Origin of the sequence: Streptomyces sp. NPDC016845 (genome assembly GCF_044332585.1) — a bacterium.
Taxonomy (GTDB): Bacteria; Actinomycetota; Actinomycetes; order Streptomycetales; family Streptomycetaceae; genus Streptomyces.
Window position 1 is genome coordinate 204,375 of sequence record NZ_JBIRPI010000001.1, and the last position, 230,686, is coordinate 435,060.

At 71.7% G+C, this 230,686-nt stretch carries 188 protein-coding genes and 5 pseudogenes (2 of these 193 only partly in view); 91 read left to right on the forward strand and 102 right to left on the reverse strand.

Annotated features, from left to right (window positions below):
- The 20 genes from rfbC to ACH4RC_RS00980 all read right to left on the reverse strand — a co-directional run.
- On the reverse strand, positions 1–287 hold the 5' portion of the coding sequence (gene rfbC, locus ACH4RC_RS00885) for a dTDP-4-dehydrorhamnose 3,5-epimerase (protein ID WP_398193388.1). It extends 286 nt beyond the left edge of the window; the window shows 287 of its 573 coding nt (coding positions 1–287); its start codon is at positions 285–287; its stop codon lies off the left edge, out of view.
- Complete coding sequence (locus ACH4RC_RS00890; RefSeq protein ID WP_398193391.1) at positions 284–1,510, reverse strand: polysaccharide pyruvyl transferase family protein; 1,227 nt, start codon at positions 1,508–1,510, stop codon at positions 284–286. The genes rfbC and ACH4RC_RS00890 overlap by 4 nt, the downstream gene beginning before the upstream one ends.
- Positions 1,507–2,457 (reverse strand): glycosyltransferase family 2 protein, encoded by a 951-nt coding sequence (locus tag ACH4RC_RS00895; protein ID WP_398193393.1) that lies wholly within the window; start codon positions 2,455–2,457, stop codon positions 1,507–1,509. Before ACH4RC_RS00895 ends, ACH4RC_RS00890 begins: the two co-directional genes overlap by 4 nt.
- Before the next feature lie 7 nt (positions 2,458–2,464).
- A complete protein-coding gene (locus ACH4RC_RS00900) occupies positions 2,465–3,754 on the reverse strand; it encodes a hypothetical protein (protein ID WP_398195608.1) in 1,290 nt (429 codons plus the stop codon).
- A gap of 5 nt (positions 3,755–3,759) precedes the next feature.
- Positions 3,760–5,049, reverse strand: coding sequence for a DUF4910 domain-containing protein (locus ACH4RC_RS00905; protein ID WP_398193395.1), 1,290 nt, complete (start codon positions 5,047–5,049; stop codon positions 3,760–3,762).
- On the reverse strand, positions 5,037–6,062 hold the full coding sequence (locus ACH4RC_RS00910) for an NAD-dependent epimerase/dehydratase family protein (RefSeq protein ID WP_398193398.1): 1,026 nt from the start codon (positions 6,060–6,062) through the stop codon (positions 5,037–5,039). Before ACH4RC_RS00910 ends, ACH4RC_RS00905 begins: the two co-directional genes overlap by 13 nt.
- Positions 6,063–6,065: 3 nt before the next feature.
- Entirely contained in the window at positions 6,066–6,716 is a 651-nt protein-coding gene (locus ACH4RC_RS00915; protein ID WP_398193400.1) for a PIG-L deacetylase family protein, read from the reverse strand.
- On the reverse strand, positions 6,713–7,507 hold the full coding sequence (locus ACH4RC_RS00920; protein ID WP_398193403.1) for a glucose-1-phosphate cytidylyltransferase: 795 nt from the start codon (positions 7,505–7,507) through the stop codon (positions 6,713–6,715). The genes ACH4RC_RS00915 and ACH4RC_RS00920 overlap by 4 nt, the downstream gene beginning before the upstream one ends.
- Positions 7,504–8,754, reverse strand: coding sequence for a class I SAM-dependent methyltransferase (locus tag ACH4RC_RS00925; RefSeq protein ID WP_398193404.1), 1,251 nt, complete (start codon positions 8,752–8,754; stop codon positions 7,504–7,506). Before ACH4RC_RS00925 ends, ACH4RC_RS00920 begins: the two co-directional genes overlap by 4 nt.
- Positions 8,751–9,965 carry a glycosyltransferase gene (locus tag ACH4RC_RS00930; protein ID WP_398193407.1) on the reverse strand — a complete coding sequence of 405 codons (1,215 nt, stop codon included), beginning with the start codon at positions 9,963–9,965 and terminating at the stop codon, positions 8,751–8,753. Before ACH4RC_RS00930 ends, ACH4RC_RS00925 begins: the two co-directional genes overlap by 4 nt.
- A gap of 2 nt (positions 9,966–9,967) precedes the next feature.
- Positions 9,968–11,212: an O-antigen ligase domain-containing protein gene (locus ACH4RC_RS00935; RefSeq protein WP_398193408.1), complete on the reverse strand. Its 1,245-nt coding sequence runs from the start codon at positions 11,210–11,212 to the stop codon at positions 9,968–9,970.
- Between the two features lies 1 nt (position 11,213).
- The gene (locus ACH4RC_RS00940) at positions 11,214–12,761 is read right to left on the reverse strand and encodes a right-handed parallel beta-helix repeat-containing protein (RefSeq protein ID WP_398193411.1); all 1,548 of its coding nucleotides are present in this window, start codon (positions 12,759–12,761) and stop codon (positions 11,214–11,216) included.
- A gap of 55 nt (positions 12,762–12,816) precedes the next feature.
- A complete protein-coding gene (locus ACH4RC_RS00945) occupies positions 12,817–14,766 on the reverse strand; it encodes an alginate lyase family protein (protein ID WP_398193413.1) in 1,950 nt (649 codons plus the stop codon).
- Positions 14,763–16,955 carry a bi-domain-containing oxidoreductase gene (locus ACH4RC_RS00950; RefSeq protein WP_398193416.1) on the reverse strand — a complete coding sequence of 731 codons (2,193 nt, stop codon included), beginning with the start codon at positions 16,953–16,955 and terminating at the stop codon, positions 14,763–14,765. The genes ACH4RC_RS00945 and ACH4RC_RS00950 overlap by 4 nt, the downstream gene beginning before the upstream one ends.
- 28 nt (positions 16,956–16,983) lie before the next feature.
- On the reverse strand, positions 16,984–18,912 hold the full coding sequence (gene asnB, locus ACH4RC_RS00955; protein WP_398193419.1) for an asparagine synthase (glutamine-hydrolyzing): 1,929 nt from the start codon (positions 18,910–18,912) through the stop codon (positions 16,984–16,986).
- A gap of 3 nt (positions 18,913–18,915) precedes the next feature.
- The gene (locus tag ACH4RC_RS00960) at positions 18,916–20,433 is read right to left on the reverse strand and encodes a Wzz/FepE/Etk N-terminal domain-containing protein (protein WP_398193420.1); all 1,518 of its coding nucleotides are present in this window, start codon (positions 20,431–20,433) and stop codon (positions 18,916–18,918) included.
- A complete protein-coding gene (locus ACH4RC_RS00965; RefSeq protein WP_398193422.1) occupies positions 20,433–21,806 on the reverse strand; it encodes a Wzz/FepE/Etk N-terminal domain-containing protein in 1,374 nt (457 codons plus the stop codon). The genes ACH4RC_RS00960 and ACH4RC_RS00965 overlap by 1 nt, the downstream gene beginning before the upstream one ends.
- Positions 21,803–23,047 carry a glycosyltransferase family 4 protein gene (locus ACH4RC_RS00970; RefSeq protein WP_398193425.1) on the reverse strand — a complete coding sequence of 415 codons (1,245 nt, stop codon included), beginning with the start codon at positions 23,045–23,047 and terminating at the stop codon, positions 21,803–21,805. Before ACH4RC_RS00970 ends, ACH4RC_RS00965 begins: the two co-directional genes overlap by 4 nt.
- The gene (locus tag ACH4RC_RS00975) at positions 23,037–24,353 is read right to left on the reverse strand and encodes a nucleotide sugar dehydrogenase (protein WP_398193427.1); all 1,317 of its coding nucleotides are present in this window, start codon (positions 24,351–24,353) and stop codon (positions 23,037–23,039) included. The genes ACH4RC_RS00970 and ACH4RC_RS00975 overlap by 11 nt, the downstream gene beginning before the upstream one ends.
- A gap of 87 nt (positions 24,354–24,440) precedes the next feature.
- Positions 24,441–25,919 (reverse strand): sugar transferase, encoded by a 1,479-nt coding sequence (locus ACH4RC_RS00980; RefSeq protein ID WP_398195611.1) that lies wholly within the window; start codon positions 25,917–25,919, stop codon positions 24,441–24,443.
- 664 nt (positions 25,920–26,583) lie between these two features.
- Between ACH4RC_RS00980 and ACH4RC_RS00985 the strand changes: the two genes are divergently transcribed.
- The 8 genes and pseudogenes from ACH4RC_RS00985 (at position 26,584) to ACH4RC_RS01020 (ending at position 34,842) form a co-directional block, all read left to right on the forward strand.
- The gene (locus ACH4RC_RS00985) at positions 26,584–26,811 is read left to right on the forward strand and encodes a DUF2945 domain-containing protein (protein ID WP_398195613.1); all 228 of its coding nucleotides are present in this window, start codon (positions 26,584–26,586) and stop codon (positions 26,809–26,811) included.
- Complete coding sequence (locus tag ACH4RC_RS00990; protein WP_398193429.1) at positions 26,811–27,152, forward strand: DUF3140 domain-containing protein; 342 nt, start codon at positions 26,811–26,813, stop codon at positions 27,150–27,152. Before ACH4RC_RS00985 ends, ACH4RC_RS00990 begins: the two co-directional genes overlap by 1 nt.
- Positions 27,139–27,356 (forward strand): annotated as a pseudogene (locus ACH4RC_RS00995) (cryptochrome/photolyase family protein); the annotation flags it as partial. The gene ACH4RC_RS00990 and the pseudogene ACH4RC_RS00995, both read left to right, overlap by 14 nt.
- A 239-nt stretch (positions 27,357–27,595) precedes the next feature.
- Positions 27,596–30,004, forward strand: coding sequence for an ATP-binding cassette domain-containing protein (locus ACH4RC_RS01000; RefSeq protein ID WP_398193431.1), 2,409 nt, complete (start codon positions 27,596–27,598; stop codon positions 30,002–30,004).
- A gap of 337 nt (positions 30,005–30,341) precedes the next feature.
- Entirely contained in the window at positions 30,342–30,431 is a 90-nt protein-coding gene (gene kdpF, locus ACH4RC_RS01005) for a K(+)-transporting ATPase subunit F (protein ID WP_398193434.1), read from the forward strand.
- A gap of 8 nt (positions 30,432–30,439) precedes the next feature.
- Positions 30,440–32,104, forward strand: a complete 1,665-nt coding sequence (kdpA, locus tag ACH4RC_RS01010; protein WP_398193436.1) for a potassium-transporting ATPase subunit KdpA — start codon at positions 30,440–30,442, stop codon at positions 32,102–32,104.
- Complete coding sequence (kdpB, locus tag ACH4RC_RS01015; protein ID WP_398193439.1) at positions 32,101–34,164, forward strand: potassium-transporting ATPase subunit KdpB; 2,064 nt, start codon at positions 32,101–32,103, stop codon at positions 34,162–34,164. The genes kdpA and kdpB overlap by 4 nt, the downstream gene beginning before the upstream one ends.
- 27 nt (positions 34,165–34,191) lie before the next feature.
- Entirely contained in the window at positions 34,192–34,842 is a 651-nt protein-coding gene (locus ACH4RC_RS01020) for a potassium-transporting ATPase subunit C (protein ID WP_398195615.1), read from the forward strand.
- A gap of 3 nt (positions 34,843–34,845) precedes the next feature.
- On the opposite strand, the gene ACH4RC_RS01025 is transcribed toward ACH4RC_RS01020, so the two are convergent.
- From ACH4RC_RS01025 to ACH4RC_RS01035, 3 genes are read right to left on the reverse strand one after another with little or no spacing between them, the layout of a single operon-like run.
- On the reverse strand, positions 34,846–35,508 hold the full coding sequence (locus ACH4RC_RS01025) for a response regulator (protein ID WP_398193440.1): 663 nt from the start codon (positions 35,506–35,508) through the stop codon (positions 34,846–34,848).
- The gene (locus ACH4RC_RS01030) at positions 35,508–36,809 is read right to left on the reverse strand and encodes a sensor histidine kinase (RefSeq protein ID WP_398193443.1); all 1,302 of its coding nucleotides are present in this window, start codon (positions 36,807–36,809) and stop codon (positions 35,508–35,510) included. The genes ACH4RC_RS01025 and ACH4RC_RS01030 overlap by 1 nt, the downstream gene beginning before the upstream one ends.
- 5 nt (positions 36,810–36,814) lie before the next feature.
- The gene (locus ACH4RC_RS01035; RefSeq protein ID WP_398193446.1) at positions 36,815–39,001 is read right to left on the reverse strand and encodes an MMPL family transporter; all 2,187 of its coding nucleotides are present in this window, start codon (positions 38,999–39,001) and stop codon (positions 36,815–36,817) included.
- A 503-nt stretch (positions 39,002–39,504) separates the two neighbouring features.
- Here ACH4RC_RS01035 and ACH4RC_RS01040 point away from each other — a divergent pair.
- From ACH4RC_RS01040 to ACH4RC_RS01100, 13 genes and pseudogenes are all read left to right on the forward strand, one after another.
- A complete protein-coding gene (locus ACH4RC_RS01040; RefSeq protein ID WP_398195618.1) occupies positions 39,505–40,263 on the forward strand; it encodes an ABC transporter ATP-binding protein in 759 nt (252 codons plus the stop codon).
- Between the two features lie 140 nt (positions 40,264–40,403).
- Positions 40,404–41,273, forward strand: a complete 870-nt coding sequence (locus ACH4RC_RS01045) for an ABC transporter ATP-binding protein (protein WP_398193449.1) — start codon at positions 40,404–40,406, stop codon at positions 41,271–41,273.
- A 12-nt stretch (positions 41,274–41,285) separates the two neighbouring features.
- The gene (locus ACH4RC_RS01050) at positions 41,286–42,665 is read left to right on the forward strand and encodes an FtsX-like permease family protein (protein WP_398195621.1); all 1,380 of its coding nucleotides are present in this window, start codon (positions 41,286–41,288) and stop codon (positions 42,663–42,665) included.
- 125 nt (positions 42,666–42,790) lie between these two features.
- Entirely contained in the window at positions 42,791–43,177 is a 387-nt protein-coding gene (locus ACH4RC_RS01055) for a cell division protein SepF (RefSeq protein WP_398193452.1), read from the forward strand.
- Positions 43,178–43,271: 94 nt separating this feature from the next.
- A complete protein-coding gene (locus ACH4RC_RS01060) occupies positions 43,272–44,453 on the forward strand; it encodes an AAA family ATPase (RefSeq protein WP_398193454.1) in 1,182 nt (393 codons plus the stop codon).
- Positions 44,450–44,773, forward strand: a pseudogene (locus ACH4RC_RS01065) (nucleotide pyrophosphohydrolase); the annotation flags it as partial. The gene ACH4RC_RS01060 and the pseudogene ACH4RC_RS01065, both read left to right, overlap by 4 nt.
- A 257-nt stretch (positions 44,774–45,030) precedes the next feature.
- Complete coding sequence (locus tag ACH4RC_RS01070; protein ID WP_398193457.1) at positions 45,031–45,522, forward strand: DUF6099 family protein; 492 nt, start codon at positions 45,031–45,033, stop codon at positions 45,520–45,522.
- Between the two features lie 106 nt (positions 45,523–45,628).
- Complete coding sequence (locus ACH4RC_RS01075; RefSeq protein WP_398193459.1) at positions 45,629–46,549, forward strand: LLM class F420-dependent oxidoreductase; 921 nt, start codon at positions 45,629–45,631, stop codon at positions 46,547–46,549.
- An 84-nt stretch (positions 46,550–46,633) separates the two neighbouring features.
- The gene (locus tag ACH4RC_RS01080) at positions 46,634–48,109 is read left to right on the forward strand and encodes a 3' terminal RNA ribose 2'-O-methyltransferase Hen1 (RefSeq protein WP_398193461.1); all 1,476 of its coding nucleotides are present in this window, start codon (positions 46,634–46,636) and stop codon (positions 48,107–48,109) included.
- Complete coding sequence (locus tag ACH4RC_RS01085; protein ID WP_398193463.1) at positions 48,106–50,718, forward strand: polynucleotide kinase-phosphatase; 2,613 nt, start codon at positions 48,106–48,108, stop codon at positions 50,716–50,718. Before ACH4RC_RS01080 ends, ACH4RC_RS01085 begins: the two co-directional genes overlap by 4 nt.
- Positions 50,719–50,860: 142 nt before the next feature.
- Positions 50,861–52,090, forward strand: a complete 1,230-nt coding sequence (locus ACH4RC_RS01090; RefSeq protein WP_398193466.1) for an arginine deiminase — start codon at positions 50,861–50,863, stop codon at positions 52,088–52,090.
- A gap of 71 nt (positions 52,091–52,161) precedes the next feature.
- Positions 52,162–53,178 carry an ornithine carbamoyltransferase gene (argF, locus tag ACH4RC_RS01095; protein WP_398193468.1) on the forward strand — a complete coding sequence of 339 codons (1,017 nt, stop codon included), beginning with the start codon at positions 52,162–52,164 and terminating at the stop codon, positions 53,176–53,178.
- A gap of 120 nt (positions 53,179–53,298) precedes the next feature.
- Positions 53,299–54,765, forward strand: a complete 1,467-nt coding sequence (locus tag ACH4RC_RS01100) for an amino acid permease (protein ID WP_398193471.1) — start codon at positions 53,299–53,301, stop codon at positions 54,763–54,765.
- Here ACH4RC_RS01100 and ACH4RC_RS01105 read toward each other — a convergent pair.
- Entirely contained in the window at positions 54,719–55,186 is a 468-nt protein-coding gene (locus ACH4RC_RS01105) for an ATP-binding protein (RefSeq protein ID WP_398193473.1), read from the reverse strand. The two genes, ACH4RC_RS01100 and ACH4RC_RS01105, sit on opposite strands and share 47 nt — an antisense overlap.
- 241 nt (positions 55,187–55,427) lie before the next feature.
- Here ACH4RC_RS01105 and ACH4RC_RS01110 point away from each other — a divergent pair, with 241 nt between their 5' ends.
- Positions 55,428–56,258 carry an enoyl-CoA hydratase family protein gene (locus ACH4RC_RS01110; protein ID WP_398193476.1) on the forward strand — a complete coding sequence of 277 codons (831 nt, stop codon included), beginning with the start codon at positions 55,428–55,430 and terminating at the stop codon, positions 56,256–56,258.
- Between the two features lie 7 nt (positions 56,259–56,265).
- Complete coding sequence (locus ACH4RC_RS01115; RefSeq protein WP_398193479.1) at positions 56,266–58,554, forward strand: bifunctional salicylyl-CoA 5-hydroxylase/oxidoreductase; 2,289 nt, start codon at positions 56,266–56,268, stop codon at positions 58,552–58,554.
- A 159-nt stretch (positions 58,555–58,713) separates the two neighbouring features.
- On the opposite strand, the gene ACH4RC_RS01120 is transcribed toward ACH4RC_RS01115, so the two are convergent.
- The 8 genes from ACH4RC_RS01120 to ACH4RC_RS01155 form a co-directional block, all read right to left on the reverse strand.
- Complete coding sequence (locus tag ACH4RC_RS01120) at positions 58,714–59,985, reverse strand: sulfate adenylyltransferase subunit 1 (RefSeq protein ID WP_398193482.1); 1,272 nt, start codon at positions 59,983–59,985, stop codon at positions 58,714–58,716.
- 2 nt (positions 59,986–59,987) lie between these two features.
- On the reverse strand, positions 59,988–60,890 hold the full coding sequence (cysD, locus tag ACH4RC_RS01125) for a sulfate adenylyltransferase subunit CysD (protein ID WP_398193485.1): 903 nt from the start codon (positions 60,888–60,890) through the stop codon (positions 59,988–59,990).
- Positions 60,887–61,438, reverse strand: a complete 552-nt coding sequence (gene cysC / locus ACH4RC_RS01130; RefSeq protein WP_398193488.1) for an adenylyl-sulfate kinase — start codon at positions 61,436–61,438, stop codon at positions 60,887–60,889. Before cysC (ACH4RC_RS01130) ends, cysD (ACH4RC_RS01125) begins: the two co-directional genes overlap by 4 nt.
- Entirely contained in the window at positions 61,435–62,649 is a 1,215-nt protein-coding gene (locus tag ACH4RC_RS01135) for a glycosyltransferase family 4 protein (RefSeq protein ID WP_398193489.1), read from the reverse strand. The genes cysC (ACH4RC_RS01130) and ACH4RC_RS01135 overlap by 4 nt, the downstream gene beginning before the upstream one ends.
- The gene (locus ACH4RC_RS01140) at positions 62,646–63,077 is read right to left on the reverse strand and encodes a hypothetical protein (RefSeq protein WP_398193491.1); all 432 of its coding nucleotides are present in this window, start codon (positions 63,075–63,077) and stop codon (positions 62,646–62,648) included. The genes ACH4RC_RS01135 and ACH4RC_RS01140 overlap by 4 nt, the downstream gene beginning before the upstream one ends.
- Entirely contained in the window at positions 63,074–63,976 is a 903-nt protein-coding gene (locus tag ACH4RC_RS01145; protein ID WP_398193494.1) for a sulfotransferase family protein, read from the reverse strand. Before ACH4RC_RS01145 ends, ACH4RC_RS01140 begins: the two co-directional genes overlap by 4 nt.
- Positions 63,977–64,082: 106 nt before the next feature.
- The gene (locus ACH4RC_RS01150) at positions 64,083–64,943 is read right to left on the reverse strand and encodes a PaaX family transcriptional regulator C-terminal domain-containing protein (RefSeq protein ID WP_398193497.1); all 861 of its coding nucleotides are present in this window, start codon (positions 64,941–64,943) and stop codon (positions 64,083–64,085) included.
- A gap of 4 nt (positions 64,944–64,947) precedes the next feature.
- Entirely contained in the window at positions 64,948–66,609 is a 1,662-nt protein-coding gene (locus ACH4RC_RS01155; protein WP_398193499.1) for an AMP-binding protein, read from the reverse strand.
- Positions 66,610–66,790: 181 nt separating this feature from the next.
- Between ACH4RC_RS01155 and ACH4RC_RS01160 the strand changes: the two genes are divergently transcribed.
- Both ACH4RC_RS01160 and ACH4RC_RS01165 read left to right on the forward strand, forming a co-directional pair.
- Entirely contained in the window at positions 66,791–67,951 is a 1,161-nt protein-coding gene (locus ACH4RC_RS01160; protein ID WP_398193501.1) for an acyl-CoA dehydrogenase family protein, read from the forward strand.
- Complete coding sequence (locus ACH4RC_RS01165) at positions 67,948–68,346, forward strand: RidA family protein (protein WP_398193504.1); 399 nt, start codon at positions 67,948–67,950, stop codon at positions 68,344–68,346. The genes ACH4RC_RS01160 and ACH4RC_RS01165 overlap by 4 nt, the downstream gene beginning before the upstream one ends.
- Positions 68,347–68,352: 6 nt before the next feature.
- Here the strand turns inward: ACH4RC_RS01165 and ACH4RC_RS01170 are convergent, their stop codons facing one another.
- Entirely contained in the window at positions 68,353–69,351 is a 999-nt protein-coding gene (locus tag ACH4RC_RS01170; protein WP_398193507.1) for a GlxA family transcriptional regulator, read from the reverse strand.
- A 143-nt stretch (positions 69,352–69,494) separates the two neighbouring features.
- Between ACH4RC_RS01170 and ACH4RC_RS01175 the strand changes: the two genes are divergently transcribed.
- From ACH4RC_RS01175 to ACH4RC_RS01200, 6 genes are all read left to right on the forward strand, one after another.
- The gene (locus tag ACH4RC_RS01175; protein ID WP_398193509.1) at positions 69,495–70,079 is read left to right on the forward strand and encodes a cysteine hydrolase family protein; all 585 of its coding nucleotides are present in this window, start codon (positions 69,495–69,497) and stop codon (positions 70,077–70,079) included.
- Positions 70,079–70,798, forward strand: a complete 720-nt coding sequence (locus ACH4RC_RS01180; protein ID WP_398193511.1) for an isochorismatase family protein — start codon at positions 70,079–70,081, stop codon at positions 70,796–70,798. Before ACH4RC_RS01175 ends, ACH4RC_RS01180 begins: the two co-directional genes overlap by 1 nt.
- Before the next feature lie 117 nt (positions 70,799–70,915).
- Positions 70,916–72,055, forward strand: coding sequence for a hypothetical protein (locus tag ACH4RC_RS01185; protein ID WP_398193514.1), 1,140 nt, complete (start codon positions 70,916–70,918; stop codon positions 72,053–72,055).
- A 172-nt stretch (positions 72,056–72,227) separates the two neighbouring features.
- Positions 72,228–73,394: a DUF262 domain-containing protein gene (locus ACH4RC_RS01190; RefSeq protein WP_398193516.1), complete on the forward strand. Its 1,167-nt coding sequence runs from the start codon at positions 72,228–72,230 to the stop codon at positions 73,392–73,394.
- Complete coding sequence (locus ACH4RC_RS01195) at positions 73,391–74,503, forward strand: DUF3696 domain-containing protein (RefSeq protein WP_398193519.1); 1,113 nt, start codon at positions 73,391–73,393, stop codon at positions 74,501–74,503. Before ACH4RC_RS01190 ends, ACH4RC_RS01195 begins: the two co-directional genes overlap by 4 nt.
- Positions 74,504–74,564: 61 nt before the next feature.
- Positions 74,565–75,458, forward strand: a complete 894-nt coding sequence (locus ACH4RC_RS01200) for a hypothetical protein (RefSeq protein WP_398193521.1) — start codon at positions 74,565–74,567, stop codon at positions 75,456–75,458.
- A 66-nt stretch (positions 75,459–75,524) separates the two neighbouring features.
- Here ACH4RC_RS01200 and ACH4RC_RS01205 read toward each other — a convergent pair whose 3' ends face one another.
- Positions 75,525–77,054: a helix-turn-helix domain-containing protein gene (locus ACH4RC_RS01205; RefSeq protein ID WP_398193524.1), complete on the reverse strand. Its 1,530-nt coding sequence runs from the start codon at positions 77,052–77,054 to the stop codon at positions 75,525–75,527.
- A 64-nt stretch (positions 77,055–77,118) separates the two neighbouring features.
- Complete coding sequence (locus tag ACH4RC_RS01210; RefSeq protein WP_398193527.1) at positions 77,119–77,319, reverse strand: DUF4236 domain-containing protein; 201 nt, start codon at positions 77,317–77,319, stop codon at positions 77,119–77,121.
- A 302-nt stretch (positions 77,320–77,621) separates the two neighbouring features.
- On the opposite strand from ACH4RC_RS01210, the gene acnA reads away from it, so the two are divergent.
- Positions 77,622–80,339 carry an aconitate hydratase AcnA gene (gene acnA, locus ACH4RC_RS01215; RefSeq protein WP_398193528.1) on the forward strand — a complete coding sequence of 906 codons (2,718 nt, stop codon included), beginning with the start codon at positions 77,622–77,624 and terminating at the stop codon, positions 80,337–80,339.
- A 60-nt stretch (positions 80,340–80,399) separates the two neighbouring features.
- Here acnA and ACH4RC_RS01220 read toward each other — a convergent pair whose 3' ends face one another.
- The 3 genes from ACH4RC_RS01220 to ACH4RC_RS01230 are packed head-to-tail and all read right to left on the reverse strand — an operon-like array spanning position 80,400 to position 82,280.
- Entirely contained in the window at positions 80,400–81,230 is an 831-nt protein-coding gene (locus tag ACH4RC_RS01220; protein WP_398193530.1) for an arylamine N-acetyltransferase, read from the reverse strand.
- A 1-nt stretch (position 81,231) separates the two neighbouring features.
- A complete protein-coding gene (locus ACH4RC_RS01225; protein ID WP_398193533.1) occupies positions 81,232–81,468 on the reverse strand; it encodes a DUF397 domain-containing protein in 237 nt (78 codons plus the stop codon).
- A complete protein-coding gene (locus ACH4RC_RS01230; protein ID WP_398195624.1) occupies positions 81,465–82,280 on the reverse strand; it encodes a Scr1 family TA system antitoxin-like transcriptional regulator in 816 nt (271 codons plus the stop codon). Before ACH4RC_RS01230 ends, ACH4RC_RS01225 begins: the two co-directional genes overlap by 4 nt.
- A 113-nt stretch (positions 82,281–82,393) precedes the next feature.
- Here ACH4RC_RS01230 and ACH4RC_RS01235 point away from each other — a divergent pair, with 113 nt between their 5' ends.
- Positions 82,394–82,813, forward strand: a complete 420-nt coding sequence (locus tag ACH4RC_RS01235; RefSeq protein ID WP_398193535.1) for an ATP-binding protein — start codon at positions 82,394–82,396, stop codon at positions 82,811–82,813.
- Here ACH4RC_RS01235 and infA read toward each other — a convergent pair.
- Both infA and ACH4RC_RS01245 read right to left on the reverse strand, forming a co-directional pair.
- The gene (gene infA, locus ACH4RC_RS01240) at positions 82,776–83,000 is read right to left on the reverse strand and encodes a translation initiation factor IF-1 (protein ID WP_398193538.1); all 225 of its coding nucleotides are present in this window, start codon (positions 82,998–83,000) and stop codon (positions 82,776–82,778) included. The two genes, ACH4RC_RS01235 and infA, sit on opposite strands and share 38 nt — an antisense overlap.
- The gene (locus ACH4RC_RS01245; protein ID WP_398193540.1) at positions 83,000–83,755 is read right to left on the reverse strand and encodes a GNAT family N-acetyltransferase; all 756 of its coding nucleotides are present in this window, start codon (positions 83,753–83,755) and stop codon (positions 83,000–83,002) included. Before ACH4RC_RS01245 ends, infA begins: the two co-directional genes overlap by 1 nt.
- Positions 83,756–84,108: 353 nt before the next feature.
- Here ACH4RC_RS01245 and ACH4RC_RS01250 point away from each other — a divergent pair, with 353 nt between their 5' ends.
- On the forward strand, positions 84,109–84,669 hold the full coding sequence (locus ACH4RC_RS01250) for a L,D-transpeptidase family protein (RefSeq protein WP_398193543.1): 561 nt from the start codon (positions 84,109–84,111) through the stop codon (positions 84,667–84,669).
- Between the two features lie 89 nt (positions 84,670–84,758).
- Here ACH4RC_RS01250 and ACH4RC_RS01255 read toward each other — a convergent pair whose 3' ends face one another.
- Positions 84,759–88,589 carry a GH92 family glycosyl hydrolase gene (locus ACH4RC_RS01255; RefSeq protein WP_398193545.1) on the reverse strand — a complete coding sequence of 1,277 codons (3,831 nt, stop codon included), beginning with the start codon at positions 88,587–88,589 and terminating at the stop codon, positions 84,759–84,761.
- A gap of 134 nt (positions 88,590–88,723) precedes the next feature.
- Complete coding sequence (locus tag ACH4RC_RS01260; RefSeq protein WP_398193547.1) at positions 88,724–89,056, reverse strand: hypothetical protein; 333 nt, start codon at positions 89,054–89,056, stop codon at positions 88,724–88,726.
- A gap of 1,080 nt (positions 89,057–90,136) precedes the next feature.
- Here ACH4RC_RS01260 and ngcE point away from each other — a divergent pair.
- From ngcE to ACH4RC_RS01310, 10 genes are all read left to right on the forward strand, one after another.
- Positions 90,137–91,546: an N-acetylglucosamine/diacetylchitobiose ABC transporter substrate-binding protein gene (gene ngcE, locus ACH4RC_RS01265; RefSeq protein WP_398193550.1), complete on the forward strand. Its 1,410-nt coding sequence runs from the start codon at positions 90,137–90,139 to the stop codon at positions 91,544–91,546.
- A gap of 7 nt (positions 91,547–91,553) precedes the next feature.
- The gene (locus ACH4RC_RS01270; protein WP_398193552.1) at positions 91,554–92,612 is read left to right on the forward strand and encodes a carbohydrate ABC transporter permease; all 1,059 of its coding nucleotides are present in this window, start codon (positions 91,554–91,556) and stop codon (positions 92,610–92,612) included.
- Positions 92,609–93,499 (forward strand): carbohydrate ABC transporter permease, encoded by an 891-nt coding sequence (locus ACH4RC_RS01275; RefSeq protein ID WP_398193554.1) that lies wholly within the window; start codon positions 92,609–92,611, stop codon positions 93,497–93,499. Before ACH4RC_RS01270 ends, ACH4RC_RS01275 begins: the two co-directional genes overlap by 4 nt.
- Before the next feature lie 221 nt (positions 93,500–93,720).
- Complete coding sequence (locus tag ACH4RC_RS01280) at positions 93,721–94,920, forward strand: ROK family transcriptional regulator (RefSeq protein ID WP_398193556.1); 1,200 nt, start codon at positions 93,721–93,723, stop codon at positions 94,918–94,920.
- Between the two features lie 121 nt (positions 94,921–95,041).
- Positions 95,042–96,169, forward strand: coding sequence for a sugar ABC transporter substrate-binding protein (locus tag ACH4RC_RS01285; protein WP_398193557.1), 1,128 nt, complete (start codon positions 95,042–95,044; stop codon positions 96,167–96,169).
- Positions 96,170–96,363: 194 nt separating this feature from the next.
- Positions 96,364–97,155 (forward strand): ATP-binding cassette domain-containing protein, encoded by a 792-nt coding sequence (locus ACH4RC_RS01290; protein ID WP_398193559.1) that lies wholly within the window; start codon positions 96,364–96,366, stop codon positions 97,153–97,155.
- Positions 97,152–98,432 (forward strand): sugar ABC transporter permease, encoded by a 1,281-nt coding sequence (locus ACH4RC_RS01295; protein ID WP_398193562.1) that lies wholly within the window; start codon positions 97,152–97,154, stop codon positions 98,430–98,432. Before ACH4RC_RS01290 ends, ACH4RC_RS01295 begins: the two co-directional genes overlap by 4 nt.
- Before the next feature lie 225 nt (positions 98,433–98,657).
- Positions 98,658–100,586, forward strand: coding sequence for a 1-deoxy-D-xylulose-5-phosphate synthase (dxs, locus tag ACH4RC_RS01300; protein WP_398193564.1), 1,929 nt, complete (start codon positions 98,658–98,660; stop codon positions 100,584–100,586).
- Positions 100,587–100,740: 154 nt separating this feature from the next.
- Positions 100,741–102,279, forward strand: a complete 1,539-nt coding sequence (locus tag ACH4RC_RS01305) for an amino acid permease (protein WP_398193567.1) — start codon at positions 100,741–100,743, stop codon at positions 102,277–102,279.
- 20 nt (positions 102,280–102,299) lie between these two features.
- Positions 102,300–103,736, forward strand: coding sequence for an ArnT family glycosyltransferase (locus ACH4RC_RS01310; RefSeq protein WP_398195627.1), 1,437 nt, complete (start codon positions 102,300–102,302; stop codon positions 103,734–103,736).
- A gap of 2 nt (positions 103,737–103,738) precedes the next feature.
- Here ACH4RC_RS01310 and ACH4RC_RS01315 read toward each other — a convergent pair whose 3' ends face one another.
- Positions 103,739–104,089 (reverse strand): NTP pyrophosphohydrolase, encoded by a 351-nt coding sequence (locus tag ACH4RC_RS01315; RefSeq protein WP_398193570.1) that lies wholly within the window; start codon positions 104,087–104,089, stop codon positions 103,739–103,741.
- A gap of 64 nt (positions 104,090–104,153) precedes the next feature.
- Between ACH4RC_RS01315 and ACH4RC_RS01320 the strand changes: the two genes are divergently transcribed.
- Positions 104,154–105,185 carry a hypothetical protein gene (locus tag ACH4RC_RS01320; protein ID WP_398193572.1) on the forward strand — a complete coding sequence of 344 codons (1,032 nt, stop codon included), beginning with the start codon at positions 104,154–104,156 and terminating at the stop codon, positions 105,183–105,185.
- A gap of 94 nt (positions 105,186–105,279) precedes the next feature.
- Here ACH4RC_RS01320 and ACH4RC_RS01325 read toward each other — a convergent pair whose 3' ends face one another.
- The 5 genes from ACH4RC_RS01325 to ACH4RC_RS01345 all read right to left on the reverse strand — a co-directional run bounded on the left by ACH4RC_RS01325 (position 105,280) and on the right by ACH4RC_RS01345 (position 112,279).
- Positions 105,280–107,421 carry a 3-hydroxyacyl-CoA dehydrogenase NAD-binding domain-containing protein gene (locus ACH4RC_RS01325; protein ID WP_398193575.1) on the reverse strand — a complete coding sequence of 714 codons (2,142 nt, stop codon included), beginning with the start codon at positions 107,419–107,421 and terminating at the stop codon, positions 105,280–105,282.
- Positions 107,418–108,644: a thiolase family protein gene (locus tag ACH4RC_RS01330; protein ID WP_398193577.1), complete on the reverse strand. Its 1,227-nt coding sequence runs from the start codon at positions 108,642–108,644 to the stop codon at positions 107,418–107,420. Before ACH4RC_RS01330 ends, ACH4RC_RS01325 begins: the two co-directional genes overlap by 4 nt.
- A 626-nt stretch (positions 108,645–109,270) precedes the next feature.
- Positions 109,271–110,545: an HRDC domain-containing protein gene (locus ACH4RC_RS01335; RefSeq protein WP_398193580.1), complete on the reverse strand. Its 1,275-nt coding sequence runs from the start codon at positions 110,543–110,545 to the stop codon at positions 109,271–109,273.
- A gap of 120 nt (positions 110,546–110,665) precedes the next feature.
- Positions 110,666–111,328: a response regulator transcription factor gene (locus ACH4RC_RS01340; protein WP_361071171.1), complete on the reverse strand. Its 663-nt coding sequence runs from the start codon at positions 111,326–111,328 to the stop codon at positions 110,666–110,668.
- Positions 111,329–111,607: 279 nt separating this feature from the next.
- Positions 111,608–112,279 (reverse strand): DUF3000 domain-containing protein, encoded by a 672-nt coding sequence (locus tag ACH4RC_RS01345; RefSeq protein ID WP_398193581.1) that lies wholly within the window; start codon positions 112,277–112,279, stop codon positions 111,608–111,610.
- Positions 112,280–112,487: 208 nt separating this feature from the next.
- On the opposite strand from ACH4RC_RS01345, the gene hemE reads away from it, so the two are divergent.
- Positions 112,488–113,567 (forward strand): uroporphyrinogen decarboxylase, encoded by a 1,080-nt coding sequence (gene hemE, locus ACH4RC_RS01350; protein WP_398193583.1) that lies wholly within the window; start codon positions 112,488–112,490, stop codon positions 113,565–113,567.
- A 16-nt stretch (positions 113,568–113,583) separates the two neighbouring features.
- Here the strand turns inward: hemE and ACH4RC_RS01355 are convergent, their stop codons facing one another.
- Positions 113,584–114,975 (reverse strand): FAD-dependent oxidoreductase, encoded by a 1,392-nt coding sequence (locus ACH4RC_RS01355; RefSeq protein ID WP_398193584.1) that lies wholly within the window; start codon positions 114,973–114,975, stop codon positions 113,584–113,586.
- A gap of 9 nt (positions 114,976–114,984) precedes the next feature.
- Entirely contained in the window at positions 114,985–115,935 is a 951-nt protein-coding gene (locus ACH4RC_RS01360; RefSeq protein ID WP_398193587.1) for a DUF4349 domain-containing protein, read from the reverse strand.
- A gap of 143 nt (positions 115,936–116,078) precedes the next feature.
- On the opposite strand from ACH4RC_RS01360, the gene hemG reads away from it, so the two are divergent.
- Both hemG and hemQ read left to right on the forward strand, forming a co-directional pair.
- On the forward strand, positions 116,079–117,608 hold the full coding sequence (hemG, locus tag ACH4RC_RS01365) for a protoporphyrinogen oxidase (protein ID WP_398193590.1): 1,530 nt from the start codon (positions 116,079–116,081) through the stop codon (positions 117,606–117,608).
- 4 nt (positions 117,609–117,612) lie between these two features.
- Positions 117,613–118,344 carry a hydrogen peroxide-dependent heme synthase gene (hemQ, locus tag ACH4RC_RS01370; RefSeq protein ID WP_398193593.1) on the forward strand — a complete coding sequence of 244 codons (732 nt, stop codon included), beginning with the start codon at positions 117,613–117,615 and terminating at the stop codon, positions 118,342–118,344.
- A gap of 29 nt (positions 118,345–118,373) precedes the next feature.
- On the opposite strand, the gene ACH4RC_RS01375 is transcribed toward hemQ, so the two are convergent.
- The 12 genes from ACH4RC_RS01375 to zapE form a co-directional block, all read right to left on the reverse strand.
- The gene (locus ACH4RC_RS01375; protein WP_398193596.1) at positions 118,374–119,960 is read right to left on the reverse strand and encodes an alpha/beta hydrolase; all 1,587 of its coding nucleotides are present in this window, start codon (positions 119,958–119,960) and stop codon (positions 118,374–118,376) included.
- Positions 119,961–120,085: 125 nt separating this feature from the next.
- Positions 120,086–120,826 carry a DUF4142 domain-containing protein gene (locus ACH4RC_RS01380; RefSeq protein WP_398193598.1) on the reverse strand — a complete coding sequence of 247 codons (741 nt, stop codon included), beginning with the start codon at positions 120,824–120,826 and terminating at the stop codon, positions 120,086–120,088.
- Positions 120,827–120,938: 112 nt separating this feature from the next.
- Entirely contained in the window at positions 120,939–122,267 is a 1,329-nt protein-coding gene (locus tag ACH4RC_RS01385; RefSeq protein WP_398193600.1) for a DUF692 domain-containing protein, read from the reverse strand.
- An 89-nt stretch (positions 122,268–122,356) separates the two neighbouring features.
- A complete protein-coding gene (locus ACH4RC_RS01390; protein ID WP_398193602.1) occupies positions 122,357–122,995 on the reverse strand; it encodes a TIGR03086 family metal-binding protein in 639 nt (212 codons plus the stop codon).
- Positions 122,992–123,423 carry a hypothetical protein gene (locus tag ACH4RC_RS01395; protein ID WP_398193605.1) on the reverse strand — a complete coding sequence of 144 codons (432 nt, stop codon included), beginning with the start codon at positions 123,421–123,423 and terminating at the stop codon, positions 122,992–122,994. The genes ACH4RC_RS01390 and ACH4RC_RS01395 overlap by 4 nt, the downstream gene beginning before the upstream one ends.
- An 86-nt stretch (positions 123,424–123,509) precedes the next feature.
- Positions 123,510–124,166, reverse strand: coding sequence for a TetR/AcrR family transcriptional regulator (locus ACH4RC_RS01400; RefSeq protein WP_398193607.1), 657 nt, complete (start codon positions 124,164–124,166; stop codon positions 123,510–123,512).
- A gap of 475 nt (positions 124,167–124,641) precedes the next feature.
- Entirely contained in the window at positions 124,642–125,436 is a 795-nt protein-coding gene (locus ACH4RC_RS01405) for a peptidyl-tRNA hydrolase (RefSeq protein WP_398193610.1), read from the reverse strand.
- A gap of 217 nt (positions 125,437–125,653) precedes the next feature.
- Entirely contained in the window at positions 125,654–125,788 is a 135-nt protein-coding gene (locus ACH4RC_RS01410) for a hypothetical protein (protein WP_398193613.1), read from the reverse strand.
- Between the two features lie 15 nt (positions 125,789–125,803).
- Positions 125,804–126,643 carry a polysaccharide deacetylase family protein gene (locus tag ACH4RC_RS01415; RefSeq protein ID WP_398195630.1) on the reverse strand — a complete coding sequence of 280 codons (840 nt, stop codon included), beginning with the start codon at positions 126,641–126,643 and terminating at the stop codon, positions 125,804–125,806.
- 158 nt (positions 126,644–126,801) lie between these two features.
- Positions 126,802–127,677, reverse strand: a complete 876-nt coding sequence (locus ACH4RC_RS01420; protein WP_398193615.1) for an ABC transporter substrate-binding protein — start codon at positions 127,675–127,677, stop codon at positions 126,802–126,804.
- Positions 127,678–127,789: 112 nt separating this feature from the next.
- Entirely contained in the window at positions 127,790–129,151 is a 1,362-nt protein-coding gene (locus tag ACH4RC_RS01425; protein ID WP_398195633.1) for an alkaline phosphatase PhoX, read from the reverse strand.
- 151 nt (positions 129,152–129,302) lie between these two features.
- A complete protein-coding gene (gene zapE, locus ACH4RC_RS01430) occupies positions 129,303–130,418 on the reverse strand; it encodes a cell division protein ZapE (protein WP_398193618.1) in 1,116 nt (371 codons plus the stop codon).
- A gap of 37 nt (positions 130,419–130,455) precedes the next feature.
- On the opposite strand from zapE, the gene ACH4RC_RS01435 reads away from it, so the two are divergent.
- The 4 genes from ACH4RC_RS01435 (at position 130,456) to msrB (ending at position 133,884) form a co-directional block, all read left to right on the forward strand.
- The gene (locus ACH4RC_RS01435) at positions 130,456–131,286 is read left to right on the forward strand and encodes a pyrimidine reductase family protein (protein ID WP_398193620.1); all 831 of its coding nucleotides are present in this window, start codon (positions 130,456–130,458) and stop codon (positions 131,284–131,286) included.
- A gap of 133 nt (positions 131,287–131,419) precedes the next feature.
- A complete protein-coding gene (locus ACH4RC_RS01440) occupies positions 131,420–131,899 on the forward strand; it encodes an indole-3-glycerol phosphate synthase (RefSeq protein WP_398193622.1) in 480 nt (159 codons plus the stop codon).
- Positions 131,900–132,055: 156 nt separating this feature from the next.
- Positions 132,056–133,462 (forward strand): UDP-N-acetylmuramate--L-alanine ligase, encoded by a 1,407-nt coding sequence (murC, locus tag ACH4RC_RS01445; protein ID WP_398193625.1) that lies wholly within the window; start codon positions 132,056–132,058, stop codon positions 133,460–133,462.
- 14 nt (positions 133,463–133,476) lie between these two features.
- A complete protein-coding gene (gene msrB / locus ACH4RC_RS01450; protein ID WP_398193628.1) occupies positions 133,477–133,884 on the forward strand; it encodes a peptide-methionine (R)-S-oxide reductase MsrB in 408 nt (135 codons plus the stop codon).
- 158 nt (positions 133,885–134,042) lie between these two features.
- Here msrB and ACH4RC_RS01455 read toward each other — a convergent pair whose 3' ends face one another.
- The gene (locus tag ACH4RC_RS01455) at positions 134,043–134,837 is read right to left on the reverse strand and encodes an alpha/beta fold hydrolase (protein WP_398193631.1); all 795 of its coding nucleotides are present in this window, start codon (positions 134,835–134,837) and stop codon (positions 134,043–134,045) included.
- Between the two features lie 173 nt (positions 134,838–135,010).
- Here ACH4RC_RS01455 and ACH4RC_RS01460 point away from each other — a divergent pair, with 173 nt between their 5' ends.
- The 4 genes from ACH4RC_RS01460 (at position 135,011) to ACH4RC_RS01475 (ending at position 140,785) form a co-directional block, all read left to right on the forward strand.
- Complete coding sequence (locus tag ACH4RC_RS01460) at positions 135,011–135,802, forward strand: pentapeptide repeat-containing protein (RefSeq protein ID WP_398195636.1); 792 nt, start codon at positions 135,011–135,013, stop codon at positions 135,800–135,802.
- 138 nt (positions 135,803–135,940) lie between these two features.
- On the forward strand, positions 135,941–138,148 hold the full coding sequence (gene cyc2, locus ACH4RC_RS01465; protein WP_398193633.1) for a germacradienol/geosmin synthase Cyc2: 2,208 nt from the start codon (positions 135,941–135,943) through the stop codon (positions 138,146–138,148).
- 120 nt (positions 138,149–138,268) lie between these two features.
- Positions 138,269–140,155: an O-aminophenol oxidase PhsA gene (gene phsA / locus ACH4RC_RS01470; protein WP_398195639.1), complete on the forward strand. Its 1,887-nt coding sequence runs from the start codon at positions 138,269–138,271 to the stop codon at positions 140,153–140,155.
- A gap of 102 nt (positions 140,156–140,257) precedes the next feature.
- Positions 140,258–140,785 (forward strand): PDZ domain-containing protein, encoded by a 528-nt coding sequence (locus ACH4RC_RS01475; RefSeq protein ID WP_398193636.1) that lies wholly within the window; start codon positions 140,258–140,260, stop codon positions 140,783–140,785.
- A gap of 125 nt (positions 140,786–140,910) precedes the next feature.
- Here ACH4RC_RS01475 and ACH4RC_RS01480 read toward each other — a convergent pair whose 3' ends face one another.
- Positions 140,911–141,669: a metallophosphoesterase gene (locus ACH4RC_RS01480; protein WP_398193638.1), complete on the reverse strand. Its 759-nt coding sequence runs from the start codon at positions 141,667–141,669 to the stop codon at positions 140,911–140,913.
- 185 nt (positions 141,670–141,854) lie between these two features.
- On the opposite strand from ACH4RC_RS01480, the gene ACH4RC_RS01485 reads away from it, so the two are divergent.
- Together ACH4RC_RS01485 and ACH4RC_RS01490 are read left to right on the forward strand one after the other, a co-directional pair.
- Positions 141,855–142,991 carry an aminopeptidase P family protein gene (locus ACH4RC_RS01485; protein ID WP_398193640.1) on the forward strand — a complete coding sequence of 379 codons (1,137 nt, stop codon included), beginning with the start codon at positions 141,855–141,857 and terminating at the stop codon, positions 142,989–142,991.
- Between the two features lie 5 nt (positions 142,992–142,996).
- Positions 142,997–143,881: an aminoglycoside phosphotransferase family protein gene (locus ACH4RC_RS01490; RefSeq protein ID WP_398193643.1), complete on the forward strand. Its 885-nt coding sequence runs from the start codon at positions 142,997–142,999 to the stop codon at positions 143,879–143,881.
- 69 nt (positions 143,882–143,950) lie between these two features.
- Here ACH4RC_RS01490 and treZ read toward each other — a convergent pair whose 3' ends face one another.
- Positions 143,951–145,696 carry a malto-oligosyltrehalose trehalohydrolase gene (gene treZ / locus ACH4RC_RS01495; RefSeq protein WP_398193646.1) on the reverse strand — a complete coding sequence of 582 codons (1,746 nt, stop codon included), beginning with the start codon at positions 145,694–145,696 and terminating at the stop codon, positions 143,951–143,953.
- Positions 145,697–145,866: 170 nt separating this feature from the next.
- Here treZ and ACH4RC_RS01500 point away from each other — a divergent pair, with 170 nt between their 5' ends.
- Positions 145,867–146,418, forward strand: coding sequence for an FHA domain-containing protein (locus ACH4RC_RS01500; protein ID WP_398193649.1), 552 nt, complete (start codon positions 145,867–145,869; stop codon positions 146,416–146,418).
- A gap of 14 nt (positions 146,419–146,432) precedes the next feature.
- Here ACH4RC_RS01500 and ACH4RC_RS01505 read toward each other — a convergent pair whose 3' ends face one another.
- From ACH4RC_RS01505 to glgX, 3 genes are all read right to left on the reverse strand, one after another.
- Complete coding sequence (locus ACH4RC_RS01505) at positions 146,433–147,674, reverse strand: M14 family zinc carboxypeptidase (protein WP_398193651.1); 1,242 nt, start codon at positions 147,672–147,674, stop codon at positions 146,433–146,435.
- 108 nt (positions 147,675–147,782) lie between these two features.
- Positions 147,783–150,143 carry a malto-oligosyltrehalose synthase gene (gene treY / locus ACH4RC_RS01510; RefSeq protein WP_398193654.1) on the reverse strand — a complete coding sequence of 787 codons (2,361 nt, stop codon included), beginning with the start codon at positions 150,141–150,143 and terminating at the stop codon, positions 147,783–147,785.
- A gap of 83 nt (positions 150,144–150,226) precedes the next feature.
- Complete coding sequence (gene glgX / locus ACH4RC_RS01515; protein WP_398193657.1) at positions 150,227–152,344, reverse strand: glycogen debranching protein GlgX; 2,118 nt, start codon at positions 152,342–152,344, stop codon at positions 150,227–150,229.
- Positions 152,345–152,504: 160 nt separating this feature from the next.
- Here glgX and ACH4RC_RS01520 point away from each other — a divergent pair, with 160 nt between their 5' ends.
- The 4 genes from ACH4RC_RS01520 (at position 152,505) to ACH4RC_RS01535 (ending at position 156,913) form a co-directional block, all read left to right on the forward strand.
- A complete protein-coding gene (locus ACH4RC_RS01520; RefSeq protein WP_398193659.1) occupies positions 152,505–153,299 on the forward strand; it encodes a Tat pathway signal sequence domain protein in 795 nt (264 codons plus the stop codon).
- A 58-nt stretch (positions 153,300–153,357) separates the two neighbouring features.
- Entirely contained in the window at positions 153,358–154,674 is a 1,317-nt protein-coding gene (locus tag ACH4RC_RS01525) for a copper amine oxidase (protein WP_398193662.1), read from the forward strand.
- A gap of 115 nt (positions 154,675–154,789) precedes the next feature.
- Positions 154,790–156,055 (forward strand): SAV2148 family HEPN domain-containing protein, encoded by a 1,266-nt coding sequence (locus tag ACH4RC_RS01530; protein WP_398193664.1) that lies wholly within the window; start codon positions 154,790–154,792, stop codon positions 156,053–156,055.
- Positions 156,056–156,196: 141 nt separating this feature from the next.
- Positions 156,197–156,913, forward strand: coding sequence for a 3'-5' exonuclease (locus tag ACH4RC_RS01535; protein WP_398193667.1), 717 nt, complete (start codon positions 156,197–156,199; stop codon positions 156,911–156,913).
- 51 nt (positions 156,914–156,964) lie between these two features.
- On the opposite strand, the gene ACH4RC_RS01540 is transcribed toward ACH4RC_RS01535, so the two are convergent.
- Complete coding sequence (locus ACH4RC_RS01540) at positions 156,965–157,843, reverse strand: phosphotransferase enzyme family protein (RefSeq protein WP_398193670.1); 879 nt, start codon at positions 157,841–157,843, stop codon at positions 156,965–156,967.
- Positions 157,844–157,997: 154 nt separating this feature from the next.
- Here ACH4RC_RS01540 and ACH4RC_RS01545 point away from each other — a divergent pair, with 154 nt between their 5' ends.
- The 4 genes and pseudogenes from ACH4RC_RS01545 (at position 157,998) to mgt (ending at position 162,350) form a co-directional block, all read left to right on the forward strand.
- The gene (locus ACH4RC_RS01545) at positions 157,998–158,921 is read left to right on the forward strand and encodes a carbohydrate ABC transporter permease (protein WP_398193672.1); all 924 of its coding nucleotides are present in this window, start codon (positions 157,998–158,000) and stop codon (positions 158,919–158,921) included.
- On the forward strand, positions 158,921–159,751 hold the full coding sequence (locus tag ACH4RC_RS01550) for a carbohydrate ABC transporter permease (RefSeq protein WP_398193675.1): 831 nt from the start codon (positions 158,921–158,923) through the stop codon (positions 159,749–159,751). Before ACH4RC_RS01545 ends, ACH4RC_RS01550 begins: the two co-directional genes overlap by 1 nt.
- Positions 159,748–161,049 (forward strand): ABC transporter substrate-binding protein, encoded by a 1,302-nt coding sequence (locus ACH4RC_RS01555; RefSeq protein ID WP_398193678.1) that lies wholly within the window; start codon positions 159,748–159,750, stop codon positions 161,047–161,049. The genes ACH4RC_RS01550 and ACH4RC_RS01555 overlap by 4 nt, the downstream gene beginning before the upstream one ends.
- Positions 161,050–161,085: 36 nt before the next feature.
- Positions 161,086–162,350, forward strand: a pseudogene (gene mgt / locus ACH4RC_RS01560) (macrolide-inactivating glycosyltransferase).
- Between the two features lie 125 nt (positions 162,351–162,475).
- On the opposite strand, the gene ACH4RC_RS01565 reads toward mgt, so the two are convergent.
- Positions 162,476–164,761 carry an MMPL family transporter gene (locus ACH4RC_RS01565; protein WP_398193681.1) on the reverse strand — a complete coding sequence of 762 codons (2,286 nt, stop codon included), beginning with the start codon at positions 164,759–164,761 and terminating at the stop codon, positions 162,476–162,478.
- A gap of 346 nt (positions 164,762–165,107) precedes the next feature.
- On the opposite strand from ACH4RC_RS01565, the gene ACH4RC_RS01570 reads away from it, so the two are divergent.
- From ACH4RC_RS01570 to ACH4RC_RS01580, 3 genes are all read left to right on the forward strand, one after another.
- Positions 165,108–166,295 (forward strand): S8 family serine peptidase, encoded by a 1,188-nt coding sequence (locus ACH4RC_RS01570; protein ID WP_398193683.1) that lies wholly within the window; start codon positions 165,108–165,110, stop codon positions 166,293–166,295.
- Positions 166,296–166,377: 82 nt separating this feature from the next.
- Complete coding sequence (locus ACH4RC_RS01575; protein WP_398193686.1) at positions 166,378–166,944, forward strand: DUF1697 domain-containing protein; 567 nt, start codon at positions 166,378–166,380, stop codon at positions 166,942–166,944.
- A 53-nt stretch (positions 166,945–166,997) separates the two neighbouring features.
- Positions 166,998–167,594: a TIGR03086 family metal-binding protein gene (locus tag ACH4RC_RS01580; protein ID WP_398193687.1), complete on the forward strand. Its 597-nt coding sequence runs from the start codon at positions 166,998–167,000 to the stop codon at positions 167,592–167,594.
- Here ACH4RC_RS01580 and ACH4RC_RS01585 read toward each other — a convergent pair.
- The gene (locus tag ACH4RC_RS01585) at positions 167,584–168,867 is read right to left on the reverse strand and encodes an MFS transporter (protein WP_398193690.1); all 1,284 of its coding nucleotides are present in this window, start codon (positions 168,865–168,867) and stop codon (positions 167,584–167,586) included. The genes ACH4RC_RS01580 and ACH4RC_RS01585 overlap by 11 nt on opposite strands.
- Positions 168,868–168,966: 99 nt before the next feature.
- On the opposite strand from ACH4RC_RS01585, the gene ACH4RC_RS01590 reads away from it, so the two are divergent.
- Positions 168,967–169,953, forward strand: coding sequence for a helix-turn-helix domain-containing protein (locus ACH4RC_RS01590; protein WP_398193692.1), 987 nt, complete (start codon positions 168,967–168,969; stop codon positions 169,951–169,953).
- A 12-nt stretch (positions 169,954–169,965) separates the two neighbouring features.
- Here the strand turns inward: ACH4RC_RS01590 and ACH4RC_RS01595 are convergent, their stop codons facing one another.
- The 13 genes from ACH4RC_RS01595 to ACH4RC_RS01655 form a co-directional block, all read right to left on the reverse strand.
- The gene (locus tag ACH4RC_RS01595) at positions 169,966–170,709 is read right to left on the reverse strand and encodes a sirohydrochlorin chelatase (protein ID WP_398193695.1); all 744 of its coding nucleotides are present in this window, start codon (positions 170,707–170,709) and stop codon (positions 169,966–169,968) included.
- Between the two features lie 7 nt (positions 170,710–170,716).
- Positions 170,717–171,622, reverse strand: coding sequence for an ABC transporter permease (locus tag ACH4RC_RS01600; RefSeq protein WP_398193697.1), 906 nt, complete (start codon positions 171,620–171,622; stop codon positions 170,717–170,719).
- Entirely contained in the window at positions 171,609–172,400 is a 792-nt protein-coding gene (locus ACH4RC_RS01605) for an ABC transporter ATP-binding protein (protein ID WP_398193699.1), read from the reverse strand. The genes ACH4RC_RS01600 and ACH4RC_RS01605 overlap by 14 nt, the downstream gene beginning before the upstream one ends.
- Before the next feature lie 57 nt (positions 172,401–172,457).
- Positions 172,458–173,570, reverse strand: coding sequence for an aliphatic sulfonate ABC transporter substrate-binding protein (locus tag ACH4RC_RS01610; RefSeq protein WP_398193701.1), 1,113 nt, complete (start codon positions 173,568–173,570; stop codon positions 172,458–172,460).
- Positions 173,571–173,820: 250 nt separating this feature from the next.
- Positions 173,821–175,185 carry a sulfate adenylyltransferase subunit 1 gene (locus tag ACH4RC_RS01615; RefSeq protein WP_398193703.1) on the reverse strand — a complete coding sequence of 455 codons (1,365 nt, stop codon included), beginning with the start codon at positions 175,183–175,185 and terminating at the stop codon, positions 173,821–173,823.
- Positions 175,186–175,187: 2 nt separating this feature from the next.
- Positions 175,188–176,123 (reverse strand): sulfate adenylyltransferase subunit CysD, encoded by a 936-nt coding sequence (gene cysD / locus ACH4RC_RS01620; RefSeq protein ID WP_398193705.1) that lies wholly within the window; start codon positions 176,121–176,123, stop codon positions 175,188–175,190.
- Positions 176,120–176,737 (reverse strand): adenylyl-sulfate kinase, encoded by a 618-nt coding sequence (gene cysC / locus ACH4RC_RS01625; RefSeq protein ID WP_398193708.1) that lies wholly within the window; start codon positions 176,735–176,737, stop codon positions 176,120–176,122. The genes cysD (ACH4RC_RS01620) and cysC (ACH4RC_RS01625) overlap by 4 nt, the downstream gene beginning before the upstream one ends.
- Positions 176,730–177,476, reverse strand: a complete 747-nt coding sequence (locus tag ACH4RC_RS01630; RefSeq protein ID WP_398193710.1) for a phosphoadenylyl-sulfate reductase — start codon at positions 177,474–177,476, stop codon at positions 176,730–176,732. Before ACH4RC_RS01630 ends, cysC (ACH4RC_RS01625) begins: the two co-directional genes overlap by 8 nt.
- The gene (locus ACH4RC_RS01635; protein WP_398193713.1) at positions 177,473–177,661 is read right to left on the reverse strand and encodes a hypothetical protein; all 189 of its coding nucleotides are present in this window, start codon (positions 177,659–177,661) and stop codon (positions 177,473–177,475) included. Before ACH4RC_RS01635 ends, ACH4RC_RS01630 begins: the two co-directional genes overlap by 4 nt.
- Positions 177,658–179,358, reverse strand: coding sequence for a nitrite/sulfite reductase (locus tag ACH4RC_RS01640; protein ID WP_398193715.1), 1,701 nt, complete (start codon positions 179,356–179,358; stop codon positions 177,658–177,660). The genes ACH4RC_RS01635 and ACH4RC_RS01640 overlap by 4 nt, the downstream gene beginning before the upstream one ends.
- A 319-nt stretch (positions 179,359–179,677) precedes the next feature.
- Positions 179,678–180,265, reverse strand: coding sequence for a GNAT family N-acetyltransferase (locus ACH4RC_RS01645; RefSeq protein WP_398193718.1), 588 nt, complete (start codon positions 180,263–180,265; stop codon positions 179,678–179,680).
- Positions 180,266–180,297: 32 nt separating this feature from the next.
- Positions 180,298–181,587, reverse strand: coding sequence for a GAF domain-containing protein (locus tag ACH4RC_RS01650; protein WP_398193721.1), 1,290 nt, complete (start codon positions 181,585–181,587; stop codon positions 180,298–180,300).
- Positions 181,588–181,822: 235 nt separating this feature from the next.
- Entirely contained in the window at positions 181,823–183,469 is a 1,647-nt protein-coding gene (locus ACH4RC_RS01655; protein ID WP_398193723.1) for an acyl-CoA dehydrogenase family protein, read from the reverse strand.
- 396 nt (positions 183,470–183,865) lie between these two features.
- Between ACH4RC_RS01655 and ACH4RC_RS01660 the strand changes: the two genes are divergently transcribed.
- A complete protein-coding gene (locus ACH4RC_RS01660) occupies positions 183,866–185,056 on the forward strand; it encodes a YihY/virulence factor BrkB family protein (RefSeq protein WP_398193726.1) in 1,191 nt (396 codons plus the stop codon).
- Between the two features lie 79 nt (positions 185,057–185,135).
- Here the strand turns inward: ACH4RC_RS01660 and ACH4RC_RS01665 are convergent, their stop codons facing one another.
- Positions 185,136–186,008 (reverse strand): NAD(P)H-binding protein, encoded by an 873-nt coding sequence (locus ACH4RC_RS01665; protein WP_398193728.1) that lies wholly within the window; start codon positions 186,006–186,008, stop codon positions 185,136–185,138.
- 80 nt (positions 186,009–186,088) lie between these two features.
- On the opposite strand from ACH4RC_RS01665, the gene ACH4RC_RS01670 reads away from it, so the two are divergent.
- Complete coding sequence (locus tag ACH4RC_RS01670; RefSeq protein WP_398193730.1) at positions 186,089–187,018, forward strand: AraC family transcriptional regulator; 930 nt, start codon at positions 186,089–186,091, stop codon at positions 187,016–187,018.
- Positions 187,015–187,710, forward strand: a complete 696-nt coding sequence (locus tag ACH4RC_RS01675) for a helix-turn-helix domain-containing protein (RefSeq protein WP_398193732.1) — start codon at positions 187,015–187,017, stop codon at positions 187,708–187,710. Before ACH4RC_RS01670 ends, ACH4RC_RS01675 begins: the two co-directional genes overlap by 4 nt.
- Before the next feature lie 9 nt (positions 187,711–187,719).
- Here the strand turns inward: ACH4RC_RS01675 and ACH4RC_RS01680 are convergent, their stop codons facing one another.
- Positions 187,720–188,091 carry a VOC family protein gene (locus ACH4RC_RS01680; RefSeq protein ID WP_398193734.1) on the reverse strand — a complete coding sequence of 124 codons (372 nt, stop codon included), beginning with the start codon at positions 188,089–188,091 and terminating at the stop codon, positions 187,720–187,722.
- Between the two features lie 178 nt (positions 188,092–188,269).
- Between ACH4RC_RS01680 and ACH4RC_RS01685 the strand changes: the two genes are divergently transcribed.
- Together ACH4RC_RS01685 and mmuM are read left to right on the forward strand one after the other, a co-directional pair.
- Positions 188,270–188,392, forward strand: a complete 123-nt coding sequence (locus ACH4RC_RS01685) for a hypothetical protein (RefSeq protein WP_398193737.1) — start codon at positions 188,270–188,272, stop codon at positions 188,390–188,392.
- Between the two features lie 10 nt (positions 188,393–188,402).
- A complete protein-coding gene (gene mmuM / locus ACH4RC_RS01690) occupies positions 188,403–189,326 on the forward strand; it encodes a homocysteine S-methyltransferase (protein ID WP_398193739.1) in 924 nt (307 codons plus the stop codon).
- Between the two features lie 37 nt (positions 189,327–189,363).
- Here mmuM and ACH4RC_RS01695 read toward each other — a convergent pair whose 3' ends face one another.
- Complete coding sequence (locus ACH4RC_RS01695; RefSeq protein ID WP_398193742.1) at positions 189,364–190,329, reverse strand: NADP-dependent oxidoreductase; 966 nt, start codon at positions 190,327–190,329, stop codon at positions 189,364–189,366.
- Positions 190,330–190,398: 69 nt separating this feature from the next.
- Between ACH4RC_RS01695 and ACH4RC_RS01700 the strand changes: the two genes are divergently transcribed.
- Positions 190,399–191,379, forward strand: coding sequence for a GlxA family transcriptional regulator (locus ACH4RC_RS01700; RefSeq protein WP_398193745.1), 981 nt, complete (start codon positions 190,399–190,401; stop codon positions 191,377–191,379).
- A 10-nt stretch (positions 191,380–191,389) separates the two neighbouring features.
- On the opposite strand, the gene ACH4RC_RS01705 is transcribed toward ACH4RC_RS01700, so the two are convergent.
- The 6 genes and pseudogenes from ACH4RC_RS01705 to ACH4RC_RS01730 all read right to left on the reverse strand — a co-directional run bounded on the left by ACH4RC_RS01705 (position 191,390) and on the right by ACH4RC_RS01730 (position 199,105).
- Positions 191,390–193,432: an NAD(+) synthase gene (locus ACH4RC_RS01705; RefSeq protein ID WP_398193748.1), complete on the reverse strand. Its 2,043-nt coding sequence runs from the start codon at positions 193,430–193,432 to the stop codon at positions 191,390–191,392.
- A 112-nt stretch (positions 193,433–193,544) separates the two neighbouring features.
- Entirely contained in the window at positions 193,545–194,492 is a 948-nt protein-coding gene (locus tag ACH4RC_RS01710) for a phosphotransferase family protein (protein ID WP_398193750.1), read from the reverse strand.
- A complete protein-coding gene (locus ACH4RC_RS01715) occupies positions 194,489–194,659 on the reverse strand; it encodes a DUF397 domain-containing protein (RefSeq protein ID WP_398193752.1) in 171 nt (56 codons plus the stop codon). The genes ACH4RC_RS01710 and ACH4RC_RS01715 overlap by 4 nt, the downstream gene beginning before the upstream one ends.
- Positions 194,656–194,751: pseudogene (locus ACH4RC_RS01720) on the reverse strand (transcriptional regulator); the annotation flags it as partial. The pseudogene ACH4RC_RS01720 and the gene ACH4RC_RS01715, both read right to left, overlap by 4 nt.
- Positions 194,752–194,828: 77 nt before the next feature.
- Positions 194,829–197,672, reverse strand: a complete 2,844-nt coding sequence (locus ACH4RC_RS01725; protein ID WP_398193753.1) for a glycoside hydrolase family 2 TIM barrel-domain containing protein — start codon at positions 197,670–197,672, stop codon at positions 194,829–194,831.
- Positions 197,673–197,839: 167 nt separating this feature from the next.
- The gene (locus tag ACH4RC_RS01730) at positions 197,840–199,105 is read right to left on the reverse strand and encodes an FAD-binding protein (RefSeq protein WP_398193756.1); all 1,266 of its coding nucleotides are present in this window, start codon (positions 199,103–199,105) and stop codon (positions 197,840–197,842) included.
- A 221-nt stretch (positions 199,106–199,326) separates the two neighbouring features.
- Between ACH4RC_RS01730 and ACH4RC_RS01735 the strand changes: the two genes are divergently transcribed.
- A complete protein-coding gene (locus ACH4RC_RS01735; RefSeq protein ID WP_398193758.1) occupies positions 199,327–200,649 on the forward strand; it encodes a radical SAM protein in 1,323 nt (440 codons plus the stop codon).
- Between the two features lie 12 nt (positions 200,650–200,661).
- Here ACH4RC_RS01735 and ACH4RC_RS01740 read toward each other — a convergent pair whose 3' ends face one another.
- A complete protein-coding gene (locus ACH4RC_RS01740; protein ID WP_398193761.1) occupies positions 200,662–201,696 on the reverse strand; it encodes an asparaginase in 1,035 nt (344 codons plus the stop codon).
- A gap of 147 nt (positions 201,697–201,843) precedes the next feature.
- Between ACH4RC_RS01740 and ACH4RC_RS01745 the strand changes: the two genes are divergently transcribed.
- From ACH4RC_RS01745 to ACH4RC_RS01760, 4 genes and pseudogenes are all read left to right on the forward strand, one after another.
- Positions 201,844–202,293 (forward strand): Lrp/AsnC family transcriptional regulator, encoded by a 450-nt coding sequence (locus tag ACH4RC_RS01745; RefSeq protein WP_398193764.1) that lies wholly within the window; start codon positions 201,844–201,846, stop codon positions 202,291–202,293.
- A 270-nt stretch (positions 202,294–202,563) separates the two neighbouring features.
- Positions 202,564–203,670, forward strand: a complete 1,107-nt coding sequence (rsgA, locus tag ACH4RC_RS01750; RefSeq protein WP_398193767.1) for a ribosome small subunit-dependent GTPase A — start codon at positions 202,564–202,566, stop codon at positions 203,668–203,670.
- Between the two features lie 779 nt (positions 203,671–204,449).
- A complete protein-coding gene (locus tag ACH4RC_RS01755) occupies positions 204,450–205,838 on the forward strand; it encodes a DNA-3-methyladenine glycosylase 2 family protein (protein WP_398193770.1) in 1,389 nt (462 codons plus the stop codon).
- Positions 205,839–205,841: 3 nt separating this feature from the next.
- A pseudogene (locus ACH4RC_RS01760) lies at positions 205,842–206,336 on the forward strand (methylated-DNA--[protein]-cysteine S-methyltransferase); the annotation flags it as partial.
- Here ACH4RC_RS01760 and ACH4RC_RS01765 read toward each other — a convergent pair.
- From ACH4RC_RS01765 to ACH4RC_RS01775, 3 genes are all read right to left on the reverse strand, one after another.
- Positions 206,309–207,076 carry a 4'-phosphopantetheinyl transferase family protein gene (locus ACH4RC_RS01765; protein WP_398193773.1) on the reverse strand — a complete coding sequence of 256 codons (768 nt, stop codon included), beginning with the start codon at positions 207,074–207,076 and terminating at the stop codon, positions 206,309–206,311. The pseudogene ACH4RC_RS01760 and the gene ACH4RC_RS01765 sit on opposite strands and share 28 nt — an antisense overlap.
- A gap of 51 nt (positions 207,077–207,127) precedes the next feature.
- Positions 207,128–207,610: a DUF456 domain-containing protein gene (locus ACH4RC_RS01770; RefSeq protein WP_398193776.1), complete on the reverse strand. Its 483-nt coding sequence runs from the start codon at positions 207,608–207,610 to the stop codon at positions 207,128–207,130.
- A gap of 201 nt (positions 207,611–207,811) precedes the next feature.
- The gene (locus ACH4RC_RS01775; protein WP_398193779.1) at positions 207,812–208,792 is read right to left on the reverse strand and encodes a helix-turn-helix transcriptional regulator; all 981 of its coding nucleotides are present in this window, start codon (positions 208,790–208,792) and stop codon (positions 207,812–207,814) included.
- Positions 208,793–209,030: 238 nt separating this feature from the next.
- On the opposite strand from ACH4RC_RS01775, the gene ACH4RC_RS01780 reads away from it, so the two are divergent.
- The 3 genes from ACH4RC_RS01780 (at position 209,031) to ACH4RC_RS01790 (ending at position 216,552) form a co-directional block, all read left to right on the forward strand.
- Positions 209,031–212,804 (forward strand): S8 family peptidase, encoded by a 3,774-nt coding sequence (locus ACH4RC_RS01780; protein ID WP_398193782.1) that lies wholly within the window; start codon positions 209,031–209,033, stop codon positions 212,802–212,804.
- A gap of 879 nt (positions 212,805–213,683) precedes the next feature.
- Positions 213,684–214,640 carry a protein phosphatase 2C domain-containing protein gene (locus tag ACH4RC_RS01785; RefSeq protein WP_398193784.1) on the forward strand — a complete coding sequence of 319 codons (957 nt, stop codon included), beginning with the start codon at positions 213,684–213,686 and terminating at the stop codon, positions 214,638–214,640.
- 166 nt (positions 214,641–214,806) lie between these two features.
- Positions 214,807–216,552 (forward strand): pyruvate dehydrogenase, encoded by a 1,746-nt coding sequence (locus ACH4RC_RS01790; RefSeq protein ID WP_398193787.1) that lies wholly within the window; start codon positions 214,807–214,809, stop codon positions 216,550–216,552.
- Between the two features lie 24 nt (positions 216,553–216,576).
- Here the strand turns inward: ACH4RC_RS01790 and ACH4RC_RS01795 are convergent, their stop codons facing one another.
- The gene (locus tag ACH4RC_RS01795; protein ID WP_398193789.1) at positions 216,577–219,645 is read right to left on the reverse strand and encodes an alpha-mannosidase; all 3,069 of its coding nucleotides are present in this window, start codon (positions 219,643–219,645) and stop codon (positions 216,577–216,579) included.
- 264 nt (positions 219,646–219,909) lie between these two features.
- Between ACH4RC_RS01795 and ACH4RC_RS01800 the strand changes: the two genes are divergently transcribed.
- Entirely contained in the window at positions 219,910–220,347 is a 438-nt protein-coding gene (locus tag ACH4RC_RS01800) for an ATP-binding protein (protein ID WP_398193792.1), read from the forward strand.
- Positions 220,348–220,377: 30 nt separating this feature from the next.
- On the opposite strand, the gene ACH4RC_RS01805 is transcribed toward ACH4RC_RS01800, so the two are convergent.
- Together ACH4RC_RS01805 and ACH4RC_RS01810 are read right to left on the reverse strand one after the other, a co-directional pair.
- The gene (locus tag ACH4RC_RS01805) at positions 220,378–221,499 is read right to left on the reverse strand and encodes a DUF2637 domain-containing protein (protein ID WP_398193794.1); all 1,122 of its coding nucleotides are present in this window, start codon (positions 221,497–221,499) and stop codon (positions 220,378–220,380) included.
- Between the two features lie 187 nt (positions 221,500–221,686).
- Positions 221,687–222,541 (reverse strand): (2Fe-2S)-binding protein, encoded by an 855-nt coding sequence (locus ACH4RC_RS01810; RefSeq protein ID WP_398193797.1) that lies wholly within the window; start codon positions 222,539–222,541, stop codon positions 221,687–221,689.
- 155 nt (positions 222,542–222,696) lie between these two features.
- Between ACH4RC_RS01810 and ACH4RC_RS01815 the strand changes: the two genes are divergently transcribed.
- On the forward strand, positions 222,697–223,392 hold the full coding sequence (locus ACH4RC_RS01815; RefSeq protein ID WP_398193800.1) for a GntR family transcriptional regulator: 696 nt from the start codon (positions 222,697–222,699) through the stop codon (positions 223,390–223,392).
- 136 nt (positions 223,393–223,528) lie between these two features.
- Here ACH4RC_RS01815 and ACH4RC_RS01820 read toward each other — a convergent pair whose 3' ends face one another.
- Together ACH4RC_RS01820 and ACH4RC_RS01825 are read right to left on the reverse strand one after the other, a co-directional pair.
- Entirely contained in the window at positions 223,529–224,302 is a 774-nt protein-coding gene (locus ACH4RC_RS01820; RefSeq protein ID WP_398193803.1) for a hypothetical protein, read from the reverse strand.
- A 160-nt stretch (positions 224,303–224,462) separates the two neighbouring features.
- The gene (locus ACH4RC_RS01825) at positions 224,463–226,139 is read right to left on the reverse strand and encodes a PucR family transcriptional regulator (RefSeq protein WP_398193806.1); all 1,677 of its coding nucleotides are present in this window, start codon (positions 226,137–226,139) and stop codon (positions 224,463–224,465) included.
- Positions 226,140–226,411: 272 nt separating this feature from the next.
- Here ACH4RC_RS01825 and ACH4RC_RS01830 point away from each other — a divergent pair, with 272 nt between their 5' ends.
- The 4 genes from ACH4RC_RS01830 to ACH4RC_RS01845 all read left to right on the forward strand — a co-directional run.
- A complete protein-coding gene (locus tag ACH4RC_RS01830; RefSeq protein WP_398193809.1) occupies positions 226,412–227,305 on the forward strand; it encodes an FAD binding domain-containing protein in 894 nt (297 codons plus the stop codon).
- Positions 227,305–227,934 carry a (2Fe-2S)-binding protein gene (locus tag ACH4RC_RS01835; RefSeq protein WP_398193811.1) on the forward strand — a complete coding sequence of 210 codons (630 nt, stop codon included), beginning with the start codon at positions 227,305–227,307 and terminating at the stop codon, positions 227,932–227,934. The genes ACH4RC_RS01830 and ACH4RC_RS01835 overlap by 1 nt, the downstream gene beginning before the upstream one ends.
- 5 nt (positions 227,935–227,939) lie before the next feature.
- Positions 227,940–230,342, forward strand: coding sequence for a xanthine dehydrogenase family protein molybdopterin-binding subunit (locus tag ACH4RC_RS01840; RefSeq protein WP_398193814.1), 2,403 nt, complete (start codon positions 227,940–227,942; stop codon positions 230,340–230,342).
- Positions 230,343–230,506: 164 nt separating this feature from the next.
- Positions 230,507–230,686: the 5' portion of an NCS2 family permease gene (locus tag ACH4RC_RS01845; RefSeq protein WP_398193816.1), read on the forward strand. 1,278 nt of this gene lie beyond the right edge of the window; only the first 180 of its 1,458 coding nucleotides appear in the window; it begins with the start codon at positions 230,507–230,509; its stop codon lies beyond the right edge, outside the window.

Here is a 230,686-nt window from a genome sequence, read left to right on the forward strand (position 1 = left end):
AGGTAGGTGGGCGAGCCGGGGCGCAGGTCCACCACGACGTCGAAGATCCGCCCGTACGAGCAGCGCACCAGCTTGGCCTCCCCGGCGCCGGAGCGCAGGTGCATGCCGCGCAGGACGCCGCGTACGGAGCGGGAGACGCTGTCCTGGAGGAAGGCGTGCGGGTCGATCCCCACGGAGCGGACCACGTCGGCGTCGAAGGTGCGGCAGAAGAAGCCGCGCTCGTCGGCGTGCGGCGTCGGCTCGAACAGGTACGCCCCGTCGATCTCCGGGACTCGGGTGGCCTTCATCGTGTCTCCTGCGGGGCATGTGCGGGTTCTTCATGCGGGAACAGAGCGTGGGTCAAGGCTCTGAACTGGTGTTTCAGGCGGTCCGTCGCCGCCGCGTTGCGCTCTTCGAGCGTCCGCCGCAGCTCCGGCGACGCCTTCTCCAGGGACCGGAACTGTTCGAGCAGGCGGTCCGCGTCGACCTCGCGCGCCGGGTGGCAGTAGGCGCCGAGTCCCATGTCGGCCATGAGCGCGTCGCTCTTGGCCGCGTAGCTGAGCGCGAGGGTGGGCGTCCCGGCCTTCAGGGCGCAGACGAGGTTGTGGTAGCGCGTGGCCACCACCGCGTCGGCGGCCGCCGCCTCCGCCATCAGGCCGGCGAGGGAAGCGGCTCCGGACGCGGTGACCAGCGGGGAGCCGACCTCGGCGAGGACCGACTCCACCACCGCTACGTCGACGCCGTCGCCGGTGAGCAGCCGGACCTCCCTGCCCTCGTCGGCCAGCGTCCGGACGAACCGGGTGACGCCGTCGAGGTAGCGCCGGTGGATCTCGTCGGCGCGGTCGCGGTCGTCGTTGCTGCCGTGGAAGGCCATGACACCGACACACACACGGCCCCGGGTCTGCGACCGCACCTCAGGTGCCGGCAGCGCGAACGCCAGGTCCGGGTAGACCGCGTCGTGCGACGTGTCCACGCCCATCTCCCGCAGCGCGTCACGGGACAGGGCGTCCCGGTACGAGCGGTACGTGGCGCACCGCGCCGACCAGCGCACCAGGGTCCGCGTCGCCCGGACCCCGATCGGCCCCGCGCCCACGCTGACCAGCGCCACCCGGGTCCGTGTCAGCCGCCCGCCCGCGCACAGCAGGAACAGTGAGTACGGGAAACCCCACGGCCGCAGCGGCAGCGTGGCCTCCAGGACGCCCATGCCGGGGACGATCACGACGTCGTGCCTGCGCACCCAGCCGGCGGTGCGGAAGACGTCCACGACCTTGCCCAGGCCCTTGCCCGCGATGGCGCCCACCCGCGAGGCGGTCCGGTACTCCCCGCGGTACCAGTGCAGCCGCGTCGCCGGTATCCCGTACCGGGAGGAGACCGCCTCGGGGCCGCCGCACAGCGCGTCCACGACCGCGTCGGGGTGCTCCTCGCGGAGGTAGCCGAGCACCGCCTCCAGGGAGCCGTCGTTGCCGAGGTTCCCGGAGCCGAGCAGCCCGAACACCCCTACGCGCACCGGGGACTTGTCGCCCTTCCTCATGCCTGCCTGCCCTCGCGGCCCGCCACGATCTCGTCGAGGTCGACCGTGAGCAGCGCCGGGTCGACCGGCGCCCGGTCCTCGACGCGCTCGCCCGCGCCGCCCGGCCGGGCCCTGGTCGTCATCCACGTGCTGAGGTGGCGGTAGCAGGCGCGCCGGTCGGCGGCGGAGAGCGGGGCGCGCCGCACCGCCGAGACGAACCCGAGGACGTACTCGGCGAGCAGCCGGGGTGTCGGGTGGAGCACGCCCGCGCGGCGCGGGTCGAGGTTGACGCAGCGGGAGCGCTTGGACGGGTTCGCGCGCTCGGCGCGGGTGGGGTGGTCGCGGCGGAAGTAGAGCAGCTCGGGCACCTGGTGGAAGGGGCCGTGCAGGGCGATCTCGGCGACGAACGTGCGGTCCGCGTGGTGGTAGCTGTCGTGCGGCTTCACCCGGCGCAGCACCTCGGCGCGCATCACCCCGTAGAAGTCGTCGCCGCCGGACTCCATCAGCATGCTGCGGAACCGCTCGGGCGCGCTGGGTGAAGCGGTGTCGAGCGTGTACGCGTAGGGGACCGTGATGCGGCCCTCGCCGTCGATGACGGCCTGGTCGGCGTGGGCGAGGACGACGTCGGGGCGTTCGTCGAGCGCCTCGACGCACCGCCGCAGCAGGTCACGGGCGTACAGGTCGTCGTGCGAGGCCCACTTGAACAGTTCGCCCTTGCACTGCGTGAAGACGTAGTTGTGGTTGGGCGCCGCGCCGATGTTGCGGTGCAGCCGGATGTAGCGGATGCGGGGATCCTGCGCCTCGTACTTGCGGCAGATGTCCTGCGTTCCGTCGGTCGAGGCGTTGTCGGAGATGACCAGCTCGAAGTCCTCGTAGGTCTGGCCGAGCAGCGCGTCGAGCGCCTCGGCCAGGTACTCCTCGCCGTTGTAGACGGGAAGGCCGATGCTCAGCCGGGGGTGGGTGGTCAAGGCGTCCTCACTTCGGGGGGGTGGGGTGGTGGTGGTGCTCGCGCAGGGCGGACCGCAGTTGCAGCCACCACACGGCCGAGCCGCACAGGAGCGCGGCGGCGACGCCCCAGGCCGAGCCGGACGTGCCGCCGGCGACGGCTCCGCCGAGCCCTCCCGCGACGTAGAAGGCGGAGGCGCAGAGCTGGCTGCGCAGGCTGCGCTTCGCCGCGCCGAGTGCGCGCAGTCCGGCGGCGGCGCCGGTGCCGAGCCCCGCGCCCGCGACGCCGAGCGTGACCGGCACGATGAGCTGCGAGGCGCCGCTCCAGACGTCGCCGAGGACGAACTCGCCGAGCCTGTCCGGCATCAGGAGCAGCAGGCCGCCCCAGCACAGCGCGGCGACGGCCTGGCCGCCGCCGAGGACGAGGCAGAACGCGCCGAGGCGGTGCGGGGCCTGCCGCAGCACGCGGGCCGCCTCCGCGACGGTGACCAGGGAGAGCCCCATGAGCACGGCCATGAACGGGCCGAGCAGGAGCTCCGCGCCCCGGACCACGCCGACGGCGCTGACGCCGACGATCGCGCCGAGCCCGTACGCCCGCAGCTGGCTGGCGCCGCTGTTGGTGACGTTCTCGACGAGGTAGCGGTAGCCGAGGTCGTGGTGGGCGCGCAGCCAGGCGCGGGCCTGGGTCGCCCGGGGCCGGATACGGGACTGGAACCAGCCGTACAGGGCGGCCACCGCGGCGGAGCCGCCCCAGGCGAGCACGAACGCGGCCACGCTGCCCTGGTGTGCCGCGAGGAACAGGGCGGGGACGAGCGCGACGCCCCACACGATGTCGTTGACGAACGCCTTCCGGCCGGCCCCGGCGGCGAAGAACGCGAACCGCCACGCGTCCTGGAGCAGCAGCCCCGGCAGGACGACACCGAGGCAGGCGAACGCGGGCCCCACATGGCCGCCGACGACGAGCCCGACGACCAGGGACACCGCGCCGAGCGCCGTGCCGACGCCGAGCGCGGTGCCCGACGCACGGGCCGTCGCCGCCCGCCAGGACTCCTCCGGGACGCCGCTGAAGCGGACCATCAGCGGATCGGTGGCCACCCCGCGCGAGACGTTGAGCACCACGCCGTACGTCACCCAGGCCAGGCTGAAGACGCCGAACGCGGTCAGTCCGAGCGAGCGGGCCACATAGATGCCCACCGCGAAGTTGGAGATGCTGGAGGCCGCCTGGTCCGCCAGGCCCCAGGACAGGCGGCCCGCGACGGCGCGCCGGGCCGAGCGGCCCGGTCGCGCCGTCGCCCGCGCCTTCTCCTCGTCGGTGGTCATCGGCGTCATGCCTTGATCAGTCCGGCGCCGTGCAGGGCGTCGGCCGCGGCGGCGACGGTCTCGAACGGCAGCCCGGCCCGCTCGGCGACGTCGAGGAGACTGTGCTCGCCGTCGGAGAGGCTGAGCACCCACAACATCGCCATCTGCGCCTCCTTGGCGTCGCTGCGCCCGCCGAGCGAGTCGTAGAGACCGCGCCGCCCGAGCTGCGGTTCGCCGTACGGGCTGAGGTTGACGTAGGCCCGGTTCCGGTCGAGCACCGCGAACGCCTCCCGGCACACCGCGAGGGTGTCCGTCATCGCCTCCGGGGAGACGAAGTCCGGGTTGTCCGCCGAGGTGTGGTACTCCGGGTAGCCCGCGTACGGGGTCCGGCTGAGCGAGCCCACGCCGAGGTCGAACCCGGGCGAGCAGTACTGCCGCTCGTCGTACCCGTACGGCGTGAACTCCCGGATGGTGTGCGGGCGTTCGGAGGCGGTGAGGACGTGCTCCAGCACCCGGTCGATCTCCGCGTTCCCGCGCCGGCTCTGCTTGTACGTGAGCTGCCCGCGGTCGCCCGCGCAGGCCAGCACGAGCCCGTGCTTCACCTGCTCGATGCGGTCCGCGTTGCGCGCCAGCCACGTGATCGCGCCGATGGTGCCGGGCGCGAAGATGAACCGGTAGGTGTAGTACGGCTGTCGCTCCTGCTCCGCGAGGGCGCGCGCGAGGTACGTCGCCACCGCGACGCCCGCCAGGTTGTCGTTGGCGAGCGACGGATGGCAGACGTGGCAGGAGACGATGACCTCCTCGGGGACCTGCCCGGGGATCACGTGCTCGGCATAGGTGAGGTGCCCGTCGGCGAGCGTGGAGTCCACGCGTACCTCGTACTCGCCCTCCGGCAGCGCGTCCAGGGTCTCCTGCGCAAGGCAGAAGCCCCATTCCGGCTTGTAGTAGCTGGTGCGGTACGGCACCCAGGACGGATGGTCCGGCAGCGTGTACAGGTGCGGGCGCAGCTCCGACAGCGGCATCGTCGCCGCCACCGGCACGCTGTAGCCGAGCACGTGCAGGCTGGACGCCCGGAAGTCGACGACCCGCTCGCCCGAGGCGTCGGCGACGTAGGCGTCCCGGATGTTCCACTCCTGCGGCACCGTCCAGTCGAGCACCTGCGTGCCCGTCGCCACCTCGTGCGTCTCGAGCGGGAGGTACTCGCCGACGATCTCCAGGGTGGCGCGGACGCCGTCCCCGGTGATGCTCCGGCAGAGCGGGTACAACCGCTCCACCAGGGCGTGCATCTCCTCGCCCGTCGTCGTCACCGGCGCCACCGCAGGGTGTCGTCGACGGAACCGGCCTCGGACGCCGCGCGGAGCACGGCGAGACGGGTGAAGCGCTGGTCGAAGGCGTCCTTGGTCAGGCCGTGCGCGCGGTAGGCGTCGGCGAGTTCGAGGGCGCCCCGCTTGACCGACCACTCGCAGTCGAAGCCGGGGACCGCGGCGCGGAAGCGGGCGAAGTCGACGCGGTAGGAGCGCGGGTCGGCGCCGTTCTCGCCGGTGATGTTCACCTTCGAGCCGGGCACCGCGTCGGCGACCTGCTCGGCGATCTCGGCGACCGTGACGTTGTTGGCCTCGGTGCCGATATTGAACGCCTTGTCGTGGACGGCCTCGCGCGGCGCGTCGAGCGCGGCGGTGAAGGCGCGCGCGATGTCGGCGGCGTGCACGAGCGGCCGCCAGGGCGTGCCGTCGGAGAGGACCAGGACCTCCCCGGACAGGAGCGCGTGCCCCACCAGGTTGTTCAGCACGATGTCGGCGCGCAGCCTGGGGGAGAAGCCGAACGCCGTGGCGTTGCGCATGTAGACCGGGGTGAAGTCGTCGTCGGCGAGGGCGTGCAGGTCGTCCTCGACCCGCACCTTCGACTCGGCGTACGGGGTGACCGGGCGCAACGGGGCGTCCTCGCCGACCAGTTCACCGCCGCCCGCCGCGCCGTAGACGGAGCAGGTCGACGCGTACAGGAAGCGGCGCACCCCCGCCTCACGGGCGAGGCGGGCGAGGTGGACCGACGCGTGGTGGTTGATGTCGTAGGTGAGCTGCGGTGCGAGCGCGCCCAGGGGGTCGTTGGAGAGGGCGGCCAGGTGGATCACGGCGTCCACCCCGGCGACGTGTTCGGCCGTGACGTCGCGCAGGTCGACCCGCGCACCCGGCGGGTCGTCGGGGGTGGGGCCGAGGACACAGTCCGCGAACAGGCCGGCGTCCAGGCCGACGACGTCGTGTCCGGCGGCCTTCAGGACCGGGGCCATGACGGTGCCCAGGTAGCCCTGGTGTCCGGTGAGCAAAACGCGCAAGGTTCAATCCCCCAGGTCGAGAACGAGTTTGGTGACGGCGAAGGCTTCTGCGTAGCGGGCGTGGCATTCGATGCCACGGATCCGGGCGAGGCCGAGGAAGGCCTCGCGGTCGTACCAGGGACGGTGGCGCTGGGACGCGTAGTGCTCCTGGAGGAGGCGCACCTTCCGCTCGGCGATCTCCTCCGGCAGCGGCTGGTACGCCGCCATCCGGCCGAGATCGCCGTCCCACTTGACGATCTCGTAGCCGAGGACGAGGTGGTCGCGGAAGGCGGTCGTCATCAGCTGTGCCAGGCCCCGGTGGTCCTGGTGCGCGTCGTCGGTGCGCGGGGCGAGGACCAGGTCGGGCCCGGTCCGCGCGCGTAGCTCCTCGACGGCCGCCTTCGCCTCCTCCCACTGCGCGGGCAGCCGTCCGTCGGCCAGCTTGAGCACGGTCAGGCGCAGGTCCGCGCCGGGGCAGAACGCGGCGAGCGCGGCCTGCTCCTCCTGCTCCCGCTCGGTGCCGCCGCCGGAAAGGACGAGGGCGTCCACTTGTATGCCGGGCCGCGCCTCGCACAGGGCGAGCAGGGTGCCGCCCGCGCCGATCGCGATGTCGTCGCAGTGGGCGCCCACCGCGACGACCCCGGCGAGCGGACGCCCGGCGCCGAGCCGGATCACGCGCGCACCCCCGCGCCGTCCTGCTCCCACACGGCCCACGGGCGGTCGCCGCGCGCGTAGGCGGCGTCGAGGGCGGCCCGCTCCTTCACGGTGTCGGTCGGCTTCCAGAAACCGCGGTGCTTGTACGCCACCGCCCGTCCCCGCTTGGCCAGTTGGGCGCAGCCGTCGGCGACCAGGTCCCCGCCCTCCGGGATGTGGTCGAAGACCTCCTGGCGGAGCACGAAGTAGCCGCCGTTCTCCCACAGCGGCATGTCGCTGACCGCGGTGATCCCGCCGACCAGGCTGTCCTCGCCGAGGTCCACGCAGTGGAACGAGGACTGCGGCGGCACCACCATCATCGAGGCGCCCGCGTCGCGCTCGGCGAACGAGTCGATCATCTGGGGCAGCGGCGCGTCGGTGAGCACGTCGGCGTAGTTGGCGAGGAACATCTCGTCCCCCTCCAGGTGGTGGCGGACCCGGCGAAGCCGCTCACCGATCGGCGACTCGATGCCGGTCTGCGCGAACGTGATCGTCCAGTCGGCTATGTCGGTGGAGAGCAGCTCGGTCTGCCCGCCGCGGAGCACGAAGTCGTTGGAGGTCGTCTCCTCGTAGTTGAGGAAGAAGTTCTTGATGTGGTGGGCGCCGTAGCCCAGGCACAGGATGAACTCCTTGTGCCCGTAGTGCGCGTAGTAGCGCATGACGTGCCAGATCAGCGGGCGCGGGCCGACCATCGCCATCGGCTTGGGCATGTCGTCGGAGGCGCCGGCGCGCATCCGCAGTCCGTAACCGCCGCAGAACAGGACGACCTTCATGCTGTGACCTCTTTCGGCGCGGCCTCGACGACGCTCAGTTCCGGGATGGGGAAGACCAGGCGGCCGCCCCACTCGTGCACGAAGGCGAGCTGTTCGGTCAGCTCCGCCCGCAAATTCCAGGGCAGGATCAGGACGTAGTCGGGCCGGTCGGCCTCGATCTGCTCGGGCGGCAGGATCGGGATGCGGGTGCCCGGGGTGTACCTGCCGTGCTTGTAGGGGTTGCGGTCGACCGTGTACGCGAGCAGGTCGGGCCGGATGCCGCAGTGGTTGAGCAGCGTGTTGCCCTTGCCGGGGGCGCCGTAGCCGACGACGGTCTTGCCCTCCTCGGCCGCTGTGATGAGGAACTTGAGGAGGTCGCGGCGGACCTTCGCCACCCGCGCGGAGAACTCCTCGTACCCGGACAGCTCCTGGAGCCCGGCGGCCTTCTCCTTGCCGAGGACGTCGGCGACGCGGCTGCTCGGCTCGCCTGCCACCTCGGCGGGGCGCGCCCACAGCCGGATGGAGCCGCCGTGCGTCGGCAGCAGCTCCACGTCCACCAGGGCGAGTCCGCCGCTGGCGAGCGCCCGGATCGCGGAGGCGACCGTGTAGTACTGGAAGTGCTCGTGGTAGATCGTGTCGTACTGGTTCTCCTCGATCAGCGTCAGCAGGTGCTGCACCTCGATGGAGACCCAGCCGTCGTCGGCGACCAGGGCGCGCAGGCCCTGCGTGAAGCCGACCACGTCGGGGATGTGCGCGTACACGTTGTTCGCCACGACCAGGTTCGCCGGGCCGTTCTCGGCGCGGGCGGCCGCCCCGGTCTCCGGGGACAGGAACGCGGTGAGGGTGGGCACCCCCGCGTCCCGTGCCGCGCCGCCGACGTTCACCGACGGCTCGATGCCCAGGCAGCGGATCCCCCGGTCCACCACGTGCTTGAGCAGGTAGCCGTCATTGCTCGCGACCTCGACCACGAAGGAGTCGGCGCCGAGGCCCACCCGCTCCGCGGCGTCCGCGACGAACGTGCGCGCGTGCTCGACCCAGCTGGTCGAGAAGGAGGAGAAGTACGCGTACTCGCTGAACGTCTCCTCGGGTGTGATCAGCGGTGGTATCTGCGCGAGCCAGCAGTCGGTGCAGACCCGCAGATGCAGCGGGTACGCGGGCTCGGCCTCGTCCAGTTGGTCCGCGGCGAGAAAGCTCTCGCACGGTGGCGTCGCCCCCAGGTCGACGACGCTGGTCAGCGCCGTCGAGCCGCAAAGTCGGCATCTCGTCATCTCGTTCCCCCCATTGCTCTCGACCGGTCCGCGATCACGGCCCGGTACCCCTCCTCCAGGCGTTCGAGGCCGACGGCGGGGCTGAAGCCCCGCTCGTAGCGGCTCCGGGCCGCCCGGCCCATCTCCTGGTTGCGTCCCCGCTCTGCCGCGATCCGGCGGATGCCGTCCGCGAGCGAGGCGCTGTCGCCGGGCGTGTGGAGCAACCCCGTCACGCCGTCGTCGACCAGCTCGACGAAGGAGCCGTGCGCGGCGGCGACGGCCGGGACCCCGGCCGCCATCGCCTCCACGACCACCAGGCCGAACGTCTCCTGGTACACCGAGGGCGCGAGGACCGCGACCGACCGCGCGACGGCCTCCTGGCACTGCGCCGGGTCGTACAGACCCGCGTAGCGCACGTCGTCGCGGCCCGCCGCCCAGGCGGCCACCTCGTCCTTCAGCGGGCCCGCCCCGGCGATGACGAGCGGCACGCCCGCCCCGCCGTCCGCCCGCAGCCCGTCCCACGCGGCCATGAGCAGCCGCACCCCCTTGGCCTCGGTGAGGCGGCCGAAGTAGAGCACGTGCTCGCCCGCGGCGCCCTCCCGCCGGACACCGGGCTCGGTGACGAAGTTGTGCTTCACCGCGAGCCGGTCGGCGGGCATCCCGGCGCCCACGAGGATGTCGCGCTGCGCGGCGGAGATGCAGAAGAACCGGTCCACGTCCGACCACCACCGCCGCCGGTTCACGGCCACGCTCACCGCGAGCGGCACCGTCGCGAGCCGTGAGCCGCGGTAGCAGCCGTGCCGGACACCGGCCAGCGGCACCCGCGTACCGACGCACTCGGTGCACGGCCTGCCGCCCCGCTCCAGCGTCCCCGGCGGGCAGATCTGGTAGTAGTTGTGCAGCGTCGTGACGACCGGCACCCCGGCGTCGGCGCAGGCGGCGATCACCGCGGGCGACAGCAGCGGGAACACGTTGTGGACATGGACCACGTCCGGCCGCTCGGCCCGTAACTTCGCCGCCAGCTCCTTGCGGACGGCCCCGTTCCACGGCACCTGGAGCGGCACCGCGACCTTGCCGAGAAGAGACCGGCCCGCGATGTCGTCGCTGCGCCGCGCGAACACCTCGACCCGGTGCCCCGCCTCGCGCAGCAGCCGCACCTCCTGCTCCACGACCTTATTCTCACCGCTCGGCTGCGCCGAGACGTAGAAGTTGTGCACGATCAGGATGTGCATGCTCAGGTCACCTCCGAGGTCCGGGCCCAGCGCGGGACACGCCGTCGCGGATCCGCGGGCGTCGAGAGGGGCGTGGTCTGTGCGGGCGACGCGAGCAGCGACGCGGCCAGCGACAGGTGCAGCAGGTACGGGGAGGCGTCGCCGAGCCCCGCCTCGGTGTACGACGACATCACCACGTACGTGATCAGGAAGAGCGCGCAGGCCCGCGAGAGCGACGGCGGCCGGAGCAGCGCCACGGCGAGCAGGACGAGCAGCATCGACGCGACGAGCCCGACACCGGTCAGACCCTGCTCGTTGTAGACGGCCAGCCAGCTGTTGTCGATGGGCAGCCCGTTGAACGACTTGTCGCCCAGGCCCGTGCCGAACAGCTGCTCCGTGGTCGACCGGTCCGCCGCGAGCAGCGCGTCCCACACCTTGGCGCGCCCGGTCAGGCTGGTGAAGTACTCCTTGGACTGCCCGCGCAGGAACCACGCCTGCACCGCGCCCGCGAACCCCACCGCGGCGACCGTGACGACCACCACCGACCAGGCGAAGAACCGCCGGGCGGCGGCGCTGTTCAGCACCAGGGAGAGAATCGCGACGACCAGCCCGACGAGCATGCCGACCGTCGCCGTACGGGTATGGGTCAGCGCGAGCAGGACGAAGGACGGCACGATGATGATCGCCGCCGTGCGCCCGTCGGTCTGCCGGCCGAGCAGGAGCAGCGTCGTCAACCCGATGATCACCGCCGCGTACTGGCCGATCTGCGGCGGCGTCAGCGGCCACAGCGCGCCGACCAGACGGCCGCCGTACAGCTCGGGCATGGCCGCGCCCGGTGAGATCGCGAGCCCCGCGGCGGCCGTCCCGATCGCCACGAAGTAGAACCGGATGTGGTAGCGGACGAACGTCGTGTCCCCGTTCCACCAGCGGCTGAGCAGCCACAGCGTGCCCACGAACAGCGACAGGCGGAAGCAGCGGAACAGCGCCCCGAGCCCGGCCTCGAGATGGATGCTGGAGAGGATGCTCGGCACCAGCAGGAACGTGAGGAGCAGCAGGAACGCGCTGGCTCTGCCCCGCAGCCGTAGGTTGACCGCGAGCGCGAGGGCGAACGCGGTGACCAGCGCGCCCATCGTGACCAGCTGGATCAGCGAGCGCGGCAGCGGAATGATCGTCTTCGCGCCCGCGGAGCCGAGCGTGTTGAGGCCGAGCAGCGCCCAGACGACCCCCACGGTCCGCGGGGTGCGCGCCGGCATCAGGTCCTGGACCATCTCAACCACCGGCCGGGAGGTCGAAGGTGCTGCCCGCGTCCTGCTCGTACGGCAGCGCCTGCCACTGCCCGTCGTCGAGCACCTTGCCCATGTCCTGGGCGACGAACCGCCACGGCCCGACGTACGCGTTGTCGTGCCAGCGGTTGTGCTGCTTGTCGGTGATGGACTTCTGGACCTTGTCGCCCTTGTACGGCGACCAGTTGGGGTAGGTGCCGTAATTGGACAGCAGCGCCATCCGGTCGCACCGCGACGAGCAGTCGATCTCCGGCTTGGCCAGGACGAACCGGTTGTCGTGGATGTCCACCCGCTGGGTCTTCCACCGGCAGTCGGCGTACAGCGGCTCCGTCTTGATCCCGGGCCGCTTGCAGCGCTCCTTGTCCTTCACGAGCAGCGTGCAGTCACCGGAGGAGGTGTTGGCCGGGCTGTTGCAGAACCGGTCGGCGCTCTCCCACAGGGTGATGCCGTTCCAGTTGTTCTCCAGCCGGTTCCGGTAGACCTCGATCTTGTCCGTACGGGCGTCGACGCGGGGCTCGCCGCCCGACTCGGAGATGTAGACGCTCCCGTACGGGAAGGCGTCGCCGCGCTCGGCGGACCTGCGCCCCTCGACCAGGTTGTTGCGCCGGATCGTGTTGTCCCTGACGACCGCGTTGTAGCTGATCTCGTAGATCAGCGCGGCGCCGTCGTTGGCCTCGATCAGGTTGTTCTCGATGCGGAAGTCGTTGTTGTTGGTGTCCGCCCACAGGCCGGTGCCCCGGTTGTCGTGGACCCAGTTGGCGCGGATGTCGGCCCGGTCGACGGCCCAGAACTTGATGCCGCCCGTGCAGCCGCAGCCCTTCCTGCGCTTCTCCCAGTCGCCGGTGTTGTTGCCGGTGATCTCGTTGCCCTCGACCACCAGGCCGCGGATCGAGTCGCCGTCCTTGTAGGCGTTCATGCCGTACTGCCCGTTGCCGCGCAGGCAGTTGTCGCGGACCTGCTGGCGGGCGCCCGCCATGAGACCGGCGCCGGAGTTGTACTGGATCGCGGAGTGCTCGATCACCCAGCCGTCGGCCGAGCCCTTGTTGACGACGCCCTCGTCCTGCGGCGGGACGAACCCCTGCACGGTCAGGTGGCTGATGGTGACGTCGGGGGCGTCGCCGCCGAACGCGTACTGGTTCTTCTTCCGCCCGTCGAGGACCGCGCCCGGCGCGCCGATGTAGCGGTCCCCCTCCTTCGGGATGACCTGGGCGTAGCGCTCCGCCGGGAGCCGGTGCTTGCCGGGGCGCAGCCAGAACGTGGTGCCCGGCGGAGCGTCGCCGGTCTTCGTTGCCAGGTCGCCCACCTTGCCGGGGTCGATCTCCACCGCGCCCGCGGGCGGCTTCTCCAGTCCGGCCGGGGGCTTGGCGCACACCCGCGCCACCTGTTGCCGGGCCCCGGACGTGGACGGTGAGGCGCCCGGCTTCGCCGAGGAGCCCGGCGAGCCCGTGCCCGTGCAGCCGGCCGTCGCCAGCAGCACGAGGGCGAGCGCCGGCAGTGCCGCGGGCCATGCCCGGTTGTGCCACTTCGTCCTCACGCGTCCTCCTCTCTGGTCTGCGTCGTTGTGCTGTCTCGTGGTCCTGGCCGTCCGGCTACGAGAACGTGAGCACGGTCGTGAACCGCCTGGCGCTGTCGGCCGCGGAGCCGGAGCCGGTGCCGATCAGCGTGGTGGCCGGTTCCTTGCGGCCGAAGCCGGGGGAGTACCAGCCCAGCGGCGGGTCGCTCTCGCCGCGGTGCGCCTGCCACGTCAGCCGGTCGGGCAGGTCGAGCACCGCCGAGCGCCGCTCACCGTCCCGGTCCCAGGTCAGCGTCGCCCGGTTCCCGGTCAGCTCCGCGGTGACCGCCGGACCGAGATGGAAGGCGAGACGCACCTCACCGTGCGGCCCGCGCACCTCGTCGACGATACGCAACTCCCGTCCCACTGACGCGAGTTCGACCCTACGACGATGAACGGCGGGCCGGTACCCGTCGTGCTCGGCGGACCAGCGGGACACCTTGGGGTTCGAGGTGTCGGCGACCAGGACGCGGGTGCGGGCGTGCCGGGTCCACAGAAACGGTCCGCCGGAGACCGACTGGTCCGCGCCGCCGAGCTCCAGGGTGTTGTGGCCGAGCGTGGAGCGGAAGTACTGCCGCCACTCGGGCTGCCCGTGGTAGCAGAACGTGCCCGGGTCGGCGAGCACGTCGACCCCGTCCTGCCGCACCTCCACGGAGAGCGCGTCCGCGTGGGCGTGCGCGGCGATCGACAGGAAGCCGTGCGGGCCGCCGTCGAGGCGGCACCAGATCTTGTCCGGGCCGCGCAGGACCGTCATGCCCGCGTCGGGGAAGTGCACCGGCCTGCGCGCCGGGCGCCGGAGCCCTTGCCCGTACGGCTCGACGAGCGCGGCGAGGAGCGGTGTGCGCACATCGGTGCCGGTCACCTCGGGCCACCAGCCGAGGCGGCCGAACACGGCCTCCCCGGTGGCGAGGAGCGAGCCCCAGCGGTCGGTGCCCACGCCGTCCACGACGAGGCCGTGCCCGTCGTCGGAGTCGCCCTGGCGCGGCGGCCGCAGGCGGTCGTCGACGACGGCGGCGAGCGCGTCGGTCATCCGCAGCAGCACGAGCCGGGTGGTCGCCGGTACCTCCACGCCCGCCGCGTCGGCCTCGGCGAGCGCCGCCAGACCGAGTTCCAGGACGAGCCCGTGGTACTCGGAGGCCAGCTCGCGGTTGAGCCCGGAGAGGTGGGTGTTGGCGCGCAGGCTGCGGTCGAGGGAGCGCAGCGCGTCGCCGCGCCAGCGCTCCGACGACGGGAACCAGTCGAAGGCGCAGGCCGCCGCGAACTGCCCGGCCGCCTCCGCGATGACGTGGTTGTTGGCCGACGAGCCCCGGCTCGGGAAGGCGGCGAGCCAGCGCTGGTGGTGCCAGATCTGCTCGACCGCCGCCGGGTTCTCCTCGAACAGCGCGGGCGCGCCCTGCCAGCCGTCGAGCAGCCGGCGCACCCACACCCACGACAGGAGCCGGATGCCCAGCTCGATGCCGCTGACCCAGTGCACACCGCGCAGCGGCGGGTTCACCGCCCACCACGACTCCAGGTGCGCGGCGACCCGCTCGGCGTACCGCTCGTCCCCGCTCACCGCGTAGGCGGCGGCGAGCACGGTGAGGTACTGGTGGCGCGACGGCTCCCAGATCTGCTTGATGTCGCCGGCCGTGTCCTCGCTGCGGTAGGGCACGTCGAAGGCGTGACCGTCGGGGGCCCGGCGGCCGGTCTTCGGGTCGTGGAACCAGTCCGGGTCCACGAGGTCGTCGCGGACCACGCCGAAGAACTCGGCCTGCCCGACCATCAGCCGGTCCGCCTCGGCGAGCAGGCGCTTGGCGGCGTCCGGCGCCACGGCGTCCAGCGCCCCCGCGGGCAGCGCGGCGGTGAACCGGACGCCGGTCACGGCCGGGCTGTGCGGCGGCGCGGTCCGCCACTGCCGCCTGCGAACGGCGTCGGCGGCCCGCCCGCCGACCTCCCGCGGGGCCATCCGGGACAGGCGGCGCAGGTACCAGGTGGGGCTCATGGTCATCGCGGTGACCTCGTGAGCGTGACGGGCGCGCCGCCCGCGAGCCCGGCCCGCACGGCGAGCGTCGCCGCCGTGGTCGCGGCGAGCGACTCCAGCGGTACGGGCATCGGTCCGCCGGTGCGCACGGCTCGCACGAACGCGGCGAGTTCGGCGTTCTGCCCCTTGTCGCGGGCCTTCGGCAGCCGCGAGCTGACCCACTTCTTGCGGCCGTGGACCGAGGCCCGTACGAAGTCGTCGAGGCGCAGGACCTTGCCGTCCGCGATCAGGTCCAGGGTCTCTTTGGGGAAATTGGAGGAGCCGGTGGTGACATAGCTGATGGTGGCGGTGGACCCGTCGGGGTAGCGGAGCTGGACCTGGAGGTCCTCGCCGCCGGGCGTGGCGGTCGCGTACACCGATTCCGGCTCCGCGCCCAGCAGCCAGCTCGCCGTGTCGATGAAGTGCCCGCCCTCGCCCGCGAAGCGGGAGCCCTCGGTGGACTGGCGCAGGTACCAGCTGCCGTGGTCGAGACGGCCCGCGTTGACCAGGTAGCGCAGGCTGGCCGGGCCCGTCCGGGTGCCGAACTGCTGCTTGGCCTCCTGGAGCAAGGGCGCGAAGCGGCGGTTGAAGCCGACCTGCAGCCGGTCGTTGCCGGTCTCCTCGACGGTCGCGAGGACGCTCGCCAGCTCCTCCTCGCTGAGCGCGAGGGGCTTCTCCACGAAGACGGTCTTGCCCGCGCGCAGCGCCTGCTCGGTCAGCTCCGCGTGCGAGCTGTGCCGGGTGACCACGAAGACGGCGTCGACCGACTTGTCGCCGAGCACGGCGTCGAGGTCGGTGGTCGCCTCGGCGAAGCCGAACTTGCGCTGCGCGTTGGCGGCGGACAGTGCCGTCGTGGTGACGACGGTCGAGAGCACCACGCCGTCGCGCCCGGACAGGTGTGGCAGGAGCATCGAGGACGCGTAGTTCCCGGCGCCGATGAACGCGCAGCGCACGGGGGACCCGGTGGCCGGCGTCCGAGCGGGCACGGAGGCGCTCCGCCGCACGGCGGGCACGGCGACCTCGGCCGGCCGCGGCTCGGCCGCCTCGGCCGGCTGCCCGGGGTAGCGGAAGAGGACCGCCACCGCCTTCAGTTCGCCGTCCTTCAGGCTCTGGTACGTCTCCACGGCGTCGTCGAACTCGGCGATGTGGGAGATGAGGGGCTCCACGTCGACGCGGCCGCGGGCGACCAGGTCGAGGAAGCACGCCAGATTGCGCCGCTCGGTCCAGCGCACGTAGCCGATCGGGTAGTCGCGCCCCTCCAGCTCGTACGACGGGTCGTAGCGCCCGGGGCCGTAGGAGCGCGAGAAGCGGACGTCCAGCTCCTTCTCGTAGTACGCGTTCCACGGGAGGTCGAGGCGGCACTTGCCGATGTCGACGACGCGGCCACGGTCCCGGCACAGTTCGGCGGCCAGCTCGACCGGCTGGTTGCTGCCGCCACCGGCCGCCAGGTACACCTGGTCCACTCCGTGGCCGTCGGTGAGCTCGGCGACGGCGGACTTCACGGCGTCGGAGGCGGGGTCGCCGCAGGCGTCGGCGCCCGAGCGCTCGGCGAGCGCGCACCGCTCCGGGTCGGGGTCGGCGCCGACGACGCGGACGCCCGCCGCTGTGAGGAGCTGCACCACCAGCTGCCCGATCAGGCCGAGGCCGATGACGAGCGCCACCTCGCCGAGCTGCGGCTCGCCCTGGCGGACGCCCTGCATCGCGATCGAGCCGACCGTGCCGAAGGCCGCGTGCCGGGGCGCGAGACCCTCGGGGACCGGGGTGTACAGGTTCTTCGGGACCCAGTTCACCTCGGCGTGCAGCGCGTGCTCATTGCCCGCGCACGCCACCAGGTCGCCGACCTTGACGTCGTCGATCCCCGCACCGACCTGCTCGACGACCCCGCACAGCGAGTAGCCGAGCGGCGTGTACGAGTCGAGCTTGCCCATCACCTTGCGGTACGTCGCGGGCACTCCGTTGGCGGCGACGCTCTGCATCACCTTGGCGACCTGGTCCGGGCGCGAGCGGGCCTTGCCCACCATCGACATGCCGGCCTCGGACACCTTCATGAGCTCGGTGCCGGTGGATATCAGCGAGAAGGCGCTGCGCACCAGCACGCCGCCCGCCTTGCACCCCGGCGCGGGGACGTCGAGCAGCGCCAGTTCGCCGCTCTTGTAGTTCTGCACAACCTGTTTCACCCGAGCTCCTCTTGTGTTCACGCTTTTCTCAGGCCGCCCGGCTCCGGCCGGAGCCGGAGGTCGCGCCGCGATACCAGTACTCGAGGGTCAGCACATGCCATAGGTGCTTGGAGAAGTCCCGCTGCCCCGAGGCGTCCTCGGCGACCATCCGGGCCAGCGCGTCCCGGCGCAGGAACCCGGAGTTGACGAGCACTCCGTCGTTGATCACCTCACGCACCAGGGGCGCCAGGTCCCGGCTCATCCAGGCCCGCAGCGGCGCGCTGAACAGGCCCTTGGGCCGGTACACGATCTCGTCCGGCAGGACCGAGGTGGCCGCCTCCTTGAGGACGGCCTTGCCCTGCCGCCCGGCGATCTTGCGCTCGCCGGGGAACGTGAAGGCGGCCTTGACCACCTCGACGTCCACGTACGGCACCCGGACCTCCGTCGACGCGGCCATGCTGGAGCGGTCCGTATAGGCGAGGTTGAGGCCCGGCAGGAACATCCGGGAATCGCCCAGGCACATGCGGTTGACGAAGTCGTCGAGGTTGTTGTCCTCGTAGACGTCCGCGTGCTCGGTCAGCACGTCGTCGACCGTCCCCGCCAGATCGGGATCGATCAGACTGAGCAGTTCGTCCTGGTCGTACATGGTGTAGCTGCGCCGGAACGCGGTCTCCTCCGGCAGATCGGCGAAGGACAGGAACCGCTTCGCGAACCGCACCGACCGGTACCCGCGCCTGGCCGAGGCGACCGGCAGCCGGTCCACCGCCGCCGACACCCCGCGCCGCAGCGGCCGCGGAACGCGCTGGTAGCGCAGGGCCAGCGTGTTGGCCAGGTGCTTGCGGTACCCGGCGAACAGCTCGTCGGCGCCCATCCCCGACAGCATCACCTTGACCCCGGCCTCCCGGGCGGCCGAACAGATCAGGAACGTGTTGATCGCCGCCGGGTCCCCGATCGGCTCGTCCAGGTGGTACGTCATCTCCGGCAGCAGATCGAGCACGTTCGGCGCGATCTCGATCTCGTGCAGATCCACCCCGAACTGCTCGGCGACCTGCCGGGCGTAGCGCAGATCGTCCGGCATCGCCTCGAACTTGGCGTCCTCCGCGCGGAACCCGATCGTGTAGGCCGAGATCCCGGGCCGGTCGCGCGCCGCGAGCGCCGTCAGATAGCTGGAGTCGAGCCCGCCCGACAGGAACGTCGCCACCGGCACGTCGGACAGCAGGTGCTGGCGCGTCGACTCCTCGACGATGGCCGCCAGATCCGGGATCTCCCCAGCGCGCGCCCGCTCCTGGCCCTCGGCGGCCACGTCCCGCAGGTTCCAGAACCGGCCGCGCTCGACCCGGCCGTCGGCCCGGCACGTCAGCCAGCTCCCCGGCGGCAGCTTCTCCGCCTCGCGGTACGCGCACCGCGAGTCCGGCACCCAGTAGTAGAGCAGCGAGGCGACCAGCGCCGCCGGGTCCACGTCCAGGGTCCCGCCGGTCGCGGTGGCCAGCGCCTTCAGCTCCGAGGCGAAGACCAGGCCCTCACCGCGGCGCAGGAAGAACAGCGGCTTGATGCCCAACTGGTCCCGTACGAGCGTCAGATCACCGGTGCGCTCGTCGAAGACGCCGAACGCGAACATGCCGCGCAGCCGGGGCAGGCACTCCGTGCCCCAGCGCCGCCACGCCTCCAGGAGCACCTCGGTGTCGGAGGTGCCGCGGAAGCGCACACCGGACGCGGCCAGCTCGGCCCGCAGCTCCGGCGCGTTGTACAGCTCGCCGTTGTACGTCAGGGCGAGCCCGTCCGAGATCATCGGCTGGGCGCCGGTCTCCGACAGGTCGATGATGGAAAGACGGCGGTGCCCGAGGTGCACCTCACCGTCGCCGACGGAGTGGCGGTAGCGCCCCGCCCCGTCCGGACCCCGGTGGGCGAGGATGTCGGTGAGCCGGTCGGTGACGGCCTTCCCGTCCGGCCACCGGTACGTGCCTGCGATGCCACACATGTCTTACCGCGCCTCCTGGTCGCTGTCCGGGACCCGCGCGGCCCACATGGGTACGCGCTCGGCGCGCCGCTGCCCCGTCTTGTTCTGCCGGGCCAGACGCTCGCTCTGCCCGCGCAGCGCGGTGTGCAGGCCGTCCCAGAGCGTGCCGTCGGTCCGGTCCCGCGGATCGGGGTCGATCAGGACGACGCCGAGTACGGGGATGTGCTGGTCGGCGAGTTGCCGCGCGACCGTGTGCAGCCAGGCGGCACTGGCGTGCCCGGCCCGCACGACGAGCACGGTCTGGCTGCCGAGGTACTGCAGATCGGTCCAGGCGGTGCCCGGCGCGACCGAGCCGACGCCGATCCGGCGGTCCTGCGGCGAGAGCGCCGCCGCCTGGTCACCGGTGATCACGTTCGGGCCGCCCTGCTGAGCGCGCGCCTTCGCGAGCTGGTTGCCGGGCAGCCCGTCGATGATCACCAGCGGTCCGTCCACCGCGAGAGCGCCCGCGAGGTTCAGGGCGATGACGCTCGTGGCGCGCGCGCCGCCCAGTTCGAGCAGCGACAGCGGTTCCGCGGAGCCGCGCACGGTCCGCGCGAGCGTCGTCGTGAGCCGTTCGCGGGCCGCCCGGGTCCGCCCACGGTGCCACAGCCGGCCGGAGCCGTGCGGCAGTTCGGCGATGACCGAGGCGCCCAGATTCGCGGCGACCTCCCGGCGCAGCACCGGCCGGTCGGCCACCACCACGCCGACCGCGGACAGGGCGAGCCCGATGACGAGCCCCAGGACGAGCCCGATCGCGGCATTGGTCACGGCCGTCTTCGGCAAGGAGTGCACCACCGCGCGCGGATCGTCCACGATCTGCGTCCCCGCGAGGAGCCGCGGCGTGCCGACGCGTGCCTCCTCCGCGCGCTGGTTGAAGTCGGCGATACGGGAGTTGAGCTCGGCGCGGCGGGCGAAGAGCGACTCGATGCTCGCCGAGTTCGCCGGGTCGGTGTCCGGAGACCGGCCGCCGATCTCGTCGTTGACCTCGGCCAGCTGCTTCTGCATCCGGTCGCGCTGGTCGAGCAGCGCCTTGGACTCGGCCTTCGCGGTGTCCCGCATCCGCTGCACGTGGTCGGCGACGAACGCGTCGGCCAGCGCCTTCGCACGGGCCACCGCCTGCGCGTCGGTGTCACCGGTCACGTCGATCTGCAGGACGTTGTTGGTCAGCCCCGTGCCCCGGTACTCCTTCATGAAGTCCTCGGGCCTCTCCCCGGACTTGAGGGTCTTCAGGGCCCGGTCGGCGATCCGCGTGGTGCCGAGGACCTCGACATCGGTACGGATCAGCGTGCCGGTGTCGTTCGGCTGGTCCTCCGCGTGCGCGACGAGCAGCTTGGTCGTCGCGCTCGGCGCCGGCGGCATGAGCACCGCGAACACCGCGCCGGCCAGGAAACCGAGGACCGCGAGGGAGCACCACAGGCGACGGCGTCTGCGCACCGCCACCACCAGGGCGTGCAGGTCGAGGAGCGGAGGCGTCGTCGACACCTCCGCGGTCGTGCTGCTCATCACACGGGACCTCCCGTCGCGTGGCCGCGCACCGCGAGCGCGAGCGTGGCGCTCTCCGGGGGCTGGTCGGCGGAGCGCGACGGCCGGGCGCGGACCGCGCCCGCCACGACGACACCGACGACTTCGTGGCCGCCGTCCGCGCAGGCCGAGGCGATGCCGCCCAGCTCCTCCGCGGTCCAGGCGCCCGCACCGAGCACGACCAGGACACCGGACTCGGCCTCCCGGTCGGGCACCATCGGATGGGCCACCGAGACCTCCACGACCCGCAGCAGCGGATCGTTCTTCGCCTCGGTGACGAGCTGCCCCGCGGCCCGCCGGGCCACGTCGTCACCCTCCGGGACGACGATGAGCAGCCGTCTCGGCACCGGCAGCTGATGCCTCAGGCGCATGCACACGCGCCGGTAGCGGACCCGTCTGCTGGTCTCGTCGCCCGACGTGTGCGGGGCAGGGGTGTCCCACGGCGCGTCGACCCCGAGGAAGCGGCGGGCCCTGGCCCGCGCTCCGGACGCCTTGGCCGGTTCGGCGCTCCGGTCACCCGGTACGTCGACGGTCCCGATCGCCACCGAGCCCAGCGCGGCGGCGATCTCCGCCTCCGAACGCAGCCGGCGGTTCATCCGGGCCGCCGTGAGGTGCGCGATGACCGCCACGAGGAGGAAGATCAGCGCCCCGCCCGCGACGAGCTGCATCCGCGTCGGCGGCGCCTCGCTCGTCGGCTTCGCCGCGGGACCCATCACGACCATGCTGTTCTTGGCCCCGATCGCCGGGTCGGCCTCCTCCAGCTTCTCCATGGCGTCCTGCAGCGCCGTACGCAGCTTCTCCAGCTCGGTACGGGCCTGCACGCTCTCCACGGTCTGCCCCGGATCCGCCGCCTCGGCGAGTTCGCTGATACGGCGGTTGGTCTGCGCGACCTGCTTGCGCAGCGCCTCGGGCCCCGCCTCCGCGTCGTCGGGGGCGGTGTCGTCGCTCCCGATCCGCGAGGCGAAGCCGACGAACTGCTGCGCCACCTGGTCGGACAGCCGCTGCGCCTTCTCCGGCGTGTCGGCCGTACCCGTGATCTTGATGATGTTCCCGTCCGCCGCCTTGGCGGCCACCTTGGTCTGCAGCTCGGTGCCGTCGACACCGGGCCACTTCAGCGCGGCGGCCGAGCGGTCGATCACGGCCGAACTCGTCGCGACCTCCACCTGGGTCAGCAGCTCGCGCTCCTCCCACTGCCCCGCCATGAGGACCGACGCCGACGTGGTCCAGCTCGGCGGGAACAGCAGGGACGCGCCGAGGCCGACGGCCGCCCCCGCCAGCGTGCACAGGGTCAGGAGCCGCCAGCGCCGACGGAGAATCCGCCCGATCGTCGCCAGACGTATCGTGTCCTCGCTCAACGGCGCGGCCTCCTCCCTTTTCGGCCGCGGCAGGCAGCGTCATAGGCGGCCAGCAGCGACTGCTGAGAGTGCCGCCAGGACAGCCGCCCGCTGATCCGCTCCTGACCGATCTTGCCCATCTCGGCCCGCCGCGCGGGGTCGTCCATGAGCTGCGCGACCAGCCGGGCGAACTCCGCCTCGTCGTTCGCGGGCGCGTAGAGCGCGGCGTCCCCGGCGGAGACCCGCGCCTCCCGCAGCTCGAAGGAGACGATCGGCCGGCCCATCGCCATGTACTCCAGGACCTTGTTCATGGTCGACACGTCGTTGAGCGGGTTGCGCGGGTCGGGGGAGAGACACACGTCCGCCGTGGACAGATAGCGCACCAGATCGGCGTCGGGTATTCGCCCCGTGAACTGCACCTGGCCGGAGAGCCCGAGCTGCTCCGACAGCTCCACCATCGCGTCGAAGGCGTCACCGCCGCCGACGAACACCGCGTGCCAGTCCGTCCGCCCGACCTCGTCCCGCAGGGCCGCCAGGGCGCGCAGGGCATAGTCCACGCCGTCCTGCGGGCCCATCACGCCGAGGTAGCACAGCAGATGGGGCTTGCCGCGCTTCAGCTCCGGCTCGGGCGGCACCGGCCGGAACCGCTCGACCTGCGGCGCGCTGCGCACCACGAACACGTCCTCGGGCCGCTTGCCGCCCCGGCGCACAGCGACGTCCTTGTAGCTCTCGTTCGTCGCGAGCACGATGTCCGCCGCCCGGTACGTGAGCCGCTCCAGGCCGCGCACGGCCCGGTAGAGCAGGTCCTCGCCCCGGTCGAACCGGGACAGGTACAGCTCGGGCACCAGGTCGTGCTGGTCGAAGATGAACCGCGCGCCGAGCCGCTTGAGCCGCAGGGCGGGCAGGAACAGCAGGTCGGGAGGGTTGCAGGCGTGCACCACGTGGACCGGTCCGACCTTGCGGGCGAGGCGCGCCGTGTGCCACAGCGCCGCCCCGTACTCGCGCAGATAACCGGCCGGACCGCCGGTGGCGGCGTTCAGCGGGTAGCGGTGGATCCGCACCCCGTCGATCTCCGCCTCCGCCTCGGTGTCCCGCTTGCTGCCCCGCGGGCAGATGACGTGCACCTCCCACCCCGCGTCGCGCAGGGTCAGGCACTCCTGCCACACCCGTCGGTCGAACGGCACCGACAGGTTCTCGACCAGGATCAGCGCACGCCGCCCCCGGCCCTCATTGCCACTTGCACGTGCTGTGTCACCAAGCAAGGCCCACGTACCCCGGTTCGGTCCGGCGCGTCTCGGCGTCGGGAAGGCGGATGAGATCGACGATCACCGGACCGCTGTCACCATGGGGCAGCGCCGAGAGAACGTCCGGGTCCTTGGTGCCGACCAGGCACACCTCCGCGTGGTCGAGCACCTCCTCGACGGAGTCCGCGAGCAGCTGCGCGAGGTGCGGAAGGCGGGTCTCGATGTACTCGCGGTTCGCGCCGAGCAGCCGGGACAGGCTCACGTTGGCGTCGTAGATCTTCAGGTCGTAGCCCTTGCCGTAGAGCCGCTCGGCCAGTTCGACGAGCGGGCTCTCGCGCAGGTCGTCGGTGCCGGGCTTGAAGGAGAGTCCGAACAGGCCCGCCTTCCGCTTGCCGGTGCGCTCCACCAGCTCCACGGCGCGCTGCAGATGGTCCTCGTTGGACGGCAGTACGTGCGACAGGATCGGCACCGACACATCCGCGCGCCGCGCCGCGTGGACCAGGCTGCGCAGGTCCTTGGGCAGGCAGGAGCCGCCGAAGGCGAAACCGGGGCGCAGATAGGCGGGGCTGATGTTCAGCTTGCGGTCGGCCAGGAAGACGTCGATCACCTGGTGCGAGTCGACGCCGAGCGCCTGGCACACCGCGCCCAGCTCGTTGGCGAAGCCGATCTTGAGGCCGTGGAAGGCGTTGTCGGCGTACTTGATCGCCTCGGCCGTCGGGACGGGCACCCGGAACACCTCGCCCGGCAGCCCGTCGTAGAGCGCGGCGACCACGTCGCCGCTGGCCTCGTCGATCTGGCCGATGACGGTCTTGGGCGGGTCGAAGTAGTCCCGCACGCTCGTGCCCTCGCGCAGGAACTCCGGGTTGACCGCGACCCCGAAGTCCACCCCGGCGGTGCCGGCGTGCTTCTCCAGGAGCGGCACGAGCAGGTTCAGGCAGGTGCCCGGCAGCATGGTGGAGCGGAACACGACGGTGTGCCGCCCCTCGCGCTCGGCGAGCGCCGCACCGATCTGCTCGGCGACCCGCTCCAAGTACGTCGTGCACAGACTGCCGTTGGCCTCGGAGGGCGTACCCACACACACCAGCGACACGTCACTGTTCAAAATGGCGTCGCGCACGTCGTCGGTGGCGCGCAGCCTGCCGCTGTTCACCGCCTCGGCGACGATGTCGCCGATCCGCTCCTCGACGACCGGCGCCTTGCCGTCGTTGACGAGGTCGACCTTGACCTTGCTGACGTCGACGCCGATGACCTCGTGGCCCGAGGCGGCCAGGCACGCTGCCGACACGCACCCCACGTAGCCCAGTCCTAAGACGCTGACTCTCATGTCCTGTTCCTCCCCCCAAGGCGGACCTTCACGGTCCGCTGTTTCCGTGCCCCACAGGGCAGTTGTGCCGCAGCCCCCCTGCGTTCCTCAGTACGCTCCCTGCCCTCGGAGCACCGCGCGCAGCGTCTTCCACAAGATCACCGAGTCAAGGGCGAGCGACCAGTCCTCCACGTACCGCAGGTCGAGGCGGACCGCCTCCTCCCACGGCAGGTCACTGCGCCCGCTGATCTGCCACAGGCCGGTCAGCCCTGGCTTCACGAGCAGCCGCCGCCGGATGTCAGGCCCGTACGCCGCCGACTCCTCCGGCAGCGGCGGCCGCGGCCCGACGAGCGACATCGATCCGGTCAACACGTTGAAGAGCTGCGGGAGTTCATCGAGCGAGTACCGGCGCAGGACGCTGCCGATCCGGGTCACCCGCGGGTCCCGGCGCATCTTGAACATCACGCCCGCGCCCTCGTTCTGGTCGGCGAGCGCGGCGCGCGCCCGGTCCGCGTCGGGGACCATGGTGCGGAACTTGAAGATCGTGAACTCCTGGCCGTCCTTGCCGACCCGGCGCTGGCGGTACACCGCACCGCCCCTGCTGTCCGTGACGATGAGCAGCGCGACCAGCAGCATCACCGGCGCGAAGAACAGGATCAGCGTCGCCGCGCCGAGCCGGTCCACGACGCCCTTGATGACCCGGCGGCCACCGGTGAAGGCGGGCATGCTGACCCGCAGGAGCGGTATGCCGAGCACCGCGTCGACGTGCAGCCGGGGACCCGCGACCTCCATCAGGACGGGGGCGACGACCATCTCGGCGTCGCTGCCCTCCAGATTCCAGGCGAGGCGCTGCAGGCTGTCGGGCGACCAGTGCGCGTCAGGGGTGACGGCGACGACGCGGTAGCCGTCGCGGTGGACATGGCCCGCGACGTCCGAGAGGCGGCCCACGACGGGGACGCCGTCCAACTGGTCGCTGTCGGGGCCGAGTCCGTCGGCGGTGCACACCGCCTCCACGCGCCAGCCGAGGTGCGGGAACTTACGGGTGCGGGAGATCAGGTCGTGCACGGTGGCCGGGCTGCCGGCCGCGAGAACCGGTCTGAGGCAGCGCCCCTCCTTGCGCTGCTTGTGCAGCCACAGGCGGAGCAGGTACCGGGTGGTCATCGTGGTGATCGCGATCGCGGGGATCGCGACGAATATCCAGAGCTTGATGTTGCGCGAGGTCAGGGCTATCCCGCCGAGCGCGAGGACGACGGTCGCCGTGAACAGGGAGCGCCCGAAGCGGCGGAACTCCTCGGCGCCCTGGCCGAGCACGGCCGGCGCCCAGGCCCGGCTCAGCCCGAGCGACGCGAGCACGAGCAGCTCGGTGCCGAAGGCGAGAATGCCCCACTTCTCATGCCAGTTGGCCGCGTCACGCGCACCGAAGAACTGGCCTATCGACGCCACCACCACGGCTGTCGCCACGGTGTCGGCGGTGATCACGGTACGTCGGTACCGCTGCTCCCAGTCGGTGGCGGGCTGCCTGAGTGGCCCGTTCCCCAGACGCCCGCGCGCCGGCGGTAACGGGCTTACTAATTCCCCCTGTTGCACGGACCCCCCCAGGTCACCAGCGGGCTCGACGTGTTCGCTCCACACGGTTCCTCCCCCCAGGGGGCGCCCCCGCCCCCCGCACTGTGTTCTCCCCCCGGGAGGCTCCGCCCCCCGTGCCGCACTGTTCTCGTCAGCGGAAGGCCCCCGCCTTCCGCGCCGCGCTGTTCTTCCCCCCGGAAGGCGGCTTTCGGCCTCCCGCGCATGACATTTCGGCTGAGCAGCGTCGTTTGGACACCTCGCCCAGGCGGCAGTGGTCTCTTACGCCCGCCAGGGCGTCACGGTGTGCGGAACCCGCCGTAACCCCGGATGCTCCCCACACCCAGGGCCCTGGTCCGGGCCCGAAAAATCGATCACCCCCACGCCCGGCGCCGGGGGTGCAGCCGCTGGCTGTCCCTGGCGCCCGACTTATAGATCGTCATTTGTCGCCTCGTGTCCACATGTGGAGCACGGTCAATCTAGACCATCAGCGCCGCCGTGTAGAGGGTATGTGTGGAACTCGTGCGTAACCGTTGGGACTTGATCCAGATGTCGAACGTGCGTGCAGTGAGGACAGCGCTTTCCGGCTGCCAGGTCTCAGCCACGTACACACTTTCGAACACTGTTCGAAATGGCGGATGAATCCGCCGGAATGCGGCACCTGCCGATGGGCGGGAGAGTGTGGGACATGGCAAAAAAGAAGAAGGACCTCAGCAAGGGCGACAAGGTCTCCTGGAGCAGTCACGGACAGGACGTCCCGGGAAAGGTGGAGAAGAAGATCACCAAGAACACGGAGGCGGCGGGCCGCACCGTCAAGGCTTCCAAGGAAGAACCGCAGTACGAAGTCACCAGCGACAAATCCGGCAAGAACGCCGTGCACAAGCCGGAATCCCTGCGCAAGAAAAACAGCGGCTGATGAGCGGGAAAAGCGACGACGACCGGCAGGACACCATCAAGGAGTTCGGCGACGTCGTCAACATGACCCCCGCCGCCCTCAAGAAGTGGCTGGACACCGACGAGTCCAAGAGCGTCGGCCAGTCCGACGGCGGCGGCGAGAGCGTCGGCCACGCCTCCGGGCGCCGCATCATCGACCTCCAGGAAAAGAAGAAGGGCGACCTCAGCGACGACGACGTCGCCCATATGCGGAAAGTCGTCGGCTATGTGCACCGCCATATCAAGCAACGCCCCTCCGGAGACGTCACGGACACCCGTTGGCGGTACTCCCTGATGAACTGGGGCCACGATCCGAAAAAGTGACGCGGGCGAAGACACCGGCACCCCGCACTGGCTCTTCGGCGACCGGCTCGGCCCCCACTTCGTCCCGCACCGCGGCACACCGCTGATCATGATCGAGGCGCGCGGGGTCTTCCGGCGCCGCCGCTCAGCACCCCGGTGACCGTCCACCACCCGGCCTCCCACGCGGCCCGCGCCTTCGTGGACGCCCTGCCCCGCGTGCGCGTCGGCGACGACGCCTGCCCCTTCACCGCCGGGTGCTGGACCCTCCTCCACCGTCACCGCGACCGCGTCGAGCACAACGCGCGCATGTCCCGGGCGGTCCCCGGCCTGGACCGCCTCCGCGACCTCGACGATCTCCCGGAACAGTCAGAAACGGAGAAGCCGGGAAGCCCGGACCCGCATTAACGTCGGCCTTCCGGCGGTGATACTGCTCCCAGCCGGTCGCCCGACGTATGGAGACAGCCATGACCACCAAGGCCAGGAAGACCGATACGCCGCAGGCCGGACAGCCGGCGCAGCACGTCGCCGACAGTCACGATCTGATCCGGGTGTACGGGGCCCGCGAGAACAACCTCAAGGATGTCAGCGTCGAACTGCCCAAGCGGCGGTTGACCGTGTTCACCGGGGTCTCCGGGTCGGGCAAGAGCTCCCTGGTCTTCAACACGATCGCCGCCGAGTCGCAGCGACTGATCAACGAGACGTACAGCGCGTTCGTCCAGGGCTTCATGCCGACGCTCGCACGCCCCGAGGTCGACGTCCTCGACGGGTTGACCACAGTGATCACCGTTGATCAACAGCGGCTCGGCGCCGACCCGCGCTCCACCGTCGGCACCGCGACCGACGCCAACGCCATGCTGCGCATCCTCTTCAGCCGTCTCGGCGAGCCGCACATCGGTTCGCCCAAGGCGTTCTCCTTCAACGTCGCCTCGATCAGCGGCGCGGGCGCGGTGACCGTCAAGCGCGGCGGCCAGGACGTGAAGGAGCGGCGCGCCTTCAGCATCACCGGCGGCATGTGCCCGCGCTGCGAGGGCCGCGGCGCGGTCTCCGACATCGACCTGACCGCCCTGTACGACGACAGCAAGTCCCTCGACGAGGGCGCGCTCACCATCCCCGGCTACAGCATGGACGGCTGGTACGGCCGTATCTTCACCGGCTGCGGCTTCTTCCCGCCGGACAAGCCGATCGCCCGCTTCACCAAGCGACAGCTGCACGACCTCCTCTATAAGGAGCCGACGAAGATCAAGGTTGACGGGATCAACCTGACGTACGAGGGGTTGATCCCGCGTATACAGAAGTCAATGCTCGCCAAGGACGTCGACTCGCTCCAGCCGCACATCCGGGCCTTCGTCGAGCGGGCCGTCACCTTCGCCGTCTGCCCCGAGTGCGAGGGCACACGGCTCAACGAAGGCGCACGCTCCTCGAAGATCAAGAGCATCAGCATCGCCGACGCCTGCGCCATGGAGATCCGCGACCTCGCCGTCTGGGTGCGCGAACTGACGGAGCCCTCGGTCGCCCCGCTGCTCGAGACGGTCCAGCAGACCCTGGAGTCGTTCGTGGAGATCGGCCTCGGCTACCTCTCCCTCGACCGGCCCTCCGGCACCCTGTCCGGCGGTGAGGCCCAGCGCGTCAAGATGATCCGCCACCTCGGCTCGTCCCTCACCGACACCACGTACGTCTTCGACGAGCCGACGACCGGGCTGCACCCGCACGACATCCAGCGGATGAACGAGCTGCTCCTGCGCCTGCGCGACAAGGGCAACACCGTCCTCGTCGTGGAGCACAAGCCCGAGATGATCGCCATCGCCGACCACGTCGTGGACCTCGGGCCCGGGGCCGGCGCGGGCGGCGGCAGCGTCTGTTTCGAGGGGACCGTGGACGGGCTGCGGGCGGCCGACACCATCACCGGACGCCACTTCGACGACCGCGCCGCCGTCAAGGACACCGTCCGCAAGCCGACCGGCGCCCTGGAGATCCGCGGCGCCTCCACCAACAACCTCCAGGGCGTCGACGTCGACATCCCGCTCGGCGTGCTGACCGTCGTCACCGGTGTGGCCGGATCCGGCAAGAGCTCCCTCGTGCACGGGTCGATCCCGGCGGGGGAGGGCGTCGTCTCCGTCGACCAGGGTGCGATCCGCGGCTCGCGGCGCTCCAACCCGGCCACGTACAGCGGTGTCCTCGAGCCGATCCGCAAGGCGTTCGCCAAGGCCAACGGCGTCAAGCCCGCCCTCTTCAGCGCCAACTCCGAAGGCGCCTGCCCCACCTGCAAGGGCGTCGGCGTGGTCTACACCGACCTCGCGATGATGGCCGGGGTGTCGACGACCTGCGAGGAGTGCGACGGCAAGCGGTTCGACGCCTCCGTCCTGGAGTACCGCCTCGGCGGCCGCGACATCAGCGAGGTCCTCGCGATGCCGGTGGCCGAGGCCGAGGAGTTCTTCCGCGCCGGTGACGCCCGCACCCCTGCCGCGCACAAGATCCTGGAGCGCCTCGACGACGTCGGGCTCGGCTACCTCACCCTCGGCCAGCCGCTGACCACGCTCTCCGGCGGCGAGCGGCAGCGGCTCAAGCTGGCCGCGCACATGGGGGAGAAGGGCGGCGGCGGTGTCTACGTACTCGACGAGCCGACCGCCGGACTCCACCTCGCCGACGTGGAGCAGCTGCTCGGGCTGCTCGACCGGCTCGTCGACGCCGGGAAGTCGGTGATCGTGGTCGAGCACCACCAGGCCGTCATGGCGCACGCCGACTGGATCATCGACCTCGGCCCCGGCGCCGGACACGACGGCGGCAAGGTCGTCTTCGAGGGGACTCCGGCGGACCTCGTCGCCCACCGCGAGACGCTCACGGGGCAGCATCTGGCGGAGTACGTGCAGGCGTGACCGGCGGCCCCGCGCGGCCACCCGTATGAGAAGCGTCAAGGGCACATACGTTCCCGTATAGGAGGCGTCAACAGGGACCGGAACCGGCCATGAGCGGATGTTTGCTCTAACCGTCCCAACGGATCCAACCGTTTCCGTCCGGTTCGGTTTGGTCCGATCCGGTTCGATCCGATCCGGTCCGATCCGATCCGATCCGGTCCGATCCGGTTCGGATCGGTTCCGTCCCTGTCCCTTTCGCACCCATCCGGGAGCTCACGATGGCCGATCTGGCCTTCGTCGTCACCACGGTCGCGGTCTTCGCGCTGGTGGCCCTCGTCGCCAAGGGGGTCACCAAGCTGTGACCCTCGAACATGTTGTCGGCCTCGTCGTGGCCGTCGCCCTCCTGGGCTACCTCGTCCTCGCCCTCCTGTACCCGGAGAGGTTCTGAGCGCCGACATGAGCCCCGTACTCGCCGCAGCGCTGCAGTTCCTCGCCCTTGTCGCGGCGCTCGCCCTGGCCCACCGTCCGCTCGGCGACCACATGGCCCGGGTCTACTCCTCCGAGAAGCACCTCCGGGTGGAGAAGTGGATCTACAAGGGCATCGGCGCCGACCCGGACACCCGGATGCGCTGGACCGCGTACCTGCGCGGCGTCCTCGCGTTCTCCGCCGTGAGCGTCCTCTTCCTCTACCTCCTCCAGCGGCTCCAGGGCGCGCTGCCCGGCTCGCTCGGCTTCCGGTCGATCGACCCGGACCAGGCGTTCAACACGGCCGCGTCCTTCGTCGCCAACACCAACTGGCAGTCGTACTACGGCGAGCAGGCCATGGGCCACGTCGTGCAGACCGGCGGCCTCGCGGTGCAGAACTTCGTCTCGGCCGCCGTGGGCATCGCCGTGGCCGTCGCCCTCGTACGCGGCTTCGCCCGGACCCGCACCGGTGAACTGGGCAACTTCTGGGCCGACCTGGTACGCGGCGTCGTCCGCGTCCTCCTCCCCATCGCGGTGCTCGGCGCCCTGGTCCTGGTCGCCTGCGGCGCCATCCAGAACTTCTCGGGGATCCATGAGGTCGGCCAGTTCATGGGCGGCTCGCAGCAGTGGAACGGCGGCGCCGTCGCCTCGCAGGAAGCCATCAAGGAGCTCGGTACCAACGGCGGTGGCTACTTCAACGCCAACTCCGCCCATCCCTTCGAGAACCCGAACGGTTTCACCAACCTCTTCGAGGTCTTCCTCATCCTGGTCATCCCGTTCGCGCTGCCCCGCACGTTCGGCGTCATGGTCGGCTCGGTCCGGCAGGGCTACGCGATCCTCGCCACGATGGCGACGATCTGGGTCGCCTTCACCGGCCTCATGATGTGGACCGAGTTCGCCCACCACGGCCCCGCGTTCGACCTCGCGGGCGGCGCCATGGAAGGCAAGGAGAACCGCTTCGGCATCGGCGGCTCCTCGATCTTCGCCGTCGCCACGACGCTGACCTCGACCGGCGCCGTGAACTCCTTCCACTCCTCCTACACCGGCCTCGGCGGCGGCATCACCATGCTGGGCATGCAGCTCGGCGAGATCGCGCCCGGCGGCACGGGATCCGGCCTCTACGGCATGCTGATCATGGCGATCATCGCGGTGTTCCTCGCAGGGCTGATGGTCGGCCGCACACCCGAGTACCTCGGCAAGAAGATCGGCACCCGCGAGATCAAGCTCGCCGCCTGCTACATCCTGATCACCCCGGCGCTCGTCCTGCTCTTCACGGCCTTCTCCATGGCCCTGCCGACGCCGAAGAACTCCATGCTCAACGGGGGCGCGCACGGGTTCTCCGAGATCCTCTACGCCTTCACCTCCGGCGCCAACAACAACGGCTCCGCCTTCGCGGGCCTGAGCGCCGACACCCACTGGTTCAACACCACGATCGGGCTCGCCATGCTGCTCGGCCGCTTCCTGCCGATGGTGTTCGTGCTCGCGCTCGCCGGTTCACTGGCGGAACAGCGGCCGGTCCCGGCCACGTCGGGCACCCTGCGCACCGAGAAGCCCCTGTTCACCGGGTTGCTCGTCGGTACGGTCATGATCGTCGCCGGGCTGACCTTCTTCCCCGCCCTCGCGCTCGGCCCGCTCGCCGAAGGGCTCGCCTCATGAAGAACGTACGTACCGAGACATCCGAGGGCACCGTGGCCAGTGGTCTGTTCGACCCCGCGCAACTCCTGAAGTCGCTCCCCGACGCCTGCCGCAAGCTGCACCCCCGGGTGATGGTCAAGTCCCCGGTGATGTTCGTCGTGCTCGTCGGCTCGGTGCTGACGACCGTGTTCTCGTTCGCGCACCCCTCCGACTGGTTCGGCTGGACGATCAGCGCCTGGCTCTGGCTGACGGTGATCTTCGCCAACCTCGCGGAGGCCGTCGCGGAGGGGCGCGGCAAGGCGCAGGCCGACACTCTGCGCAAGGCCAAGACCGACACGGTGGCGCGCAGGCTGAACGGACCGGCCGAGGAGCGTGTCCCTGGCACGGACCTGCGCATCGGTGACCTCGTGGTCTGTGAGGCGGGCGATGTCGTCCCCGGCGACGGCGATGTCGTCGAGGGCGTCGCCTCCGTCGACGAGTCCGCGATCACCGGCGAGTCCGCGCCCGTCATCCGTGAGTCCGGCGGCGACCGCTCGGCCGTCACGGGCGGCACGAAGGTCCTCTCCGACCGCGTCGTCATCAAGATCACGACGAAGCCCGGGGAGACGTTCATCGACCGCATGATCAACCTGGTCGAGGGCGCGGCCCGGCAGAAGACGCCGAACGAGATCGCGCTCAACATCCTGCTCGCCTCCCTCACCGTCGTCTTCCTCCTCGCCGTGGCCACGCTGCCGCCGTTCGCGCACTACGCGGGCAAGAACCTCGACATGGTCGTCCTGGTGGCCCTGCTCGTCTGCCTCATCCCGACCACGATCGGCGCCCTGCTCTCCGCCATCGGCATCGCGGGCATGGACCGCCTCGTCCAGCGCAATGTCCTCGCGCTGTCCGGACGCGCCGTCGAGGCCGCCGGTGACGTGTCGACCCTGCTGCTCGACAAGACCGGCACCATCACCTTCGGCAACCGCCGGGCCGCGGAGTTCGTCCCCGTCGAGGGTGTCACCGAGGCTGAACTCGCCGACGCCGCCCAGCTGTCGTCGCTGGCCGACGAGACCCCCGAGGGCCGCTCCGTCGTCGTCCTCGCCGAGGAGAGGTACGGGCTGCGCGAGCGCGTGCGGGCCGAGCTGACCGGCGCGGACTGGATCGAGTTCACCGCGCAGACCCGGATGTCGGGCGTGGACGTCGACGGACGCGCGATCCGCAAGGGGGCGGCCGGGTCGGTCGCCGCCTGGGTCGGGGAACGGGGTGGCGGCCGGACCGCCGGGGACGCCGACCGGCTCGTCAAGACGATCTCCGAAGCGGGCGGCACACCGCTCCTCGTCGCGGTGGAGGACAGCGAGGGCGCCCGCGTGCTCGGCGTCATCCACCTCAAGGACGTCGTCAAGGACGGCATGCGGGAACGGTTCGACGAGCTGCGCCGCATGGGCATCAGAACCGTCATGATCACGGGCGACAACCCGCTCACGGCGAAGGCCATCGCGGACGAGGCGGGCGTCGACGACTTCCTCGCCGAGGCGACGCCCGAGGACAAGATGGCGCTGATCAAGCGGGAGCAGGCGGGCGGCAAGCTCGTCGCGATGACCGGTGACGGCACCAACGACGCGCCGGCCCTCGCCCAGGCGGACGTAGGCGTCGCCATGAACACCGGCACGTCGGCCGCGAAGGAGGCCGGCAACATGGTCGACCTCGACTCGAACCCGACCAAGCTCATCGAGATCGTCGAGATCGGCAAGCAACTGTTGATCACACGAGGCGCATTGACAACCTTCTCCATAGCCAACGATGTCGCGAAGTACTTCGCGATCATCCCGGCCCTGTTCGCCGCGGTCTACCCGGGCCTCGACAAGCTCAACATCATGCGCCTGTCCAGCCCCGACTCCGCGATCCTCGCCGCGGTGATCTTCAACGCGCTGATCATTGTCGCGCTCGTCCCGCTCGCCCTGAAGGGGGTCCGGTACCGGCCCGTCAGCGCCGACCGGCTGCTCCGCCGCAACCTCGGCGTCTACGGGCTCGGCGGCCTGATCGCCCCCTTCATCGGCATCAAACTCATCGACCTGCTCCTCTCCCTCGTTCCCGGTCTGTGACGACCCCCGGAAAGCGTGCTGACCACCATGAACACCTCCGTACGAAACACCGGCCGGGTCCTCGGCGCGGGCCTGCGCGCCCTGCTGCTCCTCACCGTCGTGTGCGGCGTCCTCTACCCGCTCGCCGTGACCGGTGTCGCCCAGGCCGCCTTCCCGCACCAGGCCGGCGGCTCCGAGATCAAGTCCGGCGGGAGGGTCGTCGGCTCGTCCCTCATCGGCCAGACCTACCTCACCGAGGACGGCGAGCCCGACCTGCGCTGGTTCCAGCCCCGCCCGTCCAACGGCCTCGGCACCAACAGCGTCAACACCCAGTACACATTGATCCTGTCCGGCGCCACCAACCTCTCCGGCGACAACCCCGCCCTGGTCAAGCAGGTGAAGGACGCCCGGGCCGCCGTCGTCGCGGACAACTCCACGGCCACGTACAAGGTGCGCGCCTCGGACGTCCCGCCCGACGCCGTCACCTCGTCCGGCTCGGGCCTCGACCCGCACATCTCGCCGGACTACGCGAACCTCCAGGTCCATCGGGTCGCGGAGCGGAACCACCTGCCCGTGGCGCGGGTCCGCGAACTGGTCGACGCGCACACCGACGGCCGGGCGCTCGGCTTCATGGGGGAGCCGGGCGTGAACGTCCTCGAACTCAACGTCGCACTGCGCGAGTCGACCACCGGCGAGTGAGCGTCACTCCCTCCCGGCCGGTGCCAGGAGCCCGCGCTCCATCGCCACCACGACCGCCCGCGTCCGGTCGCTGACGTCGAGCTTCGCGAAGACGCGCAGCAGATGCGTCTTCACGGTCGCCTCGCCGATCACCAGGCGCCTGCCGATGTCCGCGTTGGAGAGGCCGTCGGCCACCGCCCGCAGGACGTCCACCTCGCGGGCGGTGAGCGCCGCCTGGACCGGCCGGCGCATCTTCGCCACGAGCTTCTGCGCGACGCGCGGCGCGAGCACGGTCTCGCCGCGCGCCGCCGCGTGGATCGCGTCGACGAGCTGCTCGCGCGAGGTGTCCTTGAGCAGATAGCCGATCGCCCCCGCCTCCACCGCGCGCTCGATCTCCGTGTCCGTGTCGTACGTCGTCAGGATCAGCACGCGGGTACCGCTCGGGCCCGCGACGATCCGCTGCGTGGCCGCGACTCCGTCCAGGACCGGCATCCGTAGGTCCAACAGAGCGACATCGGGGCGGAGTTCGTCGACGAGCGCCACGCCCGCCCGGCCGTCGTCCGCCTCCCCGACCACCTCGATCCCGGGCTCGGGCGCGAGCAGCGCGACGACACCGGCGCGCATCACGGTGTGGTCGTCCACCACGACGACCCGCAACGGCCGGACGTTCTCGTCCTGCACGGTCATTAGAGCTCCTCGTGGCCGGGGCCGAAGGGGGTGGAGGGGGTGGAGGGGCCGAAGGGGGCGGAGGGGGCGGGCAGGGAGGCGAGTATCCGGGTGCCGTCCCCGACGGAACTGGTGACGGTCAGCTCGCCGCCGAGTTCGGCGAGCCGCTTGCGCATGCCGTCGAGGCCGAAGCCGCGCGCCGCGCCCACGTCGAAGCCCCGCCCGTCGTCGGTGATCTCGAGCTCGATGCCGTACGGGCTCGGCGCGAGGACCACGATCACCGTCGAGGCCCCCGCGTGCTTGCGGACGTTGGCGAGCGACTCCTGGGTGCAGCGCAGCAGCGCGATCCGGGTCTGCTGGTCGCAGCCGGCCTCCGCGAGGTCCGCGTCGACCGCGATGCCGGTGTCCTCGGCGAACCGGTCGAGGGTGCGCCGCAGGGTCGCGGCGACGGAGCCCTGGACGGCGCCGCCGGGCGGCGGTGTCGCCCCGACGAGGGCGCGGGCCTCCGCCAGGTTCTCCCGCGCGGTCTGCTCAATGGATGACAACTGTTGAGCGGAGCGCTCAAGTTGTGGACCCGGTGGGGTATCCGGTGATGTACCTGGTTGAGCACTCATCTGTGTATCCAGACCCGCCCGTGCGGCCTCCGCGAGCACGATGATCGAGGCGAAGCCCTGCGCGAGCGTGTCGTGGATCTCGCGTGCGAGCCGCTCCCGTTCGTCCGCCGCGCCTTGCCGCCGATGCGCCTCCGCCAAGGCGGCCTGTGTATCGACGAGTTGATCCGCCAACTGCTGAGCCCGCGCCTCGCCCTGCGCGCTGATCCGGTGGACGAGGAGGCCGACCCCGGCGCCCACGACGTACCCGAGCGCGACGAAGGCCGTGTCCCCGGTGAGCAGCGCCGGGTCGGGATCGCGTCCTGCGGCGCCCGCCGACGCGGTCAGGGCGGCTGCCGCCCCGCTGAAGGAGAGAGCGGCGGCGGGCCCGGACGCGTAGATCCAGAAGTGCGGCAGCGCCACGATGAACAGGGCGGCCCCGCCGCCCATCACGTAGGCGACGGTGCCGAGCCCGGCGACCAGGACCGAGAGGTAGACCGGCGGTCGCAGGACCGGATTCGAGGGGAACATCGCCACGGCCGCGTAGGCGAAGGTGAGGACGGCCAGCAGCCCGTACACCGTGAACTTCACCCCGGCCGCCCGGTCCGAGACGGCGATGGCGGGCGGCACGAGCCCGCACAGCACCCACAGGACGGCGTTCCAGCGGTGCGCGGCGGGGACGGCGAGGGAGCCCTGGGCGCTGGTGACGGCGGGCTGCCGGCTGGGGTCCATGGCGATCAGCCTACGTTCGCCAGTGGCGGTACGACCGGCGCTTCGTCCTGCCGCCGCGCCCCGCGACCGCCGCGCGAGGGCCACCAACTCCGCTCCCCGAGCAGCAGCATGAGCGCGGGAAGGATCAGCACCCGGATGACGAAGGCGTCGAGCAGGACCGCCACCGCCAGGCTGAACCCGATCTGCTTCATCTCGATGAAGTGCAGCGACACGAAACTCGCGAACACCGTCACCATCACGAACGCCGCGCTCGTCACGACCCCCGCCGAACCGCCGACCCCGTCGAGCACGGCCTGCCGGGTCTCCTCGCCGCGCTGCACACCCTCCCTGATGCGGCTGATCACGAACACCTGGTAGTCCATCGACAGGCCGAACAGGATGACGAAGAGGAACAGCGGCACACGCGAGCCGATCGTCCCGGTCGAGTCGAAGTCGAGCAGCCCTTCGGCGAACGTGTTCTGGAACGTCCAGGTCAGGACGCCGAGCGAGGCGGCGGCCGACAGCAGGTTGAGCACGACACCGACCAGGCCGAGCACCACCGAGCGGAACGCCCACACCGTCATCGCGAACGTCACGAGCAGCAGCGCCCCGATGACCAGCGGAAGCTTCTGCTTCTGGTGCGCGGGATAGTCGGCGTAGCGGGCCACGTCACCGGTCACGGCGGAGTCGACGTCTCCGCTCAGCTTCCCGACCGTGTCGGGTACATAGCGGTCGCGCAGCCGTTCGAGCGACCCTTGCGCGGGTTCGGTGCTCACGTAGTGCGGGACGGGCAGTTCGAGCGAGCTGACGCGCCGGTCCGCGGAGGTGCGCAGCGTGTACGTGCCCGCGAGCGCGGGGTCGTCCTTCGTGGCGGTCGCGGCGAGGTCGCGCAGCGCGCCCCGTACCTCGTCGGCCCGGCCGGCTTCGGTCCGTACGACGACCTGATGCGCGGCCTTGACCTCGGGGAACGCCGCGTTCAGCCGGTCGAAGGTGGGCATCGACCGGGTCTGCCGCGAGTGCGTCTCGCGCCCCATGTCGGTCAGCTTCATGCCGAGCACCGGAGCGGCGAGCGCGAGCATCGCCACGACCCCGACGGCCAGGACGGCGACGGGCCTGCGGGCCGTGAGCCGCAGCAGCGCGTTGTGCCGTACGGGCTTCGGGGCGGCGGGGCGCTTGCCGCGACGGGCCGCCCGGCGCTCGGCCCGCGCCCCGATCCTGACGAGCAGCGCGGGCAGCACGGTCAGCGAGCTGACCACGGCGACGAGCGTCACCACGATCGCGGCGGTGGCGATGGACGAGAAGATCACGTCGTCGGCGAGGTAGAGCGTCGCGCTGGAGACGGCGACCGCGAACCCGGAGAGCACGACGGCCCGCCCGGAGGTGGCGGCGGCCAGCTCCACCAGCGCCTGCGGGCTCAGCCTCCCCGCCGAGCGGGCCCGTTCCTCGCGTTCGCGCTTCAGGTAGAAGAGCGTGTAGTCGACGCCCACGGCGAGTCCGATGAGCAGGATGATGTTGGTGCCGACGCCCGCGTCCGGGAAGGCGTGCGAGGCCAGCATCGACAGGCCGACGGACGCCATGATCGAGGTGATCGTGAGCAGCAGCGGCACGGTGGCCATCGCCACGGAGCGGAACACGAACAGCAAGGTCAGAAGCGTGATCGGCAGCGCGATCAGCTCCGTACGGGACAGGTCGCTGCCGCGTAGTTCGTCGACGCCCTGGCTGATGGACGGGCCGCCGGTCTCCTCGACGCGCAGGTCCGGGTGGGCCTTCTGTACGGCGGCGGTCTGGGCACGCAACGGGTCGACGTGCTTCTTCCCGTCGAGTTCCGCGCCCTCCATGGTGACGTCGACGCGGACCGCCCGGCCATCCTTCGACCAGACCGGCGCGGCCACCGACCGCACCTCGGGCAGCGCGCGCATCCGCTCCGCGATGTCGCGGGCGACGGCGCCGCCCGTGGCGCGCTCCAGCGGGGCGGCGCCGTCGCGCCGCTCGACCAGGACACGTTCGAGGGGCCGCTGCGCGAGCCCGCCGTCCCGGGCGATCGCCTCACCGCGCCCGGCCTCACCGACACCGAAGTCGGCGGAGCCGGCGGGGTTCGCGCCGACGGCGACACCGGCGCCGAGGCAGAGGACGACGAAGAGGAACCATCCGGCGACCGCCCGCCAGGGGTGTCCCGCGCTCCAACGAGCCATGCGTACGGGGTAATTGGTCATGACGTTCATGCTGTCCGCGCGGCCGGGGGCGCCGACAGCGGCGGCCGGTTGAACCTGGGGTCCACCGGTCGGTGGACCCCAGCACTGTCGAGCGGCGCCCGCGGTGGCCCGTCCACGACTCGGACGCGAGCGCGGATAAATGTGGCGTACAGCTAGTCTCGCCTCCGGTACGCGACGGAGCGGGAGGCGCCATGAACGGGACGGACAGGACGAGCGGGCCGGACGTGGTGGCCGGGCCGGACGTGGCCGGCGCGCCGGATGCCGCCAGGGGGCAGGACGGCCGCGTGCGCGACGGACAGGACGGCCGCGTGTGCGACGGGCGGGCCGACCGCGTGCGCGACGAGCGAGACGGCTACGTGGGCGACGAGCGGGACGGCCACGCGCGTGGTGGGCAAGGCGGCCACGCGCGTGGTGGGCAAGGCGGCCACCCGCGCGCTGGGCAAGACGGCCACGCGCGCGACAAGCAGGACCGCCGTGTCGTCGCCGCCCTCGACGGAGTCGACCTGCGCCGCCTCACCACCGGCCAGGTCATCCTCGACGGCATCGACTGGACCGTCCGCCCCGGCGAGCACTGGGCGCTGCTCGGCCCGAACGGCGCGGGCAAGACCAGCATCCTGCGCCTCGTAGGCGCCACCGCGTTCCCGACCAGCGGCACGGTCGAGGTCCTCGGCCACCGGCTCGGCCGCGTCGACGTGCGCGAGCTGCGCGCCCTCATCGGTCACGTCTCCACCTCCCAGCGCGTCCCGCAGGACCTCCCCGGCCACACCGTCGTCCTGACCGGCCACACCGGCACGGTCCAGCCGCTGTGGAAGTCGTACGGCGACGAGGTGCGCGCACGCGCCCACGCACTCCTCGCCGAGCTGCAGATCAAGGACCTCGCCGACCGCCCGTACGGCGTCTGCTCGGGCGGCCAGCGCGCCCGTGTCCTCATCGCCCGCGCCCTCATGGCGGACCCGGCGCTGCTCCTGCTCGACGAACCGTTCAACGCGCTCGACCTGCCTTCGCGCGAGGACCTCATCGACACGATGCGGCAACTGGCGGCCAACAGGCCCGGGTTGGCGACCGTGACCGTCACCCACCACCTGGAGGAGCTGTCCCCGGCGATCAGCCACGCGCTGCTCCTGCGCGAGGGCCGCGTCCTCGCGCGCGGCCCGGTCGAGGAGGTCCTGACGGCCGACCGCATGACGGCCTGCTTCGGCCGCCCCATCGAGGTCACGCGCCACGCGGGCCGCTGGCTGGCCCGCTCGGGCGGCCATCTGTAGGGCCGACGGGGGCCGCCCGCACGTGCCGGGTGTACGTAGCACCACCCCCGGTCCGGGCCGTACGCCCAATGTGCCGCGCGGCCGTCATCCCTAGCGTCGTAGGAGAGGCGCACAGGGCGCCGGACGAGGGGAGCGGCGACATGCGCAACCGTCAGCAGCACGGGCAGACCTCCGCGTACGGCCGCGGCGAGGCGCTCCGCCTGGTCAGGGTCAGCAGAACGTACGGCGCGACGGCGCAGGACGGGGACGGCGCCGACGCGTCCGGCGGCGGCACCCAGGTCAAGGCGCTCGACGACATCACCCTGTCCCTGCCGACCGGCAGCTTCACGGCCGTGATGGGCCCGTCCGGCTCGGGCAAGTCGACGCTGCTGCACTGCGCGGCCGGGCTCGACCGCCCCGACAGCGGCCTGGTCGTGGTCGACGGCGAGGAGATGACCGGCGGACCGGGACCGGCCCGCGGCGAGGCCGCGCTCACCAAGTTCCGCCGCACCCGCATCGGCTTCGTCTTCCAGCAGTACAACCTGCTGCCGACGCTCACCGTCGCGCAGAACACGGTCCTGCCGCTCCGCCTCGCCGGGCGGCGCGTGAACCGCGCGCGGGCCGAGCAGATCCTCTCCGACGTCGGCCTCGGCGACCGGCTCGGACACACCCCTGACCAGCTCTCCGGCGGCCAGCGCCAGCGCGTCGCGATCGCCCGCGCCCTGGTCACCGAACCCTCCGTGATCTTCGCGGACGAGCCGACCGGGGCCCTGGACACGCGCAGCGCCCGCGACGTGCTGCGGCTGCTCCAGGAAGCGGTGCGGACGCACGGCAGGACCGTGGTGATGGTGACGCACGACCCGGTCGCGGCGTCGTACGCGGACTCCGTGCAGTTCCTCGCCGACGGCCGGCTCGCCGGACAGATGCAGGCCCCGACCGTCGACCAGATCGCCGAACGCCTAGCCCACCTCGGCGACGACGTCCGCCACGACGACCCCCGCTGCACCGCTGGCACCCCTCTGGAGGCGTGAACCGTGTTCACCATGCTCGGCCTCGCCATGCGCTCCGTACGACAGCGCCCCGGCCGCTTCCTGGCGACTCTCCTGTCCGCCTTTCTCGGCGCGGCCGTCATCATGACGTTCAACTCCCTGCACGACACGGCGAACGCGTCCGATGTCGACAAGGTCAGCGCGGAGACCCTGCGGACCTCGGCGAGTGTCGTCGGCGGCTACGGCACGCTCCTGGTCTTCTTCGCGATCGCCTCGGCGTTGACGGTCAACGTCCGTCAACGTACGGACGAGATCAACCTGCTGCGCGCCACCGGAGCCACCCCCGCCCAGATCAAACGCATGGTCGTCGGCGAGTCCACGGTCGTCGCGCTCGTGGCCGCCCTGCTCGCCGTCGGCCCCGCCATGGCCGGCGGCACCGTCCTGCTCTCCGTGTTCAAGGACAGCGGCCAGGTCGCCGACTCGGTCGACCCCGCCTTCGGCCCGATCGCCCTGATGTCGGGCGTCTGCGTCTCGCTCCTCGCGTCGGCGGGCGCGGCCTTCCTCGCGGTGCGCCGCGCCACGAAGGCGTCCACGGACACCCGCCGGAAGCGGAAGCCGGGCGGGGTGCGGAAGCCGGGTGGGGTGCGGAAGCCTGGCAGGGGGCGGAGCATCGCGTCCTGGGCGACGCTCGGCGCCGGAGCGCTCACGGCCAGCGCCACCTTCGCCATGGACGCCACCAACGCCGCTCTGATGGCGGCGCCCGCCTACGGCGCGATCCTGCTCTCCGTGGGCTTCGCGCTCGTCTCGACGAGCCTGCTGCGCACGGTGCTCGGCCGCGTCGAGCCGCTCCTGACGGCGCTCGCGGGCGTTAGCGGCTACCTGAGCGTGCGCAACATGCGCCGCCGCGCGTCCGAACTGTCCGGCATCCTGATGCCGTTGATCCTCTTCATCGGCATGGCCACGGCGACGCTGTACATGCAGGCCGTCGAGAACGACGCGATCAAGGCATCGGGGTTGACCAAATCAATCGACGACAAGAACCTCGAGACGCTCAACCTGGTCGTGGTCGGCATCATCGTCGTCTTCGCCTGCATCATGTTGATCAATTCTCTGTACGCGGCCACGGCCTACCGCGTACGCGAGTTCGGTCAGCAGCGCCTGGCCGGCGCGACCCCCTCCCAGGTCCTGGCGACCGTTGCGGCCGAGGGCGTCGTCCTGACCGTCACCGGAGTGTTCTTCGGCACACTCGCCGCGCTCGCCGGCATCGTCCCCTTCACCGTCGTACGCACCGACGGCGTGCTGCCCGGCCGCGGCCTCGGCATCTGGCTCGCCGTGGTGGCCCTGGCCGCCGCCGCAACACTGGTGACCAGCATGATCACCGCCCGGCGCGGCGTACGGGTGCCGGCGGTGGAAGCCGTCTCCCTCGCCGCGTAGGGCGACACGGGCCGGACCCCGCACACGCGGGACTCCGGTCCGTGTCGGTGTTGGGCTGAACGGGTGACATGGCGTAAGAATTGTCCGGTGCAGACAACAGTGCGAGCCCGGACGGGGTGGGGGCAGTGAACGGCCACGACGTCACCGACGAACAGTGGGAAGGGCTCGCCCAGGTCGTACCGCTGCGCAGCCGCAATGAGTGGCCGTCGGCGGTCGGCCACCGGGCGATCCCCGAACCAGAGACCGAACCGCGCCGCCGCTTCGTAGTCCTGCGGGTCAACGTCTTCGGCGACGCGCGCGAGGTCGCCGAGACCGTCATGTCCGGCATCCCGGTCCTGCTCGACCTCTCCGGCGCCGAGACCGAAGTGGCCAAGCGGGTCCTGGACTTCAGCAGCGGCGTCGTCATGGGCCTGGGCTGCGGCATGCACCGCGTCGACCGCAACGTCTTCCTCCTCGCGCCTCCCGGCACCGAGGTGCAGGGCCTGGTGGCAGGAGCGGGCGCCCTCTCCTGACCCGGCGGCAAGCCCGAAAGGCATAGTCCCCCGATCGTAGGAAGGTCCGGAGGATGAACGATTCTCCGGACCCGGGGTTCCCTACTTTCACCGCATGACAGTGCTCCACCGGGGCACGCCCCCAGCGCCTCAGGCCCCGTCCCCGGACTCGTCCACGAACCGCCCCCGCGTCACCGAACTGCGGCTCTCCGCCTTCGGCCGCCACCGAGCCGCCACCCTGCCCCTCGGCCCGTTCACCGTGCTGACCGGCCCCAGCGGCAGCGGAAAGTCCAGCGCGCTGCGGGCCCTCGAAGCGCTCGCCAGACTCGGCGGCGGAGCCTGCCTGGCCGACGTCTTCCCCGAGCCGAGGCGCTACGTCCCCGAACGAGCCAAGCCCGACGCCCAGCAACGCCGGGGCTTCCGCATCGGCTGCACCGTCGAGGGACCGGCGGGCCCCGTCCACCTCGACCTCGCCGTCCAGGCCGAACCCGAACTCCGCATCGTGGGCGAGCGCCTGACCGGCCCCGACGTCCGCTACCTGGAGACGGCGCTGCGCGACCCGGGCCGCCGCGAGGTACAAGCCGCCTGGCACACCGCCGGATCGGTGCCCGTCACCCGGGGCCCGCTCCCCGACGACTTCCTCGGCACCGCCCTGCTTCCGTTGCGCGTCGCCGGCCGCACCGAGGGCCAGCGCCAGGTCCTGGCGGCGGCCGAACAGGCAGTGGTCGGACTGCGCTCGGTCTTCGCCTGCGACCCGGTGCCCGCCCGGATGCGCGCCCCGGCCAGGAGCCGCGCCGACCGGCTGCTCGGCGGCTGCGACAACCTCGCGACCGTGCTGCGCCGCACGCGCACCGAGTGCGGCACCCGGCACTCCCTGCTCGTCGCCGCCGCCCGCGAGGGGATCGCGGGACCGGTCGTGGACGTCCTCGCCGAACCCACCCCCGAAGGCGCCGTACGCGCCGTCATCGACCGCGGCGACGGACCGCTCAGCCCGGTCGAACGCCTCGGGGACGGCGAGCTGCGCTACCTGGGGCTCGCCCTCGTCCTGCTCACCGGGCCCCGCGTCCTCGCGGTCGACACGGCGGCCGAGGTGCCCGAGGCCTACCAGAGCCTCACCGTCCTCGCGGACAATCTCGATCGCGCCCTCGACCCCGTCCAGTGCACGCAACTCATCGCGCTGGCCGCCCGGATGTGTGCCCGCGGCCACATCCGCCTCGTCGCGGCGACGGGGGAGAACAGCCCCGCGGCACAGGAGGCCAGGGCGCAGGGCGCGACGGTGGTAGACCTGAAGGCGTGACAGACAAGATCGATGTGAGGGCGCTGCAGACCAGGCTCGCCCGCTTCGCCGCCGCGCGCGACTGGGAACGCTTCCACACCCCGAAGAACCTGGTCGCGGCGTTGAGCGTGGAGGCGTCCGAACTGGTCGAGATCTTCCAGTGGCTGACCCCCGAGCAGTCGGCCCGGATCATGGACGACCCGGGGTCGGCGCACCGCGTCGAGGACGAGGTCGCCGACGTCCTCGCCTACCTCCTCCAATTCTGCGAAGTCCTCGGCGTCGACCCGCTCGCGGCGCTCTCCGCGAAGATCGACCGTAACGAGAGCCGGTTCCCGGTCCCGGGTGCGGCAACGGCCGACGTTCCGAGTGCGGCAACGGCCGACGTTCCTGGCGCGGCAACGCCCGACGTTCCGGGCGCGGCTGAGGCCGACATCCCTGGTGCGACTGCGGTCGATCGTCACTCTCCGGAGTCATAGAAATATCCACAACGGACTCTGTGTCCACAGATTTCGGGCGACCTCTGGCTTTTCGACTCGGAGGCCCTCACTCTGGGTAGTGGAACAGGGAGAGCGGGAAGCGGGACGGGACGGGGAAGCGGATGGATGCGGTGCGGCTCATCGGGGTCGGCCGACGGGCCCTGGCGACGAGCCAGGACGCGCCGGACATCATGAGGGAGGCATGGCAGGCACAAGCGTTGGCACAGGCGATAGGCAGTCGCCTCGCGCTGCTCGGACCACCGGAATTACGGGGCGACGCGCGGGCGCTGACCGAGGCGGGCACCCGAGGCAGCGGTGGCTCGGTGATCCCGGTGGTGGGCGCGGGCGGCATCCGCGCGGCGCAGCTGACCGAACTGGGCGATGTGTACGAGGCGTTGCGCGACCTCGGCACACTGCTCGGCGATGTCGGTATCGCGCTCGTCGCGGTGGCGAGCGCGTCGTTCGAGGAAGGGGCCTACTGGCAGTGCATGGAGGCGATCGACGCGGCGGACGAGTCCCGGGACCGGGCGCTGGAGATACTGCGTCGGCTCCCTGACTGGGACAGCCGCCCGAGCAGGACGGACCCGGCGCCGGGTTCGGACTCGGCGGCCTGAAGCGGCGGCCTGAAGCGGTGGCCTGGCACGGTGGTCGGCGCCGGGTCACCCGGAGGGTCCGCGCGCGATCCGCGCGACGGCACGCTCCACCGTGCAGGATGGAGGTATGGATCTTCGAATCTTCACCGAGCCCCAGCAAGGGGCCACCTACGACACTCTTCTGGCCGTGGCCAAGGCGACGGAGGATCTCGGCTTCGACGCCTTCTTCCGCTCGGACCACTACCTGCGGATGGGCACGTCCGACGGGCTGCCGGGACCGACGGACGCCTGGATCACGCTGGCCGGTCTCGCCCGGGAGACCAAGCGGATCAGGCTCGGCACGCTCATGACCGCCGGTACGTTCCGGCTGCCGGGCGTGCTCGCGATCCAGGTGGCGCAGGTCGACCAGATGTCGGGCGGCCGCGTCGAACTCGGCCTCGGCAGCGGCTGGTTCGAGGAGGAGCACAAGGCGTACGGCATCCCGTTTCCGAAGGAGAAGTTCGCCCGCCTCGAGGAACAGCTGGCGATCATCACCGGGCTGTGGGCCACCGAGGTCGGCTCCACCTTCACCTACGACGGCACCTACTACCAGCTGACCGACTCCCCGGCCCTGCCCAAGCCCGCGCAGACCAGGGTGCCCGTGTTGATCGGCGGGCACGGGGCGAGGCGCACGCCCCGCCTGGCCGGACAGTACGCGGACGAGTTCAACATCCCCTTCGCGTCGATCGAGGACAGTGAGCGGCAGTTCGGCCGGGTCCGGGCCGCCGCCGAGCAGGCCGGGCGTGCCGGCGGCGACCTGGTGTACTCCAACGCGCTGGTGGTGTGTGTCGGAAAGGACGACGAGGAGGTGAAGCGCAGGGCCGGGAAGATCGGCCGCGACGTCGAGGAGCTGAAGGCCAACGGGCTCGCGGGTTCGCCCGCCGAGGTGGTCGACAAGCTGGGCCGCTACGCGGCGATCGGCTCGGAGCGTGTCTACCTCCAGGTCCTGGACCTGGACGACCTGGACCACTTGGAGCTGATCTCCGCACAGGTGCAGTCACAGCTGTAGCGGACCCCGCCTCACCCGGAAGCACCCCGTCCCACCAGGGAAAATCGCTGGCCCGCGGAGTGCTTCGCGCGGCAGACTCGAGCTGTGTTCTTGACGATCAGTACCACCGGCACCCCGGAACGCCCCGCGACCGACCTCGGGTTCTTGCTGCACAAGCATCCCGAGAGCGCGCAGGCGTTCTCGACCTCCTACGGCACCGCGCACGTCTTCTATCCCGAGGCGGGCGCGGAGCGGTGCACGGCCGCGCTGCTGCTCGAGGTCGATCCGGTGGCGCTGGTCAGGCGCGGTAAGGGAAAGGGCCGCGGCGGCGCTCCGGACGCGGCGCTCGCGCAGTATGTGAACGACCGGCCGTACGCCGCGTCGTCGCTGTTCGCGGTGGCGCTGAGCAGCGTGTTCTCCAGCGCGTTGCGCGGGGTGTGCAAGGCGCGGCCCGAGCGTGCGCAGGAGGCTCTGCCGCTGCGGGTGGAGGTGCCCGCGCTGCCCGCGCGGGGCGGGCCCGATCTCGTACGGAAGCTGTTCGAGCCGCTCGGCTGGGTGGTGGAGGCCGAGTCGGTGGCGTTGGACGCGGGCTTCCCGGAGTGGGGGGCGTCGCGGTACGTGCGGCTCGTGCTGGTGGGGGAGGTGCGGCTCGCGGAGGCGTTGCGGCATCTGTATGTGCTGTTGCCGGTGCTCGACGACGCGAAGCACTACTGGGTGTCGGCGGACGAGGTCGACAAGTTGCTGCGGGCGGGCGAGGGGTGGCTGGCGGAGCACCCCGAGCAGAAGCTGATCACCAGCAGGTATCTGTCGCGGCGCTGGTCGCTGACGCGGCAGGCCATGGAGCGGCTCGAACTGGTGCGGCTGGCGGACGCCGACGACACGGTCGTCGAGGCCATCGACAATGCCGTCGACGACGAGCAGGGCGACAGCGAGGAGCGGCCCTTGCCGCTCGCGGTGCGGCGGCGTGAGGCGATCCTCGCCGAGCTGCAGGCGGCCGGGGCGGGGCGCGTCCTCGACCTCGGATGCGGGCAGGGTCAGTTGGTGCAGGCGCTGCTCAAGGACGTGCGGTTCAGCGAGATCGTGGGCGTCGACGTGTCCGTACGGGCGCTCACCATCGCCGCCCGGCGCCTCAAGCTGGACCGGCTCGGGGAGCGGCAGGCCGCGCGCGTTCAGCTCTTCCAGGGGTCGCTCGCGTACACGGACAAGCGGCTCAAGGGGTACGACGCGGCGGTCCTGAGCGAGGTCGTCGAGCACCTCGACCTGCCCCGGCTGCCCGCGCTCGAGTACGCGGTGTTCGGCTCGGCACGGCCCCGTACCGTGCTCGTGACCACGCCGAACGTCGAGTACAACGTGCGCTGGGAGACGCTGCCCGCCGGGCACGTCCGCCACGGCGACCACCGGTTCGAGTGGACGCGCGAGGAGTTCCGGGACTGGGCCGAGCGAGTGGCCGGGCGGCACGGATACCGGGTGCGGTACGTGCCGGTGGGGCCCGACGACCCCGAGGTGGGGCCGCCCACGCAGATGGCCGTGTTCAGCCTGACCGATGACCGCAGTGCGACGACGAAGGAGGCAGCAGCGTGAGCGCCGGCAGTAGCAGCAGTACCAGTGTCAGCAACAGCGACAGCAACCACACCAGTACCGGAGCGAGCGGTACGCGGGCGCTCGCTGTCACCGATCTCTCCCTCGTCGTGCTGGTCGGCGCGTCCGGCTCGGGCAAGTCCACGTTCGCGCACACGCACTTCGCGCCGACCGAGGTCATCTCCAGCGACTTCTGCCGCGGCCTGGTCGCCGACGACGAGAACGACCAAGGCGCGAGCCGGGACGCGTTCGACGTGCTGCACTACATCGCGGGCAAGCGGCTCGCCGCCGGACGGCTCACCGTCGTCGACGCGACCAACGTCCAGCAGGACGGCCGCCGCCAGCTCGTCGAGCTGGCGCGCACGTACGACGTGCTGCCCATCGCCATCGTCCTCGACATACCGGAGGACGTGTGCGCCGCGCGGAACGCGGCACGCACCGACCGCGCCGACATGCCCCGCCACGTCATCTCCCGGCACACCCGCGAACTCCGGCGCTCCTTGCGCCACTTGGAGCGCGAGGGGTTCCGCAAGGTGCATGTGCTGCGCGGGGTCGCCGAGGTGGAGAGTGCGCGTGTCGTGCGCGAGAAGCGCTTCAACGACCTGCGGCATCTCACCGGGCCGTTCGACATCGTCGGTGACATCCACGGCTGCGCGAGCGAACTGGAGTCGCTGCTCGGCACGTTGGGTTACGTGGACGGGGCGCACCCCGAGGGGCGTACCGCCGTGTTCGTCGGCGACCTCGTCGACCGCGGGCCCGACACGCCGGGGGTGCTGCGCCGCGTCATGGGCATGGTGAAGGCGGGGACCGCGCTGTGCGTGCCCGGCAACCACGAGAACAAGCTCGGGCGCTGGCTCGCGGGCCGGACCGTGCAGCACACGCACGGGCTCGCCGAGACCGTCGAGCAGCTGGAGGCGGAGAGCGAGGAGTTCCGCGCCGAGGTGCGCGAGTTCGTCCGCGGACTCGTCTCCCACTACGTCCTCGACGGCGGAAAGCTCGTCGTGTGCCACGCCGGGCTGCCCGAGAAGTACCACGGGCGGACCTCCGGCCGGGTGCGGTCGCACGCGCTCTACGGGGACACGACCGGGGAGACCGACGAGTTCGGGCTGCCCGTGCGCTACCCGTGGGCCGAGGACTACCGGGGCAAGGCGGCCGTGGTCTACGGGCACACGCCCGTGCCGACCGCCACCTGGCTCAACAACACCATCTGTCTCGACACGGGTGCCGTCTTCGGCGGCAAGCTGACCGCGCTGCGCTGGCCCGAGCGGGAGCTCGTCGAGGTGCCGGCCGAGCGCGTCTGGTACGAGCCGGCCCGGCCGCTCGCCACCGAGGCGCCCGGCGGGCACGAGGGCCGGCCGCTCGACCTGGCCGACGTGCACGGGCGCCGCACCGTCGAGACCCGGCACACCGGCCGGGTCACCGTACGGGAGGAGAACGCGGCGGCGGCGCTCGAGGTCATGAGCCGGTTCGCGGTCGACCCGCGTCTCGTGCCGTACCTGCCGCCGACCATGGCGCCGACCGCGACGTCCGAGGTGCCCGGATATCTGGAGCACCCGGCCGAGGCGTTCGCGCAGTACGCCGCCGACGGGGTGGGGCGGGTCGTGTGCGAGGAGAAGCACATGGGGTCGCGGGCGGTCGTGCTCGTCTGCAAGGACGCGGAGGCCGCGCGGGCCCGGTTCGGGGTGGAGGACGCGGAGGGCGCGGCCGTCACCGGGTCGCTGTACACCCGTACCGGGCGGCCGTTCTTCGACAGCCGCGAGACGACGGAGGAGGTGCTCGGGCGGGTCCGGGACGCGGTCGGCGCGGCCGGGCTCTGGGACGAGCTCGGCACGGACTGGCTGCTGCTCGACGCCGAGCTGATGCCCTGGTCGCTCAAGGCGTCCGGGCTGCTGCGCTCGCAGTACGCGGCGGTCGGCGCCGCCTCCGGTGCCGTGTTCCCGCCGGCGCTCGGCGCGCTGGAGACGGCCGCCGCGCGCGGGGTCGACGTCGCCGGACTGCTCACGCGTCAGCGGGGGCGGGCCGCGGACGCCGCCGCGTTCACCGACGCGTACCGGCGTTACTGCTGGAGCACCGACGGGCTCGACGGGGTGCGGCTCGCGCCGTTCCAGGTCCTCGCGGCGCAGGGGCGGTCGATGGCCGCGGTCCCGCACGACCAGCAGCTCGCCCTCATCGACCGGATGGTCGAGCACGACGGGAGCGGGCTGCTGCGGACCACGCGGCGGCTGTACGTCGACACGGGGGACCCGGAATCCGTGCGGGCCGGGGTCGACTGGTGGCTGGAGATGACTGGGCGCGGCGGCGAGGGCATGGTCGTCAAGCCGGTCGGGGCGCTGGTCAGGGACGGGAAGGGGCGGCTCGTGCAGCCCGGCGTGAAGTGCCGGGGGCGGGAGTATCTGCGGATCATTTACGGGCCCGAGTACACGCGGCCGGAGAATCTGGCGGTGTTGCGGCAGCGGTTCCTCGGGCACAAGCGGTCACTTGCCGTGCGGGAGTACGGGCTGGGGCTCGAGGCGCTTGAGCGGCTGGGGGAGGGGGAGCCGTTGTGGCGGGTGCATGAGGCTGTGTTCGGGGTGTTGGCGCTCGAGTCCGAGCCGGTCGACCCCCGGCTGTGACAGGGGCTCGGCGCCCGGCTCGTCGTCGCGGGGTGAGGTTGTTCGGCGGGTGCGGCTGCGTCGTGGCTGGGCGGGCCGTTTTCCGTGGCCCTGGCGGGGGGAATGCCGTTCCCCGCGGCCCTGATGGGGCAAAGATGTGCGCATGGGATTTCACGTCGACTCCGAGGCCGGGCGGTTGCGCCGCGTCATATTGCACCGGCCCGATCTGGAGCTGAAGCGGCTCACGCCGAGCAACAAGGACCAGCTCCTCTTCGACGACGTGCTCTGGGTGCGGCGGGCGCGGCAGGAGCACGACGGGTTCGCCGATGTGCTGCGGGACCGGGGCGTCACCGTGCACCTCTTCGGCGATCTGCTGACCGAGACGCTGGAGTCCGACGCCGCCCGCCGCCTCGTCCTGGACCGGGTCTTCGACGAGAAGGAGTACGGGCCGCTCGCCACCGGCCCGCTCCGGGACGCCTTCGAGACGCTGAGCGCGCCCGAGCTGGCCGAGGCGCTCATCGGAGGGATGACCAAGCGGGAGTTCCTGGAGCGGCACGCCGAGCCGACCTCTGTCCGGTTCCATGTCATGGAGCCCGACGACTTCCTGCTCGGGCCGCTGCCCAACCACCTCTTCACCCGCGACACCTCCGCCTGGATCTACGACGGCGTGTCCATCAACGCCATGCGGTGGCCGGCCCGGCAGCGCGAGACCGTGCACTTCGAGGCGATCTACCGGCACCATCCGCTCTTCCGCGACGAGAGCTTCCACGTGTGGTCGGAGGGGCAGGCCGACTATCCGTCGACCATCGAGGGCGGTGACGTCCTCGTCATCGGGCAGGGCGCCGTGCTCATCGGGATGAGCGAGCGGACGACACCGCAGGCCGTCGAGATGCTCGCCCACAAGCTGTTCGCGGCGGGCTCCGCGCGCACCATCGTCGCCCTCGACCTGCCGAAGCGGCGCGCGCTGATGCACCTGGACACGGTGATGACCATGGTCGACGGCGATACGTTCACGCAGTACGCGGGGCTCGGCATGCTGCGCTCGTACACCATCGAGCCCGGCAGCTCCGCCCGCGAGCTGAAGGTCACCGACCATCCGCCGGAGCACATGCACCGCGCCGTCGCCGCCGCGCTCGGCCTCAGCTCGATCCGTGTCCTGAGCGCCAGCCAGGACGTGCACGCCGCCGAGCGCGAGCAGTGGGACGACGGCTGCAACGTGCTGGCCGTCGAGCCGGGCGTCGTCGTCGCCTACGAGCGGAACGCGACCACCAACACGTACCTGCGCAAGCAGGGCATCGAGGTCATCGAGATCCCCGGCAGCGAACTGGGCCGGGGCCGCGGCGGCCCGCGCTGCATGAGCTGCCCCGTCCAGCGCGACGCCGTCACCGTATAGAATTGCGGGGGCTCGTATATACTTCCAATCGTCCCCTGTCGAACCACCCGTCGTACCCCAGGAGCGCCCCCATGGCGACTGACCAGCGTCCCGACCTCACCGGCCGCCACTTCCTCAAGGAGGTGGACTTCACCGCCGAGGAGTTCCGCGGTCTGGTCGGGCTCGCCGCCGAGCTGAAGGCGGCGAAGAAGGCCGGCGCCGAGCAGCAGCATCTACGCGGGAAGAACATCGCGCTGATCTTCGAGAAGTCCTCGACGCGCACCCGCTGCGCCTTCGAGGTGGCCGCCGCCGACCAGGGCGCCGCCACGACGTACCTCGACCCCTCCGGCTCGCACATAGGCAAGAAGGAGTCGAGCAAGGACACGGCGCGGGTGCTCGGCCGGATGTTCGACGCCATCGAGTTCCGCGGTGACGCGCAGGGCACCGTGGAGGCGCTCGCCGCGCACTCCGGCGTCCCCGTCTACAACGGGCTGACCGACGACTGGCACCCGACCCAGATGCTCGCCGACGTGCTCACCATGACCGAGCACAGCGACAAGCCGCTCACCGGCATCGTCTTCGCCTACCTCGGCGACGCCCGCTTCAACATGGGCAACTCCTACCTCGTCACCGGTGCCCTGCTCGGCATGGACGTGCGGATCGTCGCGCCCGAGTCGTACTGGCCCGCCGAACCGGTCGTGGCCCGGGCGCGGGAGCTGGCCGCCCGCAGCGGCGCCCGTATCACCCTGACCGAGTCGGTCGAGGAGGGCGTCGCGGGCGCCGACTTCGTCGTCACCGACGTCTGGGTGTCGATGGGGGAGCCGGAGGAGGTGTGGGACGAGCGCATCACGTCGCTCACGCCGTACGCGGTGACCATGGACGTCCTGCGCGCGACGGGCAACGCGGACGTGAAGTTCATGCACTGCCTGCCCGCCTTCCACGACCTCGGCACCAAGGTCGGCCGCGAGATCCACGCCAAGTACGGTCTGGAGTCCCTGGAGGTCACCGACGAGGTCTTCGAGTCGGCGCACTCCGTCGTCTTCGACGAGGCCGAGAACCGGATGCACACGATCAAGGCCGTCATGGTCGCCACGCTCGGCAAGAAGTAACCCGAACCACCGCAGACCGCACACGAACCACCACACTGGTGGGGCGGAACACCCTCCCGACCCCACCGGCCCCGCGGCCCACCCCGCCGCACCCGCACGACAAGAAAAGAGCACCACCCCATGTCGCCGTCGCCGCCCCCCACCGGCCTGCGCATCAAGTCCCCCGAGTCCCTCCTCGCCGAGTCCGGCGCCGATCTGGAGGGACACGGCCTCAAGCGCACCATGGGGCTCTTCCAGCTCGTGTGCTTCGGGGTCGGCGCGATCGTCGGCACCGGGATCTTCGTCGGCCTGTCCGACACGGTCGCCGAGGCCGGGCCCGCCGTCCTCGTCTCGTTCGTGCTCGCCGCGATCACCTGCATCTTCACGGCGTTCTCCTTCGCGGAGCTGGGCAGCGCGATCCCGGTCTCCGGGTCCTCGTACTCGTTCGCCTACGCGAGTCTCGGCGAACGCGTCGCGTTCCTCACCGGCTGGTGTCTGCTCCTGGAGTACGGGGTCTCGGTCTCGGCCGTCGCCGTCGGCTGGAGCCAGTACCTGAACGAGCTGCTGCACAGCCTCATCGGCTGGCGCCTGCCGGACGCCCTGTCCGCCGGGCCCGGCGACGGCGGCGTGATCAATCTGCCCGCCGTGCTCGTCATCCTGATGGCCGCGACCCTCCTGGTGCGCGGCGTGCGCGAGAGCGCGCGGGCCACCGCCGCGATGGCGGTTCTCAAGATCGGCATCCTGGTCGCGTTCTGCGTGATCGGCTTCAGCGCGTTCAAGGCGGGCCATCTGACGCCGTTCATGTCGGCCGGGATCGGCGGCGTCACCTCGGGCGCCTCCCTCGCCTTCTTCTCGTACATCGGCTTCGACGCGATCACCACGGCCGGTGAGGAGGTCAAGAACCCGCGGCGGAACATTCCGATCGCCATTCTGATCTGCATCGGTGTCGTCACGCTGCTGTACTGCGCCGTCGCCGTGGCGGCCATCGGGGCGCTCGGCGCGGACGCCGTCGGCGACAAGCCCGCCGCGCTGTCGCTCGTCGTCAACCAGGTCACGGACTCCACCGTCGGCGGCGGCATCATCGCGTTCGGCGCGGTCGTCGCCATCGCGTCGGTCGTCCTCGCGGTGATGTACGGGCAGACGCGCATCCTGCTCTCGATGTCGCGGGACGGGCTGATTCCGCGGATCTTCGAGCGGGTCTCGCCGAAGACGGCGACGCCGGTCGCCAACACGTGGATCGTCGCGCTCGTCTTCGCCGTCCCGGCGGCCTTCTCGTCGCTGGACGCCGTGGTCGACCTGACCACCATCGGCACCCTCGCCACCATGGCCGTCGTCAACGTCGCCGTGGTCGCCCTGCGCCGCTCGCACCCTGCCCTGACGCGCTCGTTCCGGGTGCCGCTGTACCCGCTGAGCCCGGTCCTCGGCGTGGCGATGTGCCTGTATCTGATCTGGGGCACCGGCTGGACGACATGGGTCCAGTTCGCGGTGTTCCTCGTGGTCGGAGCGCTGGTCTACGCGTTCTACGGCCGCCGGCACTCGCGGCTCGGCGCCACCGGACCGGCTACCTCTCCGACGCCCGGCGCTGGCGCGGGATCGCGGGGAGCGTGAACCAGACCGCCTTGCCGGACGCGGTGGGGCGGTGCCCGCACGACGCGCTGAGCGTGCGGATCAGCAGCAGACCGCGGCCGTGCTCCTGCCACGGGTCGGGCATCTCGGCGTCGTCCGGGTTGGTGAGGTCCGCGGGCGGCGACGGGTCCGGGTCGTGCACCTCGACCTGGCAGCAGGTCTCGAGCAGCTCCACCACCAGCTCGATCGGGGTCTCCCCGGTCGTGTGCTCCACCGCGTTCGCCACCAGCTCCGCCGTGAGCAGCTCGGCGGTGTCCGTGTCGGCCGCCGGTGCGTCGATCTCGGCGAGCGCGGTACGGACCAGGGCGCGCGCGACCGGCACGGCGGCGGCCGTGTGCGGCAGCGCGAGGCGCCATGAGGTGGGGGTGGGAGGGCCGGTGGGGGAGCCGGATGAAGAGGGCAAGGCGAGTCCTGAGTGGGTGGCTCGGGGACGGGCGACGACCAGGACGTCCCACGTCTTTGGAGTGCCGTCCTGACTTCAACTTTATGAATGGTACGGCGTGCGTCGATAGAGGCTCCCGGTGGTGTTCCTCGGGACATCGGGCCTTATGCACTGACGTGCGGCTTATCTGGGCATTCGGCTCGCCAGCATGTTATCGCGCAGTAATGACGACAGTCACGAAGCGGTGATAGCTTCGAGAGGTATGAGTCCCTTCACCGGCTCCACCGCGCGCACCGAGACCTGGCACCACCTCTCCTACGCCGTGGACGCGGCCGGGGTCGCGACGGTCACGCTCGCCCGGCCCGAGAAGCTCAACGCCCTCACCTTCGGCGCCTACGCCGACCTGCGCGATCTCCTCGCCGAGCTGTCCCGCGAGAAGGCGGTGCGCGTCCTCGTCCTCGCCGGGCGGGGGCGCGGCTTCTGCTCCGGCGGCGACGTCGACGAGATCATCGGCGCCACCCTCGCCATGGACACCGCCCGGCTGCTCGACTTCAACCGGATGACGGGCCAGGTGGTGCGGGCGATCAGAGAGGCGCCGTTCCCCGTGGTCGCGGCCGTGCACGGGGTCGCGGCGGGCGCGGGCGCCGTCCTAGCCCTCGCTGCCGACTTCCGCGTCGCGGACCCCGGCGCGCGCTTCGCGTTCCTCTTCACCAAGGTCGGGCTCTCCGGCGGGGACATGGGCGCCGCCTATCTGCTGCCGCGCGTCGTCGGCCTCGGCCACGCCACCCGGCTCCTCATGCTCGGCGACACGGTCCGCGCCCCGGAGGCCGAACGCATCGGCCTCATCAGCCAGTTGACGGAGGACGGCGAGGCCGACGAGGCGGCGCTCGCCCTCGCCCGGCGCCTCGCCGAAGGCCCCGCGCTCGCGTACGCCCAGACCAAGGCGCTGCTCACCGCCGAACTCGACATGCCCCTCGCCTCGGCCGTCGAGATGGACGCGGCGACCCAGGCGCTGCTCATGCACGGCGAGGACTACGCCGAGTTCCACGCCGCCTTCTCCGAGAAGCGGCCCCCCAAGTGGCAGGGGAGGTGACCCGGGCATGACCCCGCGAGCGCAGCGCATCGCCGTCATCGGCGGCGGTCCCGGCGGCCTGTACGCGGCCGCGCTCCTCAAACGCCTCGACCCGGACCGCGAGATCACGGTCTGGGAGCGCAACGCCCCGCACGACACGTTCGGCTTCGGTGTGGTCCTCTCCGACGAGACCCTCGGCGGCATCGAACACGCCGACCCGGTGGTCTACGCGTCCCTGCGGGACGAATTCGTGCGCTGGGACGACATCGACGTCGTGCACCGGGGCGTGCGCCACACCTCCGGCGGCCACGGATTCGCGGCGCTCGGCCGCCGCCGCCTCCTCCAGATCCTGGAGGAGCGCTGCCGCGGCCTCGGCGTCACGCTGCGCTTCCGCGCCGGGGCGCCGCCCGTCGCCGAGCTGTGCGACGCGTACGACCTGGTCGTCGCTGCCGACGGAGTGCGCAGCCGGACCCGTGAGACGTACGCCGACGTGTTCGGCCCGCGCGTCGAGGAGCACCGCAACCGGTACATCTGGCTCGCCGCCGACTTCGCCTTCGACGCGTTCCGCTTCGAGATCGCGGAGACCGAGCACGGGGTGATGCAACTGCACGGCTACCCGTACAGCGGCGACGCGTCCACCGTCATCGTCGAGATGCGGGAGGAGGTGTGGCGGGCGGCCGGATACGCGGATCTCGACGTGCGCGAGTCGATCGAGCGAGCGGCGAAGGTGTTCACGGACGCGCTGGACGGCCGCACCCCGCGCTCCAACAACTCGTCGTGGCTGAAGTTCCGTACGGTCACCAATGAGCGCTGGTCGTGCGGCAACTGCGTCCTCGTCGGCGACGCGGCGCACACCGCGCACTTCTCCATCGGCTCCGGCACGAAGCTCGCCGTCGAGGACGCGCTGGCGCTCGCCGCGTCACTCCACGAACAGCCCACGATCGAGTCGGCGCTGACGGCGTACGAGGCCGAGCGCAGGCCCGTCGTCGCCTCCACGCAGCGGGCCGCGCGGGCCAGCCTCGAGTGGTTCGAGGACCTCGCGCGCCATCTCGGCCGGCCGCCGAAGCAGTTCGCGTTCAACCTGCTCACACGCAGCCGCCGGGTCACGCACGACAATCTGCGGCTGCGGGACGCGGCGTTCACAGCGTCGGTGGAGGAGGAGTTCGGCTGCCCGCCGGGCACGCCGCCGATGTTCACGCCGTTCGCACTGCGCGGGCTGCGGCTGCGCAACCGGGTCGTCGTCTCCCCGATGGACATGTACTCGGCGGTCGACGGCGTCCCCGGCGACTTCCACCTCGTCCACCTCGGGGCGCGGGCGCTCGGCGGGGCGGGCCTCGTCATGACGGAGATGGTCTGCGTCAGCCCCGAGGGCCGCATCACGCCGGGCTGCGCCGGTCTCTACACGCCCGGACAGGGCGCGGCGTGGCGCCGCATCACGGACTTCGTGCACCAGCGGGCGCCTGGCACGGCGATCGGCGTCCAGCTCGGGCACTCGGGGCGCAAAGGCTCCACCCGGCTGATGTGGGAGGGGATGGACGAGCCGTTGCCGGCGGCGGAGGAGAACTGGCCGGTGGGGGCGGCGTCGGCGATCCCGTACCGGGAGGGCAGCCAGGTGCCGCGAGCGCTGTCGCGCGATGAACTGGTGCTGGTACGAGGGCAGTTCGTGGCGTCTGCGCGCCGGGCGGCAGAGGCGGGCTTCGACCTGTTGGAACTGCACTGCGCGCACGGATATCTGCTGTCCGGGTTCCTGTCACCGCTGACGAATCGACGCACCGATGAGTACGGGGGCTCGCTGGAGGGGCGGCTGCGCTATCCGCTGGAGGTGTTCGACGCCGTCCGGGAAGTGTGGCCGGAGGACCGTCCGATGACGGTGCGGATCTCGGCGACGGACTGGGCGGACGGGGGTACGGGGCCGAAGGACGCGGTGGCCATGGCCCGGGCGTTCGCCGCGCACGGGGCCGATGCGATCGACGTGTCCACGGGGCAGGTCGTCGCCGAGGAGCGCCCCGAGTTCGGCCGGTCCTACCAGGTGCCCTACGCGGACCGCATCCGCGGCGAGACCGGGATACCGGTGATCTCCGTGGGGGCGATCTCGTCCTGGGACGACGTGAACTCGCTGGTTCTGGCGGGGCGGACGGATCTGTGCGCGTTGGCGCGGCCGCATCTGTACGACCCGCACTGGGCGTTGCACGCGGCGGCTGAGCAGGGGTATTCGGGGGTGGGGGCGGTGTGGCCCGAGCCCTACCGTGCGGGGAGTCGGCGGCCGCAGACGGGGCGGCTGGACGCGCCCAAGCCGCGGCTTTCCCTGCCGGGGTGAGCGTCTGCCATGCCCGGCCGCGGCGCCCGCTGCCCCACCGTCGTGGCTGGTCGCGCACTTCCCCGCGCCTCCACCGGGAGACGGCGCACGTAGCGCGCGTCTCAGGGGCGCGGGGACTGCGCGAGCAACCACGACGTGACCGTCGGCGGTCCATGGGGCTCAGCGGGGCAGCTGCGCCATCCCGGCCGTCAACGTCGTACCGTCCGACGGGTCGATCAGGAGGAACGAACCCGTCCAGCGGTTCTCCGCGTAAGGGTCCACGGCGACGGGATCGGCCGTGCGCAGGACCACCCGGCCCAGATCGTTGGCCCGGAGGGCGTCCGCGTCGGCCAGGGACCTCACGACCGCCCGCACCGTGCGCGTCGTATGCCGGAGCAGGACCCGCTGGCCGACGCGCAGAGGCTGGTCCGCCAGGTGACAGGTGGCGGCGTGGATGTCCCGGGTGACCGTGGGGGCGGGCCCGTTCGTGGGGGACAGCAGGTCGCCCCGGGCCACGTCCAGGTCGTCCGTCAGGCGGAGCGACAGGGACGTACCGGCTCGCGCCTCCTCCACCGGCGTGCCCAGCACGTCCAGCGCCGCGATCGTCGACGTGCGGCCCGACGGATGCACCGCCACCGCGTCGCCGACACGCAGCGTGCCCGAGACCAGTCGGCCCGCGTAGTGGCGGGAGCCGGCGTGGCGGATCACGTACTGGACGGGGAAGCGGGCGGGGGCGGTGGGGGCGTTCGCGGTCACCGGCACCGTCTCCAGGTGGGCCAGGATCGTGGGGCCCGCGTACCAGGGCATGTGCGCCGACGGCTCCACGACGTTGTCGCCCGCCAGCGCCGAGATCGGGACCGTCGTCACCCGGGGGATGTCCAGTTCCCGCGCCAGCGCGGCGAATTCCGCCTCGATCGCCGCGAACGGGGCCTCCTCGTAGGCGACCAGATCCATCTTGTTGACGGCCAGGACCACGTGCGGGACCCGCAGGAGCGCGGCGATCGCGGCGTGGCGGCGGGTCTGGGCGACCACGCCCGCGCGGGCGTCGACCAGGATGATCGTCAATTCGGCGGTGGAGGCGCCGGTCACCATGTTCCGCGTGTACTGCACGTGTCCCGGGGTGTCGGCCAGGACGAAGCGGCGGCGCGGGGTGGCGAAGTAGCGGTAGGCCACGTCGATGGTGATGCCCTGTTCGCGTTCGGCGCGCAGGCCGTCGGTGAGCAGGGCCAGGTCGGGCGTGCCCGTGCGGGAGATCGACTCCAGCTGGTCGGCGAGGACCGACTTGGAGTCGTGCAGAAGACGGCCGACGAGGGTGGACTTGCCGTCGTCGACGGAGCCGGCGGTGGCCAGCCGCAGGGTGCCGACCTCCGTCAGCGGCCCGACGACGGAAGCAGAAGCAAGAGCAGGAGCAGGAGCAGGAGCAGAAGCAGGAGCAGAAGCAGCAGTGGACATTCTTAGAAGTACCCTTCGCGCTTGCGGTCTTCCATCGCCGCCTCCGACATCCTGTCGTCGGCGCGCGTGGCACCCCGCTCGGTGATCCGGGACGCGGCGATCTCCGCGATGACCTGATCGAGCGTCTCCGCGTCGGAGTCGACGGCGCCGGTGCAGGACATGTCGCCGACGGTGCGGTAGCGGACCTGGCGTTTCTCGGGTGTCTCGTCGGCTCTCGGGCCGCCCCACTCGCCCGCCGTCAGCCACATGCCGCCCCGGCTGAACACCTCGCGGTGGTGGGCGAAGTAGATCGAGGGGAGGCCGATGTGTTCGCGGGCGATGTACTGCCACACGTCCAGCTCGGTCCAGTTGGAGAGAGGGAAGACACGTACGTGTTCGCCGGGCGCGTGGCGGCCGTTGTAGAGCTGCCACAGTTCGGGGCGCTGACGGCGCGGGTCCCACTGCGAGAACTCGTCGCGCAGGGAGAAGACGCGCTCTTTGGCGCGGGCCTTCTCCTCGTCGCGCCGTCCGCCGCCGAAGACGGCGTCGAAGCGCTCCGTCCGGATCGCCTCCGTCAAGGGGAGGGTCTGGAGCGGGTTGCGGGTGCCGTCGGGGCGTTCCTTCAGTGCACCCCGGTCGATGTGGTCCTGTACCGACGCCACGTGCAGGGTCAGCCCGTACGTGTCCACGATCCGGTCGCGGTGGGCCAGTACCTCGGGGAAGTTGTGGCCGGTGTCCACGTGCAGGAGCGGGAAGGGGACCGGCGCCGGGGCGAACGCCTTCAGCGCCAGGTGCAGCATGACGATCGAGTCCTTGCCGCCGGAGAAGAGAATCACCGGCCGCTCGAACTCGCCCGCGACCTCCCGGAAGATGTGCACCGCCTCGGACTCCAGCGCGTCGAGATGGCTCATCGGTGGGGTGCTCATATCAGGCCCCTCGCCGTCAGCACCGCGTGCACCGCTTGCGCCGACTCCCCCGGTGTCTGGTGCTGCGTCTCCAGGTGCAGATCCGGCGAGACCGGCGCCTCGTACGGGTCGTCGACCCCGGTCAGGCCCTTGAGCGCGCCCGCGGCCTGACGGGCGTACAGACCCTTCACGTCACGCTCGCTGCACACCTCGAGGGGGGTGGCGACATGTATCTCGAGGTACGGGGTGTCACTCGCGTCGTGCCGTTTGCGCACCGCCTCGCGGCTGTCGGCGTAGGGGGCGATGACGGGGACGACGGCGAGGACGCCGTTGCGGGCGAGGACCTCGGCGACGAGGCCGATGCGCTGCACGTTCGTGTTGCGGTCCTCGCGGCTGAAGCCGAGGCCCGCCGACAGGAAGCGGCGGATCTCGTCGCCGTCGAGCACCTCGACGCGGTGGCCTTCCGTGCGCAGCCGTCCGGCGAGGGCCCGCGCCACGGTCGTCTTGCCCGAACTGGGCAGCCCCGTCAGCCAGACGGTGGCTCCTCGGGCCGTGGTGGCCGTTGTCATACGTGTTTTCCTTCCGCGGCGTTCTTGTGGGCGCCGGTGTCGGTCAGTTCGGTGAAGAGGGCCTCCCAGCGCGGATGCACCGCGTCGGGGCCGTAGGCGGCCGCCGTCAGGAGCGCCGCCGTGCCCATCTCGGCCCGCAGGCCGCGGTCGCCCATGAGGCGGCCGAGCGCGTCGGCGAGGGCGTCGGGGTCCTGCTCCGGTACGAGGAGTCCGTCCACGCCGTGCGTCAGGACGTCCGCCGGGCCGGTCGGGCAGTCGAAGGAGACCACGGGCAGGGCGTGGCTCATCGCCTCGATCATCACCATCGGCAGCCCCTCGAACCGCGAACTCAGCACATACAGCGAGGCTTTGGCGAGCTCGTCGTCGAGGCGGTCCGTGTGGCCCATCAGGAACACGTGGTTGTAGAGGTGGTGCTCCTCGATGAGGGCGCGCAGTTGCGCCTTCTTCTCGCCGCTGCCGTAGATCCGCAGCTGCCAGTCGGGGTGGTCCCCGACCAGCTTGGCCCACGCCGGGATCAGCAGGTCGAAGCCCTTCTGCGGGAAGAGGCGCCCGGCCGCGACCGCGATCTTCGTGCCGTGGTGCGAGAGCGTCTGGTCCAGCGAGTGCACGGCGTTCGGGATGCGTACGACGCGGGTGCCGGGCAGGAGACGCGCGTACTCGGCGCGGTCCCGTTCCGTGAGCACGGCGACCGCAGCGAAGTGTCCGTACGTGTCGACGATGCGTTGCTGTACGTCGGGGCGGTGTGTGCCGTGGTTCATATGTTCCTGGGCGACGCGCACGACGCCGTTCGTGGCGTGTGCGGCGGACAGGAAGTTCAGGGCGGGGCGGGTGGTGACGAGGACTCCGTCGGTGAGCGAGCGGAGGTAGGCGCCGAGGGCCAGTTCCAGGCGGCGGTCGAAGTAGCGGTGGCCGAACTCGCCCTTGGGTATCTCGCGCGGCGGCCGTCCGGCGTGCTTGTCCCGCAGCCGCGCCCGCCACCATCCGGCGACCCCGCGCCCCGGGGCCTGCTCCTCGCGCAGATCGACGAGCGTCGTCACCGGCACCCGCTCGTCCAGCGGGAACTGTACGGCGTCGCGCCGCCGCACCGCGCTGACGATCTCGACGTCCCAGCCCGCCGCGACCAGCGAGTTCGCCTGGTTGAAGACGGTGCGGATGGTGCCGCCACGGCCGTAGGCGTGCAGGAGCAGATAGCGGACCTTCGTCGTCCTCATGCGCGGCCCCCCGGTGTCAGGGACAGCGAGAGAGACAGGTTGTCCTCGACCGTGAAGTACGGGCGTACGCCGAAGCCCGCGCCCGGCACCGGCTGCCGCGGGTACACGAAGACGGCCTTCTTGCCGCGGATGTCGTCGAGCCTGCGGCCGACGCGCAGGCGCAGGCCGCCGTCGGTGAGGTGCAGGTCCCACTGGTCGCTGCGGTCGAACCCGTCGTACGCGGCCAGGTCGGACACCGGCCAGGCGCACGCGAAGCGGTCGCCGTCCAGTTCGGCGTCGTAGCGCAGGACGTGGTCGGTGCGCGAGCGGCGCGTGAGCTGCAGCCGCCAGCCGTCACCGACGCCGCCGGGCAGGCCGTGGAGGCGGCCGACGACCTTGATGCGGCCGTCGCGCGGCCACACCTGCTCGACCTCGGCATGGGGTTTCACCTGAGGTACCCCCAGGTCCTGCAGATGGGGCGCAGGATGTCCGGGATCTCGTCGTCGGACGGGAGCGCGCGGCCCTGCTGCACGGTGCCGGTGCGGATCTTGTCGCGCCAGTCGCCGAGCCCCTTCTGCATCACCGTCCCGCCGCGCTCCCCGCCGCGCTTGCCGTACTCCAGCATCGACGGCTCGAAGTCCACGCCGAGGAAGTCGCACAGCCCGCGCAGCTTCTCCTCGGGGTCCGCGGTCAGTTCCTCGTAGCGCAGGGTGTGTCCGCCGGTCAGGCCCTTGCGGGCGTGGTCGACGGCCTTCATGTAGCGCAGGGCGTCGGCGCACGCCTCGTCGTACGTGCGCTTCTCCGGGTCGCCCTCGTGCCAGGAGCGGGCGATGGAGACGGGGTGGCGCAGCAGGAAGACGAAACGGGCGTCGGGCCAGCAGTCGCGGATGCGCTGGTAGACGAAGGCGTTGCTGGGGGTCTTCTCGACGAGGACGTCTTTGCCGGACCTGTCGAGTTCGCGGTGCAGGACGCGGTCCCACAGGAGGTGTTCGAGGTCGCCGCGGCGCAGGTCGAGGGCGTCCATGGCGCGCTCGGACAGCTTGCTGCCGTAGCCGACCTCCAGGCGGCGGATGTGCAGTTCGTGCGGGGCGTGCAGGCGCGGGTGCGCGTCGAGCAGCATCCGCAGCAGCGTCGAGCCCGAACGCACCGGCGACATGATGAAGACCGGCCGTCGCAGCAGCCGGTCGGTCGCGGGGTCGTCGGTACATCGGTACTCGGGCGCGGGCCGCTTCGGAGGTCTCGTGGCACCGGGGGCCGGGGATGACGTGCGCGGTGCGCCGCCCGCCCGGCGGACCTCGAGACCCGTGGTCGCGGACAGCGCCCGGTTCAGATTGCGCTTCAGGCTCATGCGTCCCGACGCTAAACGCGCATTCTGAGAGGAGGGACGGAGGAACCTGAGGGTTCCCTTAGCGCCCGATCATGTGACCGGAACCACTCGTGGGCGTCGTCCGGGGTCATCCGGCGACGAACCGGGCCCCCGCCTCCCGCAACCGCTCGTGCAGCGCCCGGAACACCTCCGCCGACCGTACGCCGGGCCACCCCTCGGGCAGCAGCCGCGCCGGAAGACCCGGGTCGGCGTAGGGCAGGTGCCGCCAGGAGTCGAGGGCGAACAGGTAGTCGCGGTACGCCTCCCGGGGCGGGGTGTCGGTGCGCGCCTCCCAGGCCCGCAGCACCGGCGCGTGCTCGTCGAGGAACGCCTCGTGCAGCTTGGCCAGGGCCGCGAGGTCCCACCAGCGGGCCACCGCGTCGGCGGTCGCCGCGAACCCCAGGTGCTCCCCGCGGAACAGGTCGACGTACGCGGCGCAGCCGGCCCGCTCCAGCGTGTGCCGCGTCTCCTCGTACAGCTGCGCGGGGGCGAGCCACACGCCGGGCGCGGCCGTGCCGAAGCCGAGCCCGGTGAGCGTGGAGCGCAGCACGTGCCGCTTGGCGCGCTGCGACTCGGGCACGGAGAACACGGCGAGCACCCAGCCGCTCGCCGCATCGCTCGCCGCATCGCCGGCCGCGCCGCCGGGGGCCCCGTACACCCGCCGGTCACCGTCGGCGAGGAGCTGGCGCGCGTCGTCCGACAACGCGTACCCGGCCGCCCCCGACGCGCTGCGCGCCGCGAGCAGCAGCCCGCGCCGCTTCAGCCGGGACACGGCGGAGCGCACCGAGGGCGCGTCCACGCCGGCGGCGCCGAGCAGCCGGATCAGCTCGGCGACCGGTACCGGGCCGGGGAGCCCGCGCCCGTAGGCGCCGTACAGCGTGACGATGAGGGAGCGAGGGGTGTGCGCCTGCGCCTGGCCGGGGGTGCTGTGGGTCTGCTGCTCGGACACGCGATCACTGTACGGTTCCGGGGTCGCCCGGCCCACGTGCGGTTCCGGCCGCGCGCAGCCTGAAGCGTTGCAGCTTGCCCGTCGCCGTCCGCGGCAGCCCGTCCAGGAACACGAACTCCCGCGGGCACTTGTACGGCACCAGCTCGGCCCGTACGAACTCGCGCAGGGCGTCCGCGTCCTGCCGTGCCCCGGCCCGCGTCACCACGTACGCGACCGCGATCTGCCCGCGCGTCTCGTCGGCCCGGCCCACGACCGCCGCCTCCGCCACGTCCGGGTGGCGCAGCAGCGCGTCCTCCACCTCCGGTCCCGCGATGTTGTACCCGGCGCTGATGATCATGTCGTCGGCGCGGGCGACGTACCGGAAGTAGCCGTCGGGCTCGCGGACGTACGTGTCCCCGGTGATGTTCCAGCCGTGCCGTACGTAGGTGGTCTGCCGCTCGTCGGCGAGGTAGCGGCACCCGACGGGCCCGCGCACGGCGAGCAACCCGGGCTCCCCGTCGGGGAGTTCGACCCCATCGGGGTCGATCACGCGCGCCTGCCACCCCGGCACCGGACGCCCCGTCGTCCCCGGCCGGATCTCCTCGTCGGCGGCGGAGATGAAGATGTGGAGCAGCTCGGTGGCGCCGATGCCGTTGATGATGCGGACGCCGGTCGCCTCGCGCCAGGCGTGCCAGGTGGCGGCGGGCAGGTTCTCCCCGGCGGAGACGCAGCGCCGCAGACCGCTCACGTCGTACGTGGACCAGGACGGGTCCGCGAGCATCGCCCGGTACGCCGTCGGCGCCGTGAACAGCACCGATACCCGGTGCGCGGCGACAGCGGGCAGCAACTGCCGCGGGCCCGCCTGTTCGAGCAGCAAGGCGGAGGCGCCGGCGCGCAGCGGGAAGACGACGAGTCCGCCGAGCCCGAACGTGAAGCCGAGCGGCGGGCTGCCCGCGAACACGTCGTCCGGCGTCGGCCGCACCACGTGTCGCGCGAAGGTGTCGGCTATGGCGAGCACGTCCCGGTGGAAGTGCATGCATCCTTTGGGCCGCCCGGTCGTCCCCGAGGTGAACGCGATCAGGGCGACGTCGTCGGCGGCGGTCGCCACGGCCTCGTACGAGGAGGGCTTCGCGGGTGTCCGGTGCGAGAGGTCGTCGGGCCCGTCGCCGCCGAACGTCGTGATCCGCAGGCCCGGTACCTCCGCCTTGACCAGGTCGTCGACCGTCCGGACGTCGCACAGCGCGTGCCGCACCCGCGCGATCCCGCACATCGTCGCCAGCTCGGCGGAGCGGGCTTGCGCCAGCACGGTCACGGCGACGCCGCCCGCCTTCATCACGGCGAGCCAGCACGCGGCGAGGCCGGGGGTGGTGGGCCCGCGCAGCAGCACCCGGTTGCCCGGCACGACCCCGAGGTCGTCGGTCAGCACGTGCGCCACCCGGTCGACGCGCGCCTTCAACTCCCCGTACGAGCACGAAGGCCGGTCGGGGGAGTGGAAGGCGGGCCGGTCCGGGCCGAACCGGCGCACGGTCGCATCGAGCAGTTCGGCGCCGCAGTTCAGCCGCTCCGGGTAGCGCAGCTCGGGCAGGTCGAAGGTGAGGCCGGGCCAGAGCGCGGCGGGCGGCAGATGGTCGCGCGCGAACGTGTCGGTGTGGGCGGACGGATGCGGGGAGAGGGGTGGCTGGGTCATGCGGGGCGCCCCCTTGCCATGGCGTGGTCGCGCGGCGGGCCGTGTCGGCGCTTCGAGCGTATCGTGATGGTGACGACAGTCAACGGCACGCGATACGGTGCGGGGAGCCAAGGACCTGGCGTCTTTCCGTCCTGTCCTGGCGGCTGTCTGTCCCGTCCTGTCCTGGGAGGAGCTCCGGCGTATGGGCACGTTCTCGCTCGCACCCGACCAACTCGCCTGGTGCGCCGAACTGCGCGAACTGGCGGGGCGACGGCTCGCCCCGATCGCCGAGAAGGGCGAACCGGGCCGCGTCAACCGCCCCCTCGTCGCCGAACTCGGTCAACTCGGCCTGCTCGACCGCCTGTTCACGTCCGGCGCGCTCGACCTGTGCCTGATGCGCGAGTCGCTCGCCCAGGTCTGCACCGAGGCGGAGACGGCCCTCGCTCTGCAGGGTCTCGGGGCGCACCCCGTGCACGCGTACGGCACGAAGGAGCAGCGCGAGCGCTGGCTGCCCGAGGTGAGCGCGGGGCGCGCGGTCGCCGCGTTCGCGCTGAGCGAGCCGGGCGCGGGCTCCGACGCGGCGGCCCTCGCGCTCCGCGCCGAGCCGAACGGCGAAAAAGACGGCGGCTGGCGGCTGACCGGCGAGAAGTGCTGGATCTCCAACGCCCCCGAGGCCGACCTCTACACCGTCTTCGCCCGCACCGGCGCCCCGTCGGCGGGCGCCCGCGGCGTGACGGCCTTCCTCGTCCCCGCCGACCGTCCGGGCCTGACCGGCGACCACCTCGACATGCTCTCCCAGCACCCCATCGGCCTGCTCACCTTCGCCGGAGTGCCGGTCGGCCCGGACGACGTGCTCGGCGAGATCGGCGGCGGCTTCCGGACCGCGATGGACACCCTGAACCTGTTCCGGCCCAGCGTCGGCGCGTTCGCCGTCGGCATGGCGCAGGCGGCGCTCGACGCGACCCTCGCCCACACGGCACAACGCCGCGCTTTCGGCGGCCCGTTGAAGGACCTCCAGACCGTCGCGCACCAGGTCGCCGACATGGCGCTGCGCGTCGAGTCGGCCCGGCTCATGGTCTACGCGGCGGCGTCGGCGTACGACGAGGGGGCGGACGGGGTGCCCCGGCGGGCGGCGATGGCCAAGCTCCTCGCGACGGAGACGGCGCAGCAGGTCGTCGACGCGGCGGTGCAGCTGCACGGGGCGCGGGCGCTGCACCGCGGCCACCTCCTGGAGCACCTGTACCGCGAGGTGCGGGCGCCGCGCATCTACGAGGGCGCGACGGAGATCCAACGGGCGGTCATCGCACGGGACTTGTACCGCGGGGACTCGTACCGCGGCAGCACGGAGGAGAGGAAGCCGTGACCCTCGAACGTCTCAACCCGCCCGAACTCTCCCCGCCCACCGGTTTCTCGCACGCCGTCGTCGCCACCGGGACCCGCCTGGTCATGCTGGCCGGGCAGACCGCGCTGGACGCGGACGGCAAGGTCACCGGTACGACGCTCCCGGAACAGTTCGAGCGGGCCCTGTCCAACCTGCTCACCGCCCTGCGCCGGGCGGGCGGCACCCCTGCCGACCTCGCCCGCGTCACGGTCTACACGACGGACGTCCCGGGCTACCGCGCCCACGCCCGCGAACTGGGCGGTGTGTGGCGCGAGGTGGCGGGCCGCGACTACCCGGCGATGGCGGTCATCGGCGTCTCCCGCCTCTGGGACGAACAGGCGCTGGTCGAGATCGACGGCACGGCCGTCCTGCCCTGATCGCCGTCAGGTGGCCGGCGGCACCCGGAACCGCCGCCGGTACTCCGTCGGCGTCGTGTTCAGCCGCCGCCGGAACGCCCGTACGAGGGTGGCCACCGTCCCGAACCCGCACAGCGCCGCCACCCGCTCCAGGGTGGCGTCGGAGGACTCCAGTTCGTGGCGTGCCTTCTCCACCCGTACGGACTCGATGTACGCGTGCGGCGTCGTCCCGAGTTCGGTCTTGAAGAGCCGGGTCAGGTGCCGGTCGCTGACATGGGCGTACGCGGCGAGTTCGACGACGGTGAGCGGTTCGCCGATGCGGCGCAGGATGTGGTGGCGCAGGTCCTCGACGCGCCGCGTCGTGGACACCTGCTCGAGGGGGACGCTGAACTGGCTCTGCCCGCTGGGCCGCTTCAGGTACATCACGAGCTGCCGCGCGACCCGCAGGGCGACCGCCTCGCCGAGGTCGTCGGCGATGAGCGCGAGGGAGAGGTCGAGGCAGGCGCTGATCCCCGCGCCGGTCCACACGTTGCCCTCGCGGATGAAGATGGGGTCGGCGTCGACCTCGACGGCCGGGTGGTCGGCGGCGAGCCGCTGCGCGGTGGACCAGTGGGTGGTGGCGCGCTTGCCGTCGAGCAGCCCGGCGGCGGCGAGCAGATGCGCGCCGACGCACACGGACGTGATCCGGTGCGTCCGCGCGGCCAGCACCCGTACCCACTCGACGAGTCCGGGGTCGACGACCGGATGGACGCGCCGCTCCTCGTCGAACTCCACCGCGCCCGGCACGACGAGCGTGTCGATGGTGCCCGCGGCGGCCTGCGCGAAGGTGAGGTCCGGCAGGACGCGCACGCCCGCGCCGGTGGTGACCGGGTCCAGGGACTCGGCGGCGAGCAGCACTTGATACCCCGCGGCCTCCTCGGTCTCGCGCAGGGCGAGCGAGAACACCTCCGGCGGCCCGGTGACGTCGAGCAGGTCGACGCCCTCGAAGAGCACGATCACGATGAGCCGTCTGACGCGGTCCGGCACGGATACCCCCCCATAGCTATGTCGGTATCTGCATGTTAGACGTCATTGCCGACGTCACAGCCGGGTCATAGCGTTACGGACGTGGCCGGGCGGAACCCACCCGGACCGCGCCTCCCACCCGTGACCCCGAAGGCGGTACACCCATGTCCCGAACGACGCTGCGCGAGCTCAACGGCTTCGACGAGACCCCGGCGACGCTGGCCGGCTCGACGCTGATCCTCATCGACTTCCAGAACACCTACACGCAGGGCGTGATGGAGCTGGACGGCTGGGAGGAGTCCCTGGGCGCGGCGGCTCGACTCCTCACCCGGGCCCGGGAGGCGGGCACCAAGGTCGTGCATGTCATCAACGACGGCGGTGAGGGCACCCCGTACGACATCCGCGCGGAGATCGGCCGGATCCACTCGAAGCTCACGCCCGTCGACGGCGAGGAGGTCGTCGTCAAGCAGGTCCCGAACGCCTTCGTCGGCACGGACCTCGCCACGCACCTCACCGAGGGCCAGGACGTGATCATCGCGGGCTGGATGACGCACATGTGCGTGGCGTTCACCGCGCAGGGCGCCTTCCTGAACGGCAACCGCCCGACCGTCGTCGCCGAGGCCACCGCCACCCGCTCGCTGCCGGTCGCGGGCGCCGACGTCCCCGCCGAGCAGGTGCACCGCGCGGCCCTCGCCACCATCGCCGACCTGTACGGCGTCGTCGTCCCGACCCAGAAGGAGATCGTCTGATGAAGCTGCTCCGCACCGCCACCGCCCTGGGCGCCGCCGCCGTCCTCGCCACGACCATGACCGCGTGCGGGGGCGACTCGCAGGCGGCCACCCGTACGGACAAGCAGGGCAAGCAGGACCGCGATCAGAACTACGCGAAGAACACCACCACTCTCCGCCAGTTGATGAAGCTGGACGAGACCCCGGCGAAGCTGTCGAACGCGACGCTGGTCCTCGTCGACTACCAGAACGTTTACACCGACGGCGCGATGGAGCTGACCGGCTGGCGCCAGGCCGTCGACAACACCAAGACGCTCCTCGACCGTGCCCGCAAGGCGCACACGCCGGTCGTCCACATCGTCGAGAAGGGCTACGACCTCACGTCGAAGGCCGGCCAGATCATCCCGGCGCTCAAGCCCGCCAAGGGCGAGACCGTCGTGGAGAAGGCCGTACCCAACGGCTTCCACGACACGAACCTCGACGCCGTGCTGGAGAAGACGGGCCGCAAGAACGTCATCATCTCCGGCTTCATGACGCACATGTGCACCCTGTTCACCACCGAGGGCGCCGTCTACAACGGATACGCCCCGACGGTCGTCGGTGACGCCTCCGCCACCCGCCCGCTGCCGGTGAACGGCAACCCGAGGGGCATCCCAGCGAAGCAGGTGCACGAGTCGGCGCTCGCCACGATCCAGGACCGGTTCGGCGTCGTCGTCCCGAAGCAGCGCGATATCAAGTGACGTAAGAAGCCTTCCAGTTAATCCCCCCAGTTACTTCCCCCCATCCCCCCAACCAGAGGTTCCCCCCATGCACAAGCACCAGAAACCGAACCCCAAATCCGCAGGGAGAAAACGAAGATGGCTACGCGCAGAGGCTTCATAGGCGGCGCCACCGGCATCAGCACCGCCGCCCTCATCGGCTACGCGGCGACGCCGAGCGCCGCGGACGCCGGTGACGGCGCGGCGGCCGCCGCGGTCACCCAGACCCAGGCCCGCGAGTCGCTGTTCGCGGTCAACGCGGGCATGCGCGCCAACTACGCCACGCTCAAGGCCGAGCTGATCAAACACCTGTCACCGGTCGTCGTGGTCCAGAACGACGCCAAGGGCGGCCGGTTCACCCTCGTGACCAAGGACGGGCAGGAGTCCGCCAACCCCGTCCCGCAGACGTTCGAGCTGGCGAAGTCCATCGCGCACGTCCCGCTCGGCATCTTCTCGGTGATCGCCTCCTACCTGGCGGACAAGATCCCGAACCTGCCCAACGCGAACCGGATCGACCCGCACGACCTGGTCATGGTCGCGTTCAACGACGAGGCATCCACCGCGTGGACCGAGCCGCTCAAGGCGTACGCCGCCAAGCTCACCACCGCCCGCGCCAATCTGCCCGCGGCGAACCTGCCCGCCGCGCTGACCGCGTCCTGCGCGACGATCCTCGACGGCGGCCTGCAGTTCATCAACGCGTCGATCGCCGCGAAGCACTTCGACATGAAGTCGTTCGAGGACTTCTCCGGCAGTGTCTACCCGGCGATCCGCACCAACATGGAGCACGCCTCGCAGGCCCAGATCAAGGGCGTCCAGGACATCATGAAGACCTGGCGCGCCAAGGTCGGCGAGGCGGCGTGGGCCGATCTCTACTGCGTGGTGCTCTCGCAGTGGACGACGAGCGTCCTCAACCAGAACACCATCATCCTCAAGGACTGCATGAACGCGGCGAAGGTGTCCACGCACCTCATCGACCTGCCCGGCCTGGAGCCGCCGGCCGACCCGGTCTTCACCGCGCTCGACAACCTCGCCCGCATCGTGCAGGACAACATCGCCGCCGAGATGGTGTTCCCGAAGGACACGACCGTCGCCGACGCCCTCAAGGGCCAGCAGGACCTGCTCTCCGACGAGATCCTCAAGCAACTCGGCAGCAACACGGTGACGACCCTGTCGGCCCCGTCCTACAACACGGTCGCCACCGCCACCGCCGCCGGGGTGTGCCCGGTCCCGCACTCGTGACCTGTCGCGGCGCGGGATGGCCCGAGTCCAAGACCGGAGGCGGTCCCGCGCCGCGCGGTCACGCGGGTGCGCGGGGACGGCTTGGCAGGGAGAGCACGTGAGCCTTGCACATAGGCCGGTGCCGTGCATGGTTCCCGACGTGTCAGAGAGATCGCCCGGCTACGATCGCCCCATGACGACCTCGGACACCACTCAGCCACCGAAGATCACGGAGGAGCATTTCCTCGACGCGGGTACCGGAGTCGAAGCGGAGACCGAGGTGGAGGACGCACCACCAGAGATCGCCCGACCGTGGAATCCGGAGCAGATCCGGGTCAACACCAAGCAATTCTCGCTGCGTAACGCCCTGGACATGATCGAGGACGGGTCGCTGGAGCTTGCCCCCGATTTTCAGCGTGGACGTGTGTGGAAGCCGGTGCAGAAGTCCCGACTCATCGAGTCGGTGCTTTTGCAGATCCCGCTTCCTGCCTTCTATTTCGCCGAGGATACTGACGGGCTCATGCGTGTGGTCGACGGCCTGCAACGGCTGTCCACCATTCATGACTTCGTGCGCGGGGGAGATACATACGGGTTCCCGTTGAAGGGTCTGGAGTACCTCCAAGGTGCGGTGGAAGGGAAGAGGTTCGAAGATCTTCCCGCTCCGTGGAAGCGGCGCATCTACAACACCCAGATCGTCACCAACGTCATCGACCCGACGACTCCGACGGATGTCATGTATGACATCTTCAAGCGCATCAACACGGGGGGAACGCCCCTGAACGCGCAGGAGATCCGCCACTGCATGAGCAAAGAGAGCAGTCGGAACATTCTCCGGGACATGACCTCCACGGAGGAGTTCAATGCGGCCACCAACAACATGGGAGGCCACATTCGGATGAATGACCGAGAGATGGCTCTGCGTTTCGCCGCTTTCTGGCTGATGGGCACGGAAGGTTACGCGAAATACGCCGCGATGGACCCCTTCCTTCAGCGCACCACCACGCTGCTGGACAGTGTTGATGAGCCGGACAGCAGAATCCAGGAACTCATGTCCGCCTTCCGTACGGCCATGACCAACGCGCGCCTGGTCTTCGGTGACCAGGCGTTCCGTAAATGGCCGCTGGAGTCGACCGGCCGCAATCCGATCAACCGGGCTCTCTTCGAAGCCTGGTCGATCACTCTCGCCAAGTACGAGACCGCGGACCTGAAACGGCGCCGCGAGGCGATCGTGGATGCCGCGCGTTTCCTGATGACGAATGACTACCAGTACTTGGAAGCCATCACCTCCTCCACGGGTGACGTCCGCCGGGTGATGCTCCGGTTCGATGTCACGGGCCGGGCCGCGGAGGCCGGTAAGTGATCACGTCTCTGCGCGTCAGGCACTTCAAACGCTTCGCCGACGCGTCTTTCGCCCTGCGCCCCCTCACCGTGCTCACCGGACTCAACGGCACGGGCAAGAGCACCACCATTCAGAGCCTGCTACTGGCCCGCCAGCTCGCTGATGCGCCGACCGGCGGAGTGGTACAGCTCAACGGACCGTACGGACTTGCCCTGGGCGAGGCACACGAGGTGCTGCACCCGGACGCTCCCGACTCCACCATCGAGATTCAGATCGCCGGTGACGGCACTCAGGTGCCGACCGTGCACCGCTTCACGGTCCCCGACGAGCAGGCGCTCTATTTGCGGGTGGCGGACAGCAGCGGGCTGCCACCGGCGGAACTGTGCGGCCGGGGAAGTGCGTTCACCTATTTGTGCGCTGAGCGTCTCGGTCCCCGCGACCAACTGGGTGTCTCCGCCGAGCATCCCGATTCCATCGGCGTCGGTGTGCAGGGAGAGTACACAGCACAGCTACTCGCCCTGCACGAGACCCGGGCGGTGCGTGAACCCCTGCTCCATCCGACGACGCGGCGCACCCACAACGTCACGACCCTGCGCACACAGGTCGAGACCTGGGCCTCCGACATCATTCGGCCCATTAAGATTTCCGCGCAGTGGCCCCCCGGCATCACGGCGAGCACCATCCGTTTCCAAGAACCGGGCCTGCTGAGCGAGTCGATCCGTCCGGCCAACATGGGCTTCGGATTCTCCTACGCTCTGCCGGTGATCGTCGCCGGCCTTCTCACCAGGCCCGGTGACCTGCTTATCGTCGAGAATCCGGAGGCGCACCTTCATCCCGGCGGTCAGTCGAAGCTGGGCCGTTTCCTGGCCCGGGTCGCCGGAGCCGGAGCGCAGGTGATCGTGGAGACACACAGTGATCATGTGCTCAACGGGGCCCGGCTGGCAGTGGCGGACGAGCGGAGTCTGCGACCCGAGGAGGCGGTCGTGCATTACTTCGGCGAGGAGGAAGCCGGTTCCGCGCCCATCGAGTTCACAACGAAGGGCGAACTGACCGAGTGGCCGCAAGGCTTCTTCGACCAGATCGAGCAGGACCTGGGGAGGCTGGCACGTGCCAGGCGCAGGGGGCGGTGAGCCGTACCGCATTGTCGTGGACGAGTCGTCTTTCGACTTCCGGGAACTGACGGAGGAGCGGTTGACGGACCTGCTGGACGACTTCAGCGACGCGTTGGAGAAGTTATCCGAACAGCAGGCCGTCGCCGTCTCACCGCTGTGGATGGAGGTGGAGTGCGCGGACGACCGCGAACTCTATGACGTCCTGTACGAGGGGCAGGCGCCGCGTGCCGGACGGGACGCGCGGTTGCGGATGATTCGTCTCATGGACCGCTGCCCCACCTGGGACACGGACGTTCCCGGCTTGCCCGACCGTGTGGAAGTGGCGGCCGTCGGTCGTGACCTCGCCTGGTCCCTCTGCTACGCCTGGTGGCGGGCGCGGCAGCGGCACCACGTCGCATGCCTGATCTTTCCAGCCGGGGACCGCCGTGGCTGGCTCCCGGTCTCCGCGATCGACGAGGCGACTTCCAGGCCGGCGACCGAAGAAGTCTTCCATCTCGCTGAGGCCCCCGAACTGGTCGAATTCTGGCGTTGCCTCTTCGAGCGTGAGGACGTTACGGAGCAGGACTTCTTCGACCGCGCCCGCCAGAGCTTTCCGCACCTGGTGCTCGCCGATTCCCTCTCCTTCCGTAAGTTCGACGGCAGCTACCCCGAGATGCGCGACTGGGTGGTACGGGTTCTGGGCGTGGTGCACGACCACTTCGCCGATGCCTTGGCCCTGCACTCGGGACAACCGCACCAAGTACAGGCGGAGCTGGGGCGCTTCGGCCTGGATCTGTCCCCGGAGAGCCCCAACACCCGGTCCAAACCTTCGATCATGAAGCAGCGGGACATCGAACACGAGGGCGAGACCTACCGCTGCGAATGGCACGGCAAGAGGGAACGGCACCGCAATCGTGTCCACTTCAGCCTGCCCGACCCTCGCCTCGGTGGTCGCATACTCATCGGCATCTTCGTGAACCACCTGGACACCTGAGCACGGGCGCTGGAACACGCGGTCCACCCGATGCCCTCGGTGCTCGATCGGTTCCCCTGGGGGATCTCAGATGTCCCGGAACGTCTCGATCTGCGCGCCGACCGAGTTGAGCCGCTCCGCCAGGTCCTCGTAGCCGCGGTTGATGACGTACACGTTGCGCAGGACCGACGTGCCCTCGGCCGCCATCATCGCGAGGAGGACGACCACGGCGGGGCGCAGCGCGGGCGGGCACATCATCTCGGCGGCGCGCCAGCGGGTCGGGCCCTCGACGAGCACGCGGTGCGGGTCGAGGAGCTGGAGGCGCCCGCCGAGGCGGTTGAGGTCGGTGAGGTAGATCGCGCGGTTGTCGTAGACCCAGTCGTGGATGAGGGTCTTGCCCTGGGCGGCCGCCGCGATCGCCGCGAAGAACGGCACGTTGTCGATGTTGAGGCCGGGGAACGGCATCGGGTGGATCTTGTCGATCGGCGCCTCCAGTTTGGAGGGCCGGACGGTGAGGTCCACCAGGCGCGTGCGCCCGTTGTCGGCGGTGTACTCGGCCGTACGGTCGTGGTCGAGGCCCATCTCCTCCAGGACCGCCAGCTCGATCTCCAGGAACTCGATCGGGACGCGGCGCACCGTCAGTTCGGACTCGGTGACGACGGCGGCGGCGAGCAGGCTCATCGCCTCGACCGGGTCCTCGGACGGCGAGTAGTCCACGTCCACGTCGATCTTGGCGAGGCCGTGCACGGTGAGGGTCGTCGTGCCGATGCCGTCGACGCGGACGCCGAGCGCCTCCAGGAAGAAGCAGAGGTCCTGGACCATGTAGTTGGAGGAGGCGTTGCGGATGACGGTCGTGCCCTCGTGGCGGGCGGCGGCGAGCAGCGCGTTCTCCGTCACCGTGTCGCCGCGCTCGGTCAGCACGATCGGGCGGTCGGGGGCGACCTCCGGCTGTACCTCGGCGTGGTAGAGCCCCTCGGTCGCGGTGATGTCCAGGCCGAAGCGGCGCAGGGCGATCATGTGCGGCTCGATGGTGCGGGTGCCGAGGTCGCAGCCGCCCGCGTAGGGCAGCGTGAAGCGGTCCATGCGGTGGAGGAGCGGGCCCAGGAACATGATGATCGACCGGGTGCGGCGCGCCGCCTGCGCGTCGATCGCCTCCATGTCGAGGCGCGCGGGCGGCGCGATCTCCAGGTCCTTGCCGTCGTTGATCCAGCGGGTGCGCACCCCGATGGAGCTCAGCACCTCCAGGAGGCGGTAGACCTCCTCGATGCGGGCGACGCGGCGCAGCACGGTCCGGCCGTCGTTGAGCAGGGACGCGCAGAGCAGCGCCACGCACGCGTTCTTGCTCGTCTTCACGTCGATCGCGCCCGAGAGCCGGCGGCCGCCGACCACGCGCAGATGCATCGGCCCGGCGTAGCCCAAGGAGACGATCTCGCTGTCGAGAGCTTCGCCGATTCGGGCGATCATCTCAAGGCTGATGTTTTGATTGCCGCGCTCGATGCGGTTCACAGCGCTCTGGCTGGTGCCGAGCGCCTCGGCGAGCTGACTCTGTGTCCAGCCACGATGCTGACGAGCGTCACGGATGAGCTTGCCGATACGTACGAGGTAATCGTCTGCCATGGCGGCAGGCTATCTCACATATGAGATGCCGCAATCCGGGAGGGCCGACTGAGTCGTCTACGCGTCAGTGGCGCTTCGTGGTACGCGTCTTGCGCCAGCCGAACGGGCCCGGCAGATCCATGGACGTCGTACGGCGGCCGGTGCTGCTGTGCGTGTGGCGCGGGCCGTGCGAACCGCCGCCCGTCGTGACCGACCACGACTTGCGGTTGATGTTGAGGCGTACCCCCGGCAGGATCCGGAAGCTCTTGCGGAACGTGAGCGGCATGAGAACCCATTCCCCTCGAATGGCGGGCCCCCCGATGGCGGGCCGTTGCGGTCCGTTCGTGGGTCCCGCATACCCTCGCGCGCGGGTATCAGTCGAGCCCTCCGGAGGGCTGGTGTTAGAGTTATCTCGACATCGAGATATCTGCCGAGGCGCCCCGCGGCCGCCCGGCGCCGCCGACTCTGGCGTAAGGGTAGTGAGGTTACCGGTAAGGGTTACCTAACTTAGCCTTACCTCACCGAATCGGCAACGTGGCGTGGCGGCAGGATTGCGGTGGAACGCGCACACCAATGAAGGAGACTGTCGTGTCGGCGAACAGCTTCGACGCCCGCGCCACGCTGAGCGTGGGCGACGAGTCGTACGAGATCTTCAGGCTGGACAAGGTCGAGGGCTCTGCTCGCCTTCCCTACAGCCTCAAGGTTCTGCTGGAGAACCTGCTCCGCACCGAGGACGGCGCGAACATCACCGCCGACCACATCCGTGCCCTCGGCGGCTGGGACTCCCAGGCCCAGCCGTCGCAGGAGATCCAGTTCACGCCGGCCCGCGTGATCATGCAGGACTTCACCGGCGTGCCCTGCGTCGTCGACCTCGCCACCATGCGTGAGGCCGTCAAGGAGCTCGGCGGCGACGCCGACAAGGTCAACCCGCTCTCCCCGGCCGAGCTGGTCATCGACCACTCCGTCATCGCCGACAAGTTCGGTACGAAGGACGCCTTCGGCCAGAACGTCGAGCTGGAGTACGGCCGCAACAAGGAGCGCTACCAGTTCCTGCGCTGGGGCCAGACCGCCTTCGACGACTTCAAGGTCGTCCCCCCGGGCACCGGCATCGTCCACCAGGTCAACATCGAGCACCTGGCTCGTACGGTCATGGTCCGCAACGGCCAGGCCTACCCCGACACGCTGGTCGGCACCGACTCGCACACCACGATGGTCAACGGCCTGGGCGTGCTCGGCTGGGGCGTCGGCGGCATCGAGGCCGAGGCCGCGATGCTCGGCCAGCCGGTCTCCATGCTGATCCCGCGCGTCGTCGGCTTCAAGCTGACCGGCGAGCTGAAGCCGGGCACGACCGCCACCGACCTGGTCCTCACGATCACCGAGATGCTGCGCAAGCACGGCGTCGTCGGCAAGTTCGTCGAGTTCTACGGCGAGGGTGTCGCCGCCACCTCGCTGGCCAACCGCGCCACCATCGGCAACATGTCGCCGGAGTTCGGCTCCACCGCCGCGATCTTCCCGATCGACGGCGAGACCCTGAACTACCTCAAGCTCACCGGCCGCTCCGAGCAGCAGGTCGCGCTCGTCGAGGCGTACGCCAAGGAGCAGGGCCTCTGGCTCGACCCGGCCGCCGAGCCCGACTTCTCCGAGAAGCTGGAGCTGGACCTCGCGACGGTCGTCCCGTCGATCGCCGGTCCGAAGCGCCCGCAGGACCGTATCGTCCTCGCGAACGCCGCCGAGCAGTTCAAGACGGACGTCCTCAACTACGTCGACAGCGTGGACGAGGCGGGCAAGGAGTCCTTCCCGGCCTCCGACGCCCCGGCCGCCTCCGGTGGCGTCCCGTCCAACCCGGTCACCGTGACCGCCCCCGACGGTTCGACGTACGAGCTGGACCACGGCGCGGTGACGGTCGCGGCCATCACCTCCTGCACCAACACCTCGAACCCGTACGTGATGGTCGCCGCCGCGCTGGTGGCCAAGAAGGCGGTCGAGAAGGGCCTGACCCGCAAGCCGTGGGTCAAGACCACCCTGGCGCCCGGCTCGAAGGTCGTCACCGACTACTTCGACAAGGCGGGGCTCACCCCCTACCTCGACAAGGTCGGCTTCAACCTCGTCGGCTACGGCTGCACCACCTGCATCGGCAACTCGGGCCCGCTGCCCGAGGAAGTCTCCAAGGCCGTCAACGACCACGACCTCGCCGTCACCTCGGTCCTCTCCGGCAACCGGAACTTCGAGGGCCGCATCAACCCCGACGTCAAGATGAACTACCTGGCGTCCCCGCCGCTGGTCGTCGCGTACGCCATCGCCGGTTCGATGAAGGTCGACATCACCAAGGACGCGCTCGGCGTCGACCAGGACGGCAACGCCGTGCACCTGGCCGACATCTGGCCGACCGAGGCCGAGGTCAACGACGTCGTCGCCAACTCCATCGGCGAGGACATGTTCAACAAGTCCTACGCCGACGTCTTCGCGGGCGACGCGCAGTGGCAGGCGCTGTCGATCCCGACCGGCAACACCTTCGAGTGGGACACCGAGTCCACCTACGTCCGCAAGCCCCCGTACTTCGAGGGCATGACGATGGAGACCACCCCGGTCTCCGACATCACGGGCGCCCGCGTCCTCGCCAAGCTCGGCGACTCGGTCACCACCGACCACATCTCGCCCGCCGGTGCGATCAAGGCCGACACCCCGGCCGGCAAGTACCTCACCGAGCACGGCGTCGAGCGCCGCGACTTCAACTCCTACGGCTCGCGCCGTGGCAACCACGAGGTCATGATCCGCGGCACGTTCGCCAACATCCGCCTGCGCAACCAGCTCGCGCCGGGCACCGAGGGCGGCTACACCCGCGACTTCACGAAGGAGGACGCCCCCGTCTCCTTCATCTACGACGCCTCGCGCAACTACATCGAGCAGGGCACCCCGCTCGTCATCCTGGGCGGCAAGGAGTACGGCTCCGGCTCGTCCCGCGACTGGGCGGCCAAGGGCACCGCGCTCCTCGGCGTCAAGGCCGTCATCACCGAGTCGTACGAGCGCATCCACCGCTCGAACCTCATCGGCATGGGCGTCCTCCCGCTCCAGTTCCCCGAGGGCCAGTCGGCGTCCTCCCTCGGCCTGACCGGCGAGGAGACCTTCTCCATCGAGGGTGTCACCGAGCTGAACAACGGCACGACCCCGCGCACGGTCAAGGTCACGACCGACACGGGCGTGGAGTTCGACGCGGTCGTCCGCATCGACACCCCCGGCGAGGCGGACTACTACCGCAACGGCGGCATCATGCAGTACGTGCTGCGCAACCTGATCCGCAGCAACTAGGCGAGTCGGCAACGCAGTTCAGGGCCGCATCCCCGGTGAACGGGGGTGCGGCCCTGTTTCTTATGCGCCGTATCTTCTGCGGTGCTCGGTCCGGACGTGGTCCCAGAGCCGCGCTCGCTCGGACGCGTCCACGTCGTCCAGGTTCAGGTGGAACACGTCGGCGAGTACGTCGTACCAGTCCTCGGCCGCGTCGATCACCCGCTCCTCCGTGCCCCCGGCCTCGATCCTGCGCAGCACACAGCCGCGCAACATCACCACGCCCTTCGCCTCGCGAAGCTGCGCCTGAAAGACCCGGACGAACCCGGACTCGGGCGATGTCGACAGCTCGACGTGCTTCGGCTCGAACGATGCCATCTCCACCGGCTCCGGTGCGAAGACCATCGTGTCGAACGCGCCGCGCGGGTCGTGCGTGAACCGCCAGCCGCCGGGCACGACGGTCGACGGCGCCATCCCGTACGTGAACGGGCCCTGCGCGTACGTGCCTTCGCGCAGCGGCAGCGGCTCGTACATCCCGCCCGCGAGCCCGACATCGACCAGCCAGCGCTCGCCGTCGAGCCCGACCGTGAGCGCGAGGTGGTCGCCGCCGGGCCCGTCCGGGTCCTCGACCTCGTCCTGCACACCGGCCACATGCAACGTCACGTCGTAGCCGAGCGCCGCGAGCAGCGCGGCGAAGCCGCCCTTGAGGGTGAAGCAGTAGCCGCCGCGTCCTCGCAGGAAACGGGCGACGGATTCAGCGGGGTCGATGCTCGTGCGCCGCCCCAGCTGGTTGTCGAGCGTCTCGTAGGGGATGCGCTCTACGTGGGCGCGGTGCAGTTCCCAGAGGGCTTCGGCGGTCGGGGCGCCCGGCCGTGCCACTCCGAGCACGGCCAGGTAGCGGTCTACGTCGATCAATTCAGCGGCGCCCGTTCAGAAAACCGGCCCAGGCGGCCGGGGCCACCGTGAAGTGGGGGCCGTCCGGGTTCTTGGAGTCGCGGACGTGGATGGCGGTGGGGTGGGCGGCGACTTCGACACACTGGCCGCCTTCGTCGCCGCTGTAACTCGACTTCCGCCAGTTGTAAGCGACTTCGAGGCACTGGCCGCCTTCGCTGCCGCTGTAGCTCGACTTGAACCAGTTCCGTACGGTGCTCATGTCTCTCCTAGCAGCCGGTCCAGCAGGCCCTTGGACTGCTCGGGCGTGAGGGCCTGAGATCGCAGCATCGCATATTTGCGCGCCAGGATGGACACGCTGTCGAGGTCGGAAACCCACTGGCTGCCGCGTTGCGATTCGGTGTATGCGAGGTGCTGGTGGTCGGCGGTCTCCAGGAGAGTGAAGGCGCCGTCCAGGCCAGCATGCTTCGGCGAGTCCAGCGGCAGAAACTGCAAGGACAGCCCTGGGAGTTCAGCACAGGCACGCAAATGCCGCAGCTGCCCCGCACGTGCCGAAGGTTCCAAATAGGCCAGCTTAAGCGCGGCCTCCCAGACGACGAAGCTCAGCGTGGGCGGGCACTTACGGTGCAAGATCTCCTGGCGCTCGACGCGGGCAGCCACCTTTATGGTGACCTCGTCCTCGTCGTACGCCGGGACACGGTTGCGCAGCACCGCGCGGGCGCATTCCTCGGTCTGGAGGATGCCGGGCACGGCCAGGACGTCGTACCAGGACAGGGCGATGGCCTCGCGCTCATGGGCCATGTACTGCTTGGCGTACATGGGGAACTGGTCGATCTCCGGCAACGCGGCTACCGCGACGGCCAACGCACCTCGTGTGCCGCAGAGTTCATCCATGGCGGACGCCAGCTCCGGTACCAACGGCCGCCGCGCCTGCTCGATCGCGGCGACGGTCGACTCGGCCACCCCCAGCCGTTCCCCGAGCTCCGCCTGGGTGAGCTGAGCGGATCTGCGGAACAGGGCGACGAGGTCGGCGACCATCCTCATCGCGGACGGACTCTTCGGCGGACGCTTCATGGTGCGCACTGTTCCCACCTTCACGCTCGATCGACCCCGCGCGCACCCCGACGAATAATCCGTCGGGGTGCGCGCACTGTCACAGTCAATCACTCTGCGCAACCATCGCTCGCGTGAACCATGAATCCCGCGAGCGCTTCTTCCGCCGCGAACGTCAATCGGTGTCAGAGGCCCGCGACTTCACCCGGGCCGCGCTACATGACTGGCGCATCAAGGACCGCGCGGACGACATCCTGCTCTGCGTCAGCGAACTCACCACGAACGCGCTGCTGCACGGCGTCCCGCCCGGCCGCGGCTTCCTCCTGCACGTGCTGCCGTACGAGAACGGGGTCCGCGTAGAGGTCCACGACAGCGGCGACGGCGTACCGGCCGTACCGAGTTCCTCCGGCGACCCGGACGACGCCGAGGGAGGCCGGGGCCTGCTCCTGGTGACGGCGCTGGCCGACAAGTGGGGCGTGGCGGAGCGGGACCCCGGCAAGGTGGTGTGGTGCGAGGTCAGTTGCGGTACCGGTAGAGGATCCGGCCGCGCGTGAGGTCGTAGGGGCTGAGTTCCACGAGCACGCGGTCGAACGGCAGGACCTTGATGTAGTTCTTCCGGATCTTGCCGCTGATGTGCGCGAGCACCTTGTGCCCGTTCTCCAGTTCCACCTGGAACGTGGCGTTGCGCAGGCACTCCACGACGGTGCCCTCGACTTCGATTCCCGGGTTTGTCTTCGGCATCAGGTGAGTACGACCTCCAGGTTGCTGCCGACGCGCTCGGCGCCGACGCTGTCGAAGAGTGCGGCGGCGGCCGCGTTGGAGTGGCTGACCTCGGCCGTGGCCGCGCGGACCCCCGACCGATGAAGAGGGTTGAGCACGTCGGCGAGGAGCGCGCGGGCGATGCCGCGACGCTGCTGGTCGGCCAGGACGGCGATGAGACCGATCCGGGGCTGCCGGGGGACCGGAGCCACCCGGACGAGCCCCACGTACCGCCCGCCCGCCTCCTCGGCGACCGCGTACTTGGTCGGGTCGATGACGGTGGCGTCGTCGAGGCGGGGCAGCACCTCGGCCGGCATCTCGTGCCGGCCGAGGGTGGCCTCCACCTCGGTACGGACGGCGCGGTCCAGCACGCGTAGGGGGCCCTTCTCGGCCGCGCCGAGGGGAAGGACGGACACGCCCGCCGGAGGCCGTACCGCCCCGAGCCCCGTGACCTGCGGGTCGGTGGGCACGCGGTACACCCACTCGCCGTGCCCGGCCGTGAAGCCGAGCTGCTCCCATCGCGCCTTCAGGGCGAGATCGTCCGCGTCGACCATGGTGTGCAGCGGCCTCGGCAGGTCCGCGAGCATGGTGGCGGCGAGCTGGTCGAAGGTCGCGTCGCGCCAGGAATCGACGCTGACGAAAAGGCGGCCGTCGTGCCGCTTCCACGCCTCGGCGCGGCCGACCACCCGGCCGTCCTCGAACGCCTGCCACTCGGTCTTGTCTTCTGTCGGATCCATAGGTCTCTGCCTCTCAGGAGTGCCGTGTTCCAGGCGCTCCCGGCGGCCTATGTCATCCGCCCCACCGTGAAGAAGAGGGGAGCACCCACGTGCGTACTGCGTTCATGGGTCCCACCTCCTGGGTCTGTTCACGGTTCAGGCCAGACAGTAAACGCCAGGACGGCGTCCGTCCACCGAATAGAGCGAGCGGGGGACTCCTGTCCCGGACACAGCGCTGACCTGCTCGGACAGCCAATGACTGTCCGGGACTGCGGCGGACCATTGCCCGCGCTCACAGCGGCTCGCAAAGCTCTGGTCCAGCCCCGGCAGACCCGCTGGGCACACGGCCACACCACCATGAGATCGGAGCACCCATGGGAACCCGAGCACGCCTCGCCCCCGTACTCCTCGCCGTCACCATCGTCGGCGGACTGGCGACCACGACCACAGCACCCGCCCAGGCACAACCGGCCGCGGCCTCTTCGTACTACCTGAAGTTCAACAAGAGCACCAACACCAACTCCACGCTGTCGCTGATGAAGAGCGTCTCCGGACCGGACAAGGTGATCAAGAAGTACCGCGCCGGCTCCGGCGTCTCGACGAACGAGTGCACCCCGTCGCGGGGCTGGCTGCCCACCAAGACCTACAAGATCAACAACTGGTTCAAGACGTACAACGGCAGCCTGATCAAGGGGTACGCGTTCCGGCTCAACGACACCACGTGCAAGAACGGCCATACCCGCAGGACCGAGCTGTTCATCCACAGCGAGATGAAGCAGAACGGCCGCGCGGGTACGAGCGAGGCCACGCGCTGGGACGGGAACAGCGACTACAAGTCCGCGGGGTGCATCAAGCTGAAGCCCGCGGACATAAAGGACCTGTACAAGCGGGGCAAGGCCCTCGGGTTCCCGAAGAAGCTCGTGGTGACGAACTGACGCCGTGACACCGCAGCCGTGACACCGCCGCGGGCGGGCGTGAACACTCCACGCCCGCCCGCGACTTCGAACTCACTCACGCCAACGCGTTACGACAGCAGCTCGACCTCCGCCACCGTCGCGGCCCCCGTGAACACGAGCCGGTACTGCTTGTACGCGCCCGGCTTCGGCACGGTGAAGGCCCGCGTCTGCTTGTCCCAGCTGAAGGACTCGCCGGACCGCTGGTCGACCGTCTTCCAGGACGTACCGTCGGCCGAGGCCTCAAGCTTCCACCCGGTCGGGGCAGACGCCTTGTCGGCCGAGGTCAGCGTGTACTGAACCGCCTTCGTGCCCTCGGTGCCGACCGGCAGCTCGACCGACGTCGCGCTCGCGCTCGTAGCCGACGAGTTGTCGAACAGCGCACCGGAACCGGTGATCGCGTCCTTGCGCGGCGACGGCACCTTGTCGTCCTGCGTGATGGAGACCGGGGCGGCGTCCTTGCCGGTGCCCCAGCTCGACGGCTTCGAGCCCATCGCGAACTCGATCGTGCCGCCCTTCGCGACGACCGAGTGCGGCAGCGACGTCTTGTTCCACGCCTTGCCGTTGACCTTGACGCCCTGCACGTAGATGTTCTTCGCGCTGTTCTTGGGCGCCTTGACGACGAGCTTCTTGCCGTTCTCCAGGTGGAGCGTCATCTTCGTGAACTGCGGGGAGCCGATGGCGTATTCGCCGCTGCCCATGACGAGCGGGTAGAAGCCCATCGAGGAGAAGAGGTACCAGGCCGACTGCTCGCCGTTGTCCTCGTCGCCGTGGTAGCCCTGGCCGATCTCGCTGCCGGTGTAGAGGCGGGAGAGGACCTCACGGACCTTCTCCTGCGTCTTCCACGGCTGCCCCGCCGCGTCGTACATGTACGTGACGTGGTGCGCGACCTGGTTGGAGTGGCCGTACATGCCCATCCGCACGTCACGCGCCTCGGTCATCTCGTGGATGACACCGCCGTACGAACCGGCGACGTCCGCCGAGCCCGTCTCGGTCGTGTTGAAGTACGTGTCGAGCTTGTCGGCGAGGCCGTTCTTTCCGCCGTACAGATTCGCCAGGCCCTTGCTGTCCTGGACGGCCGTGAAGGCGTAACCCCAGGCGTTGGTCTCCGTGTAGTCGTAGCCCCAGATCGCGGGGTCGAACTCGGACGACTCCACGCGCCAGTCGCCCTTGGCGGTCTTGCCCTGGAAGAAGCCGGTGCCCGCCGCCTTGTCGTCGAACATGTTGACGTAGTCACGGGCGCGGTTGAGGAAGTACTCGGACTCCTCCTTGTACTGCTTCTTGCCCGTCTTCTTGTAGAGGGCCTGGCCCATCTGCGCGATGCCGTAGTCGTTGAGGTAGCCCTCAAGGGCCCACGACAGACCCTCGTGCGTGTCGGTGCTGGTGTAGCCAAGGAAGGGCGAGGTCTCCATGCCCTTGCGGCCCACACCCGACTGCGGCGGCACCACGGTCGCGTTCTTCACGGCCGCCTTGTACGCGTCCTCGGCGTCGAAGTCGACACCCTTGACGTACGCGTCGGCGAACGCCACGTCCGACGACGTGCCGGTCATCAGATCCGCGTAACCGGGCGAGGACCAGCGGGAGATCCAGCCGCCGTCCTTGTACTGCTGCACGAACCCGTCGACCAGCTCACCGGCCTTCGTGGGCGTGAGCAGCGAGTACGCGGGCCACGTCGTCCGGTACGTGTCCCAGAAGCCGTTGTTGACGTACGGCTTGCCCTCGACGATCTTCGCGCCCGTGTGGGTCGGGGTGTCGGGACCGGTCATCGCGGTGAACGGCGAGGCGTACAGGTACTTCTTGCCGACCTTCTCGAAGCCCGAGTTCGGGTACAGGTACAGGCGGTACAGCGACGAGTAGAGCGAGGTGCGCTGGTCCTCCGTCGCGCCCTCCACCTCCACCTTGTTCATCAGCGTGTCCCACTGCGCACGCGCCGCATCGCGCACGGACGTGAACGACTTCTTCTGCGGCAGCTCCTGCGCCAGGTTGTCCTTGGCCTGGTCGATGCTGATGAGCGAGGTCGCGAGGCGCAGCGTCACCGTGCGGTCCTTGCCGGCGTCGAAGGTGAAGTGCCCCTTCACGCCGGAGGCGTCCGCGTCCTTGACGGGCTTGTCGAAGACGCCGTACACGAACAGCCGCGTGGCGCCCGTGGACAGGCCGGACTTCACGTCCGAGTAGCCCGTGACGACCCCGTTGTCCTTGTCCAGGCTCAGGCCGCCCTGCTCGGAGGCGTTGTCGAAGATCACGCTCGCGTCGTCGCCCGGGTAGCTGAAGCGCAGCGCGGCGGCGTGGTCCGTCGGCGCCATCTCCGCCTTGACGCCGTTCTCGAACGTGACGCCGTAGTAGTACGGCTTCGCCGTCTCGTTCTCGTGCTTGAAGGGGAGCGCGCGGCCGGTGCGCGACGTGTCCACCGTCGCGGCGGCCGAGGGCATCATCTGGAACGTCTGGCGGTCACCCATCCACGGGCTCGGCTCGTGGCTCGCGGCCAGCGCCTCCATCGTGGGCAGGTTGTCCGCGTTGTTGTCCCGCGCGTAGTCGTACAGCCAGCTCAGCGAACCCGCGTTCGTCACCGGCGTCCAGAAGTTGAAGCCATGCGGGACGGCCGTCGCCGGGAAGGTGTTGCCCCGGGAAAATCCACCGCTGGAGTTCGTGCCGCGTGTCGTGGACGCGTACTCGCTCAGGTGGGCCTTCGGACGGACCGGTTCGGCGCGCGCGATGTCGATGTCGTCGACCCAGCCGCGGAACTTCGCCGGGCCCTTCGGGGAGTCGTACGCGACCAGGATCCGGTCGATCGTCCTGCCCGCGGCGACGGAGCCGATGGACGACTTCACCGCGTTCCACTGGTTCACGTACAGCCGCTTGGCGGCGCCCTGGCCCTGCGGCGTCATGAGGCCGCCGTTGGAGTCGACCGCCTTGAGGTCGCTCAGGTAGGTGCCGTCGGTGAAGGCGAGGTCGACGGAGACGTTCGTGGCGTCGTAGTCGAGGTCCTTCTCCGCCATCTGCGGGAAGACCTTGTACGACAGCTCCGTGTCCTTCTGCACCGCCACGTCGACGTCGAAGACCTTGTTGTACGAGTACGCGCGGCCGTCCGCCTTGTGCGTACCGGCGTAGCGCAGCGCGCGCGTGCCGGTGAAGCCCGCGCCCGCCTTGGCGGTCGGCGAGCCGCTGGGGCCGCGGTCCACGAGCGAGAGCATGTCCTCGGGCGTGGGGGTCTGCGCGTCGCCGGTCGAGAGCTGGAGGTCGGCGAGCTGGGTGGCGTCGCCCGCACCGTTGTTCTTCGTGAACTCGATGCGGAAGTGGGAGTACTCGGCCGGGTCCGCTATCTCGTACGTCTTCGTCTGGAACCGCTGCTCGAACGTTTCACCCGAGCGGCTGTCGAGCGTCGTCCACTCCTTGCCGTCGGCGGAGCCCTTCAGGGTCCAGTCCTTCGGGTCGCGCTCGGCGTGGTCGTTGGCCGAGGTCAGCGCGTACTTGGTGACCTCGGCCGGCTCGTCGAGGTCGTATTCGACCCAGGTGGTCGGCGTGAACGCCAGCCACTTGCTGGTCGACTCGCCGTCGACCAGGTTCTCCTTGGTCTCGCCGCCGCCGGAGTTCTCGCCGCTGGCGCGGACCTCGGTGACATGGGCGTTGACGTTGCCCGGGATGCCGCCGCTGTAACCGCCGTCGACGCCGCTGGAGCGCTTGGAGCCGTCCTTGGCGGTGTCGACCGTGTTGAGCCAGTCCGGGGCCGGCTGGCCCTCCTCGAAGGAGGAGCTGAACTCCTTGGCCGGACGCGGTTTGTGGGCCTGCGCGGCCGCCGCGGCCCCCTGGCCGACCGCCGTCAGCACCAGCGCGGCCGCGCCCACGGCCGCCGTCGTGGCGTATCTGTATCTGGAACGGCTGGCTCGGATCGATCTGCCCTGCATCGCTGTGCACCCTCCCGGCGCTGTAGACAACGTTGTCAGTTAGCTGCGCAACGTCCAGTAGGGAGGTAAGTGGTGAGCGGTGTCAAGGGTGTTGCGTGTGTCGCGGGGAAGGGGGAGCCGGGTGGGGCGGGTGGTCAGACCCGGACCACCCACAGCGTGTCGATCTGGTCCCAGCCCTCCGCCGCGAGCCGCTCCTGCACGCGCAGCCCGGGCGCGGTCAGGACGCGCAGCCGCTGGGGCGGGGTGAGGCTGCGGGCGAGGGCGACGAGCGTCTCCAGGGCGCCGTTGGCCAGGTACTCCACCTGCGTCAGGTCCACCGTGACCTCGTCGTGCGAGCGGCTGTGCTCGGCCACGGCCACGGCGAGAGACGCCTTGTGGGCGCCGACCACCTGGCCGAACAGGCGGACGCCGGGTTCCTTGTGGAGGGGGGTGATGAGGAGGAGCTCATCGACGAAGTAGTTGCGCATGGCGATTCCAGAGGCAATGCGCCGTCCGGCGGGAGGCAGAGGACCCGGCGGCTGATCAGGGCGGCGCTTGTGGCGCGGGACCGAATTCCTCGCGAAGACAGCCGCTGGCGTGGGGGCCGCCTCCAAGGGACCCGAGAGATCGCCGGACACATATCGCCGCGCTTACGGCCACACAACGTCCACGGACTGATACGGAGCGTACTCTCGCCGTACCTGCCGCGGATAGCCCCGAAGGGGGCGCATCGGTTGCGCGGGGCATAGGCCGGGTGCACTGGCCCCAGCGAGCGCCCGGGCCGATCGTTCACTCCTCGAACGCACCCGGCCCGAAAAGGCGGACCATACCGCTACATGCCTTGTACGCAAGGAAGTTGAAGTGATCGACATCTACCGGCCTGCGGCTTATTTCCGGGAGGTCTCAACTCGGAAAAGACCGACGTCCAAACCTGCATTCGATCTTGCCCACTTAACAGAGAGTGGACTATACCTGTCGGCGTCCGCCCCGGCCGTCCTCGGGCCGCGGTCGGACTCGGGGGGACCAGGGGGAATCGGCGTGACGTGCGGGAGCACCGACAGCCGTAACTCCCTGAAGATCCCGGCACTTCCAGTACCACCCAGCTCCAACTGCGTTCCCTCGGGACGGGGCATTTCCGGACACGCTCCGGAGAGGCTTTTCCGGCCCGGGACCCGGGATTCCGGTCCCGGCACGACACAGCACATCACCGCGGTGCCGGGGAGGATCCGGTTCACCGCCTGAGTCCTGGAGAAGGCGAGGACTTGAGCATGGGATCCACCCCCGGCGTAGGCCATCGCGCACTGATCAACAGGAGCGCGACCGTCGCTCCTGCCATGGCCCGGACGACCGCTTTTCCGGCATCGCTCAGCTGATCACCATCGGCGCCGCCGAGCGGCACCGAGACGACGGCGAAAACGCCACGGTGCGCATCTCCGCCGACATCCGAGGCGGCGACCCGTACCTGGGCGCGCTCAGAAGAAGTGCGGCGAGCGCAATGGCCGGCCAGGCCCGGCCGGAGCGCACGCAGCAGACCCGTACAGATCCATTCGATCAGTGAGGATGCAGAGATGACCCTTCGTGCCGGCTCTCTTGACAGGCGGACGCTCCTGCGCGGGGCGATCGCGACCGCGGCCATGGGTTCGTTCGCGGTGGCGTGTGGCTCTCCTTCCAGTGACGGCGACGGTGACGGCGGCGGCCCGAAGGGCGAGAAGAGCGCCAAGAACCCGTTCGGTGTGGCCGAGAACTCCAAGGTCGACGCGGCCATCTTCGACGGCGGCTACGGCACGGACTACGTCGAGTACACCAACACGGTCGTCGGTGGCCAGGTCAAGGGGCTCAAGGTCCAGGTCAAGCCGGTGGTGGACATCGCCCCGGAGCTCCAGCCCCGGTTCGTCGGCGGCAACCCGCCGGACCTCATCGACAACTCCGGTGAGGACCAGATCGGTTTCCTCGGCATCCTCGACCAGCTCGAGGAGCTCGACGACGTCCTTGAAGCCAACAACTACGAAGGCAAGAAGATCGCCGACACGCTCTACGCCGGCGTCAAGGATCCCGGGACGTTCAACGACAAGTTCGTCGCGCTCAACTACGTGATGACGGTGTACGGCGTCTGGTACTCGAAGACGCTGTTCGAGGAGAACGGCTGGACCGCGCCGAAGACCTGGGACGAGGCGCTCGACCTCGGCCAGGAGGCGAAGAAGAAGGGCAAGTACCTCTTCGTCCACGGCAAGGAAGCCGCGACCTACTACATGACGCTGCTCATCGACTCGGCGATCAAGGAGGGCGGCGACGAGGTCCGGATCGCCCTCGAGAAGCTGGAGAAGGACTCCTGGTCGCAGCCGTCCATCCAGGGTGTCCTCAAGGTCATGGAGACCATGGTCAGGCAGAAGATGTTCGTCCCCGGTGGCTCCGGCACCCAGTTCCAGAAGGCGCAGGCGATCTGGAGCAACGACCAGAAGGCGCTTCTCTACCCGTCCGGTGGCTGGATCGAGAACGAGATGAAGGACGCCACCAAGAAGGACTTCCAGATGACCGGCATCCCGGAGATGACGCTCACCGACAAGCCGAAGATGCCCTACGAGGCGCTTCGCGCGGCCGCGGGCGAGCCGTTCATCGTGCCCAAGCAGGGCAAGAACCCGGCCGGCGGCAAGGAGGTGCTGCGGGCGATGCTGTCCAAGGACGCGGCCGCCAACTTCTCCAAGACGAAGCTGGCCCCCACGATCGTCAAGGGCACCGTGCCCGCCGACGGCTACGGATCGTCCGCGCTGGTCGCGCAGTCGAAGATGCTCGAGGCCGCGGGCGACAACATCTTCAACTACCTGTTCGTCTCCGCCTACGGGATGAACACCGACATGCTCGTGCCGTGGAACTCGTTCCTCGCCGGTGACCTCGACGCCAAGGGCCTCACCTCGGCTCTGCAGAAGATCTCGGACAAGGTCAGGGAAGACGACTCCATCAAGAAGCTCGAGGTCAACTAGTACCGCCATGAAAGACACCACCAGCCCCGAACCCGCGAGCCGCCGGCCGGCGCCGGCCGCTCGCGGCGGGCGGCCCCGACGCCACAAGCTCACCTTCGACCGGGTGACGTTCTTCCTCGCGTTCCTCGGTGTCCCGCTGGCCATCTTCGTGATCTTCGTCCTGATCCCGTTCGTCCAGGCGATCTACTGGGGTATGACGGACTGGCGCGGCTTCAGCCCCGACTACAACTTCGTCGGTTTCGACAACTTCACCAAGATGTTCCAGGACGACATCTTCCTCAAGGCGTTGCGCAACGTCGCGCTGCTCGCGGTCTGCGTGCCGTTGGTGACGTTGACGCTGGCCCTGGGCGTCGCGGTGGCCATCACCCTGGGCGGGCCCAGCAAGGGGCCCGTCCGGGGGATCCGTGGAGCGTCGTTCTACCGGATCGTCTCGTTCTTCCCCTACGTCGTGCCGGCGATCATCGTCGGCCTCATCTGGGCGCAGATGTTCGACCCGAACGCCGGCCTGGTCAACGGCGTCCTCACCGCGATCGGCCTCGACCGGTTCGACACGTTCGCCTGGCTGGGCGAGACGGTCAGCGCGATGCCGGCCCTGATGTTCGTCATCGTCTGGGGGCTCGTCGGGTTCTACGCGGTGCTCTTCATCGCCGCGATCAAGGGAGTCCCCGGCGAGCTGTACGAGGCGGCCAAGATCGACGGTGCCGGCCGGTTCCGGACGACGATATCGATCACCCTGCCGGCGATCCGGGACAGTGTGCAGACGGCCTACATCTACCTGGGCATCGCGGCTCTGGACGCGTTCGTCTACGTACAGGCCATGCTGCCGAACGGTGGTCCGGCCAACTCGACCCTGACGATCAGTCAGCGGCTGTTCAATGTCGCCTTCGCCAAGCAGCAGTTCGGGTACGCCACCGCGATGGGTGTCGTCCTCGCCGTCGTCACCCTGGTCTTCGCGGCGCTGGTGTTCCTCGTCAACCGTCTGACGGGCGGCGGCGAGAGCGAGGGCAGGAAGAAAGCGTCCGGGTTCAGGGCTCGGCGTGCCGGAGCCAAGGGAGGTGCCCGGTGAGCGCCATGGCCGCCGACCGGAAGCAGGCGCGTGACCGCAAACTGTCGAGAGCTGCCGCAAGCAGCGACCGCAGGTTCGCGGCGATCTCGCACTTCCTGCTCATCCTGTGGTCCGTGATCGTTATCGTGCCCATGCTGTGGGTGCTGATGTCGTCGTTCAAATCGACCGGCGAGATCCTTTCGTCGCCGTTCTCGCTGCCGGATCACTGGCGGGTCGGAAACTACGCCAACGCGTGGACCGACGCGAACATCGGAAAGTACTTCCTCAATTCGGTGATCGTCGTCGTCTCCGCGCTCGTCCTGGTGATGTTGCTGGGTGCGATGTGCGCCTACATCCTGGCCCGGTTCGAGTTCCCCGGGCGCCGGCTGATCTACTACGTGATGCTCGCCGGGCTGACCTTCCCCGTCTTCCTGGCGATCGTTCCGCTCTTCTTCCAGCTGCAGAACTTCGGGCTGCTGAACACGCGGCCGGGGCTGATTCTGACCTATGTCGCGTTCGCGCTGCCGTTCACGATGTTCTTCCTCTATTCGTTCTTCCGGTCACTGCCGCACGACGTCTACGAGGCCGCGTTGATCGACGGCGCCGGTGACTGGCGGGCGTTCTTCCAGGTGATGCTGCCAATGGCCCGTCCGGGCATGGCGGCGGTGGCGATCTTCAATTTCCTGGGGCTCTGGAACCAGTTCCTGCTGCCCGTGGCGCTCAACACCGACCAGGACAAATGGGTCCTGACCCAGGGGATGGCGGCCTACGCGTCCTCGCAGGTCTACGACATCGACTACGGTGCGCTGTTCGCGGCGATCGTGATCACCGTGGTGCCTGTACTGATCGTGTACATCATCTTCCAGCGCCGCATCGCCGGTTCGGTGTCGCAGGGCACCTTCCGCTGACCCCGACCGCTTCGCCTCCCGCTCACAGGGGTCCGGCCCCGGAGAGAGACCTCTCCGGGGCCGGACCCGTGCGCCCGCTCGTTGGAACCGATTTCTGTCAAGGGCTTGACGGCAGATGGCACTTCAGCGGAGCTTGGAGTTCATAACTTGTACAAGGGTCGGTCACCCGTTGTGACGTCATGCGGTGTGATCCCGGCCAGGGGCAGAGGTGGAGAGAGTCAATGGAGACTCCGGGGTCGCAGTCGTCGCTGCACCGGGCCAATCTTGAGCGGGTCGTACGCGCCGTACGGCTCGCCGGTTCGCTCACGCAGGCGGAGATCGCGAGGACGACGGGTCTGTCCGCGGCCACGGTCTCCAACATCGTCCGCGAGCTCAAGGACGGCGGGACCGTCGAGGTCACGCCCACCTCCGCCGGGGGGCGCAGGGCCCGCAGCGTCTCGCTCAGCGGCGACGCGGGCATCGTGATCGGTGTCGACTTCGGCCACACGCACCTGCGCGTGGCCATCGGCAACCTGGCCCACCAGGTGCTCGCCGAGGAGTCCGAGCCGCTCGACGTGGACGCGAGCGCCGCGCAGGGCTTCGACCGCGCCGAGGAGCTGGTCGAGCGGCTCGTGGCCGCGACCGGCGTGGACCGCGCCAAGGTGGCCGGGGTCGGGCTCGGCGTCCCGGGCCCCATCGACGTGGAGAGCGGCACGCTCGGCTCCACCTCGATCCTGCCGGGCTGGACCGGCACGCGGCCCGCCGAGGAGCTGGGCCGCCGCCTGGGCGTGCCCGTGCACGTCGACAACGACGCCAACCTCGGCGCCCTCGGCGAGCTGGTCTGGGGCAGCGGGCGGGGCGTCAAGGACCTGGCCTACATCAAGGTCGCCAGCGGCGTCGGCGCGGGCCTGGTCATCGACGGCAAGATCTACCGCGGGCCCGGCGGCACCGCGGGCGAGATCGGGCACATCACCCTGGACGAGTCGGGCCCGGTCTGCCGCTGCGGCAACCGCGGCTGCCTGGAGACGTTCACCGCCGCCCGGTACGTCCTGCCGCTGCTCCAGTCGAGCCACGGCACCGATCTGACCCTGGAGGGCGTGGTCCGCCTCGCCCGCGACGGGGACCCGGGGTGCCGCCGCGTGATCGCGGACGTGGGCCGGCACATCGGCTCGGGGGTGGCGAACCTCTGCAACTTGCTCAACCCGAGCCGGGTCGTCCTCGGCGGCGATCTGGCCGAGGCCGGAGAGCTGGTCCTGGGGCCCATAAGGGAGTCCGTGGGGCGCTACGCGATCCCCAGCGCCGCCCGCCAACTCTCGGTCCTTCCCGGGGCGTTGGGCGGCCGTGCGGAGGTGCTCGGAGCGCTCGCCCTGGCCCTCAGCGAGATGGGCGATTCGACCCTTTTGGACGGCACTGTGCCCGCAGTGACACCTGCCTTCACTTAGAGAACGCATGACACCGTTGCCATCTCGTTAAGGATTTACTCCTTGACGCTGGGGTTGCGGCCGAGTTGACTTCCAGCCACCTCGGCCGCAACGTCGCGGCCTCGTCAGGGAGGTTTCTGAAGTGAACACGCGTATGCGTCGTGCCGCCGTTGCGTTCTGTGCCACCGCCATGGCCGTCTCGCTCGCCGCCTGTGGCTCCGCCAAGGAGTCCAAGGGCGACGACAGCGGCGACAAGGCCTCGACCGGCAAGAAGGGCGACGACATCACCGTCGGCCTGCTGCTGCCGGAGAACCAGACCGCGCGCTACGAGAAGTTCGACAAGCCGATCATTGAGAAGCAGATATCCACGCTGACCAATGGCAAGGGCAAGCTCGAGTACCTCAACGCCAAGCAGGACGCGACCCTCCAGTCGCAGCAGATCGACACGATGATCACCAAGAAGGTCGACGTGCTGATCCTGGACGCGGTCGACTACAAGGCCGTCGCCAACGGCGTCAAGAAGGCCAAGGACGCGGGCATCCCCGTCGTCGCGTACGACCGCCTGGCCGAGGGCCCGATCTCCGCCTACACCTCGTTCGACAACGTCGAGGTCGGCAAGACGCAGGGCGAGGCGCTCCTGAAGGCCATGGGCTCCAAGGCCACCAAGAGCAGCAAGATCGTCATGATGAACGGCGCGGTCACCGACCCGAACGCCGCCCAGTTCAAGGAAGGCGCCCACTCCGTCCTCGACGGCAAGGTGACGATCGCCAAGGAGTACGACACCAAGGAGTGGAAGCCGGAGAACGCCAACGCCAACATGGAGGGCGCCATCTCCGCGGTCGGCAAGGACAAGATCGCCGGCGTCTACTCCGCCAACGACGGCATGGCGGGCGGCTCCATCACCGCCCTGAAGGCCGCGGGCCTGTCCAAGCTCCCGCCGGTCACCGGCCAGGACGCCGAGCTCGCCGGTGTGCAGCGCATCATCACCGGTGACCAGTACATGAGCGTCTTCAAGTCGTACCCGCAGGAGGCCGAGACCGTCGCCAAGATGGCCGTCTCGATCGCCAAGGACGGCAAGCTGGACAGCTCCATCGCCACCGGCACCGTCGACAGCGGCACCGAGAAGGGTGTCCCCGCGGTCATCGTCCCGGTCGTCTCCCTGACGCAGGACAACATCAAGGACACGGTCGTCAAGGAGGGTTACTACACCCTCGACGAGATCTGCACCGCCAAGTACAAGGCCGCTTGCGACAAGATCGGTCTGAAGTAACCACCCCCGAAGTAACCCCTTTGTCCCGCACGGGACCCGCGCGCCCCTTCCGGTAGCGCTCCCGCGCGTGCACGTCCGGCGCCCCGCCGCAAACAGCCCCGCAAGCTAGACGGCGGGGCGCCGGACGGAACACCCCCCTCAGTCTTCACTTCTGTTCAACCTCCCGCCGGGTCAGGCCTTTGGCGGCGAAGGAGATGGTTCACGTGTCCGCTACGCCCGTGCTGGCGTTGCGCGGGGTCTCCAAGCGATTCGGTGCCGTCCAGGCGCTCACCGATGTAGAGCTTGAGGTCCACGCCGGTGAGGTGGTCGCCCTGGTCGGCGACAACGGTGCCGGAAAGTCCACCCTGGTCAAGACGATCGCCGGGGTGCACCCCATCGACGAGGGTGTCATCGAGTGGGACGGCAAGGCCGTCGCGGTCAACCGCCCCCACGACGCCCAGAACCTGGGCATCGCGACCGTCTACCAGGACCTCGCGCTGTGCGACAACATCGATGTCGTCGGCAACCTGTTCCTGGGCCGCGAGATCAAGCGCCGAGGCGTCCTCGACGAGATCGAGATGGAGCGCCGCTCGCGCGAGCTCCTGAACACCCTCTCGATCCGCATCCCGAGCGTGCGCATCCCGATCGCCTCCCTCTCCGGCGGTCAGCGCCAGGTGGTGGCCATCGCCCGCTCCATGCTCGGCGAGCCCAAGCTGGTCATCCTCGACGAGCCGACGGCCGCCCTGGGCGTCGAGCAGACCGCCCAGGTCCTCGACCTCGTCGAGCGCCTGCGCGAGCGCGGCCACGCGGTCATCCTCATCAGCCACAACATGGCCGATGTGAAGGCCGTCGCCGACAAGGTCGCCGTCCTGCGGCTCGGCCGCAACAACGGTGTGTTCGAGGTCAAGTCGACCTCGCAGGAAGAGATCATCTCCGCCATCACCGGCGCCACGGACAACGCCGTGACCCGTCGTGCGGCGCGCAGCAACGCGGAGGCTCAGAAGTGAGCATCGACAAGACCAAAGCCCCCGTGGACGCCGCCCCCGCGGCGGCGGGCGCCACCGTGACCGCCGTCGACCCGCGCCTCCTCGTGCGCGAGCAGGGCTTCGCGGGCTACCTGGGCGAGTTCAAGCGCAAGTTGCGCGGCGGCGACCTCGGCGCGATCCCGGTCGTCATCGGCCTGATCGCCATCTGCGTCATCTTCCAGAGCCTGAACTCGGCCTTCCTGGGCGCGCAGAACCTCAACAACATCTTCGTCGCCATGGTCGCCACGGGCATGATGTCCGTCGGCATCATCTTCGTGCTGCTGCTCGGCGAGATCGACCTCTCGGTCGGCTCCGTCTCCGGTGTCTCCTCGGCGATCATGGCCGTGATGAGCATCACCCACGGGGTCAACGAGTGGCTGGCCGTGCTCACCGCCCTCGCGGCCGGTGCCGTCATCGGCGCCATCCACGGCTTCTTCTTCGCCCGAATAGGCGCCCCCGCCTTCGCCGTGACCCTGGCGGGCCTGCTGTTCTGGAACGGCTTCATGCTCCAGATCCTGGGCTCCAACGGCACGATCAACATCGACAGCGAAGGCGTCGTCGGCAACCTCACGAACTACTACTTCTCCGACGTCGCCGCCGCCTACGGCCTGGCCGTCGTCGCGGTCGTCGCCTACTTCGTGCCGACCTTCCTGGGCAACCGGCGCCGTGAGGCCGCGGGCATCCCCTCCCGGCCGCTCAGCGACATCATCCTGCGCACGGTGCTGCTCGCGATCGCCGCGTTCGGTGTCGCGATCATCTTCAACCAGTACAAGGGCCTGCCGCTCGCGGTGCTGCTCTTCGCGATCGTCCTGGTCGGCTCCGACTTCGTGCTGCGCCGCACCTCCTACGGGCGCAAGGTCTTCGCGCTCGGCGGCAGCGTCGAGGCGTCGCGCCGCGCCGGTATCAACGTCACCGCGGTGCGGGTCTCCGTCTTCGCCATCGCGGGCCTGTTCGCCTCGGTCGGCGGTCTCTTCTGGGCCTCCAAGATCGCGGCGGCCAACCAGAGCGCCGGCGCCGGCGACCTCCTGATGAACGTCATCGCCGCGGCCGTCATCGGCGGCACCAGCCTCTTCGGCGGCCGGGGCCGCACGTGGAACGCGCTGCTCGGTGTGCTGGTGATCACCTCGATCCAGTACGGCCTGGCGCTCCAGGGCATCGCCACCCCGATCCAGTACATGATCACCGGTGGTGTGCTCCTCGCCACGGTCGTCATCGACTCGATCAGCCGCAAGACCCAGAAGTCGTCCGGCCGCGCCTGACCGCTTCCGACCCGGTTCACCCGGGTTCACCTGGACTGACTGCGCCCGGCGTCAAGGACGACGCCGGGCGCAGTCATGTGCGCGGAGAGCGCCGGTCGGCCGAACGTGTGGCGGCGAACGCCCGTCCCGCCCGCCGAGACCGGGAGCGGAACATTAGACTCGACAAGCCCGGCAAACTCGAACGGCTCAACCAGCTACTCACAGCTCTATCGCAAGGAGGCACGGGTGCCGCTGCTGACCCGCATCACGGGACCGCGCGATCTGGACCGGCTCAGCCTGGAGCAGCTGGACCAGCTGGCAGGAGAGATCCGGACCTTCCTCGTCGACGCGGTTTCCAAGACCGGCGGCCACCTCGGCCCCAACCTCGGCGTCGTCGAGCTGACCATCGCCCTGCACCGGGTATTCGAGTCCCCGAGGGACAAGGTCCTGTGGGACACGGGCCACCAGTCCTACGTGCACAAGCTGCTCACCGGACGCCAGGACTTCTCCAAGCTGAAGATGAAGGGCGGCCTCTCCGGCTACCCCTCGCAGGCCGAGTCCGAGCACGACGTCATCGAGAACAGCCACGCCTCCACCGTCCTCGGCTGGGCCGACGGCTTCGCCAAGGCCAACGAGGTCCGGGGCACGGACGACCACGTCGTCGCGGTCATCGGTGACGGCGCGCTCACCGGCGGCATGGCCTGGGAGGCGCTGAACAACATCGCCGCCGCCAAGGACCGCCCGCTCGTCATCGTGGTCAACGACAACGAGCGCAGTTACGCGCCCACCATCGGCGGCCTCGCCAACCACCTGGCCACCCTGCGCACCACCGACGGCTACGAGCGCTTCCTCGCCCGCGGCAAGGACCTCCTGGAGCGCACCCCGGTCGTCGGCCGCCCGCTCTACGAGACCCTGCACGGCGCCAAGAAGGGCCTCAAGGACTTCATCGCCCCGCAGGGCATGTTCGAGGACCTCGGCCTGAAGTACGTGGGACCGATCGACGGCCACGACATCGAGGCCCTGGAGTCGGCGCTGACCCGCGCCAAGCGCTTCGGCGGGCCCGTCATCGTGCACTGCCTCACCGAGAAGGGCCGCGGCTACACGCCCGCCCTCCAGGACGAGGCGGACCGCTTCCACGGCATCGGCCCCATCCACCCCGACACCGGCCTGCCGGTCAAGGCGTCCGGCGCCGACTGGACCTCCGTCTTCGGCGACGAGATGGTCAGGCTCGGCGAGGAGCGCGAGGACATCGTCGCGATCACCGCGGCCATGCTCCAGCCGGTCGGCCTGAAGAAGTTCGCGGACAAGTTCCCCGACCGCGTCTACGACGTCGGCATCGCCGAGCAGCACGGCGCGACCAGCGCGGCGGGCCTCGCCGCCGGTGGCCTGCACCCCGTCTTCGCCGTCTACGCGACCTTCCTCAACCGCGCCTTCGACCAGCTCCTGATGGACGTGGCCCTGCACAAGTGCGGCGTCACCTTCGTCCTGGACCGGGCCGGTGTCACCGGCACCGACGGCGCCTCGCACAACGGCATGTGGGACATGTCGATCCTCCAGGTCGTCCCGGACCTCAGGATCGCCGCCCCGCGCGACGCCGACCAGGTCCGCGCCCAGCTCCGCGAGGCCGTCCAGGTCGACGACGCGCCGACCGTCGTGCGCTACTCCAAGGGCGCGGTCGGCCCCGCCGTCGAGGCCGTCGGCACGGTCGGCTCCATGGACGTCCTGCGCGAGCCCGGCAGCGACCGGCCCGACGTGCTGCTCGTCTCCGTCGGCGCGCTGGCCCCCATGTGCCTGGAGATCGCCGCCCTCCTCGACAAGCAGGGCATCACCACGACCGTCGTCGACCCGCGCTGGGTCAAGCCCGTCGACGAGGCGATGGCCCCGCTCGCCGAGCGCCACCGCGTCGTCGTCACCGTCGAGGACAACTCCCGCGTCGGCGGTGTCGGCTCCACGATCGCGCAGGCGCTGCGGGACGCGGGGGTCGATGTGCCGCTGCGTGACTTCGGCATCCCGCCGCGCTTCCTCGACCACGCCTCCCGCAAGGAGGTCATGGCGGAGATCGGGCTCACCGCGCCGGACATCGCCCGGCAGGTCACGGGTCTTGTGGCGAAGCTGGACGGCCGCAACGAGCGTAATCGCTCCGCGCAGGAGGAGATGGAGCCGGCCAGGGACTGAGCCCCGTCAGGGGCGCGGGGAACTGCGCGACCAGTCACGACGGCGGGTCAGCCGCGAACATTGGGCCGGATCACCCAAAGGGTGGTCCGGCCCCGCGCTCTTTCGCGTGAACGCGCAGGACTGATCAGCCGGTCGGCGGTTACTTGTCCGGATCATGTCGGGGACGACAGACGACGGAGGTAGGCCGGTGTCAACCCAGCCAGAGGCGCCACGCGCACGCAGCGGGCTGTTCAGAACGAAGTCCATCGAACAGTCCATCCAGGACACCGAGGAGCCCGAGCACAAGCTCAACAAATCGCTGTCCGCCCTCGACCTCACGGTCTTCGGTGTCGGCGTCGTCATCGGCGCGGGCATCTTCGTCACCACCGGCACCGTCGCCAAGGACTACGCGGGCCCCGCCGTCGCCCTCGCCTTCGTCGTCGCGGGCATCGTCTGCGCGCTCGCCGCGCTCTGCTACGCCGAGTTCGCCTCCACCGTCCCGGTGGCCGGATCCGCGTACACCTTCGCCTACGCCTCGCTCGGCGAGTTCGTCGCCTGGATCATCGGCTGGGACCTCGTCCTGGAGCTGGCGCTCGGCGCCGCCACCGTCGCCGTCGGCTGGGCGGGCTACGTCCAGTCGCTCCTGGACAGCTGGGGCATCCCACTGCCCGCCGTGCTCGTCGGCCCGCAGGACGGGAAGTTCGGCTTCAACATCGCCGCCGCGCTGCTCATCCTGGTGATGACCGGCGTCCTGGTCGTGGGCGTCAAGCTCTCCGCGCACGTCACGTCGGTGGTCGTCGCCATCAAGGTGCTCGTCGTCCTGATCATCATCGCGGTCGGCAGCTTCCACATCGTCGGCTCCAACTACCAGCCGTTCATCCCGCCGAAGCAGGAGGTCTCCGGCGGCTCCGGGCTCAGCGCGACGCTCCTCGAATCGATCTTCGGCTACACCCCGTCGGCCTTCGGCGTCATGGGCATCTTCACCGCCGCCGCCATCGTCTTCTTCGCGTACATCGGCTTCGACGTCGTCGCCACCGCCGCCGAGGAGACCATCGACCCCGCCAAGGACGTGCCGCGCGGCATCATCGGCTCGCTCGCCATCTGCACCGCCCTGTACGTGGCCGTCTCCATCGTCGTCACCGGCATGCAGAAGTACAGCACCCTCAGCGCGGACGCCCCGCTCGCCGACGCGTTCAAGGCCATCGACCAGCCCTTCTGGGCCGGGCTCATCAACTTCGGCGCCATCATCGGCCTCGTCACCGTCGTCATGATCCTGCTGCTCGGCCAGGGCCGCGTCTTCTTCGCCATGAGCCGCGACGGGCTCCTGCCGAAGGTCTTCAGCGACGTCCACCCGAAGTTCCGTACGCCCTACCGCTCGACGGTCATCCTCGGCGTCGCCTCCGCGCTGCTCGCCGGGTTCGTCTCCCTCGAAGAGCTGTCGAAGCTGGTCAACATCGGCACCCTGTTCGCCTTCGTCGTGGTCGCCCTCGGCGTGATCATCCTGCGCCGCACCCGCCCCGACCTGCACCGCAACTTCCGCGCGCCCTGGGTGCCCGCCCTGCCCGTCGCCTCGGTCGCCGCGTCCGTGTGGCTGATGCTGAACCTCTCCGTGGAGACCTGGCTGCGCTTCCTCGCCTGGATGGTGCTCGGCCTGGTCATCTACTTCGTGTACGGCCGCACGCACAGCAGGCTGGGCGCCGGCACCTCGAAGTGACCTTCGGCCGCCCGTCCACCGTGCTCACCGAGGCGCGGGTCCCGCCACCGTACGTGGCCGGGGCCCGCGCCTGCGGCTACTGGCGGCGGCTCGCCCCGCTGCTCGCCCTCCTCGCCGTCGCCACCCGCCTCCCGTCCTTCGCGCACCCGCTGTGGAACCCCGACGAGGGCTACCTCGCCGTCCAGGCGCGCCTCCTCGCCCACGGCGGCACGCTCTACGAGACCGTCGTCGACCGCAAACCCCCGCTCGTGCCGTGGCTGTACGAGGCCGTGTTCGCGGTCACCGGCTCCGGCTCGCTCACCTGGGTGCGGATCTGCGCGATCGCGGCCCACCTCGCCACCGCCCTGCTGCTCGCGTCGTTCGCACGCCGCCGCTGGGGCGGTGGAGCCGGGCGCACGGCGGGCGTGCTGTACCTGCTGGTCTCCATCGGGCTCAACCCGGAGGACGCGCAGGCGGCGACGTTCGAGGTGTTCATGCTGCCGTGCACAGCGGCGGCGGTGTGGTGCGCGGACCGGCGCCGATGGGCCCTGGCCGGTACCGCCGTGGCCTGCGCCTTCCTGACGAAGCAGACCGGTGGAGCGGTGCTCGTGCCGGTCGCCTGGGCGCTGTGGAGGTGCGGGGCGCCGCGCGCGGGCGTGGTGCGCTGCGCGGCGGGCGCGGCGCTGCCGGTCCTCACGGCCGCGCTGGTGACGGACCCGGCGGGGTTCCTGTTCTGGACGGTGACGGGCTCGGGCTCGTACGCGACGTTCACGGGCTCCGGACTGCACGCCCTCGGCCGGGGCCTGGCGAACGCCGCGATCCTGGGGGTGGCGTGCGCGGGGTTCCTGCCCGCGCTCGTCCGGCGTTCCCGGGCCGGCCCCCCGGAGCTGTGGCTCTGGCTGGCCTCGTCCGCCGGGGCGGTCCTCTGCGGCTTCCACTTCTTCGGCCATTACTACCTGCAGCTCACACCGCCCCTGGCCCTGCTGGGAACGGCGGCCCTGCGCACCCTGCCCCGCGAACGCCGCGCCACGGCGCTGCTCGTGTCCGCCTGCTGCTGCGTCCTGTTCCTGACGTGGGGCGCCCTGGCCCCCCGCCCCGAACTCGCGCACGCGCGGCAAGTGGCGCAGGCGGTACGCACGCACACGGCGCCCGAGGACCCGGTGCTCATCTGGGGCATACACCCCGAGACGTACTGGCTGGCCGACCGCACCCCCGCGACCCGCTACCCGACGGCGGGCCTCCTGACGAACTACAGCGGGGGCAGGGACGGGGCGAGCGTGGGCGAGAAGTACGCCGTGGAGGGCGCCTGGGCGGCCTTCGGCCGGGAGTTCACCGCCCGGCCGCCCCGCCTGGTCGTCGACGACTCCCGAGGCGCCCCGTACGCCCCTGAGCGCGTCCGCCCGCTGCGCCGCCTCCTGGCCCCGTACGAGAGGGCGGGAGAGGTGGACGGGGCGGTGGTGTACCTGCGGCGGGGCTGAGGCTACGGGTACACCGTCCGGGGCCCCGCGCAGCGCGCCCCGGCTGCCTCGGCCCTGCGGCGCAGCTCCCTGTCGGCCGTGACGACCACGCAGGGGCCCGTCGCGGCGGAGGCCACCGCCACGATGTGGTCGTCGCCCTCTCCCGGGGCCTCCTCGATCCGGACGCCGGGGACCGGGCCGACGCCGCGGGCCCGGCCCTCGACGACCAGGACGATCTCCTCGTCCGGGTGTTCACTCGCGTAGAGCGCGAGGCGGTCGCGGAGGCGCACGGCGGCGGCGTGGCGGTCGCGCCACCAGCCGTCGGGGACGGAGCCGACGACGTTCGCGCCGTCCACCACCACAAGAGTCGTCATGCGGGAACCGTACGTGCCAGGGGCGGCGGCGAGGGCACTCGCCTGCGCCACTTAAAGTGGAACGGTGAACGGTGACTGGCTGATACGCGGACGCGACGGCAGGCTCTGCGCCTACGCGTTCACCCCCGACGGCGACGCGGTCCTCCGCCGCACCGAACGCGCCCCTGGCGGCGCCTGGAGCGAGCCGCGCACGGTCGGCGGCGACCAGCGGCTGCACCCGGTCCTCGCCCTGGCCCAGGCGCGGGCGGGCTACGTCCACCTGGTGTCGTGGCGCCCCACAGTCCCGGGCGAGTCGGGCCTCGTCCACTCCACGCACTTCCAGCCGCACCTCGCCGCGCTCGACTGGCAGTCCATCGGCCACCCGAACCGGGCCGGGGACCGCACGGGCCCGCCCGCCGTGGCCGTCGACGCGCAGGGCCGCGCCCACGTCTTCGTCCGCAACCGGGGCGGCGGCGTGAGCATGCGCGCCCAGCAGGAGAAGGGCGGCTGGGGCCCCTGGCGCGACCTCAAGGGCAAGGACGTACGCGGTGAACTCGCCGCCGTGACGGGGGAGTCGGGCCTGATCACCCTGTACGCGGCCACCGGCGAATCCCTGCTGCGCTGGCGCCAGGAGAAGCCCGGCGCCGTCCCCGTCCCGGACGAGAAGCCGTGCCCGGCGACCGCCCGCCCCGACACCCTGTGCGCCGTGGCCACCTCGCCCGAGCAGACCACCCTGTTCTTCACGGACGAGGACGGCGGCCTGTGCGCGTGGCGCGGCGACGACGCCCCCGTACGCCTCGTGGACGCGGCGGGCCCCGGCACCGTCACGGCGATCCGCTGCTCCCTGGACGGCGTCGACTGCACCCTGCTCGCCCAGCGCGCGGACAGCGGCCGCGTCGCCTTCGCCGCGTACCCCACGGAGACGGAGCCGGCGGGCGCCTGGTGGTCGGAGTCGGGCCCCGCCCTGCCCCCGGACGCCCGGATCGCCCTGGCGAAGGACGCGACGGACCGCGTGGTCGCCGCGACCTACGTCCCCGGCAACCCGCCCCGGATGCACCTGACCCGCCGCAAGGACGAGCCGGGCCTGGCGCTCGAGGCATGGCGCGGGGTGGACTGAACGCCGCAAGGGGCGCGGGGGGCCGCGCGACCAGCCGTCAGCCGGTCCGCAGCCGCCCCACGCCCCTCAGCCGTCCGGGACGGGACGCGGTCCGTTACGCGGGCACGCTCGCGACCCCGGCCGCCAGGAACCGCTTGCCGTTGACCCGCTCCGAGACACCCTCCCGGTCCAGGTACGGAGTGATTCCGCCCAGGTGGAAGGGCCAGCCCGCGCCGGTGATCAGGCACAGGTCGATGTCCTGCGCCTCGGCGACGACGCCCTCGTCGAGCATGAGCCCGATCTCCTGGGCGACGGCGTCCAGGACGCGGTCACGGACCTGCTCCTCGGTCAGGACGACATCGCCCTGCTCGAGGAGCGCGGCGACCTCGGGGTCGAGCTCCGGCTTGAAGTCATTCTCGGCGGAGTACACGTAGAAGCCGCGCTTGCCCGCCTTCACGACGGCCGCGAGGTTCGGCGAGACGGTGAAGCGCTCCGGGAAGGCGCGGTTCAGGGTCTCGGAGACGTGCAGACCGATTGCCGGGCCGACCAGCTCCAGGAGGACCAGCGGCGACATCGGCAGGCCGAGCGGCTCGACGGCCTTCTCGGCGACCTCGACGGGGGTGCCCTCGTCGATGACGTTCTGGATCTCGCCCATGAAGCGGGTGAGGATGCGGTTCACGACGAACGCCGGGGCGTCCTTGACGAGGACCGCGGTCTTCTTCAGCTTCTTGGCGACGCCGAACGCCGTGGCGAGCGCCGCGTCGTCCGTCTGCTCGCCGCGCACGATCTCCAGGAGCGGGAGGATCGCGACCGGGTTGAAGAAGTGGAAGCCGACGACCCGCTCGGGGTGCTTGAGCTTCGACGCCATCTCGGAGACCGAGAGGGACGAGGTGTTGGTCGCGAGGATCGCGTGCGCCGGGGCGACCGCCTCGACCTCCGCGAACACCTGCTGCTTGACGCCGATCTCCTCGAAGACGGCCTCGATGATGAAGTCGGCGTCGGCGAAGCCCTCGGCCTTGTCGAGGACGCCGGAGACGAGGCCCTTCAGGCGGTTGGCCTTGTCCTGGTTGACGCGGCCCTTGCCGAGCAGCTTGTCGATCTCGGCGTGGACGTAGCCCACACCCTTGTCGACGCGCTCCTGGTCGATGTCGGTCAGGACGACCGGCACCTCCAGGCGGCGCAGGAAGAGGAGCGCGAGCTGCGAGGCCATGAGGCCCGCGCCCACGACGCCGACCTTGGTCACCGGGCGCGCGAGGCTCTTGTCCGGGGCACCGGCAGGGCGCTTGGCGCGCTTCTGCACGAGGTTGAACGAGTAGATGCCGGCGCGGAGTTCGCCGCCCATGATGAGGTCGGCGAGGGCCTTGTCCTCGGCGTCGAACCCGGCCTGGAGGTCCCCGCTCTTCGCGGCGGCGATGATCTCAAGGGCGCGGTACGCGGCCGGGGCCGCCCCGTGCACCTTGGAGTCGGCGATGGACCGGCCGCGCGCGACGGCCTGGTCCCACGCCTCGCCACGGTCGATGCCGGGCCGCTCGACCTTGACGTCGCCCTTCAGCACCTGGGCGGTCCAGAGCAGCGACTGCTCCAGGAAGTCCGCGCCCTCGAACAGCGCGTCGGCGATGCCGAGTTCGTAGACCTGCGCGCCCTTGAGCTGCTTGTTCTGGTTGAGCGAGTTCTCGATGATCACCGAGACCGCGCGGTCCGCGCCGATCAGGTTCGGCAGCAGGGCGCAGCCGCCCCAGCCGGGGACCAGGCCGAGGAAGACCTCGGGGAGGGAGAAGGCGGGGAGCGCCTTCGACACCGTGCGGTACTTGCAGTGCAGGCCGACCTCGACGCCGCCGCCCATCGCGGCGCCGTTGTAGTACGCGAACGTCGGCACGGCGAGGCCCGAGAGGCGCTTGAAGACCTCGTGGCCGCCCTTGCCGATGGCGAGCGCGTCGTCGTGGTTCTTCAGCAGCTCGACGCCCTTGAGGTCGGCGCCGACGGCGAAGATGAACGGCTTGCCGGTGATGCCGACGCCGACGATGTCGCCCGCCGCGGCCTCCGCCTCGACCTGGTCGATCGCGGTGTTCAGGTTCGCGAGCGAGCCCGGACCGAAGGTGGTCGGCTTGGTGTGGTCGAAACCGTTGTCGAGCGTGATCAGGGCGAAGCGTCCGGCCCCGTACGGCAGGTCGAGGTGGCGTACGTGCGCCGAGGTGACGACCTCGCCGGGGAACAGCTCGGCCGCGCCCTTCAGGAGCTCAGCGGTGGTGGTGCTCACTTGTCGCCTCCGGCGTCCTTGTGGTGCGGGTTCTCCCAGATCACCGTGGCGCCCATGCCGAAGCCGACGCACATGGTGGTGAGGCCGTAGCGGACCTCCGGCTGCTCCTCGAACTGGCGGGCGAGCTGCGTCATCAGACGCACGCCGGAGGAGGCCAGCGGGTGGCCGTAGGCGATGGCGCCGCCGTACTGGTTGACGCGCGCGTCGTCGTCGGCGATGCCGTAGTGGTCCAGGAACGCGAGGACCTGGACGGCGAACGCCTCGTTGATCTCGAAGAGGTTGATGTCCTCGATGGACAGGCCCGCCTTGGCGAGGGCCTTCTCCGTGGCCGGGATCGGGCCGTAGCCCATGACCTCGGGCTCCACGCCCGCGAAGGCGTAGGAGACGAGGCGCATCTTGACCGGGAGGTTGTTCTCCCGGGCGAACTCCTCGGAGGCGATGATCGAGGCGGTGGCGCCGTCGTTCAGGCCCGCGGCGTTGCCGGCGGTGACGCGGCCGTGCGTACGGAACGGCGTCTTGAGGCCCGCGAGGTTCTCCAGGGTCGTGCCCGGACGCATCGGCTCGTCGGCCGTCACGAGGCCCCAGCCGACCTCGCCGACCTCGGCGTTGGTGTTGCGCACGGAGACCGGGACGAGGTCCTGCTGGATCTTGCCGTTCGCGTACGCCTTCGCCGCCTTCTCCTGGGAGGCGACGGCGTACTTGTCGGCGCGCTCCTTGGTGATCTGCGGGTAGCGGTCGTGCAGGTTCTCCGCGGTCATGCCCATGAACAGGGCGGACTCGTCGACCAGCTTCTCGGAGACGAACCGCGGGTTCGGGTCGACGCCCTCGCCCATCGGGTGGCGGCCCATGTGCTCGACGCCACCGGCGATGACGGCGTCGTACGCGCCGAACGCGACGGAACCGGCGGCGGTCGTCACGGCCGTCAGCGCGCCGGCGCACATCCGGTCGATGGAGTAGCCGGGGACCGACTGCGGCAGACCGGCGAGGATGCCCGCCGTGCGGCCGAGGGTCAGGCCCTGGTCGCCGATCTGGGTGGTCGCGGCGATGGCGACCTCGTCGATCTTGGCGGGGTCGAGGTTCGGGTTGCGCCGCAGCAGCTCCCGGATGGCCTTGACGACGAGGTCGTCGGCGCGGGTCTCGTGGTAGATGCCCTTCGGGCCCGCCTTGCCGAACGGGGTGCGGACGCCGTCGACGAAGACGACGTCCCTGACGGTACGAGGCACGATGGCTCTCCTCCAGGATGCGGGACGGCACTGCCACGGCGCGCGCCTGAGCGCGCGCTCACATCCTCATGCTACTTGCGGGTAACCATGCTGCCCAGCCCCCTCGCCCCAAGCGGCGAACGTCACACTGTCGCTGCCGCTCGGGGCGAGGGATACGTCGGCCGGGGGCGCGCTTCGGGTTGCCCCGGGAGGTCGGAGGGCGGCCGCGGGCCGTCGTGGCTGGTCGCGCAGTTCCCCGCGCCCCTGCGATGCGCACTTCGTGCGCCATCGCGGGCCAGCGGCGCGCGGCGCGCCGACGGCCTGCGCGCATGCGCCGCGCAAAACCCGGCGCGGGTCCTGTGCGGCTCCGCCGCGTCGCACCCGCCTCGCTTCGGCGCCGGATGCGTTGGCACCGCCCGCTGGAGGCGCGGCGAAGCCGCGTGCCTCCAGGGGCGCGGGGAACGGCGCGACCAGCCACGACGGCGCCGCGGACGGCCGGTGGTCAGCCACGATGGCGCCGCGGACGGCCGGTGGTCAGCCGCGATGGTGCTTGGGACCGCCGGTGGCCGGGCACGATGCGTGCGACGGCGCCGCGGACGGCCCGAGGCCCATTCCGGCTGCGCGGCGGGCGGGCGGGCGGTCCGTGCTTACGGGCGGGACGTCAACGCGGTGACCAGGGCCGGAGTCACCTGTTCGACCTGCCAGCGGCGCGCCCCGTGCGCGGTGAGCGCCTGCGCCACCGAGTCCGTGGTGACCGACTGCGGCGGCTCCCAGCAGACCCGGCGCACCGTGTCCGGCGTGATCAGGTTCTCCTGCGGCATGTTCAACGTCTCGGCCAGCGCGGACACCGCCGCCCGCGCCGCGGAGAGACGGGCCGCTGCGGCCGGGTCCTTGTCCGCCCATGCGCGGGGCGGCGGCGGCCCGGCCATCTGCTGCCCCGGCTGCGGCAGTTCGGAGTCGGGCAGCGCCTTGGCCCGGTCCACGGCCGCCTGCCACTGCTCCAGCTGACGGCGGCCCATGCGGTGCCCGAAGCCGGGCAGGGTCGCGAGGGCGTGCACATTGGCGGGCACCGCGAGGGCCGCCTCGACGATCGCGGTGTCCCCGAGCACCTTGCCCGGCGACACGTCACGGCGCTGCGCGACGCGGTCCCGCGCGGTCCACAGCTCGCGCACGACGGCCATCTGCCGGCGCCGCCGCACCTTGTGCATACCGGACGTGCGCCGCCAGGGGTCCACGCGGGGCGGCGCGGGCGGCGCCGCCGCGATCGCCTCGAACTCCTGGTGGGCCCAGTCGAGCTTGCCCTGCCGGTCGAGCTCCTTCTCCAGGGCGTCGCGCAGGTCGACGAGGAGCTCCACGTCGAGCGCGGCGTAGCGCAGCCAGGGCTCGGGGAGCGGACGCGTCGACCAGTCGACCGCCGAGTGCCCCTTCTCCAGTACGTAGCCCAGGACGTTCTCCACCATCGCGCCGAGGCCGACCCGGGGGAAGCCCGCGAGGCGCCCCGCCAGCTCGGTGTCGAACAGCTCGGTGGGCACCAGGCCTATTTCGCGCAGGCACGGCAGGTCCTGCGTCGCGGCGTGCAGCACCCACTCGGCGTCCGCGATCGCCGCGCCGAAACCGGAGAGGTCGGGGCAGGCGACCGGGTCGATCAGCGCGCTGCCCGCGCCCTCGCGGCGCAGCTGCACGAGGTAGGCGCGCTGCCCGTAGCGGTAACCGGAAGCGCGCTCGGCGTCGACGGCGACGGGTCCGGTGCCCGCGGCGAAGGCCGCGACCACCTCGGCGAGCGCGGCCTCGTCGGCGATCACCGGCGGAATGCCCTCGCGTGGTTCGAGCAGGGGGATCGGCGCCGTCTCGACGTCGTCCGGAGGGGCGCCTCCGGTGGTGCGCAGTGAACTGTCTGCTGCGGTCTCTTGGGCGTCGGTCACCTGTCAAGGGTATCTGTGAACGGACGGCGCCCGTCGACGGAACGTTCCGTCGACGGGCGCCGAAGAGATGCGAACCGGAAAGATCCGGCCAGAGGTGATCGAAGGGGGCCGTGCCCGGGTTCAGTGGATGATGCCGGTGCGCAGGGCGACCGCCACCATTCCGGCCCGGTCGCCCGTGCCGAGCTTGCGGGCGATACGGGCGAGGTGGCTCTTGACAGTCAGCGCGGACAGGCCCATCGAGACGCCGATGGCCTTGTTGGACTGTCCCTCGGCGACGAGGCGGAGCACCTCCACCTCGCGTCCGGACAGTTCGCGGTAGCCGCCCGGGTGGCTCGGGGCGCCCGGGGGGCGGCGGTGCATACGGGCGGCCGCCGCGCCGATCGGGGCGGCGCCGGGGCGGGAGGGGAGTCCTACGTTGGTACGGGTGCCGGTGACGACGTAGCCCTTCACGCCGCCCGCGAGGGCGTTGCGCACGGCACCGATGTCGTCGGCGGCGGAGAGGGCGAGGCCGTTGGGCCAGCCCGCGGCTCGGGTTTCGGAGAGGAGCGTCAGGCCGGATCCGTCGGGGAGGTGGACGTCGGCGACGCAGATGTCACGGGGGTTGCCGATGCGGGGACGAGCCTCCGCGACGGACGAGGCCTCGATCACGTCGCGCACACCGAGCGCCCACAGATGGCGGGTGACGGTGGAACGCACGCGGGGGTCGGCCACGACCACCATGGCGGTCGGCTTGTTCGGGCGGTAGGCGACCAGGCTTGAGGGCTGCTCGAGGAGAACGGACACCAGGCCTCCTGGGGGGTGCGGAACGGTGCCGGCTCGGGGATGAAGCCGGGACGAACCGTGCTTTCAAGGTCACAGAGGTCTTCGGCACCAAACCCGTCCGCCTTTAGAGAAAGATCACGATTTGGTGAGTAACAATTCACGCAATTCAGACACAGTATCGATCATCCGAAGATCGAACCGAATCGAAGCGGAGCCCTGCGGTACCGGCTCGTCCCTCGAACGAGGGACGGCCGCGCCGGGCTCTCGCCGACGCGGCCGAAAATCATCCCTGAAAAGGGGTCAGGTGGGGCGGGGCCCCCGGCGCTGGGGCAGTGTGACCACGGCGCCGTCCGCACCGCCCGGCCCGGCCGGACCGGGCTCGTCCGCGGCCACCGGGGGCAGCCCCGCGACCTGGCAGAGCAGCTCGCACCACGCGGCGAGATGCGCGGCCGTGTCCGGCACCCCGCCCGGCCCCTCGCGCGGCGTCCAGGACGCCCGGATCTCGATCTGCGAGGCGGCGGGGCGGTCGCCGATCCCGCCGAAGTAGTGCGAACTCGCGCGCGTGACCGTGCCCGACGGCTCCCCGTACGCGAGGCCGCGCGCCGCCAGGGCGCCCGTCAGCCACGACCAGCAGACGTCGGGCAGCAGCGGATCGGCGGCCATCTCGGCCTCCAGCTCCGCCCGTACCAGGGTCACCAGACGGAACGTGCCGTGCCACGCCTCGTGCCCGGACGGGTCGTGCAGCAGGACGAGGCGCCCGTCCGCCAGCACGTCGTCGTCCGGGTCGACGTCCTCGGCCGGGTCGACGACCGTCGCCTCCAGGGCGTAGGAGAAGGGGGCCAGGCGCTGCGGTGGGCGCGTGGGGTCGATCTCGATCTCCGGGCGCAGCCGCGCGGAGCGCAAGGCGTCGACCGCCGTCCGGAAGGGCAGGGGGGTCGACGGAGCCGTACCGTCCTCATGTGCAGCGTTCATGTCCCGAGCGTTCTGCCCCTCCCGCACCGATTCACTCATCCCGTCCGTGTCGCCCTGGGTCGCCGTATGTCTTCCCGGCCGCCGGCCGTCGTCCCCGGTCCGCAGCCATGCGGGGAAGGTTAAGGGGAACAGGGCCCGCACGCGGGCAGGGACACCCGCCCGCGACGCCGGAACCGTGGCACTTCCCGGTCATGCGAGACTTTCCGGTGTGAGTGCCAACACCGAGGCCACGGGCCAGCAGCCGTCAGCGACGCACGACGCCGTCAAGGATTCCGCCTTCCTCAAGGCGTGCAGGCGCGAGCCCGTGCCGCACACGCCGGTGTGGTTCATGCGGCAGGCGGGGCGCTCACTGCCCGAGTACCTGAAGGTCCGCGAGGGCATCCCGATGCTGGAGTCGTGCATGCGGCCCGAGCTGGTCGCCGAGATCACGATGCAGCCGGTGCGCCGCCACAAGGTCGACGCGGCGATCTACTTCAGCGACATCGTCGTCCCGCTCAAGGCCATCGGCATCGACCTCGACATCAAGCCGGGCGTCGGCCCGGTCGTCGCGAACCCGATCCGCGACCGCGCCGACCTGGCGCAGCTCCGCGAGCTCACCCCGGACGACGTCTGGTACGTCACCGAGGCCATGGGCCTGCTCACCGCCGAGCTCGGCGCGACGCCGCTCATCGGCTTCGCGGGCGCGCCCTTCACCCTCGCCAGCTACCTCATCGAGGGCGGCCCGTCCCGCAACCACGAGCGGACCAAGGCCCTCATGTACGGGGACCCGCAGCTCTGGGCCGACCTCCTCGACCGGCTCGCCGGCATCACCGCCGCCTTCCTGAAGGTCCAGATCGAGGCGGGGGCGAGCGCCGTCCAGCTCTTCGACTCCTGGGTCGGCGCCCTGTCGCCCGCCGACTACCGGCGCTCCGTCATGCCCGCCTCGCAGAAGGTCTTCCGGGCCGTCGAGGCGTACGGCGTGCCCCGTGTCCACTTCGGTGTCGGCACCGGCGAACTCCTCGGCCTCATGGGCGAGGCGGGCGCGGACGTCGTCGGCGTCGACTGGCGCGTCCCCCTCGACGAGGCGGCCCGCCGCGTCGGCCCCGGCAAGGCGCTCCAGGGCAACATCGACCCGGCGGTCCTCTTCTCCACCCCGGAGGCCGTCGAGACGAAGGCCCGCGAGGTCCTGGACGCGGCGTCGTCCCTGGAGGGCCACGTCTTCAACCTCGGCCACGGTGTGCTCCCGACGACGAACCCGGACGCGCTGACCCGCCTCGTGGAGTACGTGCACACGCAGACGGCCCGCTAGCCACCGCTACGGGCGGTCAGTCCGCCGCCCGCACCGCCGCCACCGCCTTGCGGGCCGCCACCAGGACCGGGTCCCACACCGGGGAGAACGGCGGTGCGTAGCCCAGGTCCAGAGCGGTCATCCGGTCCACCGTCATGCCTGCCGTCAACGCGACCGCCGCCACGTCGACGCGTTTCGCGGCGCCCTCACGGCCGACGATCTGGACGCCGAGGAGCCGGCCGGTGCGGCGCTCGGCCAGCATCTTCACGGTCATCAGGGCCGCGTCGGGGTAGTAGCCGGCGCGGCTCGTCGACTCGATCGTCACCGTCACGAAGCGGAGCCCGGCGCGGTGGGCGTCCTTCTCGCGCAGGCCCGTGCGGGCGATCTCCAGGTCGCAGACCTTGCTGACCGCCGTGCCGACGACGCCCGGGAACGTGGCGTAGCCGCCGCCGACGTTGGACCCGATGACCTGGCCGTGCTTGTTCGCGTGCGTGCCGAGGGCGATGTGCCGGTCGCGGCCCGCGACCAGGTCGAGGACCTCCACGCAGTCGCCGCCCGCCCAGATGTCCTCGTAGCCCCGCACACGCATGGAGAGGTCCGTGAGCAGGCCGCCGGACGCGCCGAGGGGCAGCCCCGCGGCGCGGGCCAGGGCGGTCTCCGGGCGTACTCCTATGCCGAGCACCACCACGTCCGCGGGGTACTCGGCGTCCTTCGTGACCACCGCCCGCGCCCGCCCGCCGTCGTCGGTGCGGATCTCCGTCACCTCGGCGCCGTCGACGAGCGTGATGCCCATGCCCGTCATCGCCTCGTGGACCAGGCGGCCCATGTCCGGGTCCAGGGTCGACATGGGTTCGGCGCCCCGGTTGACGACGGTCACCTCGTAGCCGCGGTGCAGCAGCGCCTCGGCCATCTCCACGCCGATGTAACCGGCGCCGACCACGACGGCCTTGCGGCCCCCGGCCGTCCGCAGGGTGTCGAGCAGCGCCTGCCCGTCGCCGAGCGTCTGCACGCCGTGCACCCCGGGCGCGTCCATGCCGGGCAGGTCGGGGCGGAGCGGACGCGCCCCGGTCGCGATGACGAGCTTGTCGTAGGACACCCAGGTTTCCGTCCCGCGATCGCGCGCGCGAGCGCGTACCCGCCGCCCCGCGACATCGATCTCCACGACCTCGGTCCGCGTCCGCAGGTCGATGTCGCGCGCCCGGTGCTCCTCGGGCGAGCGCGCGATCAGCTCGTCCCGGCTCTCCACCAGGCCGCCCACCCAGTACGGGATGCCGCACGCCGAGAACGAGGTGAAGTCCCCGCGCTCGAAGGCCACGATCTCCAGCTCGTCGGGGCCGCGCAGCCGCCGCGCCTGCGACGCGGCGGACATGCCCGCCGCGTCGCCACCGATGACCACAAGCCGTTCCCGCGCGGGGGTGTCGATACTCATGCGCCCACGCTACGTCGGCTGCCCGGGACCGTCCTGCGTCCCGTGGACCGGAGCGAGCACCTCGCGCCGCGGCCTGCGCGGGCGCAGCACCCGCAGCCACACCCACAGGAGCACCGCCGCGACCGCCGCGAACGGCAGCACGGCCGCGACCGCGATCACCACCCACCGCAGGGCGGTCACGAAGGCGCTCCAGCCGCCCGCCAGCGCGTCGAGGAACCCGGGGCCGTCGTCGTCGCCGACGGCCTTCGCGGGCGTCTCGGACAGCGTCATGGTGATCGTCGCGAGCGTCGTCCGGTCCTTGAGGGACGCCTGTTGCGCGAGCAGCGCCTCCAGCTCCGACTGGCGGTTGCTCAGCTCGCCCTCCAGCGTCACCACGTCGCTCAACCTGGCCGCCCGGTCCATGAGTTCGCGCACGCGCGCGACGCTCGCCCGCTGGGTCGCGATGCGGCTGTTCACGTCGACGACCTGATCGGTGACGTCCTTCGCGCTCTCGGCGCGCCGCAACAGGCGCCCCGAACCCGACAGTTCGTCGAGGACGTCCTCGTACGCGTCCTGCGGCACCCGCAGGGTGAGACGTGAGCGCTCGTGGCCGTGGCTGTCGCGGTCGGTCGTCTCGTTGCCGACCATGCCGCCCGCGTCCTCGGCGGCGGTGCGCGCCTTGCCGACCGCGTCCGGCACGTCCTTGACGCGTACGGAGAGGCTCGCCGTGCGGACGACGTGGACGCCGGTGAGCTTCGGTGGCTGCTTCTTGGCGCTCGACGAGGTGCCTGATCCGGCGCCCGACTTGCCGCTGCCGCGTCCGTTGTCGGCGGCCCCGCCCGCGTCCTGCTGCGACCCGGCGCCGTAATCGCTCTTCGAGTCGCCGTCGTCCCCGCTCGAGGTGCAGCCCGCGAGCGCGAGCACCGCGGTGAGCAGCAGCGCGGCGAGCGCCCGCGTACGGGACGGATGAGAGAGGTGCATGGTCGTAACCCCCGGGGGACGTCCTGGTCTTCTGACGCCCCTACGACGCCGGAGTGCTCCTTGTCGGTGGTTGCCGGGTGGTTCCGAACGGGTCACGGTCGGGACTCGGCGGGACACGCGTCCGGCTCTGAGAGAGTGGGGGCATGCGCGAAACGGACACAGGTACGGGAACAGCAGGGGGCCGGAAAGTCCTCGTCATCGGCGGCGGCATCGCGGGTCTGGCGGCCGCGCACCGGTTGCTCGACACCGGCGGCGACAGCGGCGGCGACAGCGGCTCCGGCTCCGGCGAACGGGTCGAGGTGACCGTCCTAGAGGCGTCCGGGCGGCTCGGCGGCAAGCTCCTCGCCGGCGAGATCGCGGGCGCGCGCGTCGACCTCGGCGCCGAGTCGATGCTGGCGCGCCGCCCGGAGGCGGTCGGTCTGGCCCGCGCGGTCGGCCTCGCGGACCGCATCCAGCCGCCGTCCACCGCGACCGCCTCGATCTGGACCCGCGACGCACTGCGCCCCATGCCCAAGGGCCACGTCATGGGCGTCCCCGGCACGGCCGACGCCCTCGCCGGCGTCCTCTCCGACGAGGGCCTGGCCCGCATCGGCAAGGACGCGGAGCTGCCGCCCACGGAGATCGGCGACGACGTCGCGGTGGGCGAGTACGTCGCGGCCCGCCTCGGCCGCGAGGTCGTCGACCGGCTCGTCGAACCGCTCCTCGGCGGCGTCTACGCGGGCGACGCCTACCGCATCTCGATGCGCAGCGCCGTGCCCCAGCTGTTCGAGGAGGCCCGCCGCCACCCGACCCTGACGGCGGCCGTCCGGGCGATCCAGGAGCGCGCCGCCCGGAACCAGCAGACGGGGCCCGTCTTCGCGGGCATCGAGGGCGGCATCGGCACCCTGCCCGGCGCGGTCGCCGACGCGGTGCGCGCCAAGGGCGGCACGATCCTGACGGGGGAGCGGGCCAGCACCCTGCGGGCGAACGGGACGCCGTCCCCCGCCGAGCCGCTGTGGCGCGTGGTCACCGAGAACGGCCGCACCTTCACCGCCGACCAGGTCGTCGTCGCGCTCCCCGCCCCGGCCGCCGCCAGCCTCCTGCGCACCGCGTCGCCGCTCGCCTCCCAGGAGCTGCGCGGCATCGACTACGCCTCCATGGCGCTGATCACCATGGCGTTCCGCAGGAGCGAGACCAGCCTCCCCGAGGGCAGCGGCTTCCTCGTCCCGCCCGTCGACGGACACACCATCAAGGCGGCCACGTTCGCCTCGCACAAGTGGGGCTGGATCGGCGAACAGAACCCGGACCTCTTCGTCGTCCGCACCTCGGTCGGCCGCTACGGCGACGAGAAGGACCTGACCCGCGACGACGCCGACCTCGTCGAGGTGGCCCGCCGCGACCTGGGCGCGGCCACCGGCCTCGCGGCCGCCCCGGTCGCCGCCCACGTCACCCGCTGGCAGGACGGCCTGCCGCAGTACCCGGTGGGCCACACCGCGCGCGTGGCCCGCATCCGCGAGCACGTCGCACAGCTGCCGGGGCTGACCGTGTGCGGAGCCGCGTACGACGGCGTCGGCATCCCCGCGTGCGTCGCGAGCGCGAACGCCGCCGCCGACGAGCTGCGCGGCGACTCACGCGCGCGCGTGGCGCCGAAGGCCAACCCGGTGCAGAGCCTGCACGGCGGAGCGGGAGAATGAGGACATGAGCGACGACACCCCCAACACCGACCCGGCGCGGATCCCCAACAAGGGCAAGCTGGCCAAGGACCTCAACGACGTCATCCGCTACACCCTGTGGTCGGTCTTCAAGCTGAAGGACGTCCTGCCGGACGACCGGACGGGCTACGCGGACGAGGTCCAGGAGCTGTTCGACCAGCTTGCCGCGAAGGACGTGACGATCCGGGGCACCTACGACGTGTCCGGGCTGCGCGCCGACGCCGACCTCATGATCTGGTGGCACGCCGAGACCGCCGACGAGCTCCAGGAGGCGTACAACCTGTTCCGCCGCACCAGGCTGGGCCGCGCGCTCGAGCCGGTGTGGTCGAACATGGCGCTGCACCGCCCCGCCGAGTTCAACCGCTCGCACATCCCGGCGTTCCTCGCCGACGAGACGCCGCGCAACTACGTCTCGGTCTACCCGTTCGTGCGCTCCTACGACTGGTACCTGCTGCCCGACGACGAGCGCCGCAAGATGCTCGCCGACCACGGCAAGATGGCCCGCGGCTACCCGGACGTGCGCGCCAACACGGTCGCCTCGTTCTCGCTCGGCGACTACGAGTGGATCCTCGCCTTCGAGGCCGACGAGCTGTACCGCATCGTCGACCTCATGCGTCATCTGCGCGCCTCCGAGGCGCGCCGCCACGTGCGCGAGGAGGTCCCGTTCTACACGGGCCGCCGCAAGAGCGTGGCCGAGCTGGTGGCGGGCCTGGCTTAGAGCGGGCCCCGGGCCTCAGCGACAGGACCTCACGGCTTGACCGGTTTCGGTTCGGCATGCGGCGCGCACGTCGCCCCGCGCCGGGCCGGCACCGTGCCGTGCAGCAGGTAGGCGTCCAGGTGCCCGTTGACGCAGGCGTTGGGGCCGCCCGCGACGCCGTGCGTCCCCGCGTCCCGCTCGGTCACCAGGACCGAGCCGCCGACGCGGTCACGCAGCTCGCGCGCGCCCGCGATCGGCGTCGCCGCGTCCCGCTCGGCGGCCAGGATCAGCGTCGGCGGCAGCACACCGGGCACGGTCCGCACGTCGGCCGGGGTCTGGCGCGGCGCCGTCCAGTACGCGCACGGCAGGTTCATCCACGTGTTGTCCCACGTCTCGAACGGGGCGGTGCGCGCCACGCGCGTGGTGTCGCGGTCCCAGGTGCGGAAGTCGGTCGGCCAGGGCGCGTCGTTGCACTCGACCGCCGTGTAGACGGCGGCGCTGTTCTCGCTCTCCGCGGCGGCCTTCGGGCCCGGCGGCGCGGCCTGCGCGATCAGCGCTTTCGGGTCGCCCTTCAGATACGCGGACAGCGCGGAAGCCCGCCTCGGCCAGTAGTCGTCGTAGTACCCGGCCTGGAGGAACGCGGACTGCAGCTCGCCGGGGCCGACCTTGCCGCCGGCCGGCTCGCGCGTGAGTGCCGCGCGTACGCGCGCGTAGGAGCGCGCCACCTTCCCGGCCGTCCTGCCGAGGTGGTACGTGGCGTCGTGCTTGGCGACCCAGGTCCGGAAGTCGGCCCAGCGGCGCTCGAACGCGGCCGACTGCGCCAGGTTGCTGCGGTACCAGATCTGGTGCGGGTCCGGGTCGACCGCCGAGTCGAACACCATGCGCCGCACGTGCGCGGGGAACAGGTGCGCGTAGACGGCCCCGATGTACGTCCCGTACGAGCCGCCCATGTACGTCAGCCTCTTCTCGCCGAGCGCTGCCCGCAGCACGTCCAGGTCGCGGGCGTTGTTCAGCGTCGTGTAGTGCCGCAGCCCCGGGTTCCGCTTCGCGCACCCGCGCGCGTACGCCTTGGCCTGCGCGATCCGCTTCTTCTTGTACGCCTCGGAGGGGTGCGTCGGCGACTGTGTGGGGCCCTTGCCGAACTTCTTCGGGTCCTTGCAGGACAGCGGCGCCGAGCGGCCGACACCGCGCGGCGCGTAGCCCACGAGGTCGTAGGCGGCGCCGATCCGCTTCCACTCGGGCACCATGCGGACCAGCGGGAAGTACATGCCGTTGCCGCCGGGCCCGCCGGGGTTGAAGACGAGCGCGCCCTGGCGCGCGACCCGCGCCCTGCCGAGCTTCCTGGTGGCCTTGGCGCGGCTGACGGTCAGCTTGATCTGCTTGCCGTCCGGGAGCGCGTAGTCCAGCGGTACGGAGACGGTGCCGCAGGTCACCGGGGACGGCAGCTCCTCGGCGGCGGGGCAGGCGCCGAACTTGATACCGGTCGCGGCGGCGTGCCGCGCGGCGACCGCGGTGCCCTGCGCCTCGGGCGAGCCGGACCACGCCGTGTCCGCGCTCGCGCCGCCCGCGGGGACCGCGACGAGGAGGGACAGGACGAGCGATCCCACGGCGGCGTGGACGGCGGACGCTGCGCTCATGGCTGGACGCTTCATTGCTGGACGCATGGGCGCATCCCTTTCGTGGTGCTCCGGACCGCCCCGTCGCGGATCGCGGTCAAAGGGATACTTTGTCGGCTCGGCGACCGTGGATCAACGACCCCGGATCAACGACTCCTGCGTGTGGCGGGCGGCAGCGTCGGGGTCGGTGCCGGTGTGAGCGGTGTCGCCGCGGGCGGGGACGGGAGCGGCCCCGGCGGGGCGGGGGAGCGGGTCGCGGGCGGCGGGCTCGCCGTGGCCGCGTCGCGTGCCAGCCCGTCGAAGTCGACGAGCCCGGTCGCCTCCAGGACCTTGATGTGGTCCAGGACGGTGGTGTTGGCGTCGTCCGCGAGGTCCCGCACGAGCGCGTTGCGGGTGGCCGCGCGCACCTGCGCCACCAGGGCGAAGACCTGGCCGTGCGCGCGGCGCAGGATGTTGGCGAACTTGCGCTGGTAGTCGTCGCCCTCCGCGGCGGTCAGCGTCCGCAGCCAGCCCCGCTGTCGCGCGTTCGGCTGGTTGGGCAGCTCCAGGCCGAGCCGCGCGGCGACCTCGCGCACGCGCGCGTCCAGGAACGTGTGCCCCTCGACGAGATGCCGGCCCGCCGTCAGGGCGGCCCGGCTCGGCGCCCGCTCCTCGGCCTGCTGACCCGCCGGGAGCTCCCACAGGCCGGCGAGGCGGACCTTCGTGACGAAGAGCCGGTCGGTGGCGGAGAGCGGCCCGTACTTGGTCGGCACGGTCTCGGAGTTCAGCGTGTCGAGGCCGGTGCCGGAGCGGTCGGCGTAGGACCAGACGGGGAAGACGAGCGCGGCTAGGGTCGCCACGAGCGCGGTGACGATGAGCGCGGTGCCGTTGACGCGTGACGATCGCATGGTGCCTCCTGGTGCGGCACCGCACGCTAGTGCGCCGCGGGCGCGGGCCGCCGCCACTCGGCGGCGACTACGCCAGCTGAGGTACGGGGCCCTCTTCCTTCGCCGCCGTGCGTCACACGCGCCGCAGCGCGAACCGGGCGGCGCGCAGCGCCCGCGCCATCGGCCGCCCCTTGAGCGACGCGGGGCCCGACCGCTCCAGCCACCAGTCGGTCAACTGCTTGCGCCGGAAGGGTTCCTCGACGCGCTGTTCGAGCAGCATGTCCTCGGCGAAGTCGAGCGCGTCGCGCCGGTACCCGCCCGTCATGGGCCGCTCCTGCGCGTACGCCAGGAACGCGGTGCGGTAGGCGTGGCGGCCCAGGATGCCGGGCAGCTCCGGCGCCACCCCGGCCACGACGTCGGCCCGCTTGGACGCCAGCGCCCGGCTCTGCACGGCGAGCCGCGCCCGGTCGAACCCCTCCGGCGCGGGGGTGCCCGCGACGAGGGAGGAGAGCAGCGCGGCCTGGGCCAGCGCGACCCGCTCGCGCACACGGTCCTCGACGGGTCCTTGGCGGGCCGGGGCCGAAGGCTTCGTGACGCGCCCGACGGGCGCCGCGGGCGCCGCGGGCGTCGCGGCGGCCACCGTCTCCCTGATCTTCGCCACCTCCCGCTCCAGCTCCGTCTCGTCGTAGGGGAAGTTCTCGTCCCGCTCGAGAAGGACGCCCGGCGGCGCCACCCGGGAGGCGAGGTCGGCGAGGATGTCGAGCACGGCCCGCGGCACCGGATGGGCGTGGCTGTCGTGCCAGACGCCGTCCCGCTTGAAGCCGCCCGCGACATGGACGTACGCGATGGCCTCGACCGGCATCTCGTCGAGCGCCCGGCCCGGGTCCTCACCGCGGTTGACGTAGTTGGTGTACAGGTTCGCCACGTCGATCAGGAGCCGTACGCCGGTCCGCTCGACCAGCTCGTACAGGAACTGCCCCTCGGTCATCCGCTCGCCCGGCCAGCCGAACAGCGCCGCGATGTTCTCCACGGCCAGCGGTACGGGCAGCGCGTCCTGCGCGATGCGGATGTTCTCGCAGAGCACGTCGAGCGCGTCCTCGGTACGCGGCACGGGCAGCAGGTGCCCGGCTTCGAGGAGCGGCGACGCCGTGCGCTCGCCGCCCGCCCGTACGAACGCGATGTGCTCGGTGACCAGCGGTGAGCCGAGCGCCTCCGCGCGCGCTGCGAGGTCCGCGAGCCGGTGCTCGTCCGGGCGTTCGGCGCCGCCGAGGCCGAGCGAGACGCCGTGCGGCACGACGGTGACCCCGCGCGCGCGAAGCCGCAGGAGGGAGTCGGGCAGATGGCCGGGGCAGACGTTCTCGGCGACGGCCTCCACCCAGTCGATACCGGGCATGGCCTCGACGATGTCGGCGATCTCCGGCCGCCAGCCGATCCCCGTGCCCAGCCGTGTCAGTCGCTGCATGGCAGTCCCCCTCCTGTGCCGTGCCGTGCGCTGCTGCGTGCTCTTCTCCTCACCCGCGGGGGTCCGGCCGAACCCTGGAGACGGGACGTTCAGAGCTGCATTTGAGGTTCGGCGGCGCCGCCGTGGCCCGGGTCGCGCCCGAGCAGCGCCAGCATCAGATCGAGGTCCGAGGCGTACGCGGCCTTCTCGACCGGCGGTGCGAACGCGCTGCCCGGGCCGCGTGATTCCGGGTCCGTGGGCACCCGCCGGGCGACGGCGAGCGCGGCGGTCACCACCGGCTCGGGCACCTCGACGCGTGCGCCGAGCGTCACCGCGACGTCCCAGGCGTGGACCACGTAGTCCACGAGGTGGAACCCGACGGCGAACCGCCCCGGCCAGCCGCCACCGGGCCCCGGGCCGGGCCGCAGCTCCGGGAGGCCGAATCCCCGGTCCAGTACGCCGGGTTCGGCGAACGCCGCGATCAGTCCGGAGGCGGCGGCACGGTGCTCGGCGGCGGGATCGGTGGCCGTCACCGGCTCCCTCCACCGCGCCAGGTCGCCGCCCTCGCCCCGCGCGGCGGCGGCGAACCCGTGGTGCTGAGCGGACATGTGCGCGGCGAGCCCGCGCAGCGTCCACCCGGCGCAAGGCGTGTCCCGCTCCCAGTCGTCGTCGCGGGCCAGGTCGAGGAGGCGTACGGCCTCCTGGACGGCGAGGCGGTCGAGGGTGACGAGATCGTCCGGGCCGGTCATCGTCGATCACCTTCCCGCGTCGGCCACGGCGCGGCCGAGGTGAGCAGGGTGCGGGCGGCGTCCCAGACGGCCGCCGCGTCGAAGACCGGCACCGTCCAGGCGGTGGCCCGCATGGTGCCGTGGCCACGGAAGGCGCGGACGGTCCGGGCGTGATCGGCGCGCCGTAAGAAGGCGACGAGCGCGTGGTCGCCGGTCCACACGGAGACGGAGCCCGAGCGGCGGCGCGGCGGGTCGACCCACAGCCACATGCCGACGGCCCCGCCGGTCCGGGGCCATGTGCGGCGCAGGCGCATCCCGTTCAGGGCGACGCCTGCCGTCCGCAGGTGCCCGGCGGCGGTGAACTCCGTGACGCTGACGAGGCAGGGGGTGGTGGCATCGGGTGCGGCGGGGCCCGGCTGCCACGGGGCGCGATGGATTCTCGATGGCATGCGGCGACTGTAAAACTAAACGAACGATCGTGCTAGAAGTTTGCGAGGCCAATTGCACGAGATGCGGAGCGCTGAAGGCTCAGGCTCTACGACACCTGGGGGGCGAGCCCCGGATCTGTGACGAGCAGGCTCAGCCGCGCGGCGATCCCCACCCGGGCCCGCCGGTACACGTCCCGCTCCCCGTGCAGCACGGAGTGCGCGTTCGCCATCTCCATCAGGGCGATCAACTCGAAGGCGAGTTGCGGCACATCGGTGTCCCGGCGCAGTTCGCCGAGGTCACGGGCGTCCTCGGCGCACCGCTCGACGAGACCGACCCAGGTCCGCTGCGCGCGGACCAGCGCGTCGTGCACGGCGCCGTCGCGGGCGTCGTACTCGGCGAGCACTCCGTAGAAGAAGCAGCCGCCGGGGAAGACGCGCTCGCGCGAGTACTCCAGCCAGCTCTCGCACAGCCGCCAGAGCCGGTCCGCTCCCGCCGGGGCGGAGTCGAGCGCGGGGCGCACGACCTTCTCCTCGTAGACGGCGGCGGCGGCGCGGACAGTCGCGAGCTGGAGCTCCTCCTTGGAGCCGAAGAGGGCGAACACGCCGCTCTTGCTGAGCTTCAGCTCGGTGGCGATGCGCCCGAGGGACAGGGCGTCGAGACCCTCCACGGAGGCGATGTCGACGGTGCGGCGCAGGACGAGCCGCCGGGTCTCGTTCCCCCGCGCCACCCTGCCGTCCACCGCGCCGTCCGTACGTCCTGCCATGGCCCCATGATGAGGCATGGGCCGGCGGGCGCAGGGGCAGGGGGAGCGGCCGCCGCCGGCGGCTGTGCCGGCATCGGCGGCGGCCAATGAGCACCCGAAGACGCGTCTCCCCCGGCGCGGTTCGTGTGCTCGTCGCCCTCGTCGGCCCAGGGGCGTGCGGGAGTTCGCCCCGGATGTCGGGAGGGCGGAGGCCGGGGCGTACGTCGGCGAGAACGTCCCGGCCGCTCGTGGCGCTGTGCGCGGTGCGGTCCCGGGGTCTCGGGGGAGATCGACGGCCCCGCTGCGGTGCCGGAGCCGATCCGTCCGTCTGTGAGAGCCCGGACGCTCCGATGCTAGGCCGCCCCGCGACCGCTGGCCAGAGCCTGTACCTGCCTCTTTCGGCGCCTCCCGCGACCGGCGCCCGACCCGGACCGAACAGCAGATGGCGCGGTGACGACGGGGGTCGCTGGGGTCGTTGCACGAGGCACCGGACGGATCAGCGGCGGCCGAGCCCCGACAGCAGGCCGCCGGTGCGCGCGCCCTCCGTCACCACCGTGCACGACCCCGGCGCGATCTCCGTGAACCCGGCGTCCCGCACCACCGGGAGCCCGGCGCGGGTCAGCGGTTCCCAGCGGGCCGGGTCCGCCGCCCGTACCGACAGGGGGAAGCCCGCCTCGCGCCACTCCTTGCGCTGCGCGTCCGACAGCTCCCACCAGGCCAGCTGGGCCCCGTGCCCGGCCTGTGCCATGGCCTTGCCCGCCGTCATGTCCAGCTCGGGGTTGAGCCACAGCACCGGGGCGGCGGGGTCCGGGGCGGGCGGCGGCTCCGGGTCGTCCAGGTCCGTGCCGGAGACCTGGAGCCGCGCCAGGTCCTTGGGCCAGCCGTCGAGCGGGACCGGCGGGAAGACCCGGACCTCGGTGCCGCCGCCACCGGTGACCGTGATGCCGTCGAGCGCCTCCGCGCGGCGCCACTCGGCGCCCCGCGCCCGCCGCACCACCTTGCGGATCCGCGCGTCCTGCCAGTCCCGCATCACCGCCGCCCACTCGCCCTCGCCCAGCGCCCGCTCGTCGGACAGGATCGTCAGCACGGCGCGCGCCGCCGTCTCCAGGGCGTCCGTACGGGCCGGGGGCGCCGCCCGCTCGATACGGACGACGAGCGGCAGCACGAACTGCGGCGCCTCGTCGCGCGCGGTGCGCTCGTCCCGGAACGGGCTGTCGGAAGGGTGCGGGGTGGCCGCCGGAGTGCCGGAAGCGCTGGGAGTTCCGGGCGTGCTGGTGTCTTCGCTGCTCACCCCACCAGTCTGCCAGCAGCCCCGCACACCCCCCGCCCCGCGCGCCCCTGGTCCGGGTGCGGGGCGCCGACGGCACCGGCCAGCCGACGCTCCTCGGGCTCGTCGCCGGGACCGACGCGCCCGGCGAGGGCAGTGTCACCGGCCGCCCGCGCACGGCCCACGTCCCCGAACGCTCCCCGGCCGCCCGCCCGTTCACCGCGCCCGGCCGCCCGCGGGCTCAACCGGAGCAGGCCGTGCGCTGCGCCTCCTGCCACTCGCAGACGGGGCAGAGCGTCACGCCCTTGGCCGACTCCGGGTACTCGGTGGGTTCCCGGCACAGCACACACTCGGCCACCTGAGACTCGTTCTCCATGCCTCCAGCCTACGATCACGCCTTGCGGTCCGCCCCGAGCAGCTCGGAGACCCGTACGAAGCGGTAGCCCTTCGCCCGCAGCGCCGGTACCACGGCCCGTACCACCCGCTCCGTCGTCGGCGCCGCGCTGCGCGTGCAGTGCATGACGACGACCGAACCGGGGCGCACCCCGTCGAGGACCTGCCGCTCGACCGCGCGGGCGTCCGTCGCGAACGCGTCGCCGCTGACCACGTCCCACTGCACGGCGGTGACACCGGCTGGGGCCAGGGCCCGCAGCGCCGCGCGGTCGTAACAGCCGCCGGGGAAGCGGAAGTACGGCACGACGTGCCGTACGCCCGCCGCGCGGAACGCGGCGAACGCCCGTTCCACGTCCGCGCGCATCCGCCCGGCGGGCACGCTCGGCAGGCCGTAGCAGTCACCGGTGAAGGCGTGGTGGCTGTACGAGTGGTTGGCGACCTCGAAGAGCGGGTCGCCGCCGATGTCCTTGGCCTGCGCCGGGTACTGCTCGGCCCAGCGCCCCGTCATGAAGACGGTCGCGGGGACGCGCAGCGCCCGCAGCGCGGCGATGAGGCGCGGGTTGTCGAAGTGCTCGCCGGAGGCGGCGCGCGCGCCCTGGTCCGCGGTCATGTCGGCGTCGAACGTGAGCGCGACCGTACGCCGCTCCTGCCGCTCCGCGCTCGCGAAGACGCGGGTCAGCCCCGCCGGACCCGGGGCGAGCGTGGGCGGTGCGGTGTGCGGCGGCGGATGCGACGGGCTCGTGGCGGGCCGGGCCGAGCGCGCCGGGTGCGGGGCCTCGGCGCCGCCGACGGAGCAGGCGGCGACAGTGAGCGCGGCGGCGCCGAGGGCGCAGGCCACTGCGGTGCGGCCGAGTGCGGTACGGCCCGGTGAGGTGCGGCTCGGCGCGGTACGTCGGAGGGTGCTGATCACCCGGCGACCGTAACCCCGATAATTGTACTAATCGGGCATATCTACGACGGTCCGTCCCTCCTGCCACGCGACCGCCCCCGAACGGCTCAACTCCGCAGGGCGCGGGTCACCGTCTCGAAGAACGCCGCGTGCGCGGCCGCGCTGGCCGCGATCTCGGGGTTCCACGGCAGCACTTTGGCCCGCTCGGCCACCGCAGCCCACCGCGCGTCGCCCGCGTAGCTCTCGCGCGGCGCCGCGTTGGCGCGGGCGTCCACGAGGACCACGTCCGGCGCCAGCCCCGCGGCGTCGGCCCAGGAGCCGGTGTGCCAGTTGGCCCCGGGCCCCTCGGGCGGCTCCACGGTGTGCACCCCGAGGCCCGTCAGCGCGCTCAGGTCCGGCCACTTCGCGGGCCGCGCGAGGTGCGCGCCGTCCGGCCCCGCGGGCGAGAGGGCGAGGACCCGGACGGGTCCGGCGTCCCGGGCCGCGGCCGTCAACCCCCGCTCGGCCGCCGCCAGTTCCTCGTACGCCACCGCGCCCTCCGCCACCTGGAGCGAGCGCCCGAGCTCCGCGAACCGCTGCCGAACGGCGCCGAGGCCCCGGCCCTGGCCCACGTCGAGCACAACCAGCGGGACGTGTTCCTCCAGGTGTTTCGCGACGTCCGGTTCGACCCCGTACACCTGCCCGCCGCCGTACGTCAGCGCGACGACGAGATCCGGCCGCACCGCGAGCACGTCGTCGAGTCCGAGCCCGGCCCCCGCGCCCAGGTAGGCGACGTCGCCGAGCGGCAGGCTGCCGGACTTGGCGCGGTCCGGCCCGTCCCCGTCGTGGTGCGAACCGAAGACGCCCACCGGGCGTATCCCCAGGTCCCACAGGCTCGCGCCGGCCTGTATGTACGCGACGACGCGCTCCGGTGGTTCGGGCGCGGCGGTGACGTGCCCGCGATCGTCGGTGAACTCCCATGCTGTGATCGGCCGTTCGTTCATGCATGGACCTTGCCCAGGCCCCTGGGAGGCCACGCCGCCCGAAACCGGTCAGGATGGCAGGAAGCCGCTCCCGGCCGGCACGGGCGGCGCCCCTACGCGGGGCTCTCGCGCGTCACTTGTGCCACGGGCCCGTCACGGCGAACGTCGTCCCCGGCGTGTAGCAGTTCACATACATCGTGGCGCCGTCGGGGGAGAAGGTGACCCCGGCGAACTCGCCCCACGCGGGGTCGTCCGCCGTCCCGATGTTCTGGCGCCCGCGCGCCATCGCGTACACCTCGCCCTTGCGCGTCACGCCGTAGACGTGCTGCGCGCCCTCGCCGTCCTCGCAGACCATGAGGCCGCCGCTGGGCGCGAGGCAGATGTTGTCGGGCTCCTCGCCGGGCAGCTGCACGTCCGTGTCCGGGCCGAAGACGATGACCAGGGTGAGGCGGCGCGCGGCGGGGTCGTAACGCCAGATCTGCCCGAAGTGGTCGGCGGCGGACCCCTCCCGGCTCCTGGCGTACGACGACACGAAGTACACGCAGGTGCCGCCCCAGTAGCAGCCCTCCAGCTTCTGCGCGTGGGTGATGCCCTTGGGGCCGAAGTCCTGGTTGCGGATGGGGGTGGTGGTGGCGAGCGGGTCCGGTACGTCGACCCACTCGACGCCCTTGAAGCTCGCCCCGGTCTCCTGGACCGCCGACAGGTCGGGCACCCCGGGCACCCGCATGGCCTGCAGTCTGCCGCCCGCGCGCAGCGAGCCGAGTCCGCCGTGCGGCCGCTCGGGCAGGAAGCGGTAGAAGAGGCCGAAGGGTCTGTCGAACGCGTCCTCGGTCTCGTACACGACGCCGTGCCTCGGATCGACGGCGACCGCCTCGTGCTGGAAGCGGCCCATCGCGGTGAGTGGTACGGCGCCCGAGCGGTGCGGGTCCGTGGGGTCGACCTCGAAGATGAAGCCGTGGTCCTTGGTGTAGCCGTTGGTCCCGGCCCGGTCCTCGGTCTCCTCGCAGGTCAGCCAGGTGCCCCAGGGGGTGTGGCCGCCCGCGCAGTTCACGGCCGTACCGGCGATGGCGACCCGTTCGGACAGCACGTTGTTGTGCCGGTCGAGCGTGAGCGCCGTACAGCCGCCCTTGCCCATCGGGTCGTACGTGAGCCCGTCGACGGCCGGCACGGCGATCTTGCCGGTGACCCGGTTCTCGTGGTTGCGCACGAGGTGGACGCGGCCGTGCCGGCCCCCGAAGGCGGCCATGCCGTCGTGGTTGCTGGGGACCTGGCCCTCGCCGGAGCGGAGCGGGTCGCCCTCGCGGGAGAGGACCCGGTAGCGGAAACCTTTCGGCAGGTCGAGGAGGCCGTCCGGGTCGGGTATGAGCGGGCCGTAGCCCGCGCGTCCGTGGGCGGCGGCCGAGCCCGCGAACAGCTCGGACAGGGATCCGGCGAAGGCGATGCCCACCCCCAACGCGCCGGTACGGGCGAGCACTTGTCGTCGTGTTGCGGACAGTCGTGTTGCGGACAGTCGTGTCTCGGACAGACGTGTCTCGGACATGGGGCAACCTCCTGCTGGCGGACAGGAACTGTGACCCGGCGTGTCTATCACGCAGGCGGTGGTGCGGGAACTACGCGTGTACCACCGGAGTGCTACCCGTGCACGCCTACTGCGGAACGAGCCCCTTGGCGTCGCGCGCCAGGGCGGTGAGCCGCGATATCGCCCGGAAGTACTTCTTCCGGTAGCCGCCGTTCAGCATCTCCTCGCTGAACAGGTGGTCGAACGGCTGGCCGGAGGCGAGGACGGGTATCTCCCGGTCGTAGAGCCGGTCGGCGAGCACCACGAGCCGCAGGGCGGTCGACTGGTCGGGGACGGCGGAGACATCGGTGAGGCAGACCGCCTTCAGGTCGTCCGTCAGCGCGCCGTACCGGCTGGGGTGCACGCGCGCGAGGTGCTCCAGTAGCCGCGGGAACGTGTCGAGCGTCGCGCCCTCGGTGGCGTACGCGGCCTGGGTGACCTGCTCGGCGGAGAACGGCGCCGGGGCCTCGGGCAGCCCGCGGTGGCGGTAGTCCTCGCCGTCGATGCGCAGCGGCCGGAAGTGCGCGGACAGGCCCTGGATCTCGCGCAGGAAGTCGGCGGCGGCGAACCGGCCCTCGCCGAGCTTGCCGGGCAGCGTGTTCGAGGTGGCGGCGAGCGCGACGCCCGCGTCGACCAGCTTGCCGAGCAGCGTGGAGACGAGGACGGTGTCGCCCGGGTCGTCGAGCTCGAACTCGTCGATGCAGAGCAGCCGGTGCTCGCTCAGGGTGCGCACGGTCTGCTGGAAGCCGAGGGCGCCGACCAGGTTCGTCAGCTCGACGAAGGTGCCGAACGCCTTCTGCTCGGGCGCGGCCGGGGTGGCGTGCCACAAGGAGGCCAGGAGGTGGGTCTTGCCGACGCCGTACCCGCCGTCGAGGTAGACGCCGCGGGGACCGGCCGGGGCGGCCGCCTTCCTGCCGAAGCCGAACAGGCCGCGCTTCTTGCCGCCGCCCGCGCCGTGCGCCCCGCCGAGTCCGGCGGCGAACGCGCTGAGCACCTGGACGGCCTCGGTCTGGCTCGGCTGGTCCGGGTCGGGGATGTACGTCTCGAAGCGGGCGGTGCTGAACCTGGGCGGCGGCACCATCTCGGCGACCAGGCGCTCCGCGGGAACATGCGGCTCGCGGGCGCACAGGGACTGGGGTGCCGCGTCGGCTATGGGAGGAATGCCCCGCTGAGGGGCGCCGGCGGCTTCGGAGGAGGACGACACAACACCCCAGCCTAATCGCCGTGCCACACTGCACGTCATGCGACGCCTGTTCCCTGTGACGTACGAAACAGCAGATCACGCGGGTGGGGAGGGGCACGCGGGCTCCGCCGGGCCCGGCCGCGCGGGGGCCCCGGAGTGGGACCTCGACGCACTCGCCGACGCCTACGCGTACCCGGACCTGGCGGCGGGGGAGGTGTGGCTGCGCGCCAACATGGTCTCCACGCTCGACGGCGCCGCCCAGCACGACGGCCGCTCCCAGCCCATCTCCTGCCCCGCCGACATGCGGATCTTCGGCACCCTGCGCGGTCTCGCGGACGCCGTCGTCGTCGGCGCCCAGACGGTCCGCCAGGAGGGGTACAGGCCCGCACGCGCGCGTGCCGCGTTCTCCGCGCGCCGCGCAGCGGCCGGACAGGGCCCCGCCCCGTCCATCGCGGTGATCAGCGCCGGCCTCGACCTGGACTTCGGTCTCCCGCTCTTCACCGCGCCGCTGGTGCCGACGTACGTGGTCACGGGCGCGGCCGCGCCCGCGGACCGGGTGGCGGCGGCCCGCGCGGCCGGGGCCGAGGTCCTGATCGCGGGCGACGGCGCCCGGGTCGAACCGGAGCGCGCGGTGCGGGCGCTCGCCGGGCGGGGCCTGACCCGGCTGCTCACGGAGGGCGGGCCGAGGCTGCTCGGGCAGTTCGTGGCCGCCCAGGTGCTCGACGAACTGTGTCTGACGATGTCGCCGCTGCTCACGGCGGGCGGCGCGCAGCGGATCGCCGGGGGCCCCGGGCCGGCCGTGCCGGAACGTTTCGAGCTGGCATCTCTCCTGGAGGAAGAGGGTTTTCTCTTCTCCCGGTACCGACGGAGTCGACACTCGGCGGAATGACTCGTTCCGTTTTGCCTCGACTGGGCACACTAAATTTCGCAGCCCCCGTGCGGCCACGGGGCAGGATGGTTTCCGCATGTCCCGGAGGGCCGGTCGCAGGACGGCCCGCGGCAGGAGAAGAAGGGCGCCCGTCGTGTTCACGAGCGTATTGATGATCGAGAAGGCCCTGACGTCCGCCGACGTGGAGTTCGTCACCACTTTGCACGGAGACGAGGAAGTCTCTTTCCATGTGCTGCTCCAGCCCCGCGGCGACCAGGCGGACCGCCTGCTGCGGGCCATCGACGACGTAGCGATGGGAGAGCTGGACGAGGCGGCCCGGGAGGACGAGGTGCCCGAGGGCGAGGAGGCCAAGGCCCCCGGCGAGCAGGCGCTCAGCGTCTCCCTCACCGCGCTGCACCAGGCCGGCTGCGCCGCCGAGGGCCGGCTGATCGAGGACCACCCCCTCGACGCGCTCAAGGCGCTCGTCGACGAGGTCAAGGCCGACGAGGTGATCGTCCTGACCGACCCGCACTACGTCGAGGAGTTCTTCCACCGCGACTGGGCCTCGCGCGCGCGGCACAAGGTGGGGGTGCCGGTGCTGAAGCTGTTCTCGTACAGCAAGCGCGAGGCGTGATGAGGCTGTGACGCCTGACGCCTGAGGCGTGACGCCGGGCTCGGGTGAGGGGCGGGCCGGGCGGAGGCAATAGGCTTGACCCGATTCGTAGCCACTGCGTCCACGAATCGGGTCACGCAGCACGCAGCACTCAGGAACCCCAGGGGAGACACACGTATGGCACCCGGCCTGCCCACGTCCACCGCCGCCATGGACCGACCGCACTTCATCGGCATCGGCGGGGCCGGCATGTCGGGCATCGCCAAGATCCTCGCCCAGCGCGGCGCGAAGGTCGCGGGCAGCGACGCGCGGGAGTCCGCCACGGCCGAGGCGCTGCGCGCGCTCGGCGCCACGGTCCACGTCGGGCACGACGCCGCCCACCTCGCCACCGACGCCACCTGCGTCGTCGTCTCCTCCGCCATCCGCGAGGACAACCCCGAGCTGCTGCGCGCCGCCGAGCTGGACATCCCCGTCGTGCACCGCTCCGACGCGCTCGCCGCCCTCATGGACGGCCTGCGCCCGATCGCGGTGGCGGGCACCCACGGCAAGACGACGACCACGTCGATGCTGGCCGTCGCCCTGTCCTCGCTCGGCCTGGACCCGTCCTACGCGATCGGCGGCGACCTGGACGCCCCCGGTTCGAACGCGCTGCACGGCGAGGGCGACATCTTCGTGGCCGAGGCGGACGAATCGGACCGCAGCTTCCACAAGTACAGGCCGGAAGTCGCGATCATCCTCAACGTCGAGCTCGACCACCACGCGAACTACGCGTCGATGGACGAGATCTACGACTCCTTCGAGATCTTCACCTCGAAGATCGTCCCCGGCGGCACCCTCGTCATCGCCGCCGACCACCCCGGCGCGGTCGAGCTGACCCGCCGCATCCGCGACACGACGTCCCTCAAGGTCGTCACGTACGGCGAGTCGGAGTCGGCGGACATCCGTATCCACAAGGTCACGCCGCGCGGCCTGGCCAGCGAGGTCACGGTCCTCCTCGACGGCAAGCTGCTCACCTTCACCGTCTCCGTCCCCGGCCGCCACTACGCGCACAACGCGGTCGCGGCCCTCGCGGCGGGCGTAGCGCTCGGCATCCCGTCCCGGAACCTGGCCGGGGCCATCAAGTCCTACACCGGCGTCAAGCGCCGCCTCCAGCTCACGGGCGAGGAGGCGGGCGTGCAGGTCATCGACTCCTACGCGCACCACCCCACCGAGATGACGGCCGACCTGGAGGCGATGCGCGGCGCGGCGGCCGACGCCCGCCTCCTCGTCCTCTTCCAGCCGCACCTCTTCTCCCGCACCCAGGAGCTGGGCCAGGAGATGGGCGAGGCGCTCGCCCTCGCGGACGCCTCGGTCGTCCTCGACATCTACCCGGCCCGCGAGGACCCGATCCCGGGCGTCACCAGCGCCCTGATCGTCGACGCGGCGCGCACGGCGGGCGCCGACGTCCAGCCGGCTGCGGACAAGGACGCGGCCGTCGCGCTCGTCGCGGGAATGGCCAAGCCCGGCGATCTCGTTCTCACCATGGGAGCGGGCGACGTCACGGACCTCGGCCCGCGCATCCTGGACCACCTCGCACAGCGCTGAAGGGAAGTGTCTCCATGTCGTACGACGTCGAGAAGCCGGACGAGCAGTGGCGCGCGGAGCTGAGCCCGGCGGAGTACGCGGTACTGCGCCAGGCCGGCACCGAGCCCGCCTTCACCGGTGAGTACACGGACACCAGGACCAAGGGCGTCTACGCCTGCCGGGCCTGCGGCGCCGAGCTGTTCACCTCGACCGAGAAGTTCGAGTCCCACTGCGGCTGGCCCTCCTTCTACGACCCGAAGGACTCCGCCGCCGTCGAACTGATCGAGGACCGCTCCCACGGCATGGTCCGCACCGAGGTCCGCTGCGCCCGCTGCGGCTCCCACCTGGGCCACGTCTTCGAGGGCGAGGGCTACCAGACCCCGACGGACCAGCGGTACTGCATCAACTCGGTGTCGCTGCGGCTGGAGCCGGTCGAGGGCTGACGGTCAGCCGCCTGACGTATCCGGACCCGCCGCGCTTCGGGCGGCGGGCCCGGATCCGCCCGCGCCGCGTGCTCGGGCGGAGGAAGAGGCGGGCGCGATGGTGGAGGAGCTGGAGCCCGTTGCTTGAGTTCAGCGGTGTCCCTGGGAGGCGCGCCTTGTCACGCCCGCCTTGCCCGCCCCGCCCGGTCCGCCCGTAAGAAGTCCTCCACCACCCTGATCAGCGCCAGCGGAGCCTCGTCCATCGCGTAGTGGCCGCAGACCGGCAGGTCGACCAGCTCGCCGCGGGTGAAGTAGTGCAGCCAGGTCGCCCGGATCAGTTCCGCCGGGAGGGACGGGTCGAGTTGGCCGGTGACGGCGAGGGCCGGGGTCGTGCAGCCCTCCAGGTCGGCGTGGAAGTCGTCGTGGGTCCAGGAGTCGAGCCAGGCGCGGAACGCCTTGGCGTCGCTGCGCGCCACGGACCGCGCCGTCATCCGGTCGAGCCAGGCCGCGGGGCGGACGCCGCCCGTGGTGAGGTCGATGATGGTGCGGCGGTGCGCCGGCTCGTTGTCCGCCGTCGAGAACAGCTCCCACCGCTGCGGCGGCAGCGCGAGACCCGACGCCGGGACGGGGGAGACGCCCGCGATGCGCCGCACGCGCGCGCGTGCCGACGCAACGACCCGCTGCGCCACGCTCGCCCCCATCGAGTGCCCGATCAGGGAGAAGCGTTCCCAGCCGAGCCGGTCCGCGAGCGCGAGCAGGTCGCCCGCGCCCTCGGTGGTCGTGTACGCCCCCGGGGTGTCCTTCGCCTCCCCGTAGCCGCGCAGGTCCACCAGCGCGTACTCGAAGGAGACCCGGTCCAGGTCGGCCACGACCGGCGCCCACGCGGAACGGTCGGCGAACCAGCCGTGCACCGCGAGCACCTTGTGCGGACCGTCTCCGTGCCGTTCATGGGGAAGGAGGAAGGTGGAGGCCACGTCGACTCCCGGGGATGTGGCGGTGCGGATCGCTCCACGGTGGCGCGGCCCCGCCCTGCCCACAAGGGGGCGTCTCCGCGGGATCGGCGACAATAGCGCCTGTGACCTCCGCCGACGCCTCCGATGACACCTTTTCCGTCGCCTCCCAGCCCGGTCGACCCGGCCGCCCCGATCTGCGTGCCGACTGCGGCGACTGTTTCGGACTGTGCTGTGTCGCGCTCCCGTTCGCCAAGTCCCAGGACTTCGCGCAGGACAAGAGCGCGGGCAGCCCCTGCCACAATCTCCAGGACGACTTCCGCTGCGGCATCCACACGCGGCTGCGCGACGAGGGCTACCGGGGGTGCACGGTCTTCGACTGCTTCGGAGCGGGGCAGAAGGTCTCGCAGGTCACGTTCGAGGGAGTCAGCTGGCGGGAGCGACCGGAGAGCGCGCGGGCCATGTACGAGACGCTCCCCGTCATGCGGCAGCTGCACGAGCTGCTGTGGTACCTGAGCGAAGTGCTCGAACTGCGCCGCGCCAAGTCCGTGCACCACGACGCCCGGCGCGCCCTGGACGACATCGAGCGCCTCACGCGCGCGGGCGCCGACGAACTGCTCGCCGCCGACGTGCCCGCGATCCGCGGCGACGTGAACACGCTGCTGCTCAAGGCGAGCGACCTGGTGCGCGCCCAGGTGCCGGGGCGCAAGAAGAACCACCGCGGCGCGGACCTCGTCGGGGCCCGCCTGCACTCCGCCGACCTGCGGGGCGCCAGCCTGCGCGGCGCTCTCCTCATAGCCGCCGACCTCACCGGCGCCGACCTGCGCTTCGCCGACCTGATCGGCGCGGACCTGCGGGACACCCGGCTCGCCGGCGCGGACCTCACCGGCGCCGTCTTCCTCACCCAGGCCCAGGTGAACGCGGCTCACGGCGACGCCGCCACCAAGCTGCCGCCCGGCCTGACGCGCCCCGCGCGCTGGACCGCGTAGACCGGGTGAGGCCGCCGCCTCGACCGCACGGCCCGGCCGCTTCCCCGCCGCGCCCCCGTCCACTCCTCGTTCACGCGATGGAGCGATCATCGGGCCTTCCGCGGATGGGGCCGGGGCCACGCGGGTAGAGCCGCGCCCATGACAGAGCAGTCCACACAACCGTTCCGCCTGCCGCGCTTCTACATGCCGTACGAGGCGCGCCTCAACCCCCACCTCGACGAAGCCCGCGCGCACTCCGCCGAGTGGGCGCGGACGATGGGGATGCTGGAGGGGAGCGGCGTGTGGGAGCGGAGCGACCTCGACGCGCACGACTACGGCCTGCTGTGCGCGTACACGCACCCCGACTGCGACGGCCCCGCGCTCTCCCTGATCACCGACTGGTACGTGTGGGTCTTCTTCTTCGACGACCACTTCCTGGACCTGTACAAGCGCACCGGCGACCGGGAGGGCGGCAAGGCCCACCTGGAGCGGCTGCCGCTGTTCATGCCCATGGACGTCTTCGCCGCGGTGCCGGAGCCGACGAACCCCGTCGAGGCGGGCCTCGCGGACCTGTGGCGGCGCACCGTGCCCGCCATGTCCACCGCCTGGCGCCGCCGCTTCGCCGAGGCGACCGAGCACCTGCTCAACGAGTCGATGTGGGAGCTCTCCAACATCAACGAGGGCCGCGTCTCCAACCCCGTCGAGTACATCGAGATGCGCCGCAAGGTCGGCGGCGCCCCCTGGTCGGCCGGGCTCGTGGAGTACGCGACCGCCGAGATCCCGTCGACCGTCGCCGCGGCACGCCCCCTGCGCGTCCTGAAGGAAACGTTCTCCGACGCCGTGCACCTGCGCAACGACCTGTTCTCGTACGAGCGTGAGGTCCGCGACGAGGGCGAGCTCAGCAATGGCGTTCTCGTCCTGGAGACGTTCTTCGGCTGTACGACGCAGGAGGCGGCGGAAGCCGTCAACGACGTGCTGACCTCGCGCATGCACCAGTTCGAACACACCGCGCTCACCGAGGTGCCCGCGCTCTGCCTGGCCAAGGGGCTCGCCCCCGACCAGGTCGCGGCCGTCGCCGCGTACGCGCGCGGGCTGCAGGACTGGCAGTCCGGCGGGCACGAGTGGCACCTGCGTTCGAGCCGCTATATGAACGAGGGCGCCGTCGAGGAACCCTCACCACTGCGCGGCCCCACCGGCCCCGGCTCCGCCTCCGCCGACGTACGCGCGCTGCTCACGTCCGTCGGGGCCGAGCGGCTGCGGGCGTACACGCACGTGCCGTTCCAGAAGGTGGGTCCCTCGCGCCTGCCGGAGTTCCACATGCCGTACGAAGTACGGCTGAACCCGGCCCTCGACCACGCGCGCGTGCACCTCACCCAGTGGGTGCGCGGCATGGGGATCCTCGGCGAGGGCGTCTGGGACGAGGACAAGCTCGCCGCCGCCGACCTCGCCCTCTGCTCGGCGGGGATCGACCCGGACGGCCCGCCGGAGACGCTGGACCTCAGCGCGCAGTGGCTCGCCTGGGGCACCTACGGCGACGACTACTACCCGCTCGTCTTCGGGTGGCGCCACGATCTCGCCGCCGCCAGGCTGTGCACCGAACGCCTCTCGGCCTGCATGCCCCTGGCGGACGAACCCGCGCTCGAACCGGCCAACGCCATGGAGCGCGGCCTCACCGACCTGTGGGCGCGCACCACCGCCTCGATGACACCGGAGCAGCGCACCGGGCTCAGGGCCGCGGTCGACGCCATGACCGAGAGCTGGGTCTGGGAGGTGCTCAACCAGGCACAGCACCGTATCCCCGACCCCGTCGACTACCTGGAGATGCGCCGCGCCACCTTCGGCTCCGACCTCACCCTGTCCATGTGCCGCGCGGGCCACGGCCCCGCCGTGCCGCCGAAGGTGTACCGCTCGGGCCCCGTACGGGCCCTGGAGAACGCGGCCATCGACTACGCGATGCTGGTCAACGACGTGTTCTCGTACCAGAAGGAGATCGAGTACGAGGGCGAGGTGCACAACGCGATCCTCGTCGTCCAGAACTTCTTCGGCACCGACTACCCGACGGGGCTCGGCATCGTGCACGACCTCATGACGCAGCGCATGCGCCAGTTCCAGCACATCGTGGCCCAGGAACTGCCCGTCCTCTACGAGGACTTCGAGCTCTCCGGCGAGGCGCGCACGCTTCTCGACGGCTATGTCGGACAGCTGCGGAACTGGATGGCGGGCATCCTCAACTGGCACCGCCACGTCGATCGCTACCGGGCCGGGCATCTCGCGCGGCGCGCCCACGGCTTCGTACCGGACCGGATTCCGGCGCTCCCGGCCGTCGCACAACCTCCGCGTCCGGAATGCGGCCTTCAGGCAACCTGACCGTTGTGTCCGGCATCTCTTGAGTCGGACGGCCACCTACCGGCCGTCCGCACGGGGAGATGACGAGAACACACGGGGGTGTTCTGTACCTTGACCGAGATCATCGAGCACGTCACGCACATATCCCACGCACCGGCTGAGGAAGACCGGGACCAGGTCGTCGACGGGCCGGGCGAGCTGACGCCCTACATCGCGCCGTTGACCGTCCCGCCGGTGCTGCGGCCCCGCACCGACGACGTCCGCACCGAGACGGAGATCGCGCTGCGCCCCACCTGGCAGCGGCTCCACCCGCAGCTCCCGCCGACCCTCATGTGGGGCTACGAGGGCTCGGTGCCGGGCCCGACCATCGAGGTGCGGCGCGGGCAGCGGGTCCGCATCGCCTGGACCAACCGCATACCCAAGGGCAGCGAGTACCCGGTGACGGCGGTGGAGGTGCCGATCGGCGCACCGAGCCCGAGCACCCGGCCCGGCCGCGAGAACGTACCGCCGAACGCGGACGTCGCGGCCCTGCCCGCCTGGTCCGTCACCCACCTGCACGGCGCGCAGACCGGCGGCGGCAACGACGGCTGGGCGGACAACGCGGTGGGCTACGGCGACGCCCAGCTCGCCGAGTACCCCAACGACCACCAGGCCGTTCAGTGGTGGTACCACGACCACGCCATGAACATCACCCGGTGGAACGTGCAGACGGGCCTGTACGGCACCTACCTGGTCCGCGACGACGAGGAGGACGCCCTCGGGCTGCCCGGCGGCGAGCGGGAGATACCGCTGCTCCTCGCCGACCGGAACCTGGACACGGACGCCGACGGCACGCTGAACGGGCGGCTGCTGCACAAGACGGTGATCGTCGACCCGAAGAACGCCGAGACCGGCAAGCCCGTCTCCCTGCCGTTCACCGGGCCCTACACCACCGTCAACGGACGCATCTGGCCGTACGCCGACGTCGACGCGGCCTGGTACCGCTTCCGCCTGGTCAACGCGTCGAACGCGCGCATCTTCGACCTGGTCCTCGTCGACGAGGACGACCAGCCGGTGCCGGGCGTGCTGCACCAGATCGGCAGCGACGGCGGGCTCCTGCCGCGCCCCGTGCCGATCGACTTCGACGAGTCGCTGCCGGCGCTCACCGTCGCCCCGGCCGAGCGCATGGACCTGCTCGTCGACTTCGGGGCGCTCGCCGGGCGCCGGGTGCGGCTGGTCAACAAGGGGCCGAACCAGGCGCCGGGCGTGCCGGACGTGGCGGGGAACGTGCCGTTCCCGCACGTCCTGGAGTTCCGGGTGGGCGAGGAGTGCGAGCCGGACCCGTTCACGCTGCCCGAGGCGGTCTCCGGCTCCTTCCGCAAGCTGACGCACGACATCAAGCACGGGCACCGGCTCGTCGTGCTGACCCCGCCCGCGACCAAGGGCGGGGGCGGACACCCCGAGATGTGGGAGATGGCGGAGATCAGTAACGCCGAGGACGCCGAGGCCGCCGAGGAGACCGACGGCCTTCGGCTCCCGGCCGAGGGCGTCATCCAGATCGTCGACGACAAGGGGACGCTGAAGACCTACCGGCGGATCGCCCGGACCTTCAACGACGGGCTCGGCTTCACCGTCGCCGAGGGCAGCCACGAGCAGTGGAGCTTCCTGAACCTCGCGGTGAACCCGCCGGTCGTCCACCCCATGCACATCCACCTGGCCGACTTCCAGATCCTCGGCCGCGACACATACGACGCCTCCGGATTCAGCACGGAGATCGGCGGCACGACGGAGCCGGTCGCGTACGACGCGTCCGAGCCGGTCCCGCTGCCGCCCAACGAGCAGGGGTACAAGGACGTCTTCCGCGCCCTGCCCGGCCAGATGCTGCGCGTCATGGGCAGGTTCGACGGGGCGTACGGCCGGTTCATGTACCACTGCCATCTCCTTGAGCATGAGGACATGGGGATGATGCGGCCGTTCGTGGTGATGCCGGAGGAGGCGCTGAAGTTCGACCACGGGGCCGGGCACGGCGGAGGCCACGGAGGGCATTGATTCTCACTCGTTCGTGGTCCGTGGCGGCGGGCCGCGACGGGTAGGGCTGTGGCCATGGAACGGACAGCGTTGCGGCCGAGACCGATGCCCGGGACGGCGGGGGTGACCTCCCAGGTGACCTCCCGCCGCCCCGATGTCGTACGGGGTGGCGGCCGGCGCACGGCCGGTCTGCTCGCCGGGCTGCTCTGCGGCCTGGTCCTGGTGCTTGCCGGGGTGGGCCTCGGCGCGGTCGGCACCACGGTGAGCGGCATGAGCAGGATGGCCGAGGCCCAGGAGCGGCAGGAGACGGCGGCCGGAACCCGGCCTCAGGAGCTGGAGAAACCGTCCGCCGCGCCCCCGCCGAGCGCTCCTCCGGCCGCCGCCCGCACCCGCCTCGGTGTGGAGGTGGCGGACGCCCCGCAGGGTCCCGGCGCGCTCGTCGTCGCCGTGCACGTGCCGGGGCCCGGATACGCGGCCGGGCTGGTGCGCGGCGACGTCGTCACGCGCTTGGGCACGACGCAGATCGGCTCGGCGCGCGACCTGGTGGCCCGGGTGGCGGACGCCCGGCCGGGGCGCCGGCTGATCCTCACGGTGCGCCACCGCGACGGCTCGCGACAGGCGCTGGCGGCGACGCCCGGCCTCGTCACGTAGCGGCGTTCAGGACGTAGCGGCTTGCAGAACGTAACGGCCTCCAGAACGTGACGGCCTTCAGAACGTAACGGCGTCCAGAACGGAACGGCCTTCAGAACGTGACGGCCTTCAGCGCGTCGCGGCGTTCAGACCGTCCGGAAGTGCGTGGTCAACCGCCGCTCGTCGTCCAGCACATGGAACGCGAGCCCCACCGGCGCCTCCCGGTCCGCGACCTGCTCGCCCTCCCACGGCAGCCGCAGTGTCCACGTCACCCCCGGCCCCACGATCAGCGGCCGTCCGGCGAACGTCGTGGCGGCCGGTGTGTGCGCGTGCCCGGTGATCACCGCGACGATCTCCGGCCTGCGCTCGAGGAGCCGCGCGAGCGAGCGCGGCTGCGTGAGGAGGTAGCGGTCGGGCAGCGGATGGTGCAGCACCACCGGCGGATGGTGGAAGGCGATCAGGACGGGCGTGTCACCGTCGAGGGCGTCGAGCCGCTCCTCGATCCAGGTGTACGTCCCCTCGTCGAGCGCCCCCTCGTCCGCGCCCGGAACGCTGGAGTCGCACATGAGTACCGCCGCGCCGCCCACCCGGTGGGCGCGGTTGACCGGCCCTTCGGCCTCCGGCTCGCGCAACAGGGCCGCGCGGTACGGGGCGCGGCTGTCGTGGTTGCCGGGGCAGGTCAGGACCGGGAACGGGAACGGGGCCGCCGGGTCGTGCAGCCCGAGCAGTTCGCCCGCCTCCTCGTACTCGGACTCCGCGCCGTGGTCGGCTATGTCCCCGGTGACCAGGAGCGCGTCCACCGGGCCCGGCAGGGTTCGCAGGTGGTCGAGGACGCGGCGGGCGCGTTCGGTGGCGCGCGGGGTTCCGTCCAGGTGCAGATCGCTGATCTGGGCCAGTACGAGCATGGGCGTACGTCCTTCACGGAAGCGCTAACGGGATATGGCGATCCAACCATTAGACCTAACGCATCGGCAATGCTTGCCCGTCAGGTGGTCGACGGGGCGGGAACGGACTCGCGCCCGCCTCCCGGTCCGGGCAGGATGCTCCCGTGGACGCCCCGCACCCTGAACCGCACCCAGGAGGCCCTCGCATGACGACCGGCACACCCGCCCCCTTCACCGCCGCCGACTACCGGGCCCGGATGGAGCGCGCCGCGCGCTCCGCCGCCGACGCCGGGCTCGCGGGGGTGCTCGTCGCGCCGGGGCCCGACCTGGTGTGGCTCACCGGGTACCAGGTGCCGGCCGACACCGAGCGGCTCACCCTCCTGGTGCTCGCCGAGGGGCAGGAACCGACGCTCGTCGTGCCCACGCTGGAGGCGCCGGACGCCGCCAAGGCCGCCGGGGCGGACGCGATGACCCTGCGCGACTGGACCGACGGCAAGGACCCCTACGCGATCGCCGCCCCGCTCCTCGGCGCACACGGCGGCCCGGGCCGCTTCGGCGTCAGCGACAACGCCTGGGCCATGCACCTGCTCGGCCTCCAGAGCGCGCTGCCCGAGACGTCGTACGTCTCCCTCACCCAGGCGCTGCCGATGCTGCGCGGGGTCAAGGACGCCGCCGAGCTGGAGCGGCTCGCGGCGGCCGGTGCCGCCGCCGACGCCACGTACGAGGAGATCAAGAAGACGACGTTCGGCGGCCGCAAGGAGAGCGACATCGCCCGCGAACTGGCCGAACTGCTGCGGCAGTTCGGGCACTCGCAGGTCGACTTCACCGTCGTCGGCTCGGGGCCGAACGGCGCCAACCCGCACCACGAGGCGAGCGAACGCACCATCCAGGACGGCGACATGGTCGTCCTCGACTTCGGCGGTCTCAAGCACGGCTACGGCTCCGACACCACCCGCACCGTGCACGTCGGCGAACCCACCGAGGAAGAGCGCCGCGTGCACGACATCGTGCGCGAGGCGCAGACCGCCGCCTGCGACGCCGTGCGGCCCGGCATCGCCTGCCAGGAGGTCGACCGGGTCGCCCGCAAGGTGATCACCGACGCCGGGTACGGCGAGTACTTCATCCACCGCACCGGACACGGCATCGGCGTCACCACGCACGAGCCGCCGTACATGATCGAGGGCGAGGAGCAGCCGCTCGTCCCCGGCATGTGCTTCTCCGTCGAGCCCGGCATCTACCTGCCCGGCCGCTTCGGCGTCCGGATCGAGGACATCGTCACCGTCACCGAGGACGGCGGCCGGCGCCTCAACGCCACCTCCCGGGACCTGGCGATCGTGGGCTGACGACCATGGAGCCGACCGCCGACACCGTGCGCCGCCTCCTCGCGACCCTGCTCCCGGACGGCGGCGGCGCCGAGGCGCGCCCGGTCGCCGAGGGCGGCGAGCACGCCACCTGGTGGGCCGGGGACCGGCACGTCCTGCGCATGGCCCCGGACGTGCAGGTCTCCCAGCGCCTGCGCCGCGAGATCCGGCTACGGGACCTGGTCCGCCCGTACGTCGCTGTCGGCGTGCCCGCGTCCGTCGCGTCGGGGGAGTGGGCGCCCGGCCTCGCCTGCACCCTGGACACGCGGCTGCCCGGCGAGTCGGGGGAGGTCAGGGACGTCACCGCCGCCGGTGAGGAGGATCTAGCCGGGCTGCTCACCGGGTTGCGCGAGGTGCCGGTGGCCCGCGCGGCGGCGCTCGGCGTGCCGAAGGAGGCGCCGCGCTCCCTGCAGGACCTGCGCCGGGCGGCCGGCGCGGCGGCCCGCGAGCTCGACGCGGACGACGAGTTCGAGGCGGAGCGGCTCGACCAGCTGACCTCCCGGGCCGTCGTTCAGCTCGGCCCTCTGGGCGACCCGGTCCTCGTCCACCACGACCTCAAGGGCGAGCACCTGACCGTCGACCGCGGCGGGCGCGTGCGCGGCGTCCTCGACTGGACCGACGCGGTCGTCGGCGACCCGGCCGAGGACATCGCGGGCCTCGCGATCGCGGTCGGGGCGCGGGCGGCCGTGCGCTCGGCGACCCTCGCCGGGTACGGCCCCCGCGTCTGCCTGCGGGGCCTGTGGCTGGCCCGCTGCGACACCCTGCTCCGCCTCGCCGACCGCCTCCACGGCGCCGACGCGGACAGCCCCGTACCGCTGCTGCGGGTCCAGCTGGAGCGGGCCTGGGAGCCGATCCTGCTCGAGCTGGTCTAGGACCCTTCCTCTTCAGATGTTCTTCTTCGGATCTTCTTCAGAAGAGCCGCTGGACCCGCGGCACGCTCCTCAAGGAGCGACCGCCACCACGCACGACTCGCCCGGCACCGTCAACAGCCCGTCAGGGCCCGGCAGTTCCACGGGCTCCCATGCCGCGAGGATCTGCGCCACCGGGCGCCCCAGCGGGATCGACACCGGGTCCGGCGACAGGTTCACCGCCACCCGCAGGTCGCCCCGGCGGTACGCGATCCAGCGGGCCCCCTCGTCGTAGGCGACCTTGACCGCCGCCAGATCCGGGTCCTGGAGGTCCGTACGGGCGCGGCGCAGGGCGATCAGGTCGCGGTACCAGGACAGCACGCGCGCGTGGTGGCCCGTGGCGTGCTCCGACCAGTCGAGGCAGGAACGTTCGCGCGTGGCCGGGTCCTGCGGGTCCGGGATGTCCTTCTCGGCCCAGCCGTGCGCGGCGAACTCCCGGCGCCTGCCCTTGCGCACGGCCTCGGCGAGTTCGGGGTCGGTGTGGTCGGTGAAGTACTGCCACGGCGTGCTCGCGGCCCACTCCTCGCCCATGAACAGCATCGGCGTGAAGGGGCTCGTCAGGACCAGGGCCGCCGCGCACGCGAGGAGCCCGGGGGAGACGTTCGCGGCGAGCCGGTCGCCCTGCGCGCGGTTGCCGATCTGGTCGTGGGTCTGAGTGTAGGCGAGCAGCCGGTGCGCGGGGGTGCGGGCGCGGTCCAGGGGGCGGCCGTGGTGGCGGCCGCGGAACGAGGAGTACGTGCCGTCGTGGAAGAAGCCGTCGGTCAGCGTCTTGGCGACGGCGGCGAGCGGCTCGCGCGCGAAGTCGGCGTAGTAGCCGTCGCTCTCCCCGGTGACGGCCGCGTGCACGGCGTGGTGCACGTCGTCGTTCCACTGCGCGTGCACGCCGAGGCCGCCCTCCGCGCGCGGGGTGATCACGCGCGGGTCGTCGAGGTCGGACTCGGCGATCAGGAACAGCGGCCGCCCGAGCCGCTCGGCGAGGTCGTCCACGGCCGTCGACAGTTCCTCGAGGAAAGGCAGGGCGCGCCGGTCGTGCAGTTCGTGGACGGCGTCCAGGCGGAGCCCGTCGACGCGGTAGTCGCGCAGCCAGGCGAGGGCGCTGCCGGCCAGGTAGGCGCGGACCTCGTCGGAGCCGGGCGCGTCGAGGTTCACGGCGCTGCCCCACGGCGTGTGGTACGTGTCGGTGAAGTACGGGCCGAACGCGGGCAGATAGTTCCCGGCCGGGCCCAGATGGTTGTGCACGACGTCGAGGACGACGCCGAGGCCCAGCTCGTGCGCGGCGTCGACGAACCGCTTCAGCGCCTCGGGACCGCCGTACGGCTCGTGCACCGCCCACAGGCTCACCCCGTCGTACCCCCAGCCGTGCCGGCCGGGGACGGGACACAGCGGCATCAGCTCGACGTGCGTGACGCCGAGATCGACCAGGTGGGCGAGGCGTTCGGCGGCGGCGTCGAGCGTGCCCTCGCGCGTGTACGTGCCCACGTGCAGCTCGTAGAGGACCGCGCCGGTCAGGTCCCGGCCCGCCCAGCCTGCGCGCCACACGTGCCGGTCGTGGTCGACGACCGCGCTGAGGCCGTCGGGCCCGTCGGGCTGGCGGCGCGAGCGCGGGTCCGGCAGCACGGGGCCGTCGTCGAGCGCGAACCCGTACCGCGACCCGTCCCGCGCCTCGGCCTCGCCCGACCACCAGCCCGCGCGGCCGGGGTCCCGCTCCAACGCCCGCTCACTGCCGTCGCAATGGAGCGTGACCTGCTCTGCCTTGGGTGCCCACACCTCGAAACGCACGGACGTTTCCCCCTCGTAGCCGGATGTCTGCCGACGGTGACGACGCGTCCATCCTGCGACAGGAGTGATCGTTCCGCCGGTAATTCGTCACTACTGGCCGGTTCTTTCGCGGCTGAGGGGCGTCTCCCGCTTTCTGGACACTTCAGCCGTGCTGCCCGACAATCACAGGCGTGACGTCCTCTTTTGAACACCAGACGCACCCCGCACGGCTCACCGACGCCGAGCGGGACCGTGCGCTGGCGGTGCTCAGGGACGGCGTCGCGCTCGGACGCCTCTCGCACGACACGTTCGTGCGCCGCATGGAGCTGGCGCTCGCCGCCCGCAGGTCCGACGAACTGCACGCGCTCACCGCCGATCTGCGCGGTGAGAACCGCTGGTCCCGCGCCGTCCTCGGGGCGGTGGGCGCGGTCTCCGGGTTCACCGTGCGGATGCGCAGGGCCTGGACCGTCGAGCGGCTGCCCAAGCTGCTGCTCCCGCCGCAGAGCAGCCCCTACCCGCTGCGCATCGGCCGCGACCCGGCCAACGGGCTGCGCCTCAGCCACGACACCGTCTCGCGGGTGCACGCCGAGCTGAGCCGCCAGGGCGGCATGTGGGTCCTGCGCGACCTCGGCTCCACCAACGGCACGTCCGTGAACGGCCGCAGGGTGACCGGCGCGGCCGTCGTCCAGGCCGGCGACCAGGTCGGCTTCGGCCGCATCTCGTTCCGGCTCTCGGCGGACTGACCCCGGCGCTCCTCTCAGCCGCGCGCGTACCGGACCGCCGCGATCGTCGTACGCGCCTGGTGCTCTATCTGGTGGGCCACCGGCACCCAACGCGCGTTGAAGCGGGCCCCGTACACCCCGCACCAGCGGGTGACGAGGGCGTCGAGGCGGGCGGCCGCCGGGTCGCCGGCCTCCTCCAGGACGCGCAGGAGCATGGCCGCGGCCCGCAGGGGGAGGCGGCGGGCGAAGGCGTCGATGCTGCCGATGTACGCCATCGTCGCGTCCGGCGGGGGCGGCTGCACCCAGTCGTCCGCGAGCCCCGGGACCAGGCTCAGCGCCCAGCGGGCGGCGCGCAGCAGGGGGCCCGTGGTGTCCGGCAGGCGTGGGAGCGCCTCTACGAGGACCGCCTCGACGAGGCGGGTGTCGCGGCTGAGCCGCGCCGAGATGCGGCGCAGCGCCCGTTCGGGGCCGGGGTGCGGGGCCGGGTCGTCGACCAGGTCGCTGGCCCACATCGGCACCTCGATGATCGCCGTGGAGCCGCCGTAGCGGTGCGCGTGGTGCCAGGTGGAGTGCCGGGCGTCGTCGGGCAGGCTCGGGAACGCGGCCTGCGCGTCGAGCCCCGGCATGACATGGACGCCGGGCCCGGACGTCGGCCAGCCCGCCGCGTCGCAGGCGCCGGTCTCCACCGGTATGTGCAGCTCGGCCGCCGACTTGGCGAACGCCTCCGCGAGCCCGGGGATGTCCCGGGTCAACTGCACCCAGCTGCCGCCGAGTTCGGTGCCGTGCAAGGACACCTGGAGGTAGGGGCGCAGCTCGTCGATGGCGCCGGTCAGTGTCGTCGTCTCCGGCGGCAGCCGGTTCGGGGGCAGCACCGAGGGCGACCATTCGGGCTGCTCGGGGCCCGCGGGGCGGAAGAAGTGCCGGTGGTAGTCGAGCAGGGTGCGCGGGGCGGGCGTGTGGTGCAGGGCCGCGCCGTCCGGGTCGGCGCAGAGCAGGAAGTGCCAGGAGCGGTCGGTGCGCAGCGCCGGTTCGAGCAGCGCCCGTTCGGCCAGATGCAGCGCGGTCGGGCCGCCCGTCGGCTCATTGGAGTGCGCCCCCGCGACGACGAGGACGGTACGCGGGTCGTGCCCGACGGACAGCAGATGCAGGGGGCGGCCCCCACGTGACGTGCCGATCCGGCGTAGTCGGCACAGTTCGGGCCGGTGAGTCGCCAGCTCCCGCGCTGACTGGGCCAGTTCGGCCGTGGTGGGGTAGCGCTGCTCCGTCAGATGACTCACCCCCGCTGGTGCTCCTGGCGTCAGCATCCGCAGTACCCCACGCTCGGCCGGGCCTGTCAAGAAGGCTTGTACTCCGCTTCGTCGCCGGTGCAGGCTACGCCGCTCGGCTCAGGCGCGTACGAGCAACGCCACCGGCGACTGCCGGAAAAGCTCGGCCACGCGCGTGTGGCCGCTGAACTGCCGGCCCGGGTCGAGCAGCTCGGTCCAGTCGCCGGGCGGCAGCGCGAGCCGCGTCTCCTGCCAGCCGCCCGCCTCCGCGAGCCGCAGGGAGAGGCGGGTCACGGCCACCACGACATGGCCCGAGCGCGCGTAGGCCACGCAGTGCTGCCCGGCCGGGCCCTCGGCGGGCAGCGGCTCGTAGGTGGAGGCGCCGCCGAACCACTCGGGGTGCTCCCTGCGCAGGTGGAGCGCCGTCTTGGTGAGCGCCTCCTTCTCCGCGGAGAGCGTGCCCGGCTCCCGGGCGGCCTCGAAGCGGGCGGGCGTCCGGTTGTCCGGGTCCACCAGGGCGCGGTACGAGTGTTCGGTGCCCTGGTAGACGTCCGGGACGCCCGGCATGGTGAGGTGCGCCAGGGCCGCGCCCAGGACGTTGGCCCGTACGTGGGGCGCGAGGTCCGCCATGAAGCGCAGCACCTCCTCCCCGGGCGGGCCGCAGGGGCCGGACGCCACGAAGTCCCGTACGGCGCTCTCGTAGGCCTCGTCCTGCTCCGTCCACGTGGTGAACAGGCCCGCCTCGCGCGCGTGCTTGAGCAGGGCGCCTTGCAGCCGCTCCGGATCGGCGGGGCCGAGCCCGGCCACCGTCTGCCAGGCCGCCCAGGCGAGCTGCGGGTCGGGCGCGCTGGCGGCGCCGCCGCGCGCGGTCTGCTCGGTCACCAGGGCGAGCAGCGCCTCCCACTGTGCGGGGCACTGGCTGAGGGCCGCGATGCCCGCCCGGACGTCCGCGCTGCGCTTGGTGTCATGGGTCGACAGGACGGTCGAGGTGTAGGGCCAGTCCCGCTGCACGCGCGCGCAGTACGCGTGGAACGCTTCCGCCGTGACCGCCGGGCGCTGCGGGCTGCCGCCGACCTCCAGGGCCGACAGGAGCGGCGTGTACCGGTAGAACGCCGTGTCCTCGACCGACTTGGCCCGCAGCGCCGACGCCGCCTGCGCGAACCGCGCCCGGAACGCCGTGTGCCGGGGAGAGTCCCCGAGCCGGCCGAGCGCGAGGTTCCGTACGGTGTCGACGGCGCGGGCCTCCTCGGCGACGGTGAACGCGGCTTTCGCGTCGGCCGCGTCGGACGCCGTCAGCACCGTCTCCGGGTCGACGCCCCCGGCGACGTACGGCCGGTACACCGGGACGCGCACCAGGAGCTCGCGCAGGGCCGTGCGCAGCGCCCAGGGCGCGTGGTCGCGCAGCTCGGGCCTCTCGGCAGACAGCGCGGCGGCCTCGCGCGTGAGGCGGTCCACCTCGGCGGCCAGCTCGTGCGTGACGACGCGGTGGGCGGCGCGGCGGGCCGTCGCCGCCCACTCGCCGCCGCGGTCCGCCGTGACGCCCGTGAAACGGCGGAACAGGCCGAGCAGCTCGTCGGCGCCCGCCGGGTCGGTGAACAGGCCGTCGAGGTGGCGCAGCGCGTCGTAGCCCGTGGTCCCGGCGACCGGCCAGGCGGCGGGCAGGTGCTCGTCGTCCTCCAGGATCTTCTCGACGACGGTCCACCGGCCGCCCGTCGCGTCGCTGAGGCGCTGGAGGTAGCCGCCGGGGTCGGCGAGGCCGTCGGGGTGGTCGATGCGCAGCCCGTCGACGACGCCCTCGCGCAGCAGGCGCAGGATCGTCGCGTGGGTCTCCTCGAACACCTCGGGGTCCTCCATGCGGACGCCGATGAGGTCGGAGATGGTGAAGAAGCGCCGGTAGTTCAGCTCGGTGCGGGCGAGGCGCCACCAGGCGAGGCGGTACCACTGGGCGTCGAGAAGCCGGGGCAGCGGCAGCGTGCGGGTGCCCTCGCGCAGGGGGAACACGTGGTCGTAGTAGCGCAGCACGTCCCCCTCCACCTCCAAGGCGGCCAGCTCGTCCCCGACGGGCCCGCCGAGGACGGGCAGCAGGACCCGGCCTCCCTGCGCCTCCCAGTCGATGTCGAACCAGCGCGCGTACGGCGACGAGGGGCCGTCGCGCAGGACCTCGTACAGCGGCCTGTTGTGCCGCACGGAGGCGGCCATGTGGTTGGGGACGATGTCGACGACGAGGCCGAGACCGTGCTCGCGCGCCTTGGCGGCGAGCGCCCGCAGCCCGTCCTCGCCGCCGAGTTCGTCGCGCACGCGCGTGCAGTCCACCACGTCGTAGCCGTGCGTCGACCCTGGGACGGCCTCCAGGACCGGCGACAGGTGCAGATGGGAGACCCCCAGGGAGGCCAGGTACGGGACGGCGGCAGCGGCCGCCGCGAAGCCGAGACCAGGTTGCAGCTGGAGCCGGTAGGTGGCCGTGGGGGCGTGAGGCGTCATGCGAGATTACTTACCCCCAAGGGCGTCTTTCGTGCGTTCACCGCGGCGCCGCGGCGCGCCGCGGTGAACACCTCCGGGGGCGCCTACGCGGGCCGTCGCAGCACCGTGAGGCTCCGCCCGAGCAGCTCCAGGCGGTCGCCCGCCTGGACCTTCGGGCCGTCGTCGGTGGGCAGGCCGGTCGGCAGCGCCGTGTCGACGACCGGCTGCCACTGCCGGCCGTGGTCCATGGGCACCACGAACTCCTGCACCTCGGGCGAGGCGTTGAACAGCAGCAGGAACGAGTCGTCGGCGATGCGCTCGCCGCGCGGACCCGGCTCGGAGATCGCGTTGCCGTTGAGGAACACCGACATCGAGCGGGCCTGCGCCGCTGTCCAGTCCTCCTGTGTCATCTCCTCGCCCTCGGGGGTGAACCAGGCGATGTCCGACAGGTCGTCGTGCGTGCCCTCCACCGGGCGGCCGTGGAAGAAGCGGCGTCTGCGCAGGACGGGGTGGTCGCGGCGCAGGCGCACCATCGCGCGCGTGAACTCCAGAAGCGGCTCCGGCGGCTCCTCCGGGTCGGCCCAGCGCACCCACGCCACCTCGTTGTCCTGGCAGTACGCATTGTTGTTGCCGCCCTGGGTGCGCGCGAACTCGTCCCCGTGGCTGAGCATCGGCACGCCCTGGGACAGCATCAGTGTGGCCATGAAGTTGCGCATCTGGCGGGCCCGCAGATCGAGGACCGCCGGGTCGTCGCTCTCGCCCTCGGCGCCGCAGTTCCACGACCGGTTGTGGCTCTCGCCGTCCCGGTTGTCCTCGCCGTTGGCGTCGTTGTGCTTGTCGTTGTACGCCACCAGGTCGTGCAAGGTGAACCCGTCGTGGCAGGTCACGAAGTTTATCGAGGCGAGCGGGCGGCGGCCGTCGTCCTGGTAGAGGTCCGAGGAGCCGGTGAGCCGGCCCGCGAACTCCGCCAGGGTGCGCGGCTCGCCCCGCCACAGGTCCCGCACGGTGTCGCGGTACTTGCCGTTCCACTCGGTCCACAGGGGCGGGAAGTTGCCCACCTGGTAGCCGCCCTCGCCGACGTCCCAGGGCTCCGCGATCAGCTTCACGCGCGAGACGACCGGGTCCTGCTGCACCAGGTCGAAGAAGGACGAGAGCCGGTCCACCTCGTGGAACTGGCGCGCCAGGGTGGCCGCCAGGTCGAAGCGGAACCCGTCGACATGCATCTCCTCGACCCAGTAGCGCAGCGAGTCCATGATCATCTGGAGGACGTGCGGGGACCGCATCAGGAGCGAGTTGCCGGTGCCCGTCGTGTCCATGTAGTACCGGGGGTCGTCGGTGAGGCGGTAGTACGACGGATTGTCGAGGCCCTTGTAGGAGAGTGTCGGGCCCAGGTGGTTCCCCTCGGCCGTGTGGTTGTAGACGACGTCCAGGATGACCTCGATGCCCGCCTGGTGCAGCGCCCGCACCGCCGACTTGAACTCCAGGACCTGCTCGCCCCGGTCGCCCCAGGAGGCGTAGGTGTTGTGCGGGGCGAAGAAGCCGATCGTGTTGTAGCCCCAGTAGTTGTTCAGGCCCATCTCGACCAGGCGGTGGTCGTTGACGAACTGATGGACCGGCATCAGCTCGAGCGCGGTGACGCCCAGTTCGGTGAGGTGGTCGATGATCGCCGGGTGCGCGAGCGCCGCGTAGGTGCCGCGCAGGTCGTCGGGGAGCGCCGGGTGGCGCATGGTGAGGCCCTTCACGTGGGCCTCGTAGAGCACCGTCTCGTGGTACTCGGTGCGCGGCGGGCGGTCGTCGCCCCAGTCGAAGTAGGGGTTCACCACGACCGACGCCATCATGTGCGGCGCCGAGTCGAGGTCGTTGCGCTCCTCCGGCGAGCCGAACGGATATCCGTACACCGCCTCCGTCCAGTCGATGCGCCCGCTGATGGCACGCGCGTACGGGTCGAGGAGCAGCTTCGCGGAGTTGCAGCGCATCCCGCGCGCGGGTTCGTAGGGGCCGTGCGCCCGGTAGCCGTACCGCTGCCCCGGCATGACGCCGGGGAGGTAGGCGTGCCGGACGAACGCGTCGGACTCTCTCAGCTCGACCGCCGTCTCCGAACCGTCGTCGTGCAGCAGGCACAACTCGATTCGGTCGGCGGCTTCGGAGAAGACCGCGAAATTGGTTCCGGCGCCGTCGTACGTGGCACCGAGCGGATACGCCTGTCCAGGCCAGACCTGCATGCTGACGACTCTTCCACTTCCGGCCCGGCGGTCCGGGCGACACCAGTGAGTCTGTCCCCGAAATGGACGGAACCACCTCCGAGTTGGACCCCTCTTACAGGAAGACCACGTACATCCGGTATGCCCACACGTGGGACTGCCGGGGGAGCAGGGGGAAGATGTGCGCGAGCTAGCAAGACGCCATCTCGGCAAACTGGTGGCCACGGTGGCCCTGGCCACCGCCGGTGCGGCCGTCGCGGTGGGCGTGGGCCTGCCGGACGGCCCGGGGGACGAAGCCGGCGCGGCGGCCAGGGCGGGCACGGCCCAGCAGGACGCCGTCGCCCCGGAGGGGACGGTCGAGGCCGCACCCGACGAGGGCGCCGAGGGGATCGGCCGGGACCCGCTGACCGACGCCGAGATCGACCGGGCCGGGAAACTCGCCGTCCAGAACAACAATCTGCGGATGAACGCCCGGGACGTGGAAGGAGACCGGGGCCCTCAGCATCTGTCGACCAACCTGACGGAGATCGACCCGGGCCTGAGCGGCGCGGCCGCGGCCCAGCGCCGCGCGGACGTCGTCTCCTACGACTACAAGAGCGACACCGTCGTCACCAAGACCGTGAACCTCGACACCGGCAAGGTGGAGGACGCGCGCAGCGACAAGGGCGTGCAGCCGCCGCCGAGCCAGGGGGAACTGGCCGAGGCGGCGGACCTGCTGATAGCGAACAAGCTGGGCGCCGACCTCAGGGCGGACTACCAGGACGCGACCGGGAAGCAGCTCACCAAGGCCGGTCAGCTCCAGCTCAGCGGCATGGTCTTCCGCAAGGAGACCGTCGCGCGCGTGCCCGCGGCGCTCACCGACTGCGGGACCCACCGGTGCCTGAGCGTCGTCACCAAGGTCAGGAACGGACCGTGGATCGACACCCGCGCCCTCGTCGTCGACCTGAGTGAGCGCACCGTCGGACGCCTGTCCTGACCGCCCCGGCGGAACCGAACCCTCCACATACCTCTCCTGCACAAGGGAGTCCTTCCGTATGCACGTGAACAGAGTCCGGCGCGCCCGCACGAGGCCCGCTGCCGCCCTCACCGGCCTCGCGGTCACCGCGCTGCTCGGCACCGCCTTCGCCACCGCACCGTCCGCCTCGGCGGCGCCCCAGGCGCCCGCGCCCGCCGCGCCCGCCTGCTCGGCCGCGTACACGATCGAGCAGACCCTCGACGGCGGTACCACCTGGCGGATGTGCTGGCACTACAACACCCTCTCCGGTCTCGTCCTGGACGATGTGAGCTACCAGCCCAAGAGCGAGCCGAAGCCGATCCGTGTCCTCACCAGTGCCCGCCTGGCGCAGGTCCATGTCCCCTACGACGACGGGGAGGCCGAGTACGACGACGTCACCGGCACCGACTTCGGCCAGGCCCTGCAGAAGCTCCGCCCCGCCGAGTGTCCCGGCGGCACCATCAAGACCGTGAAGGTCCCCGACCGCGGCAATGTGGCCGGGCTGTGCGCGACCACGCGTGCGCGCGGGCACGCGTACCGCCTCAACGACGACCCCTCGACCGGCGGCACCGGCAAGGTCTACACCTCCCAGGGCAAGGACCTGCTCGTCTACACCGTCAACAAGGCGTCCTGGTACGAGTACATCACCGAGTGGCGCTTCTCCTCCGACGGCACCATCACCTCCAACGTCGGCGCGACCGGCAGCCTCTCCCCGTACGACTACGAGGGCACCGACGGCAAGGGCTGGCCCATCGGCAAGGGGGCCGACGCCTACGCGGAGAGCCACAGCCACAACGTGTTCTGGCGACTCAACTTCGGCCTCGACGGCTCCTCCAAGAGCAAGATCGAGCAGTACGACTCCAAGGTGACCCCGCCGCGCGGCAACGGCTCGCCCACCACCAGGACCACCAGAACCCCGGTCACCAAGGAGCTCGCCGGTGACGCGGCGAACATGCGCTGGTGGCGCGTGGTCTCCACGGCCGGCAAGAACAAGGACGGCCACCCCCGTTCCTACGAGTTCGTGCCCGGCCGCTCGGCCAAGTTCCCCGGCCGCTCCTTCACCAAGCACGACCTGTACTTCACCGAGTACAAGAAGTGCGAGCAGTACGCGAGCAACAACCCCGCTTCCAACTGCGGCGGGGCGAGCGTGGACAAATGGGTCGGCGGACAGGCCCTGAAGAACCCGATCGCCTGGGTCAACATAGGGTTCCACCACATCGCCCGGGACGAGGACCAGCAGCCCATGCCGGTCCACTGGCAGGGCTTCTCGCTGGCCCCGAGGGACGTCACGGCCATGAGCCCGCTCACTCCGGCGGACCTCGCGAATCAGAACGGGGTTCCCCCGGTGGGCCGTTGACAAACTCTCCTTCCCATCCGGCTGCACCGCCCGCCGCTCCCGGAGTACCCTTCCTTGATCGTTGCTGGGGGAGTGCTCGAACAAGCTCGGGGGAGCGGAAGGCGGTGCGGAGCGGGTGAGCTCGGGAGGGCTTGAGCTGCCCCCTGGTGACGACGGTCACGAGGGCCAGGAGGGTCCGGGGGCAGCCGCCACGGACATCCCGCCCCAAGCGGTGTCACTGGCCCGGCCCATGGACGTGGGGTCCCAGATCGGTCCCGAACTGGACTGGGGCCCCGACGCGTGGCGGGAGGTCCGTACGCGCGCGCAGCGGGCCGGGCGCGCCTACATATGGCTGAACCTGGTCGAGCAGCGGCTGCGCGCCGTCGTCGCCGCCGTGCTGCGGCCCGTCTACGAGCCCGTGCACGGCGACGACTGGGTCGTCGCCGCCGCCGGGCCCGCCGGGCAGGAGTGGGTGCAGCGCGCCGTCGCCGTGCGCGAGGTGAGCCGCCGCAAGGGCTACCTCCTGGACCCGGCCGACGACAATGTGCTGTCGTTCCTGACCCTTCCGCAGCTGCGGGAGCTGATGGTGCAGCACTGGCCGTGCTTCGAGCCGTACTTCGACGAACGGCGCGACGTCGAGCTCGCCCTGGACGAGCTGGAGGTCACCCGCAATGTGGTCTCCCGCAACCGCGCCCTCAACGAGACGGTCCTCGCCCAGGCCGAGCGCGCCTCCGCCCGCCTCCTGGAGATGCTCGGCGCGGGCTCCGACGTCCCCTCCGCCCGGCGCCTGCCCATCGACGCCGTCGAGGAGCTGGTCGGCGACCGGTTCGCGGATGTCGTCGGCGTCCACTCCGACCGGGTGCGGCTGCTGCGCCAGTTCCCCGCCGAGGACCTCTTCGGTGGCGCCCGCCGCCTGGACGCCATCGGGATCGGCCTGAACCTCCTCGTCCAGAACTTCTCGGGGCGCCGCCTCGTCCGCCTCGCCGAGTCGGGCTCCCGCATACGGCTGCTCTTCCTCAACCCGGCCTCCAGCGCGGTCAAACGGCGCGAGCGGGAACTGGGCATCAAGCGGGGTGAACTGAGCCGCGCCGTCGAGATGAACATCCTCCACATGCGGCGCGTGCGGGCCCGGCTCCACGACCCCGGCGCGTTCGAGATCCAGGTCTTCGACGAGACTCCGCGCTTCACCGCCTACCTCGTCGACGGTGACGGCGCGGACGGCATCGCCGTCGTCCAGTCCTACCTGCGCCGCTCGCGCGGCATGGAGGCGCCGGTGCTCGTGCTGCGCGGCGGCGGCCGAACGGTCAGGGCGAACGCCTCGCCGGACGCGGAGAACGGCCTGTTCGTGACATACCGGGACGAGTTCGAGCAGGCGTGGGCGGACGCCCGGCCGGTGTCCTGACCCGTGTGACCTGACCCGTGCCCCGGCCCGTGCCCCGGCCCGTGTCCTGAATGGGCCTTCGGGCCGGCGCCGAAGGGATTGTCAGTGGCGCGTGCGAAGGTGGTGGTCACTGGGGGAACGCACCACGAGAAGGGGGCTGCCATGGGCTGGCACCGGGAGCTGATGGTCGGCTTCGACCTGGAGACGACGGGCACGGATCCGCGCGAGGCGCGCATCGTCACCGGCGCCGTCATAGAGGTCAGGGACGGCACCGTCCTCGGCCACAAGCAGTGGCTCGCCGACCCGGGCGTACCGATCCCGGACGAGGCGGTCGCCGTGCACGGGATCAGCAACGAGCGGGCGAGGGCGGAGGGCGCACCGGCCGACCGCGTGGCGAACGCCATCGCCGACGTCCTGGTCGGGTACTGGCGCACGGGCGTCCCGGTCGTCGCGTACAACGCGGCGTTCGACCTGACCCTGCTCTCCGCCGAACTGGCCCGCCACGGCCTGCCCTCGCTGCACGAGCGGCTCGGCACGGACCCGGCGCCGGTGATCGACCCGTACACGATCGACCGCACCGCCGACCGCTACCGCCGCGGCAAGCGCAACCTGGAGGCGGTCTGCACCGAGTACGGCGTCACGCTCGCCGCCGCCCACGACGCCTCGGCGGACGCCCTCGCCGCGGCGCTCCTCGCCCGCGCGATAGCCGACCGCCACCCGAAGATCGCCTCCCTCGGCCCGGCGGAACTGCACCGCCGCCAGGTGGAGTGGTACGCGCAGTGGGCGACGGACTTCCAGAACTTCTTGCGGGGCAAGGGGGACGAGGGCGCGGTGGTGGACCCGGCTTGGCCGATCAAGTTCAGCCCGTCCGGCGTTTGAGGGCGGTGGGCACGGGGTGAAGCCCCCGTGCCCACGGCGAGCCGGCCAAGGTCAGAACGGATACCACCGCACGCCGGTGTCCCCGTCCCGCAACGACCCCACCCGCCGCCGAAACTCCGCGAGGGCCGCCGGGTTGGCGGACGCGTGCTGGGCGACCCACGCGCAGGACGCCGTCTCCCGCGCCCCGCGCAACACCGCACACCCGTCCCACTCCCGCACATCCCACCCATAAGCGCGGACAAACCCGTCATAAGCCGCCGCGGGCAACCCGTACCGGTCGCGCGACAGCGCCATCACCACCAGATCGTGTTCGCGCAGATCGGACGAGAACGTCTCCAGGTCCACCAGAACGGGCCCGTCGGGACCGACATGCACATTGCGGGGCAGCGCGTCACCGTGAATGGGCCCGGGGGCGATCCGGGGCGTCAGCGCGGCGGCCGCCGCCGCGAAACCGTCCCGCCGCTGACGCAGGTACTCCGCGTCCGCCGGATCGATCGCGTCGCCCGCGAGCCGCAGCCAGCGCTCGACACCGCCCAGCAACTCCCGCCGGGGGAGCGTGAACGCGGTCGGCGCGGGCAGCGTGTGCACCAGCTTCAGCAGCTCCGCGAGGTCGCGCGGCTCGGCGGGCCGCACCGAGTCGGGGACGCGGTGCCACACGGTCACCGGATGCCCGTCGACGACGAGCGGCTCGGCCTCGGCGGCGCGTACGGCGGGGACGCCGTGCTCGGCGAGGTAGGCGGCGATGTCCAGCTCGCGCCGGGCCCGGTCGAGCAGCTCGGGCGCGAGGCCGCTGTCCCGGCCCACCTTGATCACGATGTCCCCGGCGGCGAACACCGCGTTCTCGCCGAGCGCGAGCAGCTCCGCGCCGTCCGCGGGGCCGTCCACGACACCCGCCCTGGCCAACACGGACCGTGCCCGTACCTCGTCCATCACTCGCCTCCCGCGTTCCTGCCGATACCGGGTCAGTCTCGCACCCGTCCGAATGTCTTGACGTCGTAGCACCGGCTCAGCACGATGACGGGGGCCGTCGGGACGGCCGCGAACACCTGAGTGAGCGCCAACGGACCCGTCCAAGGAGCCGCACGTGACCTCGGCGACCGCACGACCACGGACGGGGCGACACTCCGCGTCCGGACCGCACCGGGAGCACGGCGCCTGGTTCCTGGTGCTCCCCGCCCTCCTGCCGATCCTGGTCCTGAGCGTCGGCCCGCTCCTCTACGGCATCGGGCTCGCCTTCACCGACTCCCAGTCGGGCCGCACCACGGCGACGCAGTGGGTCGGCACCCTGAACTTCCGCGATCTGCTCCACGACACGCTCTTCTGGGAGTCGTTCCGCATCGGCCTGGTGTGGGCGATCGGCGTGACGGTGCCGCAGTTCCTGCTCGCCCTCGGCCTCGCGCTCCTGCTCAATCAGGAGCTGCGCTTCCGCTGGCTGGCGCGGGCCCTCGCGATCGTGCCGTGGGCGATGCCGGAGGTCGTCGTCGGCATCATGTGGCGCCTCGTCTACCACCCGGACGCGGGCATCCTCAACGAGACACTGCGCACCCTCGGCCTCGGCGACGGCCGCGACTGGCTGACAGGTCTGGCCACCGCGCTGCCCGCCGTCATCGTCGTGGGGATCTGGGCGGGCATGCCGCAGACGACGGTCGCGCTGCTCGCCGGGTTGCAGCACACCCCGCGCGAGCTGCACGAGGCCGCCGCGATGGACGGGGCGGGGGCATGGCGCCGGTTCCGTACGGTCACCTGGCCCGCCATCCGCCCCGTCGCCCTGGCGATCACCGCGCTGAACTTCATCTGGAACTTCAACAGCTTCGCCCTGGTCTACGTCCTGACCAACGGGGGTCCCGGCGGACGCACCCGCCTGCCGATGCTGTTCGCGTACGAAGAGGCCTTCCGCTACGGGCAGTTCGGCTACGCGGCGGCGATGGGCTGCGTCATGGTCGCCGTCATCTCGATCCTCCTCGCCCTCTACCTCGTGGGCCGTCTGAAGGGAGGCGACGAGCAGTGATGAAGCCCTCCAGGCCCGCCCGCGCGGGCCAGTACCTCGCGCTCCTGGCCTACCTGATCTTCCTCGTCTTCCCGTTCCTGTGGCTGATCTCCACCGCGTTCAAACCGCCGCGCGAACTCGCGAGCCTGCACCCCACCTGGCTCCCGAAGAACCCCACCCTCGACAACTTCCGGCAGGCCTTCGACGAACAGCCTCTGCTGCGCGCGGCGGCGAACTCTCTTCTCGTGGCGGTCTGCGCCGCCGTCATCGCGCTGGTCATCGCGGTCCCGATGGCGTACGTCATGGCCCGCCACCGCTCGCTCGTGTCGCGGGGGGCGACCGGCTGGGTGGTGATCAGCCAGGCGTTCCCGTTCGTCCTCGTCATCATTCCGCTGTTCCTGATCCTGAAGAGCCTCCACCTGATCAACGCGCTGCCGGGCCTGATCTTGGTGTACGTGGTCTGGGCGCTGCCCTTCGCGCTGTGGATGCTCGTCGGCTACGTACGGGCGGTTCCACGGGAGCTGGAGGAGGCGGCGGCGGTCGACGGGGCGGGCCGGCTGCGCGTCCTGGTCTCCGTGACGGCGCCGCTGCTCGTACCCGGCATCGTCGCGACGGGCCTGTTCGCGTTCATCAGCGCCTGGAACGAGTTCTTCTTCGCCCTGGTCCTGATGAAATCGCCGGAGCGGCAGACGCTGCCGGTGATCCTGACCCACTTCCTCGGCGCCGAGGGCGTCGCCGACCTCGGCCCGCTCGCCGCGGCGGCGTTTCTGGCGACGCTGCCGTCCCTGGTGATCTTCGCGGTCATCCAGAAGCGGATCACGGGCGGCATGCTGGCGGGAGCGGTCAAATGACGGGATACGGGCGGAAGTTGCTGGTCATTGTTGCGGCGGTCCTCCTCCTTGTCGGCCTTGTCGGCTGTACGTCCGGCACGAAGGACACCGGCGGCCCCATCACCCTGGAGTTCCAGTCGCTCGCCTGGCAGAAGGAGTCCGTCGACGCCAACAAGCAGCTGGTCGAGGAGTGGAACGCGACCCACCCCGACGTCCGGGTCAAGTACGTGCAGGGCAGCTGGGACAGCGTCCACGACCAGCTGCTCACCGCGTTCGAGGGCGGCGAGGCGCCCGACATCATCCACGACGCCTCCGACGACCTGGCCGACTTCGCCTACGGCGGCTACCTCGCGGACCTGCGCGACTACCTCCCCGCCCGCCTCAAGGCCGACATCCCGCAGCGCAGTTGGGAGACCGCGACCTTCGGTGACGGAATCTACGGCGTCCCGTTCCTCCAGGAGCCGCGCGTACTGATCGCCGACGCGAAGCGGCTGAAGGGGTCGGGGGTGCGCGTCCCGACGCCGGAGCGCCCGTGGAGCTGGGCCGAGTTCCGCAGGGCGGCGGCGCGGCTCAGCGACGCGGACAGGGACAGGTACGGCGTCGCCTGGCCGCTCAAGGAGCCGGTGTCGGCGACCCTCAACCTGTCCCTGTCCACCGGCGGGCAGATGTTCCACCGTGGCGCGGACGGCAAGGTGACGGTCCGGTTCGGGGCGGCGGACGCGGTCATGCCGCGCACCGTCCACGACCAGGTGAACGTCGACCGCAGCGCGTCCGGCACGACGCTCGGCATGGGCGGCTCCGACACACTGCCCGGCTTCTTCGCGGGCAAGTACGCGATGGTGCCGCTCGGCTTCTCCTACCGGCAGCAGATCGTGCAGCAGGCGCCCAAGGGCTTCGACTGGAAGGTGCTGCCCGCACCGGCCGGGGCCGACGGGCTCACCCAGGGCGTCAGCCCGCAGACCCTGTCCGTCGCCGAGGACAGCGCGCACAAGAAGGAGGCGGCCGAGTTCATCGACTTCCTGCTCCGGCCGCGCAACATGGTCCGGCTCGCCCTGGGCGACTGGATGCTGCCCACCGGTACGCGGGCGCTGAAGGACCCCGCGCTGCACACGGCCAGATACGACTGGGCGACCGGCACGGCCCTCGCCGCCCACCTCCGCTCGGCCCCGGCCCAGTCCGTGCGCGGCTACCCGGAGTGGAAGGACAAGGTGGCGACCCCGGCGCTGCAGGAGTACTACAGCGGCGCGATCGGCATCGAGGAGCTGCGGCACCGCTTGGTCGAGGACGGCAATCTCGTGCTCGCGCGGTACCAGCGGTAGCGCACGCGGCGGCGAGGAAAGCAGCGGACGAGACGTATCGTCTTGCACGAGACGTCTCGTCTCGCTAAAGTGGCGGCGTGATGAACCAGGAACCCCGAACCCCCGCCCATATCGCGATGTTCTCCATCGCCGCGCACGGCCACGTGAACCCGAGCCTGGAAGTGATCCGCGAGCTGGTCGCCCGGGGCCACCGCGTCACGTACGCGATCCCGCACCTCTTCGAGGAGAAGATCGCCGAGACCGGGGCCGAGCCGGTGCTCTACCGCACCACCCTGCCCGGCCCCGACGACGACCCGGCGGCCTGGGGGACGACGCTCCTGGACAACGTGGAGCCGTTCCTGAACGACGCGATGCAGGCGCTGCCGCAGCTCATCGACGCGTACGAAGGACCGGAGGGGGCCGGTGTCCCGGACCTCGTCCTGCACGACATCACCTCCTACCCGGCCGCCGTCCTCGCCCACCGCTGGGGCGTCCCCGCGATCTCCCTCTCCCCGAACCTCGTCGCCTGGCAGGGGTACGAGGAGGAGGTCGCCGAGCCGATGTGGGCGGAGCCCCGGCGGACGCCGCGCGGCAAGGCGTACTTCGACACGTTCACCGCCTGGCTGCGGGGAAACGGGGTGACGAAGACGGCCGACGAGTTCTGGGGCCGCCCCGACCGCTCCCTCGTCCTCATCCCGAAGGCGCTCCAGCCGAACGCCGACCGGGTCGACGAGAAGACGTACACGTTCGTCGGCGCCTGCCAGGGGGACCGGTCCGCGCAGGGCACCTGGGAGCGGCCCGCCGACGCCGAGCGGGTGCTGCTCGTCTCGCTGGGCTCGTCCTTCACCAAGCAGCCGGACTTCTACCGCGAGTGCGTCAAGGCGTTCGGGGAGCTGCCGGGCTGGCACATGGTGCTCCAGGTCGGCAACCATGTCAGCGCCGACGATCTCGGATCCGTACCGGCCAACGTCGAGGTACGGAACTGGGTGCCGCAGCTGTCGATCCTCGAGCAGGCGGACGCGTTCATCACGCACGCGGGCGCCGGCGGCAGCCAGGAGGGCCTGGCCACCGCCACGCCGATGGTCGCCGTCCCGCAGGCCGTCGACCAGTTCGGCAACGCCGACATGCTCCAGGGGCTCGGCGTCGCCCGGCATCTGCCGAGGGAGGAGGCGACGGCCGAGAACCTGCGGGCCGCCGTCCTCGCGCTCGTCGACGACGCGGAGGTGGCGCGCCGCCTCGCCGCGATCCGTCAGGAGATGGCGGGCGAGGGCGGCACACCGCGCGCGGCCGACCTCATCGAGGCCGAACTGCCCGAGAAGTAGGGCCGATCACTGATAGAGCGGAGCGTGGTGTCGGTCCTGGCCTTGCGGCACTGGATGTGCGCCGGGCTCGTCGGTTCCCGGCGGGAACCGACGAGCCCGGCGCACCGTCCGTTACCGGCCACGATCTATGGAGAGACGCGCACGGGCTCCTCCTCGGCCGGGCGGCGCGGCTCGGGCGGAGCCGCCTCGTCGTGGCTGAGGTCGGGCATCCGGTGCAGCCACTTCGGCAGGTACCAGTTGCGCTCGCCGAGCAGCGCCATGACCGCCGGGAGCAGCACGCCCCGGATGACGGTCGCGTCGATCAGGACCGCGGCCGCGAGGCCGACACCCATCTGCTTGAAGGACTGCATGGAGAGGGTGCCGAAGATGGCGAAGACGGCGACCATGATGACGGCGGCGCTGGTGACGACACCGGCCGTGGTGACGACACCGTGCCGGATGGCGTCCAGGTTCGAACGGCCCTGCAGCCGCGCCTCCTTGATCCGCGAGACCACGAACACGTGGTAGTCCATCGACAGGCCGAACAGGATCACGAAGAGGAACAGCGGCAGCCAGGAGATGATCGCGCCGACCCCCTCCGCCCCGACGAGCCCGGCGCCCCAGCCGTTCTGGAAGACGGCGACGAGAATCCCGTACGCCGCTCCGACGGAGAGCAGATTGAGCGCGATCGACGTGACCGCGACGGTCAGCGAGCGGAACGAGACCAGCATGAGCAGGAAGGCGAAGACGACCACGAAGACGAAGACCGGGACGACCGAGCCGACGATCTGGTCGTTGAAGTCCTTCGACCCGGCGACCTGCCCGGTGACGGGCGCCTCGACGCCGTCGACCTCGCCGAGCGTGTCCGGCCGCACCTGGTCCCGCAGCAGCGCCAGGCTCTTCTCGGCCTTGTCCTGGTCGGAGCCGCCGACGAGGGGTACGTCGATGAGCGCGACGTTCTCCTTCGCGTGCACGGTGACCTCGACCGGCCCGCGCGAGGCGCCCGAACTCACGGCCTGCGCGCGGAAGTCGGCGAGGGCGGCCCGTACCGCCGGGGCCTCGATGTCGTCGGCCTTCACCACGACCTCGGCCGGGTCGGACCCGCCCGGGAACGCCTCGTTGACCCGGTCGTACGTCGCCACGATCGGCAGTGACGAGCCGAACTCCTGGTCCAGGGTGAGGTTCTGCGTCTTCATGCCGAGCGCGGGCGCGGCGACCGCGAGCAGCGCGCCGACGGCTACGACGACGGAGACGGCGGGCCGCGCGAGGACGACCGTGAGGACCCGCTGCCAGAACCGGCTCCCGCTCCCGGCGTTCGGGCCGCTGCCCTCGCTCCGGCGCTTCCCGCGGTGCAGGAACGGGATACGGCCCTTCTCCACGCGCTCACCGAGCAGGGAGAGGAGCGCCGGGAGCACGGTCACCGAGCCGACCATCGCGACCGCCACCACCATCAGCGAGGCGATCCCCATGGCCTGGAACTCGGCGAGGCCGGTGAACATCATGCCCGCCATGGCCACGCACACCGTGACGCCGGAGACGATGATCGCCCGGCCGCTGGTGGCGGCGGCGACGCGCAGCGCCGTCTGCGGGTCGTGGCCCTTCAGCCGTTCCTCGCGCTCGCGGCGCAGATAGAACAGGCAGTAGTCGACGCCGACCGCGAGACCGACGAGCAGCATGACCGAGTTGGCGGTCTCGCTCATCGGCTGGAGATGGCTGACGAGCCCCATCAGGCCCATCGTCGCCATGATCGCCGTGATGGCGAGCGCCACCGGGAGCAGGGCCGCGACGACCGCGCCGAACGCGATCAGCAGGATGCCGAGCGCCACCGGCACCGCCGACAGCTCGGCCCGCTGGAAGTCGTCGCCGAACGCGTCGTCGAACGTCTTGTTCATGCTGGCGCCGCCGATCTCCTCGATCCGCAGCGCGTCGTGACCGTCGGCGACGCCCTCGACCGCGGCGAGCACCGGATCGACCCGGTCGGCCGCCGTCTCGGGGTCGCCCCGCATGTCGAACTGGACCAGCACGGTGCGGCCGTCCTCCGACACGGTCTGCGCCTGGGCGGCGTACGGCGAGCGCACGTTCGTCACGGCACCCGTGCCCTCGACGGCCCTGATGACGTCCGCCACGGCCGCCTTGAACTCCGGGGCAGTGGCGCGCAACCGCCCGTCCTTGCCCTGGACGAGCACGGTCTCGCCCGCGGGCTCGTCTATGCGCGCGTCGTCGACTATGCGCGACGCCTGGCCCGTCTCGCCGCTGAGCTGGTCGCTGTCCTCTACGTCGACGCGTCCGGCCGCCGAACCGAGCCCCATCGCCAGGACGACGAAGAGCACCCAGATGCCCACCGCCGCCCAGCGGTGCCGGACGCTCCACCCGCCGGCCCGGGCGGCGAATCCCCGCACCCGCCGGTCCTGTCGCTCCCCGTTCCTCACCATGAGGTCACCTCCGCAATCGAAGGTATGGGGACCGTAAGCGGGGTTCGTCGTGCTGTTCGGTGAAGTGCGGGGCGCTCCGCTCGGTACGGAGGATGACGACAGCCCCCTACATCTATAGGGATCCGTCCGTTTTGTTATTACAGAAGCTTGTTGAACAAGTCACAGGCGCGTGAAGGTCTTGATCTGGTCGTGTCAATCGGTCAGGGTTTCGTCTCAACCCCCGGAGATCTTCCGGAGGTTACCGGGGGCCGCACGAAAATACGCGCCCCCACGCGCGTAGAACCTCATGCGCAGAAGGTGTGCGCAGAGCTCATCCCCCCACATCACCACGAGGAGATCCCTCTTCATGGCATTTCACAAGCGTGCGATAGCCGTCGGCGCGGCCGCGGCAGCGATCGGCGTCACCGTCTTCACCGGCGGCCTCGCGGACGCGACCCCCGCCCAGGGCACCGTCTACGGCCTCGACGCCGAGGGCGCGGTGTCCGGCAGCTACATCGTGCTGCTCGACCAGAAGGCGAACACCGCCGCCAAGAAGGACCTGGCCAAGGAGTACGGCGGCACCTTCAAGCGGAACTACACCTCCGCGGTCAACGGCTTCTCCGTGAACGGCCTCACCGAGACGGAGGCCAAGCGGCTCGCCGCCGACACCTCGGTCGGCAAGGTCGTCCAGAACAAGAAGTTCCACATCGACGCCGCGCAGGAGAACCCGCCGTCGTGGGGCCTGGACCGCATCGACCAGGCGGAGACGGCCGGCGACGGCTCCTACACCTACCCGGACAGCGCGGGTGAGGGCGCTACCGCGTACGTCATCGACACCGGCGTCCGCATTAGCCACAAGGACTTCGGCGGCCGCGCCTCCTACGGCTTCGACGCGGTGGACAACGACGACAGCGCAGACGACGGCAACGGGCACGGCACGCACGTCGCCGGCACCATCGCGGGCAGCGCGCACGGCGTCGCCAAGAAGGCGAGGATCGTCGCCGTCCGGGTCCTCGACGACGCGGGCTCCGGCACCACCGAGCAGGTCGTCGCCGGGATCGACTGGGTGACCAGGAACCACCAGGGCCCGTCGGTCGCCAACATGTCCCTCGGCGGCGGCGTCGACGAAGCCCTCGACGCGGCCGTGCAGAAGTCGATCGCGTCGGGCGTCACCTACGCGGTCGCCGCCGGGAACGAGTCGGCGGACGCCGCCACCTCCAGCCCCGCCCGCGTCCCCGAGGCCATCACCGTCGCCTCCTCCACCAAGACCGACCAGCAGTCGAGCTTCTCCAACTTCGGCTCCGCGGTGGACATCTACGCCCCCGGCTCGGACATCACCTCCGACTGGAACACCGGCGACGACGCCACGAACACGATCTCCGGTACGTCGATGGCGACCCCGCACGTCGTCGGCGCCGCCGCCGTCTACCTCGCCGGGCATCCGGACGCGGCCCCGGCCGACGTCGCGAAGGCGCTGACCGGCGGCGCCACGCCCGACGCCATCTCGAACGCGTCCGAGGGCACCGCGAACAAGCTCCTGAAGATCGTCGAGTAGCGAGCAGTACGGGCCCCCGTGCCCGGCCGGCGGCCGCCGCGCTCACCCCCACGGAGCACGGCGGCCGCCCTATCCTGTCCCGATGGCGATCAAGCGATACGCGGCCCTGCTGCGCGGCATCAACGTCGGCGGCAACAAGAAGGTGCCGATGGCGCGGTTGCGGACCCTGGTCGAGGGGCTGGGCTGCACCGACGTCCGCACCTATCTCCAGAGCGGCAACGTGACCTTCGCCGCAGACGCCGATGCCGATGCCGATGCGGAGACGACATCGGCACGGGCCATCGAAGGAGCCCTCAGCGCGGAGTTCGGCTTCACGGTGGACGTCCTCGTACGCGAGCACGCGTACCTCAAGGCCGTCCTGGACGCGTGCCCGTTCCCCGCCGCCGAACTGCAGGGCAAGCAGCTCCACGTCACCTACTTCTCCGAGCAGCTCACCGCGGAGCGGTTCGCGGAGCTCGACCCGGCCGCGTACGCCCCGGAGGAGTTCCGGCTCGGCGACCGCGCCCTGTACCTCTACGCGCCCGACGGCCTCGGCACGTCGAAACTGGGCGACCGGCTCAGCCGTCCGGCGCTCACCAAGGGCCTGATCGCGACGAGCCGCAACTGGAACACCGTCGTCAAGCTGGTGGAGCTGACGAGCGCTCCGTGAGGTGTCGCGTTTGTTCAAGAGCGGTACGGGCGCCGGACCTTAACGTCATCGGCATGGAACAACGTATGGACACCGTGTACCCGTACCTCGTCGAGTCCGCCGCCGAGGCCGCCCGCGTCGCGGCGGGCGTCGGCCCCGGCGCGCTCGACGCCCCGTCGGGCTGCGGCGACTGGGACGTGCGCACCCTCGTCAACCACTGGGTTCTCTACAGCTCGCACGGCATGGAGCACCGGGCCCGGCGCCTCCAGCTGCCCGAGGAGCTGACCGGGCGCGACTTCACCGCCGACGCGGACTGGGCCGCGCGGTACGCCACCGCGCTCGACCGGGCCGTGGCCGCGTGGGCCGCGCCCGAGGTCTGGGACGGCGACATCGATCTCGGCTTCGCCCAGCAGCCCGCCCCCGGGGTCGCCACCCTGCTGTGGGCCGAACTCGTCCTGCACGGCTGGGACGTGGCCCGCGCCACCGGCCAGGGATTCCGGGTGCCGGACGGCGCGGCCGCGCTGCTGCTGCACGTCGTGGAGGAGAACGCCGAGATGTACCGCCGGTACGAGGGGTTCGCCGACCCGGTCGACGTGGGCGAGGGCGCCTCGGTGTACGAGCGGGCGCTCGCGCTGAGCGGCCGGAACCCCGAGGCCGTCGTCACGAGCTGACGGACCCGGTGTGCTCGCCGCGCCACGCGTCGCGGCGGGCCCGGCGCACCGCGGGGCCCATGCCCAGGCCCGCCGCGATGAACAGCACTCCGAGCACGGCCCAGCCGGCCGCCCCGTGGTCGATCGCCGTCGCGGTCACGAGGGCGGGCGCGGCCATGGTGGCGGCGGCCTGGCCCGAGTTGAAGACGCCCTGGTAGACGCCCTGGGCGCGGGCGTCCGCCAGTCCGTAGCCGACGGTCCAGCCGCCCGCCGCCGACAGGACCTCCGCCAGCACCTGCACCACCGCGCCCACCACCAGGACCATGAGCGCCCAGAGCGGCGGGAGCCCGGCCGTGCAGGCGAACACCGCGCACGCCAGCGCCAGCAGCAGCCCCGAGCGGCGCATCGCCCGTACCGCGCCCGGCAGGTCCTCCACGCCGCGCGTCGCCCGCACCTGGAGCAGCGCCACAAGGGCGCAGTTGAGGACCATGACGAGCGCGGCCGACCAGCGCGGGGCGTCCGTGTGCCGCACGATCCACAGCGGCAGCCCCACCTCCAGCAGGCTGTACTGCAGGGCCAGTACGGCGTTGAGGACCGTCACGCTCAGGTACGGCAGATCGCGCACCGCCCGCAACGGGCTCTCCACGCGCGCGTGGTCCACCGTCCGCCTCGCCGTGCCGCCCGGCAGCCGGTGCACGAGGACGCCGGAGACGACGAACGCCACCGCGTCGACGAGGATCAGCGCCGTGTACCCGGCGCGGCTGTCCGCCTGGAGCGCGAGGGCGCCGAACGCGCCGCCCGCGCCCATGCCCACATTGGTCACCATGCGCAGATGCGCCCGGCCCTCCACGCGCGTGCGCGCGGGCAGCTCGACGGCGTAGAGCGCGTTGCGCACGCCCATGCTCGCCTGGCAGAGCGCGGCGTACCCGATCGCCGTCGCCAGGAACGAGGCGTACGAGCCGATCACCGTGTACGCCGCCAGCACGACCCCGCACCCGGTCCACAGCGCGGTCAGCACGGGCCGGTACCCCCACCGGTCCGAGGCCCGGCCGGCGGGCACTGCGGCCGCGATCCCGAAGAGCCCGGCCACGGTGAGACCGACGCCGACCGAGGTGGCGCTCAGCCCGACGACGCGCGTGAAGTACAGGACGCTGACCGGGAAGAACAGACCGCGCCCGAACGCGTTGACGAGCGTGAACAGGGAGAGGCGCAGCAACAGCGGGTCGGTGGGCAGCATCCCGAGGAAACGGGTGGCCGCGGGGTCCTGCCGGGCATCGGTCGGCGAAGTGGTCATGTCCACAGCCAACCGGCCGTCCGCTTGCGGGGACATTCCTTTAGCCTGCGCCTAAAGGGTGCGCGGGTTCGCGACGCGGACGAGGGGGGAGGCCCGCAGATGATCGAATTCCGTTTCGTCGTGGGCGACCTGGCCCGTACGTCGTTCGCGTACTCGCCGCTCCAGGAGGCCGTCTACTCCCTGCGCTGCTGGCGCGACCCCGCCCGCTATCCGCACCAGCGCCCCTGGCTGCGCCGCCTCGCCCCCGCCTTCCGCCGCCAGGACACCGAGCTGCTCACCGCGCTGATCGCCCCGAGCATGTGGGTCCCGGACTTCATGACGCCGCGCCCCGAGCGCCCGCGGCCGGTCTTCGCCCAGCAGCTCACCGCGCTCGGCACCACGCCACCGCACGTCCTGGCCGCCGACTTCGGGGCCGCGTACGCCAACCACCCGATGCCGCCCGTCGTCCGTGAGGGCCTGACCGACCCCGCCGCGCTCCTCGACCGCGTCACCGGCGCCCTGGCGGCGTACTGGCACGACTGCCTCGCCCCCGACTGGTGGCCGCGCGTCCACACGATCCTCGAGTCCGACCTGGCCCACCGCGGCAAGGTCCTCGCGGAGGAGGGCGCGGGCAGCCTCTTCGCGAGCCTCGACCCGCGGCTCGACTGGAACGGTGAGGTCCTCACCCTGGTCAAGAAGCTCGACCGGCACCCCTGGCCGGAGGCCGACATACAGATCGGCGGCCGGGGCCTCGTCATCATCCCCACGATGTTCGCCCTCGGCGCACACACCAACATCGACCCGTCACTGCCCCCGATCCTCTGCTACCCGGCGCGCGGCCGGGCCACGATCTCCGAGACCCCGCCCCCGGCCACCGGCGAAGCCCTCACCCGCCTCCTGGGCGCCCCCCGCGCCCGCATCCTCCACCTCCTCCGGGAACCGGCCTCCACCACGGAACTGGCCCACCGCCTCGCCGTCACCCCGGGCGCGGTCAGCCAGCACCTGTCGGTCCTGTACGACGCGGGCCTGCTGACCCGGGCCCGGAGCGGCCGGAGCGTGCGGTATGCGCGCAGCGAGCTGGGGGAGCGGCTGTGCGGGCCGAGCTGACCGGCCCGGGCGTCAGGCCCCGATCGCGGCCAGTTCCCGTACGCACGCGTCCTGGTAGCGGCGCAGCAGCACCCGCGCCACCTCCGGTGCCGGGCCCAGCACATCCGCCAGGACATCCGCCTCGGCCGCGCCCCGTGCGATCCGGTCGGGGAGGCGGCCGGGAGCGAGGACGTACGGCGCGACCGCGACGCGTGCGCAGCCCAGGGCGCGCAGTTCGCGTACCGCGTCCTCCGTGCGGGGGAGGGAAGCGGAGGCGAACGCAGGTCGCACGGCGCACCAACCGGTGTGCCGCCACTCCCGCGCGATGTCAGCGATCACTGCGATCGCCTCCGGGTCGGAGGAGCCCGCCGAGGCCAGGACGATGCCGGTCGTGGGCTTGTCGGCCGGGGTGAGACCGGCCTCGTACAGACGGCGTTCGAGGGCCGTGAGGAGGAGCGGGGAGGGGCCGAGGACGTCCGCCTGGCGGATGCCGAGCGAGGGCGGGGCCTCGCGCAGGACCGCCGGGATGTCGGACTTGGCGTGGAAGGCGCGGGTCAGGAGGAGGGGGAGGGCGACCACGTCGCGGACGCCGTCCGCCGCCAGGGAGCCCAGGACCCCGTGCACCGACGGGACGTTGAACTCCAGGAACGCCGTCTCCACCCGTACCCCCGGCCGCTGCGCCCGCACCTCGCGCACGAGGGCGTGCACGGTCGCGGCGTGGCGCGGGTCGCGGCTGCCGTGGGCGATGACCAGGAGGACGGGTGGAGTGTGGCGCATGGGTGGCTCAGTTCCTCACGAGGAGGCCGCGACCGCGCAGGACGTGGCGCTCCAGCGGGCTGAAGATCAGCAGGTCGATGACGATACCGACGATCAGGATGAGCAGGATCGCCAGGAACACCATGGGCATGGACGAGGCGTTGCGGCCGTTCTCCAGGAGCTGGCCGAGGCCGATGCCCAGGTCGGGCGAGGACGCGATGATCTCCGCCGCCATCAGCGAGCGCCAGGAGAACGCCCAGCCCTGCTTGAGACCGGCGAGGTAGCCGGGCAGCGCCGCCGGCAGGACGATGTGCCACAGGCCGCGCACGCCCGTCGCGCCCATGGTGCGGCCCGCGCGCAGGAACAGCGGCGGCACCTGGTCGACGCCGGAGACGAGACCGTTGGCGATCGACGGGACGGCGCCGAGCAGGATCACCGCGTACATCATCGAGTTGTCCAGGCCGAGCCAGAGGACGGCCGGGGGGACCCAGGCCACCGACGGCAGCGACTGGAGCCCGGAGAGGATCGGGCCGATCGCCGCGCGCACGAACTTCACCCGCGCCACGAGCAGCCCGAGCGGGGTGCCGATGACCAGGGCGAAGAGGAAGCCGAGCAGGCCGCGCGAGACGCTCGTCCAGATGTAGCCGAGCAGTTCGCCCTTGAGCCAGGCGGTTCGCACCTCGTCCCAGACGGCGGACGGCGCGGGCAGCTTCGTCGGATCGTCGACGATCTTGAAGGAGACCAGCGCCTGCCAGATCACCAGGACGACGAGGACCGCCGTCAGGGGCGGCAGGACCTTCTCGCGGAGCGTGCGGGTGAACGGGACACGGCCGGTGTCCTGCGACTCCAGCGCGTCGAGTCCCGCCTCCAGACCCGCGAGGTCGTCCTTGCCGGGCCGCTCGTCGACCGCGGCCGTCGGTTCAGTCCTTGCCATGGCGGCGGATCTCCCCACGCAGTTGTTCGGTGATCTCGACGGAGAGCTCCGCGACCTCGGCGTCCTCGATGCGGCGCGGCTGCGGGATGTCCACCGTCCACTCGCGGGCGATCCGGCCGGGACGGGAGGAGAGGAGTACGACGCGCTCGGCGAGCCGCACCGCCTCGCGCACGTTGTGCGTGACGAAGAGGACGGAGACGTTCGTCTCGCGCCAGATCCGGGTCAGCTCGCCGTGCAGCACGTCCCGCGTGATCGCGTCGAGCGCCGCGAACGGCTCGTCCATCAGGAGCAGCCCGGCGTCCTGGGCGAGCGCCCGCGCGAGCGCCACCCGCTGGCGCATACCGCCGGACAGCTCGTGCACGCGCTTGCCGTACGCGTCCTGGAGCCGGACCAGTTCCAGCAGCTCCTCGGCGCGGGTGCGCCGTTCGTTCTTCGCCACGCCCCGCAGTTTCAGCGCGAGTTCGATGTTCTTGCCCGCGGTCAGCCACGGGAACAGGGCGTGCTCCTGGAACATCAGGGCGGGCCGCCCGTCCGTCGCGATGGCCCCCGCCGACGGCCGGTCGAGCCCGGCCACCAGGTTGAGCAGCGTCGACTTGCCGCACCCCGAGGCCCCCAGGAGGGTGACGAACTCGCCCGGCGCGACGTCGAGCGTGATGTCGTCCAGAACGAGCTGGGGGCCCGCCGGTGTGGCGAAGGACTTCGAGACGTGCTCGATCCGGGCCGCCCTGCCACCGGTCGGGGCGGCGGGGTCACCCGCCTTGGCGAGAGTCGTCGCCATAGGTCGTCACCTCCTGGGAAACCTGCTGGAATCCTGTGAACTCGGCTTGCGGGCGGGTTACTTGACGCCGAGACCGGCGTCGTCGACCTTGGCGCCGCCCTCGGCCGCGAGGACCTTGTTCAGCGGCTTCAGGTCATAGATCCCGGCCAGGTCGGGCTTGTCCAGGAGACCGGCCTTGACCGCGTGGTCCGCCTCGGAGTCGAGGGTCGCGGCCAGCGGGTCGTCGGTGAACTCGATCGACTTCCACGCCGGGTCGAGCACCTCCGCCGGCAGCGCCTTGCCGGAGTCCTTCTCCAACTGCTTGTTGGCGGCGGCCTTCGCCTCGTCGGGGTTGGCCTTGATCCACGCGTTGGTCTTCACCGAGCCGCGCAGCACGGCCTCGACGACGTCCGGGTGCTCCTTGAGGAAGGACTGCTTCACGATGATGTTCGTGATCACGAACTTCTTGTCGGGCCACAGGTCCGCCTCGTCGAGCAGCACCTTCGCACCCTCGGAGACCAGCTTCGACGCGGTCGGCTCCGGCACCCACGCGCCGTCGATGGAGCCGGACTTGTAGGCGTCCGGGGTGATCTTGTTTTCCGTGCGGACCACGGACACGTCGCCCTTGCCGGACTGCGCGTCGACCTTCCAGCCCTTCTCGGCGATCCAGTTCAGGAACGCGACGTCCTGCGTGTTGCCGAGCTGCGGGGTGGCGATCTTCTTGCCCTTGACGTCGTCCAGGGTCTTGATCTTCTTCGGATCGACGACGAGCTTCACGCCGCCGGAGGCCGAACCGCCGATGATGCGCAGCGACTTGGACTGCGACTTGGTGTAGCCGTTGATGGCGGGGGAGGGGCCGATCCAGCCGATGTCGATGGAGCCGGAGTTGAGCGCCTCGATCTCGGAGGGCCCGGCGTTGAAGACCTGGTACTTCGCCTGCGTGCCCTTGAGCTCCTTCTGGAAGAAGCCCTTCTGGTTGCCGACGAGGGCGGTGCCGTGGGTCAGGTTCCCGAAGTAGCCGATCTTGACGGTGTCCGCGGAGAGGGCCTTGCCCTTGGCGGAGACGTTCTCCGTGGAGCTGTCGTCGCTGTCCGAGCCGTAGCCGCAGGCCGTCGCGGTGAGCGCGAGGAGCGGCAGCGCGGCGACGGCGACGAGGCCGCGGCGCGTGAGGATCGATCGGTTGGCAGGCACGGGAGGTGTTCCTCTCGTCGGCCCGGCGGTCACGCGCTCAGGGCGTGGCCGGGAGGTCGGCAGGTCTTCGTCTTCGCCGCACGGCATGGTGCGCGGCGATCACTACGGCGTGGGGGGCGAGGGCGCGCGGGCAGTGCGCGTACGTCAGCACGCACATCGCCCGACCCCGCCCTGTCCGCTGCCGAGGGCGCCGCTGCCGACGCGGCCGCCCTCCTTGGCGAACGTGCCGTAGTAGTCGAAGAGGTTCATGTCAGAAGTCCCAGCCGTCCTCGTCGGCGGAGGCGCCGGTGGCGGCGTCGGCGGCAGGCTTCCCGGCGGCGGCGAACGACTCGCCCGCCATGCCCGCCGCGAGCGTCGTCCCGTCCGCCGGGTCGATCAGGAGGAACGATCCGGTGCGCCGCGAGTCCGCGTAGTCGTCGAGCGCGAGCGGCTCGGCGGTGCGCACCTTGACGCGGCCGATGTCGTTGGCGACGAGCTGCCCCGGCTCGGGGTGCTGGGAGAGGTCGTCGAGCGTGAGCCGCGACGGGATCTCCTTGACGATCGCCTTGACGGTACGGGTGGTGTGCTTGAGCAGCACCCGCTGGCCGACGGTGAGCGGCGTGTCCGCGACGTGGCAGACGGTCGCCTCGACGTCCTGCGAGGTGGCGGGCGCGTCGTCGCTCGGCACGATGAGGTCGCCGCGCGAGACGTCGATGTCGTCCTCCAGGAGGAGGGTGACCGACTGCGGCGTCCACGCCACGTCGACCTTCTGCCCCAGCAGGTCGATCCCGGCGACCTTCGACGTGCGCCCCGACGGCAGTACGGTGACGGACTCGCCGACGCGGAAGGTACCGGCCGCGATCTGGCCCGCGTAGCCCCGGTAGTCGGGGTGCTCGGGCGTCTGCGGACGGATGACGTACTGCACGGGCAGGCGCGCGTGGCAGCTGGTCAGGTCGTGGCTGACCGGCACCGTCTCCAGGTGCTCCAGGACGGTCGGGCCGCCGTACCAGTCCATGTTGGCGGAGGGCTCCACCACGTTGTCACCGGCGAGCGCCGAGATCGGGATGGCGGTGATCTCCGGGACGCCGAGGCCCGCCGCGTACGCGGTGAACTCCTCGGCGATCTTCGCGAAGACGCTCTCCTTGTAGTCGACGAGGTCCATCTTGTTGACCGCGAGGACGACGTGCGGGACGCGAAGGAGCGCGGCGACGGCGGCGTGGCGGCGGGTCTGCTCGATGACGCCGTTGCGCGCGTCGACCAGGACCACGGCGAGGTCGGCGGTGGAGGCGCCGGTCACCATGTTCCGCGTGTACTGCACGTGGCCCGGGGTGTCGGCCAGGATGAACCGGCGCCGGGGCGTCGCGAAGTAGCGGTACGCCACGTCGATCGTGATGCCCTGCTCGCGCTCGGCGCGCAGGCCGTCGGTGAGCAGCGCGAGGTCCGGCTCGGCGGCGCCGCGCGAGCGCGAGGCGAGCTCTACGGCCTCCAGCTGGTCGGTGAGGACCGACTTGGAGTCGTGCAGGAGGCGGCCCACGAGGGTGGACTTGCCGTCGTCGACGGAGCCCGCGGTGGCGAACCGCAGCAGGGTCGTGGCCGACAGGCCCGCCAGCTCTTCGGCAGCAGTGGTCGTGCTCATGGTTAGAAGTACCCCTCGCGCTTGCGGTCTTCCATCGCGGCCTCGGACATCTTGTCGTCGGCGCGCGTCGCGCCCCGCTCGGTGAGGCGGGAGACGGCGATCTCGGCGATGACCTTCTCGATGGTCGTGGCGTCCGAGTCGACGGCGCCGGTGCAGGACATGTCGCCGACGGTCCGGTAGCGCACGAGCCGCGTCTCGACGGACTCGCTCTCCTTCGGACCGCCCCACTCGCCGGCCGTCAGCCACATGCCGTTCCGGTTGAACACCGGGCGCTCGTGGGCGTAGTAGATCTCCGGCAGGTCGATGTCCTCGCGGGCGATGTACTGCCACACGTCCAGCTCGGTCCAGTTGCTCAGAGGAAAAACGCGGACGTGCTCGCCGGGCGCGTGGCGGCCGTTGTAGAGCTGCCACAGCTCGGGGCGCTGACGGCGCGGGTCCCACTGCGAGAACTCGTCGCGCAGGGAGAAGACGCGCTCCTTTGCGCGGGCCTTCTCCTCGTCGCGCCGTCCGCCGCCGAAGACCGCGTCGAACCGCTCGGCCTGGATCTTCTCCGTCAGCGGCAGCGTCTGGAGCGGGTTACGGGTCCCGTCCGGACGCTCCTTCAGCACACCCCGGTCGATGTAGTCCTGCACGGAGGCGACGTGCAGGCGCAGGCCGTGCTCGGCCACGACCCGGTCGCGGTAGGCGAGGACCTCGGGGAAGTTGTGCCCGGTGTCCACGTGCAGGAGCGAGAAGGGGATCGCCGCCGGGGCGAACGCCTTCAGCGCCAGGTGCAGCATGAGGATCGAGTCCTTGCCGCCGGAGAAGAGAATCACCGGCCGCTCGAACTCGCCCGCCACCTCGCGGAAGATGTGCACCGCCTCGGACTCCAGGGCGTCCAGGTGGCTCAGCGCGTACGGGCTGTCGGTCTCCTCGGAGACAGTCACTACGGTCGTCATGCGGCGAGACCCCTTTCGGTGAGCAGCGCGCGGAGCGCGGCCGCGGACTCCTGCACGGTCTGGTGGTGCGACTCGATGCGCAGGTCGGGCGAGTCGGGAACCTCGTACGGGTCGTCGACCCCGGTGAGCCCGGAGAGCTCGCCCGCGGCCTGCTTGGCGTAGAGCCCCTTCACGTCCCGCTCGGAGCAGACCTCCACGGGCGTGGCGACGTGCACCTCCAGGTACGCGGTGCCGCCCACCTGGTGGCGCTTGCGCACCGCCTCGCGGCTGTCGGCGTACGGGGCGATGACCGGGACGAGCGCCAACACGCCGTTACGGGCGAGGAGTTCGGCCAGGAAGCCGATGCGCTGCACGTTGGTGTGCCGGTCCTCGCGGCTGAAGCCGAGGCCCGCCGAGAGGTACTCGCGGATCTCGTCGCCGTCCAGCACCTCGACCCGGTGCCCCTCGGCGCGCAGCGTCTTCGCCAGCTCGTAGGCGATGGTGGTCTTGCCGGCGCTCGGCAGACCCGTGAGCCAGATCGTGGCTCCGGTCACTTGCTTCTCCAAGGTCTTGGTGTGCTGCGGGGGTTCGGCTGTGTCAGCCGTGTCGGCCGTCAGGTCCGTCGCCTCAGCCATGGAGGCCGCACTCGGTCTTGGCCCGGCCCGCCCAGCGTCCGGCGCGGGCGTCCTCGCCCGCCAGGAGGCGGCGGGTGCACGGGGCGCAGCCCACGGAGCCGTAGCCGTCCATCAGGAGCGGGTTGGTGAGCACGCCGTGCTCGGTCACGTAGGCGTCCACGTCGTCCTGCGTCCAGCGGGCGATCGGGGAGATCTTGACCTTCTGCCGCTTCTCGTCCCAAGCGACGACGGGCGTGTCGGCGCGGGTCGGCGACTCGTCGCGGCGCAGTCCGGTCGCCCAGGCGGCGTACTTGGTCAGCCCTTCTTGCAGGGGCCTGACCTTGCGCATCGCGCAGCACAGGTCCGGGTCGCGGTCGTGCAGCTTCGGACCGAACTCGGCGTCCTGCTCGGCGACGGTCTGCCGGGGCGTGAGCGTGATGACGTTGACGTCCATCACGGCCTCGACGGCGTCGCGGGTGCCGATGGTCTCCTCGAAGTGGTAGCCGGTGTCGAGGAAGACGACGTCGACGCCGGGCCGGGCGCGGGAGGCGAGGTGGGCGACGACCGCGTCCTCCATGGACGAGGTCACGCAGAACTCCGGGCCGAAGGTGTCGGCCGCCCACTGGAGGATCTCCAGTGCGGAGGCGCCCTCCAGGTCGCGCCCGGCCTGCTCGGCGAGCGCCTTCAGCTCTGTGGTGTCCGTCGCATCGGTGGTGCCCGTAGCGTCAGTCGTGTCCGTAGCGGCCTGAGTCGGCGTCATATCTGATCCCCTCCACCGTCGTTACGCGTCAGCCCCCGGGCGAGGAGCCCGAGGAACTTCAGCTGGAAGGCCCGATTGCATGCCCCGCATTCCCAGGCGCCGTGTTTTCCCTCGGCGGCCTCGCTGGGACGCAGGTCCTCGTCGCCGCAGTAGGGGCAGTAGAACGGGGCGGCGCGCTCGCTCATGACAGGGCCTCCTCGGAGGCGCGGGTGGTCCAGGTGGCGAACCGCTCGCCGTCCTCGCGCTCCGCCTGGAAGCGCTTGAGGACCCGCTCGATGTAGTCCGGCAGCTCGGTCGCGGTGACCTTCAGGCCGCGCACCTTGCGGCCGAACCCGGCCTCAAGGCCGAGCGCGCCGCCGAGATGGACCTGGTAGCCCTCGACCTGCTCGCCGTTCTCGTCGAGCATCAGCTGGCCCTTGAGACCGATGTCCGCGACCTGGATACGGGCGCAGGCGTTCGGGCAGCCGTTCAGGTTGATGGTGAGCGGCTCGTCGAACTCCGGGAGACGCCGCTCCAGTTCGTCGATGAGCGTGGCGCCGCGCTGCTTCGTCTCGACGATGGCGAGCTTGCAGAACTCGATGCCGGTGCAGGCCATGGTGCCGCGCCGGAACGTGGAGGGGCGGGCGGTCAGGTCGAGCGCCTCCAACCCCTCCACCAGCGAGTCGACCCGGTCCTGCTCGACGTCCAGGACGATCATCTTCTGCTCGACCGTGGTGTGGACGCGGCCGGAGCCGTGCGCCTCGGCCAGGTCGGCGATCTTGGTGAGCGTGGCGCCGTCGACGCGGCCGACGCGCGGGGCGAAGCCCACGTAGAAGCGGCCGTCCTGCTGGCGGTGGACGCCGATGTGGTCGCGCCACTGCGAGGAGGGCTGGGCGGGGGCGGGCCCGTCGGTCAGCTTGCGGCCGCCGAGGTACTCGTCCTCCAGGACCTGGCGGAACTTCTCCGGGCCCCAGTCGGCGACGAGGAACTTCAGGCGGGCCCGGTTGCGCAGGCGGCGGTAGCCGTAGTCGCGGAAGATCGAGATGACGCCCTCGTACACGTCGGGCACGTCGTCGATCGGCACCCAGGCGCCGAGCCGCACGCCCAGCTTGGGGTTGGTGGAGAGGCCGCCGCCGACCCACAGGTCGAAGCCGGGGCCGTGCTCGGGGTGGACGACGCCGACGAACGACACGTCGTTGATCTCGTGCACCACGTCCAGGAGCGGCGAGCCGGAGATGGCCGTCTTGAACTTGCGCGGCAGGTTCGAGTACGCCGGGTTGTTCAGGACGCGGCGCTTGATCTCCTCAAGGGCGGGCGTGGCGTCGATGATCTCGTCCTCGGCGATGCCCGCGACCGGTGATCCGATCATGACACGCGGGGTGTCACCGCAGGCCGTGACGGTCGAGAGCCCGACGCCCTCGAGCCGGTTCCAGATCTCGGGCACGTCCTCGATCCGGATCCAGTGGTACTGGACGTTCTGCCGGTCGGTGATGTCGGCGGTCCCGCGCGCGAACTCCTGCGAGATCTCGCCGATGACGCGCAGCTGCCGCGTGGTCAGCCGGCCGCCGTCCACGCGCACGCGCAGCATGAAGTACTCGTCGTCCAGCTCCTCCGGCTCAAGGACCGCGGTCTTGCCGCCGTCGATGCCGGGGCGGCGCTGGGTGTACAGACCCCACCAGCGCATGCGTCCACGCAGGTCGCTGGGGTCGATGGAGTCGAATCCACGCTTGGAGTAGATCGTCTCAATACGTGTCCGCACATTGAGACCGTCGTCGTCCTTCTTGACCTGCTCGTTGCCGTTGAGCGGCGTGAAGTGGCCTACGGCCCACTGGCCCTCGCCACGGTGACGGCTCACCTTGCGGCGGGGCGCGGCGGCAGCGGTCTTCTCAGGGTTGGCAGCCATGGGTGTACGTCCTTCAGGCGGGCTCAGTGCGGCTCGGTGCGGCTCTGACCGGCACACTTCGCGCTAGGGCGCGGCGGTGCGCTGGGCGTCGGGTGGAGCGGGGAAGTCGGCGGTGCTGGTTCTCTCAGCGCGCCGGACAGATGGCGCTGGACATGCGGCCGTAGTCGACGTGGCGTCGACTCACCAAGGCGGTTCCAGCTGTAGACATGACGGAAGCGTGTCACGGGACTTTGGGCCCGGTCCACCATCGTCCGCAATATGGACTCGTATGTCCCACATGCTGGTCAATGGTGGTGTCGGTCACATCGGCGGCCACCTCTTACGAGGCCGTGGGGTACGCGCCCGGCCACGGGCCCGGAGCCGCCGCGTCGGGCTCCTCACCGGTCTCCGTCCGGAACAGCCGGAAGCCGCGCCGCCGGTAGTTGGCCATCGCGTGCTCCCCGTCGAGGCTGCACGTGTGCAGCCAGACGCGCTTCGTCGGCGCGCGGCCCGGCCACCGCTCGGCCAGGTCCCAGGCCCGGGCGGCCCCCTCCGACAGCAGATGGCCGCCGATCCGCCGCCCCCGGAACGCCGGGATCAGCCCGAAGTAGACGATCTCCACGGCCCCGTCGTCCCGCGCGGCCAGCTCGACGTACCCGGCGGGCGTCCCCCTGTCGTAGGCGACCCACGTCTCGCTGCCCGGCCGCGAAAGCTGCGCCTCCCACTGGGCGTACGACCAGCCGAGCCGGTCGGTCCAGCGGATGTCACCGCCCACGGACGCGTACAGGAAACGGCTGAACTCGGGCGAGGGCACCTCCGCGCGCACGACACGGACGTCGCCGCCTTCCGGTGGGGCTGCGGGCCGCAGATCGGACGGCGCGGTCTGTTCGAGGGACCAGGTGGTGACGGTGACGGTGCTGCTGCTCATGCGGCCCATGGCATCACAGGACCCCTGGGACGTCAGTGCGCGGGTGTACGGGCCCTGCGCACCGCCGGGGCCGCCGAGTGCGGCAGCAGGTCGAGCGGGTCGTCCGGCAGCACCACCTCGACCTCCGTGTCCTCCAGGAAGCGGTACGGGCGGTGCGCCAGAAGGTTGCCGAGGTAGCGCCGCACCCGGGACATCTCGGCGCGCACCGTCACCGTCCGCGCCGGGTCCCCGAACAGGTCCTCGGCCAGGCCGGACGCGCTGCGCCCCGCACGGTGGTGCGCGAGCAGGTAGAGCAACTCGGCGTGCCGCGGGCTCAGTTCGTGCGTCCAGGAACCGGCGGCCCCCGCCACCTCCACCGACCACCGGCGCGGCCGGCTCAGGTCGAGGACGATCCGGGTCGCGCCGAGCGGCTCCGGGGCGTCGTCCACGATGAGCAGCCAGCCGCCGGGCAGCGGCGCCACCCGGCACGTGCCGAGCGCGGGGATCCAACAGCGGCCCTCCCCGAGGGACCTGGGCAGCGCGACCCGGTCGGTCGGCGGTGTACCGGTGACCGCAGCCGTCCACCCGTCGCCGTCGACCGCGAGGGCCCGGCCGTCGATCCGGGCGAGCAGCGGGGCCGCCACGGACCGCAGCCGGGCGAGTGTGCCGAGGTGCCGTTCGCGCAGCCGGGCCTCCGCGAGCTGCGCCACCGACCGCACCCAGGAGAGGGTCGCCGGGTGCATCGTCTCCAGGGGGCCGCTGATGTCGACCACGCCGATCAGCCGGCCGTCCCGCGGGTCCGTCACGGGCGCGCCCGCGCACGTCCACGAGTCGTGCGAGCCCACGAAGTGCTCGGCGGCGAACACCTGGACGGGCCGCCCGGTCACCAGGGGCGTGCCCACCCCATTGGTCCCGACGACGTCCTCGGCCCAGAGCGCGCCGACCTCGAAGCCGAACCGGTCGCCCTTGCGCAGCACGCCCGGGTGGCCCTCGCGCCACAGGACGCGGCCGTCGCCGTCGCTGATCACCATGATGTGCCGGGCGGCGTCGGCCACCGACACCAGCGCCTCGCGCAGCGCCGGCAGGACCGGGAGCAGCGGCGAGGACCGGCGCCGCTCCTCCACCTCGTCGAGGCTCAGCAGCCCCAGGCGGACGTCGTGGTCCGGGTCGACGCCGCCGCGCAGCATCCGCCGCCAGGACTCGCCGATCTCCGGTCTCGGCAGGACCGGCGGCCGCTCCCCGGCGAGCGTCGCCTCCCGCACACCCTTGAGCAGGCGCGACGCGAGGGCCGCGTCCATCGCGGTCAGCCGCGCCAGGTCGAGCGTCGTCGCGTCCTTCTTCATGCGTGCATCCTCGGTATGCGGAGCGTTACGCCTATCGTGCACCGGCCGGTCCCGGCCGGGGGCAGCCTTCATAACAACGTTGCAACCCCCTGCAACCCTGGCGAACAGCCGTACGGTGTTTGAAACTGGCACCAACGCCGCCACGGTGGCGTTCAAGCTCCTCATGGGCTTGTGGCGGGGATGGTGCCGTGTCGGCGCGGCACCATCCCCGCGTCACTTCATCCGCTGGAACGCCTCAGTCCACCGGGCGGGCCCGCTCCACGATCTCCTCGTGCGCCGGCGTGTGGGGGAGCGTGCCGAACGCGGCGCCCCCGTCCCCGCCGAGCCGCGCCGCGCAGAACGCGTCCGCGACCTCGGGCGGCGCGTACCGCACGAGCAGCGAGCCCTGGAGCACCAGAGCGATCCGCTCCACGAGACGGCGGGCCCGCGCCTCGATGCCGTCCAGGTCGCCGAGCTCGGTGAGCAGGGCCTTCACGGCGGCGTCCAGCCGGTGGTCGGCGCCGCGTGCCCGGCCCACCTCCATCAGGAACGCGTTGAACGAGGCGGGCTCGCGCTGGAGCGCCCGCAGCACGTCGAGGGCCTGGATGTTGCCCGACCCCTCCCACAGCGAGTTCAGCGGCGCTTCGCGGAGCAGGCGGGGCATGCCCGACTCCTCCACATAGCCGTTGCCGCCGAGGCACTCCAGCGCCTCCGCGACGTGGGGCGTGCAGCGCTTCGTCACCCAGTACTTGGCGGCGGGCACCGCGAGCCGCAGGAAGGCCCGCTCCTGTTCGTCACCGGCCTCCGCGTGGTCGCAGGCCGCCGCGAGGCGCAGCGCGAGCGTCGTCGCGGCCTCCGACTCCAGGGCCAGATCGGCGAGGACGTTGCGCATCAGCGGCTTGTCGACGAGCCTGCCGCCGAACGCCTCGCGGTACGAGCAGTGGTGGACGGCCTGCGCGACCGCCTGGCGCATGAGCGAGGCGGAGCTCAGGACGCAGTCGAGGCGGGTCGCCGCGACCATGTCGATGACGGTGCGCACCCCGCGCCCCTCGTCGCCGACGCGGCGCGCCCACGTACCGTCGAACTCGACCTCGGCCGACGCGTTCGAGCGGTTGCCCAGCTTGTCCTTGAGGCGCTGGATCGCGAAGGGGTTGCGTGTCCCGTCGGGGAGGACGCGCGGCACGAGGAAGCAGGTGGGTCCGTCACCGGCCCGGGCGAGGACGAGGAACCCGTCCGACATGGGCGCGGAGCAGAACCACTTGTGGCCGGTGAGGCTGTACGCCCCGTCCTCGGTGAGGGAGGTGGCGCGCGTCATGCCCGCCCGTACGTCGCTGCCACCCTGCTTCTCCGTCATCGCCATGCCGAACAGGGCGCCGGGCTTCTGGTCGGCGGGGCGCAGCTCCATGTCGTAGACGGTGGAGGTCAGCCGCGGCTCCCACTCGGCGGCGAGGTCCGGCTGCGCGCGCAGGGCGGGCACGGCGGCGTGCGTCATGGACAGGGGGCACAGGTGCCCGGCCTCCACCTGCGACCACACCAGGAACGCGGCCGCGCGCCGTACGTGCCCGCCGGGCCGGTTCCACGCCGACGTGAGCCCCGCCGAGACGCCCTTGCCGAGCAGCCGGTGCCAGGACGGATGGAAGTCGACCTCGTCGACGCGGTGCCCGAACCGGTCATGGGTCCGCAGGACGGGCGGGTACGCGTTGGCGAGCCGCCCCCACTCCTGCGCCTGCGACGAACCCGCCGCGCGCCCGAGCACGGTGAGGTCCGCGCGGGCCTCCTCCAGAACCTCCTCCGATTCCAGATGCCGCTCAAGCCCTTCCCCGAGAACCCGGTCGGCGGCGAAGACGTCGTACCCCGCGAGCGGCGGAGGCTGATTGGTCACGGTGTGCGTGCTGCCCGACATACCGGCGAACTTACCCGCCGAGCGGATCATGACGCGTACGCACGCGGCTCCGCCGGGCCGGTGGGCACGCGGCCGGGGCCATGGCCCCCGGCACCACGAAGGGGCCTCCTTCCCGAACCGTTCGACGAGGCCGGCGGGGTGCGCGTGCGCGTCGAGGACGGCGGCCGCGCTGTACGTCCCCTTCCGCGTATGGCAGGGCCGTGCCGAATTCCCGGCGGGGCCGGACGATGTGCCTCGGAACTCACCAAAAGGGCCGTGCAATTGCCCTGGCCGCCTCCGTTTGACGCACCCGCGTTAACCGGCCACCACCGGGGCCCCACCCGGCCCACAGGGTGAACGCGCAGGCCGGGGCCCCGGGGGATGGGTACACCCGCCGGTGGCGGATACCTTTAGGACGTGCAGCCAGCAAGTGAATCCTCCCCACCGCCGTCCGGCCGTCTCCACCGGGCCCGCGTTCTCTACGAGAACGTCTCCAAGCGCAGGACCGCCTGGCTGCTGCTCAAGGACACCGTCAACTCATGCATGGAGTACCGCATCCTGGGCCTCGCGGCCGAGGCGGCGTTCTTCACGCTGCTCTCCGTCCCGCCGCTGCTGCTCTCCCTCGTCGGCCTGCTCGCCTACGTCGACTCGTGGACCGGCGCCGACACGATCGCGGGCGTCCGCGACAACATCCTGGAGGCGTCCCGCACGGTCCTCACCGACCAGGGCGTCAAGGAGATCGCCCAGCCGATCCTGGACGACGTCATCAAGGGCGGCCGCCCCGACGTCATCTCCATCGGCTTCCTGATCTCCCTGTGGTCCGGGTCGCGCGCGGTCTCGACCTTCGTCGACACGGTGACCGTGATGTACGGCCTCGACGGTGTCCGAGGCATCGTCAAGACCCGGCTCCTGGCCTTCCTGCTCTTCCTCATCGGGCTCGTCGTCGGCTCCGTGGCGCTGCCGCTGATGATCGCGGGCCCCGACGCGGTGATCGGCCTCGTCCCCTGGTCGGAGACGGTCGTCCAGATCCTCTACTGGCCGGTCGTCCTGGTCCTGTCAGTAGCCTTCCTGACGACCCTGTACCACGTGTCGGTGCCCGTCCGCTCCCCGTGGATCGAGGACGTCCCCGGCGCGCTGACCGCCCTCGCGATGTGGATCCCCGGCAGCTTCCTGCTCCGCCTCTACCTCACCAACACCATCGAGGGACCGACGATCTACGGCTCCCTCGCCGCGCCCGTCGCTGTCCTGCTGTGGATCGGGGTCTCGGCGTTCGCGGTCCTCGTCGGTGCCGCGGTCAACGCGGCGATCGACCGGGTCTGGCCCTCGGTCGCCACGGCCGCGGCGCGCGCCGCCAACGAGCGGGTGCGCACCGCGACCGCCGCCCACTACCTGTCCCGCGCCGCGGCCCGCTCCGGCTACCCGGACGACCCCGACGAGATGGACGACATCGACGGCGCCGACGACGGGCTCGGCGACCCCGACATGCCCTCGGAGTTCCCCGAACGCTGGTCGAAGTTCCTCCCCCCGGAGGACGTGACGTCCCGCCTGCGCACCCACGCCCGCCGCCACGGGGACACGCCGCACGAGGCGGAGGACCAGGACGAGTAGCACGGTCCGCGCCTGCGCGCGGCCCGCTTCGGGCTGCCGCGTGACGTCGGGGCGGTCGTGGGCGCCCCGCGACCGGTGCTTACTTCCAGGCCCCCACGGCCGCCGCCTCCCGCGCGAACTCCGCGAACCGGCGCGGCTCCCGGCCCAGGACCCGCGCCACCCCGTCCGTCACCGACGCGTTGCGCCCGTCGAGCAGCGTCCCGAACAGATCCACCAGGAACCCCGCCTCCTCCTTCGGCACGCCGAGCCCGGCCAGGGCCGCGCCGTAGCCGGGCGCCGGGACCGCCACGTACCGCTTCTGCGCACCCGTCGCGCGGGCCACCGCCGCCAGCGCCTCGCCCCAGGTCAGCAGCTCGGGCCCGGTCAGCTCCAACGTCTCGCCCGCGTACCGTCGTCCTGACGGCGCCCGCACCACCGCCACCGCCACCTCCGCGATGTCCCGTACGTCGATGAACGGTTCGCGGAGCGCGGCGGGCGCCGCGAAGGCCAGCTCGGGGCCGCGCACCTGGCCGAGGAGCGGACCCTCGCTGAAGTTCTGGTCGAACCACGCGCACCGCAGGACCGTCCACTGCGCGCCGGACGCGGCCAGCGCCTCCTCGGCGGGGAGCGCCTGGTCCTCCCCGCGCGCCGAGAGGAGCACGAGCCGCCGGACGCCCAGCTCCACCGCCCGCCGGGCGAGTCCGCCGACCGCGTCCGCCGCGTCCGGCGCCCCGATGTCCGACGGGAACGCCAGATACGCCCCGTCGGCCCCGCGCAGCGCCGCGTCCCACGTCCCCGGATCCGCCCAGTCGAACCGCACCGCGCCCGAGCGCGAAGCGGCCCGCACGGTCAGCCCGGCGGCGCGCGCCGCGTCCGCGACCCGCCGCCCCGTCCGGCCGGTCGCCCCGGTCACCAGAACCGTCGTCGTGTCGCTCGCCGTCATGCCTGTCGTGTCGCCTGCCGTCTCCGTCATGGCTCCACTCGACCGCGCGCCCGCCGCCCCGGACATCCGCGAGCCGCTCACCCCCATACGCGTGCGTCTACGCTGGCCCCGTGGACGTACTCGCGGGGCTCCTGGAGGGCCCGCGGGCCCGGGGGGCCTTCATGATCCGGGCCTGCTTCGAGGTGCCGTGGTCGGTGCGGATCGCCGACGAGGCGCCGCTGACCGTCATGGTCATGGTCGCGGGGGAGTCCTGGATCCTGCCGGCGGGCGAGGGACCAGCCCAGCGCCTGCGCCCCGGCGACATCGCGATCGCCCGCGGCCCGGACCCGTACGTCTGCTGCGACGACCCGGCGACCGCCCCGCGCGCCGAGATCGGCCCCGGCCAGGTCTGCCGCCCGCTCGGCCCCGCGCACGCCGGCCGCTACCGGGACCTCGGGGTGCGGACCTGGGGCGAATCCCCGGACGGGCCCGCGCGGATGCTCATCGGCACGTACCAGATGCGGGGCGAACTCACCGCCCGCCTGCTCGACGCCCTGCCGCCCGTCCTCGTCCTGCCCACCGAGGTGTGGCGGTGCCCGCTGACCCCGCTCCTCGCCGAGGAGATCGGCAAGGACGAGCCCGGCCAGGACGTCGTCCTCGACCGCCTCCTGGACCTGCTGCTCATCGCGTCGCTGCGCGCCTGGTTCTCCCGCCCCGACGCGGACCCGCCCGCCTGGTACCGCGCGCTGGCCGACCCCGTCGCCGGACCGGCCCTGCGCCTGATCCAGGACGACCCGTCCCACCCCTGGACGGTCAACGCCCTCGCCGCGAAGACCGGCGTCTCCCGCGCCTCGCTGGCCCGCCGCTTCACCACCGCCGTGGGGGAGCCCCCGATGACGTACCTGACGAACTGGCGCCTCGCCCTCGCCGCCGACCAGCTGCGCGACAGTGGCCTGACCGTCGCGGCGATCGCCCGCAAAGTCGGCTACGGCAGCGCGTTCGCCCTGTCCAGCGCGTTCAAACGGGTCTACGGCGTCAGCCCGCAGGAGTACCGGCCATGAGCGGGACGTACGAGGAACGGGCGAGCCGCGTGCCCGGCGCGGTGCTGTGGACACGGACCGCCGCCCCGGACGCCGACGACGCCCACCCCGTCCTGCCCGACGGATGCATGGACCTGATCTGGAGCGAGGGGCGGCTGTTCGTCGCCGGTCCCGACACGCGCGCGTACATCTCGGCGAGCGGCCCGGGGCGCGCCTACGCGGGCATCCGGTTCGCCCCCGGCACGGCCCCGGCCTACCTCGGCGTACCGGCGCACGAACTCACCGACGCGCGGGCCGGGCTGGCGCAGGTGTGGCGGGGCGCCGCCGCCCGCCGCCTCACCGAGCAGGTCGACGCCGCCCCGGACCCCGCCGCCGCGCTGGAACGCGCCGCGGTCCGCCTGGCCGCTGCCGCCGGACCGCCGGACCCGCTCCTCGCCGGGATCGTCGCAGCCCTGGCCGCGGGCCGCACCGTGACCGGGACGGCCGAGGCGGCGGGGCTCAACACCCGCCGCCTGCACCGCCGTTCACTGGACGCGTTCGGCTACGGGCCCAAGACGCTGGCCCGGGTGCTGCGGCTGCAACGCGCCCTCGCGCTGGCCCGCGCGGGCGTCCCGTTCGCGGAGACGGCGGCCCGCGCCGGGTACACGGACCAGGCGCATCTCGCGCGCGACGTGAAGGACTTGACCGGCCGGACGCTCGGCAGCCTCATCTGAAGACCTGCCTCAGGCGAACAGATGTGCCTCGTTCCCGTCCGGATCGAGCACGATCGCGTACCGCTGCCCCCAGACCGCGTCCCACGGCTTGGCCTCGCCGTGGTGCCCGGCGCCGGTGAGGAGTGCGTACGTCGCGTCGACCCCGGCGGCGTCCCCGCAGTGGAAGGCGAGCGAGATCCGCCCCCGGCCGCGCCCGGCGGCGTCCTCGTCCGGGTCGAACATGAGCCGGATGCCGCCGGGCAGCTCCGTCTCCACATGCGGCAGGCGCTCGGCCCCCTCCGGGAAGGTGAGCCCCAGGAGGCGGTAGAACGCGAGCGAGGCGGCCGGCTCACTGGCGGCGATTCCGATGGCGTCCATACGGACGACGATGCTGTCGGTCATGCCCGCACCGTAGGCCGCCGTACGCCGCCCGGTCTTGTACGAAACGGACGCCCGCGCCGTTCCCGCTCGCCGCCGTGCCCACGTACCCGGCGCGCCTCGACATCGCCTGCCCGGAGCGGCTCTCCCGGGCCTGGTCCTCGTCAAGGGCCGGCTGCTCGTGCTGCCGCGGTACCTCGTAATGTCGATGTTCGTCGGCGGCTCCACCACCGGCGGCGGCCCGATGACGGACGTCCGTCCGCCGTTCCGCCCGGACCGGGGGAGCGGGAGCCGCAGCGGCTCCGACCTGTGGGCGGGGCCCTAGGCTCGGAGGCATGACCCGTTTCAGTCAGGCCCTGGCCGACGGCCGGACCCTCGTCCTGGACGGCGGCCTCTCCAACCAGCTGGAGGCCGCCGGGCACGACCTGAGCGACGCGCTGTGGTCGGCGCGGCTGCTCGCCGAGGAGCCCGAGGCGATCGTCGCGGCGCACCGTACGTACTACGAGGCGGGCGCGGACGTCGCCATCACCGCGAGCTACCAGGCCACGTTCGAGGGGTTCGCCGCACACGGCATCGGGCGCGAGCGTGCGGCCGAACTCATGGCACTCAGCGTCGAGTTGGCGCGGCGCGCGGCGCGCGAGGCCGGGGCGGACCGCTCGTTGTGGGTGGCCGCGTCGGCGGGCCCGTACGGGGCGATGCTGGCCGACGGCTCCGAGTACCGGGGCCGGTACGGGCTGAGCGTGGCCGAGCTCGAACGTTTCCACCGGCCGCGCCTGGAGGCCCTCGCGGCGGCGCGCCCCGACGTGCTCGCCCTGGAGACGGTGCCGGACGCGGACGAGGCGCGGGCGCTGCTGCGGGCCGTGCGCGGGCTCGGGGTGCCGGCGTGGCTCTCGTACAGCGTGAAGGCGGAACAGACCCGCGCCGGGCAGCCCCTGGAGGAGGCGTTCGCGCTCGCCGCCGACGCCGAGGAGATCGTGGCCGTGGGCGTGAACTGCTGTGCGCCGCAGGACGCGGATCACGCGGTGGCCGTCGCCGCGCGGGTCACCGGCAAACCGGTCGTCGTCTACCCGAACAGCGGCGAGACCTGGGACGCGGGGGCGCGCCGCTGGACGGGACGGTCGACGTTCGGCCCCGGGCGGGTGGAGCGGTGGCGGTCCGGCGGGGCGCGCCTGGTCGGGGGCTGCTGCCGGATCGGCCCGGACGTGATCGCCGACGTCACCCGGGCCGTGCGCGACGCGCCGGGGTGGTTCAGGGCTTGAGCGCGACCGCTCCGCGGATGGACGCGCGCCCCGCGTCCTACGGACGGATGTCGAACACCAGCTTGCCCGTGACGTGGCCCGTCTCGCCCTCCGCGTGCGCCTTGGCCGCCTCGGCGAGCGGGTACGTCCGCGCGATGTGCGCGCGCAGCTGCCCCGACTCGGCGAGCCCGGCGACCGCCGCCATGCCCGCCTGGTCGTGCTCGACCAGCATGAAGGTGGCGCGTACGCCCAGCTCAGCAGCCTTGGCCGGGACTTGGCTCCACTTGTCGGGCAGGATCGACACGAGGATGCCGCCCGGCCTCAGTACGTCGAGGGAGCGCAGGCAGTTCTCGCCGCCGAGGGAGTCGAGGACGACGTCGATGTCGCGGGCCTCGGTCGTGAAGTCGGCGGTGCGGTAGTCGATGACCTCGTCCGCGCCCAGGCCGCGCACGAAGTCGTGCTTGGCGGCGCTGGCCGTGCCGATGACGTACGCGCCGCGCGCCTTCGCGATCTGCACCGCGAGATGCCCGACGCCACCGGCGGCGGCGTGCACCAGCACCCGCTGCCCGGCCCGCAGCCGGGCGTTGTCGACGAGCGCCTGCCAGGCGGTCAGCGCGGCGAGCGGCAGCGCGCCGGCCTCGACGTGGCCGAGCCCGGCGGGCTTGGGTACGAAGGCGCGGGCGGGCCCGGCCACGTACTCGGCGTGCGAACCGGCGCCGTACGGGTAGGGCAGCATGCCCATCACCTCGTCGCCGGGGGAGAAGAGGGAGACGCCGAGGCCGACCGCCTCGACGACGCCGGACACGTCCCAGCCGAGCGTGAACGGCGGCCGGCCCAGGAACGCCCCGGACTCGCGGTGCTTCCAGTCGGTCGGGTTGAGCCCGGCGGCGTGCACCGCGACGAGGATCTGGCCGATGCCGGGCTCGGGGCGGGGCAGCTCGGCCTCGCGCAGGACGCCGGGGTCGCCGAGGGTGTCCTGGGTGAGGGCGTTCATGGTCTTGCCGGTGGTGTCGTCGTTGGTCATGAGATCAGCCTGCCCCGGGGCGCTGACCTCGGCAATGGCAAGATTGCCATGAACCGATAACATCGTGCCATGCGCTCCGAACCCCTGTCCGTCCGTCGCCCGCACCGCGTCGTCACCCTCGCGCTCGACGGCGTCTACCCCTTCGAGCTGGGCATCCCGAACCGGGTCTTCCCGCTGGTGCCGGGCGCGTACGAGGTGCTGACATGCGCGGCGTCGCAGGAGCGCACGGTGCGTACGGACGCGGATTTCACGATCACGGTCGAGCACGGCCCCGAGGCGCTGGAGAGCGCGGACACGGTGGTCGTCCCGCCCTACGACCTGCGGCGGCTCTCCGCCGACCTGCCGGACGAGGTGCGCGCCGCGCTCGCCCGCGTCCGCCCCGGTACGCGCATCGTCTCCATCTGCACGGGCGCGTTCACCCTTGCGGCGGCCGGCCTGTTGGAGGGCCGCACCGCGACCACGCACTGGGCGCTCGCGGACCACTTCCGGACCCTGTTCCCGCACGTCGAGCTCAACCCCGACGTGCTGTTCATCGACGACGGCCCGGTCCTGACCTCGGCGGGCGCCGCGTCCGGCGTCGACGCGTGCCTGCACGTCGTCCGCTCCGACCACGGCAGCGCGATCGCCAACCGGGTGGCCCGGCACTGTGTCGTCCCGCCGTGGCGCGACGGCGGCCAGGCCCAGTACATCGAGCAGCCCGTCCCCGACGAGGGCGACACCGGCACCGCCGCCACGCGCGCGTGGGCGCTCGAACGCCTGGACCAGCCGCTCGCCCTGCGCGACCTCGCGGCGCACGCCCGGATGAGCCGGCGCACGTTCGCCCGCCGCTTCCAGGAGGAGACGGGCACGAGCCCCGGCCGCTGGCTGATCCAGCAGCGCGTGCACCGCGCCCGCCACCTCCTGGAATCCACGGATCTGACCGTGGACCGGATCGCGGCGGAGGCCGGTTTCGCCACGGGCACGTCGCTGCGGCAGCACTTGCAGGCGGCGATCGGGGTGTCGCCGCGCGCGTACCGCCGCACGTTCCGCAACGAGGCGGCACCGGTCTGAGGCAGGTGCCTCAGCCGGTGGGCCACTCCCAGCGCTCGATGTCGCGCAGCCATGCCCTCGCGTTGGCGTCGGAAGGGGCGCGCCAGTCGCCGCGCGGGGAGAGCGAACCACCGGCGGAGACCTTCGGCCCGTTCGGCATCGCGGACCGCTTGAACTGGGCGAACCCGAAGAACCGCTTGCAGAAGTACTCCAGCCAGTGCCGGATCTCCGCGAGGTCGTAGGAGCCGCGATCGGACTCGGGGAAGCCGGGCGGCCATTCACCGGCGTCCTTGTCGCGCCAGGCGTGCCACGCCAGGAACGCGATCTTCGAGGGCCGGAACCCGTGGCGCAGCACGTAGAACAGGGTGAAGTCGTGCAGCGCGTACGGGCCGATCTTCGATTCGGTCGACTGGAGCTCCTCGCCGGGCACCAGCTCGGGGCTGATCTCGGTGTCGAGGATCGCGGTCAGCGTCCGCCCGGCCTCGTCGCCGAAGAGATCACTGCTCACGACCCACCGGATGAGGTGCTGGATGAGCGTCTTCGGCACGCCGCCGTTGACGTTGTAGTGGCTCATCTGGTCGCCGACGCCGTACGTGCACCAGCCGAGCGCCAGCTCGGAGAGGTCGCCGGTGCCGAGGACGATGCCGTTGCGCTGGTTGGCGAGGCGGAAGAGGTAGTCGGTGCGCAGACCGGCCTGCACGTTCTCGAAGGTGACGTCGTACACCGGCTCACCGGAGGAGAACGGGTGGTCCATCTCCTTCAGCATCAGCCGCGCCGTGTCGGTGATGTCCAGCTCGGCGGCGGTGACGCCGAGCGCCTTCATCAGCTTGTGAGCATTGCTTTTGGTGTGGTCGCCGGTGGCGAAGCCCGGCATGGTGAAGGCGAGGATGTCGCTGCGCGGCCGCCCGGCGCGGTCCATGGCGCGGGCGGCGACGATGAGGGCGTGGGTGGAATCGAGACCACCGGACACCCCGATCACGACCTTCGGGTCCCCGATCGCGCCGAGCCGCTGCCGCAACCCGGCGACCTGGATGTTGTACGCCTCGTAGCAGTCCTGGGCGAGCCGCCGCGCGTCGGCGGGCACGAACGGGTACCGCTCGACGCGGCGGCAGAGCCCGAGGTCCTTCTCGAGCGGCGGATCGACCCGGAAGGGGACGGTCCGGAAGTCACCGGTGCGGGCGGAGTGCGTTCGCCGGTTCTCGTCGAAGGTGCCCATCCGCTGGCGCTCCTGGCGCAGCAGGTCCAGGTCGATGTCGGCGACCGAGGCGCGGTCGCCGTCCGGGAACCGCTCGGTCTCGGCGCAGAGCGCCCCGTTCTCGTAGATCATCGTCTGTCCGTCCCAGGACAGATCGGTCGAGGATTCGCCGAGCCCGGCGGCGGCGTAGACGTAGGCGGACAGGTACCGGGACGACGCGGCGCTGCACAGCATCTTGCGGTCGTCGGCGCGCCCCACGGTGATGGGGCTGCCGGACAGATTGAGGACGACGGTCGCCCCGGCGAGGGCCGCCTCGGCGCTCGGCGGCACCGGCAGCCACATGTCCTCGCAGATCTCCACGTGCACGACGAGCCCCGGCACGTCCTCGGCGGCGAACAGCAGATCGACGCCGAAGGGGACGTCCTCCCCGCCGACCCGGATCGTCGCCCCGCGGATGTCGTCACCGGGGGCGAGCTGGCGGCGCTCGTAGAACTCCCGGTAGTTCGGCAGGTACGACTTGGGCGCGACGCCGAGAATCCGTCCCTTGTGGACCACGACGGCGCAGTTGTAGACGCGCCCCCGGTGCCGCAGCGGCGCCCCGACGACCAGAACGGTCAGCAGCTCCGCCGACCCTTTCACCACGTCGGCGAGTGCCCGCTCCACGTCATCGAGGACGGCGTCCTGCAGAAACAGATCCTCGATGGAGTACCCGGTCAGCCCCAGCTCGGGAAAGACCGCGACGGCAACCCCCTCGTCGGCACATCTGCGTCCCTGGCGCAGGATCGCCTCGGCGTTGGCGGGCGGGTCCGCGATGAAGGTCTGGCCGGTGCATGCGGCCACCCGAGCGAAACCATGAGCATAAATCGACCGGAAGTTCACCCCTCCATCATGACAACCGGGCGGAACCACTGCGCGCGGGGCCCGCTCGTGCCGGGAAAGAGCGCCGGCGCTCGCCGAAGCAGCCCCCTCCTTCGCCCCCCGCCCGGACGGCTCAGCGCCCGGACCACGCGTCGAGCATCCCGGACAACGGGTGCACAACGTGTCGCCGCAGCCACTCGATCCGTTCCTCGGTGAATCGGCGTGGTGCCGCCTCTACCCACATGATCAGGTAGAGGTACGCCCGGTAGAGCGCGAGGCGTCGGCGTCCGGCCTCGTCAAGGACGGCCGGGCCGCCCGCCTCCCGGTACGCGGTCAGGAAGTGCTCGTCCCGCTCGATGTCGTCGAAGAGGGCCAGCGAGACGAACTCCGCCAACGGGTCGCCCCAGAAGGCCCGTTCCGCGTCTATCAACGCGGTGACGTGCCCGTCGTCGACCAGGATGTTGCCGTCCCAGAGGTCGAAGTGGACCAGGCGGGGTGTCGTCACCTCGTCCAGTAGCCCGCCGTGCGCCGCGAACAGCGCCCGGATCTCGTCCGCCGGTCGCGGCAGTACGACGCCGAAGCGGTCCGCGTCCCGCAGGATGTCGTCGATCATGCCCAGGAAGGCGTCCCGCCAGGTGGTCAGCAAAGGACGGGCCGGGTAGCCGAAGCCGGTGCCCTTGAGCGTGTGCAGGGCGGCCACGTGGCGTCCCAGCCCGGCCCGCAGCACGTCGCGTCGGGGTACGTCGGCTGCCGGCAGGGGACTGCCCGCACACTCCGACATGACCAGGTGGCCGGCGGTCGCCGGTGCCAGTGCGACGGGGAACGGCAGCTCGGGCGCCTCGTCCCGCACCAGGTCGTAGAACCACGCCTCGGTGCCGAGGATGCCCTCCTCGTACCGGAGTACGGGGACGTTCGCCTCCGGCGCCAGCTTCACGACCAGCCCGGTGCCGTCGGAACGCCGGACGCGGAAGACCGTGTTGAAGGTGCCGCCGCCGAGTTCCTCGTGCGACCGCACCTCGCTCCAGGGAACGCCCGCCGCGCCGAGCGCCGCGGCGAGCCGTCTCTGTATGGGGCCGCTCATCGCGCGGCGAACCCTGCGAAGTCCGTCCAGGCGGCCGAGGAGAGGGTGAGGTGCGGGTCCGCCGTGCGCTTCGAGCCGCGGACGTGAGTGGTGGCGGGGCAGGTGGCTGCTTCTACGCAGCCGCCGTCGCCCGTGCTTTTGCTGCGGCCGCTCCTGAACCAGGTCATCGTGCTCCTCGCAGTCGCTTCAGCAGGGTCACGGAACCCTCTGGGGTGAGGGCCTGCGTCCGCAGTTTCGCATGCCGCGTCTGAAGCACGCTGTACCGCGCGGCGCCCGGGGCGGGACCGCGCACCGCGCACCCGCCCGCCGTACCGGGCAAGACGGTCCGGGCCGCGTTCAGCACGTACGGAAGGTGAAGGTGAACTCGGCGGACCCCGGAGTCAGGCGATACTGCGGCAGCACCCCCGGGCCGCACGACTGCGAGCCGATGCCTTGCAGGGCGTGGTCCAGGTTCAGCCACACCGTGTCGCCCGGGACGAGGTCCGTGAGGTGTTCGGCCGCGTCCAGGTGTTCCGTGGTCCAGCGGCGGGCGGTGAAGAAGAAGTCGGGGGAGCCCTCGACGCGCAGCCCCCCGATCTCGGCCCACCGCACGTCGGCCCGTGCACCGTTCTCCTGCGGGCGCACATAGGGCGTCTGGAGCGCGTCGACCGTCGACTCCCACCGGCCGACGCGGGACGCCGCCCGCGTGTCCGGATAGGCCTCACCGGGGCCGCCGCCGAACCAGCGCACGGCGTCCGCGCCGCCCGGAAGGCCGAGCCGCACCCCTAGCCGGGGCAGCGGGACGCGCCAGTCGCCCTCGGGGACGACCGAGACGGCGAGGCGCAGCAGCTCCTCGTCGGCCGACCAGCGGAACAGGGTCCGCAGACCGATGTCGGTCCCGGCGGGGGCGGACCGGCCGCGCACGGTCAGCGCGTCGTCCGTCACCTCCACCGCGTCGGCCCGGTGTCGCACGCGGTGCAGCCCGAGGCGGCGCCACAGCAGGCCGAGCCGCTCGTCGTTCTGCCAGCTCGCCCCGTTGTCGTTGTCGGTGGGCGCCCGCCACACGTCGAGGCGCGGCCCCACCACCTCGACCCCGCCGATCGAGAGCGCGGTGCCGGTCCGTGCGTCGAAGACGCCGGGGCCGACCGTGATCCGGTCGGGGCCGGGCACCGGGCGGGTTCCGGAGCGGCCTGGGAACCGCGCCGCCCGCACGGCGGCCGTGGTCACCTCCGGCCGGCCCCACGCCACCTCGTGGCCGTCCGCGTCCAGAGCCCGCAGCGTCCACCCGTCCGGCGAACCGGCACGGTCCCGCGGCAGCTTCAGCTCCGTCGACTCGCCGGGTCCGAGCGCGGGCACCGTGAGCGGCCCGGACGCGACAGCGCCCTCGTCCTCCTCCTCGTACGACCACGTGAAGGTCAGGCCCGACAGGTCACGGAAGTCGAACCGGTTGGTGACGCGCACCGTGCCCGCCGTCGCGTCGATCTCGAACCGCACCGGCTCGATCACCTTCTTGAACTCCAGCAGGCCCGGTGAGGGGGTCCGGTCGGGGAAGAGCAGACCGTCACAGACGAAGTTCCCGTCGTGCAGCTCCTCGCCGAAGTCGCCGCCGTACGCGTACCCGTACCGCTCGTCGGCGATCCCGTGGTCGATCCACTCCCAGACGAAGGCGCCCTGGAGGCGGTCGTGGGCCGCGAACAGGCGCTGGTAGTCGGCCAGGCCGCCGGGGCCGTTGCCCATCGCGTGGGCGTACTCGCACAGGATGAAGGGGAGGGCGCGGCGGTGCGACGGGCCGCCGTCGAGGCCCCGGCCGATCCGGTCGACCTCCGCGTGATCCGCGTACATGCGTGAATACACGTCCACGTCGCGGCAGTTGGCGTCGCCCTCGTAGTGGATGAGGCGTTCCGGGTCCCGGCCGCGGATCCATTCCGCCATCGCGGTGAGGCCGCGGCCCGTGCCCGCCTCGTTGCCCAGGGACCACACCACCACCGACGGGTGGTTCTTGTCGCGCTCCACCATGCGTGCCGCGCGGTCGAGGAGCGCCGGGGTCCAGCGGTCGTCGTCGACCGGGTTGTCGCGCCAGCCCTGTTCGACGAAGCCGTGCGTCTCCAGGTCGCACTCGTCGATCACCCACAGGCCGTACTCGTCGCACAGGTCGAGGAAGGCGGGGTGCGGCGGGTAGTGGGAGGTGCGGACCGCGTTGATGTTGTGGGCCTTCATCAGCTCCACGTCGCGGCGCATCGTCTCCAGGTCCAGGGCGCGGCCGCGCTCCGGGTGCCACTCGTGCCGGTTCACGCCCTTGAAGAGGACCGGTACGCCGTTCACCTTGATCAGCCCGTCCGAGAGCTCCACCGTACGGAACCCGATCCGCAGCGGGACGCGCTCGCCGCCGGTGTCCAGGGCGCCCGCGTACAGGCGTGGCGTCTCCGCCGTCCACGGCTCGACGGGGACCGTCACCGTCTCGCCCGTCGCCACCTCGACCCCCAGCCCGTCCACGGTGACCCGCCCGTTCACGTCGCTGTCCACGCGGAGCGTTCCCGTACCGGCCGTGTGGTCGTACGACGCGTGGACGAAGAAGTCGAGCGCGCCGTCGGCCGGGCGGTGCAGCAGCGTCACGTCGCGGAAGATGCCCGGCAGCCACCACTGGTCCTGGTCCTCCAGGTACGAGCCGGCCGACCACTGGTGGACCCGGACCGCGAGGACGTTCCCGGTCGGTCGCAGCAGGTGGCCGACCGCGAACTCGTGCGGCAGGCGGCTGCCCTTGAACTCGCCGATGCCGGTGCCGTTCAGCCACACCCGCGCACAGGACTCGACGCCGTCGAAGCGCAGCGTCGCCCCGCCGTCATCGGCCGGCCAGCCGTCCGGCAGGTCGAAGACGCGCAGGTGGTCGCCGGTCGGGTTCTCGGCCGGGACGTGCGGCGGGTCGACCGGGAACGGGTAGAGGTGGTTCGTGTAGAGCGGCGCACCGTGGCCCTGGAGCACCCAGTGGCCCGGCACCGTCACCTCCGCCCACTCCCCGGCGTCGTCGCCCTCGCCGTATCCCTCGGCGGCGAAGGAGTCATCGTGCGCGTCAGCTGTCTCCGACAGCCGGAAGCGCCACGCGCCGTTCAGGGAAAGGGACGCGGCGGAGGACTCCGCGTACCAGGCGCGTGGCGGCAGCGCTCCGTTCCCGGGCAGGACATCCTCGACGTACGAGAAGGACATGGGGCTGGCTCCTTGCGGCGGCGGGCCGAGAGGTCTGACGGGGAAGCGTTACCCAGCCGTCCCGGGCGCGGCCACCCGGCGGCGGCGAAAGTCCAACAACTCACCCGAAAGTCCTGGCGCCCCGTCCAAGCCGCCCCACGAAAGTCCTGGCCCCCTTCAGGTGGCGCTCAGCGCGGCAGCACCCCCCGTACGAATGCGTTGCTGAACACGCCGCGCGGGTCGAGCCGCCGCACCAGCGCCGCGAAGTCGGCGGCGTGCGGATAGCGCTCGGCGATCCGCTCCGGCGCGGCCGTGAACACCTTCCCCCAGTGCGGGCGCGGAGCGAAGTCCCGCAGCCGGTCCTCGACGAGCGAGACGACGGGCAGCACGCGCTCCGTGTCCGCCACCCACGTGAAGTGGAAGGCGACCGTGTCCCTGCCGTACGCGGGGCTCAGCCACTGCCGGTCGGCGGCGACCGTCCGCACCTCGCACACCTGGAGCACCGGTGCGATCCGCTCGCTCACCGCGTCCAGCGCGCGCAGCGCGGCCGTGGCGTGCTCGCGCGGCAGCAGGTACTCGGACTGCAGCTCGTCGCCGCTGCTGGGCATGAAGCCGGCGCGGAAATGCGGAAGCCGCTCGTGCCACGGGCCCGGCACGCCGAACTGCTCCGTGCAGTGCACCGCGTCCATCCCCGGCACCGGGTGCTGCGCCTGTGTGGCGGGCTCCGCCCACGGGAAGTCGACCGGCTCGGGCAGCCGCCGCTTGACCCACACCTGGTCGAACCAGGGGCCGCGCCACTTCGTGAACATGCTCACGCTGTACGCGGCCGAGGAGACGGCCGTGAAGTCGAGCCCTTCGAGCGGCAGCCGGCCGAACACGTGCTGCGCCACCTCGAACGCCGGCTCCGTGTCGAGCGTCAGCGACAGGACCACCCCCAGCGCGCCCAGCGAGACGACCGCGCCCTCGAACCCCTCCTCGCCGCGCGCGAACGTGACCGTCTCGCCGTCGGCCGTCAGGATCTCCACCGCCCGCACCGCCTCCGCCAGGGAACGGTTGCGGACGCCCGAGCCGTGGGTGCCCGTCGCCACGGACCCGGCGACCGAGATGTGGGGGAGCGACGCCATGTTCGGCAGGGCGAGGCCGTGCGCGTGCAGCTCAGCGGCCAGCTCGGCGTAGCGGACGCCGCCGCCGACCCGTACGGTCCGCTTCTCCGCGTCCACTTCGATGCCGCCGGGGAGCGAGGCGAGCGAGACGAGCGCGCCCGACCGGCCGGCGTCCACATCGGCGACGCGGTTGAAGGAGTGGCCGCTGCCGAGGACCCGTATGTGCGCGCTCCCGGCGACGAGGGTGCGCAGCTCGTCGAGGGAGCGGGGGCGGTGCAGTTCGGTGGTGGAGAAGGTGATGTTGCGGGCCCAGTTGGCCACGGCTCCAGACACTTCGGGCGCTTCGGACACGGTGCACTGCCTCTCTCGGATGCGGGCGTCCCGCAGATTGGATCACGCCTGCCCGGGAAGACCAGGAGGCCGGGGCGTCCCAGGAGACCACGGGATCCGACCCCGGCACGATTGCGTGACAAGCGGGGGCATACCGTTGTAACGGCGTAACGCGTAGGACTGTCGCACCACGTCCTGGGAAAGCAAGCCGCAGCAAGCCGCAGCAAGCAAGGAGATACGGGATGCAGAGCCGTACGGCGCTGGTAGAGGACCTGATGGAGCGCTTCCCGCACGTTCCGAAAGAGGCGGTCTTCAAGGAGGACCTGCTGCGCGGCGGTGTCGCCTTCGACCCCTCGGCGCTCAGCGACAACGAGGACGGCGAGGTCAAGCCGAAGTCGTACTTCATCTTCTCCTTCGACCACGGCACCCTGCCGGAGCTGGGCGAGGCCGCGCTGCGCCGCCCGCCCGAGGAGATCGTCCTCACCGGCGGCCCCTACGACCTGCGCCGCACGGTCGTCTCGGTCCGCGTGAACCCGTCGTCCCCGTACCGGGTGGCCGCCGACGAGGACGGCATGCTCGGCCTCTACCTCGACGGCAAGCGCATCGCCGACGTGGGCGTGCCCCCGATGCCGGAGTACTACCGCCACAAGCTCTCCAACGGGAAGTCGGTCATGGAGGTGGCCCCGACGATCCAGTGGGGCTACCTGATCTATCTGACCGCGTTCCGCGTCTGCCAGTACTTCGGCGCCAAGGAGGAGTGCCAGTACTGCGACATCAACCACAACTGGCGCCAGCACAAGGCGGCCGGCCGCCCCTACACGGGCGTCAAGGACGTCGACGAGGTCCTCGAGGCCCTCGACATCATCAACCAGTACGACACCGCGAAGGCGTCGACCGCGTACACGCTCACCGGCGGCGCGATCACCTCGAAGGTGCAGGGCCTGGACGAGGCCGACTTCTACGGGCGCTACGCCAAGGCCATCGAGGAGCACTTCCCCGGGCGCTGGATCGGCAAGGTCGTCGCGCAGGCGCTGCCCAAGGACGACGTCCAGCGCTTCAAGGACTACGGCATCCAGATCTACCACCCCAACTTCGAGGTGTGGGACGAGTACCTGTTCAAGATGTACTGCCCGGGCAAGGAGCGCTACGTCGGCCGTGACGAGTGGCACAAGCGCATCCTCGACTCCCGTGACGTGTTCGGCGCGCGCAACGTGATCCCCAACTTCGTCGCGGGTGTGGAGATGGCCGAGCCCTTCGGCTTCAAGACGGTCGACGAGGCCATCGCCTCCACCACCGAGGGCCTGCGCTTCTTCATGTCGAACGGCATCACCCCGCGCTTCACCACGTGGTGCCCCGAGCCGACGACGCCGCTCGGCAAGGAGAACCCGAACGGCGCCCCGCTGGAGTACCACATCCGGCTGCTCGACGCGTACCGCTCGACGATGGACGAGTACGGTCTGTCGTCCCCGCCCGGCTACGGCCCGTCGGGCGCGGGCCGCGCCGTGTTCTCCGTCTCTTCCTTCATGGACAGCCTCGCGCCGAACGAGGAGGCCGTGGAGGTCTGAGACCTCGCGCCGTTACGCGGCTTTCCCGTCCGCCGCGTCGCTCTGGGGGAGCGGCGCGGCGATCAGCCTGCGCAGCAGGTCGGGGCGGGACGCGGACGTGGCGTCCGCGAGCAGCGCGGCGAGCACGGCGATCCGGGTCTGGCCCGCGCGCAGCGTGCCCGAGAGCACCGCTCCGGCGGCTACGAGGTCGACGGCGCCGCCGCCCGTGTAGATCTCGGCGAGCGGCCCGGCCGGGACCCGGGTGCTGACGGCGACCAGGACCCCGTGGCGGACGGCGGCCGAGACCGCGTCGACGAACTCCGGCGTCGCGTTGCCCGCGCCGGTCGCGACGAGCACGATGCCCCGCGCACCCGCGGCGAGCGCGGCCTCGAAGAGCGCCGGGTCGGCGTCGCTGTGGTGCATGACGATGTCGACGCGCGGTATCCGGGTCTTCTCGGGCGGCGCGGGGAGCGGGGCCGGACGCCGCACCTCGGTACGGATGTCGACCCGGCCGAAGCCGAGACGGCCCAGCGGGCCGGCCGACGGGTCCGCGAACGCGTTCTCGGCGAGCGTCTGCGTCTTCACCGTGCCGCGCGCGGCGTGCACCCGCCCGTCGAAGACGACCAGGACGCCCAGGTCCCGTACGGACGCGGCGACCTGAAGCGCGTCGTACATGTTCCCCGGGCCGTCGCCGTCGGTGGCGCCGAGCGGCTTCTGCGCGCCCGTGAAGACGACCGGGCGCGGGTCGTCGTGGTGCAGGTCGAGCAGGAACGCGGACTCCTCCAGGGTGTCCGTGCCGTGCGTGACGACGATGCCGTCCACGTCCGGGTCGGCGAGCACCTCGCGCACGGTGCGCAGGAGGGTGAGCTGGCGCTCGCTCGTCATGCGTGAGCTGTTCACGTTGAACAGGTCGACGACCTCGACCGCCACCCCGTCCGGCACGGCGGCGCTCGCCAGGACGGTGTCCCCGCCCGCGTCGGCGGCGTAACCGGTGCCCTGCCAACGGCTGGCGATGGTGCCACCGGTGCTGATGAGGGTGATGCGCTTGGGCGTGCGGATGCGATCCATGGGGCTGCCTCGCGGAGATGGAGCTGGTGGGGGTGGCGAGCGTGGGGGTACGCACGTTCGATCTCCAGCAAGGATAAATCGGGAGAGGCGCAATCGGATTGCGAATGATGGCTCATGATCCGGAGATCCGTGGCGCACAATTGCGTCATGGACGCGATCGACTTGCATATCTTGCGTGAGCTGCAGAGCGACGGGCGCCTCAGCAATCAGGAGCTGGCCCAGCGCGTGGGCCTCAGCCCGTCCCCGTGCATGCGCCGCGTCCGCCAGCTGGAGAAGGACGGCGTGATCCAGGGGTACCGCGCGATCGTCGACCCCGGAGCCGTCGGCCGCGGCTTCGAGGTCCTCGTCTCCATCGAGGTGCGCCGCGACCGCGCGGCCGTCGAGGCGTTCGAACGCGCCCTCCAGGAGATCCCCGACGTCATCGAGGCCTACCGCCTCTTCGGCAGCCCCGGCTGCCTCCTGCGCATCGCGGTCGCGGACCTGGCCGCGTACGAGCGCCTGTGGATCGAGCGGCTGACGACGCTCGACGGGGTGACCGAGGTGAACTCGCAGATCATCATGAAGCGGGTGAAGGAGCCGCGGGGTCTGCCCGTCTGACGGCCCGGCCGAGGGCCTGATGCCGCCCGTTTCCCGTGGGGGCGGGTAAATAGGTGGCGGGGGCGGCGGAGGCGCGGCTACGGTCGTCCTGTCCGACCGACCGGCGGTCGTGAACCGAGTGCTCAAACAGGAGGTGTTGAACCGATGACTGTCGTTGCGATGGGCGCTGCCCGCATCCCGGAGTTCATCAAGTCCACCTCCAAGGCCACCGGCTGAGCCGATCCGCTCCGCTTTCCTGCGTCGCCGGGGCCGCCCTCGAAGGGTCACCCCTTGTCTCTCAGTTCTGCTTCCGGTTCTGACCACCCCGTTCTCGCGCCCTACGGCTGGGACAGTCACTGGGCCGCCGAGTTCGCCCCGTACGCCGGGCGCGGGCTCGTGCCCGGGCGGGTGCTGCGTGTCGACCGCGGGCGGTGCGACCTCGTCACGCCCGACGGCACCGTGCACGCCGACACCGAGTACGTCGTCCCCCGCGACCCCATGAAGGTCATCTGCACCGGCGACTGGGCCGCCGTCGACCCGGACGACCGCGACCCGCGCTACGTCCGGGCGTACCTGCCGCGCCGCACCGCCTTCGTGCGGTCCACCTCCTCCAGACGGTCCGAGGGCCAGATCCTCGCCGCCAACGTCGACCACGCGGTCATCGCGGTGTCCCTCGCCGCGGAGCTCGACCTCGGCCGCATCGAACGGTTTCTCGCGCTCGCCTGGGAATCCGGCGCCCAGCCGCTCGTCGTACTGACCAAGGCGGACCTCGTCCCCGACCCCGTCACGCTGTCGTACCTCGTCCGCGACGCCGAGACCAGCGCGCCCGGCGTCCAGGTGCTGGCCGTCAGCGCGCACGACGGCGACGGCACCGATGTCCTGCGGGCAGTCGTCGCCGGGGGCACGTCGGTGCTGCTCGGGCAGTCCGGCGCGGGGAAGTCCACCCTCGCGAACGCGCTGCTCGGCGCCGATCTCATGGAGGTCCGGGCCGTCCGTGACATCGACGGCAAGGGGCGGCACACAACGACCACCCGCAATCTGTTCGTCCTGCCCGGCGGGGGCGTCCTCATCGACACGCCCGGACTGCGCGGCGTCGGGCTCTACGACGCCGGGAGCGGTGTCGGGCAGGTCTTCGCCGAGATCCAGGCGCTGGCGGAGGACTGCCGGTTCCAGGACTGCGCGCACACGGTCGAACCCGGCTGTGCGGTGCTCGCCGCGCTGGCTGACGGGACGCTTCATCAGCGGCGGCTCGACAGTTACCGCAAGCTGTTGCGGGAGAACGAGCGGCTGGCCGCCAGGACGGATGCGCGGTTGCGGAGTGAGATGCGGCAGGTGTGGAAGCGGAGGGGGGCCGAGGGGCGGGCCGCGCTCGAGGCGAAGCGGGGCCGGCACATGTAGCGGCCGCCGATCGCGCCTCCGCCACGTTCTGTCGCGTTGCCGGGTGCGACGCGCGTCCCCGCGCCCTGGAGCATGCGGCTGCGCCGCGATGCCCTAGGTTGCCGGGTGCTGCGCCGTCGTGGCTGGTCGCGCAGTTCCCCGCGCCCCTGAGATGGCGCACTTCGTGCGCCATCTCAGACCGGCGCGGCCCACCGCCCCCGGAGGCACGGCAAAGCCGCAAGCCCCCAGGGGCGCGAGGAACGGCGCGACCAGCCCCCGCCGGGCCGCGGCCGCGATACGACAGCAACCCGGCAGACGCTCCGAGGGACGCGAGGAACGGCGCGACCAGCCCCCGCCGGGCCGCGGCCGCGATGCGACAGCAACCCGGCAGACGCTCCGAGGGGCGCGGGGAACGGCGCGAGACGCCCCACCGGCCGGTGGTCGCGATACGACAGCAACCCGGCAGACGCTCCGAGGGGCGCGGGGAACGGCGCGAGACGCCCCACCGACCGGCGGTCGTGATACGACAGCAACCCGGCAGACGCTCCGAGGGGCGCGGGGAACGGCGCGAGACGCCCCACCGACCGGCGGTCGTGATACGACAGCAACCTGGCAGACGCTCCGAGGGGCGCGAGGAACGGCGCGACCAGCCCCCGCCGGGCCGCGGTCGTGATGCGACAGGAACCCGGCAGACGCTCCGAGGGCACTGCGCGAGCAGACTTCGCCGGGCCGCGGCCACCGAGAAGCGCCGTGTCCGATTTCCGCCAGACCGCCGCGCAGCGACCTTGCACACTGGAACCGTGCCGACCGACGAGGACACCCGCTACCAAGCAGTCCGCAGCCGAGACGCCCGGTTCGACGGAGAGTTCTTCTTCGCCGTCGAGACCACGGGCATCTACTGCCGCCCGAGCTGCCCGGCAGTCACCCCGAAACGACAGAACGTGCGGTATTACGCCACAGCCGCCGCAGCGCAGAGCGGAGGCTTCCGGGCCTGCCGCAGATGCAGGCCCGACGCCGTACCCGGATCAGCCGCGTGGAACGTACGCGCCGACGTCGTGGGCCGCGCGATGCGGCTCATCGGCGACGGCGTCGTGGACCGCGAGGGCGTCGGCGGCCTCGCCACGCGGCTCGGGTACAGCGCCCGCCAGGTGCAGCGCCAGCTCACCGCGGAGGTGGGCGCGGGCCCCGTCGCACTGGCCCGCGCCCAGCGCGCCCACACCGCGCGGGTGCTGCTCCAGACGACCACCCTCCCGGTCACGGAGATCGCCTTCGCGGCCGGCTTCGCGAGCGTCCGGCAGTTCAACGACACGATCCGCGAGGTGTACGCCCGCACACCGACACGACTGCGCGGCGACGCGCCCGGCCGCGCCGAGGACCGCCGCGCCGTCGCCGCCACCGCCGGCATCCCGCTCCGCCTCGCCTACCGAGGCCCGTACCGGTCCCGGCCCGTCTTCGATCTCCTCGGGCGCCAGCTCCTGCCAGGCGTGGAGGAGTTGACCGGTGACGGTCACGGAGGCCGTCGCATGTTCCGGCGCACCCTGCGGCTCCCGTACGGCACCGGCATCGTCTCCGTCGACGAGGCCCCGCACGAGCAGCCCGGCGGCTGGCTGGACGCCCGGATCCACCTGACGGACCTGCGGGACCTGACCACGGCGGTGGGCCGGCTGCGGCGCCTGTTCGACCTGGACTCCGACCCGTACGCGATCGACGAGCGGCTCGGCGCCGACCCGCGGCTCGCCCCGCTGGTCGCGGCCCGGCCGGGCCTGCGTTCGCCCGGCGCCGCCGACCCCGAGGAGCTCGCGGTCCGGATCCTCGTGGGCGCCGCCGAGTCCGCGCGGCTCGTCGAACGGTACGGAAAGCGGATCGACGCCCCCTGCGGCACACTGCACCGCCTCTTCCCCGCGCCGGACGCGCTCGCCGACGAGCCCGGCACGCTAGGCGCCCTCGCCCGCGCGCTCGCCGACGGCACCCTCGCCCTCGACCCGGGCGCCGACCGCGACGACGCCGAGGCGGCGCTGCGGTCCCTGCCCGGCATGGACGCCCGTACCGCCGCGCTGATCCGGCTGCGCGCACTCGGCGACCCGGACGTGGCCGTGCCCGGCGACGAGATCGCCCCCGACGACGCGTGGCGCCCCTGGCGCTCGTACGCCCGTGCGCACCTCACCGTAGAGACTTCAGAAGGACGATGAACGATGACGTCGACCAGGTACTACACCACCCTCCCCAGCCCCCTCGGCGACCTCCTGCTCACCGCCGACGCCGACGGCGCCCTCACCTCCCTCTCCGTGCCCGGCCAGAAGGGCGGACGGACCGTTCCCGGCATTCAGGCCACCCATGTGCACGACCCGAACCCGTTCACCGACAGCACACGCCAGCTGACCGCCTACTTCGACGGTGACCTCAAAGAATTCGACATCCCGCTGCGGCCCGGGGGCACCGAGTTCCGGCGGCGTGTCTGGGACGCGCTCGACGAGGTGCCGTACGGCGCCACCACCTCCTACGGCGCCGTCGCCGCCCGCATCGGCGCCTCGGGCGTCGCCGTGCGGGCCGTCGGCGGCGCGATCGGCGCCAACCCGCTGCTCATCGTGCGCCCCTGCCACCGGGTGATCGGTGCGAGCGGCGCGCTCACCGGGTACGCGGGCGGCCTGGAGCGCAAGATTCAGTTGCTCACCCTGGAGGGCACGCTGGAGGACACGTCGGAGGGCACGTCGGAAGGCACGCTGGAGGACACGTCGGAGGGCACGTCGGAAGGCACGCTGGAGGGCACCTTGTAGGCGACCGCCGCCGCGTACCCCTGCGGCACCGGCACGTCCCGCACCGACCAGCCGTCCGGAGCGCCGGGCGCGTCCGGCAGCGTCCCCACGTAGTCGAGGTCGGTCGCGCGGGACAGGCCCGTGCCGATGCCCTTGAGGTACGCCTCCTTGCGGACCCAGGCACGGGACATGGCCAGGCCGCGCTCCGCCGGGTCGGACAGTGCGGCCAGTTCCGCGCGCTCGCGGGGGTGGAGGACCGATGTCAGTTCGTCGGCGGTCGCCGCGGGCGTCAGCTCCTCCACGTCCGCGCCGACCGGCGTCGCGGCGAGCGCCACCAGGGCCAGGTCGCCGCTGTGGGAGAGGGAGAAGTGCACGTCAGGGGGTGCGTCCGCGAGTGCGGGGCGGCCGTGCGGCGCACCGCACCCGGGGCAGCGTTCGCGGACGAAGCGCAGGGCGGCGGGGGCGCGGCCCACGTGCCGCGCGAGGATGCCCCGCAGCGCCAGATGCGCGTTCACGTAGCGCAGCCGGTGCCGGTCGAAGGCGAACGAGGCGGCGCGGCGCAGCTCCTCCGCGTCGAGGATCCCCGCCCCGTCGCCGGTCCCCGCGTCCGTCCGCACCAGCCACAGGCCGACGTCCCCGGGGGCCGGCAGCTCTCGTACATGGTCCAGGTCCACCCACGTCACATCCCCAGCTCAGCGTGGGTCGAGGGTAACGCGAGGACCGGCTCAGCCCCAGATCAGGGCCCCCGCCCAGGCCCCCGTGATCAGCAGGCACGTGAACAGTTCGGCCAGGACGCTGGAGCCGCCCGCGCGCATCGCCGTACGGGTGGAGGCCGCGGCGTCCCCGTGGCTGCCGAGCCGGCGGCGTTCGGAGACGTAGATGCCGCCGACGAAACCGGGGATCGCGCCGACCACCGGGACCACGCAGAAGCCGATGAGCGCGCAGACTCCTGCCCAGACCGCGAGCCCGCGCGTCGCCCCCGCCTGCCGGAGCCTGCGCGGCGGCAGCTGCCAGCGCAGCACCTGGGACGCGAGCAGGGCGATGCTGGCGCCGACGAGGACGCCCCAGGCCAGGCTGTTCGGGTCGCGCAGCGCCCAGACGGCGACGGCGGCCCACACCAGCCACGAGCCGGGCACCCCCGGCACCAGCACCCCGCACAGACCGAGCGCCAGCACGGCCCCGACCAGCAGGAGTTCCCACGCTCCCATGGGCCAAGGGTCCCTCAGATGCCGTGAAGGCGCAGTTCAGGCGTCAGACGCAGGCGTAGACGTGCACAGATCGTCGGCATGACCGCACCGGCCGTCAGCATGACCGCACCGGCCGTCAACGTGACCGCAACCGGCCGTCGGCGCGAGCGCACCGGCCGTCAGCGTGACCGCAACCGGCCGTCGGCCCGACCGCACCGGTCCTCAGCGCGACACCCAGCCCCTCTCGTACGCGTGCCACCCCAGCTGCAGCCGCGTCGTCACCCCGGCCAGTTCCATCAGCCGTTTCACCCGGCGCTGTACCGTCCGCAGGCCGAGATCGAGCTGCTTGGCCACGCTCACGTCCGTGAGGCCGGCGAGGAGCAGGGAGAGGATCTCCAGGTCGGTGCCGTCGGGGCCGTCCTCCGCCGCCTCCTCCATCCGGCCGCCCGCCCCGAGCCGCAGCGGCAGCGCCTGCCGCCATACCGCCTCGAAGAGGCCGGTCAGGGATTCCAGCAGCCCGCTGGCGTGCACGACGAGCGCGGCCGGTTCCGACGTCCGCGAGGTCAGCGGTACGAGGGCGAGCGTGCCGTCGGCGATCACCAGCTTCGTCGGCACCCGGTCCACGACGCGGACCTGCTCGTCGCGGCCGATCGCCGCGGACAGCTCGGTCAGCCCGGACGGCAGCGAGAGCACCTCGCGCTCGATGACGACGCGGTAGTCGACGCCGCGGCTGACGGCCTGCGGCTCCGCCTCGTTCTCCATGCCGGTCACCGCGACCGGGTTGCCGGTGACCAGGGCGCAGACCTGCGAGGTCGCGCCGAGCTGGATCTGGAGGAACCGCTGCGAGACGGCCGCCGCGCCCGTCACCACCTCGACCAGGTCGTGCACGGCCGGTTCGGCGGCCTGCGCCCGGTACTCCTCGGCGAGCAGCGCCGTCGCCAGCTCCGCCTTCTCCAGCTCGTGGCGGCGCTGGGTGAGCAGTGCGCCGAGGGCGACGCCCGGCGGGGCGGCCACCCAGCGGCCGGGGCGCGCCGAGGACTGGGCCGCGAGGCCGTGCCGTTCGAGGAGGCGCAGGGTGACCTCGGCGTCGTGCTCCGCGAGCGTCAGGCGGCGGGCGAGGTCCGACACATCGGCCGCGCCCACCGACACCAGGGCGCGGTACGCCGATTCGTGCACCTCGTCCAGACCTATCGCACCCAGCATGCGGCGATGTCCCTCCCACTCAGATCACGGCCGGTCCGCGCCCCGCCCCCGGTGTCGGGGAGCGTGGCGGGAACCAGCCACGGCACAAACCCGCCGCGGCCATCTTCCCTGTACCGGCCATCACTCTGCCAAGGTGGCGCCACCGCAGCACCAACACCCGCCGGGAATATGCCCTTTGGGCGGTATTCACCTGCGCTTTTCATTGGGGAAGGCATTGGGGAAGGCATTCGGGAGAGCGATGCGTCCGACAGCGCGTACGGCCCTGGGGGCGGCCGTGGCCGCCGTCCTGGCCGTCACCGCGGCCGCACCGGCGGGGGCCCGGGAGGGGGGCGCCCCGGCCGGTGAGGACCGGCCACTGACCGGCAGCGCCGCCGCCGGAGCCAGGACCGCCACCGCCACGGTGACCCTCGTGACCGGCGACCGCGTCCTGGTCACCACGGACGCCGAGGGCCACAGCACGGCCACCACCCTGCCCTCGGAGCAGGGTGCGGGGACGGGCGTGCTCCAGACCCGCCGCTCCGGCAAGGACCTGTACGTCTACCCGGACGGCGCGCTCCAGGCCATCGCCGCGGGCCGCGTCGACGAGCAGCTGTTCAACGTCACCGGGCTCGTCCGCCAGGGCTACGACGACGCCCACAGCGCGACCCTGCCGCTGATCGCCACGTACGACTCCTCCGTCGGCGTGGCGCGCTCCGTGACCGCCACCCCGCGCGGCGCCGCCCGCGGCCTCGTCCTCGACCCGATCGACGGCGTCGCCCTGAAGGCCGACAAGAAGAAGGCCGCCGACTTCTGGGCCGACATCACCACGCGCCGCTCCCGCGCGGCCGGTGACCTGAAGAAGGTGTGGCTCGACGCCAAGGCCAAGTCGCTGCTCGACCGGTCGACCAAGCAGGTCCACGCCGACCAGGCGTGGGCGGCGGGCTACGACGGCAAGGGCACCAAGGTCGCCGTTCTCGACACCGGCGTCGACACCGACCACCCCGACCTGAAGGGCCGCGTCGCCGAGTCGAGGAACTTCACCGACTCCGCCGACGCCGACGACCACCAGGGCCACGGCACCCACACCACGTCAACGGTCGGCGGCACGGGCGCGGCCAGCGGCGGCAAGAAGCGCGGCGTCGCCCCCGGCACCACGCTCCTCAACGGCAAGGTCCTCGACGACGGCGGCTCCGGCGCCACCTCGTGGATCATCGCCGGTATGCAGTGGGCCGTCGACGAGGGCGCCGACGTCGTCTCCATGAGCCTCGGCAACCCGGACGAGCTCGACTGCTCCGACCCGATGTCGCAGGCCACGCAGGAGCTCGCCCGCTCGGCGGAGAACACCCTCTTCGTGATCGCCGCGGGCAACTCGGGCCCGTCCCTCAACACCGTCTCCTCGCCCGGCTGCGTCCCCGAGGTGCTCACCGTCGGCGCCGTCGACCGCGACGACTCCACCGCGAGCTTCTCCAGCCGCAGCCCGGTCCGGCGCATGCACACGCTCAAGCCCGAGATAGCCGCCCCGGGCGTCGCCATCTCGGCCGCGGCGGCCGGCGGGCGCGGCCCGTACGCGTACCAGTCGATGAGCGGTACGTCGATGGCGACGCCGCATGTCGCGGGCGCCGCGGCCATCGTCAAGCAGCGCCACCCCGACTGGGACGCCCAGCGGATCAAGAGCGCGCTCGTCTCGTCCGCCGACGCGGGCATACCCGGCGACGTCCGCGAGACCGGTGGCGGACGGCTCGACGTGAAGGCGGCCGTCGACGAGACCGTGCTCGGCGCCGGCGCCGTCCAGGGCGGCACCTTCGACTGGCCGCAGGACAAGAGCGACCGCACGACGGTCACCGTCCCGTACACGAACACCACCTCCAAGGCCGTGCGACTCCGCCTGACCGTGGACGGCGTCACCGGCAACGACGGCTCCGCCGTCCGCTCCACGGTCGCCAGGCTCGACGCCCGTACGGTCACGGTCCCGGCGGGCTCCACCGCCGAGGTCCCGCTCAAGCTCGACCCGGCCGTCTCCCTCAAGGCGGCCCAGTACGGCGACGTCACCGGACGCGTCCTCGCCACAGGACCCGGCGGGGTGCACGTCTCGACGCCGTTCTCGCTCTACGTGGAGCCGGAGACGGTGACGCTGCGGGTCAAGCTGATCGACCGGCAGGGCGATCCGGCGACCGGCGCCTCCTCGCTCGACGTCATCGGCACGGACACCGCGACCGGTGAGCGCCGTCCCAACGAGGGCGCCGCCGACCAGACGTACCGCCTCCGCCCCGGCGCGTACTTCCTCTCCTCCTTCATCACCACGCCCGGGACGACGGGCACGCTCCTCGACTCCCTCGCCTACATGGCCCGTCCCCAGCTCGACCTGCGCAAGGACACCACGGTCGTGCTCGACGCCCGTAAGGCGCACCAGCTGAGCGTCAAGACGGACAGGGCGACGGAGACGCGCGGCGTCACGCTCGGGTTCGCCCGCAGCTGGGACGAGACATGGCTGCACGCGGGCACGGCCGCAGGCAGCCGCACGATCCGGACGTACTACGCCGATGTGCACGGCCGGGCCGATGACGGCACCTTCGAGTTCGACAGCTTCTGGCGGGCGGCGGCGCCGCAGTTCACCGAGTTCGGCATCGCGGGCGGCCCCGCGCTGCACCCGCTGACCGGCTCCACCAGCTCCGTCAACCTCGACGGCACCGGCAGCGCGCAGCTCGTCGACGCCGGGTCCGGTACGGCCGAGGAGCTGGCCGCGGCCGGGGTCGAGGACAAGCTCGCCCTCGTCAAGCAGGCGGAGGGCGGCAGCGCGAGCGCCATCGCCTCCGCCGCGGTGAAGGCCGGGGCCAAGGCGGTCGTCATCTACCGGGAGGCGGCCGGGCGTTGGTACCCGTCCGTCGGGTTCGTCGGCGGGCCGCTGCCGGTGATCGGCCTTGAGACGGCCGAGGGCACGGCGCTCGCGGCCCGGATCGCGGCGAGCGGCGGCGAGGGGGTGCGGCTGCGCTGGAAGGCGACGGCGGCGAGCCCGTACACGTACACCCTGGCCTTCCCGGAGACGGGGCAGGTCCGCTCCGACCGCACGTACCGCGTCCGCGACAAGGACCTGGCCGCGAACGAGGCGACGTACCGCGCGATGGGCACGGCCACCGATTACGTGGACGTCGCCACCGTCACCCGTCCCTCCGGACTCACCGCCGCCTTCGGCGACCTCCAGACCGTCAAGGCGCCCTCGCAGCGCACCGAGTACTACTCGGCCGGTGACGGCACCGGTTTCGGCCACCAGGTGTCCAGCAGCTTCCCGTGGGGCGAGTACATGATCGACCCCGTGCGGACGTACAAGAAGGGGCAGCACCGCGACGAGCAGTGGTACGGCGGCGTCCTCGCCCCGACCGCCCCGCTCGACGCGACCGGCGCGCAGGGCCTCGCGGCCGAACGCCAGGGCAACCTCATCGGGGCCGCGCCCGGCTTCTGGGGCGACGGTGAACACCTCGGCGTGCAGGGGAGCTTCGGCGACGTCGGCAACCTCGAACTCAGGAGGGAGGGCGTGAGCCTCGGCAGCACGGGCGTACCGTTCGGCGTCTTCGAGGTCCCGTCGGACGACGCGGCGTACGAACTCACCTTGCGGACCATGAAGCTCGGCTCGAAGGTCTGGAACCGCTCCCCGCAGACGTCGACGACGTGGTCCTTCCGCTCCCACGCGGACGAGGCCGCCTACTCGCAGGGCATCCCGCTGCTCTTCCCGCGCGTGGTGGTGCCGGAGGACGGGCTCAAAACGGTCGCCGCGACGGACGGCCAGAAGATTGGCCTCATGGCGACGGGGCACGCGGGGTACACCCCCGGAGCGCTGACGAGCGCGGCGCTCTCGTACTCCTACGACGCGGGGGAGAGCTGGACGGAGGCGAGGACGGTGCGGAACGGTGGTGCGTGGACGGCGACCCTGGACCACGCGGACGCCTCCGGCGAGCAGGTCACCCTCCGGGTCGAGTTGACCGACTCCAAGGGCAACTCCGTCACCCAGACAGTCGCTCGGGCGTACGACGTGCGCTAGTTCGACTGCTCACCTGAACCGGTTCGCCGGGCGTCCTTCCCGTGGGGGGTGGGGCCGCCCGGCGGACCTTTTTTCTCCATGCTCCGTTTTCGTACGCGGGGTGCGGTGGACAATGAGGACATGAGCCAGCAGGGGGAGAGGCCCACCCGTCGCCCGGCCCAGGAGGACGACTGGTGGAGTCAGCTGTACGAGGACGACGCCGCCGCCGACGACACGGGTCCCACCCCGACGCCGGCTTCCCTGGACGACCACTTCGCCTCCACCGGCCCGATCACGTCCCCGCGGGACGCGGTGCCGCCTCCGCGGGGGGAGGAACCAGCTCCTCGCCCGCCCGGCCCGGACCCGCCCGGCGCCGACCGGGCCGGACCGGCTGAGGAGAACCGGCAGCCGGACCCCGACCGAGACGCTCCACCAGGCCCCGCCGCCTCCACGCCGGAGAGCCCTGGTTGGCCGGGGGCCCCTCCCGGCCTCCCGGACGCCGGGCGCCGCACCTCTCCGCCCGGGCCGCCGGACGTTGGGCGTCGCGGCTTTTCGCCCGGGCCGCCTGACGTCGGGCGTCGTCCCTCTCCTCCCGGGCCGCCGGACGCTGGGCGTCGTCCCTCGCCTCCCGAGCCGCCTGACGCCGGGTGTCGTCCTTCTCCGCCCGAGCCGCCCGCATTCAAGCCCCGGGCCTACCCGGCCGAGTCGGGCGGTTCGCCGCTCCGGTCCTCGTCGGCCGGCTTCTCGGCGCCCGTTTCGGAGCCCCGGACCGTTTCCTCAGAGGTGCCGGACTCTCCGCCCGCGCCGCCCCGCGCCCCCGCGCAGGCCGGCCAAGCGCCGCCGCAGCCCCCGTACGCCCCGCCCCCGGTACAGCCCCCGGCCCCGCTCAGCGTCCCCCACGTGGGCGACCGGCCCCCCACCTACGACGCCGAGCCCACCTCCCTCCCCCTCGCCGACCCCGAGGAGCTGGACGATCTCGTCGCCGACACCGTGCTCGACGGGGCGCGGTACGGGATCTGGGTGTTGCGGAGCGCCTCCGCGCGGGGGGATTCCGCCCGGTACCGGGGGGAGCCGAGGCGGGACAGTCTGCTGACCGCCCGGTTCGGGAGCGGGGCGGGCGCGCTCGTGCTGGTGGCGATGGCGACCGGCGCCCGCGCCACCCCAGGGGCGCACCGCGCAGCCGCCGACGCCTGTGAGTGGATCGGCCGGGCCGTGGGGCTCAGCCACACGCGGCTCGCCGAGGACATCAGGGCGGGGCGGCGCGGGGACCTGAAGTCGGGGCTGCACCGGCTGACCGACCGAAGCCTCGGCAAGCTGCGCGCCGGCGCCGCCGAGCAGGGCCTCGACCCGGAGGGGTACGCGGCCGACCTGCGCTGCCTGCTCGTGCCCGCCGACCCGGCCTGCCGCACCCGCGTCTTCTTCGGCGTCGGCGGCGGCGGCCTGTTCCGGCTGCGGGACGGCGAGTGGCAGGACCTGGAGCCGGAGGCCGTGGAGCAGAGCGGCGGCGCCCCGGTCGTCGGGTACGGCTCGCAGCCGCCCGCCGAGACACCGGACGGCGACCGGCTCACGATGGACCTGGGCATCACCACCCCGCCCAGCCCCTACGAGCCCGCCCCCGAACCGCCCCGCGACCCCTTCCGCTTCCGCGCCTCCGTAGGCCGGCCGGGTGACACCCTCCTGCTCTGCACGGCGGGCCTGGCCGAACCCCTGCGCGGCGAGCCCGACCTCGGCCGCCACCTGGCGCACCGGTGGGCCGGGCACGAACCCCCGGGCCTCGCCGCGTTCCTCGCGGACACCCAGGTCCGCGTCAAGGGCTACGCCGACGACCGCACGGCCGCCGCCGTCTGGGAGGGATAGCGCAGGCGCGACCGCGCCCCCTGTGAATTCATGGAACCGATGGGCATCAGCAAGAACAGCAGCAAGAGCTGTACCAGCAACCGCAACAACCGCAGCAACCGCACCACCCGCACCACCCGCACCAGCCACTCCATCGGTTCCATCAGTTCTTAAGGGGCGCGTAGCCATGGCCAAGCAGAACGTCGCCGAGCAGTTCGTCGACATCCTCGTCCGCGCGGGCGTCCAGCGCATGTACGGCGTCGTCGGCGACAGCCTGAACCCGGTCGTCGACGCCGTCCGCCGCAACAGCGCCATCGACTGGGTCCACGTACGCCACGAGGAGACGGCCGCCTTCGCTGCGGGGGCCGAGGCGCAGATCACCGGCAGGATGACCGCCTGCGCGGGCTCCTGCGGCCCCGGCAACCTGCACTTGATCAACGGCCTCTACGACGCCCACCGCTCCATGGCCCCGGTCCTCGCCCTCGCCTCGCACATCCCGTCCAGCGAGATCGGCCTCGGCTACTTCCAGGAGACCCACCCCGACCGGCTCTTCCAGGAGTGTTCGCACTACTGCGAGATGATCTCCAGCTCGAAGCAGATGCCGCGCGTCCTGCACACGGCCATCCAGAACGCGGTCGGCCGGTCCGGCGTCAGCGTCGTCACCCTGCCCGGTGACATCGCGGGTGAGGAGGCCCCGGACCAGGGCACGGAGACCGCGCTGGTCACGTCCCGGCCGAGCATCCGCCCCGGCGACGCGGAGATCGACCAGCTCGTCAAGATGATCGACGCGGCCGACAAGGTCACCCTGTTCTGCGGCAGCGGCACCGCCGGCGCGCACGCCGAGGTCATGGAGTTCGCCGAGAAGCTCAAGTCACCGGTCGGCCATGCCCTGCGCGGCAAGGAGTGGATCCAGTACGACAACCCGTACGACGTCGGCATGAGCGGGCTGCTCGGCTACGGCGCCGCCTACGAGGCCACCCACGAGTGCGACCTGCTGATCCTGCTCGGCACCGACTTCCCGTACAACGCGTTCCTGCCGCAGAAGGACGTCAAGATCGTCCAGGTCGACGTCCGCCCCGAACACCTCGGCCGCCGCTCCAAGCTGGACCTCGCGGTCTGGGGCGACGTACGCGAGACGCTCCGCTGCCTCACCCCGCGCGTGAAGGCGAAGAAGAACCGCCGCTTCCTCGACAAGATGCTGAAGAAGCACGCCGACGCCCTGGAAGGCGTCGTGAAGGCGTACACGCGCAAGGTCGACAAGCACGTCCCGATCCACCCGGAGTACGTCGCCTCCGTCCTCGACGAGATCGCCGACGACGACGCCGTCTTCACCGTCGACACCGGCATGTGCAACGTCTGGGCCGCCCGCTACATCTCGCCCAACGGGCGCCGCCGCGTCATCGGCTCCTTCTCCCACGGCTCGATGGCCAACGCGCTCCCGATGGCCATCGGCGCCCAGTTCACCGACCGCCGCCGCCAGGTCGTCTCGATGTCGGGCGACGGCGGTTTCTCGATGCTGATGGGCGACTTCCTCACTCTCGTCCAGTACGACCTGCCGGTGAAGATCGTCCTGTTCAACAACTCCTCCCTCGGCATGGTCGAGCTGGAGATGCTGGTCGGCGGCCTCCCCTCGCACGGGACGACGAACACCAACCCCGACTTCGCCGCCGTCGCCCGCGCCGCCGGTGCGTACGGCGTCCGCGTCGAGAAGCCCAAGCAGCTCGAAGGCGCCCTCAAGGACGCCTTCAAGCACAAGGGCCCTGCGCTCGTCGACATCGTCACCGACCCGAACGCCCTCTCCATCCCGCCGAAGATCAGCGCCGACATGGTGACGGGCTTCGCGCTCTCCGCCTCCAAGATCGTCCTCGACGGCGGGGTCGGCCGCATGGTCCAGATGGCCCGCTCGAACCTCCGCAACGTCCCGCGCCCGTAACCCGCAACCCGTAACCCGTGCAGATCACACGGGACGCAACCGCAGCGTCAGGATCTGGAACGGGCGCAAGGACAGCGCCAGACCCGTCGCCGACGTGTCCGCCGGCTTCAGCGCCCGTTCCAGCAGGTCCGTCTCGTCCGCGCCCGCCACCGGGAACGACGCGGTCAGGGTCGCCGACGCGCGCCCGCCCCGGGACTCGTACAACCGCACCACCACATCCCCGCTGCGGTCCTCGGCGAGCTTCACCGACTCGACCGTCACCGCCGGATTGTCGACGGTGACGAGCGGCCCCACCGCGCCCGCCTCCGCCACCCGCAGCGGCAGGTTCAGCGCGAGCCCCTCGGCCACCGCGTCACCCGTCGTCGCGCCGGGCAGCAGCGCGTACGTGAACCGGTGCGTGCCGAGGTCGGTCTCCGGGTCGGGGGAGTGCGGCGCGCGCAGCAGCGTGAGGCGGACGGTCGTGCCGAGCCCCTGCTCGTGCGGCGTCCGGGTCACGTCGTGGCCGTACGTCGAGTCGTTCAGCAGGGCGACGCCGTACCCCTCCTCGGCCACCCGCAGCCAGCGGTGCGCACAGATCTCGTAGCGGGCCGCGTCCCAGCCGGTGTTGGCGTGCGTCGGCCGGTGCACGTGCCCGAACTGGATCTCCGCCGCCGACCGCTCCGCGTGCACATCGAGCGGGAACGCCGCCTTCAGCACCTTCTCCGACTCCTGCCAGTCGATGTCGGTGACGACCTCCAGGCGGCGGCTGCCCGCCGCGAGCCGGTACTCCTGCGTGATCCGCGACTTCCCGAAGGCGCGGGTCACGCGGACGGCGACCCGAAGCGGCCCGTCCTCGACCAGCTCCACCGACTCGGCGTCCGTGAGGTCGGTGCGGGTGTGCCGGTAGTGCGCGTCCAGATCCCAGGCGTCGTACTGGGTGGGATGGTCGGGGTGGAGTTGCAGCAGGTTCCCCCGCGTCCCCGGCGCGAGCACCTCACGGCCGCCGCCGCCCCGCGCCAGGTCCCGTACGGAGCTGAGGAGTCCGTCGCTGTCGACGGTCACGGCCAGATGCTCGTTCGCCAGCACGATGGCGGCGGACTCGCGGGTCGCGGCGGTGTGCGCGCCCGGCCCGCGCGGACGCCCGGCGGCCTCGCCGAGGCTCCGGGTGCCGAGCGCTTCGACCTCCACGTGCACCAGTTCCCCACCACGCGACACCACTTCGCTGCGCGCGTACGGGGAGGCGTTCAGCACCACGGGCGCCCCCTCGCCCAGGTGGCGTACCGCCTCCGCCGTGATCTCGTCCAGCTCCGTCAGGACCCGCGCGTACGTGTCACGCGCCTCCCGGTGCACCCACGCGATCGACGAACCCGGCAGGATGTCGTGGAACTGGTGCAGCAGCACCGTCTTCCACAGGCGGTCTAGGGCGTCGTAGGGGTACGCGTACGACGGGTCGCGCAGGGCCGCGGCCGTGCACCACAACTCGGCCTCGCGCAGCGCGTGTTCGGAGCGGCGGTTGCCCTGCTTCGTCTTCGCCTGCGTCGTGTATGTCGCCCGGTGCATCTCCAGATACAGCTCGCCGGACCATACGGGCGCCTTCGCCCCGTACTCGGCGTACGCCGCCTCGAAGAACGCCGACGGCTTCTCGATCTCGACGCGCGGGGAGCCCTCCAGGGAGCGCAGGCGCCGCGCCTTCTCCAGCATCTCGCGGGTCGGACCGCCGCCGCCGTCGCCCCAGCCGAACGGGACGAGGGAGCGCGAGGCCCCGCCCTTCTCCGCGAAGTTCCGCTCCGCGTGCGCGAGTTCGCTCGCGTGGAACTGGGCGTTGTACGTGTCCACGGGCGGGAAGTGCGTGAACACACGCGTGCCGTCGATGCCCTCCCACCAGAAGGTGTGGTGCGGCATCTTGTTCGTCTGGTTCCAGCTGAGCTTCTGGGTGAGGAACCAGCGGGCGCCCGCCAACCGCGCGAGCTGCGGGAAGGCGGCGGTGTAGCCGAAGGAGTCCGGCAGCCAGATCTCCTCCGTCTCCACGCCCAGCTCGTCCCGGAAGAACCGCTTGCCGTGGACCAGCTGCCGGGCCAGCGCCTCACCGCCCGGCATGTTCGCGTCCGACTCCACCCACATGGAGCCGACCGGCGCCCAGTTGCCGTCCGCGACCGCCTTCTTGATGCGCTCCCAGATGTGCGGCTGGTGCTCCTTCACCCACGCGTACTGCTGCGCCTGCGAGCAGGCGAAGACCAGCTCCGGGTAGTCCCGGGCGAGCGCCGTGACGTTCGCGAAGGTGCGGGACGCCTTGCGGACGGTCTCGCGCAGCGGCCACAGCCACGCCGAGTCGATGTGCGCGTGCCCGGCCGCCGAGATCCGGTGCGCGCTGGCGTGCGCGGGGCGGGACAGGACGTCGGCCAGCTCGGCGCGGGCCGTCGCCGCCGTCCCGGACACGTCGTGCAGGTCCAGTACGTCCAGCATGCGCTCCAGTGCCCGCAGGATGTCGTGGCGCGCGGCCCGCCCGGTGTCCAGCTCGCGCATCAGCTCCGACAGCACCTCGACATCGAGCACGAGGTGCCACACGTCCTCGTCGAGTACGGCCAGGTCGGCAGAGCGGAATCGGTAGATCGGGCGATCCCCCGCGGTCAGTACGTCGCCGAGACGCGTCGGTTCGTAGTCGCGAAGGACCGCCGGGTTGGCCGCCGCCTCCAGGAGCAGGTGCACCGGTTCGCCCCCGGCGGCGGGCGCCGCGACCGTCAGGTGCCGGTTGCGCGGATGGATGCCCTTGAGGGGGACGCCTTCGGCGTCGTACAGCAGCCCCTCCGCCTGGAATCCCGGTCCGTCCCCGGTGAAGCCCGGGTCCACCACCACTTCGACGCGCCTGCCTGCCCACTCCTCGGGCACCCGCCCCTCGATGCGGAACCAGCTGGTCGACCAGGGCGCGCCCCAGGCGGTGCCGCACTCGAAGCTCTCGTACGTCCCCGCGAGTGCCTCGGTCACGGGTACGGGCTCGCCCGGCGCGTGCCAGACGCTCAGGGTCAGCGGTGTCCGCCCGGCGTACTGCGCCGGGCGTACGAACTGGCGCATCGCCCGTTCGAGTCGGCCCTCCACGAGGTGTCGGTCGTCGTGCACGGCGGCTCCTTGTCGCTACTCGTCCTGCGGGAGTCCCGTGCTTCCTTCCCCGCGCGGCCCGTGGACACCCGTGGGCCGTGGACGAATCAACAAGAGTGCCGACATGCCCAATGGGCATGCATCCCCGTGTACGCGTTCGACAGACAGGCCGAGCAGCAACGAGTCCAGAGCGAGAAAGGCATCGGGATCGGCGTGTGGGCGGGGGTCATGAGACGGCAGGTATCGAAGGCGGGCCCGGCAGCGGCCGGAGTCTCCAGGACACGGATGAAGAAATCAGACATCGAGGGTGTCGCACAAGGGGACGGACCCACGAAACAACTCAAGCGCATTCTCGGCAAGGCGGACCTGCGGGCGGTGCCGGAGACCCGGCGGGCCTTGCGCGAACTGCTCCGGCAGTGGGGCATCCCGGGCAGATCGGAGATCGCCGAACTGCTCACCAGCGAGCTGGTCACCAACGCCCTTGTCCACACCGACCGCGACGCGGAACTGACGGCGACGGTGGGCCCCCGGGGCCTGCGGGTCGAGGTCCGCGACGACACCTCGCGCAAACCGCGGCTGCGCGTACCGATCGCCGACGACGGTACGAACGGCCGGGGCCTGCTCCTGGTGCAGTCCCTCGCGGACGCCTGGGGCGTGGTGATGCTCGGCGCGGGCGCCACGGGGAAGGTGGTGTGGTTCGAACTGGACGGCGGTACCGCGTGACATCACGGCGCCGCCGTCCCGGGGGTGGCCTCAGCCGTACTGCTGCTCCAGGTCCCTGAGCTTGCGCTCCAGGGTGTCGAGCCGGGGCAGCGCCTGAGTGTCGTCCTCCGCCGTCAGATCCACGGTGGCGGGGGTCTGCGGCTCAGCGGTGTTCCGTACGGGCTGCAGCGAGGGCCGGCGGCGCAGGGGGAGCTGCTCCGGCGACGCCTCCGAAGGCGCTGAGAGCGCCGAGGGCGCCGCGGTCGTCGTACCGGGCGATATGGCAGGGTCCGCGCCGCCCGGCCCGGAGCCCGCCGAGGCCGTGACCGCCGGCACCTCCACCTGGCGCCCGCCGCCGCGCCCGGCGAAGGAGCGGTGACCACGGCTGAGCGCCCGCAGCTGCGCGCGCTCCAGCTTGCCGTGCTCGCGCCGCCGCATCCGGTCCTGCGCCTTCATGCGTTTGTCCTCGCGCACCTCGTCGACCGCCTCGTCCAGCGTGCGTACGTTCTCCAGGAGCATCAGCGACCAGGCGCAGTACGTCTCCCTGGGCGCGCGCAGCCACCGCACCATGCGGATCTGCGGCAACGGGCGCGGTACCAGGCCCTGTTCGCGCAGCGCCGCGCGGCGCGTCTGCTTCAGGGCGCGGTCGAAGAGCACCGCCGCCGACAGGGACATGCCCGCGAAGAAGTGCGGCGCGCCCGCGTGGTCCAGGCCCCTGGGCGCGTGCACCCAGTTGAACCAGGCGGCGGCCCCCGCGAACGTCCATACGAGTATCCGCGAGCCGAGCGCGGCGTCGCCGTGGCTGGCCTCGCGCACCGCGAGCACCGAGCAGAACATCGCCGCGCCGTCGAGCCCGAACGGGACGAGGTACTCCCAGCCGCCGGTCAGGTTCAGGTTCTGCCGGCCGAAGCCGACCAGGCCGTGGAAGGAGAGCGCGGCGGCGACGGCGGCGCAGCAGAACAGCAGCACGTACGAGGCGGAGCCGTAGACGGCCTCCTTGCGCCTGCGCCGCTCCTCGCTGCGCTCCCACGACTCGTCGCTGGACAGGGCGCCCTTCTTCGCGTGCTCCCCGGAGCGCTTGCCGCGCGCGAGCACCGCAACCGCCGCCAGCAGGCCCAGGAGCAGCACGGCGCCCGGAAGCAGCCAGTCGAGCGATATGTCGGTCAGTCTCATCTGGGTCCCTTGCAGAGCGGTAGGGCGTTTTCGGGCGCCATATTGGCCCAGCCGCCCGACCCCGCAGGGGGTTTCGGGACAAGAGAACGCCATTGGAGTGCAAGGGGGCGTGAAAAAGAGCCGTACGCTCGAACTCTCGCTCCAGAAACGGAAGTCGAGTTCGATTTACGTCACTCGTGCGGGTGGTTCAGGATGCGCTGGACGCCGTGAGGCGGGCGATGCGGTCCGCGTCGCAGGTACGCGGGCACGTCACGCAGGTGTCCTCGGGCCGCAGCGTGTAGAAGAAGCAGCAGCTCGCACGGTCGCGGGTCGGCAGGGACTCGCCGTCCGGACCCGTCAGCTCGCGGAAGCCCGGCTTCCCGACGTACGGCTTGGTCGTGCCCGGCAGCAGCTCCTCCAGCTCGGCCATCGCGCGGCGCTCCTCGCCGAACAGGTGGCCGACGTACCAGAGGCCCTCGACGATCTCGTCCGTGACCATGCCCCACAGTGCGCGCGGCCCGCGCCGCATGCGCGGCCCGAACCCGGTGAGGACCGGCTGCAGGTGCTCGGCGACGGCCGCCCGCAGCTCGGCGCGGAGCGCCTCCTCGTCCGGCACGACGTGCGCGCCGGGCAGGTCCGCCGCCGGGTCGCCCGGCAGACAGGCGAAATCGGTGACGCGTACGGCCATCCGGCCCAACGCCCGCTGGAGCGAGACGTCGGTGGCGGGGAAGCGCGGCACCCGGCGGTGCAGGAACCAGGGCACCGTGATGAGCAGGCAGGCGGGCCACGCGTAGCGGTGCAGGCCGAAGCTGGCGACCACGTCGGGGCGGGCCTTCTGCCCGTAGTCCTTGAGCACCTGCTCGTCGTCCCACGCGAGGAACGCGTCGAGCGCCGCCCCGCCCTCGGCCAGCTGTGCCGCGCCGACCCAGCCGGTCTCGCCGGGCAGCGCCCGGCCCGGACCGAACTCGTCGACACGCAGGCTGGGGAACACCTCGGAGAGGCGGTCGTACGCGGCCGTGACCGCGCTCTGGGTCGCGGCAGGCGCAGGGGTGACGAGGGGCATGCGGAGACCACCGAATCACGAGCGTTTGCAGGTAAGCCTTACCTTACCGGACGAGCGCGGGGTTTGAACTGTGAGCCGGGCCGCCTATCGTTCCTGGTTGAGTTGGGTACAAACGGCCGAATACGGCCGGGAACGGCGGCGAAGGGGATGACCGGGTGAACCAGGGCGGAGAGCAGGCCGAAGCGCGTCCGGCACGCGGCTCCGCGTCGGCCCTCACGGTCCCCGGACAGCGCTCGGCGCCGCCGCGGGCCGCGGTGCGCGGCACGGTCGAGCGGACCTCGGTGCGCCGCCAGGTGCTCGACGCGTTGCGCTCCGCGCTCCTCTCCGGTGAGCTCGCGCCCGGCGAGGTCTACTCCGCGCCCGCGCTCGGCGAACGGTTCGGCGTGTCGGCGACGCCCGTGCGCGAGGCGATGCAGCAGCTCGCGCAGGAGGGCGCCGTCGAGGTCGTCCCGAACCGCGGCTTCCGGGTCGCGGAACGCTCCGCGCGGGAACGGGCCGAGCTGAGCGAGGTGCGCGGGCTCATCGAGGCCCCCGTCGTCCTCCGCCTCGCCCGCACCCTCCCCGCCGACCGCTGGGCGTCGCTGCGCCCCGCCGCCGAGGCCACGGTCGCGGCTGCCGCCTGCGGGGAGCTGGCGCTCTACGTGGACGCCGACCGGGCCTTCCACCGGGCCCTGCTGTCCCTGGCCGGGAACGAGCAGCTGGTACGCATCGCGGACGATCTGCGGCGCCGGATGGTGTGGGCGGGGTGCGACCTGCGGGCGGACGCGGCTCAGCATGTGGCTCTGCTGGACGCGCTGGAGGAGCAGGACCTGGCGGGCGCGGAACATCTGGTGCGGCGGCACCTGGGCTAGGCCACGGGGCTCCGCCCCGGCCCCGGCTCCTCGAACGCCGGAGGGGCTGGAATCACCGAGCCCCTGCGGCGATCGAGCAGCGGATGTCCGGGGCGGAGCCCCGTGGCCCGTACCGCGCGCGGTACGGCTGAACGGTTCAAGCGGCCGCGGGCAACGCCCCGGCCAACCACGTGGGCACACCCCCGAGCAACCGGAACAACCGCCCGGCCTCCGCACGGAGCCGCGCGGAAACCTCCGGCTCCGGCTCGGCCTCGGCCAAAGACACCAGCGCCGGGGCGGTCCCCACCAGAAAGCCCAGTTCCTCCCGGAGCCGGAGCGACTCGGCGAACCCGTGCCGGGCCTCCGCCAGCTCCCCCTCCCGCAGCGAGAGCCCGGCCAGCTGCCGCCAGGTGAAGGAGACGAGGAGCGCGTCACCGCGGGCCGTGGCCCCCGCGTGGGCCCGCCGGTACGCGGCCCGGGCGGCTTGGGGCGAATCGGCCAGGTTCTCGGCCATCAGCCCGCGCCGGAAGTCGAGCAGCGCCCGCGCCCCCGCCCCGGGCGCGATGAGCGCGGCGGCGCGGCCGAACGCCGAGCGGGCCTCGTCGACCCGGTCCCGGACTCTCAACAACGTAGCGGCGTAAGCGAGTTGGCCGCGCTCGCAAGCAGCCGCGCCGCGCTCCTCGTCGGTATGGGCGACAGCCTCCGCGGCGCGCAGCGCGTCCTCCGCCTCGGCCCATCCCTGCTCCGTGTAGAGGCACCGCTCGCCGAGGAGCGCCGCGCGCTGGAGCGCGGCGGCGGGGTCGGCCGCGTGCCGGTCGAGCAGCGCGGCCGCGTCGGCCCAGCAGCCGCGTGAGCGCAGCCGCCATACCGCGGTCTGGAGTGGATCGTCCCCTGCGTTCGTTCCCTGACCAGACATGGCGGTATGCGCCACGTTGCCCTCCCCGAGCACGTCATCGAGCCGAGTTGTCGTGGGGCATCTCAGCACGGATCACGGCACCCGGCATAGAGGGTGGGTGAAAAATTTCACAAAGGGATGGGGTTCCGGATCCGACGGCGAACCGTTACTGCGAGGTGACGGCGCCGGGATCGCGTCAGCTCATGCGCAGGGCCAGGAAGAAGTCCAACTTGTCCTCCAGGCGCGAGAGATCACGGTTCGTCAGCTGCTCGATGCGTCCGACGCGGTAACGCAACGTGTTGACGTGCAGGTGGAGCCGGGCCGCGCACCGGGTCCACGAACCGTCGCAGTCGAGGAACGCCTCCAGGGTCGGGATCAGCTCCGCGCGGTGCTTGCGGTCGTACTCGCGCAGCGGGTCCAGGAGGCGGGCGGTGAAGGCGCGGCGCACGTCGTCCGGGACGAACGGAAGCAGCAGCACGTGCGAGGCCAGCTCCTGGTGGCCCGCCGCGCAGACCCGGCCCGTGCGGGCGGCGGCCACCCGGCGGGCGTGCCGGGCCTCCTCCAGGGCGCCGCGCAGCCCCTCCGCCGAGTGCACGGCCGCGCTGACGCCGATGGTCAGGCGCCCGTCGTCGGAGAGCCCCGCCGCCAGCGGGTCCCGGACGGCCGCGAGGAGCGAGTCCGCGATGAGGCCCTGCTCGGAGCCGTCGTGCTCGGTGGAGACCGCGGGGAGCGGGACGAGCGCCACGGCCTCGTCGCCGGTGTGCGCGACCGCGATCCGGTCGGACGGCTCGGAACCGGCCGCCAGCGGGTCGACCAGGATCTCCTCGAGGAGCGACTGGGCGACCGGGCCGCCCTCGATCTCCCCGCCCTCCCACTCGACGCGGGCCACGACGACCTGCCAGTGCGGGGCCGCGCCCAACCCGGGAAGCAGCACCGGGGCCGTCACGCGCAGACGGGCGGCGATCTCGGCCGGGGCCGCGCCCGACTGGACCAGCTCCAGGACCTCCTGGGCGAGCCGGCGGCGTACCGTACGGGCCGCGTCGCGCCGGTCGCGCTCCACCGAGATCAGCTGGGTGACGCCCTGGAGCAGGTCGAGCCGCTCCTCGGGCCAGTCGCTCGCGTCGGCCTCCACGGCGAGCAGCCAGTCGGAGAGGACCGTCTCGCGCACGTCGCGCGAAGCCATCACCGCGTTTCGGCCACCCGAGCGAATTCCGAAGACCGAGTACGTCGTGTTGTCGATCGTGACGCGGTGCGGGGCGCGGCGCCCCGAGCGGACGGCGGCGAGGTGCTCGGCGGCCAGGCGGGCGCAGACGCCGGCGGGCAGCTCGGGCCCGCTCGCGCTCGACCCGGCGATGGCGCGGCCGGCGGGGGAGAGGACCCAGGCGCGCAGGTCCAGGTCGCTGCCGAGCAGGTCCAGGACGACGTCGGGGCCGCCGCCCGCCGGGCCCGACGTCATCAGGCGCCGGTGCCGGTCCACGACCGCCGCCAGATCACCCGCGCGCTCGCCGGAGACCTGCCGTACGACGTGCTCGGTGATGGTCGCGAACGCCACCGACTCGTTGACCGCGAACAGCGGCAGGCGGTGGCGGGCGCACGCCTCCACCAGGTCCTCGGGGACCGCGCCCAGCTCGGCCTCACCGGCCGCGAGCGCCGCGACGCCCGCCGTGGACAGGAGCCGTACGAACGGCTCGGAATCGGCCTCGTCCCGGCGCCACGCCAGGCCCGTGAGGACCAGCTCACCTCCGGACAGATAGCGGCTGGGGTCCCGCAGGTCCGTGGTCATCACGCCGCGGACCGTGCGGTCCAGCTCGTCCTCGCCGCCGAGGAGCCTGAGGCCCAGCGCGTCCGTGTCCAGCAATGCGCGCAGCCGCATGTCTTCGTCGCCGCCGATCTGTCTCGAACTGTTTCTTGGGTTTCTGAAGGAAAACGAAGAGGTTACTGATGTCTTCCGTTCATACGAATCTACAAGACACCCGCGTTGGTCAGCCAACTCCTTCATGGTTTCCGTGACTGACCCTGGCGGAGCACAGGGCGGTGTACTGAGCCCACTCCACGTGAACAGCACATGAACGAGCCCTCGTGATCCGCACATCCGTGGCTCGAAGTGATCGAACGAACCACGAACGACGAAGAAGAGAGCCGCTCATGGACTTCCTTCGCCCCGCCAGCTGGGAGGAGGCGCTCGCCGCCAAGGCCGAGCACCCCACCGCTGTGCCGATCGCGGGTGGCACCGATGTGATGGTCGAGATCAACTTCGACCACCGTCGGCCCGAGTACCTCCTCGACCTCAACCGCATCGGTGAGCTGAACGAGTGGGAGACCGGCGCGGGGGACACGGTGCGGCTCGGCGCCTCCGTCCCCTACACCGCGATCATGGAGAACCTGCGCACCGAACTGCCCGGCCTGGCGCTCGCCTCCCACACGGTCGCCTCGCCGCAGATCCGCAACCGCGGCGGCGTCGGCGGCAACCTCGGCACCGCCTCGCCGGCCGGTGACGCCCACCCCGCGCTGCTCGCCGCCGACTGCGAGGTCGAGGTCGAGTCCGTACGCGGGTCACGGCGCATCCCGATCGACGAGTTCTACACCGGCGTGAAGCGCAACGCGCTCGCCGCGGACGAACTGATCCGCGCCGTCCACATCAAGAAGGCCGACGGGCCGCAGCAGTACTCCAAGGTCGGCACCCGCAACGCCATGGTGATCGCCGTGTGCGCCTTCGGCCTCGCCGTCCACCCGGAGACCCGGACCGTGCGCACCGGCATCGGCTCGGCCGCGCCGACCCCGATCCGCGCCAAGGAGGCCGAGCAGTTCCTCGACGCCGCGCTGGAGGAGGGCGGGTTCTGGGACAACGGCAAGATCATCACTCCGTCGGTCGCCAAGCAGTTCGCGGACCTGTGCGCCGCCGCCTGCAACCCGATCGACGACGTGCGCGGCACCGCCTCGTACCGCCGCCACGCGGTGGGCATCATGGCCCGCCGCACGCTGACCTGGGCCTGGGAGTCGTACCGCGGCACCGCCGCCACCACGGAGGGAGTCGCGTAATGCGCGTCAATTTCACGGTCAACGGCCGTAAGCAGGAAGCCGACGACGTGTGGGAGGGCGAGTCCCTGCTGTACGTCCTGCGCGAGCGCATGGGCCTGCCCGGCTCGAAGAACGCCTGCGAGCAGGGCGAATGCGGTTCCTGCACCGTGCGGCTCGACGGCGTGCCGGTGTGTTCGTGCCTGGTCGCGGCCGGACAGGTCGAGGGCCGCGAGGTCGTCACCGTCGAGGGCCTCGCCGACTTCGCGAAGAACCGCGCGTGCGGCGGCCACGAAGGCGGCGGCCACGAAGGCGCCGGCCACGAAGGTGCCGGTCTCGGGCTGTCCCTTCAGGACGCGCAGGGCTGGCAGGCGGGCGAGGGCACCGACTCGCAGACCGGCGAAGGCACGGAACTCGCCCCGATCCAGCAGGCGTTCATCGACGCGGGCGCCGTCCAGTGCGGTTTCTGCACCCCGGGTCTCCTGGTCGCCGCCGACGAGATGCTGGAGCGCACCCCGAACCCGTCCGACGCGGACATCCGCGAGGCCCTCTCCGGCAACCTGTGCCGCTGCACGGGCTACGAGAAGATCATGGACGCGGTACGGCTCGCCGCCGCGCGCCAGTCCGCGCCTGTTTCCGGTCAGGGGGTCTGACGAAGATGGCCGACACACGTACCACCGGCATCCCGTTCAACGTCACGCAGCGCTCCCGGACCAAGGGCGGCATCGGCGAGTCCACGCTCCGCCCGGACGGCACCCTCAAGGTCACCGGCGAGTTCGCGTACTCCTCCGACATGTGGCACGAGGACATGCTGTGGGGCCAGATCCTGCGCTCCCCGGTCGCCCACGCCGAGATCGTCTCCATCGACACCGGCGAGGCGCTCGCCACGCCCGGCGTCTACGCGGTCCTCACCTACGACGACCTGCCGACCGACGTGAAGAACTACGGCCTGGAGATCCAGGACACCCCGGTCCTCGCGCACGGCAAGGTCCGCCACCACGGCGAGCCGGTCGCGCTGGTCGCCGCCGACCACCCGGAGACCGCGCGCCGCGCCGCCGCCAAGATCAAGGTCGACTACCGCGAGCTGCCCGTCATCACCGACGAGGCGTCCGCGACCGCGCCGGACGCGATCCTCGTCCACGAGAACCGCGACGACCACCACATCGGCCACGTCCCGCACCCGAACATCGTGCACCGCCAGCCGATCGTGCGCGGCAACGTCGAAGAGGCCCGTAAGCGCGCGGACTTCATCGTCGAGGGCGACTACTACTTCGGCATGCAGGACCAGGCGTTCCTCGGCCCCGAGTCGGGCCTCGCGGTACCGGCCGAGGACGGCGGCGTGGACCTCTACGTCGCCACCCAGTGGCTGCACTCCGACCTCAAGCAGATCGCCCCGGTCCTCGGCCTGCCCGAGGACAAGGTGCGGATGACGCTCTCCGGCGTCGGCGGCGCGTTCGGCGGCCGCGAGGACCTGTCGATGCAGATCCACGCCTGCCTGCTCGCGCTGCGTACGGGTAAGCCCGTCAAGATCGTCTACAACCGGTTCGAGTCGTTCTTCGGCCACGTCCACCGCCACCCCGCCAAGCTGCACTACGAGCACGGGGCGACCAAGGACGGCAAGATCACGCACATGACGTGCCGGATCGTGCTCGACGGCGGCGCCTACGCCTCCGCGTCCCCGGCCGTGGTCGGCAACGCCTCGTCCCTCTCCGTCGGCCCGTACGTGATCGACGACGTCGACATCGAGGCCATCGCGCTCTACTCCAACAACCCGCCCTGCGGCGCCATGCGCGGCTTCGGCGCGGTGCAGGCGTGCTTCGCCTACGAGGCGCAGATGGACAAGCTCGCCGACGAGGTCGGCATGGACCGGGTCGCGTTCCGGCAGCTCAACGCCATGGAGCAGGGCACGCTCATGCCCACGGGGCAGCCGGTCGACTCACCGGCCCCGGTCGCCGAACTCCTGCGCCGCATCAAGGCGATGCCCATGCCGCCCGAGCGCCAGTGGGAGTCCAGCGAGGGCGCCGACGTGCGCCAGCTGCCCGGCGGTCTCTCCAACACCACGCACGGCGAAGGCGTCGTACGCGGCGTCGGCTACGCGGTCGGCATCAAGAACGTCGGCTTCTCCGAGGGCTTCGACGACTACTCCACCGCCAGGGTGCGCATGGAGGTCGTGGGCGGCGAGCCCGTCGTCACCGTGCACACCGCCATGGCGGAGGTCGGCCAGGGCGGCATCACCGTCCACGCGCAGATCGCCCGTACGGAGCTGGGCGTCACCCAGGTCACCATCCAGCCCGCCGACACGCAGGTGGGCTCGGCGGGATCGACCTCCGCTTCCCGCCAGACCTACGTCACCGGCGGCGCCGTGAAGAACGCCTGCGAGCTGGTGCGCGAGAAGGTCCTGGAGATCGGGCGCCGCAAGATGGGCACCTACCACCCGGCGTGGGCGACGGCCGAGCTGCTGCTCGAAGGCGGCAAGGTCGTCACCGACGGCGGCGAGGTACTCGGCGACCTCGTCGACATCCTCGAAGGCGAGGCCGTGGAGGTCGAGGAGGAGTGGCGCCACCGCCCCACCGAACCCTTCGACCTGCGTACGGGCCAGGGCAACGGGCACGTGCAGTACTCGTTCGCCGCGCACCGCGCCGTCGTCGAGGTCGACACCGAACTCGGCCTGGTCAAGGTCATCGAACTGGCCTGCGCCCAGGACGTCGGCAAGGCGCTCAACCCGCTCTCCGTGATCGGCCAGATCCAGGGCGGCACCATCCAGGGCCTGGGCATCGCCGTGATGGAGGAGATCGTCGTCGACCCGAAGACGGCGAAGGTCAGGAACCCCTCCTTCACCGACTACCTGCTCCCCACCATCCTCGACACGCCGACCATCCCGGTCGACGTGCTCGAACTCGCCGACGAGCACGCCCCGTACGGGCTGCGCGGCATCGGCGAGGCCCCGACCCTGTCGTCCACCCCGGCCGTCCTCGCGGCGATCCGGAACGCGACGGGTCTTGAGCTCGACCGGACCCCGGTCCGGCCCGAGCACCTCACGGGCACGGCCGCGTCCGCGTAGCCGTCGTTCCGGCAGTACCCGGGGGGACGTCGTCCCGACGCCGTCCCCCCGTTCCTTAGTTGCGTCCGTCTCGGGCCGTCCCCCGGGTCGTGCAGCCATCCCAAATCCCGCACGCGCACGAGCAGTTCGCGGGTGCCCCTTTGAACCTTGGGAAACGAGGCACCATGACCCAGCAGTCCGTGGAGCCCAAGACCGCCGCCGACGACGCGGGCGCGGGTTCGCGCCAGCCCGCCGGCAGATCTTGGCTCGACCGGTACTTCCACATCTCCGACCGGGGATCCACCGTCGCACGCGAAGTGCGCGGCGGCGTCACGACCTTCATGGCCATGGCGTACATCCTCCTG

What these genes read in the sequence shown, in the direction of transcription:
- cysD (WP_398193705.1), bottom strand. Translation starts at nt 176,123, where the DNA reads ATGACGACCGTAGTGACTGTCTCCGAGGAGACCGACAGCCCGTACGCG.
- kdpA (WP_398193436.1), top strand. Translation starts at nt 30,440, where the DNA reads ATGAGCCCCGTACTCGCCGCAGCGCTGCAGTTCCTCGCCCTTGTCGCG.
- ACH4RC_RS01780 (WP_398193782.1), top strand. Translation starts at nt 209,031, where the DNA reads ATGCGTCCGACAGCGCGTACGGCCCTGGGGGCGGCCGTGGCCGCCGTC.
- ACH4RC_RS01380 (WP_398193598.1), bottom strand. Translation starts at nt 120,826, where the DNA reads ATGCGATCGTCACGCGTCAACGGCACCGCGCTCATCGTCACCGCGCTC.
- ACH4RC_RS01480 (WP_398193638.1), bottom strand. Translation starts at nt 141,669, where the DNA reads ATGCTCGTACTGGCCCAGATCAGCGATCTGCACCTGGACGGAACCCCG.
- ACH4RC_RS01035 (WP_398193446.1), bottom strand. Translation starts at nt 39,001, where the DNA reads ATGACCAATTACCCCGTACGCATGGCTCGTTGGAGCGCGGGACACCCC.
- ACH4RC_RS01635 (WP_398193713.1), bottom strand. Translation starts at nt 177,661, where the DNA reads ATGAGCGAGCGCGCCGCCCCGTTCTACTGCCCCTACTGCGGCGACGAG.
- ACH4RC_RS01255 (WP_398193545.1), bottom strand. Translation starts at nt 88,589, where the DNA reads ATGCAGGGCAGATCGATCCGAGCCAGCCGTTCCAGATACAGATACGCC.
- ACH4RC_RS01045 (WP_398193449.1), top strand. Translation starts at nt 40,404, where the DNA reads ATGCGCAACCGTCAGCAGCACGGGCAGACCTCCGCGTACGGCCGCGGC.
- cysC (WP_398193488.1), bottom strand. Translation starts at nt 61,438, where the DNA reads ATGACAACGGCCACCACGGCCCGAGGAGCCACCGTCTGGCTGACGGGG.
- ACH4RC_RS01680 (WP_398193734.1), bottom strand. Translation starts at nt 188,091, where the DNA reads ATGACCGACAGCATCGTCGTCCGTATGGACGCCATCGGAATCGCCGCC.
- ACH4RC_RS01540 (WP_398193670.1), bottom strand. Translation starts at nt 157,843, where the DNA reads ATGGACGAGGTACGGGCACGGTCCGTGTTGGCCAGGGCGGGTGTCGTG.
- ACH4RC_RS00960 (WP_398193420.1), bottom strand. Translation starts at nt 20,433, where the DNA reads ATGAGCAGCACGACCGCGGAGGTGTCGACGACGCCTCCGCTCCTCGAC.
- ACH4RC_RS01645 (WP_398193718.1), bottom strand. Translation starts at nt 180,265, where the DNA reads ATGAGCAGCAGCACCGTCACCGTCACCACCTGGTCCCTCGAACAGACC.
- hemG (WP_398193590.1), top strand. Translation starts at nt 116,079, where the DNA reads ATGCGCGAAACGGACACAGGTACGGGAACAGCAGGGGGCCGGAAAGTC.
- ACH4RC_RS01395 (WP_398193605.1), bottom strand. Translation starts at nt 123,423, where the DNA reads ATGCCATCGAGAATCCATCGCGCCCCGTGGCAGCCGGGCCCCGCCGCA.
- ACH4RC_RS01390 (WP_398193602.1), bottom strand. Translation starts at nt 122,995, where the DNA reads ATGACCGGCCCGGACGATCTCGTCACCCTCGACCGCCTCGCCGTCCAG.
- ACH4RC_RS00925 (WP_398193404.1), bottom strand. Translation starts at nt 8,754, where the DNA reads ATGACGAGATGCCGACTTTGCGGCTCGACGGCGCTGACCAGCGTCGTC.
- ACH4RC_RS01835 (WP_398193811.1), top strand. Translation starts at nt 227,305, where the DNA reads ATGCGCGTCAATTTCACGGTCAACGGCCGTAAGCAGGAAGCCGACGAC.
- ACH4RC_RS01685 (WP_398193737.1), top strand. Translation starts at nt 188,270, where the DNA reads ATGTCGATGTTCGTCGGCGGCTCCACCACCGGCGGCGGCCCGATGACG.
- ACH4RC_RS01810 (WP_398193797.1), bottom strand. Translation starts at nt 222,541, where the DNA reads ATGCCCCTCGTCACCCCTGCGCCTGCCGCGACCCAGAGCGCGGTCACG.
- ACH4RC_RS01185 (WP_398193514.1), top strand. Translation starts at nt 70,916, where the DNA reads ATGGCTACGCGCAGAGGCTTCATAGGCGGCGCCACCGGCATCAGCACC.
- ACH4RC_RS01550 (WP_398193675.1), top strand. Translation starts at nt 158,921, where the DNA reads ATGAAGCCCTCCAGGCCCGCCCGCGCGGGCCAGTACCTCGCGCTCCTG.
- ACH4RC_RS01245 (WP_398193540.1), bottom strand. Translation starts at nt 83,755, where the DNA reads ATGGATCCGACAGAAGACAAGACCGAGTGGCAGGCGTTCGAGGACGGC.
- ACH4RC_RS01100 (WP_398193471.1), top strand. Translation starts at nt 53,299, where the DNA reads ATGTCGCCGTCGCCGCCCCCCACCGGCCTGCGCATCAAGTCCCCCGAG.
- argF (WP_398193468.1), top strand. Translation starts at nt 52,162, where the DNA reads ATGGCGACTGACCAGCGTCCCGACCTCACCGGCCGCCACTTCCTCAAG.
- ACH4RC_RS01270 (WP_398193552.1), top strand. Translation starts at nt 91,554, where the DNA reads ATGAAAGACACCACCAGCCCCGAACCCGCGAGCCGCCGGCCGGCGCCG.
- ACH4RC_RS00990 (WP_398193429.1), top strand. Translation starts at nt 26,811, where the DNA reads ATGAGCGGGAAAAGCGACGACGACCGGCAGGACACCATCAAGGAGTTC.
- ACH4RC_RS01790 (WP_398193787.1), top strand. Translation starts at nt 214,807, where the DNA reads ATGGCCAAGCAGAACGTCGCCGAGCAGTTCGTCGACATCCTCGTCCGC.
- ACH4RC_RS01345 (WP_398193581.1), bottom strand. Translation starts at nt 112,279, where the DNA reads ATGAACGCTGCACATGAGGACGGTACGGCTCCGTCGACCCCCCTGCCC.
- ACH4RC_RS01280 (WP_398193556.1), top strand. Translation starts at nt 93,721, where the DNA reads ATGGAGACTCCGGGGTCGCAGTCGTCGCTGCACCGGGCCAATCTTGAG.
- ACH4RC_RS01375 (WP_398193596.1), bottom strand. Translation starts at nt 119,960, where the DNA reads ATGAGCGCAGCGTCCGCCGTCCACGCCGCCGTGGGATCGCTCGTCCTG.
- ACH4RC_RS01400 (WP_398193607.1), bottom strand. Translation starts at nt 124,166, where the DNA reads ATGGCAGGACGTACGGACGGCGCGGTGGACGGCAGGGTGGCGCGGGGG.
- hemQ (WP_398193593.1), top strand. Translation starts at nt 117,613, where the DNA reads ATGAGCGACGACACCCCCAACACCGACCCGGCGCGGATCCCCAACAAG.
- ACH4RC_RS01250 (WP_398193543.1), top strand. Translation starts at nt 84,109, where the DNA reads ATGGGAACCCGAGCACGCCTCGCCCCCGTACTCCTCGCCGTCACCATC.
- ACH4RC_RS01555 (WP_398193678.1), top strand. Translation starts at nt 159,748, where the DNA reads ATGACGGGATACGGGCGGAAGTTGCTGGTCATTGTTGCGGCGGTCCTC.
- ACH4RC_RS01630 (WP_398193710.1), bottom strand. Translation starts at nt 177,476, where the DNA reads ATGACGCCGACTCAGGCCGCTACGGACACGACTGACGCTACGGGCACC.
- ACH4RC_RS00890 (WP_398193391.1), bottom strand. Translation starts at nt 1,510, where the DNA reads ATGAGGAAGGGCGACAAGTCCCCGGTGCGCGTAGGGGTGTTCGGGCTG.
- ACH4RC_RS01075 (WP_398193459.1), top strand. Translation starts at nt 45,629, where the DNA reads ATGGATCTTCGAATCTTCACCGAGCCCCAGCAAGGGGCCACCTACGAC.
- ACH4RC_RS01775 (WP_398193779.1), bottom strand. Translation starts at nt 208,792, where the DNA reads ATGCTGGGTGCGATAGGTCTGGACGAGGTGCACGAATCGGCGTACCGC.
- ACH4RC_RS01225 (WP_398193533.1), bottom strand. Translation starts at nt 81,468, where the DNA reads ATGAGCACCGTACGGAACTGGTTCAAGTCGAGCTACAGCGGCAGCGAA.
- treY (WP_398193654.1), bottom strand. Translation starts at nt 150,143, where the DNA reads ATGACGCCTCACGCCCCCACGGCCACCTACCGGCTCCAGCTGCAACCT.
- ACH4RC_RS01030 (WP_398193443.1), bottom strand. Translation starts at nt 36,809, where the DNA reads ATGGACCCCAGCCGGCAGCCCGCCGTCACCAGCGCCCAGGGCTCCCTC.
- ACH4RC_RS01665 (WP_398193728.1), bottom strand. Translation starts at nt 186,008, where the DNA reads ATGACGGAGACGGCAGGCGACACGACAGGCATGACGGCGAGCGACACG.
- ACH4RC_RS00985 (WP_398195613.1), top strand. Translation starts at nt 26,584, where the DNA reads ATGGCAAAAAAGAAGAAGGACCTCAGCAAGGGCGACAAGGTCTCCTGG.
- ACH4RC_RS01110 (WP_398193476.1), top strand. Translation starts at nt 55,428, where the DNA reads ATGAGTCCCTTCACCGGCTCCACCGCGCGCACCGAGACCTGGCACCAC.
- ACH4RC_RS01825 (WP_398193806.1), bottom strand. Translation starts at nt 226,139, where the DNA reads ATGCGGCTGCGCGCATTGCTGGACACGGACGCGCTGGGCCTCAGGCTC.
- cysD (WP_398193485.1), bottom strand. Translation starts at nt 60,890, where the DNA reads ATGAGCACCCCACCGATGAGCCATCTCGACGCGCTGGAGTCCGAGGCG.
- ACH4RC_RS01290 (WP_398193559.1), top strand. Translation starts at nt 96,364, where the DNA reads ATGGTTCACGTGTCCGCTACGCCCGTGCTGGCGTTGCGCGGGGTCTCC.
- ACH4RC_RS01000 (WP_398193431.1), top strand. Translation starts at nt 27,596, where the DNA reads ATGACCACCAAGGCCAGGAAGACCGATACGCCGCAGGCCGGACAGCCG.
- ngcE (WP_398193550.1), top strand. Translation starts at nt 90,137, where the DNA reads ATGACCCTTCGTGCCGGCTCTCTTGACAGGCGGACGCTCCTGCGCGGG.
- ACH4RC_RS01360 (WP_398193587.1), bottom strand. Translation starts at nt 115,935, where the DNA reads ATGCACCTCTCTCATCCGTCCCGTACGCGGGCGCTCGCCGCGCTGCTG.
- ACH4RC_RS01830 (WP_398193809.1), top strand. Translation starts at nt 226,412, where the DNA reads ATGGACTTCCTTCGCCCCGCCAGCTGGGAGGAGGCGCTCGCCGCCAAG.
- ACH4RC_RS00920 (WP_398193403.1), bottom strand. Translation starts at nt 7,507, where the DNA reads ATGAAGGTCGTCCTGTTCTGCGGCGGTTACGGACTGCGGATGCGCGCC.
- ACH4RC_RS01650 (WP_398193721.1), bottom strand. Translation starts at nt 181,587, where the DNA reads ATGAAGAAGGACGCGACGACGCTCGACCTGGCGCGGCTGACCGCGATG.
- ACH4RC_RS01740 (WP_398193761.1), bottom strand. Translation starts at nt 201,696, where the DNA reads ATGGATCGCATCCGCACGCCCAAGCGCATCACCCTCATCAGCACCGGT.
- ACH4RC_RS01060 (WP_398193454.1), top strand. Translation starts at nt 43,272, where the DNA reads ATGACAGTGCTCCACCGGGGCACGCCCCCAGCGCCTCAGGCCCCGTCC.
- ACH4RC_RS01410 (WP_398193613.1), bottom strand. Translation starts at nt 125,788, where the DNA reads ATGGAGAACGAGTCTCAGGTGGCCGAGTGTGTGCTGTGCCGGGAACCC.
- ACH4RC_RS01155 (WP_398193499.1), bottom strand. Translation starts at nt 66,609, where the DNA reads ATGACCCAGCCACCCCTCTCCCCGCATCCGTCCGCCCACACCGACACG.
- ACH4RC_RS01575 (WP_398193686.1), top strand. Translation starts at nt 166,378, where the DNA reads ATGGCGATCAAGCGATACGCGGCCCTGCTGCGCGGCATCAACGTCGGC.
- ACH4RC_RS01695 (WP_398193742.1), bottom strand. Translation starts at nt 190,329, where the DNA reads ATGACCAACGACGACACCACCGGCAAGACCATGAACGCCCTCACCCAG.
- ACH4RC_RS01180 (WP_398193511.1), top strand. Translation starts at nt 70,079, where the DNA reads ATGAAGCTGCTCCGCACCGCCACCGCCCTGGGCGCCGCCGCCGTCCTC.
- ACH4RC_RS01805 (WP_398193794.1), bottom strand. Translation starts at nt 221,499, where the DNA reads ATGAGACTGACCGACATATCGCTCGACTGGCTGCTTCCGGGCGCCGTG.
- ACH4RC_RS01615 (WP_398193703.1), bottom strand. Translation starts at nt 175,185, where the DNA reads ATGAGCACGACCACTGCTGCCGAAGAGCTGGCGGGCCTGTCGGCCACG.
- asnB (WP_398193419.1), bottom strand. Translation starts at nt 18,912, where the DNA reads ATGTGTGGCATCGCAGGCACGTACCGGTGGCCGGACGGGAAGGCCGTC.
- ACH4RC_RS01175 (WP_398193509.1), top strand. Translation starts at nt 69,495, where the DNA reads ATGTCCCGAACGACGCTGCGCGAGCTCAACGGCTTCGACGAGACCCCG.
- ACH4RC_RS01135 (WP_398193489.1), bottom strand. Translation starts at nt 62,649, where the DNA reads ATGAGGACGACGAAGGTCCGCTATCTGCTCCTGCACGCCTACGGCCGT.
- ACH4RC_RS01385 (WP_398193600.1), bottom strand. Translation starts at nt 122,267, where the DNA reads ATGCAGCGACTGACACGGCTGGGCACGGGGATCGGCTGGCGGCCGGAG.
- ACH4RC_RS01735 (WP_398193758.1), top strand. Translation starts at nt 199,327, where the DNA reads ATGCAGAGCCGTACGGCGCTGGTAGAGGACCTGATGGAGCGCTTCCCG.
- ACH4RC_RS01260 (WP_398193547.1), bottom strand. Translation starts at nt 89,056, where the DNA reads ATGCGCAACTACTTCGTCGATGAGCTCCTCCTCATCACCCCCCTCCAC.
- cyc2 (WP_398193633.1), top strand. Translation starts at nt 135,941, where the DNA reads ATGACAGAGCAGTCCACACAACCGTTCCGCCTGCCGCGCTTCTACATG.
- ACH4RC_RS00935 (WP_398193408.1), bottom strand. Translation starts at nt 11,212, where the DNA reads ATGGTCCAGGACCTGATGCCGGCGCGCACCCCGCGGACCGTGGGGGTC.
- ACH4RC_RS01120 (WP_398193482.1), bottom strand. Translation starts at nt 59,985, where the DNA reads ATGTCCACTGCTGCTTCTGCTCCTGCTTCTGCTCCTGCTCCTGCTCCT.
- ACH4RC_RS01420 (WP_398193615.1), bottom strand. Translation starts at nt 127,677, where the DNA reads ATGAACGAACGGCCGATCACAGCATGGGAGTTCACCGACGATCGCGGG.
- infA (WP_398193538.1), bottom strand. Translation starts at nt 83,000, where the DNA reads ATGCCGAAGACAAACCCGGGAATCGAAGTCGAGGGCACCGTCGTGGAG.
- kdpB (WP_398193439.1), top strand. Translation starts at nt 32,101, where the DNA reads ATGAAGAACGTACGTACCGAGACATCCGAGGGCACCGTGGCCAGTGGT.
- ACH4RC_RS01655 (WP_398193723.1), bottom strand. Translation starts at nt 183,469, where the DNA reads ATGTCGGGCAGCACGCACACCGTGACCAATCAGCCTCCGCCGCTCGCG.
- ACH4RC_RS01525 (WP_398193662.1), top strand. Translation starts at nt 153,358, where the DNA reads ATGCACGTGAACAGAGTCCGGCGCGCCCGCACGAGGCCCGCTGCCGCC.
- ACH4RC_RS01190 (WP_398193516.1), top strand. Translation starts at nt 72,228, where the DNA reads ATGACGACCTCGGACACCACTCAGCCACCGAAGATCACGGAGGAGCAT.
- ACH4RC_RS01595 (WP_398193695.1), bottom strand. Translation starts at nt 170,709, where the DNA reads ATGCGCCACACTCCACCCGTCCTCCTGGTCATCGCCCACGGCAGCCGC.
- ACH4RC_RS01710 (WP_398193750.1), bottom strand. Translation starts at nt 194,492, where the DNA reads ATGAGCGGCCCCATACAGAGACGGCTCGCCGCGGCGCTCGGCGCGGCG.
- ACH4RC_RS01570 (WP_398193683.1), top strand. Translation starts at nt 165,108, where the DNA reads ATGGCATTTCACAAGCGTGCGATAGCCGTCGGCGCGGCCGCGGCAGCG.
- ACH4RC_RS01675 (WP_398193732.1), top strand. Translation starts at nt 187,015, where the DNA reads ATGAGCGGGACGTACGAGGAACGGGCGAGCCGCGTGCCCGGCGCGGTG.
- ACH4RC_RS01640 (WP_398193715.1), bottom strand. Translation starts at nt 179,358, where the DNA reads ATGGCTGCCAACCCTGAGAAGACCGCTGCCGCCGCGCCCCGCCGCAAG.
- msrB (WP_398193628.1), top strand. Translation starts at nt 133,477, where the DNA reads ATGTCGTACGACGTCGAGAAGCCGGACGAGCAGTGGCGCGCGGAGCTG.
- ACH4RC_RS01145 (WP_398193494.1), bottom strand. Translation starts at nt 63,976, where the DNA reads ATGAGCCTGAAGCGCAATCTGAACCGGGCGCTGTCCGCGACCACGGGT.
- ACH4RC_RS01745 (WP_398193764.1), top strand. Translation starts at nt 201,844, where the DNA reads ATGGACGCGATCGACTTGCATATCTTGCGTGAGCTGCAGAGCGACGGG.
- cysC (WP_398193708.1), bottom strand. Translation starts at nt 176,737, where the DNA reads ATGGCTGAGGCGACGGACCTGACGGCCGACACGGCTGACACAGCCGAA.
- ACH4RC_RS01315 (WP_398193570.1), bottom strand. Translation starts at nt 104,089, where the DNA reads ATGACGACTCTTGTGGTGGTGGACGGCGCGAACGTCGTCGGCTCCGTC.
- ACH4RC_RS01305 (WP_398193567.1), top strand. Translation starts at nt 100,741, where the DNA reads ATGTCGGGGACGACAGACGACGGAGGTAGGCCGGTGTCAACCCAGCCA.
- ACH4RC_RS01605 (WP_398193699.1), bottom strand. Translation starts at nt 172,400, where the DNA reads ATGGCGACGACTCTCGCCAAGGCGGGTGACCCCGCCGCCCCGACCGGT.
- ACH4RC_RS01070 (WP_398193457.1), top strand. Translation starts at nt 45,031, where the DNA reads ATGGATGCGGTGCGGCTCATCGGGGTCGGCCGACGGGCCCTGGCGACG.
- ACH4RC_RS01485 (WP_398193640.1), top strand. Translation starts at nt 141,855, where the DNA reads ATGACGACCGGCACACCCGCCCCCTTCACCGCCGCCGACTACCGGGCC.
- ACH4RC_RS01590 (WP_398193692.1), top strand. Translation starts at nt 168,967, where the DNA reads ATGATCGAATTCCGTTTCGTCGTGGGCGACCTGGCCCGTACGTCGTTC.
- ACH4RC_RS01725 (WP_398193753.1), bottom strand. Translation starts at nt 197,672, where the DNA reads ATGTCCTTCTCGTACGTCGAGGATGTCCTGCCCGGGAACGGAGCGCTG.
- ACH4RC_RS01355 (WP_398193584.1), bottom strand. Translation starts at nt 114,975, where the DNA reads ATGAGTATCGACACCCCCGCGCGGGAACGGCTTGTGGTCATCGGTGGC.
- ACH4RC_RS01535 (WP_398193667.1), top strand. Translation starts at nt 156,197, where the DNA reads ATGGGCTGGCACCGGGAGCTGATGGTCGGCTTCGACCTGGAGACGACG.
- ACH4RC_RS01585 (WP_398193690.1), bottom strand. Translation starts at nt 168,867, where the DNA reads ATGACCACTTCGCCGACCGATGCCCGGCAGGACCCCGCGGCCACCCGT.
- ACH4RC_RS01205 (WP_398193524.1), bottom strand. Translation starts at nt 77,054, where the DNA reads ATGGCAGACGATTACCTCGTACGTATCGGCAAGCTCATCCGTGACGCT.
- ACH4RC_RS01600 (WP_398193697.1), bottom strand. Translation starts at nt 171,622, where the DNA reads ATGGCAAGGACTGAACCGACGGCCGCGGTCGACGAGCGGCCCGGCAAG.
- ACH4RC_RS01800 (WP_398193792.1), top strand. Translation starts at nt 219,910, where the DNA reads ATGAAGAAATCAGACATCGAGGGTGTCGCACAAGGGGACGGACCCACG.
- ACH4RC_RS01020 (WP_398195615.1), top strand. Translation starts at nt 34,192, where the DNA reads ATGAACACCTCCGTACGAAACACCGGCCGGGTCCTCGGCGCGGGCCTG.
- ACH4RC_RS01210 (WP_398193527.1), bottom strand. Translation starts at nt 77,319, where the DNA reads ATGCCGCTCACGTTCCGCAAGAGCTTCCGGATCCTGCCGGGGGTACGC.
- ACH4RC_RS00975 (WP_398193427.1), bottom strand. Translation starts at nt 24,353, where the DNA reads ATGAGAGTCAGCGTCTTAGGACTGGGCTACGTGGGGTGCGTGTCGGCA.
- ACH4RC_RS01565 (WP_398193681.1), bottom strand. Translation starts at nt 164,761, where the DNA reads ATGGTGAGGAACGGGGAGCGACAGGACCGGCGGGTGCGGGGATTCGCC.
- ACH4RC_RS01580 (WP_398193687.1), top strand. Translation starts at nt 166,998, where the DNA reads ATGGAACAACGTATGGACACCGTGTACCCGTACCTCGTCGAGTCCGCC.
- ACH4RC_RS01160 (WP_398193501.1), top strand. Translation starts at nt 66,791, where the DNA reads ATGGGCACGTTCTCGCTCGCACCCGACCAACTCGCCTGGTGCGCCGAA.
- mmuM (WP_398193739.1), top strand. Translation starts at nt 188,403, where the DNA reads ATGACCCGTTTCAGTCAGGCCCTGGCCGACGGCCGGACCCTCGTCCTG.
- ACH4RC_RS01700 (WP_398193745.1), top strand. Translation starts at nt 190,399, where the DNA reads ATGCGCTCCGAACCCCTGTCCGTCCGTCGCCCGCACCGCGTCGTCACC.
- ACH4RC_RS01435 (WP_398193620.1), top strand. Translation starts at nt 130,456, where the DNA reads ATGCGACGCCTGTTCCCTGTGACGTACGAAACAGCAGATCACGCGGGT.
- ACH4RC_RS01050 (WP_398195621.1), top strand. Translation starts at nt 41,286, where the DNA reads ATGCTCGGCCTCGCCATGCGCTCCGTACGACAGCGCCCCGGCCGCTTC.
- ACH4RC_RS00945 (WP_398193413.1), bottom strand. Translation starts at nt 14,766, where the DNA reads ATGACCATGAGCCCCACCTGGTACCTGCGCCGCCTGTCCCGGATGGCC.
- ACH4RC_RS01770 (WP_398193776.1), bottom strand. Translation starts at nt 207,610, where the DNA reads ATGGGAGCGTGGGAACTCCTGCTGGTCGGGGCCGTGCTGGCGCTCGGT.
- ACH4RC_RS01115 (WP_398193479.1), top strand. Translation starts at nt 56,266, where the DNA reads ATGACCCCGCGAGCGCAGCGCATCGCCGTCATCGGCGGCGGTCCCGGC.
- ACH4RC_RS01025 (WP_398193440.1), bottom strand. Translation starts at nt 35,508, where the DNA reads ATGACCGTGCAGGACGAGAACGTCCGGCCGTTGCGGGTCGTCGTGGTG.
- ACH4RC_RS01715 (WP_398193752.1), bottom strand. Translation starts at nt 194,659, where the DNA reads ATGACCTGGTTCAGGAGCGGCCGCAGCAAAAGCACGGGCGACGGCGGC.
- ACH4RC_RS00930 (WP_398193407.1), bottom strand. Translation starts at nt 9,965, where the DNA reads ATGCACATCCTGATCGTGCACAACTTCTACGTCTCGGCGCAGCCGAGC.
- murC (WP_398193625.1), top strand. Translation starts at nt 132,056, where the DNA reads ATGGCACCCGGCCTGCCCACGTCCACCGCCGCCATGGACCGACCGCAC.
- glgX (WP_398193657.1), bottom strand. Translation starts at nt 152,344, where the DNA reads ATGCAGGTCTGGCCTGGACAGGCGTATCCGCTCGGTGCCACGTACGAC.
- ACH4RC_RS01090 (WP_398193466.1), top strand. Translation starts at nt 50,861, where the DNA reads ATGGGATTTCACGTCGACTCCGAGGCCGGGCGGTTGCGCCGCGTCATA.
- ACH4RC_RS01490 (WP_398193643.1), top strand. Translation starts at nt 142,997, where the DNA reads ATGGAGCCGACCGCCGACACCGTGCGCCGCCTCCTCGCGACCCTGCTC.
- ACH4RC_RS00900 (WP_398195608.1), bottom strand. Translation starts at nt 3,754, where the DNA reads ATGACCACCGACGAGGAGAAGGCGCGGGCGACGGCGCGACCGGGCCGC.
- ACH4RC_RS01840 (WP_398193814.1), top strand. Translation starts at nt 227,940, where the DNA reads ATGGCCGACACACGTACCACCGGCATCCCGTTCAACGTCACGCAGCGC.
- ACH4RC_RS01230 (WP_398195624.1), bottom strand. Translation starts at nt 82,280, where the DNA reads ATGAAGCGTCCGCCGAAGAGTCCGTCCGCGATGAGGATGGTCGCCGAC.